This window comes from Cyclobacterium sp., assembly GCF_014762705.1.
GTDB lineage: Bacteria > Bacteroidota > Bacteroidia > Cytophagales > Cyclobacteriaceae > Cyclobacterium.
The window spans coordinates 1-197874 of record NZ_JABURL010000046.1 but is presented as its reverse complement, the minus strand read 5'-3'; the positions used below and the strand labels follow the sequence as shown (position 1 = coordinate 197874).

At 42.2% G+C, this 197874-nt stretch carries 167 protein-coding genes, 1 tRNA gene and 1 pseudogene; 84 read left to right on the top strand and 85 right to left on the bottom strand.

The genetic code is table 11. The features are described from left to right. Positions 1-1240: 1240 nt before the first annotated feature. Complete coding sequence (locus HUJ21_RS08775; RefSeq protein ID WP_291368850.1) at positions 1241-1606, top strand: DUF2200 domain-containing protein; 366 nt, start codon at positions 1241-1243, stop codon at positions 1604-1606. Positions 1607-1779: 173 nt separating this feature from the next. Beyond that, positions 1780-2559: a type I methionyl aminopeptidase gene (map, locus tag HUJ21_RS08770; RefSeq protein ID WP_291368848.1), complete on the top strand. Its 780-nt coding sequence runs from the start codon at positions 1780-1782 to the stop codon at positions 2557-2559. A gap of 251 nt (positions 2560-2810) precedes the next feature. On the opposite strand, the gene HUJ21_RS08765 is transcribed toward map, so the two are convergent. The 3 genes from HUJ21_RS08765 to HUJ21_RS08755 all read right to left on the bottom strand — a co-directional run bounded on the left by HUJ21_RS08765 (position 2811) and on the right by HUJ21_RS08755 (position 4229). Then, positions 2811-3074 (bottom strand): DUF3368 domain-containing protein, encoded by a 264-nt coding sequence (locus HUJ21_RS08765; RefSeq protein ID WP_246255372.1) that lies wholly within the window; start codon positions 3072-3074, stop codon positions 2811-2813. A gap of 184 nt (positions 3075-3258) precedes the next feature. Continuing rightward, positions 3259-3486: a UPF0175 family protein gene (locus HUJ21_RS08760; RefSeq protein WP_166142979.1), complete on the bottom strand. Its 228-nt coding sequence runs from the start codon at positions 3484-3486 to the stop codon at positions 3259-3261. A gap of 212 nt (positions 3487-3698) precedes the next feature. Next, on the bottom strand, positions 3699-4229 hold the full coding sequence (locus HUJ21_RS08755) for a CIA30 family protein (protein WP_291368845.1): 531 nt from the start codon (positions 4227-4229) through the stop codon (positions 3699-3701). A gap of 228 nt (positions 4230-4457) precedes the next feature. Between HUJ21_RS08755 and HUJ21_RS08750 the strand changes: the two genes are divergently transcribed. The 12 genes from HUJ21_RS08750 to HUJ21_RS08695 all read left to right on the top strand — a co-directional run bounded on the left by HUJ21_RS08750 (position 4458) and on the right by HUJ21_RS08695 (position 17675). Beyond that, positions 4458-4868 (top strand): HEPN domain-containing protein, encoded by a 411-nt coding sequence (locus tag HUJ21_RS08750; RefSeq protein WP_291368843.1) that lies wholly within the window; start codon positions 4458-4460, stop codon positions 4866-4868. Then, complete coding sequence (locus HUJ21_RS08745) at positions 4847-5233, top strand: hypothetical protein (RefSeq protein WP_291368841.1); 387 nt, start codon at positions 4847-4849, stop codon at positions 5231-5233. The genes HUJ21_RS08750 and HUJ21_RS08745 overlap by 22 nt, the downstream gene beginning before the upstream one ends. Before the next feature lie 558 nt (positions 5234-5791). Further along, the gene (locus tag HUJ21_RS08740; protein WP_291368839.1) at positions 5792-6352 is read left to right on the top strand and encodes a hypothetical protein; all 561 of its coding nucleotides are present in this window, start codon (positions 5792-5794) and stop codon (positions 6350-6352) included. Positions 6353-6638: 286 nt separating this feature from the next. Beyond that, entirely contained in the window at positions 6639-7139 is a 501-nt protein-coding gene (locus tag HUJ21_RS08735; protein WP_291368837.1) for a hypothetical protein, read from the top strand. A 960-nt stretch (positions 7140-8099) separates the two neighbouring features. After that, on the top strand, positions 8100-8945 hold the full coding sequence (locus tag HUJ21_RS08730; protein WP_291368836.1) for a methyltransferase domain-containing protein: 846 nt from the start codon (positions 8100-8102) through the stop codon (positions 8943-8945). Between the two features lie 2 nt (positions 8946-8947). After that, complete coding sequence (locus tag HUJ21_RS08725) at positions 8948-9751, top strand: restriction endonuclease (protein WP_291368834.1); 804 nt, start codon at positions 8948-8950, stop codon at positions 9749-9751. A gap of 166 nt (positions 9752-9917) precedes the next feature. Next, positions 9918-11870, top strand: a complete 1953-nt coding sequence (locus HUJ21_RS08720; protein ID WP_291368832.1) for a hypothetical protein — start codon at positions 9918-9920, stop codon at positions 11868-11870. A gap of 250 nt (positions 11871-12120) precedes the next feature. Beyond that, positions 12121-12774, top strand: coding sequence for an N-6 DNA methylase (locus tag HUJ21_RS08715; protein WP_291368830.1), 654 nt, complete (start codon positions 12121-12123; stop codon positions 12772-12774). Between the two features lie 154 nt (positions 12775-12928). Continuing rightward, positions 12929-14272, top strand: coding sequence for an SIR2 family protein (locus HUJ21_RS08710; RefSeq protein ID WP_291368828.1), 1344 nt, complete (start codon positions 12929-12931; stop codon positions 14270-14272). Continuing rightward, the gene (locus tag HUJ21_RS08705; protein WP_291368826.1) at positions 14269-16260 is read left to right on the top strand and encodes an ATP-binding protein; all 1992 of its coding nucleotides are present in this window, start codon (positions 14269-14271) and stop codon (positions 16258-16260) included. Before HUJ21_RS08710 ends, HUJ21_RS08705 begins: the two co-directional genes overlap by 4 nt. A gap of 170 nt (positions 16261-16430) precedes the next feature. Next, on the top strand, positions 16431-16649 hold the full coding sequence (locus HUJ21_RS08700) for a hypothetical protein (protein WP_162342900.1): 219 nt from the start codon (positions 16431-16433) through the stop codon (positions 16647-16649). A gap of 138 nt (positions 16650-16787) precedes the next feature. Further along, positions 16788-17675, top strand: a complete 888-nt coding sequence (locus HUJ21_RS08695) for a dienelactone hydrolase family protein (RefSeq protein WP_291368823.1) — start codon at positions 16788-16790, stop codon at positions 17673-17675. Between the two features lie 12 nt (positions 17676-17687). Here HUJ21_RS08695 and HUJ21_RS08690 read toward each other — a convergent pair whose 3' ends face one another. Both HUJ21_RS08690 and HUJ21_RS08685 read right to left on the bottom strand, forming a co-directional pair. After that, a complete protein-coding gene (locus tag HUJ21_RS08690; protein ID WP_291368821.1) occupies positions 17688-18605 on the bottom strand; it encodes an endonuclease/exonuclease/phosphatase family protein in 918 nt (305 codons plus the stop codon). A 152-nt stretch (positions 18606-18757) separates the two neighbouring features. Continuing rightward, positions 18758-19891 carry an alpha/beta hydrolase family protein gene (locus HUJ21_RS08685; protein WP_291368819.1) on the bottom strand — a complete coding sequence of 378 codons (1134 nt, stop codon included), beginning with the start codon at positions 19889-19891 and terminating at the stop codon, positions 18758-18760. Between the two features lie 320 nt (positions 19892-20211). Here HUJ21_RS08685 and HUJ21_RS08680 point away from each other — a divergent pair, with 320 nt between their 5' ends. From HUJ21_RS08680 to HUJ21_RS08670, 3 genes are all read left to right on the top strand, one after another. Next, a complete protein-coding gene (locus HUJ21_RS08680; RefSeq protein WP_291368817.1) occupies positions 20212-20631 on the top strand; it encodes a phage tail protein in 420 nt (139 codons plus the stop codon). Positions 20632-21067: 436 nt separating this feature from the next. Beyond that, positions 21068-22339 (top strand): ATP-binding protein, encoded by a 1272-nt coding sequence (locus tag HUJ21_RS08675; RefSeq protein ID WP_291368815.1) that lies wholly within the window; start codon positions 21068-21070, stop codon positions 22337-22339. Positions 22340-22441: 102 nt separating this feature from the next. Continuing rightward, on the top strand, positions 22442-22588 hold the full coding sequence (locus HUJ21_RS08670; RefSeq protein WP_291368813.1) for a hypothetical protein: 147 nt from the start codon (positions 22442-22444) through the stop codon (positions 22586-22588). A 202-nt stretch (positions 22589-22790) separates the two neighbouring features. On the opposite strand, the gene HUJ21_RS08665 is transcribed toward HUJ21_RS08670, so the two are convergent. Beyond that, a complete protein-coding gene (locus HUJ21_RS08665; protein WP_291368811.1) occupies positions 22791-24638 on the bottom strand; it encodes a hypothetical protein in 1848 nt (615 codons plus the stop codon). Between the two features lie 450 nt (positions 24639-25088). Between HUJ21_RS08665 and HUJ21_RS08660 the strand changes: the two genes are divergently transcribed. Next, on the top strand, positions 25089-25730 hold the full coding sequence (locus tag HUJ21_RS08660) for an HPP family protein (protein ID WP_291368809.1): 642 nt from the start codon (positions 25089-25091) through the stop codon (positions 25728-25730). A gap of 422 nt (positions 25731-26152) precedes the next feature. Here HUJ21_RS08660 and HUJ21_RS08655 read toward each other — a convergent pair whose 3' ends face one another. From HUJ21_RS08655 to HUJ21_RS08640, 4 genes are all read right to left on the bottom strand, one after another. Continuing rightward, on the bottom strand, positions 26153-27604 hold the full coding sequence (locus tag HUJ21_RS08655; protein ID WP_291368807.1) for a hypothetical protein: 1452 nt from the start codon (positions 27602-27604) through the stop codon (positions 26153-26155). A gap of 452 nt (positions 27605-28056) precedes the next feature. Next, entirely contained in the window at positions 28057-29841 is a 1785-nt protein-coding gene (locus HUJ21_RS08650; RefSeq protein ID WP_291368805.1) for a thiamine pyrophosphate-binding protein, read from the bottom strand. 130 nt (positions 29842-29971) lie between these two features. After that, positions 29972-32002 carry an oleate hydratase gene (locus HUJ21_RS08645; RefSeq protein WP_291368803.1) on the bottom strand — a complete coding sequence of 677 codons (2031 nt, stop codon included), beginning with the start codon at positions 32000-32002 and terminating at the stop codon, positions 29972-29974. Positions 32003-32037: 35 nt separating this feature from the next. Then, positions 32038-32970, bottom strand: coding sequence for a heme-binding protein (locus HUJ21_RS08640; RefSeq protein WP_291368801.1), 933 nt, complete (start codon positions 32968-32970; stop codon positions 32038-32040). 974 nt (positions 32971-33944) lie between these two features. Here HUJ21_RS08640 and HUJ21_RS08635 point away from each other — a divergent pair. From HUJ21_RS08635 to HUJ21_RS08595, 9 genes and pseudogenes are all read left to right on the top strand, one after another. Beyond that, positions 33945-35306 carry an RHS repeat-associated core domain-containing protein gene (locus tag HUJ21_RS08635; RefSeq protein ID WP_291368799.1) on the top strand — a complete coding sequence of 454 codons (1362 nt, stop codon included), beginning with the start codon at positions 33945-33947 and terminating at the stop codon, positions 35304-35306. Continuing rightward, positions 35287-35838: a hypothetical protein gene (locus tag HUJ21_RS08630; protein ID WP_291368797.1), complete on the top strand. Its 552-nt coding sequence runs from the start codon at positions 35287-35289 to the stop codon at positions 35836-35838. The genes HUJ21_RS08635 and HUJ21_RS08630 overlap by 20 nt, the downstream gene beginning before the upstream one ends. Before the next feature lie 561 nt (positions 35839-36399). Beyond that, entirely contained in the window at positions 36400-37467 is a 1068-nt protein-coding gene (locus HUJ21_RS08625) for an RHS repeat-associated core domain-containing protein (RefSeq protein WP_291368795.1), read from the top strand. Next, positions 37440-37997: a hypothetical protein gene (locus HUJ21_RS08620; protein WP_291368793.1), complete on the top strand. Its 558-nt coding sequence runs from the start codon at positions 37440-37442 to the stop codon at positions 37995-37997. Before HUJ21_RS08625 ends, HUJ21_RS08620 begins: the two co-directional genes overlap by 28 nt. A gap of 30 nt (positions 37998-38027) precedes the next feature. Beyond that, positions 38028-38915, top strand: a pseudogene (locus HUJ21_RS08615) (RHS repeat-associated core domain-containing protein); the annotation flags it as partial. After that, positions 38908-39324 (top strand): hypothetical protein, encoded by a 417-nt coding sequence (locus HUJ21_RS08610; protein ID WP_291368791.1) that lies wholly within the window; start codon positions 38908-38910, stop codon positions 39322-39324. The pseudogene HUJ21_RS08615 and the gene HUJ21_RS08610, both read left to right, overlap by 8 nt. Positions 39325-39428: 104 nt before the next feature. After that, positions 39429-39653, top strand: coding sequence for a hypothetical protein (locus tag HUJ21_RS08605; protein WP_291368789.1), 225 nt, complete (start codon positions 39429-39431; stop codon positions 39651-39653). Positions 39654-39936: 283 nt separating this feature from the next. Next, a complete protein-coding gene (locus HUJ21_RS08600; RefSeq protein WP_291368787.1) occupies positions 39937-40404 on the top strand; it encodes an RHS repeat-associated core domain-containing protein in 468 nt (155 codons plus the stop codon). A gap of 81 nt (positions 40405-40485) precedes the next feature. Beyond that, positions 40486-40851 carry a hypothetical protein gene (locus HUJ21_RS08595; protein WP_291368785.1) on the top strand — a complete coding sequence of 122 codons (366 nt, stop codon included), beginning with the start codon at positions 40486-40488 and terminating at the stop codon, positions 40849-40851. A 389-nt stretch (positions 40852-41240) separates the two neighbouring features. Here the strand turns inward: HUJ21_RS08595 and HUJ21_RS08590 are convergent, their stop codons facing one another. Continuing rightward, positions 41241-41654, bottom strand: coding sequence for a hypothetical protein (locus HUJ21_RS08590; protein ID WP_291368783.1), 414 nt, complete (start codon positions 41652-41654; stop codon positions 41241-41243). 105 nt (positions 41655-41759) lie between these two features. After that, positions 41760-42095: a helix-turn-helix transcriptional regulator gene (locus HUJ21_RS08585; RefSeq protein ID WP_291368781.1), complete on the bottom strand. Its 336-nt coding sequence runs from the start codon at positions 42093-42095 to the stop codon at positions 41760-41762. Positions 42096-42565: 470 nt separating this feature from the next. Between HUJ21_RS08585 and radC the strand changes: the two genes are divergently transcribed. After that, entirely contained in the window at positions 42566-43210 is a 645-nt protein-coding gene (gene radC, locus HUJ21_RS08580) for a DNA repair protein RadC (protein ID WP_291368779.1), read from the top strand. Between the two features lie 127 nt (positions 43211-43337). Here the strand turns inward: radC and istB are convergent, their stop codons facing one another. From istB to mltG, 7 genes are all read right to left on the bottom strand, one after another. Further along, the gene (istB, locus tag HUJ21_RS08575) at positions 43338-44093 is read right to left on the bottom strand and encodes an IS21-like element helper ATPase IstB (protein ID WP_291368777.1); all 756 of its coding nucleotides are present in this window, start codon (positions 44091-44093) and stop codon (positions 43338-43340) included. A 7-nt stretch (positions 44094-44100) separates the two neighbouring features. After that, positions 44101-45624: an IS21 family transposase gene (istA, locus tag HUJ21_RS08570; protein ID WP_291368775.1), complete on the bottom strand. Its 1524-nt coding sequence runs from the start codon at positions 45622-45624 to the stop codon at positions 44101-44103. A gap of 127 nt (positions 45625-45751) precedes the next feature. Then, a complete protein-coding gene (locus HUJ21_RS08565; RefSeq protein ID WP_291368773.1) occupies positions 45752-46267 on the bottom strand; it encodes a hypothetical protein in 516 nt (171 codons plus the stop codon). A 118-nt stretch (positions 46268-46385) separates the two neighbouring features. Then, positions 46386-46470: transfer RNA gene (locus tag HUJ21_RS08560), tRNA-Ser, on the bottom strand. A 168-nt stretch (positions 46471-46638) separates the two neighbouring features. Beyond that, complete coding sequence (locus tag HUJ21_RS08555; RefSeq protein WP_291368771.1) at positions 46639-47589, bottom strand: YihY/virulence factor BrkB family protein; 951 nt, start codon at positions 47587-47589, stop codon at positions 46639-46641. Further along, a complete protein-coding gene (locus HUJ21_RS08550; protein ID WP_291368769.1) occupies positions 47586-48014 on the bottom strand; it encodes a thioesterase family protein in 429 nt (142 codons plus the stop codon). The genes HUJ21_RS08555 and HUJ21_RS08550 overlap by 4 nt, the downstream gene beginning before the upstream one ends. Next, positions 48014-49060 (bottom strand): endolytic transglycosylase MltG, encoded by a 1047-nt coding sequence (mltG, locus tag HUJ21_RS08545; RefSeq protein WP_291368767.1) that lies wholly within the window; start codon positions 49058-49060, stop codon positions 48014-48016. The genes HUJ21_RS08550 and mltG overlap by 1 nt, the downstream gene beginning before the upstream one ends. 212 nt (positions 49061-49272) lie before the next feature. On the opposite strand from mltG, the gene HUJ21_RS08540 reads away from it, so the two are divergent. The 4 genes from HUJ21_RS08540 (at position 49273) to HUJ21_RS08525 (ending at position 54426) form a co-directional block, all read left to right on the top strand. Continuing rightward, positions 49273-49902: an L-threonylcarbamoyladenylate synthase gene (locus HUJ21_RS08540; RefSeq protein ID WP_291368765.1), complete on the top strand. Its 630-nt coding sequence runs from the start codon at positions 49273-49275 to the stop codon at positions 49900-49902. Positions 49903-49965: 63 nt separating this feature from the next. Next, complete coding sequence (locus HUJ21_RS08535) at positions 49966-50601, top strand: WbqC family protein (protein WP_291368763.1); 636 nt, start codon at positions 49966-49968, stop codon at positions 50599-50601. An 84-nt stretch (positions 50602-50685) separates the two neighbouring features. Further along, positions 50686-53211, top strand: a complete 2526-nt coding sequence (locus HUJ21_RS08530; protein ID WP_291368761.1) for an ATP-dependent Clp protease ATP-binding subunit — start codon at positions 50686-50688, stop codon at positions 53209-53211. Between the two features lie 279 nt (positions 53212-53490). Next, on the top strand, positions 53491-54426 hold the full coding sequence (locus HUJ21_RS08525; RefSeq protein WP_291368759.1) for a hypothetical protein: 936 nt from the start codon (positions 53491-53493) through the stop codon (positions 54424-54426). A 231-nt stretch (positions 54427-54657) separates the two neighbouring features. Here HUJ21_RS08525 and HUJ21_RS08520 read toward each other — a convergent pair whose 3' ends face one another. Continuing rightward, positions 54658-56937 carry a GH92 family glycosyl hydrolase gene (locus HUJ21_RS08520; protein ID WP_291368757.1) on the bottom strand — a complete coding sequence of 760 codons (2280 nt, stop codon included), beginning with the start codon at positions 56935-56937 and terminating at the stop codon, positions 54658-54660. Between the two features lie 12 nt (positions 56938-56949). Beyond that, positions 56950-57975: a UDP-glucose 4-epimerase GalE gene (gene galE, locus HUJ21_RS08515; RefSeq protein ID WP_291368755.1), complete on the bottom strand. Its 1026-nt coding sequence runs from the start codon at positions 57973-57975 to the stop codon at positions 56950-56952. 155 nt (positions 57976-58130) lie between these two features. On the opposite strand from galE, the gene rpsU reads away from it, so the two are divergent. From rpsU to raiA, 3 genes are read left to right on the top strand one after another with little or no spacing between them, the layout of a single operon-like run. Continuing rightward, a complete protein-coding gene (gene rpsU / locus HUJ21_RS08510) occupies positions 58131-58325 on the top strand; it encodes a 30S ribosomal protein S21 (protein WP_073095989.1) in 195 nt (64 codons plus the stop codon). Between the two features lie 56 nt (positions 58326-58381). Next, positions 58382-59266, top strand: a complete 885-nt coding sequence (locus HUJ21_RS08505) for a tyrosine-type recombinase/integrase (protein ID WP_291368751.1) — start codon at positions 58382-58384, stop codon at positions 59264-59266. 31 nt (positions 59267-59297) lie between these two features. Continuing rightward, entirely contained in the window at positions 59298-59603 is a 306-nt protein-coding gene (gene raiA, locus HUJ21_RS08500; RefSeq protein WP_291368749.1) for a ribosome-associated translation inhibitor RaiA, read from the top strand. 79 nt (positions 59604-59682) lie between these two features. Here the strand turns inward: raiA and HUJ21_RS08495 are convergent, their stop codons facing one another. Beyond that, a complete protein-coding gene (locus tag HUJ21_RS08495) occupies positions 59683-61347 on the bottom strand; it encodes a phospholipid carrier-dependent glycosyltransferase (protein ID WP_291368747.1) in 1665 nt (554 codons plus the stop codon). A gap of 78 nt (positions 61348-61425) precedes the next feature. After that, on the bottom strand, positions 61426-62520 hold the full coding sequence (locus tag HUJ21_RS08490; protein WP_291368745.1) for a Gfo/Idh/MocA family oxidoreductase: 1095 nt from the start codon (positions 62518-62520) through the stop codon (positions 61426-61428). Positions 62521-62723: 203 nt separating this feature from the next. On the opposite strand from HUJ21_RS08490, the gene HUJ21_RS08485 reads away from it, so the two are divergent. The 4 genes from HUJ21_RS08485 (at position 62724) to HUJ21_RS08470 (ending at position 65691) form a co-directional block, all read left to right on the top strand. Continuing rightward, complete coding sequence (locus tag HUJ21_RS08485; protein WP_291368743.1) at positions 62724-63677, top strand: glycosyltransferase family 2 protein; 954 nt, start codon at positions 62724-62726, stop codon at positions 63675-63677. After that, positions 63658-64506, top strand: a complete 849-nt coding sequence (locus HUJ21_RS08480; RefSeq protein ID WP_291368741.1) for a lysylphosphatidylglycerol synthase transmembrane domain-containing protein — start codon at positions 63658-63660, stop codon at positions 64504-64506. Before HUJ21_RS08485 ends, HUJ21_RS08480 begins: the two co-directional genes overlap by 20 nt. Positions 64507-64609: 103 nt before the next feature. Continuing rightward, a complete protein-coding gene (locus HUJ21_RS08475) occupies positions 64610-65107 on the top strand; it encodes a hypothetical protein (protein ID WP_291368739.1) in 498 nt (165 codons plus the stop codon). Between the two features lie 170 nt (positions 65108-65277). Further along, a complete protein-coding gene (locus HUJ21_RS08470) occupies positions 65278-65691 on the top strand; it encodes an NUDIX hydrolase (RefSeq protein WP_291368737.1) in 414 nt (137 codons plus the stop codon). 761 nt (positions 65692-66452) lie between these two features. Here the strand turns inward: HUJ21_RS08470 and tsf are convergent. The 5 genes from tsf to HUJ21_RS08445 all read right to left on the bottom strand — a co-directional run bounded on the left by tsf (position 66453) and on the right by HUJ21_RS08445 (position 69854). Beyond that, positions 66453-67283, bottom strand: a complete 831-nt coding sequence (tsf, locus tag HUJ21_RS08465) for a translation elongation factor Ts (RefSeq protein WP_166143055.1) — start codon at positions 67281-67283, stop codon at positions 66453-66455. A gap of 112 nt (positions 67284-67395) precedes the next feature. Further along, positions 67396-68157: a 30S ribosomal protein S2 gene (gene rpsB, locus HUJ21_RS08460; RefSeq protein WP_291368734.1), complete on the bottom strand. Its 762-nt coding sequence runs from the start codon at positions 68155-68157 to the stop codon at positions 67396-67398. Between the two features lie 46 nt (positions 68158-68203). After that, complete coding sequence (gene rpsI, locus HUJ21_RS08455; protein ID WP_291368732.1) at positions 68204-68590, bottom strand: 30S ribosomal protein S9; 387 nt, start codon at positions 68588-68590, stop codon at positions 68204-68206. A 13-nt stretch (positions 68591-68603) separates the two neighbouring features. After that, positions 68604-69047, bottom strand: a complete 444-nt coding sequence (rplM, locus tag HUJ21_RS08450) for a 50S ribosomal protein L13 (protein WP_166143061.1) — start codon at positions 69045-69047, stop codon at positions 68604-68606. Between the two features lie 201 nt (positions 69048-69248). Continuing rightward, positions 69249-69854, bottom strand: a complete 606-nt coding sequence (locus tag HUJ21_RS08445) for a Uma2 family endonuclease (RefSeq protein WP_291368731.1) — start codon at positions 69852-69854, stop codon at positions 69249-69251. A 270-nt stretch (positions 69855-70124) separates the two neighbouring features. Between HUJ21_RS08445 and HUJ21_RS08440 the strand changes: the two genes are divergently transcribed. From HUJ21_RS08440 to HUJ21_RS08430, 3 genes are all read left to right on the top strand, one after another. Then, a complete protein-coding gene (locus HUJ21_RS08440) occupies positions 70125-70328 on the top strand; it encodes a hypothetical protein (RefSeq protein WP_291368730.1) in 204 nt (67 codons plus the stop codon). Continuing rightward, complete coding sequence (locus tag HUJ21_RS08435; protein WP_291368728.1) at positions 70325-70765, top strand: PIN domain-containing protein; 441 nt, start codon at positions 70325-70327, stop codon at positions 70763-70765. Before HUJ21_RS08440 ends, HUJ21_RS08435 begins: the two co-directional genes overlap by 4 nt. 489 nt (positions 70766-71254) lie before the next feature. Next, on the top strand, positions 71255-72448 hold the full coding sequence (locus tag HUJ21_RS08430) for a DUF4221 family protein (RefSeq protein ID WP_291368726.1): 1194 nt from the start codon (positions 71255-71257) through the stop codon (positions 72446-72448). Positions 72449-72922: 474 nt separating this feature from the next. Here HUJ21_RS08430 and HUJ21_RS08425 read toward each other — a convergent pair whose 3' ends face one another. Then, positions 72923-73636 carry an RluA family pseudouridine synthase gene (locus HUJ21_RS08425; protein ID WP_291368724.1) on the bottom strand — a complete coding sequence of 238 codons (714 nt, stop codon included), beginning with the start codon at positions 73634-73636 and terminating at the stop codon, positions 72923-72925. Positions 73637-73894: 258 nt separating this feature from the next. On the opposite strand from HUJ21_RS08425, the gene HUJ21_RS08420 reads away from it, so the two are divergent. Continuing rightward, complete coding sequence (locus tag HUJ21_RS08420; RefSeq protein WP_291368722.1) at positions 73895-74116, top strand: hypothetical protein; 222 nt, start codon at positions 73895-73897, stop codon at positions 74114-74116. Positions 74117-74128: 12 nt separating this feature from the next. Next, on the top strand, positions 74129-74317 hold the full coding sequence (locus HUJ21_RS08415; protein ID WP_291368720.1) for a nucleotidyltransferase substrate binding protein: 189 nt from the start codon (positions 74129-74131) through the stop codon (positions 74315-74317). Between the two features lie 83 nt (positions 74318-74400). Here HUJ21_RS08415 and HUJ21_RS08410 read toward each other — a convergent pair whose 3' ends face one another. The 3 genes from HUJ21_RS08410 to HUJ21_RS08400 form a co-directional block, all read right to left on the bottom strand. Further along, the gene (locus HUJ21_RS08410) at positions 74401-75465 is read right to left on the bottom strand and encodes an ATP-binding protein (protein ID WP_291368718.1); all 1065 of its coding nucleotides are present in this window, start codon (positions 75463-75465) and stop codon (positions 74401-74403) included. Between the two features lie 3 nt (positions 75466-75468). After that, a complete protein-coding gene (locus HUJ21_RS08405; RefSeq protein ID WP_166143069.1) occupies positions 75469-76158 on the bottom strand; it encodes a response regulator transcription factor in 690 nt (229 codons plus the stop codon). Between the two features lie 142 nt (positions 76159-76300). Beyond that, the gene (locus HUJ21_RS08400) at positions 76301-77110 is read right to left on the bottom strand and encodes a DUF3108 domain-containing protein (RefSeq protein WP_291368715.1); all 810 of its coding nucleotides are present in this window, start codon (positions 77108-77110) and stop codon (positions 76301-76303) included. A gap of 173 nt (positions 77111-77283) precedes the next feature. Here HUJ21_RS08400 and recA point away from each other — a divergent pair, with 173 nt between their 5' ends. Continuing rightward, positions 77284-78342, top strand: coding sequence for a recombinase RecA (recA, locus tag HUJ21_RS08395; protein WP_291368713.1), 1059 nt, complete (start codon positions 77284-77286; stop codon positions 78340-78342). Between the two features lie 25 nt (positions 78343-78367). Here the strand turns inward: recA and HUJ21_RS08390 are convergent, their stop codons facing one another. After that, a complete protein-coding gene (locus tag HUJ21_RS08390; RefSeq protein ID WP_291368711.1) occupies positions 78368-79615 on the bottom strand; it encodes an ABC transporter permease in 1248 nt (415 codons plus the stop codon). Positions 79616-79729: 114 nt separating this feature from the next. Between HUJ21_RS08390 and queA the strand changes: the two genes are divergently transcribed. Further along, positions 79730-80779 (top strand): tRNA preQ1(34) S-adenosylmethionine ribosyltransferase-isomerase QueA, encoded by a 1050-nt coding sequence (queA, locus tag HUJ21_RS08385; protein ID WP_166143077.1) that lies wholly within the window; start codon positions 79730-79732, stop codon positions 80777-80779. Positions 80780-81050: 271 nt separating this feature from the next. Here the strand turns inward: queA and HUJ21_RS08380 are convergent, their stop codons facing one another. Both HUJ21_RS08380 and HUJ21_RS08375 read right to left on the bottom strand, forming a co-directional pair. After that, positions 81051-83066, bottom strand: a complete 2016-nt coding sequence (locus HUJ21_RS08380) for a monovalent cation:proton antiporter family protein (protein WP_291368709.1) — start codon at positions 83064-83066, stop codon at positions 81051-81053. Between the two features lie 111 nt (positions 83067-83177). Further along, on the bottom strand, positions 83178-83657 hold the full coding sequence (locus HUJ21_RS08375; protein ID WP_291368706.1) for an Mpo1-like protein: 480 nt from the start codon (positions 83655-83657) through the stop codon (positions 83178-83180). 198 nt (positions 83658-83855) lie between these two features. Between HUJ21_RS08375 and nhaC the strand changes: the two genes are divergently transcribed. Together nhaC and HUJ21_RS08365 are read left to right on the top strand one after the other, a co-directional pair. Next, positions 83856-85340, top strand: coding sequence for a Na+/H+ antiporter NhaC (nhaC, locus tag HUJ21_RS08370; RefSeq protein ID WP_291368704.1), 1485 nt, complete (start codon positions 83856-83858; stop codon positions 85338-85340). After that, the gene (locus HUJ21_RS08365) at positions 85337-85939 is read left to right on the top strand and encodes a 3'-5' exonuclease (RefSeq protein ID WP_291368702.1); all 603 of its coding nucleotides are present in this window, start codon (positions 85337-85339) and stop codon (positions 85937-85939) included. The genes nhaC and HUJ21_RS08365 overlap by 4 nt, the downstream gene beginning before the upstream one ends. Here HUJ21_RS08365 and HUJ21_RS08360 read toward each other — a convergent pair. Then, on the bottom strand, positions 85932-86528 hold the full coding sequence (locus HUJ21_RS08360) for a YigZ family protein (protein WP_291368700.1): 597 nt from the start codon (positions 86526-86528) through the stop codon (positions 85932-85934). The genes HUJ21_RS08365 and HUJ21_RS08360 overlap by 8 nt on opposite strands. Before the next feature lie 90 nt (positions 86529-86618). Here HUJ21_RS08360 and HUJ21_RS08355 point away from each other — a divergent pair, with 90 nt between their 5' ends. Continuing rightward, complete coding sequence (locus HUJ21_RS08355; RefSeq protein WP_291368698.1) at positions 86619-87578, top strand: glycosyltransferase; 960 nt, start codon at positions 86619-86621, stop codon at positions 87576-87578. Here HUJ21_RS08355 and HUJ21_RS08350 read toward each other — a convergent pair. The 5 genes from HUJ21_RS08350 to HUJ21_RS08330 are packed head-to-tail and all read right to left on the bottom strand — an operon-like array spanning position 87575 to position 94661. Further along, positions 87575-88852, bottom strand: a complete 1278-nt coding sequence (locus HUJ21_RS08350; RefSeq protein ID WP_291368696.1) for a pitrilysin family protein — start codon at positions 88850-88852, stop codon at positions 87575-87577. The genes HUJ21_RS08355 and HUJ21_RS08350 overlap by 4 nt on opposite strands. Next, on the bottom strand, positions 88849-90066 hold the full coding sequence (gene porV / locus HUJ21_RS08345; RefSeq protein ID WP_166143093.1) for a type IX secretion system outer membrane channel protein PorV: 1218 nt from the start codon (positions 90064-90066) through the stop codon (positions 88849-88851). The genes HUJ21_RS08350 and porV overlap by 4 nt, the downstream gene beginning before the upstream one ends. Next, complete coding sequence (gene porU / locus HUJ21_RS08340) at positions 90063-93323, bottom strand: type IX secretion system sortase PorU (RefSeq protein ID WP_291368693.1); 3261 nt, start codon at positions 93321-93323, stop codon at positions 90063-90065. Before porU ends, porV begins: the two co-directional genes overlap by 4 nt. Continuing rightward, entirely contained in the window at positions 93307-94011 is a 705-nt protein-coding gene (pssA, locus tag HUJ21_RS08335; RefSeq protein WP_291368691.1) for a CDP-diacylglycerol--serine O-phosphatidyltransferase, read from the bottom strand. The genes porU and pssA overlap by 17 nt, the downstream gene beginning before the upstream one ends. After that, positions 94008-94661: an MBL fold metallo-hydrolase gene (locus HUJ21_RS08330; RefSeq protein WP_291368689.1), complete on the bottom strand. Its 654-nt coding sequence runs from the start codon at positions 94659-94661 to the stop codon at positions 94008-94010. The genes pssA and HUJ21_RS08330 overlap by 4 nt, the downstream gene beginning before the upstream one ends. Positions 94662-94717: 56 nt before the next feature. Between HUJ21_RS08330 and HUJ21_RS08325 the strand changes: the two genes are divergently transcribed. Genes HUJ21_RS08325 through HUJ21_RS08315 form a run of 3 tightly spaced genes read left to right on the top strand, consistent with a single transcriptional unit; the run spans position 94718 to position 100154 of the window. Then, the gene (locus tag HUJ21_RS08325) at positions 94718-95773 is read left to right on the top strand and encodes an FAD-dependent oxidoreductase (protein WP_291368687.1); all 1056 of its coding nucleotides are present in this window, start codon (positions 94718-94720) and stop codon (positions 95771-95773) included. A 31-nt stretch (positions 95774-95804) separates the two neighbouring features. Next, positions 95805-99257 (top strand): biopolymer transporter Tol, encoded by a 3453-nt coding sequence (locus tag HUJ21_RS08320; protein ID WP_291368685.1) that lies wholly within the window; start codon positions 95805-95807, stop codon positions 99255-99257. An 18-nt stretch (positions 99258-99275) separates the two neighbouring features. Continuing rightward, positions 99276-100154 (top strand): YicC/YloC family endoribonuclease, encoded by an 879-nt coding sequence (locus HUJ21_RS08315; RefSeq protein ID WP_291368683.1) that lies wholly within the window; start codon positions 99276-99278, stop codon positions 100152-100154. 16 nt (positions 100155-100170) lie between these two features. Here HUJ21_RS08315 and HUJ21_RS08310 read toward each other — a convergent pair whose 3' ends face one another. The 17 genes from HUJ21_RS08310 to HUJ21_RS08230 form a co-directional block, all read right to left on the bottom strand. Further along, the gene (locus HUJ21_RS08310; protein WP_291368681.1) at positions 100171-100530 is read right to left on the bottom strand and encodes a DUF2237 domain-containing protein; all 360 of its coding nucleotides are present in this window, start codon (positions 100528-100530) and stop codon (positions 100171-100173) included. 78 nt (positions 100531-100608) lie between these two features. Then, positions 100609-101283 carry an energy transducer TonB gene (locus HUJ21_RS08305; RefSeq protein WP_166143109.1) on the bottom strand — a complete coding sequence of 225 codons (675 nt, stop codon included), beginning with the start codon at positions 101281-101283 and terminating at the stop codon, positions 100609-100611. A gap of 71 nt (positions 101284-101354) precedes the next feature. Then, positions 101355-101735, bottom strand: a complete 381-nt coding sequence (locus HUJ21_RS08300) for a VanZ family protein (RefSeq protein ID WP_291368678.1) — start codon at positions 101733-101735, stop codon at positions 101355-101357. A gap of 6 nt (positions 101736-101741) precedes the next feature. Further along, the gene (gene gcvH, locus HUJ21_RS08295; RefSeq protein ID WP_291368676.1) at positions 101742-102119 is read right to left on the bottom strand and encodes a glycine cleavage system protein GcvH; all 378 of its coding nucleotides are present in this window, start codon (positions 102117-102119) and stop codon (positions 101742-101744) included. A gap of 50 nt (positions 102120-102169) precedes the next feature. Then, on the bottom strand, positions 102170-109270 hold the full coding sequence (gene sprA / locus HUJ21_RS08290; RefSeq protein ID WP_291368856.1) for a cell surface protein SprA: 7101 nt from the start codon (positions 109268-109270) through the stop codon (positions 102170-102172). A 94-nt stretch (positions 109271-109364) separates the two neighbouring features. Then, positions 109365-109967: a Holliday junction branch migration protein RuvA gene (ruvA, locus tag HUJ21_RS08285; RefSeq protein WP_291368674.1), complete on the bottom strand. Its 603-nt coding sequence runs from the start codon at positions 109965-109967 to the stop codon at positions 109365-109367. Continuing rightward, positions 109964-112228 carry an NADP-dependent malic enzyme gene (locus tag HUJ21_RS08280; RefSeq protein WP_291368672.1) on the bottom strand — a complete coding sequence of 755 codons (2265 nt, stop codon included), beginning with the start codon at positions 112226-112228 and terminating at the stop codon, positions 109964-109966. The genes ruvA and HUJ21_RS08280 overlap by 4 nt, the downstream gene beginning before the upstream one ends. 36 nt (positions 112229-112264) lie before the next feature. Continuing rightward, the gene (locus tag HUJ21_RS08275) at positions 112265-113371 is read right to left on the bottom strand and encodes a DUF4837 family protein (RefSeq protein WP_291368670.1); all 1107 of its coding nucleotides are present in this window, start codon (positions 113369-113371) and stop codon (positions 112265-112267) included. A gap of 82 nt (positions 113372-113453) precedes the next feature. Further along, complete coding sequence (locus HUJ21_RS08270; RefSeq protein WP_291368668.1) at positions 113454-114845, bottom strand: lytic transglycosylase domain-containing protein; 1392 nt, start codon at positions 114843-114845, stop codon at positions 113454-113456. Between the two features lie 11 nt (positions 114846-114856). After that, positions 114857-116290: an Asp-tRNA(Asn)/Glu-tRNA(Gln) amidotransferase subunit GatA gene (gene gatA, locus HUJ21_RS08265; RefSeq protein WP_291368666.1), complete on the bottom strand. Its 1434-nt coding sequence runs from the start codon at positions 116288-116290 to the stop codon at positions 114857-114859. 4 nt (positions 116291-116294) lie between these two features. After that, positions 116295-116504, bottom strand: coding sequence for a twin-arginine translocase TatA/TatE family subunit (locus HUJ21_RS08260; RefSeq protein ID WP_163381692.1), 210 nt, complete (start codon positions 116502-116504; stop codon positions 116295-116297). 113 nt (positions 116505-116617) lie between these two features. After that, positions 116618-117904, bottom strand: coding sequence for a peptidoglycan DD-metalloendopeptidase family protein (locus HUJ21_RS08255; RefSeq protein WP_291368664.1), 1287 nt, complete (start codon positions 117902-117904; stop codon positions 116618-116620). Next, a complete protein-coding gene (locus HUJ21_RS08250; protein ID WP_291368662.1) occupies positions 117873-118616 on the bottom strand; it encodes a DUF4292 domain-containing protein in 744 nt (247 codons plus the stop codon). The genes HUJ21_RS08255 and HUJ21_RS08250 overlap by 32 nt, the downstream gene beginning before the upstream one ends. Further along, positions 118609-120354 carry a tetratricopeptide repeat protein gene (locus HUJ21_RS08245; RefSeq protein WP_291368660.1) on the bottom strand — a complete coding sequence of 582 codons (1746 nt, stop codon included), beginning with the start codon at positions 120352-120354 and terminating at the stop codon, positions 118609-118611. The genes HUJ21_RS08250 and HUJ21_RS08245 overlap by 8 nt, the downstream gene beginning before the upstream one ends. Before the next feature lie 205 nt (positions 120355-120559). Beyond that, positions 120560-120991 (bottom strand): dUTP diphosphatase, encoded by a 432-nt coding sequence (gene dut / locus HUJ21_RS08240; RefSeq protein ID WP_291368658.1) that lies wholly within the window; start codon positions 120989-120991, stop codon positions 120560-120562. Beyond that, positions 120981-122510 carry a polysaccharide biosynthesis C-terminal domain-containing protein gene (locus HUJ21_RS08235; RefSeq protein WP_291368656.1) on the bottom strand — a complete coding sequence of 510 codons (1530 nt, stop codon included), beginning with the start codon at positions 122508-122510 and terminating at the stop codon, positions 120981-120983. The genes dut and HUJ21_RS08235 overlap by 11 nt, the downstream gene beginning before the upstream one ends. A gap of 18 nt (positions 122511-122528) precedes the next feature. Beyond that, entirely contained in the window at positions 122529-123314 is a 786-nt protein-coding gene (locus HUJ21_RS08230; RefSeq protein WP_291368654.1) for an enoyl-CoA hydratase-related protein, read from the bottom strand. A gap of 323 nt (positions 123315-123637) precedes the next feature. On the opposite strand from HUJ21_RS08230, the gene HUJ21_RS08225 reads away from it, so the two are divergent. Together HUJ21_RS08225 and HUJ21_RS08220 are read left to right on the top strand one after the other, a co-directional pair. After that, positions 123638-125104, top strand: a complete 1467-nt coding sequence (locus HUJ21_RS08225) for an NADP-dependent isocitrate dehydrogenase (RefSeq protein ID WP_291368652.1) — start codon at positions 123638-123640, stop codon at positions 125102-125104. 118 nt (positions 125105-125222) lie between these two features. Beyond that, a complete protein-coding gene (locus HUJ21_RS08220) occupies positions 125223-126584 on the top strand; it encodes a glycosyltransferase family 4 protein (protein ID WP_366483679.1) in 1362 nt (453 codons plus the stop codon). Positions 126585-126590: 6 nt separating this feature from the next. On the opposite strand, the gene HUJ21_RS08215 is transcribed toward HUJ21_RS08220, so the two are convergent. The 12 genes from HUJ21_RS08215 to HUJ21_RS08160 form a co-directional block, all read right to left on the bottom strand. Continuing rightward, positions 126591-128081, bottom strand: a complete 1491-nt coding sequence (locus HUJ21_RS08215) for an oligosaccharide flippase family protein (protein ID WP_291368650.1) — start codon at positions 128079-128081, stop codon at positions 126591-126593. Between the two features lie 137 nt (positions 128082-128218). Then, positions 128219-129502 (bottom strand): Gfo/Idh/MocA family oxidoreductase, encoded by a 1284-nt coding sequence (locus HUJ21_RS08210; protein WP_291368648.1) that lies wholly within the window; start codon positions 129500-129502, stop codon positions 128219-128221. Between the two features lie 47 nt (positions 129503-129549). Then, positions 129550-131001, bottom strand: a complete 1452-nt coding sequence (locus tag HUJ21_RS08205; protein ID WP_291368646.1) for a DUF1501 domain-containing protein — start codon at positions 130999-131001, stop codon at positions 129550-129552. An 81-nt stretch (positions 131002-131082) separates the two neighbouring features. Then, positions 131083-134343 (bottom strand): DUF1553 domain-containing protein, encoded by a 3261-nt coding sequence (locus tag HUJ21_RS08200; protein WP_291368645.1) that lies wholly within the window; start codon positions 134341-134343, stop codon positions 131083-131085. Positions 134344-134597: 254 nt separating this feature from the next. Further along, the gene (locus HUJ21_RS08195; RefSeq protein ID WP_291368643.1) at positions 134598-136136 is read right to left on the bottom strand and encodes a RagB/SusD family nutrient uptake outer membrane protein; all 1539 of its coding nucleotides are present in this window, start codon (positions 136134-136136) and stop codon (positions 134598-134600) included. A 5-nt stretch (positions 136137-136141) separates the two neighbouring features. Beyond that, complete coding sequence (locus HUJ21_RS08190; protein ID WP_291368641.1) at positions 136142-139288, bottom strand: TonB-dependent receptor; 3147 nt, start codon at positions 139286-139288, stop codon at positions 136142-136144. Positions 139289-139829: 541 nt separating this feature from the next. After that, on the bottom strand, positions 139830-140852 hold the full coding sequence (locus HUJ21_RS08185) for a glycosyltransferase family 4 protein (RefSeq protein ID WP_291368639.1): 1023 nt from the start codon (positions 140850-140852) through the stop codon (positions 139830-139832). A 21-nt stretch (positions 140853-140873) separates the two neighbouring features. Continuing rightward, positions 140874-141578, bottom strand: coding sequence for a class I SAM-dependent methyltransferase (locus tag HUJ21_RS08180; RefSeq protein ID WP_291368637.1), 705 nt, complete (start codon positions 141576-141578; stop codon positions 140874-140876). Positions 141579-141581: 3 nt separating this feature from the next. Then, the gene (locus tag HUJ21_RS08175) at positions 141582-144011 is read right to left on the bottom strand and encodes a hypothetical protein (protein WP_291368635.1); all 2430 of its coding nucleotides are present in this window, start codon (positions 144009-144011) and stop codon (positions 141582-141584) included. A gap of 105 nt (positions 144012-144116) precedes the next feature. Beyond that, positions 144117-145094 (bottom strand): type IX secretion system membrane protein PorP/SprF, encoded by a 978-nt coding sequence (locus HUJ21_RS08170; protein WP_291368633.1) that lies wholly within the window; start codon positions 145092-145094, stop codon positions 144117-144119. Positions 145095-145098: 4 nt separating this feature from the next. Beyond that, on the bottom strand, positions 145099-149463 hold the full coding sequence (locus tag HUJ21_RS08165; protein ID WP_291368631.1) for a gliding motility-associated C-terminal domain-containing protein: 4365 nt from the start codon (positions 149461-149463) through the stop codon (positions 145099-145101). A 270-nt stretch (positions 149464-149733) separates the two neighbouring features. Beyond that, positions 149734-150231 carry a DUF6508 domain-containing protein gene (locus tag HUJ21_RS08160; protein ID WP_291368629.1) on the bottom strand — a complete coding sequence of 166 codons (498 nt, stop codon included), beginning with the start codon at positions 150229-150231 and terminating at the stop codon, positions 149734-149736. 282 nt (positions 150232-150513) lie between these two features. Here HUJ21_RS08160 and ffh point away from each other — a divergent pair, with 282 nt between their 5' ends. Continuing rightward, positions 150514-151851 carry a signal recognition particle protein gene (gene ffh, locus HUJ21_RS08155; protein WP_291368628.1) on the top strand — a complete coding sequence of 446 codons (1338 nt, stop codon included), beginning with the start codon at positions 150514-150516 and terminating at the stop codon, positions 151849-151851. 393 nt (positions 151852-152244) lie between these two features. On the opposite strand, the gene HUJ21_RS08150 is transcribed toward ffh, so the two are convergent. Beyond that, on the bottom strand, positions 152245-152772 hold the full coding sequence (locus HUJ21_RS08150) for a hypothetical protein (protein ID WP_291368626.1): 528 nt from the start codon (positions 152770-152772) through the stop codon (positions 152245-152247). A gap of 242 nt (positions 152773-153014) precedes the next feature. Beyond that, positions 153015-153995, bottom strand: coding sequence for a pyruvate dehydrogenase complex E1 component subunit beta (locus HUJ21_RS08145; protein WP_166143160.1), 981 nt, complete (start codon positions 153993-153995; stop codon positions 153015-153017). A gap of 203 nt (positions 153996-154198) precedes the next feature. Between HUJ21_RS08145 and HUJ21_RS08140 the strand changes: the two genes are divergently transcribed. Then, positions 154199-154699, top strand: coding sequence for a metallophosphoesterase family protein (locus HUJ21_RS08140; protein ID WP_291368624.1), 501 nt, complete (start codon positions 154199-154201; stop codon positions 154697-154699). 350 nt (positions 154700-155049) lie between these two features. Then, positions 155050-156435: a histidine--tRNA ligase gene (gene hisS, locus HUJ21_RS08135; protein WP_291368622.1), complete on the top strand. Its 1386-nt coding sequence runs from the start codon at positions 155050-155052 to the stop codon at positions 156433-156435. Positions 156436-156437: 2 nt separating this feature from the next. Here hisS and HUJ21_RS08130 read toward each other — a convergent pair whose 3' ends face one another. Further along, entirely contained in the window at positions 156438-156731 is a 294-nt protein-coding gene (locus tag HUJ21_RS08130) for a hypothetical protein (RefSeq protein ID WP_291368620.1), read from the bottom strand. Positions 156732-156937: 206 nt separating this feature from the next. On the opposite strand from HUJ21_RS08130, the gene HUJ21_RS08125 reads away from it, so the two are divergent. Together HUJ21_RS08125 and HUJ21_RS08120 are read left to right on the top strand one after the other, a co-directional pair. Then, complete coding sequence (locus HUJ21_RS08125; RefSeq protein ID WP_291368618.1) at positions 156938-157270, top strand: YbaB/EbfC family nucleoid-associated protein; 333 nt, start codon at positions 156938-156940, stop codon at positions 157268-157270. Beyond that, positions 157270-158280, top strand: a complete 1011-nt coding sequence (locus HUJ21_RS08120; protein WP_291368617.1) for a glycosyltransferase family 2 protein — start codon at positions 157270-157272, stop codon at positions 158278-158280. Before HUJ21_RS08125 ends, HUJ21_RS08120 begins: the two co-directional genes overlap by 1 nt. Here the strand turns inward: HUJ21_RS08120 and HUJ21_RS08115 are convergent. Further along, the gene (locus tag HUJ21_RS08115) at positions 158277-158495 is read right to left on the bottom strand and encodes a PspC family transcriptional regulator (RefSeq protein ID WP_166143173.1); all 219 of its coding nucleotides are present in this window, start codon (positions 158493-158495) and stop codon (positions 158277-158279) included. The genes HUJ21_RS08120 and HUJ21_RS08115 overlap by 4 nt on opposite strands. 69 nt (positions 158496-158564) lie before the next feature. Here HUJ21_RS08115 and HUJ21_RS08110 point away from each other — a divergent pair, with 69 nt between their 5' ends. The 13 genes from HUJ21_RS08110 to HUJ21_RS08050 all read left to right on the top strand — a co-directional run bounded on the left by HUJ21_RS08110 (position 158565) and on the right by HUJ21_RS08050 (position 171109). Further along, positions 158565-160109, top strand: a complete 1545-nt coding sequence (locus HUJ21_RS08110) for a hypothetical protein (RefSeq protein ID WP_291368614.1) — start codon at positions 158565-158567, stop codon at positions 160107-160109. A 12-nt stretch (positions 160110-160121) separates the two neighbouring features. Then, positions 160122-160973, top strand: coding sequence for an ROK family protein (locus HUJ21_RS08105; protein ID WP_291368612.1), 852 nt, complete (start codon positions 160122-160124; stop codon positions 160971-160973). 75 nt (positions 160974-161048) lie between these two features. Next, positions 161049-161561, top strand: a complete 513-nt coding sequence (locus tag HUJ21_RS08100; RefSeq protein ID WP_291368610.1) for a phosphoheptose isomerase — start codon at positions 161049-161051, stop codon at positions 161559-161561. A 12-nt stretch (positions 161562-161573) separates the two neighbouring features. Next, positions 161574-162773 carry a DUF5009 domain-containing protein gene (locus HUJ21_RS08095; protein ID WP_291368608.1) on the top strand — a complete coding sequence of 400 codons (1200 nt, stop codon included), beginning with the start codon at positions 161574-161576 and terminating at the stop codon, positions 162771-162773. A gap of 24 nt (positions 162774-162797) precedes the next feature. Further along, on the top strand, positions 162798-163931 hold the full coding sequence (locus HUJ21_RS08090) for a family 20 glycosylhydrolase (protein WP_291368606.1): 1134 nt from the start codon (positions 162798-162800) through the stop codon (positions 163929-163931). 40 nt (positions 163932-163971) lie between these two features. Further along, a complete protein-coding gene (locus HUJ21_RS08085) occupies positions 163972-165087 on the top strand; it encodes a heparan-alpha-glucosaminide N-acetyltransferase domain-containing protein (protein WP_291368604.1) in 1116 nt (371 codons plus the stop codon). A gap of 81 nt (positions 165088-165168) precedes the next feature. Further along, on the top strand, positions 165169-165432 hold the full coding sequence (locus HUJ21_RS08080) for a DUF4235 domain-containing protein (protein WP_291368602.1): 264 nt from the start codon (positions 165169-165171) through the stop codon (positions 165430-165432). Positions 165433-165596: 164 nt separating this feature from the next. Then, the gene (locus tag HUJ21_RS08075) at positions 165597-166145 is read left to right on the top strand and encodes a hypothetical protein (RefSeq protein WP_291368600.1); all 549 of its coding nucleotides are present in this window, start codon (positions 165597-165599) and stop codon (positions 166143-166145) included. Positions 166146-166385: 240 nt separating this feature from the next. Further along, positions 166386-167675 carry an aminopeptidase P family protein gene (locus HUJ21_RS08070; RefSeq protein WP_291368598.1) on the top strand — a complete coding sequence of 430 codons (1290 nt, stop codon included), beginning with the start codon at positions 166386-166388 and terminating at the stop codon, positions 167673-167675. Between the two features lie 15 nt (positions 167676-167690). After that, the gene (locus tag HUJ21_RS08065; protein WP_291368596.1) at positions 167691-168179 is read left to right on the top strand and encodes a hypothetical protein; all 489 of its coding nucleotides are present in this window, start codon (positions 167691-167693) and stop codon (positions 168177-168179) included. A gap of 167 nt (positions 168180-168346) precedes the next feature. Beyond that, positions 168347-169063, top strand: a complete 717-nt coding sequence (locus HUJ21_RS08060) for an energy transducer TonB (protein WP_291368594.1) — start codon at positions 168347-168349, stop codon at positions 169061-169063. A gap of 163 nt (positions 169064-169226) precedes the next feature. Continuing rightward, positions 169227-169460 (top strand): VF530 family protein, encoded by a 234-nt coding sequence (locus HUJ21_RS08055; RefSeq protein WP_291368592.1) that lies wholly within the window; start codon positions 169227-169229, stop codon positions 169458-169460. Between the two features lie 182 nt (positions 169461-169642). Beyond that, on the top strand, positions 169643-171109 hold the full coding sequence (locus HUJ21_RS08050) for a Gfo/Idh/MocA family oxidoreductase (RefSeq protein WP_291368590.1): 1467 nt from the start codon (positions 169643-169645) through the stop codon (positions 171107-171109). A 63-nt stretch (positions 171110-171172) separates the two neighbouring features. Here HUJ21_RS08050 and HUJ21_RS08045 read toward each other — a convergent pair whose 3' ends face one another. Beyond that, a complete protein-coding gene (locus HUJ21_RS08045; protein ID WP_291368588.1) occupies positions 171173-172540 on the bottom strand; it encodes a Gfo/Idh/MocA family oxidoreductase in 1368 nt (455 codons plus the stop codon). A gap of 443 nt (positions 172541-172983) precedes the next feature. On the opposite strand from HUJ21_RS08045, the gene HUJ21_RS08040 reads away from it, so the two are divergent. The 6 genes from HUJ21_RS08040 to HUJ21_RS08015 all read left to right on the top strand — a co-directional run bounded on the left by HUJ21_RS08040 (position 172984) and on the right by HUJ21_RS08015 (position 180241). Continuing rightward, complete coding sequence (locus HUJ21_RS08040) at positions 172984-173631, top strand: hypothetical protein (protein ID WP_291368586.1); 648 nt, start codon at positions 172984-172986, stop codon at positions 173629-173631. A gap of 7 nt (positions 173632-173638) precedes the next feature. After that, positions 173639-174850, top strand: coding sequence for a VCBS repeat-containing protein (locus HUJ21_RS08035; RefSeq protein WP_291368584.1), 1212 nt, complete (start codon positions 173639-173641; stop codon positions 174848-174850). A 120-nt stretch (positions 174851-174970) separates the two neighbouring features. Continuing rightward, complete coding sequence (locus HUJ21_RS08030) at positions 174971-176566, top strand: fucose isomerase (protein ID WP_291368582.1); 1596 nt, start codon at positions 174971-174973, stop codon at positions 176564-176566. After that, the gene (locus tag HUJ21_RS08025; RefSeq protein WP_291368580.1) at positions 176554-177735 is read left to right on the top strand and encodes a sialidase family protein; all 1182 of its coding nucleotides are present in this window, start codon (positions 176554-176556) and stop codon (positions 177733-177735) included. Before HUJ21_RS08030 ends, HUJ21_RS08025 begins: the two co-directional genes overlap by 13 nt. 65 nt (positions 177736-177800) lie before the next feature. Further along, complete coding sequence (locus HUJ21_RS08020; protein WP_291368578.1) at positions 177801-178733, top strand: dihydrodipicolinate synthase family protein; 933 nt, start codon at positions 177801-177803, stop codon at positions 178731-178733. Positions 178734-178762: 29 nt separating this feature from the next. Continuing rightward, a complete protein-coding gene (locus tag HUJ21_RS08015; protein WP_291368576.1) occupies positions 178763-180241 on the top strand; it encodes a sodium:solute symporter in 1479 nt (492 codons plus the stop codon). A gap of 5 nt (positions 180242-180246) precedes the next feature. On the opposite strand, the gene HUJ21_RS08010 is transcribed toward HUJ21_RS08015, so the two are convergent. Beyond that, positions 180247-180912: an MCP four helix bundle domain-containing protein gene (locus HUJ21_RS08010; protein ID WP_166143212.1), complete on the bottom strand. Its 666-nt coding sequence runs from the start codon at positions 180910-180912 to the stop codon at positions 180247-180249. A gap of 192 nt (positions 180913-181104) precedes the next feature. Further along, positions 181105-183210 carry a tetratricopeptide repeat protein gene (locus tag HUJ21_RS08005; RefSeq protein ID WP_291368852.1) on the bottom strand — a complete coding sequence of 702 codons (2106 nt, stop codon included), beginning with the start codon at positions 183208-183210 and terminating at the stop codon, positions 181105-181107. 573 nt (positions 183211-183783) lie between these two features. Here HUJ21_RS08005 and pgi point away from each other — a divergent pair. Next, complete coding sequence (gene pgi / locus HUJ21_RS08000; protein WP_291368574.1) at positions 183784-185430, top strand: glucose-6-phosphate isomerase; 1647 nt, start codon at positions 183784-183786, stop codon at positions 185428-185430. A 29-nt stretch (positions 185431-185459) separates the two neighbouring features. Here the strand turns inward: pgi and HUJ21_RS07995 are convergent, their stop codons facing one another. Together HUJ21_RS07995 and HUJ21_RS07990 are read right to left on the bottom strand one after the other, a co-directional pair. Further along, positions 185460-185741, bottom strand: a complete 282-nt coding sequence (locus tag HUJ21_RS07995) for a TIGR03643 family protein (protein WP_291368572.1) — start codon at positions 185739-185741, stop codon at positions 185460-185462. A 64-nt stretch (positions 185742-185805) separates the two neighbouring features. Further along, positions 185806-186930 carry a DegT/DnrJ/EryC1/StrS family aminotransferase gene (locus HUJ21_RS07990; protein ID WP_291368570.1) on the bottom strand — a complete coding sequence of 375 codons (1125 nt, stop codon included), beginning with the start codon at positions 186928-186930 and terminating at the stop codon, positions 185806-185808. Between the two features lie 244 nt (positions 186931-187174). On the opposite strand from HUJ21_RS07990, the gene HUJ21_RS07985 reads away from it, so the two are divergent. Continuing rightward, entirely contained in the window at positions 187175-187933 is a 759-nt protein-coding gene (locus tag HUJ21_RS07985; protein ID WP_291368567.1) for an alpha/beta hydrolase, read from the top strand. A 31-nt stretch (positions 187934-187964) separates the two neighbouring features. Here HUJ21_RS07985 and HUJ21_RS07980 read toward each other — a convergent pair whose 3' ends face one another. Further along, positions 187965-188927: a hypothetical protein gene (locus tag HUJ21_RS07980; RefSeq protein WP_291368565.1), complete on the bottom strand. Its 963-nt coding sequence runs from the start codon at positions 188925-188927 to the stop codon at positions 187965-187967. A gap of 167 nt (positions 188928-189094) precedes the next feature. Here HUJ21_RS07980 and HUJ21_RS07975 point away from each other — a divergent pair, with 167 nt between their 5' ends. Genes HUJ21_RS07975 through HUJ21_RS07965 form a run of 3 tightly spaced genes read left to right on the top strand, consistent with a single transcriptional unit; the run spans position 189095 to position 191022 of the window. Then, positions 189095-189586, top strand: coding sequence for a Rieske (2Fe-2S) protein (locus HUJ21_RS07975; RefSeq protein WP_291368563.1), 492 nt, complete (start codon positions 189095-189097; stop codon positions 189584-189586). After that, the gene (locus HUJ21_RS07970; RefSeq protein WP_291368561.1) at positions 189583-190131 is read left to right on the top strand and encodes a YceI family protein; all 549 of its coding nucleotides are present in this window, start codon (positions 189583-189585) and stop codon (positions 190129-190131) included. Before HUJ21_RS07975 ends, HUJ21_RS07970 begins: the two co-directional genes overlap by 4 nt. Positions 190132-190134: 3 nt before the next feature. Beyond that, the gene (locus tag HUJ21_RS07965) at positions 190135-191022 is read left to right on the top strand and encodes a DUF5777 family beta-barrel protein (RefSeq protein ID WP_291368559.1); all 888 of its coding nucleotides are present in this window, start codon (positions 190135-190137) and stop codon (positions 191020-191022) included. 359 nt (positions 191023-191381) lie between these two features. Here HUJ21_RS07965 and HUJ21_RS07960 read toward each other — a convergent pair whose 3' ends face one another. The 4 genes from HUJ21_RS07960 to HUJ21_RS07945 all read right to left on the bottom strand — a co-directional run bounded on the left by HUJ21_RS07960 (position 191382) and on the right by HUJ21_RS07945 (position 196348). Further along, entirely contained in the window at positions 191382-191888 is a 507-nt protein-coding gene (locus HUJ21_RS07960) for a hypothetical protein (protein WP_291368557.1), read from the bottom strand. Between the two features lie 1182 nt (positions 191889-193070). Next, positions 193071-193994 carry a LysR family transcriptional regulator gene (locus HUJ21_RS07955; RefSeq protein ID WP_291368555.1) on the bottom strand — a complete coding sequence of 308 codons (924 nt, stop codon included), beginning with the start codon at positions 193992-193994 and terminating at the stop codon, positions 193071-193073. Positions 193995-194206: 212 nt separating this feature from the next. Next, entirely contained in the window at positions 194207-194824 is a 618-nt protein-coding gene (locus HUJ21_RS07950) for an NAD(P)-binding domain-containing protein (RefSeq protein WP_291368553.1), read from the bottom strand. 216 nt (positions 194825-195040) lie between these two features. Beyond that, positions 195041-196348: an MFS transporter gene (locus HUJ21_RS07945; RefSeq protein ID WP_291368551.1), complete on the bottom strand. Its 1308-nt coding sequence runs from the start codon at positions 196346-196348 to the stop codon at positions 195041-195043. A 115-nt stretch (positions 196349-196463) separates the two neighbouring features. Between HUJ21_RS07945 and HUJ21_RS07940 the strand changes: the two genes are divergently transcribed. Beyond that, complete coding sequence (locus HUJ21_RS07940; protein WP_291368549.1) at positions 196464-197135, top strand: flavodoxin reductase; 672 nt, start codon at positions 196464-196466, stop codon at positions 197133-197135. A 40-nt stretch (positions 197136-197175) separates the two neighbouring features. On the opposite strand, the gene HUJ21_RS07935 is transcribed toward HUJ21_RS07940, so the two are convergent. Further along, entirely contained in the window at positions 197176-197568 is a 393-nt protein-coding gene (locus HUJ21_RS07935) for a DUF302 domain-containing protein (protein WP_291368547.1), read from the bottom strand. Between the last annotated feature and the right edge of the window lie 306 nt (positions 197569-197874).

Here is a 197874-nt window from a genome sequence, read left to right as displayed (position 1 = left end):
AAACCATTTTCAGAAAGGAAAATAGTAATTCGAAAACCATAACTTAATAGCATTGAAAAGGGGGTAGGGGGATTTTTTTGCAAACGCCCCATTCCAGGGAGCGTTATGATTAATAGGTTTGGGTCATTATGTAATTAATATTTTTATGAAAGAATAGGTGCCATAATTCATAAAGTTTTAAAATCGAACTCAGGTTAATAACTTGGGTTCGAATCAAGATCGCCGGTAAGAACCAATTGAATCGTCAATGGAAGAGATCGGGATGACGATAAGTTTTTTGAAATATATCTACTCGTATTATCAGGATTATGGCTTGAAATTAGCTGTTTTTCTTTTAATTCTCTGTACTTTTTCCTTGATGAAAAAGTACCAACCCCCCTCCCGGAGGGCAGGACATCAAGACAAAAAAATCCTTCGCCGCACAAACCTACTGCGCACCCCCCTGAGACAATTCAGGACAGGCCGGTTTTTTGTCCGGCCTGCGTTCTTTCCGTTTTTAATTTATTGGTATTCTTTTCAATAAAATTTCTTCAGGAGATACTTTAGAAGAAATATTTATTGCGTCATTGGTAGACTTAATATTTTAAAAAACGCAGAAATCTGGATGGGGATGTGTATTTCACAATACATTGATCTACAGGTATTTAATGGAAAAGTCATTGGTAGGCTTAAAAGAAGGTGAGCGATGGAAGCTGTGGTAATCTACACTTTGAAGACCCGAAGAAGCCCGCGTACCTTTATTGTTTTGTATTAAGTAGAAATGGAATGCCTCCCAGCGAATGGGGTGTAAAATATGGGATTCAGCATTATATCATATTTGACTTTGAACTCATTAGATGAAATTTCTCCGGAAATAAACAATAAATAATTGGGCTTAGCCACAACCTATTTATCCACAAAAGCGAGATACAGAGGATATCTGGAAGTAACTGAGCCCTGTGTGATTGGTTTTGACCCAATCCAATAGATTTTAGGAAGGGTTGGGGGTTTGAGAATACGCTTTGGCATTTCAACCCACCTATTGGTACTCGAGCGGTTTTATAGCTGAACTCAGGTTTCAGCACCAGATTTTGTGAAGCCGATGGCTATTAGAAATTAAAGCTACCGTTGGTATAGTTAAATTTTTTCCATTAAATTCAATCAATAGATCCCTAGATTCGAAGATTCTTTTTTGTATTAGGCAAAAGCCAAACCAAAGGAGAAAATCCAACAATTTGATTTTTCCAAAAAAATATACCCCATGAACACCAGTCCCGAACACGACGAACGCATGGCCAAAATGACCTTTGCAACGGTTTATCCCCATTATGTCAGCAAAGTGGAGAAAAAAGGCAGGACCAAAGCCGAACTGCATCAGGTGATCTATTGGCTGACAGGATTTGATGAGAAAAAGGTTGAGGAATTGATACAGCGAAAGGTGACTTTTGAGACATTCTTTGAGGAAGCAAGATTAAATCCCAATGCCGAGTTGATTAAAGGCCTGATATGTGGTTACCGGGTAGAGGAAATCACCAACCCCCTAACCCGGCAAGTAAGGTACCTGGACAAGCTGGTGGACGAATTGGCCAAAGGAAAGAAGATGGAGAAGATTTTGAGGGAAGGGTAAATGGCGCATCGGTCCACCTTTCGACCGGGAGCTTGTATCCCTGCAATGATGGATGCATTTTTCTATTCAGGGCTTATATTTTTGAGTCCCTGTAGAACGCCTGCCCGGGAGCTTGCGTTTTAGGATAGGTTATGACAAGTAAAGGAACCTGTTTTCAATTAAATAAAAGTGATATGTCAATAACAAAAGAATCGGAATTGACCGGCATGAAAAGGATTAGTGAAGTGGTAGGAACCACACTGAAACTGATGCGGGCACATGCAAAGCCCGGAATGTCTACAAAGGAACTCGATGATTATGGGGCAGAAATATTGAAAAGTTATGGCGCCAAATCCGCTCCATACGAAACCTATGGGTTTCCAGGCTATACCTGTATCAGTATCAATAAGGAAATCGCCCATGGTATTCCATCCCGGGATAAAATATTAAAAGAAGGGGATCTGATCAACATTGATGTTTCTGCTGAACTGAATGGCTTTTGGTCGGATAACGGCGGTTCTTTTGTCCTGGGCAGGGACATCCATAACCATCAACCGCTGGTAGATGCTTCCAATGACATACTCCACCAGGCAGTCCATACAATCAGAGGCGGGATGAAGATTGCCGATCTGGGTCATTTTATAGAAACAGCCGCCAAAAAATCAGGCTTTAAGGTGATCAAAAACCTCTCGGGACACGGTGTGGGAAGAAACTTGCATGAAGCTCCGGATAATATTTTAAACTACAGGGTCAAAACCAACAAGGAGCGATTTAAGAAAAACACCACCGTGGCCGTAGAAACCTTTATCGCGACCACTTCTACCTTTGCTGTGGAGCAAGGGGATGGATGGACTCTGGTAGGCAACAAGGGCGGATTCGTTGCCCAACACGAACATACCATTTTGATCACAGATGCACTTCCCGTTATTCTGACCAGTTTTAATGAAATTGGTCAGTGGTCACAGGCCAATTAGGGATGCGGCATTTTGATTTCAAAAACAGGAGACTGTCATCCGGTCCGTACCTTCTAGTGGTCTTGCTTATTATGGCCGGTTTGATTGCTTCAATAAGATTGGCACAGATCCGGATTCAGCCTTGAGACGGCAGGGTTTTCCGAAGATGTACCCTTCCTTCCCTGACTGGATATTATGAAAAAGTGCCAACTAAAAAATTTACCGAGCCCACAATGGAATCAGGCTGAGGTTAGGCTTTGGCATTCTTATTTTTATTCTCCGGCTTGTTCCAAAACTTTTTCAAAAAGCTTTTCATCAAATCTGAAGTTTGTGGATTTTATTTTTTCAAGTATAGGTTTTACGCTACTTATTAAACCAATTTGTTTGGCTCTTAGGATTAATCCAAAAGTTCCGGAATACCTTAAATTAAGTTTTTCTGCTACTTTTCTACCTTTTAGTTCATCGAGCATTAGGATTGGATTTTTCATTTCCAGGGATAATGCAATTGCACTTGCTTCACCCTCATCCAGATCCATTTCCAGAATTTGTTGATAATGAGAATTTTCCGGTGCCAATACCGAAATCTAATAAGGCAGGCTTTTTCCAAATTCCTTTAAAATGATCGGTGTCACAAATACCTTGCTCCCGGTCTTCATTAATAATTCAAGCTCATTAATCTTATCCAAAATTATTAAACAGCTGGTATCTGAGATGATTATATCAGAATTTTGCTGCATCTTTTGAAATATCCGAAGGTGGATAGTTAATTAAAGAAACACCATAATCAGCCAAAATCTCCGAAAATGCCACTTTTGATAAACCAGCCAATTCTGCTGCCTGTCCGAGTGACAGTTTTCCAGATTCAAACATTTTTGCTGCGAGAAATCTTTTAGTTTCTCGCTCATCTAGGTCAAAATGATCCGGAATAGTTAAGGTCAGACGCTTCATAGTATAAATTTACTAAAATTTTGGATATCGACTTCATTTTATTATGTCCTTTTGCTGGAGCTTAACAGGAAAAACCAACTGGTTTTTGATACCTACCGCTGTGTTAAATTTTCAGTTGGTTACCATGCAACCCTGGACGGAAGATTTCTTACGGAGATTTATGTATGAATTGTTGGCCTAATAGAATGCATTTAGAATCAGAAGCATTAGATTTACTTATTCCAGCTCAATTTTTTGATTTCCAGGCGAAAATCCTCTTCCTTTTTATTGCCAATCAAAAACCGCAATTCCTGTATGGAATCCGCAGAAAAGTTGGGTAGATCCAGTTTTCTACCGCGGAATACCGGCTCCATTTCCTTTAGTGGGATCTCCAGGATTTGCCAGTCTCCGCTGGTAGTAAAGGTATAGATATAAGAAGCCCGGTCGCTTAGATTTTCTTTTATTCTGAACTGGTAGCGTTTGCCATCGCCCTTTAGCCTCAGGACGGCTGTTTGATATCCTTCGATATTTTTGGGAGGGAAGTGGTATTGCAGGGAGGCAAAGCCCCCGTTGTTTTCCAGGGAGACGCTTCCGGCAAAAAGCGCATTACCCCCGGCCGTCTTTTGGAGGCTGCTACTGGAAATGCCGCCCATTACCCCATCATTTTGGATTTCCCAGCCTGACCAATCTTCCGAAGCACTAAAATCAAACAAAAGCAATTTACCCATCAGCAAAACCATTAAAAACATTTGCAAAGCCCACATTTTTCTTTTAAAGGTAGGGGATTTTTAGTGAAATCCAGCCAAATTTAAGCACATATCCTAAACCAATCGTTTGTAAAATGGTATTTTTCCGGTATATTGAAAGTAGGTTTTTTTGGGTAGATCCCAATTTTTAAAATTAACCTAAAAAGCTTACAAGCGGATGATTGTGGTATTGAATGAGCCTAATTCCCTTCGCTGTTTAGCATAATTTAACTTGAAAAAGTATTAATGAATAGGGAAGGCCTTAAGGAATTGTCTCAGTTGCGAATAAGGGAAGCTAAAACCTTATTGGCAAATCAATTTTATGATGGTGCTTATTATTTGTGTGGATATAGCGTGGAATGCGCCTTAAAAGCATGCATAGCAAAAAACACCAAACAGTATGACTTTCCTGATAAAAAAGTAGTTATTGAAAGCCATACCCATGAAATAATTAAGCTTGTTAAAATTGCGGGATTGGAAATTGATTTGAAGAATAATTTAACTGACCCCAAATTTCAATTAAATTGGAATCTTGTAAAGGATTGGTCTGAAATTAGCAGGTATAAAAGGAATTCAGAATTAGAAGCTTTAGATTTATATTCTGCTATTACAGCGAGAAAACATGGTATAATGACATGGATAAAAAGACATTGGTAAATATTGATATTGAAGAGGGAAAGAAGGTACTTGAGTCTTTGGATGATTCAAACTTAAAAATTTCTAGTGCTTTTTGGTTTTTTATAGAAGATTTAGAGGAATGGAGATTATTTTTCGCCAGTCCTGAGTTTGACGTAGTGGGGCCAAAAAAATTATATGCCAAAGTCCAAAAAATTCTACAAAGCCACAGGAATGAAATTAACCTGCCCTTAGAGGCCATTTCGCTTATTAGTCCAAAAGATCAATTAATCGGGATGTTGAGAATGGCAATTACCACAGGTCCGGGTATTTCAGGAATTAGGTTTAGTGGAAATGTGATCAACGGGGTATTGATTAAAGACGCCTACCTTTACCGGGTCAATTAAAAAGGCAGTGTTTAGTTAACAAGCCTCCATCGGGCGTAATTTGCAATCACGCCATTTGTTGAAAAAAGAGGCATTTGCAATGCCGGAATCCGATGACAAATTATTGGAAATTGATATTCCGACCATTAATTTTTTTCTAAAAAATCAGGTGGCTCCGGCTAAACTCCATAGGGAATTTTTAATAGCACCCAGCTCAATTAAATCACATATCCTAAATCAACCGTTGGTGAAATGGTATTTTTCCGGTATATTGGAATTGCGTTTTTTAGGTAATGGAGTTTTTTCAAAAGAATGAAAGAAGGATTCCGGAAGAGCATACGTTGGGGGCGGGTATAGGACTGATTTTTCCAATTGTGAATAAAGGAGAACAGCACTATCCATGCCTATGACCGGAAGGACAAGTTTCTATGTACGGTATCCCGGAAGTAATTTACACCTGATAGGCTGGTTTAAAATAAAGATGATAAACTGGTTTTTATGCAACAATATTTTTAAATAAGGCATGGAAAATAGTGGCAATAAACAAGTTGGAAGCAAGCCTTTTATAAAGTTAATAAAATGAATGTAAAACAACATCTGAACAATGTTTTCTTTTCGGTTTTTATCGGAGCTCTTTTGTTTGGAGCAAAGGATATAAACAATATAGAGCATTTATCACCCAAAATTGTCTTATTTCTGATATTTGTTTTTTCACTTCGATTGAAAATATATTTAGATGATACCGAATTTTTAGGATCAAGTGAAAGTACATCAAGAAAGGATTTTAAAATTGGTTATATTACTTCAATTATAAGCTGGATTTTATTTTGTGTTGTGGGTTATTGCATTTGGAATCCCTCGCTATTATGGGCAATTACTTTTCTTATAATAAGTATAGTCTTCATAACTATTTGGACTGTCTTTGCCGCTTTCATAGTAAATCCAAAAAATGAAAATGCAAAAAAATGGTTTTGGTTTAATCTTACTTATATGATTTTTCTGATTCTGCTTTACCTAACAATCACTTTTGAAAGTAATTTCGAAATTTTAAATATTCTTCAGTACGTAATATTATTTTCATTAATATTTACTGCAGGATTTGATTTCAAAAAAAGCAAGAGCATTCATAAAATTACATGAAAAGTCCACCTTCCAACAATTTATAAGTGGAATCCGGGCTAAATAGGTAAATTTAAAAGAATTGAATATTAAAAAATGCGGTGTTAAATAAAAAAGAAAAGTGCTTCAAATCTTACACTACGCTTATACTTGATCGCTCCCCTAAACCAACAATTCCCCTCTCCATTCACTCTTTACTTCATCAAACTGAATTTATAATCAAATTTCACATCCATAAAAATGCATTTTACATCAAAAAAATATATTTTCATTCTGTTAATTATGTTAAACCTAAAATTAATAGACCATGAGTACCAAAAACTCAATTTCCATTCAGATCCCTGAGGAGGAGCTGACCTCCATTAGGAATGCTTTAAACACACTTAAAACTACCCTCGGCCCCTATTTGGTTGCGCTAAGCCCTTCCGAGCGGCAGACTATCCCTAAAATGGGAGATGGCACTGCAATGGGAGATGGCACTGCCCCCTTTGTGGAAAAGGTGATGGAATATGCGCAGGATGACGGGCAGTTTTTACCTCCTTTTCTAGATTTGCAGGAAATGGATAAGGACTGGACTACCGTAAAAAGCTTGATGCCTGTCCTTAGGGATATTCAGCAGTTAACCAGTAACCTGAATGACACCGTGACTCTTGCTGGTTCAGAAGCTTATGTAAGTGCTCTTGGTTACTACAATTCCGTCAAGTATGGTGCTAGAATTAATGCTGCGGATGCCAAAGTAATTTATGAAGACCTGAGGCAAAGATTTGAAAGGTCCGGTAGCCCTTCAACCAACGGAATGGATGTTTAAAAAAAGAAAAGTTGCTTATGTCACCTGAAAATAACTAAAGGGTGCAGATGGATTTCTTCAGGCTGCACCCTTTTTCAATTTTATACCAGTCCTCAACTAAAACCCGAACCTTTCGGTTTCAGGTATCAAAGATAAGCCTCTGAACTTCAATGCTGCGGGTTCGAATTGAAACGCTCCGCTTTTTAACTGCAAGCGTTCACTTTTTTACTCCAATTTTCCGCCAAAAAGGCACAATTTTCCACCTTTTTACTGCCATGACCCACTTCCGAACTGCAAGCTTCCGCTTCAAAACCTGACACGTCGAGTTCCGAAGTACTCCCCCCCACTTCGGAAGTACCCCTTTCAAATCAAAACCCGAAAAATTTCCGGTCAAAATGTCAGCAATTTTATAGATTATCCGGAAAACTGTGATTTTTTGGTCAAAATCTGCGGTTCCGAACCTCAAGAGGGGACTTCCGAACCGCAACGTTCGAATTCCGAACCCCAATCTTGTCAGTTTGAGCTCCCTCCTAGCAGTTCAGAAGTGGGGGGAGGGGCTTCCTAAGTGCAGGGGGGTACTTGTGAAGTACCCCTAGTGATTTCGGAAGTATGACTTTTTCAATTTTTCCTGTCGGGTATTACTTGTCCATCAGCTTTTTTTGATAGCCGAATTGGATTTTTCGAAACCTACGGCTACCCATTCAAGAAAAATCCACTATATTGTTCGTGTATCCAGGTAAGGCTTGGAACCTGATTGCAAGTTGGGGACTTATCTAATTTCCTTGTGGCGGAAAACCACCCTACAGCCGGTACCATACAGTTTTCTTTGCGGCAGGGTACCGGAATATTCCTAGCGCAAAAACTGATAAATGGGGATTATTTACTTATTTTCGGTGGGTAACCCTGGTTTTTGTCAGTGATATAATACCTTTTGCGTAACCATATGAAACGGCGACATCAACGAATTAACGACCATAGAAAATGGCAATAATTAACGACTCAGATGCATACTTAAATAAAGACAGACTGCTTGCTCAACATCAAGCAGCACTTTCTTTGTTGCAGGGCAAACTTGACCGACCCGGTTTGACTGACTTAATTTGGTTGGACTTGGGTTGTGGGAAAGGACAAATTATTGTTAATCTTGAACACAATATTGGAGATGAAGCTAGGACAAAAATTAGCTATTCGGCATTTGACATAATTGAAGAACATCTTTCAATCACATTAAAGAAAGCTGAATCACTTAAATTCAAAAGCAGTAATGGGAAAATTGGTGATATTTCAGATTTTCCAAATCTATTTCCAGTTGAAAATAAATATGACTTTATTACGCTTACAAATAGTATTCACGAATTTTCTCCATTGTTAATTCCTGATATTTTATTTGAATCCATCATCAGACTAAGTTCAACAGGACTTCTCTTTATTTATGATATGGAATCATTGCCATCATTAGAATTAGGTGCTATAACCTGGACACGAGAAGAAATCCACGAGTTACTAAAATCGTTTTTCAAAAATTTCAATATTCAAGATTACAACCCTACACCAGGAAGATGGAATCACAGCAGTTGTTTTGGATGGAATATTCAACTAAGCAGAGAATATATAAATATTTCTGATGAAGAACTAGCAAACAGAAAAGCAAAAGCTATTGAACTAACAAAAAAAGACATTGTAACAATTCTCAAGAGAAAACTTGACGAATGCGAAAAAAGTTTAGAAAGTATTACTAAACACGGAGCAGAGACTGACGAAGAAGAAAAATCAAAACAAAAGTTACTTTATGATTTTTGGTCGCTAAACAGAATTAAAGAAATATAGCAATGAAAAAAATATACATATCAAGTTCATTCAAACACATTGACGATTTTTTAACGTTTACATTGAAACGTGACCTAATCGAAATGGGTTATGAAGTGGTAAACAAAGAGAGTGATGAATCCTTTTATGATGAGAGTAAAGCAACACCTGAATATTGGATTTCCCAATCAGATGTTTTTATTGCTATAATTAAGGATAAAAGTCCTTTTGTTTTCTACGAATTAGGCTATGCCACTGCTTTAGGAAAAAAGATTTTAATTATTTCCGAATCAGACTTTGACCTTCCTTTATCATTGAAAAAATACAACTATATACGTTTTGATTCAGGAATTTCTAACTCAATTTACGATGTAATTAACTTTCTTCAAAAAACAAACATTGAAGAAAAATCTGTTAAAGAAAATATCTCTAATTTCAAAGAATTGATTAGTAGTTTCAAAGAAAATTCTCAAATTATTGATAGAGTTTCGGGTTCTGAATTTGAAGATTTTATATTTGATTATTTCGGAAATAATGGGGCTAATGTAGAAAGACCAAGTAGTTCGACAGATTATGGATATGACTTTATTTTAAGAGACTGGAAAGGTTTTGAAAAGACAATTGTGGAAGTTAAAAAATATAATAGAAACAGTAAAGTGTCTGTAAATACAATTCAACAAGTCATAGGTGCTATGAATATTTATGAAGCCGACCACGCTGTTATAATTACTACTTCAGAATTCACGTCCTCTGCAAAGGAGTTTGCTAGCTCTATGACAAAGAAAATAGAACTTTGGGACATAAATTACTTGACAGAAAACCTGTAAGAATGGCAACGCATAACAGCACCTACTCAAAATTAGCGATTCATAGGTTAAATCAAGCTTTGTTCTACGATTATAATTTGTGCTGGGTTGACAGTGAAGAGCTTCGAAATTGCCAACTTGGGGTAGCTGCAAAACATTTGTAGTTACCCTAAAAAACGATACCAAAATGCATAATACAGATTTAAATAAAGTAGTTTTTTACTCTAAAGAAGATATGACATGGTCATATAACCTTAAGAAATGGGAATATATTTTAAAGGCTGACTCAAAGACAAATTATACAGATATTAACGAAGTTCTGGAACTGTACAACGTGAAAAAGTATATTGACAACGACCTCTATTTAAAAAGTTGGTCACAGGACGATATCGACAACTTCAAAATTAAAGTAATAGAATATGGCAAGGTGGTTGGACAGTATATGGCAACTATTAACGACACTAATATTTTGACCATATATGAAAATATTCTAAGAAATTATGTTCATTCATTTTGGGAATTAGTAAATAATCAAGGAATATTTAAAAACATTTCAAAAGGTAATTTCAGTAGACTCTTAACGAATGAACCTCACTTAATTCATGAAGTTTTAACTCATAAAAAAATAGTTGAACACTACAATTTAGAAATTAAAAACTTCCTTTTAACATATTCGCAATCTGCTGAAATATTTCTTTCATTTTATGAGGTAAAGGAAGACTTCGTTAAAAATCAAAAATATCTCCCTAAAAGCCTTACCGTTGAGGAAAAGGAAACAATACTTTTAAACTACTTAGATTCTGAAGGTGTAAATTATAATTACATTGGTCTCATTCAAAATGCGAGAAACAGGAATGATTTTAAAGTATCTGACAAAACACGCTTAAAAGCTAAACGTTTACATAAAAGCGAAACCGAAAAATTTTTCACTGGAAATAACGGAATGAGATATGGTGTTTCAGTTAGTTTTACCGAGAATGCCAGTAAAATTAAAGACGGAATTATTGATGATGATTTTGAAATAAACTACTCTTACAGTCTGGATTTTATTAAGCAAAACAATGACCCGTTTTTACTATTTCAAAATTTTATAGTTCTGTTTGAATATCTCGACGTTCAACGCAGAATTAATCTTGTAAGTAAGAAAAATAAAATGGGCGTATTTGAGCGAGTCATGGGCGTTCATTCCAAAAATGACTATAGACGTGGAACAGAATTCAATTTAATGGAGATGACCTCTCAACTCCAGTTAGTTGGTTATAATAACGTGCTAAGCGACTTAGGGTTTTCTCTAGAATATATTTTACACCAGGTTTTTACCTCGTCTTTCCAAGACAGATACGAGTTTGCAAACAATGCTCGTTTTTCAATTCCATCAGCGACATCTTACTTTGAGAAAGTTAGGTTGTTAGCCCCAGAATTTGAATCAGTATTAAAACAGTTTAAACTCTTTGTTGAAGAGGGTAGTATTGACTTTGAGCTTTTCCAAATCTCATCTAATCCAACAGCAATAAAAGACATTCCTAGCTTAAACAAAAGGAAGTATATATATTTAAACGAGGACAATAATGAACTTAAGAGTCTCATTAATCTTTTTTTCTCTGACCAGACTTTACTTGCTTTTGTTGAACCATTCAAAGAAAAGCATTATCATACATTTTTTGATTTGCTTTCAAACGAACAAGTGAAATTTAGCAGTTATGAGGAACATCAGAAGCATCCGTTAAATTACCTAATTGAAAAGGGGGTTATTTTTGTAGATAATAATAATTATGTTCAAATCACAAACCCAGCAAGAATAATAATTCTTAGAGATTTGTTTATAAATGAAGTAGCTTCATATTATCGGTACTCTTTTGAATTTCGTCAAGAGGCCGAAAGAATGGAAACTGAGAAAATGGTTTTCTTTGACAGCTCTTTGTTTTCAAAACCCGAGCAAGCTTATTTCAATTATTTCTTGAACAAAAGTGAGTTTACAAATGGGCTAGACTTAAGAAATAGTTACCTACACGGAACACAAGCTACTCCTGATGAAATACAAAAGCACGAGTATGCATATTCCACATACTTAAAACTACTAATCTTAACATTTTTAAAAATTGAAGATGATTTAATTATTTATAAAGCTATAAAGGACTGAAAATGTAAGGGTGAATTGCTAACATTGGCTTTGTGTCATGCGGCGTGACGTGAAAACCTGGAGCTTTGTGGTTCTATTAAAGTTTCAATGCTGGTTGATGGTTTTATCCTCCAAAATCCCGCACGAACGCTAAGAACAGAACCGTTACAACATACTTAAAAAAGCCATCCCAACAAACAGCACTCTTGGTATTTGCCAGTGCGCAGTCAGAAAAGAATGAAAACTAAAAATCTGAAATAAAAGAAAACGAATGTTCGAACAAACTTTTAAGAATATAGACGATATACTCCACAAGGATGCGGGCTGCGGTAGTGAGTTGGATTATGTGGAGCAGACTTCCTGGGTATTGTTTTTGAAATACCTGGACGACCTGGAGCGGGATCGGGCTACTGCTGCGGAACTGACCGGAAAAACCTACACGCCCATAATCGAACCGGAATACCAGTGGAGCGTTTGGGCCGCACCTAAATTATCGGATGGCAAAATTAATCACAATGCCCTGACTGGGGATGATTTAATCGATTTTGTAAATGGGAAATTATTTCCCTATCTCAGCAAATTTAAACTGTCTGCCGAAAATGCCGATACCATCGAATACAAGATTGGGGAGATTTTTAGCGAGCTGAAAAACCGTGTCCAAAGCGGCTACAACCTGCGGGAAGTCATTAACCGGATTGATGAGTTGCGGTTCCGTACCCATGAGGAAAAGCACGAAATGAGCCACCTGTACGAAGACAAGATCAAAAACATGGGCAATGCAGGGCGCAACGGAGGAGAATACTACACACCCCGTCCGCTCATTACTACCATTGTAAAAGTGGTTGATCCAAAAATTGGCGAGAAAAATTATGATGCCGCTTGCGGAAATGTGGGCTTCTTGTTCGAAGCTTACGAGTACCTATAAAACCGCATGGAGAAAACCACTGCCAACCTGAAAATTTTACCAGCCCCTCCCCTTTACTGGAACGCAACAAAGCAGGCGGCCGGATTTTGACCCGGATTTTATATTTTGTCGAGACATTTATTAACGGAATAACAGGGAATTAAAAAATACGATTATGGAAATATTCTTCTACAAAGGCAACGAAAACGTACTCGAATCCAAAAAAGAGCAAACTAGTGAGAAATCAAACGAAACAGATTTGAAAAAGATTCAGGATTCGTTTTTAAAAGCCCTTGACAATAAGAATCTTTCCTTTCTACTAGGAAGTGGCTGCTCTTCTTTCAAATTAGAAACGGCTGAAGGGAAATTTAAGGAAATAGGGATTCCTGTCATGGCTCCTATGGCCTCAGAATTTTACGGATCAAAGGAGTTCAAAGAAGAGAAAGAATGGTTAAAATCGACCTTGAGTATTGAAGTCGATGGAGATATCTTCTTCAAAAACCTTGAAGTATTCCTTTCCACTTTACATAGCCTTTCCTTTTATCTACAAAAAACACTATCAGAGGAAGAAATAGATCAGATACCTCTCAGCATTCAAGAAAAATCATTTGCGGATTTAACTAAGTGTGAAAAAGTTGAATCCATTATCCTTAAAGCAAGAAATTACTTGCTTCAAAAATGCCTTAACGAAGACAATGCCAAACCTGAAAAAGATAAGCCACCTGTTGACCAGCCCTTAATTGAGCTATACAAACAATTTTATAGGAAACTCCTTACCAGAAACCCAACGCTACCAAGACTAAATATTTTCACGACCAATTATGACCTTTTTTCGGAAAGGGCTATGGATTTATTGGGGATTCATTACGTAAACGGCTTTACCGGAGGTATAAGCAAATTTTTTAATCCTGCCATATTCAATTACGCCCTTGCAGAAAAAATGGATTTATCACAATCCAAATGGAGCGTGATTGACAACTTCTTTTATTTGTACAAAATCCACGGTTCCGTCAATTGGATTCAAGCTGAGGGTGAGAATAAGCTATTCAACGTAAAGGAAATTCAGGAACCGACTTTTGAGGATTTAGAGGATGAATCTACTATAATGATTCATCCAACACCATTGAAATACAATGCCAGTCTTGGAAGTCCATATTCTGACTTGTTCCGTGAGTTTCAAAAGAAACTGATGCAAAACAATAATATTTTGGTCACTATCGGGTATAGTTTTAGCGATGAACATATTAACAACCTGATTTTCCAGGCATTTACCATTCCTTCATTCCGTTTAATCGTTATTGGTGAACCAACTGAAAAAAATGCTATTGGTAAGTTGATGGCTTTGAATGATTCTAGGATATGGATTATTGGAGAGAAATGGCCTGAGGGAAAAAGTGATTATGTGCCTCTACATTTCTTTAAAAGGTTTGTGGAGCAAGTCTTACCGGATTTAACAGCAGAAGACTTGGACAAGAAAATGGAAAAGACAATCCAGAACCTTAAAGATTTATTGAAATGACCAAAGAAGACAAACAAAGGGGGATTGGAAAAGTCGTAGCTATAAACTCCGACCGATTTTCTGTAGAACTATTAAGCGGATTGGAAAACTTTAACGTAAGTGGATTTGACGACATACATTATTTTGCTCAACTCAACAGCTACGTCATTGTCCCCTACCAAAATTATTACATCGTTGCAGAAGTGTCGGGGGTTCGGGAAAAAGACCTTAATGTGCCGTTTTCCAATCCAACAGATCAAATATTGAGCAAGGTACAGGCCGGAAAGTTTTTGGAAGTCCTCCCGATTGGAACCATTAAAACAACAAAAGAAGGATCTTTAAATTTTGAATTTGGTGTAAGTGTCTATCCCAATCTTTATTCAGATGTTCTTTACATTAAAGAGGAAGAGTTGGACACTATTTTCAAAACGAATGCGGTAAAGGTCAAAGTTTGCTTTGAGGATAATTCTGAATGTTCTAAATCTGATTGTGATTGCAAATACCGCTACACATCATTACCGATTGGAAAATCAACCATTTTCCCGGATTATGAAGTGAAAATTGATATTGACAAATTTTTCGGAAGTCATTCTGCGATTCTCGGCAATACAGGAAGCGGAAAATCTTGCACCATTGCCTCCATGCTGCAAACCCTTTACAGACTTGAAGAAAACAGTGCAACAGGTAGTACGTTCATCTTCTTTGATGTGAATGGTGAGTATTATGAAGCATTTAAAAACTTAAATTCAATAAACGCGAAGAATGAAATTGAGGTTAACTACTTTTCTCTTGATCCTTTACCCACCGAACAAATTGAAGGGATTGAACATAAAAAATTTGAGTTACCTCACTGGTTTCTAAATATCGATGAATGGGCATTACTTTTAAAGGCAAGTGAACGTTCGCAATTGCCCGTTCTTCGCAATGGCTTAGGCTTTACGGCAATAAACGAAGACTCAAACTTTAACCACATCGTATCTAAGGCAGTTGTACAAACGCTATCCGTCAACGAAAACTCCGCTGCTAAAGGTCAAAGGCTATATACCATTATTGACAAATTTGGCAAAGGTGATTTGAATACTGGCTTACTTGACAAACACCATTTCAGTGCTCAGTATGGAAACTTTCAAGAGTCTGCCAGATACGCCAATGATGCGAATCAGAATCAAGAAAACTTTATCAATGAAATTAAATCATTTGAAGTAACGGATTTTACCATACCTGATTTCAGTAATGAAAAATTTGATTTTGAAGATCTAGAAGACTTAATCCAATTGGCTATTCTATATGAAGAAGCTTACGGAAACAAGCAAATCAGGGATTATTGTTCCTCTATGATAACTCGCCTGAAAACAATAAAAAGAGAAGATTTTGGCTTTCTGACCAAGATAAGAACAGACTTAAATGAGGAAAATTATTTAAAACAGTTTTTAGGCATCGAATCGGTTTCGAAAAAATCACAGGTGATAATAATTGACCTCAATTCTGCCAATGATGAAACGGTAGAAGTCATTTCCTGTGTGCTTTCAAGGTTAGTGTTTGAAAAACTACGAGAAGCAAAAGACAGAAATAAGTTTCCGGTAAACCTTGTTCTGGAAGAAGCTCACAGGTATATATCTAAAGATGCTGGAAAGGTATTCGGTGATGCAAACAGAATTTTTGAACGTATTGCTAAGGAAGGCCGGAAATACGGTATGTTCTTACTTGTATCGTCTCAAAGACCAAGTGAGCTTTCAAAGACCGTATTATCCCAATGCAGTAATTTCATTGTTCACCGAATTCAAAACCCGGAAGACTTATCCCATATCAGGCAAATCACACCGCACATTTCTGAAACAATACTGAGAAGAATGCCTACCATTCCTACACAACACGCATTGATTTTTGGTCATGCAGTTAACTTGCCAACCACTTTTAAAGTGAATGAAGCCGAACCGAAACCGAAAAGCGACAACAATGAGATAAGTAAGAACTGGTTTAGGGAAAATGATTTTGAAATAGACCTATGACAGAGAATAACAATAGGATAAACAATTTACACGGACTAGCTCAATTTGCTTTCTTTGTGTCATCTTGTTTATCATTGTTCATTTTGATTATTGTTAGGTAAGTTTCTGAGAACGCAGAGTTTCTCAATTGATTCGCTTAAATTAACGTCTGGAAGAAAACAACGATTACTATGAAAACAGTTGGATTGATTCTTGGCGTACTGGCCGCCTTGGGTATGTTGCTGGGATTTATCCCGCTTTTGGGCTGGTTTAATTGGATCAATATCCCTTTTGCCATTCTCGGACTGATCATCAGTGCTATCGGGAAATCCAATGAAGGTATGGTGCTATGTGGCATCGCCGTGGTAGTTGGACTTATTCGATTGGTTTTGGGAGGAGGAATCCTGTAATCAAAGGCCCTCAAAACTTTTGCCGGGCAGGTGCCCGTTCTTTCGAAAAATACCGTAACTTAATCCTGCGGTCCTAGTGCCATCCGGCTACCGCTGCGGAGACAAGTGCTCACCGCATTACAACCAAACTGCCTACAAATGAAACCAATCAACAAAAAAGACCTGGACCAGGAAGTATTTGACCTGTATGACGATTATGCCCATAGCCGTATCGAGCGCAGAGACTTTGTACAGCGCCTGTCCAAATTTGCCGTAGGCGGCCTTACCGTATCGGCCATTATGGGCTACCTGATGCCCAACTATGCTGCGGCCCGCCGCTATACCCAGGACGACCCCCGGCTGATCTCGGAATACATTAGCTACGACTCCCCCAAAGGGGCAGGTACCATGAAGGGCTTGCTGACCCGTCCCAAGGACCAAAGCGGTCCGCTGCCGGGCATACTGGTGGTGCATGAAAACCGCGGACTGAATCCCTATATTGAAGATACGGCCCATCAGGCGGCCCTGGATGGCTTTATCGCCTTTGCTCCGGATGCGCTGACACCCTTTGGCGGCTACCCGGGCACGGATGATGAGGGCCGTACCATGCAGTCCAAACGGGATCGGGAAGACATGCTGCAGGATTTTATTGCCGGCTATGAAACCCTGAAAAACCACGAACATTGTACCGGCAAAGCCGGTGCGGTAGGCTTCTGTTTTGGCGGCTGGATATCCAATATGATGGCCGTAAGGGTGCCTGACCTGGGTGCTGCTGTGCCCTTTTATGGCGGTCAGCCCACGGCAGAAGAAGTGCCCCAAATTCAGGCACCCCTGATGTTGCACTTTGCGGGACTGGACACCCGGGTAAATGCCGGCTGGCCGGATTACGAGAAGGAGTTGAAGGCACATGACAAAGAATACCAGGCATTCATGTATCCGGAGGTAAACCACGGTTTCCACAACCATTCCACGCCCCGATACGACGAAGCTGCTGCCAAGCTGGCATGGGGACGGACCATAGCCTTCTTTAAGGAGAAGTTGGGTTGATCAGGGAACTGATCATTCCTCCCAGTTAAAGGAAGCGACGACCGGGTAGTGATCGGATAGCTGATCCGGCCTGCCGGTGTTGATCACCGCTGCCTGGGTGCAGCGAAATTCAAACCAGGGGCTTACCAGGATATAATCGATGCGTTGCTTGTAGGCGGCGCGTTGGTCGGGGGATAGGTCCTGCGTGATCAGGGGAGTAGGGAAGGAGGATTTCAGGTTTTCCGCTGTATGGGCCTGTACCACATCGATCAGGGGAAGGGATAAAAACCGGGACATCACGCTGTAATCAAAATTACCCTTACGGAGGGTCTGGTAGGCGCTGGGGCCTTGTTCGGTGGACCTCAGACTATCGCTTTCCTGGTTTCGTTTTAGTGTTTCCGGATGGGCCTGGTCAAATCCAGCATCAAAAGGGGAGTGGGAATTAAAATCCCCCAACACCATGAACCTTTCCTGCCGGTTTTTGATCAGCACGTTTTCGATATACGTGGAAATAATTTCCGCTTCCGATCGCCTGAACTGCCAATCATGGGGACTGAGGTGGACAACCAGAAAGTCGGTATCACGTGTTCTGGCATGCAGCATGCCGTGCCAAAATCCTCCCAGCATGCGGCTTTTGAGTTCCAACGGTGTTTTCGAACTGATGCCTATGGGATAGCCATCTTCTTTCAAAAGCAGGGTATAGGGGTGTCCCCATTGACGGGCGAGGTTGGCAAATTTCTCCGGGCTAAAGGCATTGAGCTCCTGAAAGCCGATGACATCCGCCTCCTGTTCCTTCAGCCACCGGACCATGGCCTCTTGCCTAAGGGTATCCTTGCCCCAGTCAAATCCATTCCAGATGTTGTAGCTGATGACTTTGAGGGATTGGTTTTGGGCGGATACGGCTTGCTGAAGCAAAGCAAACAGCGAAAGGAGTAGAAACAGTCGATTCATGGTAATGGTATCAATGATTTTTTTGAAATAAATGTTTTAGTACTTAGTAAAACTAAATCATGACCGGCACGATCAGGTGCTTTATGCAGCGCCTGCGGTGCCAGCAGCTTTACCGGTAATTATTTTTTGGGTACGGTTACCGATACAGTACCTTACTTTTCCTTGTCCGATGCTGTAAGCCAGTCGGTCAGAAACTGTACGCCTTCCGCGACAATTGCTTCATGTCCTCCCTCGTGTAAGACCAATGCTATTTTTTCGGGGATTTTTAGGAGCTGGTAGTGAATCGCTGCTTCCTCATACTCCTCGACCACCTGAGGCCAATGGGCGATATTATCGTTTTTTCCGTGTTGAATCATCAGTGGCCGGGGTGCTATCAGGGAAACAAGATCGTCATCAGAAAACTCCGTCAACCAGCCGTTAAAAAACGCATGTTCTTCGCTGGGTGAAAAACTCGAATAGCGCTCATCCGGCACCGCCATCTTATTTCTTCGTTGATTGAACCAGGCCGAAACCACACCTGCTTTTATCCGGAGTTCAAGGGGCATCCAGAACATGGTAGCCATACCTCCTAAGGAAACGCCCCACATCCCGACCCGGTCTGCATCCAGCCGCGGATTCGCAAGTACAGCATCCAACAGGTGCTGGACCCGGACCAATTCTATTCCGGGCAAACTGGTACCTGCGAGGCGGGCGAAACGCTCCACGGTATTGCGTCGTTCCACGGAGCGTAGGTTCATTGGCAGCAGTACGGCAAATCCTGCATCAAGCAATCCCTTAGCGTACTCATGGTAGGCCCCGGTGGAAAAAGGTGTTTCCGGTGTGCTGCCGATGCCGTGCTGCACAATTATTAGCGGAACCGGCTGGTTTTTGCCTGCCCCTTCGGGGAAGGCAAGTACTGCTTCTGCTGTTAGCATGCCCAGTGGAAGGGTAAGCCATTCGGCCTGTATTTCTCCCAGAGGATGCGGTTTGCTTTCGAGCGGTCCGGTCTTGGAGAGTATGGGAGGGCTCAACACTTCTTCCCATCGCCTGCGGTTAGGGCTGACGCTTCGTTCCAGGGCAGCAGGACTGCTGTAATCCCGGTTCCAGAGCTTGGCTGCGCGGGCTTCATACTCCTCCACCAGAAAATGTTGCAGGTAATTTTTCAGTTGGCTTTCGTAGGCATCGGTGCGGGCTGTTTCTACCTCCGGATCAATCAGATTAGCATTTTGGGCAACAGATTTCCCCCTACACGCAAATAACCCGAATGCGAGTAAGCATACCACCGGAATAATCCTTTTTATTTTCATTTGCTTGTCGTTGTATTTTGGCGGACTTACGCCCAGCCCGGTTCATTTTGGGAAGCATCCCGCAGGTTTTACATCATGCCTCCTAAGGTCACTTGTGCCATACGGGATTTCATTTGTTTAATGTAGTCAATTACTTGCTTTAATCGAATGAATCGGTAAAAAAAAGGCTGTGCCAATGCCAGTAATCCGGGCGACGGTGTCCGGATAGCGCAGGTAGGAAGGATAGGCAACAATGTTCAGGAAATGATCAGCATATACGCTTGAACCCAATCAACAAATGAGCAAGGAGTATATGCCCCGTGGGATGATACAGGAAAAGTTTGCCCCTGTTTTTCTTCGAAGTAGACTTTGGAACCGGAGCAGCCGTTCCCTTTCAGGAGGTGAGCGGTTTGGATACAGAACCACAACGAATGGAATACAGACATGGCAATAATCCGGTATTTTCCCCTATCAAAATGCCAGGAATGATCAAGTATGGCTGTGTGACTTTAAAGAAGGGCATTTTTAAGAGTGACCACCTATTTTGGGATTGGTTCAAAAAGATCGAGATGAATACCATTGAACGCAGAACCCTAATCATCAAACTTTGTGATGGGAATGGTATTCCAACGATGACATGGACCCTTGACAAGGCTTTCCCTGTCAAAATGACTACTTCTGATTTGAAATCAGATGCCGATGAAATAGCGGTGGAGGCAATTGAATTTTACCATGAGGGATTTACCGTAAGCAATAATTAAGAAAAATACCGGAGGTTCTTAAGGTTTTGTTCCAATTTTAACCTTTCATTTTGCTTTGGGTTAGCAGTGGGAGGATTATCATTTGTACATTCCAAGAAAGAATTACTAGGCTATCCCTACTTGCGGCGAGGAGATTTATGGACTTTGAAAACCAAAATATAAAGAGATAAGATATATACCTACCGTAGCGGATAAACTTACATAGGCAAGGGAGAGCGTACCCAAAGTTATGTGCCCCAGCTTTCTCCTTTTTTAAATTCCCCTCAATTGCCAAAATAACCCAAGCCTGGATCGATTAGTAGCATGGTTTTTGAGATAATTTCGTTTTATTAAAAAATGACCCACATTGCCCCTACGCAGAGCTATTGCCTTCTTTAGTTTGTTTTTCATTTTGGTTACGGCTGTTGGTATCCTAACCATAGGAAATGTAAAAAACATGAAGGCCACACAGGATGCTATCAGTAGTACCAACAGGATAATTTATGAATTGGAACAGATCAATTCGGATTATAAGGATTTATCTATCTCGGTAAGGTCCTATGTCATCACCGGGGATTCCATGGAATTGAGGCACAGGGAGTCCACCAAATCCCGGATTGATTCCAGCATTGATTTTCTTGAAAATACTTTAGTAGATAGTCTTTCTTCCGCCTATCTTGATGCATTGACCAGGGCATTGAGTACCAGGAATGAGACCTTTGGCGAGGTAATAATTAAATTGAGAAAAGAAAAGGGTTTCCAGGATGCCCAGGCTTTTTATTCTGAAAATGATGATCAGGAGTTGATAGTCCGGGACATCCCCAACCTCACTCAAAACATTAAAGACAGGTTGGCAGTTTTGCTTGATGAAAGGATCAAGTTGTCTGAAACAAATGCCCAAAAAACGGTTTACATTATTGTCCTGGGAACGCTCATTTATCTGGGGCTTGTATTTTTTGTGATTTTTATTTTTATACAGGACCGAAAAAAGATCAGGTTGCACCTGAATGAGATTGAGCAAAAAAAAGCCGAACTGCAGGCGTTGACCAACCAATTGCAAAGCCACAATGCAAGACTTTTGAATTTCTCACACCTTACTTCCCATAATTTGAGATCTCCGGTGAATAACCTCAATTCCTTGCTTCAGCTGTATCAGGAAGCTGAAGAACCTTCAGAAAAGGACATGTTTTTTGGCCATATAGAAAGGGTAACACGACACTTGACGGAGACTTTGAATGAACTTATGGAGGCATTAAAGATCCAGGAGGAAAATGCTATTGAGCGTGAATGGCTGAATTTTGAAGAAATTTTTCAAAAAACAATAGAAACATTTTCTGCTGATATATTAATGAGTGGTGCCCTGGTTACCCGTGATTTTACGGAAGTAAAAAAGGTGGAATACAACCGGTCCTATTTGGAAAGCATCATGCTTAACTTACTCTCCAATGCCATTAAATATAAAGCCAGTGACAGGGTTCCCCGAATCCATTTTGAAACTTTTATTTCAGGGGGAAGTATTGGTTTAAAGGTCAGAGATAATGGCCAGGGAATTGATTTGGAGAAATACGGTGAGAAATTATTTGGTTTAAACAATACTTTTCATGGACATGCTGAGGGCAGGGGAGTAGGTCTTTACCTTGTAAAAACCCAATTGGCATCTCAGGGAGGTAGTATCAGCGTAAAAAGTAAGGTAGGGGCTTGGACTGAATTCAGGGTTCTTCTTTTTTAATTGACTTTTCGGATGAGCCAGAAGGGTTTTCTGTAAAAATAAACTGGACAAAATCGAAAAATTGCGGTCCATTGATGTGATTTATAGCGCCGGGGAACTGGAATGAATGGATCAACAAACTTTTTAAAGGACCTTGACAATGCCTTTACTGTCAAAATGACTACTGCTGATTTGAAATCAGATGCCGATGAAATAGCGGTGGAGGCAATTGAAATTTCATTTGAGGAGCTTACCATAAGTAATGGTTGAAAAATCACCATCCTCCGACTAAATAGGAATATAATTAAAAGGTCCCTAAGCTTTTCAAGATCCGGAAATCGGAAACAACCACAGAAAACAGGAATCCTTAAGTCAGCCAAAACCTGGAATAGTAGCATTTATTGAATTCATGCAAGATAAGACCAGCGGACACCTTGCCCTGGTTTACCTTTCAGGGGACTAATTGGGAAAATTAAGGGGAGCATTCATTTTCCTTCATTTGTAAAACGGTTGGATTATACCCGTTTAACTTAATATTCTGCTTATAAAGGATGCCGTTTTGGAAAAGATAAGATAGTGGACAAAAATTGGTGAGGGATTCATTGTTTACAATGGTTAATATATAATCACTTTCTGAACCATATAAATTACCTACAGAAAACAGGTTTTCCAGACCGGTTAAGTTGGAAAGCTTTTCGTTGTTTGAAATGATTAAATCTCTTCCTATCGTATTGATATCGCTCATAGCAGAAATATCGGTTAAGCTGGAATTGTCTGTTAATTCGAAGTTAAAAGTAATGTCATGATGGAATCTTAAGCCTGCCAGGCTTTCCAATGAGGGGTTATTGTCAATTCTAACCGTATTATTTATTGTACCGTCCTCGGATAGCATACCTTTTAAGTCACTTAGCGAAGAATTACCTAGTAAATAAAGGTGATTTAATGAAGAAATGGAGTTTTCGAAGCCGGATAGCGAAACTAATGAATTATTGTTCATAAGATTTAATCCTCCTAATTCCTCCAGATTTGCCAGACCTTCAAATGAAATAAGGTTTTTATTTTTTGTTATGTTTAAGGAGGATTCTACAATTTTTAAGTTTTCCAACCCTTTAAAATTCATTAAATTTTGATTGCCACGAACCTCAGCGGAATACAAAGAACGTAATCCTTGCAACCCATCAAAATTTGTCAGGGCGTTATTATTATTAATTGCCAGTAATTTTGCCTTGGTGATTTTTAACTCAGATAACGATTCAAGGATTTCATTTCCAGAAATTGTTAAAATTCCTCCAACTGAACTTAAATTGTTAAGTCCTTTTAATGACTTTAATGATTTGTTAAATTCAATTTTGAGGCTTCCTGTTACTTCTACCAATGAATCCAGAGACTCCAAATTTGTGATAGATGTAAGGTTCTCTATGAGATATGCACCTATTTTCAAGTGCCCTTCGATTTTTTTATAACATTTGCTACCAAAATTATCCACTTCTTCCTGAGTATTCAGGACTACATCGCCCACATAAGTTCCCCCCACACATGGGTCCAGCAATTCCAGTTCTATTATTAGAGGGGTAGAAACATAGGACGATAGGCTGTCGTAAGAAAATGTATCTTCAAATGGATGGTAGTTATCGCTTTCGATTTTAACGGTATACTGGTCATGTCCTGGTTCTAAATTGACTTTTTGGTTGAGGGAATCAATTTCCTGCTGATGGGAATATTTTCCATTAACTACTTCAATTTGCCCGGGTAAATAGGTCTCACCATTATTTTCACCTAAAATTGCCACATAAAAATAAAATACTTCTTTAAATTTCCCTTTAAAGGAATCCATACCAAAATCATCTGGACCATGGCCGTCGGTAGAAATAACCTCTCCATTTATTATTTCGGTCGAATCGCTGACGGATATATCAGTGATGGGCAGGGAAGTTTCCACATTCTGGGCCAGTGGTGCATCATTATGAGGACTAGCAAACAAAATATTGTCCTCACTATCCACTAAGTATAACGTGGTGATTTGATAGGTCCCAAGAGGTAAAAGAATTTCCTCACTCAGGAAAGCTCCCTCAACCAGATTAACCGCTATCTTAGTTAATGAATATTCCGTGTCCCGCCCATCCATATGTTTTATCGTAATGACAAGGTGCGTGACCTTATTGAGGGTATTCCCCTTAACCCGTGCATTTTCTAAAGTTGCAGGTGGCTCAAAACTTATTGAAAAGGCACCTAGTTGATTATCAGGTAAATCCGAATCGATACTACAGGAAATAAAAACTGAAACTATTAAAAATAGAAAAAGAGTTTTAAAATTGACCATCACTGTTTTTTTATTTAAAAGTTTATAAAAAATTAAGCCGTATTGAAAAAAGACCTTTTAATTAGTACAAGATCCCAAAGATGAATATTTTCCAAAATTGCACAAATAATACGTAACAATTATTAGACTGTAAAGATAGGTAAAAATATTTTAAAACTATAAAAATGCTTAATAAATACATGAAAACGATTTTCATATTTTTCTATTTCTAGAAATTTAATCCTGCAAAGGCAACAGTGACCGGTTTTTCCCCACTGTCTTTAATTTTAATAAAATAAATCGCGAAGTTTTTCCAGGTATTTTCCCGTATATTTTTGTTGTTTTTCAAGGGAATATCTATCACTTGTACGGTGATGAGCGCCGTTTGCTCTCCCAATCCTGACTTCATTTCAGATGAGGAGCGGAGTTTCTTCTGATTTTTTTAATTTTGCATGCCAATAAATCCTACATATGTCTTCAAAGAAAATTAAAAAAAGATTACGAAAAGCACGTTATATTATTTACAAAGAGACCAGCCATAACCCAATAGATAATCTATGGGCCTTTTTTGGATCATTGCTTGCGCTAAGTGTTATTGGTCTATTACAAATCTTGTTCAAAAATGGTGATAGTCAGGATTTGTTATTTCTAATCGGTGCCTTTGGTGCAACTTCTGTACTGCTGTTTGGAGCGACCAATAGTCCCCTTGCCCAGCCCAGAAACATGATTTTTGGAAGCCTTATCTCTGCAAATATAGGGGTATCCATTTACAAGTTATTTAATCCAAGTGATTTCCTTTGGTTGTCCCCTGCCTTAGCAGTTTCTCTATCCATTTTGGCCATGCAATACACCAAAACATTACATCCCCCGGGAGGAGCAATAGCCTTGATAGCAAATATAGGGTCAACGGAAATTAAAGAAATGAGCTTTTTCTATGTGATTTATCCAGTATTGTCCGGAGTGGTCATACTTTTTATTGTGGCATTAATTTTCAACAATATTTCCAGGAACAGAATTTATCCCTATAGGAATGTTAATATTCGAAAACTGGGTTATTTCCAAAAAATTCTTTTTTGGAGAGCAGAAAGCTTACCCATAAAAAAGATTAAGTGAATTTCATGTATTTATAATTGATTTTAATGGCCACATAGCCTGTCCCGATCTTAAATCGGGAGAATCTCGCAATGATAATCATTCCTCTGTGTGTCGCCTCCGACATGCTCGATTTCTTGTCATCAGTGTTAATTCAATATGGAGAACAAACCCCGGTTTTGAACTATGATTCAGGCAAAGCGAGGAGCAGTCATTTACCCGCCAAGGATCTGCTAAGCCCGTTCAAAAAAAATGGGCGCTCTACAAGAAGCCTTCCATAATTTTGTTGCCCTGCCCTCGGCTTTTGTGTCCTGCAGCTCCCAAATGCTTAGGCATAATTAAATTCCACACCTTAAAGCAATAAATATCATGTCACATTTTGAAAATGGCAAAGGAACCCAGGTAAAGGAGCCAGGCATCCTCGCATCTCCGAAGTTTTACAGCTATTGCAAGAAAATCGTCTGCGGCCGCTCGGGGGATTTATCCATCACTTTTTCACCGTTTGCTGCGGTTCCGACTGAGATGGTCTGTAACTTCAGACCATTGGCAAAAGAAAGATCAACTTGCCCGGTATCACTAAACCTCACCAATGCTTCCCGAGAAAGGTTGATCTCTATTTCCTGAAAAACCGGAGTGCCGGTGCATTCTTTCTCCGAAGAAACGAACATTTCACTGGTGAATAGCCCTGTTCTTACCCATTCCCGTGGATGGGAATGCGGCTGGAACCCGCTTCCCTCAGCTTTGTACAGGGAGGTGTTGCTGCGCTTGCCGCTATCGCCTACCTCTACCTGCAGGGCCAGGTCCACGCCTTGCTGGTCGCTGCCGGGGATGATCCGCCCACCGTGCAGTCCGGTTTGCACGTTATTGTCCAGGTCCAGCAGCACCCAATAGTCGTTTTTGCGCTCGGTAAACAGCCCATTCGTTCCGATAAGAACGGTCAACGCGCCCGCTTCAGACAGCCTGTTGAACACCATTGTTTTGTACAGGTCAACGGATTTATCGGCTGCGGCAAAGCGTTCTCCCCCTTCGTCTAACAGGGATACGATGCGGTTTTGCATATCGGCTAGCGGAAAGAAAAGGTTGGCATATCGGGTGCGCGCAATATCGCATTGCTCACCTTCCAGTGTCCGACTCGAGGCCGAACTACCGGCACCGGACATCAGGTTGCCAAAATCGTTAAAATCGAGAAAGCCGCTGTTGCAAGCTACCCCATCATCTCCATTTGCATGGCAGAGGCCGAGAACGTGTCCCAGTTCGTGGGCCAGTACCCGCTCCGTATTTCTGTGAACGTCTCCAAGTGCGTTAGGAAAAAATTCAAGATCTCCGATTGCGAAAAAAGGCCGGGTGCCGGAATTGGCAAAAGCAATACCGTTGATCGGACTGTCTGTGCCATCAGCATTGACAAAGGACCGCACAGCGAGACCTGTTGCTCCTGTAGGCTGCGCATTCCAGTGGTTGTCGCATAGGATGGCCAGTTCTTCGAGTTCCGGCGTGAGTGCGGTATTGTTTACCACGACGTCCCCTGCTTCGCCAACAGAGAGGTCCGGATCGTCGAACAACCCGAAATTAGTGGTCGAACCGATAACGGGTCCCAGCAGGATCTTACACTGTGTCCAGTTGCATAGGCCTGCCCTCAGGTGCCGGTTTAACAGCACCTCGCCAAAGGACTCCTCGCAAAGCAGCGAAGGATCGTCAATGGAAGGGGCTCCGTTCAGGGCATTCCATTTCACCTGTAGCACGCGGAAAGGGACTTCTTCCGGCAAGATGGACGGGAGCTGTAAATCATCAGAACAGTGCGGACAACCGGGCGGAGGGGTGTCGCAGTTGCTGCTGAGCAGGAAGGCCATGGCACAAATCCAAAACCTGATAAACGGATAGGTATTTCGTGTCATCATTTGCGTAATTTCAAATTGAAATTTATTGCATTTGCAATCATCTTTTAGTTGCCAAGGCCAACTACCTTCCTGCAGGTGAAATCTTACGTGTTAAATAACCTTCGTTTTTTGTATAAGTTTTGGCAGTGTTCGATTTCACGGTTTCAACCAAAAAAAGAATATCTCAATTTAATGATATTTCTAATAGAAAAGAAGATTTTTATTTGAAAATACAGCAGCAAATTGCTTTTAATCAGATAGTTGGATATTTGCTTATCCGATTCAATTAGATTTTATTTATTTTAGCTTTCATTGCTGCCAATAAATTGCGTGATCAAAATAGACTGCTCAAGCAATTTTCTTATCTGTCAACCTTGCTGATTATTGGCGATTTACAAATTCACTGCGAATCCAATTGCATAAATCCGATTAAACCTTTTGACTGAGACTTCCAAGTATCAAAGGATCAGAAACTAAAACTTAGATTTTGGTGGCCAATTGGGGTTTTCTGTTTCGTCTTCTCCTATTGCGCCTTTCAGAAGTGGCCACAAGACTTCAGGAGTATCTTTGGATGGAATGCAGACCTCAACTACAAAATTCTCATTGGGCTTTTGGCTGATCTCCTCCAGTACAGTCCTAAGCTCATCGATAGTACTTGCTTTTCTGCCAATACCACCCATCGCATCGGGTATTTTACTATAGTTCCATCTTGGAATTTCGTTATACTGATAATTAGTATCCAACAACTTGTCGGAGTAATCGACTGGAGGCTTTCTAAATGGGTTAGGGTTAACTAAGTATTGTTCGATACCGTAAATCCCATTAACCAATACGAATACTACCGTATTTTGACCGTTAGCATGGTGTTCTGCTACAGCCTGGCAAGTCTCATGAAAGGCACCATCTCCCACGGCTACCATCACGCGCTTGTTGGGTACGGCAAACTTTACCCCTGTAGCCGCCGCTACGGAGTAGCCTATCGCTAACCAGGCAGCCTGGGCAACAAAGCCGTTTCTCTCAGGAATGGTTACAGCTTGTGCCCCGATCAAAGGAAATCCGGCATCTACTACAAGGACTGTGTCTTTCTCCTTTTTGACGTAGCGCTCCAATTCTTTGAAAAACGGTGTATAGCCCATGCCCTTATCGCTCGTCTCAACTTGGGCCAGCCGCGTTAGTGCCGGATGGATGCCCTTCAAATTCAATTTATGCGCAGTTTTAAATGCCTCAGTAAGCCCTAAGATAAACGTTTTTAAATCCACCAAAGGGAAAAACTCTGAACCTACAAACACCCCATCGTGTGCTGCCATAATGGTTCTGTCACTTCTGATATTTTGGTTTTCCGTGTCCTTGCCAATGGTCCAGGCACCGATACCGATGATCACGCCGTCATCGCCGACTAATTCATTGATTTGATTTTTTGTTAGCGTAACACAGCCGTCAAAAAACGGATTATCTTCAGCGATACATGATTTACCCAGGGCTGAGGTGACAAAGTGAATCCGCTCATTAGGCTGAGCATGTTGATCGTTGGTTATTGCGAGAAGCTCAAGGAATTCTTCTTGCAAGCCCAGGCGTTGCAACTCAATTCCAGCCCAGAATATTGATTTTGGCCTGCTCCTGATCAACTTCATGGCAGCTTCTATGGCTTTGCTTGCTTCACTTACAGTCACGATACGTCCTTTTCCAGAGCTCAATGATCCTTCGGGTACTTTACACGTCGCACGCCATACGTCTTCCGTCACTTCGATGTAAACTGGTCGGCCATGAGTAAGCAGTGCAGTTAGTACCGAGTCTATTTGATAGGGTGCCTGGGCTGCATTGGTGATGCGCTCAGCAGCCACAGTAACAGGTCTAAACATGTGAATGTCAATAAATTCGTAGCCGGTAGTATGCGAATACAGTAGTCCTACATTTTTTTCATTACTGTCTTCTTTATTTGTGGGCGCTCCATTGATCATCAAGATCGGTACTCTTTCTACGAAGCTTCCTGCCAAAGTATTGAGCGCGGTGAAAGGACCTACGCTATAGGTCACATATACGGCACTCGGCTTTCCTTTGACACGCGCGTAGCCATCGGCAGCAAACCCTGCCGTAATCTCATTTGAGTTATTGATTATTTTGATTGGAGAATCTTTATCGGCAATAATGGTGTCGAGCAATGGTGCGGTATAATTTCCTGCCACACCAAACATATAGGCTATTCCAAGCTCTTCCATACGGGATTTTAGGTAACCCGCCACTGTCATTTCAGTTTTCATGTGTATGATTTGGTTATAAGGTGATAAAAAAAGATACTGTCCCAAAAACCAGCCTTTGCTCCTGGCCTGACATCTGGCCGGCCTCCTCGAGCGATATAAATGACCAGATCCTGAGACAGTTTCATAGTGCTTACCCTAAGTCGTAATTCGTCAATGTAATTCCATGTGTAACTCCATCTGCTTTGAGGCTTTGGCGTACATTCTCGCGAGCTTTTGACTTTGAGATTTCTTTGAACTCCTTAAAATTAGGATCGATAAACGCTTTTATTTGTTCAAGGATGTTCTTTTTGTAGAAACTACTAACTGCTTCTTCCGGTGTTTTTCCGGTTTTATCCTGGAAAACATTGCTGTAGGCTTTCAATCCCCATTTATTCAGCATGAGGTTGGCCGAACGCAGCGAACCTTCTACCCAGCCCTGATAATCCGAATAGGCTTCATTGCAGGTATATAAGTTCGGTAATGGTTCAATAAGTATTTCCTGAGTTTTGTCGTCTTCTGCGTGCAAAGCCCATTGGTGAACGCCATATCCAAATCTTTCGCTGGCTTCTTTATCTATAACTGTACTTCCGGCCCAAATACGGGCACTAGTCAAGATAGGCTGAGGAATGTAGGTTACATTGAACACTTTCCTGAAATACTCAGTCGCCTTTTCCACCACCTTCTGCGAAGCGGCAAAGACTACCTGATTCTCTTTATCGTTTTCTTTTTCCTGCAGATCCGAAGTGAAAAGTGGCCCATTTTTTTGCAATGCCAACCAGTAGTTGATATTCAGATAATCGCAGTAAATGGTCAGCGCCGCCGGTTTCTCAGATTTACTCTTATTGATTTCATCAACTTTTTTCTGGATATCTTCAGGAATTGGTTGATTGTGCTCGCTCATGTATTGCTGATATTCCAAGGCAGCAGCCAGCGCCTCATTCACAGCGTAGAATGGATAAATAGAACCAACAGGTAAATCGGCAAAATTAGGACCGAAGTCGATAGCTCCTTTTCCTACCAGCGTCTCATTACACCACCAGGCCTTTGGGTAATACAAATTGATCTTGAGTAAAGGTTGGTTAGTGGCTGTTTGAAGCGTATTCCACAATTTATCTGACTTGCTTTTATCCAGCACATTGAAAGCATCAGACCTGATGAATAGCGTCTCCAATGCCAGCCTGGGTAGCGCCAGGATCACCTTTGCTCCATGTATTTGACCCCTTTGTTCCTCCTCACAATGTTTATTGGTGATCGTGTAATTAAGCTCGTAGCCCTCCTTTCCAGATTGGTTCAGACTTGTAACGGTGGTATTCAGGAATATGGATTTTTTGCCTATTTGCGCTGCCAGGGCATTAGGTAATGTGCTGAAGCCTTCACTCAAGGTGCGAAATTGTGGATCGGCCGGGAATTCTTTCAGCAATTGGTAGGCAACTCCGCCATTCATTTGCGAGAGGAATGTGCCATTGAATCCGGATGATTGATACACCATGTTAATGGCTTCATTGCTATATCCCATTTCAGCGAAAAGATTCCATAGTGACCAGTCTTTCATGATCACTCCCTCCCATTGGCAGCCGATGCGGAAATCTTGCCAATAGTCTGGCCCCTTGCGGTCTTCGGCTTTTGGGTATTTGGCTGTAAAATCGGGATTTGCAGCCAATATCTGATTATAAACAATATTGATAATCTCTGAGGGGCTCAGGGCAATTTCCTGCTCGCTAAGATTGTATAGTTGTGGCCAGAGACTGTTCGCTTCGTTTTGTTTAAAAGGAACCCCTCTGAAGTACAGTTTATTGTTTCCCCCACTTTTCATGGGAAAAGGAACGATCTGTTTGGCGATAAGCTCCTCTCCCGGATTGGGTTCACCGCTCTCATCAGCAGTTGGCAATGTCATAAACAGTGCCATCAGGTTATCCATACTGTCAAAAGTAAAGCGCATGCCGCCTTCCTCCTCTTTGACAGTGGCACCCTCAAACTTGATCAGGTCAGAGTCTAGTCTACCTCCGGTACGATTGAGTTTTTCAAGAATTACGATTTCGTCAGGTGAATACCCTTTCTCATTGATTAAGCGCCAAGCTGTGTATAGACCCGCCATACCGGCTCCTACAATTACCACGGGGGCTTTTTTCGGTACCTGGTGACCTTCAGGATGTTTTAAATTCTTAATTTTAAAGTGTGCCATTTTTTTATGATTTGGGTTTATAAAAATACTGTTGATTATACTACCTTTTGTAAGGTATTGATGCTGACATGAGGCCATTCAATACCAAAGAAGTTGAGAATGACCCTCTGGGTATATTGAAGCCTTAAAATCGGATCGCCATTCGAATCCTTGTCAGCTAGTTCCTGTATCCAAAACGTAGCATTCATCTTGGTGGCGTCTGCCTGCTTTTTAATAAAAGGAATACTGGAAATACCCCCTGACTCAATAGTGGAATCAAACATCAGCTCGGTGGTTTTTACAATAGTGACGCCCTGGTTGGCTTTGTTAAGCAAGTCGTTCGGAATGGTAGGGTCGAAAACACCCTTAAAAAGATTTTTATGAAAATGCTTATACGGAGCCAGGTAAGGATTATCGAGCTTTTTGAAACCTACCGGTAATCCGCTTTCCTGAGGAATTGTCGGGGCACCATCAATCGTTCGTGCCTTTCCTAAAGCCAACACTGAATTGCCATGTGGGATAGCACCAAGTCTTGCGATGTCGAAACCAGTGGTAGCCAGGTTTGTCATGTGTAAAAATAAGCCGGGCTCATGGTGTATGGGTAGGTTTGGTGGGCCTGCTTCCCCACTTTCCGGAAAGTCCATAGCCGCAATTTGGGTGATAGACTGATCGTAATCCAGCGTAGCTACGAACTGATCTTTGTTTCCCGGTTCATTCAGGTCTACGCCTCTGTTTGGAACTCCCTTATCAACCAGACCAAACTGGTGTTTTTCATTGTATTGATTAAGCAGCAGCCTGTAGTTAAGCGAAGATCCATCCTTGATGAACGGGAGAGCGATCATATTCCAACCACTACCGGGTAGATGGGGAATGTTTGTCCAAACGCCAGTTAATTGTTTAAGCGGGCCGAGAGCGTCTTCGTCATCCGGAGCATGCTGTAACGTTCTACCCTGGGCAAGCATTTTCTTGAAATTTTCTGTGGTAAGCATAAAAGTGTATGTTTAAGTAAATGATTCATTAGGATTACATACTTAGTTTTCCTAAGTTTTGGTTAAAATTTTATTTTTCTACTCTGGTTTAATATTGGCTTTCCGGATACCCGATTTTACTAGTGGTATCTGGTTTCCTATTTTTGAAAATGTCTTTTGCCACAATGGGTGGTCAAGCCGATAGCTTTCGCAGAATGTATGTATATGTGCTATTTTCGAAACAGGTTATAACGTCCCGGCTTGGGTGCGGCAGATGCTTGGGGAGCTATTTTCTACCGGTTTTTGCCAAACCTTCTTTAAATGTACTCAATAATATTTAATTTATCTGCAAACTATCCCAATTAAGCATAGATTATAGGGAGTAGAATCCTATTTTCAGTTGTTTATTTGCTCCGTTAAAAAAACCACTTTGTAGGTAAATGCCCTGGACACGATCGCTTACACCAGGCCCTAATGGATTGCTAATTTTCTCTATTCGTTAGTGTTTCTTTCGGCAAACCGGGTTAACCAATTTTCCGCTTAAACGTCATTACCTTACAACACAACTACCAGCAGGTATTCCTCCCAGGAATCACTGGTATACTTTACGCTGGAATCAGGAGAAAGGAGAGGTTAACTAATTTTGCCCAACGTGATACAATAAATCAGATTTGAGACTTCTTATGATAAACACAATGATTGAAAACCTGCTGAGGCAGCAATCAACCTTATGAGTGTAAAATGTACGACCTTAGGATTTTTAAGATTCAAAAAATAAGCAAAACAGCCCCCTTTTTAAAAATAAAAACCCTAAATCACTATATTTTAAATAGGTAGGTATTTTATCAGGAGAGGAGGAGAGGACCGAGCGTTTAGAAACAGTCCGGTGGACTGTTTTAGCGAGGAGCTGGGCTGCGGGGGGGCCTTCCTTTAGCCAGCTTTCCGAATCACAGCAATCAGGTGCAGAACACAATGTAACGAAAGGCGGGAATCAGGTGGCCTGGCTGAATGCGGATCGAGGCCGCATAGCCGGACCTGGCAGAACGCAACCCATCTATGCGGGCGACAGCGTAAAACTTAGGGTTCACGGAAAATACGCCGAGCCAACGCTCACCAAACTCAACGCAGAAACCTATCTGACCCAATCCGCAAAGGACCAGATGGTGGACGGCATCAGTGAGCTGGCCGGAAGCCTACAACGCTCCGGTTCCGGCAATCCCATCGCTCTTCTGAACCTGGCCAATATCCTTGCAGGAGATTTACTCCAGAAAGAAGCCCCCGAAGCTTACCTGATTTATGCCCTATATGACAATGATAGCAATCGGTATGAAGTAGGAAAGCAAGTACTGTCCAAAAATGCAGCCAACCAGCACGAGGTATTAGAGGAAAACTTGTATATTTCGGAGGACGGATATTTAGAAACCTTCGTGATCAACGAAACCTCGGAGGACGTATGGTTCGATGACTTTACGGTGATGAGCACTACTTCTCCCATTATGCAAGAAACACACTATGACCCTTGGGGATTGGAGTTGACGGGGATTGGGTTTCAGTATGAGGGGATTAAGGCGAATAAGTACCTCTACAACGGGAAGGAGCTAATCGAGGACAACGGCCTTCAGTATTATGATTATGGGGCGAGGATGTATGATCCGGTTATTGGGAGATGGGGGGGTGTGGATCCCTTGGCGGACCAGATGAGACGGCATTCGCCTTATAATTATGCTTTTGATAATCCGATAAGGTTTATTGATCCAGATGGGATGAAGCCAGTTGATGATTATTTTAATAGACAAGGTCAATACTTGGGTTCCGACGAAGCTGATACAGATTTTGTTCAGATTGTTGATCAAAAAGATTGGGATGCAAATAAGACAACCAATACTAATGGAACCGAAAGAATAAGTCATAAGAATGGACAAAAAATATCTTCAAACATCACAGAAACTAAACTTAGTGACGAAGCAGTTGTGAATGTAATGGATCATTATAATAATCAACTCGATGATAAAAGTAAAGTTGACGATATAGATATTGAAACGACACAAGCACCCCGTGGAATTATCATGCGTTCATCTTTTGGAGGTGGCTATGGATTTTTTGGCTATAGGTTTGGTCAGGCAAATGATATTTTGATCAATATTAATGATAATAAGGTTGATAGAGATCTAAACACAGCATCAAATATTACTAGTTCACTTGTCCATGAGCATCAACATCACAAAGATCAGAGTAAATATAAGAGTTCAACATTAGAACAAAGGGCTATTAGAGCTCAAAGAGGACATCCTAGTTGGCAGAAGATTACAATTGAATTTGAAAAACGAATTGCAGATTATGGGGAAATGCATAAATAATATTTTTATCGCCATAGGGATGACACTCTTTATAGTAAGATGCAACTCTCCCTCTGAATTTCAAATCAACATTGAGCAAATAGAATGCTTAAATGCTGAAGTAGATATCTTTCTTGAATCTCTCGAGGTTTACACTGATAAAGGTGTGGGAATGTCCCACGCTGATATAGCTATAGAGTTAAATATGCGTGCAATAAACAACAGTTCTGATACAGTAAAATTTACTGTAGACCATGATGGTTACGATTATTTCAATTTCAAAGGAATTATTAATTTTGAAGGACTTAGAGATACAATTAATTTCAACAGTTTTCAGAACCCAAAAGTATACAAAATGTCCCCTTCAAGTACACTTGATTTTACCTTGGGTAGTTATGCTTATCCATTTGATCAATTACCATGCGATGAAAAAGATATTGTTGATTTCTTTAGCAATTGCTTCGGGAATTTCAAGATTTTCTATAAAACATTTGATGGCAAAGAAATGTGTGTCAATCAGAGAAGAGAATTAACAGTTTACTTAAGGAATTGAGGTTCCACCTAGGTTTTTGTTCGTAACTACACCTTTTTATCCTTGGAATTTGTAATTCCAGTTTACAACAATTATGGGCGAAGCTTAACAGATTAGAGATCAGGAAATCGAGCCTGCCCGAGACAGACAGACATGACGAAATCGACACACAGTGGAGATCAGGTGGCCTGGCTGAACGCGGATCGCGGTAGAGTAGCCGGACCTGGCAGAACGCAACCCATCTATGCGGGCGACAGCGTAAAACTTAGGGTTCACGGAAAATACGTCGAGCCAATGCTCACCAAACTCAACGCAGGCACCTACCTGACCCAAACCGCAAAGGACCAGATGGTGATAGCGAGCTGGCCGGAAGTCTGCAACGCTCCGGTTCCGGCAATCCCATCGCTCTAATGAACCTGGCCAACATACTAGCCGGTGACCTACAGCGAAAAGAAGCTCCAGAGGCCTACCTGATCTATGCACTATACGATCAGGGCAGCAATAGGTATGAAGTTGAGGACCGAGCGTTAAGAAACAGTCCTGTGGACTGTTTTAGCGAGGGGCTAGGCCGTGGGCTGCGTATTGTCCAAAAACGCAGCCAACCAGCACGAGGTATTAGAGGAAAACTTGTATATTTCGGAGGACGGATACCTGGAAACCTTCGTCGTCAACGAAACCTCGGAGGACGTATGGTTCGATGACTTTATGGTGATGAGCACCACTTCTCCCATTATGCAGGAGACGCATTACGATCCCTGGGGGTTGGAGTTGACGGGGATTGGGTTTCAGTATGCAGGGATAAAGGCGAATAGTTATCTCTATAACGGGAAGGAACTAATCGAGGACAACGGCCTTCAATATTATGACTACGGGGCGAGGATGTATGATCCGGTTATTGGGAGATGGGGGGTCATAGATCCGTTGGCAGACAAGTATTGGGATGTAACACCGTTTCAATATGCGTTAAATAATCCCGTGAGATATGTTGATCCTGATGGAAGGGATGTAATTGACTTGATCACAGGAAAAGATACTCCCCAGGAAGCAGCTCTTGCTAGGTTTGTTCAAACTAAAGCAGGAAGGGATTTTTTAAGTCAATTTGCTAGAGCTGGAGATATGGTTGGTGGGTATACATTCAAAGAGACCGGTGCTCAGGCAGATCATGTAGACATAACCTATAAATCATTAGGTAATCTAGGTAGATATGAAGGAGCAACCGACACACGTTGGAAATTTAAAAATGGAAGAAAAATAAAATTGAAAAACCTGACTCGTGATGCTGTATTATCTATGGCTAATACGGAGGGGTTTAAAGTACAATTTGATATTTCGGTTTCGGAGTATTTTGATGAAGATAGGTCGTTGGTCACGATAGCTCATGAAACATTTTTGCATGTCGAGCCAAAAGTAAAACAGTTTGGAGATGCAATTGAATCTTTATTTACTGGTGAATTTGATGGTGAAAATGGAATGATGAGCCTAACCAATACTCTTAATAAGATCGGTAATTTAGCAGAAGAGCATAAAGTTGCTGTAAACGGTAAATCAGTTTCGATGGAAACGTTTATGGAAGAAATTGTGAGTTTAACAGGGAATAACAATTTGAGACCAATTTTTGAAAGATGGAAAGAAACAGAACGAGAAAGGTAAATTACGGGGTTATTCCTAGAATATTAAGCCTGATTTTCTTATTTAATTTTGGTTGTTCAAGTAATGAAAGTGAAATTCAGGAGGGATATGATCTTGAGAGTATAGTTATAAATTATAATAAGGATTCAACGAAAGTGGTTTCATTTGGGTTTTTAAACGAAAAAGGCCAAAACGGAGAGTGGTTTTTCTTGGATGAATCTCAAAGAATTGAAAAGATTCAAACTTTTAAAAATGGGATCTTGAATGGTCCTGTTACTGAGTTTCTATGCTGTCAAAAATTCAGTACTTATACTTACAAAAATGGAAAACTTGAGGGTGAGATAGTTTATTACTCCAAAGAAGGTTATATATCAAGTAAAGGCTATTTTAAAAATGGAAAATTGAATGGTGTTTGGGCAGATTTCTATGAAGGTGTTCTTCTTTCAGTGTCGGAATATTCTGAAGATAAGAAAATAGATTTATACCAAAACCCCCTTTCAAAAAAGGTTGTAATAGGTGATGAATTCTTCGGATGTTGTGAACGAAATTGATTAAGAGTTTAGCGTTACCTCTACAACAGGAAGGAACACCTGACTGATCATGGTGTGAACATTTATGATTATGGGCAAAGGATGTATGATCCGGTTATTGGTAGATTTCAGGGAATGGACAAGCTTTCAGACATGTTTACCTCTGTGAGTCCGATGGTATATGGGTTTAACAATCCTTTGAAATTCAACGATCCAACTGGCCTTTCCGGAGGATGCGAGGAGTGTGTGGACCTCAACGAAGTTGTGGTTTATGCCACGAGGCTACCAAGGGTTGCCCCGGATTATGGTTCTCTGATGCGAGATCTAGGCAGAAGCAGCAGTCCCATTTACCGGAATATCAGCTTTACCGCACAGAACGAAGGTTTATCTCAGGCCCACCAGCTTTTTAGACGGGGAAGCACTCTCCATTTTAGTTCCGGGGAGGTAATAAAATACAGAGACTCCGAGTTTATGAGAGGAATACGCGCGATGGTGGCTTATGGTGTTACAGGAAGTATGGTGGCAGCGGCGGCCAGTCCTATGTTGATAGAGACGCTAGGCTCAGTTTTGGCAAGCCGGACGGGAATTAATATGACTATGGAGGCCACATGGCAGGCAGGAAACAGTTTGCTGTTCAATGGAAATTTGTCTCAAATGGATTTGGCGGATATTGGGTTTGCTGGTTTCGGAAAATATGGGTTTGTATTGATGGCTACTTTTGATTTTACTCAAAAAGATGGTTTTGTAAGGTTTGGTGATGGAAAAAATGCGGCACAATTTGGCACAGATATGCTCATTGGTGGCTATAATAGATGGCACGTGGATAAAATGAGTGCTGCCGGAGTTGAAAAGTCAGTAGTTAACTTTTTCAACAGCTTTAATGGCAACTTAAGAAATACCGTTGGAACAGGAATCAAAGAAGGGGTGAAGGATGAGTGATAAAAAAAAGTTAGTTTTAGGGTTTTTATTAGGTATATTAGGAACATTTTTATGGAACCTTTATTACGATTCCTACGAAAAATTATACACAGTTGGAGAGGTAACCGGTACAAGCATAGGACTGAAATCAGGCACCTCGGTACAATTTGATTTTTATTTCAAGGGACAGAAAATAGAGGGATCAAGTTGGAAAGGTTCTTATTCTGCAAAGATTGGTCAACAATTTATAGTAGAGTTTGGTAAGGATAAACAATCCATATCCACTATTCTTCTATATTACCCATTTCCAGACTCTTTAAATATTGATATACCCATTGAAGGTTGGGTTAAAATACCTGATGAAATCAAAAAATATAGATTGAAACGGACCGAGGATTTTGGATTAAGGGAATATTTTCATACAGATTAAGCTGGGTTCTGAGTTTTTCTAGGAACAATTTTAAATAATAGAATACATCCGAGCGAACCATCCTCAAACCAGGAGCCTACCTGTCTCAATCCGCAAAGGAGCAGATGGTGGACGGAATTAGTGAGCTGGCCGGAAGCCTACAACGCTCCGGTTCCAGAAATCCCATGGCCCTTCTGAACCTGGCCAATAAACTAGCCGGTGACCTCCAGCGAAAAGAAGCTCCCGAAGCTTACCTGATTTGTGCACTATACGATCAGGACAGCAATAGGTATGAGGTGGAGGACCGAGCGTTAAGAAACAGTCCGGTAGGACGGAGCGTAAAGAATTAGTCCCTTAGGACTAATTTAGCGACGGGCCGGGTTGCAGGGCTGGTTTTAGGAGGGGCCAGGCTGCGGGTGGCGTCCTTACGAAAAACGCAGCCAACCAGCACGAGGTATTGGAAGAAAACCTGTATATTGGTGAGGACGGATATATGGAAACCTTCGTAATTAATGAAACTTCCGAGGACGTATGGTTCGATGACTTTATGGTGATGAGTACAACCTCGCCCATTATGTAGGAGACGCATGGAGCCTGTCCCGAGTAGCGCAGCGAATCGGGAATCCCTGGGGATTGGAGTTGACGGGGATTGGGTTTCAGTATGCAGGGATTAAGGCGAATAAGTACCTCTACAACGGGAAGGAACTGTTGGACGACCTAAATCTCAATTTATACGACTTTGGGGCGAGGTATTTTGACCCTGGAATAGGGCGTTGGACCAGTCTGGATCCGTTGGCCAGTAAAAGGGATTGGCTCTCGCCCTATAATTATGTACAGAACAACTCGTTGAATAGGACCGATCCTGATGGGATGTTAGATGAATGGAGGTTAAATACAAATACTGGTGAGCTGGATTGGATAAGTGATTTAGGAGGCGAATCACAGCAAACAGTACATATTGGGAATAGAAAGACTTTAATAGAAGGTTCAAAAAATAATATTCATGTTGGAGCTGCGGCCGTTCCCGGTGGTAAGCCTGGAGATTTTACTTATACTGTAAGTAAAGTTGATTTATGGTCTGATCTCCCTGAGGAATATTAAGGGCATTATAATGCATTCGATCTTGTTGAGAGATATAATGCAGCGCAAAAAGGAGGGATTAAAATCAGAAATATTGGAGAAATGGAAAGTCAGGGGCTATCTAGAAGCGATATGGTTTGGAACAGGTCTGATTATGGTAGGCATCTTGTCAGAAAATACGGAAGTAAGGATTCTTTTTATATGGCAGCTGATTTAGGGATGATTCCATTGCCAGCTCCAGCAGGCGTTGACGATTTTACATTTGCAGGAAGTGGAATGTCAGCGATAAATACGTTCTCAAAAAATCGAAATATGCTGAAAGCTTCATCTCAGTTGAATATTGCTGCCAGAGGTGTCAAGTTGTCAAATAATCCATGGATCAGATTTCTTCAGGAAAATAAAGGAAGCTGGAGTGGTAGTGATTGGTTAAATCAAGCCAGACAGGCCTATAATGTATTGAAAAAATGAATTACATGTTGGAGTTGGTTTATACATGCAGAAAGTGTGGTAAAACCAACTCTTTATTTTCTTTTAAAGAGGATCGTTATAAACTTTCAGAGAAGGTAGGGAGTGAATTAGATGTAGAGTGTAGGTATTGTAGAAAATCAGATAAGATAAAATTGAACAGTGTTTATGCCAGGGTCAAACCTGTGAATTCCTTTATTGTTTTTGGCTTATTATTCCTTTTAGCTTGTTTAACCAGTTATTTTCTATTGAAAGGATATTGGAGAGATAATATTTTAATACAGAGTAAATCCATGCAAGTTGCGTTCATTGGTTTCTGCATTCCAATATCGGTATTGGCGGTATTATCCATCTCTTTGAAGGAGAAAATTAGAACGTTTCATAAGTACCGACTATAGGAGAATGTCGGTTGTATCAATTGAGTTTTGTCTTTCTCGAAATTCTTGCCAGTATTTTTCAATCTCTTCTTGATGGCCTTGACCAATTAAATTGATATCAGATTCTACAGCTATAGATTTTAGTTCTAGTTTTTCAAACTCATTAAAAATAATGAAGTGATCTTGTTTAGGGTTTGAAATTTGATATTTAATACTTTTATCGTCCTCAGTAGAAATTGTAAAAAAACCATCATTTATATAAAGAATTTTTGATATTGATGTTCCCATCAAATCATTATGAATGATGAAAAAATCATTACTAATTAGAGCCTCGTTATACATACCACTTGAATCCATGAACATCCAAGCCCCAGTAATTTCTTGGTTTTTTTGGCTATTCTGAGTACACTGAGTGAAGAGCATAGCCATAATTAAATATTTGCAAGTATGGAATATTGTTTTTTTTAACAAAATCAAAGATCGGTTATTCATAAAGGTAAAAGCAAGCCTAATTTAAAATCAAACAACGTGTCCTCATAAAGCTGCAATACTTTTGAGTTTTGCAGCTTTGATGAAAGCATCAATGGTGGCAAAGACGTGCGACTTGTTTTCGGGATCCAGGTTTTGGATCTCCTTCAGTTTTTTGAGCGTTTCGTTGTCAATGCGCTCATACTCCCCGTCCTTTACCAGATAATCCAGGGTTACCCCCAGTGCATCGGCGATCTTGGCGGCTACGTCAATGGAGGGGATGTTTTCGCCCCGTTCGTACTTGCCGATGATATCCCCTGAAGTCCCGACGAGCTTCCCCAGGTCTGTCTGCCTGATTTTTTTCTGCTTGCGGGCGAACGCCAATCTGGCTGAAAAAGCCATAAATACCTCGTTTTTGAGAGTTATATGATAGTGATTTACAAAAATACATCACTAATAAAGCAAATACAATTAATATTATTGATTTGAATTTTTCCATGGCAGGCAGAAATGGATATCAATACCGGTGATCAAACCCGGCCTGCCACTAAGAGGCGACCCAGATAACACTGGCCTGATGCCAGACAACCAACTGTAATGACCTCTCCCTTTTACCCCGATCAACGGTATCGATTTTGGAAAGATGGATCTACTTGACCAAATCAATGACGCACCAATTTATGGGCTATTTTTTCACATGCATCCGCTTTGATTGCCTGAAAAATTCCAAGGAACTACGGCATAATAGGAGGTGAATGCCCGAGATGTTTTATTCCGTTCCTCCTTGTGCTTAGTGAAAAACTCCCCATGGGATGGGCTTATCATTCATTTAGCCCTCCAGTGCCAGGAGATTTAAAGTCGGTAAGCACATTATGAAATCTTTTAATTTATTATCAGAACCTACGGAGATACTGTACAACCAGGGAAAATCCGCCATGACAGATTATCATCTCATCGCTGCCATCGCCAATATCGGGGTAAACAAAGCCCGGGAGATCCTTAAACTGGCAGATAACCGGCTTTCGGAACTCGCCAAATGGGACATGGAAAAATGGCTCAAAATAGATGGCATCGGATATACCCGGGCAACCTCATTGGTCACTTCCTTTGAACTGGGAAGAAGACGGATGTTTGAACAGCCGGTTAAGAAAATCAAAATCAACTGTTCCCAGGATGTATACAACTGCATGAAACCCTTCCTGTTTGATGAAGTGGTGGAACACTTTTACATTCTTTTGTTGAACCGTAACAACCAGGTGCTAAAATTGCACAAGATCAGCTCCGGAGGAACGCACGGTACCCTGGCAGATCCCAAACTGATCTTCAGAAAAGCGCTGGATTATTTGGCCTCCGGACTAATTCTGGTACATAACCATCCATCAGGGAATATGAAACCATCCGAACAGGACAAAAGGTTGACCAGCCGGCTGACCGAAGTCGGAAAGAGACTGGAAATACCGGTCCTGGACCACCTGATTTTTACAGATGGTTCGTACCTGAGTGTTTATTTCAACTGAAAAGTATACCACAATTTTATTCTAAAAGTATACCATTTTAAATTAATTAACAACGGTATCCCTGTTCTCTGGGGTACCCCAGAGAACAGGGATACCGGCGGTGCCCGGCTGCTTGTTCTTTGTTTTTTCATTTGCCCATCATCTGCTTGGTTTCCTTCAACCGGTAGGATTCCCCATTCATATTTACAAGGTGGGCTTTATGGGTGATCCTGTCGACCAGGGCAGCCGTTAGTACGGGATCACCGAATATTTCCTCCCATCGTTCAAACCCGAGGTTTGTGGTAATTATTGTTGATTTACGTCCGGCTCTTAAGGATAGATGATTGAACAGGAGTTCGGATCCTTCCTTGTCAAAGGAGACATAGCCAAACTCATCACAGATTACTAAGTCGTACTTTTCAAAGCGCATTTCCATTATTTTCAGGGTACGCTGGGAGTGTGATTCCCGGATCTGGGTCAATAGTTTATGGACTGTGGTAAACAATACCTTATACCCCTGGATACAGGCCTTTAGACCAAGGCCGACGGCGATATGGGTTTTGCCGGTACCTGGGTTTCCGGCCAATACTATATTTTGCCCTGATTCAATAAAGTCAAGGCGTTCCAGTAAGGGGAGTTTCTCCATTGCATTGGCAGGCAATTGTTCCCGTTTAAGGTCATTTAAATACATTTTGGAGGGAAAGTTGGCCTGCCTGATATGGGACTTCTTGCGGTTTTCCAGCCTCCCTTCATATTCCCGTTCCATCAGCTGTAAAAGGAAGTCTTCATAATTCAGTCGCTGTGCGGCAGCTTCTTTTGCCAAAGCCTTGAATTCCCTTCTAAATACGGGCAGCCGTAATTCTTTACTGTAGTCCACAATGCGTTCGTTGATCATTTTATCCATAAGTCCTTTAATTTATTAATGCTGATACCTGTTGAAGCTGTGATTTGGCCATTGCGGTGGTCTGGGTCCATTCAGGCAGAGGAAGATCCTCCTGCTTATTGCCCAGGAGTGCCTTTACCCTTTCCGTTGTGAGGCTTTTTATTGGATTCTGCGTAAGCTGTGTTACTGCCTGTTTTAACTTTTCATCCGTAATGCCATGCCGGCTGCAATAATCCAGAAGATCGATAAAGTTGCGCGGTTCCCCTACAAAATGGGCTTCGTAAAGCTCTTTTAAATACCCTGAGCTTGCCAGGGCTACGCTCCCTGCCAGGGCCCCGGGTTTACGTTGGAAAGTTTCCAGGTAGTGGTCTATTTTGATGATCCACCAGTGCTTCTGATAACTTCGGGGGTGAATGGCTACTCTGCGGTCGTTATGGTAAAACCAAAGCTCATGGCTCATGATTTTGGCTTGCACAAAGTCACCCACCAAACAGTCGGGCACCGAGTACCGGTTGGTTTTGTAGCTTACCGTGGCATATTTATCCACTCTGAGCTGGATCTGGTCCGAGCAGAGCAGTCTTGCCGGGAGCGGCAACAGAGCTGCCCTTTCCTCTTCAAGCAGCTCGTTGGCTGTCTTTCCTGTAAGTTTTTGAGTGGTATTGTTCAGGGAAGCTGTTGTTTTGTCAAGCCAATCTGCGGCTTCTTCCAAATCGGCAAAGTGGCATTTTACACCGAAGCTTTTGCGTCGTATGTATTCCACGCTCCGTTCCACATGACCTTTTTCATTGCCACGGTAGATGTTGCAGAAGCGGTGGGAAAAGTGGTAATGCCCACGGAGTTGTAACAGTGCCTGAGTGGGCTCTTTTTCATGCCTGCCTACGAATTTTGATACCGCTACCCGCATGTTGTCGTAGACCATCTCCTTATAGACACCCTGTAGATACTCAAAAAAGCCTACATGGGATTCCATAAAGGCTAACGTGTCCTGACGCTGATAAATAATAGCATAACGGTAATTGCTGTAGGCCCCGGTAAATACGGCAAGTTGAAAACGGGTCAGCTTCCCGTCTATAAATAGCTTTATTTCCCCCCAATCAAATTCACAGACAGATCCGAGAACATAATCCTGCCGAATAAAAGCCTCCCTGGGTGCTGACTTCCCCTGTTTTTCTTTGATGTAATTGCAGACCGAGGTGTAGCCGATAGCAATGCCTTGCTCCTTCAGTAAGGCATGAATATCACATTTCTTAAGCAGTTGTTTTCGCAGCCCCTGCTGCTTTTTCTCTTCATTGGCAGCCAGAAGTCTATCAATGGCCTCACGCACTTCTACAGTGAGTTTTAGTTTCCCGCGCTTACCTGGTTGGTAGGCGGGGGGACTTGACAGATACTCGGTTACCGCCTCTTGGGCAGGCAATCCTGACTGCAGATGCACTTCAAACTCGGTAATGTATCTTTTTACTGTCTTTCTACTGATACCAAGCTCTTTGCTTATCGCCCGTTGGCTTTTGCCCTCACGGTAACTCTTTAAAATAATTTCCTGTTTTGTATACATACTTATCATTTTATGAACGCATCTGGTAGACCGTTCAAGTTGAGAATAAGTGGTATACTTTTAAATTGAAATGGGGGCAGTTTTACTTTAATACATACAGCCTTGGGATTGTTTTGAAACTTAAGTTTCAAAAAATTCTCAAAAAGGTAATCACTTGAAAATTATAAAACGATTTATTAGTCTTCTTAAAAGTATCATCCAGCCTAATCAGATTAACAAAATGGAGTTTAGCCGCCTCTGTCAGATTGGGAAAGGTGCCCAGCAAAAAACAGCCAATCGCATAGACAAAATTCTTGTTCGAACTGGTGATCTTTCTAAGAATATCCATAAACCCAGAATAGTCAATTCCATCGAGCATGATTTTTTCAAAGACCCCATCAATGTGTGTTCGGTAATCATCTCTTTTCATCTTCCCGCTCAAAATACTTAGCAAAAAATTGAAAACCACAGGAAAAAGGATGTACAGGTAGATTCCTATCTCGCACCTTAGCGATTTCGATGCCACAGCCTTCTTGGCAATTTCCGTTTTCTCCTTGATTGCATGGCCATCTTCCACCTTTTTTGCGATCCGTTGAAAACCTTGCTGGAGAATAAGATACCTCCTCCAAATGATTGGATTATACCTTGCGATTGTTAAAGCCATGCAATCATAAGGCTCAATTTCAAGAAAATCAGACTATTTTTTAGCCCCCCAATTGGCCCCCTTTTAAAAAATAAAAACCCTAACTTACTATATTTCAAGTAGTTAGGGTTTTACTCAGCAGAGGAGGAGGGATTCGAACCCCCGGTACCTCGCGGTACAACGGTTTTCAAGACCGCCGCAATCGACCACTCTGCCACTCCTCTTAATGATGCTTTTTTTCTGTGTCGTTACAGTTAAGAGATCAAGTCTTCCTGATTTCCGACATTTAATAATCCACAAACACTTTTTTAATGTGTTTCGGTTTGCAAAGGTAGACCTATTTCCAAATTATTCAAATCTAATGCCGGTAAAATAAATGAAATATGGCTAATTTATTGGTTTTGAACCGCCTGCTTTTTTCGCATTTTTCTATCCCGTGCCTTGTCCAGACTTACGTTGATCTCAAAACCTACCAATACCAATATGGAGGTAATCCACAACCACAGCATTACTGCAATCATGGTTCCAATGGAACCATAAAGTTTGTTGTAAGTGGAGAAGTTATTTAAGTAAAAAGTAAACAGAAAAAATCCCAGGGTAATCAATGCACCAGCGACAACCGAACCTGTTGAAAAAAACTTCCATTTGTCATGAACTGCTGGAGCAAAACGGAAGATATATGCTGTGGCTATTATAAACAATAACAAAAGAACCAAAAACCTGAAAGAAGCCAGCGAGTAATAATAAATGGAATTGCTCACAAACTCAAATTCCGAAAAGCGATACAAAAGATTACTCCCTACCAACATCACCAATACCGCTCCGCATATGCTCAATACCAGTACCACAACGATGCTTGCGGCCACCAACCTGGTCCGAAAGAATCCCCTGTACTCCCTGGTCCTGTACACCGCATTGAAAGCATTCATCATGGAAATTACCCCGTTGGTGGAAAGGTATAGGGCCAGGAAAAATCCCAGAGATAACAAACTCTGCCTGGGTTTACTGATAATATCCATTATTGTAGGGGCTGCTTCGTTGTAAATATTGTCTGGCAAAATATCCCTGACAAATATCAGGATATTGGCCGTGGTCACTTCAGGAATAAAAAACTGTATAAAGGGTATGGTGTTTAACAAAAAAAGCAACAAGGGAAACATGGCTACGGTGAAATTAAAAGCCATGGCACTGGCCCTTTCAAATACATCATCTTTTTGAATGTGGTGCAAGAATATCTTACCCACATCATAGAGGTTTTGATCAGGATTGCCAAAATGAATGGGCTTAAGCCGCAAAGCCTGTTCATGTAACCTGCCTTTAAGATTTTTTATCCGCTTTTTCACATCGTGGTTTTGGGAGATGGTTCGAAATAGGGCCGGATAAGAGAAATAAATTTCTGAGGTGGCCTGCAGGGTCTGTGGCTGTCTGTTTTGAGGAAAGTTAAAAGGGTTTCACCTTTGTGAATCAGTTGACCAGCTTCTGAAAATATTTCATAATGAAAACGAATTCTTGAGCCGGGCATTTCCCTGATACTAACCCGGATGGTCAAAAGCTCATCGTACTTTCCTGGTAGTAAAAAACGGCTGTGGTTTTCCAATACGGGCATCATGACACCATTATCTTCCATTTCTTTGTAGGAAAAGCCCACACTACGTAGTGCTTCCACCCTGGCAACTTCATAGTAGGCTGCGTAGTTACCATAGTAAACGTATCCCATTTGATCTGTTTCTGCGTACCTTACCCTAAGTTGGTGTTCGTATGTAAACATTATCTATAGATTTTCGAAGCGTTTAAGGCATTTTGGTATTTTCTGGCATTGTTCAGGTGATCCCGCAAATTGGTGGCAAAGGCATGATAACCTGAAAAATCTGCTTTGGCGCAGAAATACAAGTAATTGTGTTCTGTGTAATTCAGGACAGCATCAAGGGAACTGATCTCCGGTAAATTGATAGGACCGGGTGGGAGACCGGCATATTTATAGGTGTTATAAGGGCTTTCTACTTCCTTATGCACATTCAATACCCTTCTTATACTGAAGTCGCCTAATGCAAACAACAAAGTAGGGTCGGCTTGTAAGGGGATGTTCCTTTTCAGGCGATTGATATATACCCCTGCTACAAGTGGCCTTTCATCTGATTTGTTCGTCTCGGCCTGAACAATGGACGCAAGGGTGGCGACTTCTGCTGGGCTCATTTGTAACTTTTCTGCCTTATTTTTCCTTTCTTCGGTCCAGAATTTTTCATATTCCCTGTGCATCCGGTCAAATAAGTCTATGGGGCTAAGGTCCCAGTAAACCTCATAGGTATTGGGAATGAACATAGCCATGATGTTCGTGGTATCAAAGCCATATTTCTCAATGAATGTCTTGTCTTCCAGTAAAGCCAGAAAGGAAGCTTCGTCCATTTCCAGGTTGGCAGTGATTTTTTCGGCCAACTCCTCAGGAAACCTGATATTATTGAATGTGATATTGACAGGGCTTTGTCGTCCCGAGCGAAGCAAAGTCACCAATTCGCGGTTGGACATTTTTGGCTGAATGGTATACCGGCCTGGTTTGACAGCTTCCTGGTATTTCATTATTTTCGCAACAAAGCTGAAAGTAACCACCTCGTTGATGATGTCCCTGGCAATTAAACTATCCAGTACCTGACTGAAGGAACTGCCGGAATAAATCTCCAGTACCTCTGGCTCGTCCCTGTCCACCATCGTATTGGGAGAGAAAAAAGCCTGGTAAAAATAAAAGCTCAAAGAGGTTAATAATACGGAAAACGCCACCAATCCCACCAATAAGTATTTCTTTTTTTTATCCTTAAGCATATTTTTTGTTAAATTCTAACTTATGATTATCAAATCATTGATTTGGTATAAGGAACCTGATTGTACCACAAATATACTATTAAATCAGGTACTTGGTTTTAGGAAAAACAAAATCCACTTAAAAAGGAGGGGTGGCTTTTATTTTGTCGATTAAATGATTTAATTTAAAAATAGTTAACCCATAAAATAGGATTTTCCGTTTTAAACGTAATATGGCAGCGGCATTTATTAAAATTTATCCTGAAAACCCCGATCCGAGAAGGATACAGCAGGTAGTCGATGTCCTGAGGCAGGGTGGTGTGATCATTTATCCCACCGATACCATTTATGGAATGGGCTGCGATATTTTTAATCAAAAGGCCATAGAAAGAGTATGTTTGATCAAGGGAGTCAAACCAAAAAAGCAGAATTTTTCGTTTATATGTTACGACCTGAGTAATATTTCCGAATATACCAGGGCTTTAAGTACGCCGGTATTTAAAATAATGAAAAAAGCGCTGCCAGGGCCTTTTACTTTTATTTTGGACGCCAATAATAAGGTACCTAAAATACTGAATAACAAAAAGAAAACTATAGGAATCAGGGTGCCTGATCACAGTATTCCACGTACCCTCGTGAAAGAACTGGGACAACCCATACTGACAACCTCTATCAGAGACGAAGATGATGTGATTGAATACAGTACCGATCCGGAATTGATTTATGAGAAGTTCAAGGATCTGGTGGACATAGTAATAGACGGGGGATATGGAAACAATGTGGCCTCCACAGTCGTTGATTGTACAGGAGAGAAGATTGAAGTATTGAGGGAGGGTTTGGGCAAATTGAGTGAAATTATTTAAGGAAAATCAAATTTCCTTTGTCTGAATAATTTCTTAAACCTAACTTACAGCAAACGGAAGAAAATGAATAAAACCTTTCCGGTAGTTGTTTCTGATTCGCTCTATTTGCCACCCTTATCTTATTTCATAGCGGTAAAAGCTTGTAAAGAATTAATAATTCCATCAGATGAGCCAGTATTAAGACAATCTTATGTAAATAAAGCGGAAGTTTTGTTGGCAAATAAAACCGAAGTACTGAGTGTTCCGGTTTTTGGGATCAGAAAAAAGCAGGAAATCAGGGATGTCAGAATCGATTACAATCAAAAATGGTTGAATGTTCATTTGAGGGGACTTCAAAGTGCTTATGGTAAGGCCCCTTTTTTTGAATATTTTTATTCTGACCTGGAGCATGTATATTTACGAAAGCATGCCTTCCTAATAGATTTAAATCGGGAATTACTGACACTTTGTCTTAAATTCCTGGGCTGGCATGTCAGGTTGATAGTCAGTGAAAAAAAAGAGGTGAAAGGGACGGACAGGGATATTAGGGGGCTGATTCATCCCAAGAGGCCGATTAACAGGGATAAAGTATATTTTCCCTATGCCTATCAGCAAATATTTGGCGTAAACTTTGTTCCTAATTTGTCTATTGTGGATTTGTTGTTCTGCGAGGGGCCTATGGCGGAAACCATTTTGAACCGATCAGAAAAAAGTAATTGAACAATATGTAAAAGTATTGTGTTTTTAAAACAAATTTGATAACATTAATCAAATATTCGAAATAATACCATAACAAAGGATATAATGGAAGCAAAATTTTCAAACAGAGTTAAAGAGGTGATCTCCCTCAGTCGCGAAGAAGCTTTGCGATTGGGACATGATTACATCGGTACAGAGCACCTCTTGTTAGGAATGATCCGTGAAGGTGAGGGAGTGGCTGTTTCCATTCTTAAAAAGCTTGGCGTTCCTTTGGATGAATTGAGAAATTCTGTAGAGAGGGCGGTAAAAGGTACGGCCAACCATAATGTTAAAAATCTGGCGAATATCCCTTTGACCAGACAGTCTGAGAAGGTGCTAAAAATTACCTACCTGGAGGCTAAAATATTCAAAAGCCAGCTGATTGGCACGGAGCATTTGCTGCTTTCAATTTTGAGAGATGAGGACAATATAGCTACTCAAATATTACAAAAATTTGATGCTACCTATGACTCTGTTAAAGAAATGCTGGAATTTCAGACGGATCAATCTCCCAGATCAGGAACTGAAGCAGACGATTCCGATGAGGAAGGATCCAAATTGTTTGGTGCTTCTGGCGGATCATCTGGTACATCTAAGGGCAGCACTGAAAAATCCAGAACCCCGGTGCTGGACAATTTTGGACGGGACCTGACCCGAATGGCTGAGGAGGATAAATTAGACCCTATTATAGGTAGGGAAAAAGAAATTGAAAGGGTTGCTCAGATCCTTTCCAGAAGAAAGAAAAACAATCCTATTCTTATAGGTGAGCCCGGAGTGGGTAAGACCGCTATTGCAGAAGGTCTGGCCCTTAGGATCATCCAAAAGAAAGTTTCCAGAGTTCTTTTTAATAAGAGAGTGGTTACTTTAGATCTTGCATCTCTGGTGGCGGGTACCAAATACCGTGGTCAGTTTGAAGAGCGTATGAAAGCAGTGATGAATGAATTGGAGAAGTCTCCAAATGTCATTCTTTTCATTGATGAGCTACACACCATTGTTGGGGCTGGAGGGGCAAGCGGCTCCCTTGATGCTTCCAATATGTTCAAACCGGCACTGGCCAGAGGTGAAATACAATGTATTGGTGCCACCACCCTGGATGAATATCGACAGTACATTGAGAAAGATGGGGCTCTTGCAAGGAGGTTTCAGATGGTGATGGTCGACGCTACCTCTCCTGAAGAAACGGTTCAAATCCTGGAGAATATTAAGGACAAGTATGAGGACCATCACAATGTAAATTATACTCCCGAGGCCATACAGGCTTGCGTAAATCTTTCAGACAGGTACATCTCAGATCGGTTTTTGCCGGACAAAGCTATTGATATTCTGGATGAGGCCGGAGCAAGGGTTCATATCAATAATATCCATGTTCCTGAGAATATTCTCAAACTGGAAGAAGAAGTAGAAAAAATCAAGGTGGAGAAAAACCGCGTTGTCAAAAGCCAGAAATACGAAGAAGCAGCCCAACTCAGGGACAAGGAGAAAAAACTCCTTGAGCAACTGGAGAACGCGAAAGCCAAGTGGGAAGAAGAAAGTAAGACCAAAAGATATACGGTAGAAGAAGACAACGTGGCGGAAGTGATAGCCATGATGACCGGTATACCTGCCAGGCGAATTGCCCAAAATGAAGGAGCTAAGCTGCTTAATATGGGTGAAGAGCTGAAGGGGAAAGTAGTAGGTCAGGAAGAGGCAATCAAAAAACTTACCAAGGCCATTCAAAGGACAAGGGTAGGCCTTAAAGATCCTAAAAAGCCTATTGGTTCCTTCGTATTTCTTGGACCTACAGGAGTAGGTAAAACAGAACTTGCCAAAATGCTGGCCATCTACCTTTTTGACAAGGAGGATTCCCTGATACGCATAGATATGTCAGAATATATGGAAAAATTCTCTGTTTCCAGACTGGTAGGAGCCCCTCCGGGTTATGTGGGATATGAAGAAGGTGGACAGTTGACAGAGAAAGTAAGGAGAAAGCCTTATTCCGTGGTATTGTTGGATGAGATAGAAAAAGCGCATCCGGATGTTTTCAATATCCTGTTGCAGGTTTTAGATGATGGGGTCCTTACAGACGGATTGGGTCGTAGGGTTGATTTTAGAAATACGATCATCATTATGACTTCTAATATTGGTGTCAGAGACCTGAAGGATTTCGGTGCTGGTATCGGATTTGCATCCAAAGCCAAGGAAGAGAACATGGATGAGGTAATGAAATCAACCATTCAGAATGCCCTTAAAAAAGCATTTAGTCCTGAGTTTCTAAACAGATTGGACGATGTGGTAATATTCAATTCCCTTACCAAGGAACATATCCATCAGATCATAGACATCAATCTTAAAAAATTGTTTGCCAGAATTACTGACCTGGGATATGTCATTGAATTGACAAATGAGGCCAAAGATTTCCTATCCGAAAAAGGCTATGACAAGCAATATGGGGCCAGACCGCTCAACAGAGCCATCCAAAAATACCTGGAGGATGCACTGGCCGAGGAAATCCTGAAAGGTGAACTTTCAGACGGCGATGTAATAATAGCTGATTACTCAGGAAGTGGTGATGCTTTGGATATCAGAGTAACTAAAAAAGAGAAAGCTGATTAACAACAACCGATATTAATTCGGTGCATAACCCATAAAAGGGAGGCAAATTTTGTCTCCCTTTATTTTTTAGGAACAGGATTTGTAATGACTGTTTAGGAATAAAACCCAAAACATCAATTCATCGTATCTTTATTGTTTTCGGAGTTTAAATACCTGTTTAAAAGGCATTAATTTTTATTCAAGATACAAAAACATATATTTGTAAATTAAATTTAATGATTTGGCCCTTGTTGTTTTTGGTTTTTCTAAAAGTGATGTTTGCATTAAACTTATGCTGGTATGAGATTTTTTATTGAGATGCTTTTGAAGGTATTATTTCTTTTTTCTATCATACCTTTTTTGCTTTCTGAGAAACTACAAAAGAAATATGATCTGAGAATTAACCCACAGGTGGAATACACCATTTTTTCAGGACCTCAGAAAATCAAACAAATCGAAGAAAGCTTTATTGATGAAACCAGTGGTATGGCCATTTCACAAAAATATCCTGGACGTATTTTTGTTCACAATGACAGCGATGGTGCTCCGGAAATTTATGTGCTGGACACCTTAGGCCAATACCTGGGTTCCATCAAGCTTGAAGGGGTACACAACAGGGACTGGGAAGATATGGCTATCGGGCCAGGACCAATTGCAGGAAAATCGTATCTGTATATTGGTGATATTGGTGATAATTTCAGTAAGCATGAGGAATTGATCGTTTATAGGATTCCCGAGCCAAAAGACCTGGACCTGAAGGAAAAACTCAATGTTGTTCCAGAAAAAATAATTTTGGCCTATCCTGACGGAAGTAAGGATGCAGAAACCTTGCTTGTAGATCCATTGTCAGGTGACTTGTATGTATTGTCTAAAAGGGATGCCAGCAATACCCTGTACAAAGTGGATGCGGACCAGCTGATCAATGGAGAAAAAGTGACCATGGAAAAAGTGATGCAGCTTCCAATTACCCTTTCCGTAGGAGGTGATATTTCCGCTGATGGAACCCAGATAGTCATCAAAAACTATTGGGTGGTTTATTATTGGGCCCGGAATCCAGGTGAATCTCTGGCAGAAACTTTGCAGCGGCAACCTAGATTACTACCTTATGAGCCTGAACCTCAAGGGGAAGCCATTGCTTTTACGCCTGATGGACAAGCCTATTATACACTAAGTGAAAAAAAATTGCGGGTAGAACCGGTACTTTATCGTTATGACAAAGTATTGAAAACCGATTGATCCACCCTACCATTGATATATTTGCTAAATAACTAATATTCAATAATTTGTGGAAAATTGTGTCATCCGGGCAGCTTCTTTTTACAAATAGGTAATTCTAACGGACATGAAAATCCCATTTTTTAATAGGTGCTGAAAATTTACACCATAACCCTATATTCAACTCACCAAGAAAGTGTAAAACCTGAAGGGTCTTCGGATTTCAGAATGTGCTTTCCTTAATTTTACGTTTTAGGGCTTACTGCCCATTTCTAATTTCAATATTCCCCCACTTACCAACGCATCATGGCGGATGCCTATATCCTTAATTTCATTACCATTGAAAGTTTTACCTTGGATATAAAAATGGTCGGGCCGGTTGTTTTCTGCCTGAATCGTAAAGGTATCCCCGGAATAATAATCCGGATGTAAGTGAATCACCGCTTTATCAAAAATAGGGCTTCCCAATTCATAAATGGGGTTTTCTTCCGTTCCGGCATTCATTTGAAACAGGCCTAACTTCATCAATACCGCCAGTGAACCCATCAAGCCCTGATCTTCATCCCCATTGTATCCCAAATGCGGCGTCAGGGCTGAAAAGGCTTTATCCAGCACTTTTCTGGTCCAATACTGGGTCAAATCCGGACGGTCCAGGTAATTGAATACATAAGCCATTTGCATGGAAGGTTGGTTTCCATAGTTCACCGGGATGCGCCGGTATTCCGGATGGGTTTCTACTGCATGTGAAGTTCCGGAAGTGAAACCCAGTTTTTCTGCCTCCTCAAACTGCCGGTTAAGTTTGACTGCTGCTTTTTCCTTTCCGCCCATTAACCGGGCCAGTCCGGGAATGTCATGAGGTACAAACCAGGTAAACTGGGCTCCATTGGCTTCCACAAAGCCCTTTCCATAGTCATACGGATCGTAGGGTTCCATCCATTGTCCTTTTTCGTCTTTGGGGCGCATCCAGCCGGATTGAGCATCATATACGTTTTTATAATTTTGCGAGCGCTTCAAAAACAATGCTTCATCTGCCCGTTTGCCCAAGGCCCTGGATAGCTGCGCTAAGGTCCAGTCCTGATAGCTGTATTCCAGCGTCTGGCCGGCACCTTGTTCGTGCCCGCCAAATCTACCCCTGGGGTTGGGATAGGGGACATATCCTTTACTCATATAATCTTCCACATTGCCACCCTTGGCCGTTTGATGTTCATAACCTGATTTGCTCATCATACCGCCCGGGAGGTGGTTTTTTTTCAATCCCTCGTAGGCAGTTGCTATATCGAAGCCCCGGATACCTTTTTGGTACAAGCCTACAAAGAAGGGGGTAGACGAGGCCCCTGTCATTACATAGGTATAGTTGCCACCGGAAGGTCCTCTGGGTATCAGTCCCCCATCCCTGTAATATTGAACAAAACTGTTGGCAAACTCCTCGGCAATATCCGGATAGACCAGTGCCCATAAAACAGCGATGGTCCATTGGGCTCCCCAGAAAGAATCTGAATTAAAATGTCTGAACAAGGGCTTTCCTTTATCGTCCAAAGGCAACTGTCCAATACGGAAAGTATTTCCTGTAAGATCCGGATATGCCCCATTCACATCACTGATGGTCCTGCGGCCCTGCAACGCTTTCCAAAGATCGGTGTAAAATCTTTTTTGCTGTGTTTCGGTATTGCCTTCGATTTGAATCCTTGCCAATAATTCATTCCAAACTTCCCGGGTATCGGCTACTACCTGGTCAAAATCCCAATGGGGAATTTCGGTCAACAAGTTTTCCAAGGCATTATCCGGATGGGTATAGGAAAGGCCTACTTTCATTTGTATCGGATTTCCCTGGTTTTCACCAAAACCTACAATGATATGCGGTAGACTATCGTGCGCAGTCCAGCTTTTAATATCATGGTCAAATACCACCTGAAAGCGAACGGTAATGGGCTTGGGCCTTCGCGATGTGGGGGAATTGGTGATTTGACCCTCTAATTTCCGTTTGCCAGTTTGTTTTAGCTGCCCATCCACCATGGAGCTGGGGCCCAAAATACCGCCCAGGTGAAACAATACTCCGGATTGTTTTCCGGTGGGAAAGCGGTAACGGTGCATGCCTACCCGATGGCTGGCTGTGAGTTCCGCATCTATTTCATACCGGTCTAAAAATACTTTGTGGTAACCTGCCTTGACAGTTTCCTTTTCATGACTGTAGGAAGTATAGTAGTCTGCAATCAGTTTTTCCGGAGCCTCGGTGTAGCTTACAGGCATCACGGAAACACCGGAAAGTTGCCAGGCATGGATATGGCTAAATCCTTTAATGGTATCGGCATCATACCGGTAACCGCTGTTCCATGCGCCGTCTATTTCATGATCGGGACTGAGATTGACCATACCAAATGGCCGGGTTGCCGAACTGAAATAAAACCAACGGGAATTGGCAGCGTCGAGCATAGGGTAAACCAGGTCTACCGGCTGGGGATCAGGTTTGACCTGAAAAGAGAAAAGGGGGAGTAAGCAAAGTAGAAAGTATATCCGGAAAATAGATGTTTGCATGTTGTTCAAATTTTATGATGAGGAATTGCCGGATAAATTCAACTGCCAGTTCCAGCTGTCTCTGAGGGCATCTTCCAGATTGAAGCGGGCAGTCCAGCCCAATTCATGGTTGATTTTTTCAGTGTCTGCCCAGACCTTTACCACATCTCCGGGTCTTCTGGGGCCTACGGTGTAGTTTAGTGGTTTGCCACTTACCTTTTCGAAGGTCTCGATCACTTCCAGAACGGTATTTCCTTTTCCTGTCCCTACGTTAAACCAATCATAAAAAGGAGATTTTTTATCCTTAAGGTAAGTAATGGCCTTAACATGGGCCTCAGCCAGATCCATCACGTGAATATAGTCCCGGACGCAGGTTCCGTCAGGAGTATCATAATCATTTCCGAAAACAGTCAATTCTTTACGTATACCAGCTCCCGTTTGGGTGACGAAAGGAACCAGATTGGAAGGCACCCCAATGGGCAACTCCCCAATATGTGAAGATGCATGAGCTCCGATGGGATTAAAATAACGTAAGGCAATGGCCGAAAGCCTGGCCTTACTTTTCACCTGGTCGGATAAAATATCCTCACAGATTTTTTTGGTATTGCCATAGGGGCTTTCCGCATCTTTTCTTGGAGTAATTTCCTTGACCGGGAGCTGGTCAGGTTGTCCATATACCGTGCAGGACGATGAAAAAACCAGGTTTTCTACCCCATGCTTTTCCATGGTCTCCAAAAGAACCAGCAAGGAATTGATGTTGTTTTTGTAATATTTTATGGGCAATTGGGTGCTTTCTCCCACGGCTTTAAAAGCGGCAAAATGGATTACACCGGATAACTGATTTTCGGTGAATATTTTGTCCATCAGGATAACATCATTGCAATCCCCTTCATAGCAAGGGGTTTCTTTTCCGGTGATTTTTTTCAGGCCGTCCAGGGCACTTTTTTCAGAATTTGAAAAATCATCAATGATGATGGGTTGGTATCCAGCCTCGTACAAGGCTACGGCGGTATGGGAACCGATATATCCTGCCCCCCCGGTGATTAAAATTTTTTCCATGACCAAAGATAAAGTTTAATCCATATGCTGGAAAATAAACGGAATGAAAAAATGGTAAATGTTATAGATCAATCGCTGGAGGCTTATTGAGACAGGAATCCTTTTTATTATCATTTACTTTATTTAACTTTGCAGGCTGAAAGGAGGTGTATTATATGATCGTAGTTAACGTAAAAGAGAACGAATCAATTGAAAAGGCGCTGAAGCGTTTCAAGAAGAAGTTTGACAAGACCGGAGTCATCCGGGAATTGAGAAGCAGGCAGCATTTCGAAAAGCCTTCTATTACAAGGAGAACGGAAGTGATAAAAGCCGCTTACAAACAAAGGATGCAGGAACAGGAAGGAAAATAACAAATCCTTTCTTTTTCATAAAAGTAATGAGCATATTGGTGTATTAAATCACCGATATGCTTTTTTCATTTATAAGCTTCCTGGAAAACGAAAAAAGGGCCAGTCCACATACGGTATTGGCCTACAAAAGAGATCTGGAAACCTTTATGGATTTCCTCCGCACTGCTTTTGAAATGGAACAGGCAGAGGAAGCCAGCCACGCTGAAATAAGAGCCTGGATGGTAGACCTGATTGAAGAAGGGCATTCGGTAGCCACGGTTAACCGTAAAATGGCCACATTGCGGTCTTTTTATAAATTTTTATTGAAATCCGAAATAATCAGCAGGGACCCGACTTTTAAGATCCAATCCCTTAAAGAGGGCAGGAAACTTCCAGCTTTTATACAGGAAAAGGAGATGCAGGATCTACTCCGGGAAGCCAATTTCGAGTCCGATTTTGATGGGCAAAGAGACCGCATGGTCATGGAGATCCTTTACCTCACTGGAATGCGATTGTCAGAATTAATCGGTTTACGCTGGGCTGCTGTGGACCTGGTAAATGCCCAATTAAAAGTATTGGGAAAAGGGAAAAAATACCGAATCATTCCGATTTCAACAGGCCTTCAAAAAAATATTATTTCATATAAAAAAGTATTTGAAGAAACATTTTCATTAATAGACGGAAATGATTATTTTATCGTTAAATTAAACAGGGAAGCAGCTTATCCCATGATGATTTACCGGATTGTCAGGAAATACCTTGAAATTTTTGTTCAGACCACCAAAAAGAGTCCCCATTTAATGAGACATACTTTTGCTACCCATTTGCTTAATAAAGGAGCTGACCTCAATGCGGTCAAAGATCTTTTGGGTCATTCAAGTCTTGCCGCTACCCAGGTTTACACCCATAATTCTATCGAGAAACTTAAGGCTGTGTATGAACAGGCACATCCTAAAGCGTAAATAAAAGTCAAACTTTTAAACATTGATTACTATGAAATTACAAATGCATTCAATTCATTTCGACGCCGATCAGAAATTGATCAACTTTATCCAGAAGAAGGCTGATAAACTGGATACCTACTATGATCAGATCATTGACGGAGAGGTTTTTATGAGGCTGGATAAAAATGACAGAAGTGAGAATAAAATCGTGGAAATCAAACTGAATGTACCCGGAAAACAACTTTTTGCGAAAAGTCAGAACGACTCCTTTGAAGCAGCTGCAGATGATGCCATTGAGGCATTGCGAAGGCAGATAAAAAAATACAAGGAAAAACTCGTGCTGGCCAAGCAATAGCAACAGACTTTTGTAATACCTTAAAAGCTGCCCCAGGGCAGCTTTTTTTAATGCTATTGAGCTTAGTACATTTCTTGACTCAGTTTACCGGCCGCTTTATTTTTTCTGCCCAATAATATTTTTTTCCCCATCTTAATTTTTCCGCCTCAGTTTCACCGCTCAGAATGGCTGCAATCATCTTGTCCACATATTTGGGGTCCCAATTCAAACTGGCAAGTTGAATGCGGTAGCCATCCGCCGGAAGCCTTTCTTTGTTAGTTTGGTCACAGATAATGTATGGATAGCTGTCAGGAATATCTTCCAGCCTGCTAAAGGTTTTCACTTGCTGCTCTTTGCCCAGGCCGATTCTTATTTTACTGCCATAATGGACATGTCCCAAAAAGGCAATGTGACTTCCATCAGGAATAGGGTTTTTTTCCAGAAAAGTACTGATTTGCCGTCCCTGATGAGGGATAGACAAAGGATGAGAGAGCAGGGATAGATTAAAGAAAATCAATAAAATGGATATTCCTTGCAGCACCATTGGCTGACGGCCTTTAAGGGCCCCTCTGACCAGCATCAAAACTATCAGCAGCCCTGCCACCCATTGGCCAAAAACCCAGGCAGGACTGCCAAGTTCAATGTTGGCAAACAATGCGACTAAAAGTACCAAAGCATTGAGTCCTATAAACAACCAGGTCCAGGAGGCCCATCCCCTTGGGTAGCCATCAGGCCATTTCTTCAATAATATCCAGGCCAGGCCAATGGCTGCCAGAGGAGTCACCGGGAGCAAATACCTTTCATAAAACTTGGAAACCAGTGCCGTCATGAGTATGATGGACAATACCCAAACCAAGATAAACCCTATAAAGACCCGGTTTTCATGGAAGACAGCCAGGGAAGTAGCTTTGATTTTTTTAATTCCAAAAAAGAACCAGGGGAAAAATAAAACCAACATCAGCACCAGGGCGAATACAAAGTGACGGGCAATCAGCCAGATCCTGCTACCTACCCGCATACCAACCTGGTCTTCCAAAAAAGAATTTAGGTAAACCGGGCCAAATTTAAGGTACATGGCCACAAACCAAAACAAGGCAATGAAAATGCCAGTCAGCATGGCAGGAATGTGCATTAAAGTTTTCAAAGGCAGAGGTTTCCAGGGGTTGACCCATAAGTAACCTATGGCAATCAACCCCAGGGCTGCAGCGGGGAGTCCCTTAACTTCAAAAGCCAGACCTATCCCCAGATAAAGCATCCAGAGGTACTTTTTTGGGGCGTCTTTCCCATAGCGAATTAATCCAGCGACTCCCAAAGCGGCGAAGGTCATGAAAAGCGACAATAAGATATCCGGTATGGAGCGGGTACTGCTAAATATAACTACCGGATGGGTTGCGGCTATCCAGGCAGACCATAGTGGAAGTTTTTTATTTGTACTACTCAGACGGGCAATCTGATAGACCAGTGGGATGATGGCTGCTCCGGCCAGAAGGAAAAATATCCGCGAGCCCAGAGCAGAAACCCCAAAGACATTGAAACCGGCAAGCACAAACCAATAGGTAAGAATGGGTTTCTTGAAGCGCAGCATCCCATCGCCCAGATAGGTGGTAAGGAAGTCTCCGTTTTGCATCATCCGGATGGCGGCATCCGTATAGTACATTTCATCCGGGTAGTGCAGGTGGAAGTCCAGGGCAAAAGGACCTATCAATAACAGGAAGGCTACTGTGGGCAGTTGATAGCCCTGGATCCATTTTTGGAGTAAGGTCATGGAGTAAAAATTGGCATGCGCAAAATTAAAAAATTTAAACTTTTGGGAAGATTTTTCTTCCCAAAAGTAAATGACAATTTAAATTTTCACCCTTTTGCCGGATTCTGCCGATTTCAAAATGGCTTCTACGACTTCAATGTCCCGTAAGCCCTCTTCTCCGGGCACCAGTGGTGGCTTGTTTTCAAGAATGGCCAGTGCATCGTCGTCCATTTGATTGGCCTGTTGCCAGGGTACCTGATAGGGGTGGTTGATTTCTCCCAGGGGGCTTTTTCCCTTCACCCCCGCATAGGCAGAGTAAGGTTTCATTTCTATGTTACCCTGCTCACATTCCACTGTCAGGTAATTGATGTTCTCGGCAAAACTGGTTTTGATATCCGCATAAATTTTCCCGGGAAACTCCAGTTTGGCTTCTACTACATCCGCTAAACCATCCTTGTAAATTTCCGGTCGGGTAGAAATGGCTTTGGCCGATACTACCGCTATGGGCTCCATATCTGTTCCCATACGGGCTCCCTGTATGGAATAAACCCCCATATCATAAATTACGCCACCACCCATTTCTTTCTTTTGCTTCCAGTGGTCCGTTCTGTTTTCCGTGTATCCTGCTGCACAATCCACATATTCCACTTTGCCCAGCTTATTTTCCCGGATGATGGACCGGTATTCCTGGGTGTTGGGCTCATGCTGCAGCCGGTAGCCTATGGTCAGTTGTACCTTGTTTTTCTTACAGGCATTGATCATGTTCTGGCATTCCCGGCTGGTAACCGCCATGGGTTTTTCGCACCAGACATGTTTACCTGCTTCGGCAGCCCGGATGGTATATTCCGCATGCATGGACGGGGGCAATACCACATAAACCACATCTATATCCGGATTGTCCGCAATGCTGTCAAAGGTTTGGTAGTTGTAGATGTTTTTCTCCGGGATCTGGTACTTCTCCTTCCACACTTCGGCTTTGGAGGGAGTGCCGGTAACGATACCTGCCAGGTAACAATGTTCCGTTTGTTGAAGTGCCGGGGCCAGCAGGTCGGTGCTGTAATAGCCCAGGCCCACCAGAGCAACGCCGATTTTTTCTTTCTTTTTGCGGGCCAGCAACACATAAGGATTTACCAGAGCAAGGCTGCTTCCCAGCGCCAAGGTTTTGAGGGCATTTCTTCGGGAATGTAAGTTCATCAGGTTTATCTTTTTGGTTTGATCAAATAATAAAGTAAGGTTTAATCATTTTAAATTTGCAGTTAATATAGGGAATTTTAATGGCAGGACAAATATCGGATGCGGTCGAAAGTAGGTCCGAAAAACAGGAATGAAGTTCATGTTTTGGCTGTGCTATTTGTTGCAGCTGCCAAAAAAACGTATTTTCGCCTAAATTTTGAAGTATGGCCCAACCTGAGATTTCTGTAGTTGTTACCATTTTTAACGAAGAAGGTAATATTGCCCCTTTGCTGGAAGCAATTTATCATTCACTGGCATCTATTGATTACGAATTGATACTGGTAGACGATGGCTCCACGGATAGTTCCGTAGATAAAATGAAAGCCCTGACAAACGAAAGGAGCCAAATTTTGATTTTCAACAAAAATTACGGGCAGACAACCGCACTTGCTGCCGGCATTGACCATTCGAAGGGGCAGTATATCGTAACCATGGATGGGGACCTGCAGAATGATCCCAGTGATATTCCCATGATGCTGGACATGGCCAAAAAAGAAGACTGGGATGTGGTGGCCGGGAGAAGGGCCAACAGACAGGATGGTTTTGTGCTTCGGAAATTGCCTAGTAAAATCGCCAATTGGCTGATCAGGCATACCACCAAGGTGTACCTTTCAGATTATGGCTGTAGCTTGAGGATATACAAAGCACAAATTGCCCAAAACATGGGCTTGTATGGTGAACTGCACCGGTTTATTCCAGTGCTCGCCAAGCACGAAGGCGCCAGGATGACTGAGGTGGATGTCAAACACCATCCACGCATACATGGAGCATCAAAATATGGATTGAGCCGCACCTTTAAAGTAATTGCAGACCTTATCCTGATGCTTTTTTTTCAAAAGTATTTCCAGCGGCCCATCCATATCTTTGGAACCCTGGGTTTGCTTTCGCTGGCCCTGGGAATTTTGGTTAATTTTTATTTATTGGTGGAAAAATTAATGGGGGAGGACATCTGGGGCAGGCCCATATTATTGGTAGGTTCTATTCTGGTGCTTGGAGGTATACAATTGATCACCACAGGCATTGTTGCCGAAATCATTGTCAGGACCTATTTTGAGTCCCAAAATAAAAAAACCTACACCGTGAAAGCAATCCATCAAGGTGGTAAAAAAGAGGATTAAACTTTTACTAAAGATTCTCCTAACTGGAGCTGCCTTGTATCTGGTTTTTAACAAAATTGATACAAAAGCCACCTGGCGTGTCATCCAATCGGCCCATATGGGATGGCTGTTGCTTGCCTGGCTTTTTTTTATTGTCTCAAAAGTTTTCAGTGCTATCAGGCTCAATATTTATTTCAAAGACATAGGTCTGCAAATAACAGAAACAAAGAATCTAAAGCTCTATGCCATAGGTATGTTTTACAACCTGTTTCTGCCGGGTGGGATTGGCGGAGATGGCTACAAAGTATATTTGCTCAACAAGTTGCACCAAAAGCCAGTAAAGCAGTTAATCAATTGTGTTTTGCTGGACAGGGGGAATGGCCTGGCAGTATTGCTATGGTTGATGTTTGCGTTGATGCTGTTTGTCAATATCCGACTGGACTTCTTCCTTTCGTTTTATTGGTTGGGATGGCTTGGCCTGGTATTGCTGCCGTTTGGGTTTTATCTGGTCATGTTTTTGTTTTTCAGGTCATTTATGGGATCCATTCCATCCAGCACAGGATATTCCTTTCTCAACCAGGTATTGCAACTCTTCAGTGCCTTTTTTATACTAATGAGTTTAGGGGTGGGGCAGCAGTATATCCCTTACCTTTTTGTGTTTCTGGTGTCCAGCACCGTCTCTGTCCTGCCCTTGACCATAGGTGGGGTGGGAGCAAGGGAATTGGTATTTGTATTGGCACACGATTATGTGGGGATTAACGAGAATGTGGCGGTAGCATTTAGCCTTTTGTTTTTTTTGGTGACGGTAATGACCTCAGTCAGTGGTGTTTTTTTTAAGTACAGAGAATAGAAAGAAATTTTTCGTGGTAGGGCTGTAGCATTCCGGGACCTTGTCTCGTATGGAGGACAATGAGCGCTCATTTGTTTTAGTTAACCATAAAAAAATCAAGAAAATGATTACTACGCTTAGAAAAATTACGCTTTTATTAGGTTCGGGCTTGCTTATGATAAATTTGGTGGGTTGCAATGAGGATGAGGAACCCTGTACCGACCAAACCTTGGAACCATTGCGCTTGATAGTTACCGATACGGATGATAATAACTTGCTTGATGAAGATTCAGATTACGAATTAGCAGATTTCAAGCTTTATTATCAGGATGGCTCCGATTGGGTTGAACTTACTGTAGAGCTTGACGAAACCTCTGCAGAGCTGCCTTTTATTGAATCCATGGAAGCTGCCGAAGAAAGCCTGGAGGGCAATACGGAATTTCAATTGGTATTGGCCGAAGACGAGTCGGTAACCTTTGATTTTGTAGTTACCATGTCTGATACCAGCGGTTGTGATGTGTATACCTATGAAGCGACTGATACGGATGGAGAAGACCTGGAACAGCCTGCTGATGGAACGCCAAAACCGTATATCATTAAGATTGATCTGGAAACAGCATAATAAAATTTTTGGAGTCAAGACTACCTTTCCTTTTCAGGGAAAGGTAGTTTTAATCTCGGGGAGCGGTATTGAGGCCCGTGCTATTTTTGAGAAATCAAGGCATATTTTTTTTAGGTAAAAAAAATTGTGCGACTTTTGAGATATTAACCACCATATAAGCTGGCTTAAAAATGTATCAATACGACTATCCCCGACCTGCCCTGAGTACCGATGCTGTTGTCCATGATGTACTTGAAAACCGGATATTGTTGATTAGACGAAAAAATGAACCTTTTAAGGGTCAATGGGCCCTTCCCGGAGGTTTTGTGGAGGAGTACGAGTTGCCCGCTGATGCCTGCAGAAGAGAGCTGAAGGAGGAAACCAACCTTGATTTGACCGGAGAAAAAATGCTGGGAGTATTCGCCGAAAAGGGCAGGGATCCACGCGGCTGGATGGTAAGTGTATCCTTTTACTTTTCCCTGAAGGAACAGCTTAGCCCAAGGGCAGGATCGGACAGCAGTGAGGCCCTATGGTTTCCGCTTACTGAACTACCGGACCTGGCCTTTGACCACCTCAAAATGGTTCAGGCGGCCGGATTGATTTGATAAAAATAGTCACAAAGGACACCAAGAACGCAAAGGATTATGGAAAGGTGTCTTAATGGATACTTAAGCTAACCTCCAGCCATCGAAACCGGCAGGTAAGAGCACAAATCTAAAATCGATCCAGGATAAATCCCCCTTAATAAGGGGGCAGGGGGATTTTTATATACAATAAGGACAGCGGAGCGGGTAGAAAATAATGGTCACAAAGCACACCAGGAAGGCACCAAGAAACCAAAGGATTTTGGCAGTGGTTTGTAGCGGGCGCTACAGCTATCGTCCCGCCAAGGAAATAATCAGGCAATAGCGCAATTATAGGAAATCAATCGAGGGTGAATTCTCCCTTAAAAAGGGGGATCAAGGGGGATTTTTTTGTACACATTTAGGACCAGAGATTGAAAAAAATAGTCACTAAGGACACGAAGAAGGCGCAAAGCACACAAAGAATTTTGGTAATGGTTGGAAATGGATTCTTAAGCTAACCTCCAGTCACCGAAACCAGCAGGTAAGAGCATAAATATGAAATCGCACCAAGACAAAATCCCTCCGCCGCGGAGGGTTGGGGGGATTTTTTCGTATTATTTTTGATTTCCTTCATTAAACCCCCTGACATTTTTTTTGAAGGGAATTCGTTTTCCTGCTCCAGCACCAGATTTTTCCCATCATAGAGCCTACTTCGAGAAATGGCCCTGAGAAAAATTTCAAAAAAAAACCTGACCGATACGGGTCAGGTTTTTTGATAGGATATATTTTTACCAACGGAATTAACCGATAGATACCCGCTTGAAATCGGATACGGTCAATCCTTTGCTTACGCTGTCCAGGTATTGCGCAATGGTTTGGCTGTTGTCCTTAACAAAAGCCTGGCTCAATAAAGTATTTTCCTTATAGAACTTGTTCAACTTGCCCATGGCAATTTTTTCCAGCATGGCTTCGGGCTTGCCTTCCTGCCTTGCCTGGTCCTTGCCTACTTCAATTTCTCTTTCGATCACGGAAGCATCCACACCGTCTTTGTCCACGGCTACAGGACTCATGGCAGCAATTTGCATGGCCACATCTTTAGCCGCTTCAGAAACGTCTGCACCACCTGTATTGGTCAGGGCCACCAGTACCCCTAATTTACCATTGGAGTGGATATACGGTTCTACTACTTCGCCTGATACTTTTTCCAGATGGGAAACTTCAATCTTTTCGCCGATTTTACCCGTCATTTCGGTGATTTTTTCACCAATGGTAATGCCCTCAAAGGGAAGGGCCATAACGGCATCAATGGAATCTGCATTGGCTTTCACTGCCGCATCCAAAATGGCATTGGCAAAACCGCTGAACTCATCATTTTTGGCAACAAAGTCCGTTTCACAGGTCAGGGATATCAGTGTACCGGTTTTCCCATCGGCACTGACATGTGTGGCTACCACGCCTTCCTTGGTTTCTCTGTCTGCCCTGGAGGCGGATACTTTCTGCCCTTTTTTTCTCAGGATATCAATAGCTTTTTCAAAATCTCCTTCCGCTTCGGTGAGGGCTTTTTTACAGTCCATCATACCGGCGCCGGTCTTTTGTCTCAATTTATTTACCTCTTGTGCAGTAATCGCCATTGGTTTATATATTTTAATGTTGATGTATCAATAGGTATTGACAGTAAAAACAAAAATTGAACAGCAGGCCAGAGCCAGTGTCCAATTTTTGTAAATAAGATGTCAATGTGAATTATTCGTTGGTTTCAGCGTCGGCTGCTTTCTTGGCTTCCTCTTCTTCAGAAAGCTTGGCTTCGTCCTTGTCTTTCTTTCGTTCGGACAAGCCTTCTTCGATGGCAGCGCCAAATGCCTTCACCAGCAATGAAATGGATTTAAAAGCATCATCATTGGCAGGTATGGGAAAATCCACCTCGTTGGGGTTGGAATTGGTATCCACCAGTGCAAATACAGGAATACCTAGTTTTTTGGCTTCCGAAAGGGCAATGTGTTCCCTTTTGATATCTACAATAAAAAGGGCTGCCGGAAGACGGGTAAGATCGGATATACCGCCCAGTACGTTTTCAAGCTTTTCCCGCTGACGGCTGATCATCAACCGTTCTTTTTTCGCCAGGTTGCTGTAAGCATCGTCTTTTGACAATTTGTCAATGGTAGACATTTTCTTCAGGGACTTTCGGATGGTGGCAAAATTGGTCATCATGCCGCCCAGCCACCTTTCGGTAACATAAGGCATTTTCAGCCTTCTGGCTTCCTCTGCTACCAGGTCCTTGGCTTGTTTTTTTGTCGCTACAAACATGACTTTCTTGCCTGAGCGTACGATTTGCTTGATTGCGTTGGATGCTTCTTCAAGGCAAACGAGCGTTTTGTTTAGATCGATGATATGGATCCCATTCTTCTCCATGAAGATATAGGGTGCCATTTTAGGATCCCACTTTCTTGTTAAGTGTCCGAAGTGAACACCAGCATCCAGTAAGTCTTTATATTCTATATTGGCCATTTATAAATATTGATTTGATATTTCGTTTGGGAGAAAAATTCCAAAATTATCGTTTGGAGAACTGGAATCTTCTTCTTGCTTTTCTACGACCAGCTTTCTTACGTTCCACCATTCTTGAGTCACGGGTAAGAAATCCTTCCTTTTTCAGGGGAGTTCGGTGCTCTTCGTTGATTTCACACAAAGCCCTGGATATGGCCATGCGAATCGCTTCTGCCTGACCACTGATACCACCGCCATCAACATTGATGTTGATATCATAGGCACCGTCTTCATTGACCAATGCCAATGGCTGTTTCACCACTATCTGGTGCAACTCAAAGGGGAAATAGGTTTCCAATGCCCTTTTGTTTACGGTGATGTTGCCATTTCCGGCCTTGATGTAAATCCTGGCTACAGATTCTTTTCTTCTTCCGATTTTGTTAATTACTTCCATTTACGGGCTAGCATTAAAGTTTTACTTCTTTTGGTTTCTGAGCACTGTGGGGATGTTCCGAACCGGCGTAAACATACAGATTGGTGTACATTTTTCTACCCAGCCTGCTTTTGGGCAACATGCCTTTTACTGCCTTTTCTACTAAAGTTCTTGGAGCTTTTTCCATCAGGATTTTGGGAGTAGCGATACGTTGTCCTCCGGGATAGCCCGTATGGCGCACATATACTTTTTCATTCCACTTCCTTCCGGTAAGTCTGATTTTTTCGGCATTGATGACAATAACGTTATCACCACAATCCACATGAGGGGTAAAGTTTGGTTTGTGCTTCCCTCTCAACATTTTCGCCACTTCGCTCGCAAATCTGCCCAGTATCTGAGATTGGGCATCCACTACCACCCAATTTTTATCCACCGTGGCATCATTTGCTGATATGGTCTTATAGCTTAAAGTATTCACTGTGTGTAAATGTTTAATTATTAGCTTGTTAAATACATTTCACCCTCAAAAAGGGACACAAAGATAGAAGTAAATTCCATTAATTGCAAAGGAATCTAAAGTTTACTGCCTTATTTTCACAAGAATACGCTTGCAGGATGGGCTCCAATGGGAATTGACATAAGTCCTGGCAGGGTTCCATAAGCTGCCAGGTCTCTCCGCCTATTTCATTTCGCTAAAAAGCAATTCCAAATCTAGTGCAAATCCTTCGATACAATCCGACTTGACAATATCCCCGGAGGTATATAACCTGGATGGTACATACTTGTCTGCTGTAAGTGTATACACCAGCAAGGTCTGCTCATCCGGATGAATGATCCAGTATTCCTTCACCCCACTTTCCTGGTATACCTCATATTTGTATTGGAGTTCCTTTTTGTTGTTTCCCGGGGAGAGGATTTCTACGATCAGTTCCGGGGCACCCAGGCATCCGGCTTCATCCAGCTTTTTCGGATTACAAACCACACAAATATCGGGCTGAACCACGGTAAATATTTCTTCGTTTTTTAATGACTTTACCGGCAGGCGCACATCAAAGGGAGCTTCATAGACTTCACAGGCTTTGCCTTTCAGAAACTGATACAATTCAGTGGCAATGTGCAGGGATATTTTCTGATGCAGTCTTTTGGGAGCGGCATTCATTTTAAAATGCCGTCCTTTGATGATTTCCATCCTATCTTCCAGCTCCCATCGTAGATAGTCTGCATAGGAATAGGGACCGTATTCCGATATGGGTTCTTTTGTGCTGTTGTCTTGATCCTTTTCCATGCTTCAATTTACGAAAAAAATGAAGGTAATGGAATTTGCGCCCTGTAGGAGTTCAAAATGGTAGTCCTGAGTAAGCCGACGCAGGAGGTGCAGCACGGAGTTTTTGTAACCGGATTTTTCTTGCATGAGCTAACCTGCAGTTTACTTCTTCCAATTAGAACCGGCATTGCGAATGTCTCTATTACGTAGTAAGAGCAAATAGGAAGGAGTGGTTCCAAACTCCTATCAAGAAGGGTGAACTTATTTTTAAGATTTTGAGTATATTCGTATATGGAAATCGAAAGAACAACCAAGGAGATTGTCATCCGGGTCCCCTCAGGAACCGACCTGGTGGGGCTTCAACGAATTATCGATTATGTCAAATTCAGAGAGATAGCTTCAAAAAGCAGAGCCAGCCAAAATCAAATAGATAAATTAGCTACAGATTCAAAATCATCCTGGTGGGATAAAAACAAAAGCAAATTTACCAAGTGAATGTGGTGGTTGATACCAATATTGTTTTTAGTGCGCTCCTGAGCCCTAAAGGGGCGATAAGTGATCTTCTTTTCAACTCTGCCGGAATTCTTGATTTCTATTCCCCCACTTTTTTACTAGAAGAACTGGAAAACCACCACCAAAAACTTTTAAATTTATCCCGTTTTTCGGAAGAGGATCTTTCTTATTTGAAAAGAATGGTGCTAAAGAAAATTGAATTAATAGATCTGGCACTGGTAAGTGATTCCATTTGGAAGGCTGCCATGGATATGACGAATCCAATAGATGAGTTTGATGCACCATTTGTTGCTTTGAGCTTGGCTCTTGAAAGTACCCTTTGGACGGGGGACAAAAAGCTTTTAATGGGGTTGCGGCAACAAGAAGTGGATTGGGTCCTGAATACTGCGAATCTTAAGGAAATACGGGATAAACACTAAGTGTTTTAAAATTTTAATGCTCTAGTAACCATGCGATATATCAATTAAATAAAAAAGAATTACTTGAATTCCCAGCTAAGGAAGGGAAATCAACTATCCGGTACTAAACCCAGAGTCCATTAGGGAATAATCCCGGGTAAGTCGACACAGGAGGTGACGCCAGAGCTGACTTGACTGGATATTGCAGCTATTGGTATTAGCTATCTAATGGGTAACCAGAAAAACGGATTTACGCTAATGTCGCTGCCACGCTGGCTCAGGAAATTTGTTGGGGAACAACCCAGAGAAGGATAGATGGGTGAATAAACACTTTGATTCTGGATCTTCTATTACTTATATGGTTCCAATAAATTATGATCAACAATAAAAACCCTTCCATGGTGTTCCTTGTACGGAGTTTCCATCGGGGAAAGCCGGGAAAACAACTAAAACAATAAAAATAATAGAAATCTATTTTTCTTTTGTATTATTTTCCCCATATTATTTTTTATGCATTGGAAAAACCAAAAAAAATGGGAAATAGAATTGCATTGGCAAAGCTTTCCGGGCTTGGCAGGTACCATGCTCTTCTTAATTTTTTTCCCAGGCTGTAAACCGGATACCAGCAATATTCAGATAAGCCACTCAGAGGTACTTACCATGGATATATCGGATTCGGTTTTTACCAACCCAGGAACTATTCAATTGGTGGAATCAGATTCTGCGAACGTATTGTTCCTTTTTAATGGCATCAAAAAGAGCCTTCAATTTTTTGAGTTTCCGGAAGGTAGGCTGCTCCATGAAATCCAGGTACACATGGAAGGGCCTGATAATCTACGCGGCTCCACGGGTGGGACGCTTCTTGCCAAAGATTCCATCTTCTTTACCTTTTCTCCTCCGGCAATAGGCCTGATGAATTTCGATGGAAACCTTTTGTTAAAAAAGGAAATTGAAGATGAACGGCTGAGAATTCCTCTGCTGGAAGCGAATCAAAAAAGGCCTCTTTTTCAGTATCAGAACTCTGTTTTTGGAGCACAGCCCCATTTTAGGGATCACCACAAAATGAATGCTGAAGCGATTTTTGACCACCCCCTGATATACAGTTATGATATGGATGCCGATTCCTTGCGCTGGCACGAGGTTTATTATCCACCGGATTATTGGCAATACGGGAAACGAAGGGCAGACTTTTCCTGGGCGAAACGGGAAGGTAAACTATATCTGGCACCCATATACCACGATGAAATTCAGGTTTTTGATATGCATTCAGGAGAAATAGTCATTCGGAAACCGGTCCCCTCTCCGGGAATCAGCAGCTTTCAGGTTATTAATTCCCTTCCTTCCAGTGCTGCAGAAGCGGATATGGCCCGTTTAATTCACGATCGCTACGGTACCTTGCTTTACGATCCCTACCGGGATGTTTTTTACCGCTTTTTCTTTCCTGGATTCCAGCCGGGAGAGGAATTATCCGCTGAGGACATCAGCAACCTTAACTGGTCCAGACCCTATACGGGGATCACGGTATTTGATAATGAACTGAATGTCCTTGGGCATCACCTTTTTGATTCTTATGAGGTATACGGACATGCCAATCATTTTGTAGGAAAGGAAGGTTTGTATGTCTCGATTAACAATGAATTTCATCCGGATTTTGTTGAAAGTCAATTGAGGTATAAGGTCGTACAATTTGATTTGGAGAAATGATAAGAAGTATTGCGTATTTGATATTTATTTTAGTTACAGGTTTTTTATCAGGCTGCCAGAGTAACCAGGGCAAAGCATATATGGTGCAAATGTGATTGGAAAGAGATTAATATACTTCTTTTGTTATTGTGCTGGACTATGGTTGTCATACTTGTAAGGTTCAGTTTTATGAATATGTCCTTGAAGCATTTCCCGAGCAAAGTGCCATGGTTTTTAAGTGCAAACCAGATCAAGCTACACTTATAAATAACTAGGGCCTTTTTAATAAAGCTTTCGTTTTTATTGATTCGCTTGATATTTCCTATGAGATGGGGATTACGGAAAAGAACACCGAACTGGTATTACGGAAAAATGGAACCCCGTTCATTTCTTGATTAGTAGGGAGTAGTTTAGTCTGCATTACAAAGTTCCTTTCGATCCTGGTATTAGCTATCCAGCGGTACACTGGACCCGGCGTTTCTGTTAATTCCGCTGCTACTTACTTGTCTTCTCCAATTGCTTGATCAATACGGCAAAATCCTTGGGATAGGGGGCTTCCGCAGTGATGGGCTCACCGGCCAGGTCCTGAAAGCTGATGGATTGCGCATGCAGGGACACCCGCTGCATGATAGGCCTTTCCTCGGTGTCTTTTTTCAGGTTAAACTTTCGCTTGAGCTGGGACAGGTAAAGCGGCTTTCCTCCGTAGAGCGTATCCCCGCAAATAGGCGCACCCAGGTAGGCCAGGTGTACCCGGATCTGGTGCAGCCTGCCGGTGATGGGCTTGCAGGCGATCAGGCTGTGGGAAAAATAGGTTTTCAGGGTTTTGAAGAGCGTTTGCGCCGGTTTTCCCTGCGCCGCAATGCGGGCGATCCCCTTGTTGCTGGCCGTCAGGTTGCGGTCCACCAGCACCCCATCGAAATCGTGAATGCCCTCGGCCACGGCATGGTACACTTTCTCTACGGTACGGTTTTCGAATTGCAGGGCGATGTGCCGGTAAGCTTCCGGGTTTTTGGCAAAGACCAGGCAGCCGGAGGTTTCCTTATCCAGCCGGTGGCAGACCTGCAAGTCCTCCCAATATTCCTTTCCCAGGGCAAGCATGTTTTGCGCCTCATGCCGGTCTTCCAGGGTGGCGAAGTAAGGTGGTTTATTGACGATGATGTAGTCCTCCGTTTCCAGCAATATCAGTGATGTAAAGTCTATTTTTTTCATGCTGCCTTATTTTCGGCCCGAAGTTCCGAAATTAGCGGGTATAAAAAAATCAAAAGTAAATAAAGCGACAGGATTTTAGGTGCTTGTTTGGTGCAGAAATGGCTATTGACTAGAAAAAGGGATAAGTCAGGACGATTTAATTTTCCGGTGAAAACCAGGTAAAAGGGGTAGCTGCAGTTTGTTTCACCATCCGAAATGATTAATTTACCTGCTTCAATTTTGGGTTGAATTATTGTTCAATGTAACAAAAACCTTTAGGTGCCACGAGATGACTACAAATACCAACCTGATACCCATTTAATTGCTACTGGCGAATTGTACCTATGGACAATGATGTACACTGGACGCTGGAAACAGCGGTTTTCAAATTACAGGAAAGCATTTAAACAGCTTGAAGAAGCAGTAGGACTTGCCGATACACGTGACTTAAGCAGACTTCAAAAACAAGGGCTTAAACAGTCCTTTGAAAATACCCACTAGCTTGCCTGGCTAGTGATGAAAGATTTCTTTTTCTATCAGGGGAATCCTGAAATTCATGGATCAAGAGATGCCAGCCGGGAAGCCTTTAAAAACGGGTTAATTGAGGATGGGGAGATTTGGATGGATATGATAAAAATTAAAAATACCGACTTGCTGGATCTTATTGATCGGGTAGGCAGGCTGTTTTATGAAAAGGAGTAGTGGTAGGAGTAGACGCTACAAAAATTCTTTTAATGAATAGCGCAAATCAACAGTTTCCCGTTCTTTTCGGGCTTGTTCGGGTTTCACTCCTTCTTGCCTGGCAATACCGCACTTGTTCCTACCGGCAGGTCAAAGCTAAAAACCGAACCTTTGCCTACAATGGAACTGACCGAAATTTTACTTTTGTGCCCTTCCAGGATATGTTTGACAATGGCCAGGCCCAGACCGGTGCCACCCTTTTCCCTGGACCGGCTTTTTTCTACCCGGTAAAACCGCTCAAAGATACGTTTCAAATCCTCCGGATGGATGCCCGGACCCTGGTCCTTGATTTTAATGCTCAGGTGGTTTTTATTATGGCTCAATTGTATGGTTACTTTCCCTTCTTCCTTGTTGTATTTGATGGCATTTGACACCAGGTTTTGTAGTACCCGGTAAATTTTATCCCGGTCGGCGTAGGTGATATAAGTGCTGCCCGCTTCGTACTGGAAATCTATTTTGATACCCCGTTTATGGGCCTTTCCTTCCAGCTGTTCGATGACCTCCATAATGGAATTCTTTAGATCAAAATTTACCGGGTGGAAGCGGATAAACCCACTTTCTATCTGGTTGATAGTGATCAGGTCCTGCACCAGGTTTTCCAGGTTGTTCAAGCTTTTGGCTGCCCGTTTCAGGAATTTATCCCTGACGGTATGGTCTTCCACAGCTCCATCCAGAAGGGTATGGATATAGCCCTGTGCGGCAAAGATCGGGGTTTTCAATTCATGAGAAATATCTGCGATAAACTCCTTCCTGAAAGTCTCGTTTTTTTGTAGGGTTTCTATCTCCCTGTTTTTGGCAGCAGCGTAAGCATTGATATTGGCCTGCAGGCTTTTCAGTGGGGGGAGGGAGGCTTTCATTTTTTTGGTGGCCTTGATGGCAACATCCTTTTTCTGGATTTTTTCCAGGACATTATAGATGTTGCTGATTTCCCTGAACACCAAAAATTCCAGGCTGAGATGGATCAGCAGGTAGCTGATGGAAAAAGAAAGGGCACCCGTAGCCAGCAACACCAGGCCTCTGCTATCCTCAATAAGGGATAAAAATGCAACCAATAATACAGCGATCGAAAAAGATAAGATAAGCGCGATTCCCCGGGAGGTGCTAACCATGGATCAAAGCAAATTAAATTTATAGCCCACCCCTTTGACCGTGAAAATATAATCATCGCCAATTTTTTCCCGGACCTTTCTGATATGCACATCCACGGTTCTGGCCAGCACAAAAACATCCGCCCCCCAGATATTCTTCAACAATTCATCGCGGCTAAAGACCATATTGGGGTTTTTGGCCAGGAAGTAAAGCAGTTCAAATTCTTTTTTGGGCAAAATGATAATTTGACCATCCTTGCTGATCGTGTAACTGCTCCTGTCAATGATCAGGTCCCTGACTGCGATTTGGTTGGAGTCCGTTTCCTTTTTCGTTTCCCTGCGAAACAAGGCGCCTATCCGGCTAATCAGTGCCCTGGGCTTGATGGGCTTGTGGATATAATCGTCTGCCCCTACATCGAAGGCGGCAACCTCTGAGTACTCCTCAGACCTGGCCGTCAAAAATATGATAAAGGTATTTTTTAGCTCGGGGATTTCTCTAATTTGTCTACAGGTTTCCACACCATCCTGATTGGGCATCATGATATCCAGTAAAATGACGTCCGGTTTAAAGGAAATGGCATTTTTGACGGCTTTTACACCGTTATTGGCAGTGCTCACTTCATAACCTTCTTTTTCCAGATTGTAAGTTAATATTTCGATGATGTCTTCTTCATCATCTACTACCAAAACCTTTAATTTTTGTTTTTCACTCATTGCTTTGTTAGCTAAAAACAACAGGATTTAAATTGCTGAACCAAAGGTAGGGATAATAAAAAAAATCAGACTTAAATCAGGGAAAGATTTGGGCTACACCCAAAGAAGATTTTGTAAAAAAACGACAAGTGTTACTTTACCATTAATTTTTCGTCAAGCTATTGTTAAGCAGTCCCTTGGCAGAAACGATGTCCATGTTGATGGAGCCCACCATCATGCTGGCCTTGATTTTTACAGGAATGCGATTGGCATCTGCCGTTATCCATATTTTCACCGGTTTCTTGCCCCGAAACAATTTGTTGCTGGGCAAAGTGGGACTAAATACATGAGTGTTGAAATCACCAATCTCGGTAGATACCTCATCCATCCCTTCGTATGTTAACTTTAGGTTATAATTTTTTTTATCGAAAAAACCTTTGATCGAAACCTCATCTCCTTTTTTCAATCCTTTAAGATCCATAGTTCTCAACAGGTAGTACCCGCTTACGATATCCTGTACATTATTGGGGATGTCAAAATGCTCAATTTTGGTCAGGTTTTTATTTTCCCTGTCGTACAATTTTACTTCAGCATTCTGGTTCTGGTGGTCAAAGTCAATCACCTCATGTTTTCGGTAGTTGCCCTCCTCAATGTGTCTGTATGCACGAAAAGGGACAATTTGAGCTGTATCTATATAGCTCCCCCAATTGTCTTTGACATAAAATAATTTGAAAATACTCAAGGTACGCCCAAACACATCTATTTTGTAAGCGGGGCGGCCATCTATCCGGTGAATCTGATCCGAAATAACCATTTTGGCTTCTGCGGCATTGATGAAAAAATAGCTAACATTAAACGTCAGCTCTTCTCCTGTGGTAAATGCCTGGTTTTTCCTCAGGGAAGGTACATCCTTTTCTGGGGCCTGCAGGAGCATCAAGACTGCAATGATTATGGATTGTAGGTACAGGTTCATGTATTTTTTAATGGGCTATGATCAAAGTCTATACCATTTTGAATATCAACAGCCAGCGTTTAAATATCCAAAAGTAGTATAACGAAATACAAAAACAATGGTTATCCACAGTTGGTAATGAAGCGGCTAATGTTTACTTTCACATTATCAATTGAAAGATTTGAATACATACCATGAGTGCAAATACTGAAAAACTTAAAGCCCTTCAGCTGACGCTGGACAAACTGGAGAAGACCTATGGCAAAGGTACGGTCATGAAATTGAGCGACAATGTTGTACTGGACGTGCCTGCTATTTCAACTGGCTCCCTGGGCCTGGATATGGCCCTGGGAATAGGAGGAGTGCCACGTGGGAGGGTCATAGAAATATACGGCCCTGAATCATCCGGAAAAACCACCCTTTCCATGCACTGCATTGCAGAGGCACAAAAGGCCGGGGGCCTGGCAGCATTCATAGATGCAGAACATGCTTTTGACAAAACCTATGCAGAAAAGTTAGGTATAGATATAGAAAACCTGCTGATTTCCCAGCCTGACAATGGGGAGCAGGCGCTGGAGATTGCGGAACACCTGATTCGGTCCGGGGCCATCGATATCATTGTCATTGACTCTGTAGCTGCTCTGGTACCTAAGGGAGAGCTCGAAGGAGAAATGGGCGATTCAAAAATGGGGCTTCAGGCCAGGTTGATGTCTCAGGCTTTGAGAAAATTGACCGGAGCCATCAACAAAACAGGCTGTGCCTGTATTTTTATCAACCAGCTTCGTGAGAAGATTGGGGTCATGTTTGGCAATCCTGAAACAACCACCGGAGGAAACGCATTAAAGTTTTATGCATCCGTAAGGCTGGATATCCGCAGGATCGGGCAAATAAAAGAAGGGGCAGACAATATCCTGGGCAACCGGACCAAGGTGAAAGTCGTCAAAAACAAGGTTTCTCCTCCATTTAAAGTAGTAGAATTTGACATCATGTATGGAGAAGGCATTTCCAAGGTCGGAGAAATCATAGATCTTGGAGTGGAGTTTGAAATTGTGAAAAAAGCAGGTTCCTGGTTTTCTTATGACGGGAACAAACTGGGCCAGGGAAGGGATGCCGTCAAAACCCTTCTACTGGACAATCCTGAATTGATGGATGAGTTGGAATTGAAGATCAAGGAAAAGGCAGGTATTCTGAAAGAAAGTAAAAACAAATCTAACGGAAAAGGGAAAAAAGAAGTAAAAGAAGAGGAAAAATAAGCGGTTTATATTCCGTTGCTCGATTTTAGGTAGTTCTGATAGCTTCTACCGGATCCATTTTTGCTGCCATGGAAGCCGGAATTATTCCTGAGGCAATGCCTATGGCTGAGGAAAGTCCTATGCCAAGCATTATGTTTTTAAAACTCAGGATGATTTCCAGGTTTCCCAAGGAAATGAAGGTGGCACCAAATACGATCATTAAGCCGGCAAAGCCTCCTATCAGGCTCAGGAAAGTAGCTTCAAAAAGAAACTGGGTAAGGATGAAATAATTTTTTGCGCCCAAAGATTTTTGAATGCCTATGATGCCGGTGCGTTCCTTGACGGAGACAAACATGATATTGGCAATACCGAAACCACCGATCAAAATGGAAAAACCTCCGATCACCCAACCTGCCAGGGAAATAACGGCAAAGATCGAACCAACGGCATCTTGTATAAACTCTGATTTATTCAATGCGAAATTATTCTCTTCAGTAGGTTTAAGCCCCCTTTTGGCCCTCAAAAGTCCGGTCATTTCATTTTCCAGGGCAATCAAACCCGGATCATCGTCCCTGCCTTTGGCGGCAATGGTTGGTTCTATGCCGTTTTTTCCTACGTAAAAAAGTTTGTTGAAGGCCCCATAGGGGACCATCAGTGCCTCGTCTTTGGACGGAGTGTCAAAAAGGCCCTCGCCTTCTTCCTCCAGTACTCCGATAACGATGAATTTCAAACCTTTGATCTTGAATTCCTTGCCTATAGGACTTTGTCCCGGAAACAGGGCATTGGCAATCTTCACACCGATAATGGAAACGTTTCGCGATGCCTTGATTTCCATTTCTGTAAAAAAACGACCCTCCTGTATAGGAATATCGTATACCTTAATATGGTTGTAAACCACCCCATCCAAATTTGCCATTTCATAGGCATTGCTTCCAGCTTTTACAGTCGTACGGGTATTGGCAAAGATGGTGACTCCGGCAGCACTGCTGAGGCGTTCGTCGAGAAAGGTGAATTCGGAATAGCTGCCGGGTGGACGTCGGAAATACCGCCACCAGGGGTATTCCTGGGGACCCGAAGAAAAGGGAAACCTGTCTACCCGAATCACATTGCTTCCCAAAAAAGTAAGGCTATCCTTGATGTTTCTTTCCAGGGAATCCACCAGGGTGAAAACTGCAATAATGGCAAATATGCCTACTGTGACTCCCAGAAGGGATAGAATGGTTCGGGTTAAATTGGATTTTAACGCCTGCATCGCAAAGCGAAAACTTTCCCAGAGGAGCCTTAGTATCATCAAATATCAGAATATTTAAAACAATTTTACAATATAGATAGAATAAGGGTAATTTCTTACTATCTTTGCATTTTTTACGATAATTACGTTTACGCTTTATTTCCAAAATATATACACATGAAGTTATCAGATTTCAAATTTGAAATTCCCAAAAAACTTATTTCCTTGTACCCACCGGAAAACCGGGATGAATCCAGATTAATGGTGGTTCACAGGGATACGGGTAAAATAGAACATCGGGTTTTTAAAGATATCATCGAGTATTTTGGCGAAGGAGATGTATTCGTCACCAACAATACCAAGGTTTTTCCGGCCAGGCTTTACGGAAATAAGGAAAAGACCGGTGCCAAAATTGAGGTCTTTCTGTTGAGAGAGCTGAATCAGGAACTTCGGCTTTGGGATGTATTGGTGGACCCCGCCCGAAAGATAAGGGTAGGCAACAAGCTTTATTTTGGAGATAGCGACCTGGTTGCAGAGGTGATCGACAACACTACTTCCAGGGGACGTACGATCCGGTTTTTATTTGATGGCACGGATGAAGAATTCTACAAAACCATCGATACCCTCGGAGAAACGCCTATCTTGAAAGAATTTATAGAAAGGGACGTGGTGGATGCCGACAGGGAAAGGTACCAGACCATTTTTGCCCAGCATGTGGGAGCCGTCGCTGCCCCGACTGCAGGATTGCATTTTACGCAGCACTTGTTAAAAAGACTTGAGATCAAAGGGGTAGAGGTATGCCCCATCACCCTGCACATAGGATTGGGAACTTTTAGGCAGGTAGATGTGGAGGACCTGACCAAACACAAAATGGATTCTGAAAATTACGATATTCCTCAGGGAACAGTGGATTTGGTAAACAAGGCTTTGGACACTAAGAAAAAAGTTGTTTCCGTAGGAACCACCTCCCTGAAAACGATTGAATCTTCAGTTACCGCCAATGGCCGACTCAAGGCCAGCAGTGGCTGGACCGATAAATTTATCATTCCGCCCTATGAGTTTAAGATTGCCAATGCCCTGATCACCAATTTTCACCTGCCAGAGTCCACATTACTGATGACGGCTTCCGCATTTGGAGGGTATGACCTGATCATGAAGGCTTACCAGGAGGGCATCAAGGAAAATTATAAGTTCTTCAGTTATGGTGATGCTATGCTGATCCTTTAAGATGTAAGAACTACTATTAAGCAACCCGTAGAGATATTTTTTCTACGGGTTTTTTTGCTTAAACCCGGATGATGCAATTGGAATCACAATGATGAAGGTTAAAAATCCCCTACTTAAAAAATCAGGACAAGTGCTACCTTTTGGTGTTGCATTTGGTTTGACGGTTTGAAAGATGCCTATTTGGCCTCAAATTCTTTTTTCCGGAAAATAATAATGGGGATTTTCTGACCAAATGCAATTAAACCTAGGTAAATATATCTATCAAAGGTCTTTAAATACTGACTTCCTTTTCAAATTTTTCCAGGGCTTCTGGCCGACCCACTACATAGACAATGTCACCGAGCTTTATTTTGGTGTTTCCTGTAATTTCCGTTTTGGTTTTACCTTCCCGTTTGATGGCCACCATGTTGATACCTACCTGCTCTCTGAGATTGATGTCTTTAATGGCTTTTCCTATCAGGGACCCATGGTCTTTTTCCACCTTTATGCCCGCAAAGTTGATTTCGGGTACATCCAGCGTGATGGTATTGCCATTGTCACTGGTCAAGGTCCTGAAGACCTCATAATTGTGAAACCTTACATCATGCGTGAAATCTTCAATTTCCCCTTTGGGCACCAGGTATTTGTTCAGGACCCTGGTAAAAATCTCGATGGAAGTTTCGAATTCTTCAGGGATTACCTCATCAGCACCTAATTTGAGCATGGCCTCTATTTCGTTTACGTATCGGGTCCGTACTATAATAAAAGCGTTTTGAGTGGCATCCCTGATATTGATAATGATCCCTTTGGTAGACTCATGGTTGGATATGGCGATCACCACCACCCTGGCTTTATGGATTTTTACATGTTCCAGAACCACAGCATTCGCCGCATCTCCATACATGATGGGCTCACCCTTAGCAGCTTCCACTTTTACTGTTTCCGGGTTCATTTCAATGATTGCATAAGGTATGTTAGCCCTTTTGGCCGCCTTGGCCAGGTTGCGTCCATTCAGGCCAAAACCAATAATGATAAGGTGGTCGCTGAGCTGATCGGTTTCTATTTCGCCGGCAGGCAAATCCAGTTTATCGCCAAACCGGGCTTTGAAATTTTTGGGCACCGGGATATTCAATACCCTGCAGGCCAGGTTTTCCCTGCTTTTCAGGACAAAGGGCGTAATGATCATGGTGATGATGGATATGGCCAGAAAATACTGGTAAGTAGTATTGTCCAATAGCTCGTATTTCAATCCCTCTTTTGCCAGTAACAAGGAGAATTCACCCACCTGGAAAATTGAAAATGCAACTATAAAAGATTCCTTAAAATTGCTCCCTATAGCTTTAACGGATAAGGAAACGACCAAAAATTTAACGACAAATGTCAACAGGACCAGCGCCAGAATGATCAGGATGTGGTCCACCAGAAAGCTGATATCAAAAAGCATGCCCACAGAGACAAAAAAGAAGCTGAGGAATATCTCCCTGAAAGGCAAAATTTTACCGGTAGCATGGTGGCTGTATTCGGACTCACTGATGATCAAACCTGCCAAAAAAGCACCCAAACCAAGAGAAAGACCAAGTAAGGAGGTGACATAGGCTACGGCAAAACAAGTGACAATTATGCTCAGGAGAAATAGTTCCTCATTTTTGGATTTGGCCACCCGGTACAACAATTGGGGTATCAGGTATTTGGCACTCAGTATGGTCAAAATGATTACCAACCCGCCTTTCAAAGCCATGTAAAATAAGGAAAGCAGGATGTTGTCCGATTCTCCTGCCAGCATAGGGGTAAACAATACCAGGGGGACAATAATAATGTCCTGAAAAATCAATATGGCCAGGGTAGTGCGGCCGGATATGGTATTGATTTGTCCACTTTCCTGAAGGAGTTTGAGCACAATAGCCGTGCTACTTAAAGCAAAGAGAAACCCGAAAAACACGGCAATGTTCCAATCATATCCAAAAAAATACGTAATGATAGCTGTCACAGCTATGGTCAGGGCTACCTGCAGACTACCTCCAATAAAAACCGCCTTTTTAATAGCCATCAGGCTTTTCAGGGAAAATTCCATGCCTATGACAAAAAGCAGTAGAATCACACCAATTTCAGAAAGCACTTCCACCGCAGTAGAAGCATCGACCAAGGAAAGGCCATAGGGTCCGGCTATGGCACCGGTAAGCAAATACCCGATAATGGTGGGCAGTTTTAGCCGCATGAAAAGCAGGATCACCAGTATGGCCAATCCAAAGATGACCACAATATCTGATAAGAGAGGTATTTCAGCTGCTGCTAATATTAGGGGGTTCATTTGATCGTTTATTTAAAAATTCACGATAACAAGTTAAACAAAATATAACAAATATAGTAAAGGACCGGCAATTGGGAAGACGGTGGTAACGGGCGCTTTACTCTGGTAATATCAATAGGAAAGCCCTAATCGTTTGTAAATGAAATGCATCAACCAGGCAGGACCTATAAGCAAAAACTGAAGATCCTTGAAAAAAGAAGGTTTTTTGCCCTCAATTTTATGTCCGTAAAATTGAAGTATCCAGGCCAATAAAAAGACAAGTACACAAAACGACCAAAAAGGGAAAGGCAAAATCAGGTCCAAAAAGTTGGCAAGTGCCAGGCAGCTCGCAGAAAACAATAACATGCCCAAAGCCAGTGGAGGTGAAAGCGAATAGTAATAAAAGAAGACCAGCAATAGAATCAAAGTGGCCCAATTGGCGAAATCTCCTAAAATAGAACCAAATTCCAGCATGGGACCGGCTGGTATACAGTAAATCAGGCCTACTATACTAAAAAAAATAGCAGGCACACAAATCCAATGTATGATTTTATTGGTGGGATGCTGATGGCTGATGCCATATTCGGTTAGTAGATTATCAATTCTCCTCATGCTCAGGATATTTGTTCATTTGATAATTTGTTTTAAGTTAATAAAAAAAAATGATATCCATACAAGCCCATTCGAATTTGAAATTAAATTTGGTCATTTGGGTTGTTATTTCAAATTTCAAAAGAGTTCTGTAGGTAAAGATAGTAAATTCATATTTTTTTTTAACTTTAAGCTTTTCTATGCCTACAAATTTTATAAATGGATAGATCTTCAAGAAAACCTTCCTTATGGGAAGCCTTATTTCCGATTATTTTCCTGATTGTCCTTTTGGCGATCAATATCAATGTGTTTGGTACCGATGGACTTTTGGGTTCCAATCAGTTGGTGCTGGTTATTTCTTCCGGAATTGCCGGAATGATGGCCGTTTTCAGGTTGGGTGTTCATTGGGACAAGTTACAGGATGGCATTATCAGGAGCATTTCCTCGGCCATGTCTTCTATTTTGATATTGTTATTGATCGGTTCCCTGGCAGGAAGCTGGATGATCAGCGGAATTGTTCCAGCCATGATTTATTATGGACTTAAGGTATTGAACCCTTCAATCTTTCTCCTTGCCGCCTGTGTGGTTTGTGGGGTGGTCTCTGTTTCTACCGGGAGCAGTTGGACCACGGTAGCCACGGTAGGAGTTGCTTTGCTCGGGATAGGCAAGGCTTTAGGTTTTAGTGAAGGAATCATCGGGGGGGCGATTATTTCCGGAGCCTATTTTGGTGATAAAATGTCACCCCTGTCCGACACGACCAACCTGGCCCCGGCCATGGCAGGCACAGACCTTTTTACCCATATCCGGCACATGGTCAAAACCACTGTCCCATCCATTTCCATCACCCTGGTCATATTTGGTATTATTGGGATTTGGGGGCAGCCGGCCGGCACGATAGGACAGGTAGAGGAAATATCCCGCGTAATATCAGGTACATTTACCATTAATGGTTGGCTTTTTATAGTTCCTGCATTGGTGCTTTTGCTTATTATGAAAAAAGTCCCTGCCATACCCACCTTGCTGGCAGGAGCACTGCTGGGGGCATTATTTGCTGTAATTTTTCAGGGCGAGGTGATCAGAAGCCTAGCCACCGGTATAGAAGGTGGCACTGCCTTGCAGACTTTCCGAATCGTAATGGGATCACTTTTTGGTGATACTGCCATCGTAACTTCTAATGAAATTGTCAATGAATTATTGGTTACAGGCGGTATGGCGGGCATGTTATACACCGTTTGGCTGATTATTTGTGCGATGGTTTTTGGAGGAATCATGGAAGTAAGTGGTATGCTAAAAGTCATTGCGGAGGCTGTAATCAGCAAGGTAAACTCTGTGGGTTCCTTGATTGCCGCTACTGCCGGAACAGGCGTGTTTTTTAATGTCACTACCTCTGATCAGTACCTGGCCATATTGGTGCCCGGCCGGATGTATTCGGATATTTACAAAAAAAGAGGACTGAAAGGAGAAAATCTCAGTAGGACATTGGAAGATAGTGCCACTGTCACCTCTGTGCTCATTCCCTGGAATACCTGTGGTGCTACCCAGGCATCCGTATTGGGCGTGGCGACCCTGACCTATGCACCATATTGTTTTTTCAATATCATCAGTCCTTTTATGACCATACTGTTTGGTTACCTGAATTGGGGGATAAATTATTATTCTAAGGAAGAAATGAAAACAATCAAGCAAGAAGAAATTTTGGCATGATACCATTAAAAATAAGCAAGCAGGAGGTAAACGAAATGGAATTAGGGGCTTTTGAAGGAGAGATCGTCCTTGTAGAAGACCAAAAAGCCCTAAGGCTTATGGAGACAGAACTGCTTTCTCAATCTTTTGTAGGCTTCGATACCGAGACCCGGCCCGCATTCAGAAGAGGGGTAAGCCATGAAGTGGCCTTACTGCAATTGGCCACCAAAGAAAGAGCTTATCTGATCAGGCTGAACGAGATAGGATTTCCCGATGAAGCCAAAGCGGTTTTGGAAAGCTCCCGAATTGTTAAGGTGGGGGCTGCTGTAAGGGATGATATCAAGGCTTTAAAAAAGATTTCTCCCGGTTTTTCACCTGATGCCTTTTTTGATCTCAATGAAGAGCTAAAGCGAGTGGGTTTTTTGAATGTAGGTGTGAGGAACCTAAGCGCCATGGTTTTGGGTATCCGCATCTCTAAATCCGAGCAGGTTTCTAACTGGGAAGCACCGGCCCTGACCAACAAACAGTTGCTTTATGCGGCAACCGATGCATGGGCCTGCCTGGAAATATTTCTTAAACTTTACAAGCAGGGTTATCTGGACGAAATCTTTTCTATGTGAGTATTTTCAGTGAAGGAATGCCTTTAAACAAGGCTTTCAATTCCTCACGTAAATTTTCCCTGCATTCCAATTGAATACGGCAGCTGTTACCAAAATCCTGATGGGCAATTTTCAGCTCATGGCGACTGATGGTATGCATCACCTGATCCATGGCTTCATAATCAAAAGTGATGGTCAGTGCAGTGGTAAGGGTTTTGGTAATGATTTCTCCCGAGGCGATGGCTTCCGCTGCAGCGGTTTTGTATGCCTGGACCAGGCCACCTTTCCCCAATTTGGTTCCTCCAAAATACCTGACTACCACGATAAGGGATTGGGTAAGTTCATTAGACCGCAGCTGCCCCAAAATGGGGTCTCCGGCACTATGATGAGGTTCTCCGTCGTCATTCGCCCGAAAGTAGTCCATTTCTTTGCCCAAAACATAGGCATAGCAGTGGTGGCGGGCATCATGGTAGGTTTTTTTTAGCTGGTTTACCATTTCCTGTACCTCGGCTTCATTTTCCACAGGGTAGATAAACGACAGAAACTTACTTCCCTTTTCTTTATACAGTCCTGTAGCCGGTGCTTTGATGGTCTTGAATGAATCGCTCATACAGCTGTTTTGCTTTCGAAGGGTCAGGTGTGTGAATATTTGCTAATTTAGGCATTTCAATGTAAGATTTGTAATCCCCAGATTTAGAAAATGGAAAGGAAGCATGATCCATTGGTCTCCGTAATTTGCACCTGTCACAATCAGGGGGCTTATGTGATTCAGACCCTGAACAGTGTTTTGGACCAGTCCTATAAAAAGGTGGAAATTTTTATCATTGACAACGGCAGTAACGATGAGTCCCGAAAACTGATTTCGACCTGGATACAACAGCATGAAAACCGAATTGCAATCCATCACCGGTTTTATGAGAGTCCGGTCAATTACTGCCAGGCCTTTAATGCAGCCCTTGCATCCATCAAAGGGGATTACCTGGTAGATTTGGCGGCAGATGATTACCTACATCCTGAGCATTTGTTTCAGGCACTGGAGCAGCTGTTAAAGGCAAAAGCAAAGGTGTATTTTTGCAATGCCTTGCTGGAATACCCCGATGGCTCCCATAAGCCTTTCTATCCCTTTCAGCATGCAGGCAAAATTCCAACTGGAGATGTTTTTGCTTCGGTGGTCCGAAAATATGTAATCAGCTCAGTAACACTGGTTATGGAGACCAACTCCTTTTTGAATGAAGGGGGCTATGACGAAAAGCTCTCCTATGAAGATTTTGATATCCTGGTCAGGATGTCCCGGAAATACCCGTTTGTCTATGGGGATTTTATTGGGGTGTACAAAAGGGAATTGCCTGGCTCCTTGTCTACCCGGCAGTATCAGGCAAGGCATTCCGCACTTTTACCCTCTACCCTCAGGGTTTGTGAAAAAATTTATGATATGGTAGCCAATGGAAATGAAAGAGAAGCCCTGAAATTCAGGTTGCTGCATGAGGTCAAGCACTCGCTTGCCTCTGCCAATTTTAAAGTGGCGGGGAAATTTTTATCTCTTTACAGGAAGTTATCCCAAGCAGGTCTCCGCTACTTTTTTTTCAGGTTGTGGTATGTGAGCAGACTGGATGTGTCAGGGATATATACCTGGTGGATCAAAAAAAACAGATTGGGTTAAACCATTCCTGTGATTACTTCCTGCATTCCCTCCAGGCCAAAATATTTATCAGCTTTCTCCACCAGGTCTTTTTCCTCAAATTTTCTTATAAAGTCCAATTGCCGGGTATAAAAAGAAAAATCAAGCCCTTGAAAATGGACCTGCTGAAAATGACTCATCAAGTCAAAGGGACTGCTGAAATTGGCCAACAGGTTTCCTGCAAGATAATTTCGGATAATTTCTATTTCCTCTTCCGGTACAGGTTCCTGTTTGAGGCGTTGGATTTCCTTATAGACCTCTTGAATTACCTCTTCCCCATATCCCCCTTTCACATCTGCCGCTACCATCCAATAGTTGGATCCATTAAGACTTCCCAGAAAGCTGTTTATCCCATAGGTATAGCCCTTTTCCTCCCTGATGTTCTTGATCAGGCGGCTTCCAAAATACCCTCCCAGAAGGGTGTTGAATACCGAGAGTGCCAAATAATCCGGATGAGACAATGGCACCATCCATTTTCCTATTCTGATGCTGGATTGCAGGGCTTCCGGTTTGTGCTCTATCTGCCTTGATTGGGTAACTGGGGAAATAGGGAAAAAATCCATTTTTTCTGCGATTAGTGGCAGGTTATCAAAGGATTCTGCTACGGCCTGCAGTTCCATATCAGACAGATTTCCGGTAACAAACAATTGAGGACTGGATAAAAAACCGTTTTTGTAATAGTCAATCAGATCTTCTCTGTTTATGGCATCCACATCATTTTCGGTTGCCTGATGGCCAAAAGGATGGTCTTTACCGAAGAGACCAGACCTGATCAATTGGTTGGCGCGGGCAGAAGTCTGTTCCTTTTGAATCCCTATGCTCAATTTTTTTTGTGATTTCTTTTTGACCAGGGATTTTTCAGGAAAAGTTGCCGCTGTAAACAAAGTTCTGAAGACCGGTAATACTGCTGTCAGGTGTTTTTGGGTAGTAAGCAAGCTAAGCCCTTGCCTTTCATATCCGGAAACTACCTCTGCTTCGGAACCATGAAAATCAAAAAAATCATCCAGGGCATCAGATTTTAGGTCTTTGGTGCCTTCCAGGATCATGTGAAGCATAAAAAAGGGAAGCAATGGTTTGTTAAGGACCGCTTCTGTATATTGTACAGGGAAGATGACTTCTATTTTGACGGCCAAAATATTTGGAGAAGGCATGAAGTATACGGGAATACCATTGGACAGGGTCCTGTATTCGGGTGGTGTCAGGGTGATTTGGTCAGGAATCTGGTAACCTGGTGCCTGGCTTCGGTTTACCTTCATCTTTCCAGGTTGTACAATAGCGTAAATCTTAAAGTTTCTGCCAGGGGGTGATTTTGAACTTGTGGCACCAGATAGGAGAAATCGAATCCCAATCGGTTAAATTTAAACCCAACACCCATGGTAAAATATCTCCTGCCGCCTTTATTGGGATTTTCATAAAAATACCCCGCTCTTACAGCAAATTTATCATCGTAGGAATATTCGGTGCCAAATGCTATCATCAATTCCCTCATTTCTTCGCTGAACCCGTCAGGAGCATCAAAAAAGGAACCAAACATCCCACTTAACAGGGGCCTGGAGGGATCTTTTCCAGCTTCAATATTGGGTTGATTGGTATTGGGGTCCAAAACCAATTGGCCGTTTTCATCCACCTCATATACGGGTGGTGTAGGGACCATCATTTTATTGAGGTCCAGGGCAAAGGTAATGGTATTCATTTCATCCATTGGTATGCTAAGGGCCGATCCAATTCTTAGGTTTGTGGGAAGATAATCCAGGTCTTCCGCACTGTTATAGGTGATTTTGGGACCGATATTGGAAAGGTTAATGCCCCAGGAAAAGTCCACTTCCTTATCGGAAAGAATAATTTCCGAACTGTGGTAAATACCTACGTCTGTGCCTACACTTACTCCCGGTCTGCTTTCATTTCCCCCGGCTGAACTCAGGTTTCCGGAAAGGTTTGAATGAATAAACCTGGCACTGATGCCCAGAGATAAGTTGTCTGAGAGTTTTCTGGAGTAGGTGCCTCCTATGGCAATATCTCTTGGACTAAAATCACCCAGAGGATTACCCCTTGAATCCGTTAACTGTATATCACCCATATTAAAATACCTCAGGTCGATACCAAAAGCGGAAACATTGTCAATCCTTTTGTATCCGGTAAGGTAATTTAGGGACATGTCCGGAACAAGGCGCCCCAACCATGGTGAATAAGATAAGGAAAAGCCCATGTCATCCTCAATAAATGCCAGCTTTCCGGCATTCCAGTGAGCCGAATTGACATCCGGAGAGGTGGCCACCCCAGCATCACCCATAGCAGAATGGCGGCTGTCGGGAGCAAAATTAAGAAACGGTACCGCGGTAATGATCACCCTTCTGTTTTGGTCTTGTCCCGAAAGCTGAGGTATGGAGATTTGTGCATGACTTTCTATTTGAAAAACAGTGAAAGCCAATAAAAAAGTTAAAGATGGAAGAATTTTTGTGTTTACTTTCATTGAATAATAATTTTGCCCCACTTTCTTTCTGAAGCACCGTCTTCTTCAGATTGAAGATTAATTTCGTAAAGATAAGTTCCTTTTGCCGGATATTTGGTTTTGCTTTGTAAAAATATCCATTGAATGTCCATTATGGACCGTTCAGCTTTTGGGAAACGCCGTTGCAATGAAAATATTTCACTTCCGGATAAAGAAAACACCTTCAAATTCAAAATTAAATTTTCTCCGGGTCGATTATGTGTGATTTTAAAATCAACCTGATCGGTAGCAGGATTTGGGTAGCCTACCACCTCCTCCATTTGCATCCTTTGACTTCCCTTTACTTCAATATTTTTTCTGAGGTTGCTCTCATTTCCGAGAAGATCTCTGGCAGTAACGATCAGTGAGTTTTCTCCCTCCTGTAAGTCGCTGATCAGGAATTTGATGTATCCCTCCTGAAAACTGCCTGAAAGGGCAGTATAATTCGCGATAAGGGATACAGGTGTTGCATCATTGAGTTGAAGGCTGATGCCTTCGGGATGACCTACCTGTATACCGGATGGGTCCCGCAAATACACCCAGATGGGGCTTTGCCTGGAAGAAATAGAGGAGGGATTCTCCAGGCTGTCGTAAAAAACGATTTCAATGGCTGGCCCTTCATTCTCTGGAGGAATGCCTGACTTATCCGGCCCCAGCAAGATTTCCATTCCTCCAAAAGCTTCTTTTTCCCCTTCTTTATCCAGGGCATATAATTTAATTTTTCCAGGGACTACAGTGTTGGTGTCCAATTTACCCAGTATCAATTCTCCCTCCAGCTGCCCGTTTTTCACTTGCCCCTGTCCCCTGAACAAAATTTGGTTGTATTCCAGGTACGAAGTAGATGGCCCTTCGTCACCAAGGGTTTCCCTGCTTCGGGGATAACTTTCAACCCTGATTTCAAATTCCCCATTAAATTGATTGATTTTGGCGGTTGATACCGGGTCCCGGACCGCCCCAGAATATATCAATTTTTGCAAACCTGCCAGGGTATCTGTTTCAATCCCGGATGTAAGGGAAATTAGTGAGGTGGTCTTGGCAGTCAGGTCAGGGAGATCTGCCATTATGGAAGGATCCCCCAACAGGGAGAAATTCCTGTTTAAAGGACCATTCAGACTGTTGTTTTTGGTTTTCTTGAAAATTTCCCCCAGTGTCAGCTTACCATTTTCACTGAATACAGCCTCAACAAAGGCTTTGTTCAGGGAATAATTCACACTGCTGAATACGGGGCGGCCTGTAGTTAAAACGGCAATGGCCCCTTTATTGGAAGCCAACAAAAGTTCTTCTGCCCCTGAACGCAGGAATGGACTGTCATGCCTTCCAAATTCGCAGGTGGCTGTGACAAAAATGGGAAAATGGCCGGTCTCCGGCCAGTCTGCTATATCACTGACGCTGAATACATTCTCCGCCGCCCAGGTAAGTTCATTGCCGTGACCGGTATAATTGACCATCAGCAGGCCTTCCTCCAGTTCCCTGGCAAATGCCGCTTTGGCCATTGGTGCAGTTTGGATGTCACCATCCTTTTGCTGATCAAAGCTGTCCAGATACAATTTTCTAAGTTCGAATTCAGGGTGCTGCCCGTTCAGATAGGCGGTGTGGTTTTCTGCATCATTCAGGTGGATATGGTTGTCCCCATCATCTGCAATAAAAAGCAGCTTTCTTTTCCACTGACCCGGATTTCCGGTTTGATAATGAATGATTTTATTTACGGCAATGCCAGCTTCACGGGCATTAATAGCCGGAATTCTACCCACTCCAATATCCAGGAGGTGGTCTCCGGCATCGGTTTCTTCCCATTCACCCTTTCCGGGTGTTAAAAATCCGAAATAATCATCAGAACCATAAGTGGTTAGTGGATTCAGGCTGTTTCTTGAACTGTAGGTAGGAACCAGGTTGGGCCGGCCTCCTAATTTTTTTTTATAGTCAAAACTTCCTTTACCAAAAAATAAAACATTTTGAAGCTTTTTCCCCTCCTGCCATTGTTGGGCCAAAAAGTTTCGGATACTGCTAATGTCCGGGTTGCCATAGCCAAAGGTATCGTAAATGTCCTGTAGGGCGACAAGGGATGAGGGCATTCCAATGTCGTTTTTGAAAGCTGTAAGTCTTTGGGCCGGAGCCCAAAGTTCTTCAGCGCTGATAATGATCAAGGAAGGGTATCCGGATATAAGCTGAGAGCGGTTTTTCACTGATTTTGGCTGAGGTATTTCAGCCGTATTTTCCGGGTCAAAAGCCACCAATTTGCTGGCCTGGGTTTGCAAGGTAGGTGTAGCCTTAAGCTCCGTTACATTATAAAAATCACTTATGTCCCAAAAATGCAACGAAGTACTATTGACTGAATAAACATTTTCGGAAATATTATAATATACTCCTTCCTGCCAATCCGGACCCAGGTAAGGGAAACCGATTAATATGTTTTTCAGAAATCCTGCGCCATTTGGATTGGTGGAAGAATAAGTAAACCTGAAGTTAAGCTGATCTCCACTTTCCGGAAAAGGAGTTTGGGTTTCAAAAACAGCCTCCCTTCCTTTGATAGCATACCTGCTATTGGGTATGGAGGGTATATTGATTTCCCCTACTTCTTCTCCGTTTAAGGTAAATCTAAAAAGGCTTTCGCCAAAGGACTGGGCCATCACCTGTGCTACAACCGAAAGGTTTTCATCTGGTCTTTGAACTGGTTTGGGAAAGGTAATGGTTTTACTGCCATTGGTAAAGGTACGGAATCCATACCAGGCCCTGCCGGAAGTAAGAATATTGTCTTCTTCAATTTTGAAATGCTCATAGCGATACAAGGGCTGATTGGTGTCCGGCTCCTGCGCAGAAAACGTTTCGGGGGAAGCCGGCTTGACAAGGTTTTCAGGGGCATTTCCCGTTCCAATTAAATAATGCAGGGTATCCGTATAATGATGGGGTTCGAACACTGCCGATTTACCATCTATTAGGATTTGATCTGCCTGGCTTAAAAAAAAGTAGAGGCTATTGCCCATTCGTTTTTGTGGGATCTCCTTAAGTTCAAGTGAGCTGCTATCTACTATTTGAGGAAGCATTCCCGGTATCCCGTAAATGCTGATCTGTTCCAGGGACCCCAGCCCCCAATTTGTGGCTTGTTCCTGGCTGATATGGTATACGCCTTCTTTGGTGACAGGGAATTTGAAAAATTGCTGTGATATAAGGATTGGACCGTTCAGCAAAAAGAGTAAACCGGTCAAAAAGGTTATTCGCACAAACTCATGTTTCTCCCACATTCTTTTCGAATCTGTTACTTATCAACGATAGCAGGATATAGGACAAAACCGCTATGGGTATACCTGCCCAGCCCCAGAAAATGAGGCTGACGGCTGAAATCAACAATAGCAGGTAGCGGAATAGGTTTTTTTTCCAACTAAAATCCTTGAATTTTAAAGCCAATAATGGAATTTCTGCCGTCAGTAGTAACGAAAATATAAGGGTAATGGTTGATAACCACCAGGGGTTTAACAAATAATTGCTCAGAAATGTTGAATTTTCGGCCAATATAGGCAGGGTAGAAAAGAACAAGGCATTGGCAGGGGTTGGCAACCCGATAAATCGATCTTCCTGCCTCTCATCAATATTGAACTTGGCGAGCCTGATCGCAGATTGGATGCCAATAAAGAAGGCGATGTATGGAAGAAATGGGTGGGCTTGCCCGGACTGGATTAAAAAAAAGGCAATAAATGCAGGCAATACGCCAAAGGTGACCAGGTCTGCCAAAGAATCCAGTTGTTTGCCTATATCACTTTGTACCTTTAGCCATCGTGCTGCAAAACCATCAAAAAAATCCAAAACAGCTGCTGCTAAGATAAAATAGAAACCATAGTAAGGTCCATTTTGTACTACATACAGAATCCCCAACATGCCTGACAATAAATTCAAACAGGTGAGGGTATTGGGGATATGTTTTTTTATGTTCAATGCGTTATATTTTCCCCTACAAAAGGATTGGTTTTCTTTTCTTCCCCGATGCTCGTTTCCGGACCGTGGCCAGGATAAACGGTAACTTCATCAGGCAGTACAAAAAGTTTTGTTTTAATGGCTTGAATCAAGGTCTCATGGTGGCCGCCGGGGAGGTCTGTTCTGCCGATACTTCCTTTAAACAATGCATCACCACCAATACAGCTTTTGGTATGCTCATCGTAAAATACCAGGTGCCCGGGAGAATGTCCGGGTACCCAGATACAAAGCAACTTGTTGTTTCCGAATTTGATCCATTCGCCTTCTTTGATGTAATGATCCGCTTTGCTGTCCTGATACTGGGCGAATCCATAGTTGGGAGCGTAACTGCCAACTGCTCTCAGGATTACTTCTTCTTCTTTGTGGTACCAAAGGGGAATATCGTAGGTGTTTTTTATAAAAGCATTGCCAAGAACGTGATCAATATGGCAATGGGTGTTCACTAACTTCACAGGTTCAAGCCCATTGGATGCGATGAAATCAAACAATTCGCCTTTTTCCTGCTTCTCATAGCATCCCGGATCAATGATCAGGGCTTCCCCGGTTTCATCATAGAGCACATACGTGTTTTCTGCGAAAGGGTTGAATGTAAAGGATTTAATTTGTAGCATGGTAAATAGATAGCAGTTAGAGGTTCAAAATAACAAAGAATGATTTAATTTCAGGCATGAAAGTGGATTTTTTACTTATTGGACAGGGTCTCGCTGGTACGATACTCTCTTACCGACTTCTTGAGGCCGGATACAAGGTTCATCTTATCGATGATGGTAATCCCTCCAGCAGCAGCAAGGTTGCAGCAGGATTGTACAATCCTGTCACAGGTAGAAAATTGGTGAAAACCTGGCTGGCGGATATATTGTTTGATGAGATCGAACCGTTTTATAAGGAGATGGAGGGTTTCTTAAAGCAAAAATTTTTGTATCCCATTGGGATTTACCGGCCCTTTATTTCTTTTGAAGAGCAAAATGAATGGTTGGCCAAAAGTGCTGATGAACAATTTACAGGTTTTATAAAAAAAGTGATCACCGGCCCTCAATTTCCAGGTGTGAGGGATGATTTGGGTGGACTTTTGTTAAAAAAATCCGGTTATGTGGACATCAAAAGCCTGCTTAAAGCTTATCGGGCATGGGTAAAGAAGCAAGGCATGTTGACAGAAGTACGGTTTTTAGCCGGACATTTAAATAAAAGTTCTGAAGGGACATGGCATTACGGGCAATTAGAAGCAAAAAACCTGGTTTTTACAAATGGTATACAGGCAAAGGATTCCAACTTTTTCAATTGGCTGCCATTTACCCCTGTCAAAGGAGAAATTCTTACTGTGAGGCAGGAATTTCATTCCCGGGAAATAATAAACAGAGGGGTATTTAGAATTGACATGGGAAATGGGCTGGGTAAGGTTGGCGCTACCTACGACAACCAAAATGTGGACTTAATGCCAACGGATTCAGGAAAAAAGGAAATTCTAGATAAACTTGAACAGTTGATTTCAGCAAAAATAATAGAGGTCACCGATCAACAGGTTGGCATCAGACCAGCGACCATTGATAGAAAACCCATGCTGGGAAAACATCCATCAGAGGAAAACGTTTACATCTTCGGGGGATTGGGAGCTAAAGGTGTTTCGTTGTCCCCTTATTTTAGTAAAAAAATGGTGGAATTTTTGGTTCGGGGGGAGGAACTTCAAAAAGAAGTGAACATAAATCGATTTTTTAAGTATATTTAAGATATTGGAAAATAATTTCTTAGGCAGGTAAATGAGACTTAAAAATCTAGCACTTATTTGGTTATTGGTCTTTTGTGGCAGTAGCGGAACGCTCCTGGCCCAATTTGATCAAGAAAGATTTGGTAAAAATAGGATTCAATACAAAGAAAAGGATTGGTATTATTTTACCTCCAACAATTTTGAGGTTTACTATTATGACGGAGGACAAACCAATGCCCGAAGGGCGATTGATTTTTTGGAGGGCGAATTTGATAATTTAACGCAGTCTATCGGGTATGTGGCCTACACCAAGCCAAAAATTTTTATTTACAATTCCAATCAGGAATTGTTGCAGAGCAACCTTAACCTCAATGAAAATAATTTTACAGTAGATGGGCAAACCTTTTTCAGCAAACTGCTGGCAGAAGTAGCCTATTCAGGTTCTTGGGAATCTTTCAAAAAGGAGTTACTCTACAATACCTCCAAAATTATCATTGAGGAGATGTTGTATGGTTCGAGTATTTCGGATGCTTTTCAGGCCAATCTGGTAAATAATTTTCCCGATTGGTTTATTGATGGTGCAGCCCTTTATCTTGCCAAGGGTTGGAGCCGGGAAATGGACGATTTTGTCCGACACTACCTACGGGATAATGAAAACCCCAAGCTTTTCAAATTGCAAAATGAAGAGGCAGGTTTGGTCGGGCAGTCTATATGGAATTATATTGTAGAAAAATATGGCAAAAGATACATTTCTAGTATTTTGAACCTCAGCAGGATAAATAGAAATGAAGAAAACAGCATTTCCAATACACTGGGTAGGAGGTTTAAGGATTTTACCAATGAATGGAGAAAGTTCTATACCGATATAAACCAGGATGTATTTCAAAATTTCAAGGATCTGGACGAAAGCAATGTTATTGTAACAACCCCTAAGAACAGGTTTGGTGCCATATCGGGTTTAAGCTTCAGCCCGGATGGTAAAAATCTCGCCTACATACAAAATACTGAAGGAAAATTCAAAGTCAAAATCAGGGAATTAAACAGTAACAGGGAGAGGGTAATTTTCAAAGGAGGGTATTCTTCTTCCGAGCAAGAAGCAGATTATTCCAGTCCGGCCATCGCCTGGCGTGATACGTTGAACCTGGTGATAGCCACGTTCAAAAGAGGGGTAACTACCCTGAGGATGCGGGCAATTGATGGCAGCAGCCAGGATAAAATATTTCTGAGAAATATTACGCAAATTTTAGACCTTGATTTTGCACCGAATGGTCAAACAATGGTGCTTTCCGCAATCAATAACGGGCAAACTGATATTTACACGCTCAATATGAGGGGGCAGGGTAGGAGAATTACCAATGATGTTTTCGATGACCGTACGCCTATTTACCTCAATGATTCAACAATTATTTATTCTTCTAATAAAACAGAACTTCCGGATAGCTTGATGACAGGGGTAATAGATGTGAACAATCTTCCAGATTATTACAATTTGTTTCAATTGGATCTTGGAGATTCTATTTCGGAGAAGCGGTTAACCAATCTGAATCACATCAACTTGCTTCCTAAGAAGTTGAATAATGCCACCATTCTTCACCTCAGTGAGCAGAGTGGAATAACCAATATCATGAGGTTGGGATTGGGAAGCAATATTTCCAGTCAGGTTTCTGCATTCAATAAAAGTCTGGAATCTTTTGACTATGATGTTGAAAACAACAAATGGGCCTATTCCGTAAGGGATGGCAGGCAAAGCATGCTGGTCTTGGAAACCTTTCCAAATATGGACCAGTTTACTCCAAGTACCCCTAGAATTCAGTTAAAGCAAGCCAAAATGCTTAATGAACGGATTTCTAATCGCAGGATTCAAAGGGGAGAGGAAGAGGATCCTGATGCAGAAGATCGGGAAACGGAAGAAATATCGGTGGCTCCTTCCATCAGTGAGGAGAATTTAATACCGGAGGTCACAGAAGCGGACACAAGCCTTTCCGGTATCAATTTGGAGAGCTTGATGTTGGGAGATGTGGTGCCGGATACTTCAGCAGTGCAGCCTATGGAGTCACAGCAGCCGGTGCTTCAGGATACCATTCCCCAATCAGAGGCACCTATGACTGGAGCCATAAATGTGGATAGACTCCGGTTTGAGAGGGAAGGGGGATTGGATACCGATAATTATGTTTTCGATACGATACCATCCTTGTATGGGCAGGAGTCTTCCAGGGCCGAGCAGGAAGACACTTCTCTTGCCGAAAGAAGAAGTAATATTTTAGATGCTTTCAGGCAGCAGAATATGGTCAAAAGGGTACAAGGGCCCAGAAATTATATTCCCCAATTTATAACCACTAGTTTGAACACTTCTTTTGTAGTGGATCCGCTGCGGGGTTTTGGGATTAATCTAAGTGGTAGAATGACAGACCTGCTGGACAATCATTCCATAAGAGGGGGTATCATGGCTGCCATGGACTTTAGGTCAGGGAGTGACATCCATTTTGAATATGAATACCTGAAATACCGACTGGATTTCAGGGGTAGATTTGATAGGAGGGCTTTGATCATGAGAGAGGGAAACCTGACTGAACAGAAGTATGTCCTCACCAAATCAGAAGTAGGGGTATCTTACCCCTTATCGGTAAACACCAGAGTGAGTTTATCACCATTTGTAGCCAAATCGCAGTATTTTAATTTAAATCCTGATTCGATATTGAGAGGGGGAGATGGTCCTCAAAGCCGGCTCGATATCAATTACGCCGGTGGCAGGGCCGAGTTGGTGGTCGATAAAACCAGACAGCTTGGACTTTATATGGAACAAGGGTTGAAAGGCAAAATAGGAATGGTTCATTATCAGGGTTTAAACCTCTCCGAACGTTCTTTTAGCAATGTATACCTTGATATTAGAAATTATCAAAAAATCCATAAGAACATCACCTTTGCCACCCGTTTATTCGCAGGAAGTTTCTTCGGCAATAACCCGCAAAAATACCTGGTAGGCGGTATGGACAACTGGTTGTTTAATCAGTTTTACCAACCCCCTACAAACCGTCCTGAAGTATCGCCCCTCCGTAATGAAAATTGGGTGGAAAACTCTAATTTGCTGTTTGCGGAGTTTGTAGACCTGCGTGGTTTTGATTACGATGAAATAAGAGGAAACAATGTGATAACTTTCAGTGCAGAATTGAGAATTCCTTTGTTTTCCTATCTTTCCAGAGGGAATATTACCTCGAATTTCGTCAGAAACTTTCAATTGGTAGGTTTTTATGATACCGGTTCCTCCTGGACCAACTCCGCTCCCTGGGAGCGGGTTAACGACCAGAATACAGAAATCATCAACACAGAAGGTTCTCCCTTTGTGATTACCTTGAATAATTTCAATAATCCTTGGTTGCAGAGCTATGGAGCAGGCATAAGGACGGTTTTACTCAACTATTATGTGAAGGTGGATGCTGCCAGACCTATCAGGAATTATTCGGTAGAAAAGACGAGATTTTATGTAACTTTGGGGTATAATTTTTAATTACAAAATCTTTTTTAGATGATAAAATCAATGACAGGTTTTGGTCTTGCAGCCTTTGAGGACCAGGATTATTCCATTCAGGTTGAAGTCAAAACCCTCAATTCCAAGTTTCTTGATCTCAGTTTCAGATCTCCAAAACAGTTTTCAGATAAAGAAACAGAGGTAAAAACCTTGGTGTCTGCTGTCCTGGAAAGAGGGAAAGTGAATGTTTCGGTAGATTTCATTTCCAAAAAAGAAGACGAGCTCCCTATAGTGATTCAGGAGGAATTGTTTGAGAAATATGTTCGGAAATATTCAGATATGGCCAAATCTGTGCGGATAGAAACACCTGAGTTGTTTAAACTGGCACTGCAATCTCCCAATGTGATTTTATCCAACACCGAAAAATCAGATTCAATAGCCTCCTGGGAGAAAGTAAAAGAAGTATTGGAAAATGCCTTGCAGGATTGTGATGATTTCCGCAGAAAAGAGGGGGATGTATTGATGAGAAAATTCAGGGAAAGTTTACATTTAATCGAAGGAAGCCTTGAGCATATTCAGGAATTGGTCCCCAAACGTAAAGAGCGTTTGGTAAATAAAATAAAAAATAACTTTTCAGACTGGGTGAAAGAGCAAGCATTTGATGAAAACAGGTTTGAACAGGAACTGATTTATTATTTTGAAAAACTTGATATTTCAGAAGAGATAGTACGACTGGATGCACACCTGAAGCTTTTTGCCACTGTTTTGGATTCCGGTCGTTCGGAAGGCAAGAAAATGGGTTTCGTAAGTCAGGAAATGGGAAGGGAAATCAATACCATCGGGTCCAAGGCCAATGATGCAGCTATACAACACCATGTAATCAACATGAAGGACGAATTGGAAAAGATAAAAGAACAGGCTTTAAATATTCTTTAACAAGGCAGTCGGGACTTTACCTGGCTGCAAATTTAATCAATTCTTGTAAATCAATAAGATCCAGACTTTTTTCATGTGTAGCTTCAAGCACAACTTTGGGAGCAACTCCTGCATGATAAGCCTGAATCCATCGTGTCAGGCAGAGGCACCATTGATCACCCGGTTTTAATCCGGGAAAATCAAATTCCGGTCTGGGTTTGCTTAGGTCATTTCCTACTGATTGGCTAAATTCAAGAAAAGCTTCAGTCATGATAGCACAGACAGTATGGGTACCTGTATCTCCCTTTCCTGTCCTGCAATAACCATCTCTAAAGTACCCTGTTACCGGCTTAAAACAGCAGGGAGTAAGGGGTTGTCCGAAAACATTATTAGCCATAGATAGCTGTGGATTAAATAAAAAATGCCATAGATGGGATATCTATGGCATTTTTAACTGATTATCAATGGAATTTAATTAACTCAATTGGAACCTGATAGGTAATCTCATTTTTACCCTTACAGGACGTCCTCTTTGTCTTCCTGGTTCCCATGCGGGAGCATTCCTAACAACTCTCATGGCTTCCTCATCGCATCCGCCACCAATTCCCCTAAGGATATCTACATCTTGTATGGAACCATCTGTATTAACGACGAATACAACGTACACGGTACCTTCTATGCCCATCCTTCTTGCCTGAGTCGGGTATTTTAGGTTTTTGGATAAGTACTTATTCCAACCTTCCATCCCTCCTGGAGGAGTAGGCATGTTTTCCACCACGTCAAAAATCTCGTCAGCTTTCTCTTCAACTGGCGCTTCTGCAATCTCAACTTCCTTGATTACAGTTTCTTCCTGCACATCAACATCGAAATTTACCTCAATCTTTTCTTCAATCTCCACTTCATCAGGGATTTCCTTGATTTCAGGTTGTTCCACTGGTGGTGGCGGTGGTGGTGGTTGTTCCGTAATTGGAATATCCAGCAATTCTTCAAAATCATCATCGATCGATCCCAAATCTTTGAGCAGGCCATCGTCATAGGACCTGTATTCAAAGGCAAATAGAACCAGACCGACACTGACCATCAAGCCAAGGTTCAGGAACATGCCTGTTTTCTTGGTCAGATCAGCTTTGGGTGTCTTTTTAGCTTCCATGTTATAACTCCTTTTAATTTGTTGATTCAGCTTTTAATTTACAAGTAACAATCATAACAAATTATTTTTATTTATACAAGAATGCTACTCTTCTTATTCACGTAAACAAAAATAATTGTTCCGATAGTTCCCCCCAATATATTGGTCACAATATCCAGATAGTCAAAAGACCTTCCGGGCACTAGTATTTGCAAGTACTCTGTAAAGATAGCAATAAAAATCCATAAAACTAAGTAATTAGTAAACTTTCTTTGTTTTTTCTTGCTTTCATCCGGAAGTTGCCATCTGATGACCCTGTTCCATAAGAAAGCCATACCTGAAAACATGCCAAAATGGATCAATTTATCCGACCCGTAGAATTTCGGGATATCCGGTACTTCACTGCCCGGACTAAACAAGGCATACACCATGCCAAGTGACCAGATCACAGCAGGAAACAATGGATGCTTCAAAACGACCTATTGTCCAATAATAGCCATGTACTCTTCAGGAGATAACAGGGAAAGAGAAGTACCTTCTTCTATTTTGATTTTGATCATCCAGCCCGCTCCATAAGGATCATCATTGACCAATTCAGGTGAAGCTTCCAACTGCTCATTCAATTCCACAACCTCACCGGTTAGGGGCATAAAAAGATCAGAAACGGTTTTTACTGCCTCCACCGTGCCAAAAATTTCACCTGTTTCCAGACTTTCGCCTACTGTATCGACTTCTACAAAAACAATATCGCCCAATTCTTTCTGGGCAAAGTCCGTGATACCCACAGTAGCAATATTTCCTTCAAGGCTGACCCATTCATGGTCTTTGGTGTATTGTAGTTCTTTTGGAAAATTCATTTTTTATCAGTTAACGGTTCAAAAATACGATGATTCTGGATAGGACAAAATTATTCACTCAAATTAAATGTCAATTGGCCGCCAAATGAAGTAGAACTTCTGCGGAATGCGGTGGATACTTTAGGATCATTGATTGTTCGGTCGAAGTAAAATTGAATGTTAAGTTTTTGATTGACCACATATCCTATACTAGGCCTCAGCTGTATGTTAAGGTTTCCATTGGTGAGGGTGCTTTCACCTTCAAGTTTTCTTTGTACGGTATTGGTATCCACTATGCTGGTAGAAATCCTAATGGTAAGGTCATTGTTGAGCACTTCCTGCCGGCCCTGTATCTTGAATGGTACTTTCACCCCTGCCTTGGTATAGCCCAGATTAAAGCGAAAATCCTGGCTGTTTTGTTCGGTTACCTGGGCGTTGGAAAAATTCAAACCGATATTCCTTTCCGTATTGTATTCAAAACTGATGTTCATGCGGTCTTTGGTGAGCAAATCCACACCGATAAGGGGTGCAAATCTCTCTGAAATTACCACATCATTTAAAATAAAGATGGGTATATAAGAACCGAATTCGTCTGTCATACTGGGCAAGGGAAGTTGCTGGAGTGTGTTGTACAGTTCCAAACCTTCCTGATAAATCAGGGCATTGGAGAAATTACTAACCTCATAATCGGATTCATAATTATGGGTCAGGTTAATGGAAGAGAAATAGTCACTTAAGGCCGGAAGCCTTGCCAAACCACGGTATTCCACCCTCCAGTTTGGTAAGGGGAATTTAGGAAATGGATTCAAGTCTATTGCAGAAGCGGTCTTCCCGGAATAGGCGGCCAGAAATGCCGGGATCAATACGTTCTGACCGTTTATTTCATAGGCCCCACCGGGATTTTCTGCTTCCAGCCGGGATTGAATGATGCTTCGGTAATTTTCAAAGTCTGTAAAAAGAGGGGAGACATTTTGCGTGTCCTGCCGTTTAAATACCGTTTTTAAAACGTTATAGCTGATGCTGTAGGATCCCATCCGGTTTGGGTTTACCGAAGTAAAATCTTCTGTACCGGGCCCGGTTCTTCTGAATATTTCGCTGTAATCTCCATTTTCTCTCTTCCGAAGGGTCAGTGTAATTCTAAAGTCCTTTAATGGCTCAACCAATGAGCTAATCTGTAGGTTTTTTGATTGATTCTGGCGAAATGCCTGGGTAAGGGAGGTACTGGCCGCCAAAACACCACGATTGGCCAGATCAAATCTGATATCGCTGTTTTGGCTTCCCAGAAGGAAACCCAAACCAGGGTTCAAAAAGCTCCTGTCCAAACCGAATAGCCCTGTGTTGGGCAGGTATCCAGGCAGAAATGTACCCTCCGTAATTCGGTAACTGAAATTGACTTCTTTAACCATCATCAGAAATCTCAATAATTCAGCTCCAAATCCTTCGGTTGAAATTACCTTTTCTTCCTCTTCATCTCCCGCTTCTTCAGCATTGGTATTTTGAGGAGCGGGTCTTCCGGGTATATTCGGTCGTTTAGGTGCATTCAGGGCATTGAGTCGTTTGTTTTTGTTGTACAGTTGTACCAAATCCAATTTGCCTGAGATTGATCTGTCTCTTGTATTCTGAATGACATTTCCCAGGGTATCCTTTTGCCCTATGGCTCCGGTAATCCAGCTGTAGGTCGCCTCATACCTCAAATCTGCACTGATCCAGTTGGTGAGGGGGGATTTGTCCAGCGGTAACCTGTAGTTGGCCACAGCCTGCTGGTTGTAGTTGGTGGTTCTTCCCAGGTTTTTGATGTTGTTTCGCAAGGAATCCAATTTGCCTTCGGTATCCAGGTCTCCTTCAGGTTCGTCCACTATGGCATTGACGCTGGAATTGACATCGAAGGACAGGTTTTCGGTAAGGTCCCAATTGAGGCTGTAAAAACGGTTGATGTAAAAGCTTTTTTGAAAAAGTGGATCCACCCCTGCGGTACTCAGCTGGTCGTTGCGGTTTTGGGTACGCATAAACCTCCGGTCTACATCTAACCTTGCAGAAACAAGGCTTGGCGCAAAGTTGATGTTAAAATCCCGGATCAACTGCAGGTGGTCACTTCTCAGAAAGCCCATTTGCTTAAATGGTTCTACGATAAGTGGATCAGGCTGATAGCTGTAGGCGATACTCCCTCTATAGGTTTCAAAATTATAGCTTTCCAACTGAATATTGCTTTGCTTGACGGAGCCGTAGGCATAAGAAAACGAGAAATTTTCCAGGTCATATAGCCGGTTAGTTTCTTTATCGGGATTCTTTATCTTCCTTACATTGTTCAGGCTGAAATTTTTCCGTTTGGACTGGTCCAGGACCAGGTTTTGATAAGCTTCCCGCTCTGCATCTGACTGAAATTTTTGTAATGCTATTTCAAAAGGAACATCGGGATTTAACGGATCAAATTCTGGTTTGGTAGTGGAATTTTCCACACTGATGTACATGGGGATACTAACGCCCAATCCTTTTGGTAATATTTTGTCCACATTGATATTTGCCGAGATATCGTACTGGGTAGTAGCCTCTCTGGCCCTTTCCGAAAGCCGGGTTTCCAGTCCGCCAAAACCAAAGGTATTGTGCCTGATGGAGGATGAAACTGTTGCCACATCAGCTATTTGGGCGTTTAATCTGGCATTGGCAGCCCATCCTGAAGATTTGTTAAAGTCTGTTGCCCGTAATTCATTGGCCCAAACACATACAGATTTGCTGACCCCTCCTGTATTTCCCGGATTTCGGATACCTATCATCATGCCCTGGATAAAGTTCAGTTCAGGGCGTCCCACCACGGTTACTTTATATTGCCGCACCTGGATGGAGTAGGGGAGGTTTTGGGGTCGCTGGTTGTTGTCCCTTTCTGCTTTTACCCCAACTATTTCATCTATTCCGATATCGATTTCGTTTTCCAAAGGCCAGATCTGCCTGGGGTCCCGCGTTCCTGAAGGTGTGATAAATAAGGGGACTTCTATTTCATAATAATTGTCCGTATAATCGGTTCCTATTCTCAAAAAACCCGTCAACTCTCCGTCATTGGCATCCTGGCTATGGGCATGGAGAAACATTTTGAGCCTGCCATATTGCACCAGATCCTGGCTTACATTTTTAAATACAGCCCTGGAATCCCTGCTTTGCAGGTTTTCTACACAAAGTCTCAGGGATTGTTCGTTTAGTTGTCGTTCTACGGTGGAGGTGTTGTCCCTGTCTCTGAAAATCCCGGGCGGCAAAACATAAGGACTTTGATTTTCACTTCCCTGTCCGTTTTCTTCAATATTAACAACACCTACTGTGAAATTTGAATTATCAGGTTCGGGAATTTCGGAAAAAGTTTTATCAAAAAGGGATTCCTGGAAAATTCGCCATTGACTACCAACCAACCTGAATTGGCCCATTCTCAATACCACGGGCTGCTGGAAGTCGGTGAGGTAGGTTCGGATAAAACGGATAGATTTAAAACCGGAAATATTCCCATAGGTAGCGTCAGGTTGCCTTACCGGAATACGGAAGAGGTACCAATCCACCTCTTCACCATTTTCCACATGAGTGACACGGTCTACAATATTGTTTTCTCCCACCTCAAGACCACTGGGGCGAAGGTCAATCTCATACTCGTAGTAACTTTCTACTTCGTTGATGGTATTGTCATTGTTCAGATCCTCATTGTCCGGTACATTGGATCCTGATGGCGTGTAGGCCAGGTTGGTGTTGGCGGTGATGGGTGTATTGCCTTCCAGTCCATTGAATTTTTTATATCTCTCCAGGATTTTAACATCATTCTGATCAAATTCTTCATCCAGGTAATATTGGAAATTATCAGCGGCGGGATCTTCCATGATCGATTCCATCGCCTGAGGGGTCACGTTCAGCCTGTTGAGGAATCGATCTTCGTAAAATGAAGCTTCTTCAGTATTGCTTAATCCGTTCAGCCCCACATCCTGATTTTCCCTGGCTTCAGGTGAATTGTCAAATGCAGGGGTCAGAAATTGCTGATTGGTGATTCTGCCCCATTCATTGGCAGTTGTTCTGTCTTCAGAACCATCGGCAGGGAGGCCATTTTCAAAGGCATGCCTGCCGTCGACGATTACATCCTCGGATATTTCTCCCAAATTGAATACCAATTTGCCTCCGGTGGTATTGTTTTCATTGAAAATACCATCCAATACCCTGCCATTTGGCCCTGAAATAAAAGGGTCCATCAGCCAGAATTCTATGTATTCGATATTGGTTCTGTCGAAATCTACTTCCGAAGTAATGGCCCTGGTCACCCCGCCATAATTTTCTCTGGGGTTGGGCAATAAGCCTGATGCATCCAGAGCTGGATTGAAATTATACATGCCCCGTTCATGGGGGAAATAGGCCATTTCAAAGAGAGGTTCAGGCGTAATCAATACATCCCTGTTTCTTCCCCTGAAAATTTCCTGGGGCAAAACCCTTCTGACATAATGATTTCTCCGGTCATCATTGGTGATGTTGGGAGGGACCCCTCGACCCGCAGGCCGATAAAATACATTATCTATGGTATACCAGGAAAGCCGGGCTCTTTTGTAGGCATTGCCCAATCGGTCTTCTGTCTGCTGACTTAAGTCAAATTCATTGTCGTCGGTGGCGGGAGTGGTGGCCAGGTTCCAGTTCTGGGGAGCTGAACCCAGATTAAAGGGAATGATGGCCGTTTCAAAATCATCAATGTAGGAAGCTCCTTCTCCATCTACCTGGTTGGAGGTGCCCGGTATCAGATGTGCAAATTCCCCATTGAATTGCACCAATGAGGCCTCCTTGGTCTCTGTAAATGGAAGGGCGTCGGCCAGTTTGGTAAGAAACAGAGATTCCTCATCATAATTCACGTCAAGGCCCCACAAGGAATTTCTCAAGGTCTCGTTACCGGTGGCAATTCTGGAAATATTGGGCCGTTCATTCAGGTAAAGAAAGGTTCCTCCTATGTTGAAGTTTTCATTGACCATGTAATCCAGACGGGTGCCTAACAAGCTTCGGGTTTGAAAGGATACCAGATCGGCTTTTTCAAAACTGACACTGATCCTTTTCCCCGATTGAAGGATACCTTCATTAATGATCACTACCCGTCCAATATTGTAATCTACTGTGTAATCTACTCCTTCCGTTAGCGGGATATTTCCTGCAGTGACCAATACGGAGCCTTCACTGATATTGAGTCCGGGCAGCATGATTTCAGACGCAGAACCTGATGTAAAGCTTCCCTTAAGAAAGTATTTGTTCAGCCGGGTGACCAGTTCAGCATCTGCCTGGGTGGTACGGTAGAGGGTGTCATAGACAAACTTTTCCTTAAGGTTGACTTCAGAAGGGAGGAAATTTTCTTCAAGTGTGCTTCCAAATGGCTCTAAAACCGGAAAAATAACCAAACCTTGATCCGGAACGATGGTTAGCCCCTGCACATAGTCAAAATTACCATCAGGTTGGGGATCATTCTGCGGATTTAAGTTGTCCAGTTTAAGCAGGCGGATAAGGGGAATATCCTTGACATTCTGCCCCTCCAATAAACTTGGGTTGTCCAGGCCTGTTCGGTCATCCCGGTAAATGATTTGAAGCTGAAAGCCCTCTTTCTGAATTTGGTTGGCATTCAGGTTGTAAATGTTTTTCATCATCAGGTCCCAGGTTGGGATACGGGTGTTGATCCTGGCTGGTCGCAGCATTTTGAGGAAGATCACATTGTCTTCCGGCCTGTTTTGATAGTCTTCCGTCAATTCACCTACCTTATAGCTCTGACCATTATAGGTGTATTCGTAAGAAACGGCAATGACCTCATCGTTTTGAAGTTTTCTGGATAAGCTGAGATACCCCAGCTGCCGGTGAAAGGTATATTCGTTTTCTGCCAGTTTACGGGCACCGTTGATTTGTTCAAATTCCACTCCTCTTTCCAGTCCCAAATCCGTACTGATGGCATTGGCAGCGGTCTCAAAATCCCTGTAGGCCGTGTTGTTCCTAAGGGTATTGAACAATTCATTGGCACCATTGGCAGCAGGAGATTGGGGGTTTCCCTGGCCTATTCCCGGATTTTCCGGATTATAGATCCGCTGTCCTTCTCCCAGGTCCATGAAGGCAGCGAAGTTTCTTAGCGTCTGCGTGTTATTGGCCCTGTTCATGATATATACCTCTACCCGGGTTATTTGCACCCCGGAAAGCACTTGAGGCAATCCCCTTAACCACCTTTCAAAATTATTGCGAAAAAAATGGCTCAGGAAAAAATGCCTGTTTTCATCATAAGCCGATGCCCTTACTTCAAATGGCCTTCCCTGATTCCCTCCTTCGAGTACTATTTCATCCCTTCTCCCTCTTTGGGTAGAGGCTACTGTAGTCATGAAAAGCTTGCCAAACTGCATTTGGGTTTTTACGCCAAAAAGGTTTTGAGCTCCCTGGATCAGGCTGTTTTGAACCGGCATGCTGACGTTACCGATTTCAATGGTTTTTAAAATATCTTCTTCAAAGCCGGCATATTCGACTTTGAGTTGATTTTCAAAATCAAAAGAATTATTGCTGTCAAAATTCGCACCGATACGCACCTTCTGACCCAGCATGCCGTTGACGCTCATTTGGATTTGCTGGTTAAAATTAAAGCCACCGTTTCTTTGCTGCCTGATGGGTATGGACGGGTTATCAATTCTGCGGAATATGCCTCCAAAATCCAGGTTAACATTCCCGGTTGGAACAATGGTGATTTCACTTCCTCCAAAAATCCTGTCAAAGGTGGGACTCATTGTAATCGGAGGGATCAATCCTCTTCCCCCTACAGCACTTTCTCCATCAAGCCCCCGGGACCTGTTCCTCCAGTATTCCTGTCTGATGCGTAACTCCTGCATGCGGGAATAATCCTCAAAATCCAGGGAATACCCTGGATCCAGGGCCGCTGAATCCTGATTTTGATAGATCCTGTACCTTACTGCTGTATCTACTTCCACTTCAATTCTTTGGTTTCTCTGGGGCCGGAGAAGGAAGGGGGATTGCTTTTGAAGAAAAGGATTTTGGGAAGGATACAGGGGATTGGTATTCAAATCATCCCATAGTAGAAAAGATGGCAAATCCTTTCTTTTGGACAAGGTATCCAGGCGGTCTGGTAAGGAGTCTGTGGGGTTTGTGGCAGGCTCCTGAAAAGCATGAGCCCCGGACAAGGACATGCCGAACATCAGGCAAAACATTCCCCCAAAAAGAATGATGTGCTGATGAAATGACTTTATTCTCCAAAAAATATTTGAGAAAGTAAAGGTCAATGTTGCTCGTTTATGATGAAGACTTTAAAGATGCTTTAATTAATGCTTCCAATGAAACATCGGGACCACTTTTTTTCAATACCGTAGTGATATTTTTTTCTGCCTGGGCTTTGGTAAACCCCAGTGTGATCAAGGCTTGTAACGCTTCCTGTTTTAATTTATTGCTGTTTTGGATAAAGCCGCTTGCCGATCCTTCACTGGCCGTCATTCCTTCTTTTTTGATTTTATCTTTTAGCTCAAGAACAATTCTCTGTGCAGTTTTGGCGCCGATTCCTTTAACCCTTTGAATGGTAGCATGGTCGTTGTGGAGAATGGCTTGTTCCAGTTCTTCAACGGTCAGGGAGGACAATATCATCAGTCCGGTATTGGGTCCAACCCCATTGATAGAAATCAGCGCTAAAAAAGCTTTCTTTTCTGAGGCTTCCTTAAAGCCAAACAGGGTGTGTGCATCTTCTTTGATATGCAAATAAGTATGTAGCATGATCTCTTCTTCATCCTTGACCAGGCCATAGGTGGTGAGGGAGATTTTGACTTCATAGCCCAGCCCCTGGATATCAATAATCACATAAGTGGGGTCTTTATGTGCTAGCTTTCCCTTTAAATAGGCTATCATATGGACTCAATGCTTTGGGCATCCACGACTGCTATGGCTACCATATTTACAATTTCACGAACGGAGCTACCCAGTTGCAGAACATGGACGGATTTATTCATTCCTAAAAGTATGGGGCCGATGGCCTCTGCATTGCCTATTTCCGCCACCAATTTGTAAGCGATATTTCCGGAAGCAAGATCCGGAAATATCAAGGTATTGGCCTTATTGTTGATCAATGCGCTAAATGGATAATTTTCCTTTTGGATATTTTCATCCAAGGCGACATTGGCCTGCATTTCTCCCTCAATCACCAATTCAGGAAAACGGGCCTTTGCCTTCAGCGTAGCCGTGGCAGTTTTGGTGGGAACATCTCCTTTTGCCGAACCAAAATTAGAAAAAGAAAGGATGGCAACTTTTGGATCAATGTCAAAAAACCGTACGCCATTGGCGGTCAGTCCAATGATTTCCACCAACTCATCTGCGCTTGGATTCTCGTTAACAGTGGTATCTGCAAAGAAAAAAGGCCCTTTATCAGAGTTCATGATGTACATCCCGGCCACTTTATCCACTCCTTTTTTTACGCCTATGATGTGCAAAGAGGGTAAAATGGTTCGGGGGTAGTCTTTGGTGAGTCCGGATATCAGGGCATCTGCCTCACCTGTTTCCACCATCATTGCCCCAAAATAATTTCGGTCTTTCATCAGTTTCCTGGATTCATAAGGCGTTAATCCCTTGCGTTTTCGTTTGTCATAGAGGATTTCACCAAACTTCCTTAATTTCACCTTTTCTTCGTTGGGGTCTATTACCAAAACATCCTCCAGGTCCAGGGAATTGACTTTGATCAGCTTTTTGATTTTTTGTTTGTTGCCCAACAGAATTGGTTCCCCAATTTTTTCATCCCGTATAAGTTGCGCTGCTTTAAGTATTTTGGTATTGTCCGCTTCTGCAAATACCACGCGTTTGGGGTCTTTTTTGGCCCTGGTTATGACGCGTGACATCAATCTTTGGTCAATGCCTATTCTTTCCTGCAAGTCAAGTTCATAGGCTCCCCAATCCTGTATATGGGTTTTCGCCACTCCTGAATCCATGGCCGCTTTGGCTACTGCAGGTGCTATGGTGGTGATCAATCTGGGATCAAGTGGTTTTGGGATCAGATAGGTTTTGCCAAAAGCCAGCTTGGATTCCCCATAGGCTTTGTTGACAATGTCTGGAACTGGTTCTTTGGCCAGGTTGGCGATGGCATAAGCTGCTGCCAGTTTCATTTCTTCATTGATACCGGTGGCTCTCACGTCCAGTGCTCCCCTGAAGATGTAAGGAAATCCAATCACATTATTGACCTGATTGGGAAAATCAGATCTGCCAGTAGCCATGATGATGTCCTTTCGGGCCGCCATGGCCTCTGTATAACTGATCTCCGGGGTAGGGTTTGCCAGGGCAAATACGATGGGGTTGTCTGCCATGGTCTGCACCTGTTCCTGACTGATAATGTTACCTGCCGATAGCCCCAAAAATACATCTGCACCCACCATGGCTTCGCTGATATGATGAAAATCTTTGTCGGTGGCAAACATTTTGTGTATCTCGGTAAGACCGGGCCTGTCCTGCCTGATGACACCTTCTATGTCACACATGACAAGATTTTCTAAGCGTACACCCAATCCTACATAAAACCGGGCACAGGAAATGGCCGCTGCCCCTGCACCACTTACCACCAGTTTGATGTCTTCAATTTTTTTGCCGATCATTTCCAGGGCATTCAGTAAGGCCGCTCCTGAAATAATGGCCGTTCCATGCTGGTCATCATGCATGACCGGTATGTTCATCAGCTCTTTTAATTTTTTCTCGATGATGAAACATTCAGGAGCTTTGATATCTTCCAGATTAATGCCCCCAAATGTAGGCTCCAGTGACCGGATGATTTTTATCAGGCTTTCGGGATCGTTTTCATCAATTTCCAGGTCAAAAACATCAATGCCGGCAAATTTTTTGAACAGTACACCTTTACCTTCCATTACCGGTTTCGAAGCTGCCGGTCCTATATTTCCCAAACCCAGTACGGCTGTGCCATTGGATATAACCGCTACAAGGTTTCCCTTGGCGGTATACTTGTAAATATCATCCGGGACTTCCTGAATGGCTTTGCAAGGTTCTGCTACACCGGGAGAGTAAGCCAGTGCCAGATCTAGTTGGCTGGAGAGTGGTTTAGAAGGGATTACCTCAATTTTTCCCGGTTTTTTGAATTGGTGGTATTGTAAGGCATCTTCTTTTCTTATCTTCATGATGTAGCGTCTGGGGAAAAATGATACAAGCGGTATTTAGTTTTCTTCGGGGCTATTCTCAAACTCGGTGGAAAATTCGGTGGCATTTAGAATGGTCTCAATTTCTCTTAAGGAAGACCTGTGTGCTTCATTGGGATAATAGACAAAACCCTCTATATAAAAGATTTTACCCTGCTCCTCATCGACGACGGTGTAGGACAGAAAGGACCCGCCCATGGAAAGATTGTTGGTTTTCCAGGCACCTCTCATTTCCACACTATATTGGCCATCTATTTGGGTGTTTTTAAAAACCGGTGGTTCAAGCCTTTCGGTAACGATATAGGATTCTTTCTTGGCCGGATCTCCGAAAATACGTGTTTTGGTGATTTCATCTCTAAACTTGATGATGTTTTCGGGGAAAAGCTGCGCTTCATCGGTATAATCTGTTTGATAGAAAAACAGGCTGATGTCAGGCTTGTCGGGCCTAAGGGTTGGCTGTCTGTACCATAAAAAATTTCCTTCTTCCATTGCTAACTGGTAGGAGGCCGGCAGATTGAGGGTGATGCCAAATTTTTCTGCGGATTTTACAATTGCCTCACTGTTTTTTCTGTTGAATAATGCTTTGGCCAGCCGCTCCCTTTCTCTATTGATGAATAGATTTTGAAGTCTAGATTTGTTTGATTTTAAATTTTTGATCAGTTCTTCCTCATTTTCCCCAAAAAGATAAAGTACTTCCTGCCCTATGGCAAACTCATCATTATTCCTGAGCATGAACAAGGTGGAGTCAGATTTGCTCATTTCAATGGATTCAGGGGTAAATTGATTGGCGATGTTTCGGCTGGCGGGATTTTGATCATCAAATGTGGTAACATATACCATGTTGTTGGCCATCTTGAGAATTCTTGTCAGCTCCCTGGGATCCACTTTTCGGGTATAAAACATGGATTCATCACGGATAATACCAGGAATACTGGCTTCAAAAACTTCCTTTAGTGCATCCCCTACAGGGCCTGCATATTTCGCAGAGTCAATTACCAATAGGATTTCACCTAGTGAACCCCGGGCCTTTGGCTTGTTACTTGACGAGCCATTCGGCCCATTGCCCTCACAAGCAAATAGTAAAATTCCTGTCAATAAGCCCAATACACACTTTCTTATGCTCATATTTATTGGTTTGTTGTTGTAACAGGCCTAATTTAGGGAAAAATGGTAAAGGGAAAAAATTAAATTAAAAATATAGTTTAAATCAACTGATTTTTAACTTTTGGCCGGGCTTGATCTGGTTGTTATTGAGGTTGTTCAATTTTTTCAATTGATCGATGGTCACTCCATCCAGTTTTCTGGATATTAGCCATAAAGAATCTCCGGGCTGTACAGTATACATTTTTCCAGACCCGCTTTCAGAAACATTATCCGATTCCTGGGAGGCAAGACTTTTTTCAAAGGTATCACTGTCCTGGTAAATATGTAGCACCTGACCTACACGGATGGTGTTAGAATACAGACTATTCCAGCTTTTCAGCTGGGTTACACTAACGCCGTAATTCTGGGCTATTTTTCCTAAAACGTCCCCTGACCGAACCCTGTAGGTAATATTGTGAAGGGGTTTTTCTTCTTTTTCCGGTAAGGAAGCCAGATAACGCTTTTTGGATATTTCCAATGAATCAACCAGCCAATCCAGGCTCTCGGAAACGTACGTATGCTGGTGTTTTGGGATATTTAAAGGAATGTTTTTGCTAAACTCAGGTACTTCACTTCTTACAAGGGATGGATTCAATAGCTCCAGATCCTCTATACAAAGATTCGTATGTTTGACCAGATTTTCGAAAGTAAAACCAGTGCCCAAATTTACTTTTTCGTAGTCTACGGCATAGGCAGGTTCTTCCAGGATTAAATTATGTTTTTCCGCATGTCTCAATACATACATGATGGCTTGAAACTGTGGGATATAGCTTCTGGTTTCCCGGGGAAGGTACCGGTATATGCCCCAAAATGTACGTTTGCCGGATCTTCTGATAGCCTTGTTTACATTTCCCGGACCGCAATTATAAGCTGCCAGGGCCAATTCCCAACTGTTAAACCTTTTGTTTAAAGCCTTAAGGTAACGGATTGCCGCATCGGTAGATTTTTCGGGATCCATACGGTCGTCCACATGGCTGTTTATGTAGAGTTGAAACTCTTTACCTGTAGCAGGCATAAACTGCCATAAACCTAAGGCCCCTACCCTTGACCTGGCCTTTGGGTTTAAACCGGATTCAATGATCGCCAGGTATTTGATGTCCTCCGGCATATCATGACGCGATAAGGCTTCATCAAACATGGGGAAATACATGTCCTGCCTGGCCAAAACCATTCGGGTATAATCCCTGTTTCTGACCGTAAAGTAATCGATAAAGGCGAAAATGGTTTCATTCAATTCAAACGGCATATCCGTTTCCATTTCAGAAACCCGTTTAGCCACTTCATCATAGGTAAAATCCGGAATATGATCGTAATCATAAAAAGGAAGCACTGCTTCCTGTGTTTCTTCTCCCTTATTGGCCAATAAAATCGAGTTATCCTGTGCTGATGCCTGCTGTAAAAATAAGCCTAGCATACAAACACTCCCCATCACTTTGTAGAAAAATCCTTCCCTCATATCCATAATATTTATTCATTTATTCCTGACCTAGTCAAATAATTGGCAAAAGCATACAGCTCGGCTTCTTTAAAAGAATTGGCCATAATTTGAAGACCAATCGGCAATCCTTCTTTATCCTTTCCATTGGGGATGGATATCGAAGGCACTCCGGAAACAGAAGCCTGCACTGTAAAAAGATCCTCCAGGTACATGGCAACGGGGTCATTTGAATGTTCCCCGAATTTAAATGCTGTACTTGGTGTGGTCGGCAGGACAATATAATCAAATTTAGTCAATAAATCTTCTGTAAATCCCTTTATTAATCTCCTTACTTTTTGCGCTTTGGTAAAATATGCATCGTAATAACTCGCACTCAACACAAATGTACCCAGCATGATCCTTCTTTTCACTTCCTCACCAAAACCTTCAGACCGGCTCAGTTTATACATGCTTTCCAAATTGTGTGCGTTTGGGCTGCGGTAACCATATTTCACCCCATCAAACCGGGATAAATTGGAGCTTGCTTCGGCAGTGGTAAGAATGTAATAGGTAGGTAAAACATAATCCAGAAGCGGAAAATTCACTTCTTCCACTTCATGCCCTTCATTTTTCAACTTTTCCAGCACATTCAGGGTATGTTGTTTTATTTCCGGCTGTACAGCCTCAGAGTGAACTGTCTCCTTGAGATAGGCTATTTTAGCCGGTTTGTCAAAATGAAGTAAGCCACTGTAAGCGGGTACGGGTTTCCTGGAAGATGTGCTGTCATAATCGTCAGGACCGGCCATGGTTTCCAGTACCAGGGCGTTGTCTTCCACATTGTTAGAAAATACACCGATTGTATCGAAGGATGAGGCGTAGGCAATCAGACCAAATCTGGATACCCTGGAATAGGTAGGTTTAATGCCTATTACTCCCGTAAAGGCAGCAGGTTGTCTGACGGATCCCCCTGTGTCAGTTCCCAAAGACACGGTACATAGATTGGCTTTTACGGCCACAGCAGAACCCCCTGAAGAACCACCAGGCACACGGCTTTCATCAACGGGGTTTAGCACTTTACCGTGTACCGAGTTTTCATTGGAAGATCCCATTCCAAACTCATCACAGTTTAACCTGCCTATAATTATCGCATCTTCATCGATAAGCCGTTGTATGGCTGTCGCGGTGAATTGCGACTCAAATCCTTCGAGAATTTTACTTGATGCATTGGCAGTATTTCCCTGATAACAAAGTACATCTTTGATACCAACCACCATACCGGCTAATTTACCGGCCTTTCCATTTTCGATTTTCGTATCAATGGCTTCAGCCTGTTTTAAAGCCGAAGGGCCATAAACTTCAACGAAGGCGTTTAAATGCGCCTTCGTTTCAATGTTTTTCAAGTAATGATTTACTATCGCTTTACAATTTGTCTCTTTATTTTCAAGCGATTTTTTTATCTCATCGAATGAGCGGAATTTTTCCAACGTGTTATTTTTTTGCTTTTTTGTTGTCATCTTTCAACCCTTCCTCCAAATCATCCTGGATTTCTTTGGTGGCATCTTTAAATTCCCTGATACCTCTACCAAGACCTCTTGCCAATTCAGGAATTCTTTTGGCGCCGAAAAGAAGAATGACTACCAGAACGATGATCACCAAAGATCCCCCTCCGATATTTTGTATGAAACCCAATGTATTCATGTTTTGCTTATTTTGATTTTGAAATTATTACAAATATATAACCCTGCTTTTCTAACGCAAAGAATTTAAAGCATGTTGTAATCTTTTTTTATAAATATACTAAAATTTAAGCATTATTTACTAGAAAGCCAAATACTTGGGTCCATAACTTGCAGTCCTTTCCAGGTTTGAAAATGTAAAGCAGACACTCCGTCTTTATCGGTATAAACCGTGCCAATTGTTGTGGAGGTATTTACTTCTTGTCCTGATTTGACCGATATGGTTTTTAACCGACTGTACATGGTGTAAAAATCTCCATGTTTGATGATAATGGTACCTCCCATACCAGGAACAGTAGTGATTTTCGTTACCACGCCAGCAAATACGGCTTTCACCTGCGCATTGTTGTTGGTTTGGATGTCCACTCCGTCGTTGGTCTCTGTGATCCCTTTGAGGGTGGGGTGTGGAAAAGTACCATACCTTTTGGAAATGAATCCTGATTCTACGGGCCAGGGTATATTCCCCCGATTGCTGGCAAAGGAAGCTGAAAGTGCAGCACTTTTTGGGGCAGCGGGAAGTTTTTCAGTTGGAGTATCTGCTGATTCCTTTTTTTCTTCCACTTTTTCGGCTGCTTTTGCCAGCCTCATTTCCTCTTCGATTACCCGCTTGATAAGTTGGTTGAGTTCCTCTTGTTGCTTTTTCGTAGCTGCAATCTCCTTTTTCAGCTCTTCCTCCCTTTGACTGAGGGAATTGACCAGTTGCTGTTGCTCAGTTTTCAATGCCGCCAATGCTTCTTTCTGTTCTTGCTCTTGTTGCAGAACAGCCAATTGGTCTGCTCGTTGCCCTTCCAGTTCTTTTTGTTTTTTTGTCAAATCCAAACCTACCATTTCCATCCGCTCCACCTGTTTTTTTCTGGCATCACTGTATTGCTTGAGGTACCTCAGGCGCATGTAAAATTGCTTGAAGGTGGCGGAGGAAAATATGAATGTAATCAGATTGATGCCTTGATTCAGTTTGTATGAGGTGTAAATCATTTCGGCATATTCCTCCTTCAGCGTTTCTAGTTCATCTTCTAGTTGCTTAATTTGATTTGAGGTCTGTTTGATTTCCAGATTTACAACCCGCAATTCCTTGTTTAGGGTGGCGATATAGCTTTCCCGGGTCTCCAGCTTTTGGATTACAGCGCGGAGTTCACTAAGGGAGTTTCGCTTTTCATTGGTTGTTCTTTTTAAAACGGAGTCAAATTCCCTGAGTCTTTTTTGTATGGCCTCTTTTGCTTTTTCAAGTTCTGCCCTGTCTGCGGTAATCTGGGCATAGGCCTGCGGATGATTGAGAAAGCCTAATACGAATAAGAAAAACAGAAAAAAACAGCAGGCATGCGCCCCGGATTTAAAAGTTATATGGAAAACTGAGTGGGTCATTCGTTAGTTCTACTTTTACCATTTCTGCATTCATGAAGAAATTGGTATTTGGTTTTTGTGGTAAGCTAAGCACCATTTTAATAATGGCCTGGTAGGGGAAAGGCTGGCCATCCAGATCCCTGAAATCCATATAAGAGGCCGAAAGACTGCCAGACCGGTTTTTAGAAGCCTCACTTTCCAATTGGGAGACCTTGCCATGTCTTGCATCCACCAGGGTTTTGTATTGAATGTTTTCCCGCTCCTGCCTGAGTTCAAATATTTTTCCTATTCTTATCAAACGGTCCCGATAGCTGAATTCGTGTGGGATGTTGGCGAAAAGAAGGTTTTGGAAAAGTGAAAATGACAGGGGCACCCCGTATTTTTTCTGAAACTCTTCATAACCCATATCTATTTTCTGCCCATTGATCCGGTCCCTGATCTTAATCTGATCGGTGCTGATGAAGCCCCTTACCGCTTCAATTCCTAGGCCCGGGGACATGTTAAACCAGATGATGCTGTCCTTTTTGGCCCGGATGTTAAGGGTGCCTTTGGTAATCTTCCCATCCTGTTCTTCCAAGGTAATCTTTCCTTTTGCCGTCAGGTAGTTGTAATTTAGATAGGAAGGCTCAAATTGTTCCATGACCGTATCGCTGGTGAAGGACATGGGTTTTCTGGCACAAGACCAAAACAACAGGGAACCCATAAGGAAAACCAATAACTTACCCTTACTCATAGTATGTTTTGTTTTTTATTTTTAGCGTCAGAAATTCAGAAGTTTCTTTCATTTCTTTGGCCTTGTTCCAGTATTTCAGGGCAGCTTCTTTCTCTCCCAGTTTAAACAGGATATCCCCGTAATGTTCGAGCATTACACCACTTGGTGTATCCAGGTGTTTGATAGCCTTTTCCATGTACGTTTTGGCTTCCTCATACCTGTTTAGTTGGAATAAAACCCATGCATGGGTATCCAGATATGTGGGGTTTTCAGGAAATCTGGCTACCAATTTTGAGGACATTTTATAAGCTTTTTCAAGATCCTTCTTTTCCAGGGAGAGAAAATAGGCATAATTATTTAAAATATGTTCATTATTCGCATTTTGTGACAAAACTTTTTGATATGCATCAAATGCGGCATCCTTTTCACCAAGGGCGTAAAGTGCATCACCCAACTGACCATTGGCCATTTGGGAAAGTTGTGGGTTTTTACCGGCATTTAGCGCTATGGCTTTGTCAAGGGCTGTCCTGGCAGGCTCATTGGCATTTTCGCCCAACTGGGCTGTACCCAGGAAAAACCAAAATTCAGGCTTATCGGGAAAAACTTCAGTCGCCATATCCGCAACTTCCACAATTTCAGCAAAAGGTTCCTGGTTTTCAAACATCAAGGGTAACAATTTTTGGTAAATTCCCTCATTGTCAATTTTTATGCGGATGGATTTTTTAAAAAAGGAAATGGCCTGATTCGGGGAATTGTTCTGTAGTTTCCATTCAGCAAGGATCGTTAAAACCTCCGGATCACCAGGATGGTGCATTTCCATGTCCTTTCCCAAAGATTCCAGGAGCTGATCTCTAGAAGAGTTTTGCAACTCAGCCATGATTCCTTTAAAAGCCCGGACTTTTATTTCCCCATCCAGATCAGGGTTTTTAAAAGCCTCTTTGATGTATTTTCTGGATAGCTCCAAATCCCCTTTTTCTTTGTAAAGTGTGTGAGCAGCCATTTTCAATTCAGGCTGATTGGGATAAGCCGTCAATGATTCCAGGACCAATGCCAATGCCTGCTCCGTTTTGTTGTTGTTGAAGAGGATCTCTACCAAAGCCAAAACATATTTGGAATTGCCAGGATGGGCGTCTATCAGTTTTTCCCCTTCTTCAATGGCCATACCCAAATTGTTTTTCCTCAGATATATCCTTTGTTTTTGAGCAGTAAGCTGCTCTACTACGCCATAATACTCCTCTGCTTTGTTTAGTGCCTCCAAAGCCTTGTCAAATTCATTGGAATTGAGATAAATGGATGCTAAATCCAGAATATATTGCCGGTAATCACCTTCTTTTTCCATCAAATTTTCAAGAACCGCTGCGGCTTCCCCGTTCCTGTTCAGTTTGGTGTAAATTTCAGCCATCTGAAGGTGGTAAAATTTATTTTCAGGGTCCAGCGCCAGGGCTTGTTGTCCAAGATCAAGTGCTTTTTCGGGCTTATTGGCGCGCATCATCATCTCAGATAACTTAAAATAAATGGCGCTTTCCTGGTCATTGAACTCCAATGCTTTATTGAAATAAAAATAAGCCTTTTCAAAATCTTCCAGCATCAGGTTTTTTTGACCTTCTATAAATAGCCTACTGGCCATCATCTCCTTTTTCTTGGCTTTTCTTTCCTTCCGGCTCAACTTTTCCTGAGCCATAGCTGGTTCCAGGCCAAAGCTGGAGATGACCAAAAGGGCTATAAACCAAAAGAAAATTTTACTATTTATGCTATTCATTGATAAAAGGCTTAATTTCAGATTGTCAAAGGTCTGGTTAACAATAAATGAAACCATTTTTACTAAGTAACTCCTTATAGAATAAAGTGTTGCTCGTTGAAGGCCAAACCAGACCAATATTTCATTATCAATTGAGATACAATTTACTTTTTATTTTGGTTCCCAAATACTTACAGGACAACCTTAACGCACAGGTGTAAGCTGCCTACCTTCCGGTGCTGCCATATCCTCCTACGCCCCGGGATGTTTCAGAAAGTTTGTTTTTGGGCATCCAGGTGATTTGCTCATGTTTGGCGATGACCATTTGAGCAATGCGCTCTCCATCCTGAACGGTAAAATCTGTATTGGAATTATTAATCAACAGTACTTTAATTTCGCCTCTGTAATCGGCATCTATGGTTCCCGGACTGTTGAGTACCGTTACACCGAATTTGTATGCCAATCCGCTCCTTGGTCGTATTTGGGCTTCATATCCCTCCGGAAGTTCGATAAAAAGGCCGGTTCCGATCAACTGCCGCTCCAGGGGCTTTAAAACCACCGGCGATTCGAGATTTGCTTGCAAATCAAGCCCGGCAGCCAGAGGGGTCTGATAAGCAGGGAGAGGGTGTTTGGATGTATTGATGACGTTAATTTTCATTCTTTTGTTTTGAAATGGATTGAAAAAGCAAATATAGTTCCTTTTTTTCCATCAGGAAAATAAGCACCAGAAAGACCACAAGTATGCCATTGTGCAACATAAAATTGACCAAAAGATTTCCCGTGTCCAATAAGAAGCCAGCATAACTGAACAAAAAGGATACAGCAAGGTAAACGAGTCCTTTTTTGGTTTGGTAAGGAATGGGATAGTATTTCTGACCGGTATAATAACACATGATTACCATGGTCAGGTAACATGCCAAAGTACTCAGGGCACCTCCAATAAACCCCAGAACCGGAACCAGGGTCAAAATAACCAAAATGGTGACCACCGCACCAGAAAAGGTAATGTAAAAGCTGTATTTGGTTTGGTCGGTGATTTTAAACCAAATGCTCAGGTTATAATAAACGCCCAGCAACAGATAGCCCATCAAGAGGATGGGTACCATGGGCAGGGCAATGGCATAACCTTCCGCCTGAAAAAAAAGCGCTCCGATGAGTTTCAGGTTGACGGCTACGGCTATCATTAATGTGGAGCAAAATATAATAAACCAATGCATTACCCTGGCGAATAATTCAGGATTGTTTTTGCTTTCAGCTTGCTGGAAGAAAAAGGGTTCAGCAGCATATTTGAAAGCCTGAATGATCAGGCTCATCAGTATGGCTAATTTAAAATTCGCACCAAAAACTCCCCCTGCTTCTCTTGAGCTGAGCTGTGGGTAAAACCCTTCCGGTAGGGCATATTCAAATAAGCCCCTTGAAAACACCTCATTGGTAACCCCGGCCAGGCCCATAAAAAGCAGCGGGAGGGCATACTGCCACATGGGAAAAAGGACGGCTTTCTTCAACTCGAATTTCCATCCACCCACCAGTTTCCATAGAAGTGGTAGAATAAGGAAATTGGCCAGGGCATTGGAAAGTAAAATATAATCTACCCCCCAATCGGGGCGAAACCAGGAGGAAACCCAGGTTTGTAACTGTGGAAGGATGTCTCCCTGAATAATATGGAAAGTAACAACAATGAAAAGAACGTTAAAACTTACATTTAAAACAATGTTCAACAATTTAACCAGCGCAAAGGAAAGCGACCTTCCCTCCAGCCTTAGTTTGGCAAAAGGGATGGCCATGAGTGCATCAATGGTGAGAATCATTGCTGACCATTGAAACAAATGTGATTTTCCCGGGAAATCGAATAGTAGACTGAGGGGTTCAGCGGTCATATACAACAAAGCCCCTAAAAAAAGGCCCACCAGACAGACCAGTGATTGGGCATTTTGATAGACTTTTTGGGGAGGCAAACCTTTACCTGTGGCGAAGCGGAAATAGGCTGTTTCCATACCGAAGGTAAAGACCACATTCAAAAAAGCAATCAAGGCATAAAGCAAGGTGAAGGACCCCAAATCCTCTTTTGCCAGATAACCGGTATATAGGGGGACCAGCAAAAAATTGATGGTTTTGCCCAGGATACTACTGATACCATAAACTGCGGATTGCCCGGCTAATTTTTTTAACAGGCCCATAAAAAATAAAAAAGGGGATTATTCCCCTTTAAAGTTAGGTTTTCTTTTTTCAAGGAAAGCTTTGGTACCTTCTCTGTAATCTTCTGATTTGACACACCTGGCAAAGCTGTTGGCCTCAATCTGATAGCCGTTTTCATCACTTGCATAAACCGCATTCACACAATCCACTATCATACCTATGGAAAGGGGAGCCTTGCTCATGATTTTTTTCAATATCTCTTCTGCTTTGGCGATGGCGGCTTCTTTGTTAGGTTCTACATGGTTTAAGAGGCCCAGTGCTTGGGCTTCATTCACATCCAGCATATCTCCGGTCATGAGAATTTCTGTAGCTTTGGTTCTACCTATCAGGTGGGTCAATCGCTGGGTGCCCCCGTACCCGGGAATAATTCCAAGGTTCACTTCCGGTTGTCCAAACTTTGCATTGGTAGTGGCTATTCTCATGTGACAGGCAATTGCCAATTCACAGCCACCCCCTAAAGCGTACCCATTAACCACTGCGATAACCGGTTTGTGGCAGGATTCCACGATTTCGAAGACTTCCTGGCCAAATTCGGCAAACTTTCTCGCATTGAGTTCATTAAGCTCGGAAATTTCGTTGATATCAGCTCCGGCAACAAAGGCTTTTTCCCCGGCGCCGGTGATGATCACGCCCCTTATTGACTTGTTGTCGTTTACTTCATTGAAGATATTTTTCAATTCCTCCAATGTGTTAAAATTTAAGGCATTGAGTTTGGGCTCTCTGCTGATGGTTAGATAAAGTATTCCATCTTTGGTTTCTGAAAGAATAATTTTTTGTTCAGCCATTCCAATTCTACAATGTTAAGCTCCAAATATACGAGGCGCATAAACAATCACAAAAGATTCGGTTAAAAATCATGTGTTGTTGAAAAGGTGTATTTGATAAAATAGGTAATAAAATGCATTTTGTACCTTAAAAAAATAATTTGATGAAATATGCATTTGGTTTGGTACCTAGCAATTCCTTGCCAATTTTTAAATCTATTGTCTTGTCCTTCATTTATTTCCCCTTCTCTTTTTATAATAAAGGAGGACTTGAAATGTTTGTGTACCAATATTTCCTATTTTTGTACCATCTTAAATTCAGTAAAACTTCAAAGATTATCCTTATGTCCGAAAAAAGAAAAATAACAGTTGCCTATGGAGATGGTATAGGCCCGGAAATCATGAAAGCTACTTTGTCTGTTTTAAAAGAAGCCGGGGCTGCCATTGAAACTGAGGTTATCGAAATCGGCGAACAAGTTTATTTGAAGGGTATCAGTTCCGGGATTGCACCCAGTGCCTGGAATTCTCTGCGGAATACAAAAGTGTTTTTGAAATCTCCCATTACTACTCCTCAGGGAGGAGGCTTCAAGAGCCTGAATGTGACTACGAGAAAAACATTGGGCTTGTACGCAAATGTGCGTCCCTGTAAAGCTTTTGCTCCCTTTGTCAGGACCCATTTCCCAAAGACAGACATGGTCATCATTCGGGAAAACGAGGAAGATTTGTATGCAGGCATTGAACACAGGCAAACAGATGAAGTATATCAGTGTTTAAAACTGATTTCCAGGCCAGGAAGTGAGAAAATAGTCAGGTATGCTTTTGAATATGCCAGGATGAATAACCGTAAAAAGGTTACCTGCATGACCAAGGACAATATCATGAAGATGGCAGATGGGGTTTTCCACCAGGTGTTCAATGAAGTAGCCAAAGAATATCCCGAAATTGAAACAGATCATAAGATCATAGACATTGGCACCGCCCTGATTGCAGACAGACCGGAAATGTTTGATGTGATCGTTACTTTGAATTTATACGGTGATATCATTTCTGACGTGGCAGCTCAGATTACCGGTTCAGTGGGTTTGGGAGGCTCAGCCAATATTGGTGAAGATGTGGCCATGTTTGAAGCCATTCACGGGTCGGCACCGGATATTGCAGGAATGGATATCGCCAACCCTTCAGGCCTTCTTAATGGAGCGGTCATGATGCTTGTTCACATTGGACAGCCAGAGGTGGCAGAAAAAATCAGTAATGCCTGGATGGCTACGCTTGAAGACGGAATTCATACAGGCGATATTTATCAGGAGGGCATTAGTAAACAAAAAGTGGGTACGCAGGAGTTTGCTGCCGCAGTCATAGAGAGACTGGGAAGAGTGCCCTCAAAATTAAAAAAAGCGACTTTTTCGAAAGCAGTACGTACTGAAGCGGAAACAAGGGCGGCACTGGCACTGAGGCCTTCAAAACCTTCAGAAAAGGTACTTATTGGTTTGGATGTATTTATTGACTGGAAAGAAGGGGACCGCAATGCCAACACAATCGGAGACAGGCTTCGGGAAGTAAATGCCGGAGGATTGAAAATGCAACTGATCACCAACAGGGGAGTACGGGTTTATCCGGATGGGATGAAGGAAACATTTTGCTCTGACCATTGGCGGGTAAGGTTTTTCAATGCAGACGAAACAGTCATTACCCATGATCAGGTCATAGAGGTACTCAAACAGGTACAGCAACTTGGTTTTGATTTTGTGAAAACCGAACACTTATACACCTTCGATGGGGTAAGGGGTTTTTCTCTTGCTCAGGGGGAATAACCTGCTGGCATTTGAACCGTTTGACAAGCAGGCTTTCTGTGGACCTGCATGTTTTTTTTTTGTTTAGTAATGAAAGCGAGTTTGAAGAAAAGGTAACATAGCTGGATGGTAATAAAACATGCTGGATTATCCCGAAAGTCGGGAACCTTGGGTGCAGGACAAGTTGCGACCATCAAGAAACAATAATAAACACATGAAGCGGGTCTTGATCATCACTTATTATTGGCCTCCCAGTGCAGGTTCTGGTGTTCAGCGCTGGCTAAAATTCACCAAATACCTGCCGGAGTATGGTTGGCATCCTGTAATATTCACCCCGGAAAATCCAGATTTTGGCCTATTGGATCCCTCTCTGGAAAAGGAAGTGGGCCCATCAACGGAGGTATTGAAATTTCCAATATGGGAGCCCTACCAAATTTTCAGACGCTTCAAGGGAAAAAACATGAAGGATCCTGCAGTAATCCTGGAAAGAAGTGATCCTTCCATATTGGATAAGGTGGCGGTATGGTTGAGGGGGAATTTGTTCATTCCGGATCCCCGGATATTTTGGGTGAGGCCTTCGGTAAAATTTCTGGCAGACATCTGCGAACAGAATAATTTCAGTGCCATCATCACCACAGGACCTCCCCACAGCATGCACCTGATAGGGAGGGGGCTGAAAAGAAAAACCGGGCTTCCCTGGTTGGCTGATTTTCGGGATCCCTGGTCTTCCTGGGAGTTTCTGGACACCCTCCACCTGACTTCCCCTGCCAGAAGATACCACCAAAAACTGGAGGCCTCAGTTTTCCGGGAAGCAGATGCCGTGTTTACCATTTCCCCGACCTTCAAAGCCGAGATGGAAACCCTTTCCGGTAAAAACGTACAGCTGCTGACCAATGGTTTTGATCCGGATGATTTACCCAAGAATTTCGCTCCTGTTTCACCCGTAAAAAAAGTTCTGGAAATTGTATATTCCGGCGTAATTGACAGTATCAGGGATCCTGTTCCTTTTTTAATGGGAATGAAGAAAATTCATGGCCAGGATTGGGGAAAAATCAGGCTTACTTTTGTAGGCAAAGTCAATCAATCCGTAAAGAGACTGATCAGGGAAGATCCCTGGCTAAATGCTCATGTCTATCTGCCTGGATATGTAAGCCATAAGGAGGTTTTTGAGTTTTATGAGCGAGCTCACGCCTTGCTTTTGATCCTTACCGATACCAAAAATGCCAAAGGGAATATTCCTGGAAAGCTTTTTGAATACATGGCCACAGGCAGGCCGATCATAGCTTTGGGAGATCCTCAGGGAGATGCCGCCCAAATCATTTATCAGGCAAAGGCTGGGGAGGTTTTCAGGCATGATGATGACGTAGGTCTGATTCGTGGATTGTCTGAAATTGCTGAAAGCAGTTCCGGAAAGGGAAGCAATGAATTTATACAGGCTTATAACAGGAAGAACCTTACCAGGGACCTGGTGAACTTGTTGGAAAAGGCAATTGGGGGGTAATAGGACTTAATTGATCATCGCCTGAAAAATTGACTTGATTTTATTTATCACCAGATCCATTGCCTCAGGAGCCGCTTTTAGCCAGTAAATCAAGGCCAGGTAAAGCAGCGATACCATACTGCTTCTAACCAAAAGGTCCAAAAGCACCGGTTCAAAAACAGGGATCAGGTAAAAAGAAACAGCCCAGCTGATGCCTCCTATAAACAGAATAGTGAAGATGCCTTTGGTAAATGGATTGAATCCCAGCCGTATTTTCACGAAGAAAAACTTTAGCAAATTGTAAAAAAACATGGCCAGCAGGGATGCCAGCGCTGCCCCTTCTATCCCGAAGGCCGGAATCAACGCAAGGTTAAAGAGGATGACTGCTGCACACATGAGCAGGGTAGCAGTAATGTTAAAAACGTAAAATTTAGAAAATACAATGATTTCACCGTTTACTGAAAACAGGATATCTGTCAGTTTTCCCAGGCCGATCAGTAATACCACCCATTTTCCTGCCTGGTAGACCTCTTTATTGGGTACAAATTGGTACAGGGTATCAATATTAATCCAGATCAGTAAAAAGATCAACAGGCAAATCAGTAGTTGGTGAACGGCAATTTTTTTATACAGCACATCTATTTCATCCAACAGATTTGCGGCGAATTTTTCCGATATGATGGGCATGGCAACCTGAGAGATGGCCCTTCTCGGCATTTCGATGACTACGGCAATAGAAAAGCCTATGGTGTAAATGGCATTGGCATCCAGACCTATCATGGAACTGACCATCAGGCTATCTATTTTCATGATCAAAAGGGCTCCTGCAGTGCCAAGTAAGGTAATGGTATTGTACTGTATGAATTCCTTTCTAAAAGATCCCGGAATCCCCTTCCATCTGAAGTCAAAATGAAAAATATCGATACTCACCATATATCCTGCCATGGCCAGCATGGCCAACAAATAGACCCCTCCCATTCCCCAAATCATGAAATGGAATGGGTAAAACGTCAAATAGTAGCCTATGACCAACAGGGCCATCAACAGGCGGAGGAGTACATCTCTGATCAAAGATGGAATGGCGATTTTCAGAAAGGACCGGCTAAATGCATCCAAAAGGGTGTTGATTACGGAGAAAAAAGTTATGATAAGTGCTACCTGCAGGAAATTATTGACTTCAGGAGATTTATCAGAAAAGGAAGTCATGATGGGATTTTTAAACAGCAGGAAAATAATCACCACCAAAGCGTATCCAAGCATTCCCAAAAAGAGGCTAAAAGAAAAAAAAGCGTATTTTTTATGCTTTATGCGGGGAAAAAACCTGGTAATTCCATTACCAATCCCCATTTGGGCAAATGGTACCAGGAGTAAGGCCATGTCCTGTATGGTTTTGAACAAACCAATTTGTTCTGGTTCCAGAACATAAGGCATCAGCCATAGCAGGTTAACATAGCCGATCAGCACCCCAATATAGGCCGCAATGGTGGTCAGTATACTTTGTTGGGCTGGTTTACTCAATGAGATGCTGAATGATAATGTTCAGGCAAAGGTATCCTGTATCTGGTAATTTCGGATCGAAGTAGCCGTTTTTTTGGGAAGTAAAAACCATTATGTACGGGCCATCCTTCAAAGTTTTATATGATTAGAGATTGGAATTAAAGGCTATCAAACTGGGAAAGGTTGAGGTTAGCGTCCAGGTTTTCATTGGAAAATCTCATTTCATCCCAAAAAACCTTTTTTTGTCCTGTAGCTGCCTGTCTGCCCAAAATGGCTGTAAGAGTGGATTGAGAACCCGAAACTGCTTCGTTAAGGTAATTTTCAGACTCTATGCTTGAGATAAAACTTTTCACTTTATTTTCATTGGAATCATGTAGTGAAGAGGTAAAAACCCCTGCAGACTGTTGCTGTCGGCTTTGCTCGCTGGAATCCTCTCGTAAGATACCGGAGTCCCACTTATTTTCCCCATCAATAAAAACCCCACCACTGTAATGAGCGGTGGCAATTCCTTTAGTTCCTAGGAATCGGGCACACACATCGCCAAAACTTGGCCCCAATTGGGTGGAGTGAAAACTCACATTGATATTATCTGGATATTGATATAACACCTGATAATTGTTCCATGCATCTCCAAAGGCATCCACTCCATTTCTTCCTCCGGAGCCAATGGCACTCAAGGGATTCTTTTGTAGGGTCCAATTACAAACGTCCAACATATGAATACCCTGATCCAATAAAGTCCCCCCTGACAAAGCTCTGAAATGAAACTGATTTCGGATCCTTGCCTCATCATGCGACATATTCTCAATGGGTTTCAAGGGTACGCGAGAAGAAAAATAATACAGTTGGGCATTAATTATATCTCCGATATCACCCCGCTGTACTCTGTCTACCATCTCGCGGTAGGCAGTGGCATGACGGATCTGAAACCCGATGACCAAGCTCAACTTTCCATTGATGCTTTTTCCCGCTGCTTCTATCCTGTTGCAACCTTCCACATCTAAGGCAACTGGTTTCTCACAGTAAATGTGTTTGCCAGCAGCCACAGCCGCTTCCACAAAAGTAGGGTGTGTGTAGGCAGGAGAGGAGATCAATACGGCATCCACTGCCTTATTATTCAGTAGGGCCAGATAGGCCTTTGATCCCTGGTAAATATTTGAGCGGTCTATTTTCGCAAAGCCCCTTTCTTGGTTGAGTTTATCCAATTTCTGTTTGGCAGTAGTCAATTGATCTTCAAAAAGATCTGCCATGGCTACAATGTTGGTATTGGTATGTTTGGACATGGCTGTGATAACAGAGGTCCCTCGGTTGCCACATCCAATTATCCCAACTTGCACTGCCGAGTTGGATTTTGACCCGAATGCAGTGGTTGGTTTCAAAAGGGTAAAGGCAGAAATGGCGGTCGCTCCTTTTATAAAAGATCTTCTTTGAATGTTTGTCATATTATTTTTTAAGTATTACACTAAAACCTTTATTAATTTATTGGTATTCAAGATAAAATGTCTTTGACAACATGTCCGCTTACATCAGTCAGACGGAACCTTCTTCCCTGATGTTTGAAGGTTAGTTTTTCGTGGTCCACACCCATTAGATAGAGTAAAGTAGCTTGAAAATCATGTACGTGCACCGGATCTTTTACGATATTGTAGCCAAATTCGCAGGTTTCCCCATGGGTATAACCCTTTTTTACACCCGCTCCTGCCATCCACATGGTAAAACACCGGGGATGGTGATCACGGCCATAATTATCAGCGGTCAGCCTACCCTGAGAATAATTGGTTCTTCCAAACTCTCCTCCCCAAATTACCAAAGTATCATCCAGAAGTCCTCTCTGCTTTAAATCCATTACCAGCGCAGCTCCAGCTTGGTCTACACTCTTACTCATCACTTTTATATCCCTGGGCAAATTCCCATGTTGGTCCCATCCTTGATGATAGAGTTGAATGAATTTAACATCCTTTTCCGCTAACCTTCTCGCTAAAAGGCAATTGGCAGCGAAAGTTCCGGATTTTCTGGAATCGGGTCCATACATATCGTAGATGTAGTCGGGCTCCTTAGAAATGTCCATAGTTTCAGGGACAGAGGCCTGCATTCTATAAGCCATTTCATATTGTGCAATACGCGAATTGATCTCAGGGTCCATTACCTTTTCAAATTGCTCTTCATGGAGTTCTTTTAAGGCATCCAGCATCCTGCGTCGGCTTACATTTTTAAGTCCCTCCGGGTTATTCAGGTAAAGTACCGGATCCTTCCCTGACCGAAATTGAACCCCTTGATGAAGGGAGGGTAAAAAACCACTTCCCCAAAGTTTTGCATACAGGGGCTGTCCACCCTGTTTTCCCCTGGAAAGCAAAACACAGAAATCAGGTAGATTTTTGTTATCACTGCCCAAACCATAACTGATCCACGATCCTATGGAAGGCCGGCCACTAAGCTGGGATCCTGATTGGAAAAAAGTAATGGCCGGATCATGGTTAATGGCTTCAGTATGCATGGATTTGATAAAGCACAATTCATCCACAATTTTTGCCGTATGCGGCATCAGTTCACTGACCCAGGCCCCACTTTTCCCATGCTGGGCAAAATCAAAAACAGATCCTGCCAAAGGAAAAGAATTTTGACTGGAGGTCATGCCGGTAAGTCGCTGTCCTGCCCTTATAGATTCAGGTAATTCCTGACCGAAGCGTTCATTAAGCAGGGGTTTGTAATCGAAAAGCTCCATTTGTGACGGGCCACCACTTTGGAAAAGGTAGATTACCCTCTTTGCTTTGGGTACAAAATGCAAATTATGCAATACGCCGCTACCATTTGAACCTGGGGACATTTTGGCCATCAGGTTACCCGGATTCAGCAGCGAAGAAAGGGCCAAACTACCTAATCCCAAACTGGTCTTAGTTAGAAATTGGCGTCGATCAATATGTTGATTATGCAATAAACTCATTTTTACAATTTTTTAAAGAATGGTTGGTAACCGTTTCCCTAACAAAATTTTGAAAGGCAAAAAGGTTAACCCATTTGGACATCATCTTTTATATACGGCTTCATCGTAATTGATCAATGTTGAGGCTACAAGGGATAGCGCCGCTACTTTTTCCTTTGGCAGGGTTGGATCCCTCTTATGTTCTCCTGTATTGAGTAAGCTATCTGCAGCGGCGGGGGTTTCAGAAAAATCTGTTAATTCAGCCCAATATAGCTTTTCCAAAATCTTTAATTCGGCAGGATCCGGACTTCTACTGGTCATTGCCCTGAAGCCATATTGGATTTGATTTTGAAGTACGTCCCCTCCAATTGTTAACATTTTTTCTGCCAACACCCTTGCGGCTTCCAGGTATTGAGGGTCATTCATCAGCACCAGGGCCTGTAAAGGTGTATTTGTTTTTTGCCTTTCTACTGTACAATTGTATTTATCGGACGAGTCAAAATTGATCATTGATGGAGGGGGAGAACTGCGTTTCCAAATGGTGTAAAGGCTTCTCCGGTAAAGATTTTTTCCAGTATCCTGAACGTATTCCCTCACATTGGCAGTAGCCAATTCTTTCCATAAACCTTTTGGTTGATAGGGTTTCACACTCCGCCCCCCTATTTCTTTTACCAGCAGGCCGCTGGCAGCAAGGGCATTGTCTCTGATCATCTCGGCCGGCATTCGGTGGCTTGGGCCCCTTGCCAGCCAAACATTTCCAGGGTCTTTTTCATTTAGTCCATCCTGCAGTATGGAGGATTGCTGGTAGGTACTTGATGTGACCATCAGCTTAAGCAGCTCCTTAAGGTTCCAACCAGATTCCATGAACTGAACCGCCAACCAATCCAACAATTCAGGATGAGAGGGGAAATCACCTTGATTTCCGAAATCATCGGAGGAAGCAACTATCCCTTTTCCGAAAATCATTTGCCAATACCTGTTGACTGCCACCCTTGCGGTTAAGGGATTGTCCTTATGGGTTGCCCATTTGGCCAAACCTAAACGGTTTTTGGGTAAATTATCAGGAAATTCCATCACGGCCTTTGGTGTACCGGGATACACTTCATGGGTAGGCGCATCATAAGTACCCCTATCCAATATGAATGTAGCCCGGGGTTCCTCCCTTTCTCCCATGACCATCACTTCCGGCTGGGCACTGAGAATGGCATTTTCTTCGCCACGTAGTTTGGTTAATTTATTTAGGCCGTTTTGAAATTCTTCATTTACATTTGCGAGGAAATAGTCCAGTAAATCAGTTTCTCGGACTTTTTTTTGGGCCATGGAATAAATGGGCTCGGAATTTCCATACAGGAATTCAATTTCCAGGGTAGAAAGCCTACGGTTAAACACACTGAATTCGTCTACAAGAGAATGGTCCAGCGTTTCGGCAAAATTGGTTCCCCGCTTACCGATCTGTAGATTTCCCGGATGGCCCGTGCTTATTTTGTCCTTGCCGTAAGACAATATACTCCTTTTTAAATGGTCCGTTTTCATATCCAGATCCATTTGCTTTCCATTAAGAAAAAGGTGCAGGCCTTTTGCCCTACTGGACCCATCATAAACCATGGCCAAATGTACCCATTCTCCAATTGGTATTTTATTACGCGAATGTACTTCGATGGCATTGGCAGGCCAGGTATGGCTCATTAAGCCGGCTAATCTCCCATCTTCTCTGATCAATAATTCATAGCCACGGTATCCGTTGGCAAATCCCCCGGTTTTTGAAAAAATGGGGCCTTCTAAACTATCTTTCAGGGCTTTATACCATAAGCTGATGGTGAAAGGTTCATTTCGCTCAAAGTAGGCCATTTCATTCCCCAAATCCACATAACTGTCACCCACTAACTTAACCGCATTACCTAACTTTCCTTCTACAATTTGAATTTCCTTGTCTTTTTGAATGACCACCATGTCTGCAGGTTTAGATGGTTCTGCCAGATTTCTAAATTGGTCCTTGACCGGAGCATCGAGGGGGTAATGACCAATCCTTCCTTTGATCTCAATTTTGTAATTGGGCTTCGACTCTAAACTTTCCTGCCAATTTTTAAAACCTTTTTGGAATTTTTCCTGATTGGGATCCAGGGAATTTTCCATTTCTTGAATCTTTTTATTAACAAAGGATAGTTTTTTATCTACTTCTTCATCGGTAAGTATGACAGTAGGGCTGGGTTCTCCCGTATAAGGTACCTGTCCGGTTTCCTTAATATTATTAAAAAAAGCATATAATTGATAATATTCCTTTTGGGAAATAGGATCGTATTTGTGGTCATGGCACCGGGCACATTCCGTGCTTAAACCCAGTATAGCTTTCCCTAAAGTATTGGTGCGGTCGGCCACATATTCTACCCGATACTCTTCTGCAATCACGCCTCCTTCCTGGCTTTGAGGATGATTTCTATTGAATCCGGTGGCCAATATTTGGTCTTTGGTAGCGTTAGGCAACATGTCACCGGCCAATTGCCAGAGAATAAAATCATCGTAGGGAAGGTTTTCATTGAAGGATCGGATGACCCAATCTCGCCAAGGCCACATGTTTCTCATGCCATCATCCTGATAACCATGGGAATCCGCATATCGGGCTACATCCAGCCATTCAGATGCCATGCGTTCACCATAATGAGGAGATTCTAATAATCGGTCAACCAGCTTAAGGTAAGCATTGGGGCTGTCATCATTCAAAAAATTGTCCACTTCCTCCACGGTGGGTGGTAATCCGGTAAGGTCAAATGATACCCGCCGGATTAAAGTTTCTTTTTTGGCCCTATTGGAAGGCTCAAGTCCATTTTCTGACATTTTGGCACGGACAAATTGATCAAGCGAATTTGTAGCCCACCCGGTTTTTTCAAGAGAGGGGACTTCCGGTTTTTTTGGTTTGATGAAAGACCAGTGAGGTTTATAGTCGGCTCCCTGTTCGATCCATCGGGTGATCAAAGCGATTTCAGTAGTTGATAAAGAAAGATTTGATTCTGGCGGGGGCATTTTCACCTTAGGATCGGATGAGACCAGGCGCTCATAAAGGGCGCTTTTATGGGGCTTACCGGGGACGATAGCGTAATGGTCTTTGTCATCTCCCAAAGCCGAAAGCGCATGTTCTTCGATATCCAGCCTCAATCCGGCTTCTCGTTTGTTGTTATCGGGCCCATGACAGGCAAAACAACGGTCTGATAATATGGGTTTAATATGAAAATTAAAATCAATTTCAGCGGGCAAGGAAGCCTCAACTTCATCTGGGAATTTCACTTCAGATTTGTACCGAATAACCCCAATAATTAGGGCCAAAATAGCCACTGGTATCAATAATTTGACGACTGAAATTTGACTCATTTTTGGTTTTACTTTTTCTTCCCAAGTATCCACAATTTAAAAAGAAATTAAATAAATTTATAAAAGAAGATGAAATGGCCAGGATTATTCTGATTTGATCCTTTAAAATCGGCAAATCAGATTTTCCCGACCATTTCATTTTCATACTGCTAAAGAAGCTATTTACCAGTTGCAGGTAATACATTCCTCTTCTAACTGTTATTAAGAATGCATTATCTGGCTGGATTAATCTTTAGCCAAACTAACAAGCTAGATTACCATCCTGGATTTTGTTCCAAATTTTCATTAAAGGATATTTCATTATCAGGGATTGGTAATAAATTGTCTTTTTCTTCATATCCAGTAGGAAATTTCACCTCGATCAATCCTCCGTCGGCTCCCCTTACTTCAACGGGATAAAGATCCTGACCAATATTCCAACGTTTAATATCTGCCCACAAGATACCTTCACCGAAAAACTCAACCACCCGCTCATGTCGTAACGCTTCTCTCGCTTCTTCTTGTGATAAATCGGTAGGTAAACTGAACATGGTAACATCCCTTCTTTCTGTTCTGATCCGATTGATCAGGCCAATCGCTTCTTCCAGGTTTTGATTGGTTTCAATAAGGGCTTCTGCTTTGGCCAACAAGACATCCGCATAACGCAATACAATAAAGTTTAAAGGGGATACCCTGGGAGACAGCAAAGGAATTCCTTCGCCCACATTTTTTCTAAGGTTGTATCCTACCCTTTGACCGGTGTGATTAGATACTTCTGTTGGGTAGACCATGCCTTCAAAAGTGGCTCCCGGTCTGAGAATACTAAAATCCAACCTGGGGTCCCTTCCATCAAAAGGATTATTTGGATCCACTTCTGATCCATCAATCATCTCATACTCATCAATGATATGTTGGGTGGGCGCAGGATCACTGGCTCCTGCGGCTGCTACACTTCCAGGTAGCGCCAGCCAGGCAAAGAAATTTCCCTGACCTTGCTCACCGGCAATGTACTGGATGTCAAAAAGGACCTCTTCATTGTTTTCATTATCCAATTGAAAGAGCCCTTCGTAACTTGGAAAAAGAGAATACATGCCCAAAGCATCAATTTCTTCGATCACATCCAATACTTCCTCGTATTTATTCTGGTACAAATATGCCCGCATTTTCAATCCGAGTGCAGCCCCTTTGGTCGCCCTTCCCAATTCATAGGAAACTGGGTCCAGTCTTTGTATGGCCTCGTCATAGTCCGAAATGGCTTGGGCCCATGTTTCTTCCCGGGTATTTCTGCTCACTGAGGTAACTTCCTCCGTGTTCATCACTGTAGTGATGATGGGAACGCCACCATAAGATTCTGCCAACAGAGCAAAAGCGAGGCCCCTAAGGAAATGGGCCTCTCCCAAATACGTAGATTTTGTGGCTTCAGGAAGGTCTACCCTATCAATATTCTCCAAAAAATCATTGGAGAAATTAATGATTCGGTAACACATGGTCCATCTCTCATTTAACAATCCTCCTGAAGTAGCAGCGGTAATGGTACCATTTCCGATCTGTTTTTCCATTCCGTTCCAGTGTGCCCATTGGTAAGCATAGGGTGTTACAGCGTCAAAAGTTGGTCCTGAGCCATAGACGCCCCGGTGTTTCAATACACTGTAGATGCCATTCAATGCCAACTGAACATCATTTTCATTTTGCCAAAAAGAAACAGTAGTAATCCGGTCTTGGGGATACACCTCCAGAAAATCCTCACTGCAGCCATTGATAGCCAATAGGCCCAACAGGAGGATGCTTATATTATATATTTTTATCGTTTTCATAATTCCTAAAGATTAATATTAACACCAACTGTAAATATTTTTGGAAGAGGATAAAAATTTTCTCCAGAGTCAAATGTATTCCTCTCCGGGTCAAATCCTTCATAATCCTTGCTCACCAAGGCTCCCACATTTTGGGCGTTACCATAAAGATATAGCTTCTGTATGCCCAGTCTTTTGGTCATTACCGGATTAAAGGTATATCCCAGTTGGATATTTCTTAATTTAACGAAGGAAATGTCATTTACCCAAAACGAGGACGGTTCACTTCTCCATGTATCACTGATGGAAATTCTTGGGACATCAGTCTCCATATTTTCAGGGGTCCAGGCATCTCTCCAACGTTTGGTAATGGTCCCTCCGGATATTCCCAGGGGTTGGGTCCAGGCATTTTGTGTATATACACTTGCACCTGCAATTCCCATGACCAGGGTACTCAAATCAAAACCTTTGTAAGAAACACTGGGGGTAAGCCCAAAGGTATATTTAGGGATGGTGTTACCCAAAGCCATTTTATCCTCAAAACCCAATCGACCATCATTATTTACATCTTCATATTTTAGTTCACCTGCCTGAGGCACATAGCCGTTATCATACATGTGCTCACTGGCTTCCTGATCTGATTGGTATATTCCAATGGCATTATATCCATACAATTCTCTATAGGAAAACCCTTCACGGATAAGGTATAATTGGTCCGGTGCATTTTCCCTGAATTTGGTAACCTCATTCATAATATAAGTCATATTCACACCCAGGTTATAACCAATTTCATCCCTGCTTGGGGCAAGTTTTGAATAATTAATGTTGAATTCGAACCCGTTATTGATCATGGCACCTACATTCTCAAAAGGAGCACTCACCCCACCAAGTATGGCAGGAATAGGCAATTGGACAATTATATTATTGGTAGTTTTTCGGAAATAATCCGCTTCAACGTATAATCTGTTGTCCAATAAACCAAATTCCACACCGATATCTGTAGTTTCTGATGTTTCCCAACCAATGGTTTCATCCACCAAGGCCACAACACCTGCTCCGGGTGCAAAACTCCCTGCAAAGTTGTGACTGAGTCCATTGGTTTGGCTAACAACAGCCAGATATGGCCAATAAGAGTTGATATTTTGATTGCCCAATCTTCCCCAGGATGCTCTTAATTTGAGGTCAGTGAAAACATTCAAATTCTGTATGAAGGCTTCTTCTCCCAATCTCCATCCAGCCGAAAAGGCTGGAAAAACACCCCATCTGTAGCCTTCCTTAAACCTTGAAGAACCATCAGCCCTCAAATTCATTTCAAATAAATATTTGTCAGCTAGCGCATAATTAATGCGGCCAAAATAAGATAGCATTCTCAATTCGTTCAGGTTACCATTGGCTTGAAATCCTGCTGTGCCAGCATCAACCTGGGTCAATCCCTCTTTTGGCGGGTCTGACCTACGTCCATAAACATCTTTAATAACCGTACTTTCAACCTGTGTTCCCACAATGGCTGACAGGTTGTGAATTTCATTAAAAGTCTTGCTAAAGTTCAAAGTGGAGAAAAGGATATTATACGTACTTTGAACGTTGTTTCTGCTGGCTTCCAATATAGTGAGGTAATCCAGGTTTCGCCCTTCCACACCAGTGTGTGTATAACCAAATTCCAGACTATTGTGCCTATCCCTAAGATTACTGTTGTACTGTGAAGTGAAATTGGTTTTCAGTGTCAGATAATCTGTAAATTCGATATCTGCATAGACATTCATTTTAAAAAAATTGTTCTCCGTTAAGGTCAGTCCATTTGCCGTTTCAATCAAAGGATTTCGGTTTCCGACAATGGTATTTCCGTTGCTATTGATAGCTTGAACTGATCCAAAGCGGCCATCTTCTGTGTAGGGGGCTGTAAAAGGATATCCACCATTGGCGAATATGTACATCATCCTGCCCAGATTGAAAGGTTCTTCAGAAGCTTTTTTTATACCATTCATTCTTCCACCTAGGGTCAACCAATTATTTAACTTCGATTCCAGATTAACGGTCAAACCATAGCGGCTGGAATTGGAGTTCTGTATAATTCCATCCTGATTTAGATAGTTCATTGAAATGTAATATTTCGTTTGTTCTGAGCCACCACTGACAGATAAATTATGTTCGGTGATCGGTGCTGTCTTGAATACCTCATCAAAGAAATTCGTGTTGGGGTACTGGTACGGATCATCATTGTTTCTGAACTCATCAATTACCGATTCAGGAAATAGAGGACTTCCCCCCTGGTTCATTAGCGCTTGATTCCACATACCCATATATTCTACACTGTTATCAATGATATCATACCTTCTTCCCAATGATTGCTGGCCCACATAACTTCCAATACTTACTCTGGTTTGCTCTCCAAATTTACCCGATTTTAGCGTAATCAGGACCACACCATTGGCAGCCCGGGATCCATAGATGGCAGCACTAGCGGCATCTTTCAGGACCGTCATGCTTTCAATATCATTGGGGTTTATTTCGTTGATGGAAGCTTCCACACCATCTACCAAAATCAGGGGATTGGAATTATTCAGTGTTCCCCAACCCCGTACACGAATTTGAGCCCCGTCACTACCTGGCTGACCTGAGTTTTGGCTGATCCATACTCCTGGCACCTGACCACTCAGGGCCTGAGAAGCATTGGTCAGTGGGCGGTTCTGAAGTTCATCGTCAAAATTAACTGTTGAAACCGCGCCGGTTAGGTTTTCCCTTTTCTGTGTTCCATAACCTACTACCACCACCTCTTGTAAGGAGGACGTTTCCTCGGTAAGTGTTACATCGATCACGCTCTGGTCTCCCACTACAATTCGCTGGGATTCAAAACCTATAAAGGAAAAAACCAATGTTGCTCCCTCTTCTACCGTAAGGGAATAATTTCCGTCCAGGTCGGTAGCGGTTCCTATAGTGGTACCGGGCACAGAAACTGTGACACCAGGAATCGGTTCACCATTCGCATCTAATACCGTTCCTGTGACAGTAATGTCAAAAATAACGGCAGCATTGTGGAAGTTTTTTTTTGATTCTTCAGCACCATTTGCCAATAAAGTTGAGGCAAACAGACCAAGGAGTAATAGAAAGTGGAACATAAGGCCACCTTTGTAGAATTGGTAAATCCTACTTCTGGGAAGTACGTTTTTTTTCATCTTTTCGAGGGTTTTCAATAATAAATGAATTTTAATGTTTCTTTAATACTGATAATAGCTATTACATATTCAAATAATTAAAGTTGAAATTTTATTTACTATAAATTTGGTACCACGGACTATTATTGCTATCAGACTATTAAAATCTTAACATGACTATCTTAAAAAAGATAAATAAAAAAATTAAAAATAGAAATATTAAAATTTAATTCGTAAAAGCTACTGAATTATTTTATAATAGTCAAGTCAAATTAGATGAACAGCGAATTATGCATGTATAAGATAATTAGCCTCGTTGTGGTATCTTATTTTGAACACCCAACGATTATCCACCGCAGTTCTTTTAATCTTTTACCGATTGTCAAATCTAATAGCAGGACCAATTTCAGGCAGAATCCACGCTGGTCTGTTTCGAAACCTTTTTTATGAGCTGTTAAAACCTGGTTATCTAAAACTAATCCCAGGTCGGGAGGGGTTAAAAACCAAGTAAAAAAATTAATACTGAATGAAAACCAAAATTAGCCGATCGTAACTTTAAATTTTACGCAAGCAATTTCAATAGCTTTTCCTTTCTCGCTTCATAACTGAATCTACTTCTAATTCGCGTAGAGGCGTCTTTGCGGAGTTTTACCAAATCAGCCATTGAGAGCCTACCGAATATGTTTTTTAGATCAATTACATCTTTTGTTGATAATAGAAAACCGGAATCGCCGATTATTTCAGGTATTGCTCCCACCGTTGAGCCAATGGGAATGCAACCACATAACATGGCTTCAGCCAATGCATTTGGAAAGCCCTCGGAAGATGAAAGCTGTAAATAGAATTGGGCTTCCTGGAACAGGGACCTGATCTTTTCCTGAGGTAGTACGCCGATCGTGATGATGTTTGGTAATTCAGATGTGAATTTTTCGTCTCCAACAATCGTAAAGGTGTACTCCGGGAAGGTTTTTGCCATTTCTATTATTAAATCTATCCCTTTTACCAATGCCCTGTTTTGCTTTGAAATGCCGGTAGCCACTGTAATAAAGGAAAAGGGCGTTTTTTCATTGCCATTATCAAACCAAAAGGAGGAATCAAAACCGTTGTGTATAACCATAATTGGGGTTTTAAGGCCCGGTATTAAATTCAAAAGGCCTTGACTGCTCGTTAATGATTTATCGTACGTATAATTGGACTTGACCAATGATTGGGCGACAGGGGCGATCAAGGAGCAATGTTTGAAACTGAAAATAGTAGCCATTTTCAGCCATTTTTTGCGGTAATTCCCGTAATTGATTTCAGGTAAATTTACAGCATCCGTACCGCCACATTGTATGATCACTTCCTTATTAAATAGTTTGCCAACGATCACAGGAATAACCGTGTGGTAACCAGAGAAGAAACAGAGGTATTTTTCGGTAGCAGGTAGTAAAAATAGCAATTGAACGGTTTGAATAATCAATGAAAAGGGTAAAAAGTAGGGATTGTCGGTCAGGGTCAGGTGTTTAACCCGAAAATTGGACCGGAGCATAATCAAGTCTCGTTGAATAAATGAGGTATTGATCGGAGATATATAAACTATCATTTTATGAAATATTAAACTAATTTAGAATATTAGTTTAATACGAATCCATATTCTGGACATTAAAATAATCCATTTACTTCGATGCGCAATATTGGAAACGGGCCTTGATTTTCGAAAAACAAAGTATTGATAGTCTTTTTCTTCGTAGTAAACGCTGTAGGTTTCCATTTTTTCCAGGTAGAAATCATTAGCGGAAATATTCTTAACCAGATCAGCGGTGTCTAATGGTTGATCAATAACCTGAAGTTTTTCCGGTTCATGTTCGATCATCCATTCAAGAAATCGGGGTGCTGGAATATGGATAAAAATAACGGTGTTGTTATTGCTATGTCGGCTTATAGTTTCAAAAAGGGAAAAATGATCGGATACCGGAATGTGTTCCAATACATCGGGAAGTACAATAAAATCGAAGGTGTCGCCTTCTTTCTGAAATCCTTTCATATCGGACACCTCAAAGGTAAGATTGGTAAGGTTCGACCAGGTTTTTCTGGCCTGATCGATGCTTTTTGGACTAATGTCTACCGCTAATACACTTCCTTTGGGAGTCTTTTTTGCGATCAAATGACTAACAGTGCCTATTCCACAGCCGATTTCTAAAACACGGTGATGGGGCTTTAAACCGGACCGGATCAGCTTGTCGATAATGCTAAGGTGTCTTGAATTTACTCCAATTCGTATTTGATTATTGGCATATTCATCATAGAATTGAGCTACTTTTTGTTCCATTTCTTATAGTTTAGGAGCAATCTTTTTTGAATTAATTATTAATCCAAAGACTAATAGCACCGTTAAAAGGTATTGGGCAATATTTGCAATTAGTACTTTGGCAGGATAATTTTTAGGCGCGAACTTCATCTCCACCCTTACCTCTCCTTCCGGAAGGACAAGGCCCCGCAAAAGGTAATTTACCCTGTGAATTTCCGCTTCCTCTCCATTGATCATTGCCTTCCAGCCCTCGGGATAATAGATTTCTGAAAAAACAGCAAGGCCTTCCTTCTCCACTTTGCCAGAATAAACCAGCCGGTCAGGTTCATTGCTATCAAGGGAGAGGTTTCCACTGCCAACGGGAAGTGTATTTCCGGTATCACCGGAGTTATAAGTAGCCTCTTTTTTTGTTTCAATTGCTGCAAGTGTGCTGATTTCTTCTTCGTTACTGCCCACAGGAATGATTTCTTGAGGAAACCAAACAGCTCCGTTGGTTTCCGGATTCCTGAAAACCGCATTTGCTCCCCGGCCAGCCATAATGTATTTGGTATTGAGCATGTTCAAAACGGGTATGCCTGCATAGTCAAAATTACCTTCTTGCGCTTTTTTAACAAATTGATCGATTTCTGGTTGCAGAATCCGCTCGATCAGGTCCTGATAACGACTCATTTTGGCGCCATGATAACCCCCAATGCTATTGAACCGGTAACTCGTTCTGGCATCATTAAAGGGGTTCTGTATATTCAAAACCCTAAAGTATCCCTCATCCTGCATGATTTTTTCATCTGCCGGAGTAGCTGCAAAATGTTGCTCACTTGGGTTTTCCGAAAAACTGTCCCCGTCAAGATACCTGCCATTGACTCCCCATAGGTCTACCAATACCAACAAGCCTGTGGCAATAATGGCATATTCGATTTTCAATTTATCGTACAGGGCCAGCCCCAGCAACAAGGCAGCGGCACCAATATAAATGACTGTGCGAAAAATATCTGCATGTAGCAGGCTTTTTCGGTCGGTTTTTAAAGCAGCCTGTAACCAATCCGGATAACCGCTATTGGCCCCCCCGAAACCTGACCAATGTGCAAAGACCAATGCAAGCAGTATCAGGCCTGCAGTAATACCCAATCCTTTAAAAAAGGCAACTTTGGTCTTATCCGATTTCTGGTTCAAAAAGATTTGTTCCAAACCAAGGGCACCAAGGATGGGGATCACCAATAAAGTGATACCCAGTGCCATCGAAACAGCCCTGAATTTATTGTAGCCAGGCAGGTAGTCAAAAAGGGTGTAATTGAGCCATTCCAGATTTTTTCCCCAGGAAAGCATCAGTGTAATCAGGGTCATGGCCAGCAGCACATTTCTATACAGTGGAGGCGCAAACACTATCCCAAGAATAAAAAGAAAAATCATGATGGCTCCACCATAGATTGGGCCTCCTGTAAAGGGCTGGTCGCCCCAATAGGTAGGGGCATTATTTACAAATTGGTTGATTTGTTGGGGCTCCATTCCCTGTGATCTGAGGGCTTGCTCTGCTGCGGAATCATCCGGTAAGGCCTGCTGACTTGCCCCTCCAAAATAATTGGGTATCAGCAGGGTGAATGTTTCCAGCTTTCCATTGGACCAATTAAAGGCATAAGTTTTATCCAGCCCGGAATCATTTTCTTCTGCTTGCGGCAGGTTGCGTTCTCCCCGGATGGAATATTTGCCGTATTCCAATACTGCTGATAATCTGGCCAGATTTCCCAATCCTCCCAAAATAGCTCCTGCGAGCAGCAGGGCCGTTATTTTCCCGAAAGAAACCAGTTTTTTCTCCTGAAAGGCCTTTACCAATTGTCCTATACCATAGATCACTACCAGGATCAGTGTATAATAAGTGATCTGAAGGTGGTTGAACTTTAACTGGAGCAGCACCGCAAGGGCTGTAATACTCAGGCCAAGGAATTTTTTGTTTGAAAATGCCAAATGCACTCCGGCCAATATTAGTGGGATAATGCATACCGACCAGATTTTGGCATTGTGTCCCGCTTCAAGACTCAGAAAATTGAATGTGTTGAAAGCAAAGGCCCATGCAGCCAGGGCAGCAATGGCTGGCCTCACTTTAAAACCCATCAACAGCAGGTACATAGACACCATGCCAAAGAATAGCCCGCTTACCGGGTGTGGCAGGCCCAGGGTCAGTACTTTTATCAGGGTATTGGTAATGTCGCCCTTTGGGTCCAGATGGATCAAATAAGCAGGCATCCCTCCAAACATGCTATTGGTCCATAAGGCTTCTTCTCCGGTGCGCTGCCGATGGTCCAGCAATTCTTTTGCAGATCCCTCCCATTGCAGGATATCCGATTGAAAAATCATTTTGCCCTCAAACACTATGGGAGAAAAATAAATGATAACAACCAGGTAAAAGGAAAGAATAGCTAAAAAATGGGGTAAAATGACTTCTTTTAAATTAACGTTCATGATCCGGGGTATTGGTCTTTGGTCTGCTTGGTTTAATAGCATGCAAATTAAGAAAATTCAATGGATTATTGGTTAATAGAAGATATAAGCTAAGGAGACAAACGCTTAAAAAGCCCTTTGAGAGGGAGTTTTTAACCATTTATTGTTGATGTAATAGCCCAAAGAAAATTCATGACTGTTATTTCTGTAGTTGTTTTTGCTGTTTAGGTTGAAGTCATATGCATACCCAAAACGTACCTCCTCGGTAACAAACAAATCGAATAGAATCACCAAAGCCGTTCTGCTGGAGGGGAGATCACCAAAATCCATATTTCCCTTCATCACGGAAGACCTGAAGGCAGCTCCCAGCCAAAACTGCTCGTTGAATAAAAACATGGTATTGATATCATAGCTGCTGGGGCCATTGAGATCTTCCCTTACCAAAACAGAGGGTTTAAAGGCTAAACCGCTCCTAACGGGTAGCAATCCACCTGCCTGAAAATAAAAATGGTAGTTGTTTGTGACCAAAGACAAATCACTGTTTTTCAGGCTGTTTTGCCCAACAAGGTTAAAAGCACTTATTCCGGAAAAAAAATTGGGCGTATGATAAAATACACCTGCATTTAAATTTGGTGCAAATGCGTTGATACGGCCCTGTGGAATTCCGGGATCGGATGGATCATCAGGTTGAAGTTTTCCTGCATCCAGTACATGTTCTGAAACTCCCGAACTTACTCCCAGTCCCAAATAGCTGTCCTGGGTAAGCCTTACTTTATAAGCATAGGTAAGTAGGATTGACTGGGTTGAGTAGGGGCCAAGTTCATCAGCTGTAATGGAGATGCCATAACCCATTGTTTCTTCCAGGTTTCCTTTGTCGGCTGATATGGAAATCGTATTTGGGGATCCGGGAAAATTCATAAACTGACTCCTGTAAGTAGCCTGTACAAATGGGTCTACCTTGTACCCGGCATAAGCAGGGTTGATGTGCAGGGCATTGAAGACATATTGACTGTATTGGGGCATTTGCTGCCCCTGACTGGGTTTTTGAAACAAGAAAAACCCGACAATTGCTGCTATTATATAAGTATAGTAAGAAAAATTCATGTTCTTATTTAATCACCTGCACCCATCCTTTGTACTCTTTTTCGATTCCACTGAAGTCAGTACCCTTCACCTGATAATAATAAGTTCCTGCCAACAGACCTGACGCATCCCAGTCATTTTGATAATCCCGGGCCGAAAATACCAGATCTCCCCAGCGGTTAAATATTAAAAGCTCAATTTGTTCAAACTTGTGTCCGGCATCAATGACAAAGGTATCATTCCTGCCATCTAAATCCGGTTTAATTACGTTGGGAATAAAAAGAGGAAGAATGTTTTTTTCTTCTACAGATGTATTGTTTTCCGGTTGGGTATCTATTCCATCACCGCTTACCTCCGCCCTATTCCTCATCCTTCCATCCTTTATGGCGGCCACTGTAAGCGTAATCTGCAAGCTGGCACCTACGGGGAAGGAGGCAATTTCCCATATTAAATCCTGACCTTCTTGTCTGAATTCGGGTTCCTGGGGCAATGCCCCATTCACCAGATCTGCATTGACATATTGCAACCCTGAAGGCAGAAAATCCACGATGCGTACATTATCAGCAGCATCCATGCCATTGTTTTCTATATTGATCTGATAGTTGAAATTGTCCCCATCTCTTACAGGTTCCGCAGTGGATGTTTTAAGGACAGACAAATCAATCATCTTGGGACGTACTTCCAGCCGATCACTATCTATGGTGTTGTCAAAATTTTCTACCCTTACCCGAACCTGGTTGGTGTAGTTTCCTTCTTCTGCGGCCAAAACGGATAATTCCAGATTCACGTTTTCCTCAGGGCTCAACTGGGCAAGGACCCAGGTGTCATCTTCGCCCGGCGGAGGATTGGCCGAAAGCAATATCAAACCTTCAGGAAGCAATTCTGTTACGGAAATTTCTTCCAATGAAAAAATGCTTTTGTTGGTCACCGAAACGGAGTAATCCACGATTTCTCCTACCACTGCCTGCCTGCGGCTAATTGTTTTTTCTATGTCCATTTCTATACCTACCAGCCTGATTTGTATTTCTGCTTCATCACAATTTTCCTGAACATCGGATTGGCAAAGCCGGTATTCCAGAATGTAAGTGTTTGGTGGGCTGTCTTCCGGAATCGAGAAAACTCCATTTTCGTCAAGGGAGTAAACAAGATTTTGATCATTGCCGGCTTCATCCCTGATAGACAATACCGATAAAGTTACCTCATCTGCTCCGACAGGTCTCATTTTCAGGCTATCATTTTCATACACCGAAGATAGGAGATTGGTTTCATAATTGACCAGGGGTCCGAACACATCATCATTGGCTTTGATCGGTGCAACTTCCGTCGTTATGGTAATTTCATTGCTGATAAAAGGTCCGCAGGCCTCATCTGTGGTAATTCTTCTGAATTGGGTGCTGTTCCTCAGGGGTGGAGGAGAAAAATCCCTATTCCTTGCTCCTCCAATACTTGTCCAATCTCCGCTTTCAGTTTTGATCTCCCATTGGAAAGAGAATTCACCAGAACCTCCTTCAGGGTCTTCTCCCACCAAAATATCCGGAACTTCCATTTGATATACAGTTTGATCCTCCGCTATATCATAGCCGGACACTTCGGGATAAACAAATACCTGAACAGCCAATCTTCGGTCGGAGGGGCAACCATCAACCGTCTGATCGGCGTAATAGGTAAGGCCAGAATCCAAAACAACATCATTTGAAAGGGCTGTTCCTCCTTCCGGAGATAAAAACCACCTGATATTTTCTCCTGTAGCAGTAAGGGAAGAGATTGTATATTCCCCGGGCATGCAAAACTCCTGTACACCATCTCCCTGAGGCGGTGATGGCACATCGCTAAGAATGATGGTTACCCGTGTAGACCTTTCCCCGGAGCAAATTCCTGTGATGTTGTACTCAAATGAATAGCTACCCGTATCCAGATTGGTTGTGGACCAGGTATTCTCTATAAGGGCACCACTATTGGTAATTTCCTCCCATGTGCCGTAATCATTGAAAGGACCATCGAGATAGTCAAATAAATCAATGATTTCTCCTTTACATACTGTAGCCACCTGTCCTTCCCCTGGTTCGGGATTCAGGCTGGCCTCATCAATGGTAAATTCCAGGGTCTCGTTCAGACAGGATTCCGGATTACCGGCACTCAACCTCACACCATATACTCCTTCATGGGTAGCCAGGTTAAACGGCGAAAATTCGAGGCTTGAAGTAGTGCTGAGAACCACATCCGGACTGTCAAGATTGAACCATTCAAATTCAAGAAAATCCAAATTTTTGATGGATAACTTGCCTTGTTCGCCCTCGCAAAGATTTTCCGGAATAATTTTCGGTAGGTTTTCTCCTCTGACCTGGACCGTTGTATTGGTTAAATTTCCGCAGTCATCTTCTAATTGTAACCGATACCGGCCTGCTTCCAGGTCTTTAAAAAGAGGGTCTTCACCATTGTTGATTTCAAAAGGCAGGCCATTCTTTTCCACTATTTTATAAGTGATCGGCGGATATCCGGAGGCGCTGACAGACAGTTCATAATTGCCTTCCACGCACTGAAAGGTATTGATGCTTGTAAATGTGCTTCGTTCCCGGACTTCAAATTGATTTAATGTTTCCAGACAGTAATTAAAAGAAGGCTCATTGGGCACTATGTCTTGCCCGTTTTTCCAAATTCGGATGGATTTCACAAGCCTCAGTTCACCGTAGTAATTTAAATTAATATTATTTGCACCGTTTATAATCAGAATAGAATTGGACTCATTCAGTTCTTCACCCTCCACATAAGCCTGTCCTGTTTCCGGGTGAACCCATTCCCCCGAGCCGGACTCAAGTTTTTGAATGCCAAAACGTGTGGTTTGGTTTTCGTCCAAATTGTCCTGGTGATTCAGGTTTAAATTGAAAGATCCACAATTCTCGTCAATCTCAATTTCATTGGTTATGATGCTTGCTCCTTCTATTGTTACCTCCGTGACATGCTCCGTTTCGCAGGTTGTATAAGAAACAAATTCATAATCACCTGCCGGGAGGTTATTCATAAAAAACCTTCTGGGGTCATTTTGACTGATGTTTTCTGAAACATCCAAAGGAAACAACGCATCGAAGGTTTCCGGGCCAGCTACCATTTCTATCCGGTTAAACTGGTAATCAAAACTGTTCAATTGCAAGGAACCTGTATTGGGGCCACATCCTTTATATACAGTGGCCACTGGTCCTGGCAACAAATCTCTGAATTCCCGTGAAAGGCTGGCTGTATTTCCGCAGGCATCTTCTATACTAAAAGTATAAACTCCAAATGGAATGGGCATTTCTTCCGACCCAAAAAAAATATTTTCTTCTTCGAATGGCCCCGGGTAAGCTTCGTTAAATAAAGAAGGATCGAAATCTTCGGGATATTCCGAAAAGTTAATTTGAAAAGGAGGAACAAAATTCAGAGGTTTTACAGACAATCTCCTTTTTCCGCAGAGTCCGGCTCCCCAAAACAAGTCTTCTGATATCCTTAAACTTCGGTCAATGATGTTGTTTTCCAGGAGGGCCGTTTGGCCGCAGTTATCAGTAACCTGAAGATCATAACTGTAAGATTCGCCAGGGTAAAAGGGAATACTTCCCATCAGCGAGATTTCGGAAGCGCCTCCTTCCGTAACTTCCGTAATGATTTCCTCTTCCCCGCCATCGGGAGCCTGAACGGTAAACTTTACTTCAAGCGGATACGCGATTTCTGTTCCTGCTGCACGAAGCAAATGCCCAACGGAAATTTCCCCACAACTGGTCAAGGCTGGTTGGAAATTTTGGACCTCCCCATCTATTACCAATTCTGTCTTTCGAATATCAAAAGACTGGGAAAGGCGGTCTCCACATTCATCTGTGACAGCCACGGTATAACTACCGGCCGGAAGGTCTTCAAAAAAGGGGCTTTCCTGCGGTGCGCGTTGCAAATCCCCCCTAAGTTCATATGTGAGTGGATTTCCCTGGTTGACGACAACTTCTATGGCACTCAATTCATTTTCGCATAGCCCCTGAGTCAGGATGGTAAAAGACAAGGCTTCAAAAGTAGAATTAAGCGTGACCTCAGTGGAAATTTCCAGCGGATCTTCTTCCAAGGTAAAACTTGCCTCAATGCCGTAGTTTCCTTCAGCCAATCCAGTAAATAGACCCGTTTCATTGGTAGCGATAGGAGCGGTGTCGGGCAACAAATACAAATGATATACCAGGTCAACCGGGTTTTCTACATTTTGCAGGGTCACGGAAATTTCCCCATCTCCCAGGCAGGATGGTTCTTTTAAATTGGTTTGCAGGGTAGGCTCTTGTTGTGCTGTTGCTCCAAAAATGGAAAAAAAACAGGTAAACAAAAACAAGAGAAATCCTGATTTATTTTGGTTTGTTTTATTTTTTTTAGTTCTCAATGTCATTGAGGCTTGGTTGCTGTCCTACCAAATTTTTTAAAATGCAGAAAAATATACTTGCTGCTTAACTTCAAATAACGAACCAAGTTGCAGATAAGGTTTGAAAAATCCTGTTTTTTTAGTAAAATAATGGAAAAAGGCACTTTGTTGGTCTAGGGTAAATAAAAAACATCGGCAGGAATTTCACTAATGAAGGGCAAAAAAAAATAAACGGGTGATTAAGCTTGGGTATTTTGTTTTAAATCAATTTCTTAATTTGTAGGGGATAGAAAGTGATTAATCCAGATTTTCGACCTGACTAGGGCTGGAACTATAGTTTTTATCCAGGGAATTAACGATTGCTTTTAGAAGTTCCAGTACAAACTTGTCCTTGATTTTTGATTCAAGGAAAGAAGGGCCGTATAAGGTTTGAGATCTTAACAATACGGTTGTGACTTTCCCCAGGGTTACGGTGTCTAATCCATAAAGCTGTTTTGGTGCCTGATAATACTTTTCAGCATCATTTTTCCACAACATCCAGTCAAATAAAGGAACTAGCCTCAATTTTAATATGGCATCCAGTAACCGGACATGTATACCGCTTAAACCAATGGTGCTAAGTGAGATTTCACTCATATCCGAAATGCCCAGTACTTTCTCGGCTTTATAAAATTTGAGCTCCATTTCATGGATTAAATCGATAATTGGCATCAGTTTTCTTTTATCCAGACTATTGCAATGGTCTGAAAAACTTCCAAGTGGAATAAATAATGGAATTTGGTCTTTGATCATCATTTTTTGGTTTTTGGTTAAATTATTACAATTTACGACTAAAGGATTGAAAATGATTCGTTTGAATGTGTAAGTAACGACTTTTTTTTCATCAAAAAAATACCCTGTTCAGGGTATTTTTGTATATTATATACACCTTTTTGCGTTTTTTTACTATCAAAATTTAGCAGAAAAAGGCAACATTACAAGGAAATGCAGAAATATCTTTTAGTGTAGACTTTTATCCTACATGCCTGCCAAGCTTAAAAAAAAACGCTATTTTTGTGGATTCAAAAGACTAATGACATGTTTGACAATCTGAGTTATAAATTAGACAGGGCATTTAAAACCTTAAAGGGGACTGGAAAGATTACTGAAATCAATGTGGCCACGACTGTAAAGGAAATCAGGAGGGCTTTGATTGATGCAGATGTGAACTATAAAGTAGCCAAAGAAGTCACCGATAAGATCAAGGAAGAAGCTTTGGGTAGGGATGTACTGATAGCCGTATCTCCAGGACAGCTTCTTGTAAAGATTACCCAGGAAGAGCTTACTAATCTGATGGGTGGTTCCAAAGAAGAGATTAGCCTAAAAGGAGATCCTTCCGTGATTCTTATTTCCGGTTTGCAGGGATCAGGTAAAACTACCTTTTCGGGTAAGCTGGGGACTTACTTGAAAAAGCAGGGGAGACAGGTCTTGTTGGTAGCCTGTGATGTGTACAGACCGGCTGCCGTTGAACAGTTGAAGACCTTGGGTGCTCAGATAGGCATAGAGGTATATGCTGAGCCTGGAAATCAAAATGCACTCCAAATTGCTCAAAACGCCATTGATTTTGCAAAAAAATCGGGGAAGAAGACGGTGATTGTAGATACGGCCGGTCGTTTGGCAGTAGACGAGGTCATGATGAATGAAATCGCAGCATTAAAGGAAAACCTCAATCCATCAGAAACATTGTTCGTGGTGGACTCCATGACCGGACAGGATGCTGTCAACACGGCAAAAACTTTTGATGAGCGGCTTGATTTTGATGGGGTGGTGCTTACCAAATTAGATGGCGATAGCCGGGGCGGAGCAGCCATTTCGATCAGACATGTGGTGAACAAGCCTATTAAGTTTATTTCCACCGGGGAAAAGATGGAAAATCTGGATCTTTTTTACCCGGATAGGATGGCCCAAAGGATTTTGGGTATGGGTGACGTGGTTTCTCTGGTAGAAAAAGCGCAACAGTCATTTGATGAAGACGAGGCAAAACGCCTGAATGCCAAAATTCGTAAAAACCAATTTGATTTTGATGATTTCCTGTCCCAACTGGAGCAAATCAAAAAGATGGGTAATATCAAAGACCTTTTGGGGATGATTCCCGGAATGGGAAAAGCGATTAAAGGCCTGGATATTGACGATGAGTCATTTATTCCCATTGAGGCAATTATTCGAAGTATGACCCCTCAGGAAAGGGGAAATCCAAGTTTGATTGACGGTAGTAGAAGAAAACGGATTGCCAATGGTAGTGGAAGGACCATTCAGGAAGTAAATAACCTGATGAAGCAATTTTCAGACATGAGGAAAATGATGAAGCAAATGAACAAAATGGGTGGGGCTCAAAAAGCAATGAGCGCCCTGGGAGGAAATATGAAAAAGAGATAAGCCAGCGGCTGTCACCACTCAATTTCTTCCCTACTATACTATTTATCTATCAACCTGATTTCGGTTAATCAAAGAAGTTTAAGAGTAAAAAATTGGTTAGTTGGATTTTGTCATCATTGTTGCTGGAAATGGCAACAATGTCGCTAAAATAGTGAAATTTTGTCCACTTTCGACGGGTTACAGCTATGGGTATTATTGTTTCGCCCCGTCAGGGCGCTTAATTTTCCATCAATCGAATTCAGGTTATCAATAAAAAAGGTGCAGTCTTTCAGGAATGCACCTTTTTTATTAAATGTGAAATAGACGAGGTGGATTCAGGGCAATTTTTCTAAGACATTAGCTGGTCGTATGAGCCGTAAGTCGATTGGCGGGCCTCGAAAATTAGTTCAGGTATCATTCATTTGAACCGGAATACTCCATGTCCATATCGATATCTTCAGGATCTATTTCCAGAAGTTCTGCCGCATCAATCTCCAGAATCACTTCCCGGTTGACCAATTCAGCCACAATATCCATTTGCTGTTCGAAAGGGGCCCCGTTTTCATGGAGCTCTTCAAACTTTGCTTCCAGTTCCTCATCACTGTATGCGGCGTACCTCTCTTTTCGCTCTTGCTTGATCCTTGCTTTTTCTTTTGCCAATAATTCCTCCTTCCGTTCTTGCAGATTGGCCCTGTAGTTTTCCATCATTTCATTCAACTCCTCACTGCCAGCAAATGGCGTACTGTTTACGGTAATTGGCTCGGAAGTCCCATCTATGTGAACAACCGTCATGGTGTCTGCATTTTTCAATAGGTACTCGTCACCAGTTTCCGTATCCAATACCATCTCCTCTTTAAATTGATACCTGTCTTTCTTCTCTCCGGAACAAGCCCCAAGGAGGAAGGTAAAGAATGTCAGTAAAATCAAATATCTTGATTGCATAATTATTAATTTTAGTAGTCTGAATAATTGGTTCATATGGGATCTCATTTTACGAGCTGAGCTCCCATGTCAGGAAAAAGGCGCAAAAACCGTGACAAAGACTAAAAAAAGCAGAGATAAAAACTTCAATAAGTTAAATTAATTCAAATAATTAAATAAAAACTTATTCAGTTTATACCTATATCAAAAAAAAAAGCAACCATCCAGGTTGCTTTTTAATCAAAATCAAAAAAACTAATTTTTTATTTTTGGTAAGTAACTGATTTTACAGCCTCTATGGTACGTTTTGCATTGGGTAGGGTAGCCTCTATATAAGCAGGAGAATAGCTCAAAGGGATATCCATTGAATTAACCCGCATCACAGGTGCGTCCAGGTAATCGAAAGCATGCCGTTGTATATTGTAAGCCAGATCTGTGGAAAGTGAAGCTACCGGATTGGCCTCTTCCACGATCACACACCTGTTGGTTTTTTTGACAGATTCCAGAACAGTTTTATAATCTATGGGTTTTACTGTTCTCAGGTCAATAACCTCTGCTTTGATACCATCCTTAGCCAGTTCATCTGCTGCTTCGAAGGCCACTTTCATCATTTTCCCGAAAGAAACGAGCGTGACATCATCACCTTTCCTTTTGACCTCAGCAATGCCCAATGGTAACAGGTATTCCCCTTCCGGAACCTCTCCTTTATCCGCATACATCAACTCAGATTCCATGAAAATCACCGGGTTATCATCTCTGATGGCGGCCTTCAACAATCCTTTGGCATCATATGGGTTGGATGGAATAACCACTTTCAGTCCTGGGGTATTGGCAAACCAGTTTTCAAAATTAGAGGAGTGAGTAGCGCCCAATTGACCGGCATTACCTGTCGGACCTCTGAATACTATGGGTACACTGTATTGTCCGCCGGACATGGCCAGCATTTTGGCAGAAGAATTAACCAACTGGTCCATGGCCACCAGGGAGAAATTAAAAGTCATGAACTCAATTATGGGCCTGAGACCATTCATGGCCGCTCCCACACCCAATCCGGAAAAGCCTAGTTCTGAAATCGGCGTGTCTATAACACGTTCAGGGCCAAACTCGTCCAACATTCCCTGGCTGGCTTTATAGGCTCCATTGTATTCGGCTACTTCTTCACCCATGAGGAACACGTTTTTATCTCTCCTCATTTCTTCAGACATGGCATCTCTGATCGCGTCTCTGAACTGTATTTCTTTCATTTATATACAAAATTTTCTATGCTCGTAAAAATAGAAAGGAATCTATCAATTACCAAGTTTGGGCTACCAATAAGGATGTTTAATTGTAATTATGTAGCTTTATTTTTTAAATGGATTAATGGAATTGTTAGGAACATTATCCCTGAATCAGGGGACGTTTTTAATTTTTATTTCCTTTTGCTGCTGATAAATAAAAAAACAGAATGATCAAAATTGGATTGATTAGTGATACACATGGCATGCTTCCGGAAAATGCCATTCCGATCCTGGAGGAGGTGGATGAAATTTGGCATGCAGGCGATGTAGGCGATTCGGCCGTACTCGAACGCCTACCGAAGAAACCCATTCAAAGAGTGGTTTTTGGCAATATTGATGATACCGTACTAAGGCAAAGACTTGAGGAGGAATTATTTTTTACAGTAGCGGGGGTAAAAGTGCTGATGCTGCATATTGGTGGGATGCCTCCCAGATACGCCACCGGGGTCAGGGCAAAAATAAAAAGACTTCAGCCAGATATTTTTATTTGCGGGCACTCTCATATTTGTAAAGTGATACATGACAAAGACCTTGATTGCCTTTACATGAATCCGGGGGCTTTGGGGAATCAGGGATTTCACCAGATCAAAACCATGCTCACTTTTGAGCTGGATGGGAGTATCAAAAATTTAAAAGTTTTGGAATTGGGAAAAAGAGGAAAAATATAAAAGTACCCAGCCGCAGCTGGGTTAAATTCAATTTATTTTTTTTTGGAAAATCCCTTTTTAATTTCCTCAACATCCACGTTTTTAATCACAGGCTTAGCACTCAACTGTTTGATTTTTAGAATCCTGGCATTTTGAGCCTGTCTTTTTCTTTTTAGTTTTCTTTTTAAAGTAGTAACAGCCATTTTATTTTTTATTTTGTTTCGTTCCTGAAAATGAACGGCAAAGGTAAATAAAATATCATTAAAAACCCTTAACTATTGGTAAAAGAAGTTGATAGGCCTGAGCAATAAAGGGCCTATTGACCTCCATATCCTTATTTAATTTTTTAACTTTGGGCAAATTTTATCAGCATGAGCAAACAAAAACCAAGTATACCAAAAGGGATGAGGGACTTTGATCCTGCAGAGATGGCCCGTAGGAATTATATTTTCGACACCATCAAAGAGGTATTTAAATTGTTTGGATACCAACAATTGGAAACTCCTGCCATGGAAAACCTGTCTACGCTTACTGGTAAATATGGGGAGGAAGGGGATCAACTTTTGTTTAAAGTGCTGAATAGCGGGGAATTCCTTAAAAAAGTATCAAAAGATGATTTTAATGAAGGAGAACGAAATGTGCTCCCAAAAATAGCTGAAAAGGGCCTGAGGTATGATCTTACAGTGCCTTTTGCCAGGTATGTGGTCATGCATCAAAATGAAATCACATATCCTTTTAAGCGTTTTCAGGTGCAGCCTGTGTGGCGTGCTGACCGACCCCAGAAAGGAAGGTACAGGGAGTTTTATCAATGTGATGCAGATGTGGTGGGAACAGATAGCCTGATTTGTGAAGCCGAAATTTTAGTGATGATCAAACAGGTTTTTGCCAAATTTGGTCTGATGGATTATGCCATCAAAATCAATAACCGGAAGATTCTTTCCGGAATGGCTGAGGTCATCGGAGAAACGGGCAAAGAAGGTGATTTGTGCGTGGCAATTGACAAGCTGGATAAAATTGGATGGGAGAAAGTAAGCGAGGAACTTTTTCAAAAAGGTTTTTCCAAAGAAGCGATAGCTGCATTAAGCCCGGTCCTGGAAACAAACCATAAAAGTAATTTTGAAAGACTGCAATTTTTCAAGGAGTACCTGGCTCAAAGTTCTGTCGGAAGGAAAGGCCTGGAAGAAATGGAAGAAGTACTGGCATTCTTTGCCATGCTGGGAGGAAATGAAAAACATGTGGTTTTCGATCCGGTATTGGCACGGGGGCTTTCCTATTATACAGGAGCTATTTTTGAAGTCAAAGTTGATGGGGTTCAGATAGGATCTGTGAGTGGGGGGGGAAGGTATGATAACCTTACGGGGGTTTTCGGTCTGCCAGGCATTTCCGGCGTGGGTTTTTCCTTTGGGGTGGACAGGCTTTACGATGTTCTGGATGCTTTGGATATGTTTCCCGTACAACAAAAAGAAAGTACACAGGTAATGCTGGCTTGTTTTGGGGAGATGGAAAGGAATAAAGGCTTGAAAATACTGGCTACGCTTAGGGAAGCAGGAATAGCCGCTGAAATTTATCCTGATCTGGTAAAAATCAAAAAACAATTCAATTATGCGGACAAAAAGAATATTCCTTTTGTAGCCATTCTGGGGGCGGAAGAATTGTCCAATGAAACGATAAGTTTAAAAAACATGAAAACGGGAAAACAAGAAACCCTTTCTTTGGAAAGGGTGATTTCTGAAGTAAAAAATCCCACAATGGAATAAATTCAGTCAATTTTGTAAATGGAGCCAATGGGAATGGTGATACCTCTTTTCAAGGATATGAACCTGTCTCCTACTGCCCAGATGGTGGTGTAAATTTTGAAAGCTTGCTTTTCTGCTGTTTCAAAATATATCCAAACCTTTCCCCGGGAGATGTTGCCTAAAATCTGGGACCTTTGCAAATCGAGATAACGTTGTTTGATTGATGCCTCCTCAGATAAAACATCAGCCGTTGAAAAACGGAGCCCCAATACCTGCTCCTTTTCTAAAACCATGACCTCTTTTTCGAGTGTTTCCATAATTCGTAAAATCCAGGTGGTAAATAGTTGGGATATATTAATATTATTACGTAATACTTAAAAATAAGGTTCGATTATGGTATTAGAATTTTATTCTTAATATAAAATACGGCAGATGGAATTTATCCAAAAATTAAATTCCCAATCAGATTTAGATTGCCGTTGCAAAAAAAATTATATTTGTATAACATTCAAACAAAATATATATGCTAGATATCATGAGTATGATGAACAAGGTCAAGGAAGCCCAGGCGAAAATCAAAGAGACCCAGGCCCAACTTGTTCATTTAAGGGCCGAGGGAGAAGTAGGAGCCGGAATGGTGAAAGTGATTGTCAATGGTGATAGAAAGGTGTTGGATATAGAAATCGACCCTTCACTGATCAATGAGAAGGACAAAGATATGATGAAGGATTTGATCGTTGGTGCTACCAATAAAGCCCTGGAAAATATCGATGTTAAAATCAAGGAAAAAATGAGCGCTGCCACGGCAGGAATGATGCCGAATATTCCGGGCATGGATTTCGGAAACATGGTCTAATGAAAAAAGCTGCCATTGTAATTTTGAATTTCAATGGGAAAGGTATGTTGAAAAAATACCTTCCTCAGGTATACAATGACTCGGTTTATGAAATAATTATTGTAGACAATGGGAGTTGCGATGGTTCGGTAGATTATTTGCTAAGTCATTTCCCGGAGATTAAATTGGTACTCCTGAAAGAAAATCACGGATATAGCAAAGGCTACAACCTGGGTTTGGACAAGTTAAAAGGGGACTACGAGTTTTATATTTTATTGAACTCTGATGTTACCGTAGAGCCGCAATGGGACGAGAAATTGATCCAATACATGGCCCTGCGGCCTCAGGTTGCCGTTTGCCAACCCAAAATCCTTTCTTTGGGCAGAATGGGTTCTTTCGATTATGCCGGGGCAGCGGGAGGTTATCTGGATAGTATGGGATACCCCTTCTGCAGGGGTAGGCTGCTTCACACCCTTGAAATGGATCAGGGTCAGTATGACGAATCCACCCCGGTGGATTGGGCCTCAGGGGCATGTTTTTGTGTGAAAGCGGCCCTTTTTCATGATTTTGGAGGGTTTAACCCGCATTTTTTTTCACATATGGAAGAAATTGATCTGTGTTGGAGGATGAGGACGGAAGGTTTTCAAATACATTGTTGCAGTGAAACAAAAGTTTACCATTTGGGCGGGGGGACTTTGTCTGAAGTTAATCCGTTTAAAACTTACCTCAATTTCCGGAATAGCCTTTACATGCTGTACAATAATTTGACGGTTTCCGGGTTTTTGCAGGTGATATGGTTGAGGTTTTTATTGGACTGTGCCGCTATGATCCATCTTTTATTTACCAAGGGCTGGCCCCATGGCAAGGCTGTAGCAATGGCGTATTTGGATTTTGGAAAAAAAAGGAAGGAAATAGGAGGATTGAAAATATCCAGGACAAAAAGTTTGAAATCCGAAAAATCAAGGCAGATTTTTTCGATTATTTTCCAATACTATTTATTTGGAAAAAGGAAATTTACACAGTTAACCTAGTCAAATAAAATGGGGTTGTTCATTCTGCGAAAATATTTCCGAAGCTTCATGGTCATGGCCAAACTTACGTAAATGATTATTGGTGAACCCAGAGTAATAAACGAGCTGTAAATAAAAAACAAGCGGATACTATCGATGGGGAAATGAAGTTTTTCGCCTAATTTTGAACAAACCCCAAAGGCCCTTTCCTGAAAGAATAATTTTATCTTTTCCATATTAAATACTTGTTTAAAGTACAGAAACCATTTGAAAGAACAACATATTGATAATAACCTGATTAACCTATGATTGTTATAAAAAAAAGTGTTGCTGTAAATATAATATTTGCTGTTTTGATTTCCTATTCCTGTAAACAGGCCCAAGTTATAAAAAAACCTGATAATCAAAAAATTGAAATTCAGCCAAAAATATTAGAGCGTTTGGGAGATTCGGTTAGATTTGATTTGATGGTCAGCCTTCCCAATGCTAGTATCCGAAAAAATGAGCTTTACGAAGTTAATCTTATTTATAACTATGGTAATGAAAGCTATAAATTTGATAAGGGCTTAATCGTCAGTGGAGACAGCCTTGATCCACATGCTAAAGTTGAGATCAGGGGTAGGTTTAGTATGCCCTTTTCTGAAGGAATGGAAAATGGGGCCTTGTATGCTACATCAGCAATAAGTAAGGGAAGACAGGAAATTGAAGGTAGGGCACCTGAAGAATTACTGACGCGGGGAATTATTACTACCGCTTCTTTGGCTCAAATTGGGCAATACCGGGGTCAGGAGGAATTCCCTGTTCTGGGGGCTGAGGTTGCCATTGACTCCCCAGAGTCAATGGGGATGATGGCAGATGGTTGGAAAGTGTTGGGAGATATGTTGGCTGCCTATAGCAATTTGCCTTACACTGAAAAAGCTCCATTTTTAGAAGCTTTGAAAGGTCCCGGAGATTGGAGCTTCAAAAAGTGGAAGATGGAAGGTTTGCCACATTATATAGAAATCAACAGGGAAGTGCTAAGCTGGTTTGAAGTTGATTATGGAAAACATTATGGTAACAAGGGCATAGAGGTTTCTGAGATCCAACGTTCCATCCTGGCGAGGAATATCCGGCAGGGGACAGTGCCGGCAGATACATTAAGTGAAAAAGGATTGGCAATTGCCGTTAGCAAGGAACCAGGCTGGGCTGAGCAGGAGGCACTCCTCAGGGCAATGGAAGAAGTGTACCCCAGTCCAATGGTATATAACAATCTGGGAGTGGTATTTTTGAATCAGGCCAACCGGGTTACCGATACAAAGAATAAAAACCTGTTTTTGGAAAATGCCTTATTCGCTTTGAATCGTTCAAATGCTTTTTTTGAAAATCCACATGCTGTATACAACCTGGGTTTGGTATTTTGGCTTTGGGGAGACAAATTCAGTGCATACAATAATTTCTACAGGGCATTGGCCCTGACCCGATCGGATCAACTGACGAAAAAATATGAAGCAGCCCTGGGAGCGGTCTCCATTTTTAATGGGGATTACCGCTTGGCCGCTATCCATTTAAACAAAGCGGAAAGTAATCCCATCAACCTGTTTAATCAGGGCCTGGCCAATTTACTGGCCAAGGATTATTACAATGCCACAGTTAAATTTGAAGAAAGCGCCATCCAAAACATGTCCAACGGTTTTCCTTTTTATGGATTGGCCCTGGTCGCTGCACGGAACGGGGAAGTGGAGAAATTATACGAAAATCTGGGAAAAGCCGTGGTAAGAAGTGATTTTTTGAGAAAAAGGGCTGCTGCTGATAGGGAATTTTTACAGTTTCATGAACTGCAAAAATTCAAAGATGTCCTTAGACCAAAATAAAGCAGGATGAAAATGAAACAGATTGTTGGTATAGATATTGGCGGATCCCATATCAGTGCGGGAATCCTGCAAAATGGAATGACCATTGACGATGCAGATGTGGCCAGGGAGCCAGTGAATTCTTTAGGCACAAAAGAAGAAATATTGGGAGCCTGGGGCCAATGTATACAATCCCTGGGTATTTCAAAACATACCCTGCTGGGTATTGCCATGCCCGCTCCCTTTGATTATGAAAATGGGGTTTCCCTGATTTTAGAACAAGGAAAATACCTGTCTCTATATCAGGTGAATGTGAAATTAACTCTTGCTGACAGGTTAGGGCTTCCGGTGGATAATATTGCTTTTATTAACGATGCTGCAGCTTTTTTGCAAGGTGAGGCCCATGCAGCTGGCTGGCCAGGGAATACCAACCTGATGGGGATTACGCTTGGTACAGGATTGGGTGGAGCTTTTAAGTCCGGGAAATTTGCTGAAGATGGGGCCATTTGGTCTATTCCTTTCAAAGGGGGAATAGCCGAGGATTATTTGAGTACTTCTTTTTTTACCAAATGGGCCAAAGTGCATTTTGGAATAGAAGTGCATGGATTAAAGGACTTATTGACCAATCAGCAAACCCGGGAGGATACGCTGGCAAAACTCAGGGTATTTGCCGGGCACCTGGCGGATCTTATTTTACTCCAACAGGAAAGCAGGAAAATTGATAAGGTGATATTGGGAGGGAACATGGTGAAGGCGGCGGCCTACTTTCTTCCTGAAGTCAAAAGGATTTTGCAGGATTTCGGTTCCGGCCCCGAACTTTTAATCAGCAGGCTTGGTGAAAAAGCGGCAATGATAGGCGCGGCAAGTATTCATAATGAAAACTGAAAATAAATTTATTATCTTTTGAAAATTTTATGAACCGAAAAGTAATTTTCGTTTGATCGAATCATATAATCTGCAATGAAAATAGAAAAACAATTATCCAAAGAAGAGATTTTCAGCACAGTTGAAAAGTCACTGGAAGGGGAAGGTTTCAAAGTAGTCAGCAAGGATAAAGAACGGCCATGGGGTGGTTTTTTCGTCATAGATGAAAATCAGATCAATTCCTTTAAGAAAAAGTTTTTCCCTGAAGTGGAATTGACGCCTGAACAACTGAAAAACAAGTTAAGCCCCAAAATTTTACTGGTAGGACCCGGGAAGCGTCTTTCATGGCAATACCACCATCGCAGGGCTGAAATCTGGAAATTGATCGCAGGGGAGGGAGGAATCATCAGGAGTGAAACAAATGAGGAGGGTTCTTTAAAACCCATGGAAACTGGACAGTCGGTGCGGCTGAAGCAAGGGGAAAGGCACCGGCTGGTAGGGTTGGAAAATTGGGGCATGGTAGCAGAGATATGGATGCATACAGATCCGCAAAACCCCTCAGATGAAAGCGATATTGTACGGGTTCAGGACGATTTCGAACGCAAATAAGTACCGTAAAAAATGGTTCAGGCTGCCACCCAAAAATCCCGAAACCATGCCATAGATGTTTTTCGTGCATTGACCATGATGCTCATGATCTTTGTCAATGACCTTTGGACATTGAAAGGAGTGCCTGAATGGTTGAAGCATGTGCCGGCAGGGGTGGATGGAATGGGCTTGTCTGATGTGGTTTTTCCGGCCTTTTTGTTTATTGTCGGCCTATCTATTCCGCTGGCCATTGAAAACCGTTGGAAAAAGGGAGCTACCAACAAGGAAGTTTTGCTCCATGTATTGTCCAGATCCCTGGCCCTATTGATCATGGGTCTTTTCCACGTCAATTTGGAAAACTATCAGGAGGGAGCTAGCCTTTTGGCCAAACCGGTCTGGCAGATTTTACTCACCCTTGCCTTTTTCCTGATTTGGCTGGATTATTCAAAATCCGTTAAAAGCAGTGTCAAAACAGCAGGGAAATCCCTGGGTTGGCTGATACTAGTCTTCCTGGCCATCGTTTATAAAGGAGGGGATTTGGCTGATCCGAAATGGATGGACATTTATTGGTGGGGTATTTTGGGGTTGATTGGCTGGGCCTATTTGATTGCATCCCTGGTATATATAGCCAGCAAGGGGAAATTGTCCCTGGTTTGGCTGGCTTTTTTTTCTTGTCTGTTGTTCAGTTCCCTTTCCAAGTTAAACCTGCTTGAATTCCTGAGTGGGGTCAAACCTTATTTTTGGTTGATAGATGATGGAGCCACGCCGGCTTTTGCTATTTCCGGCATGCTGGTCAGCCTGTATTACAGGAGTTACTACAACGAGGGTAAGCAGGGCTTTTTCTGGTTGGTATTGGCATCCCTTTCAATTACCGGAATACTTCTGGGTATTGTTACCAGGCCGCTTTGGGGAATCCATAAAATCGGGTCATCTCCCTCCTGGGTTTTGATCTGCATTGGCATTAGCATGGCTTCCTACGGCTTTTTGATTTGGCTGGTAGAAATAAAAAAGCGGAAAGACTGGTTCGCCTGGATAAAACCAGCAGGCACGAGTACCCTTACTTGCTATTTGTTGCCTTATATTCATTACGGGCTGTTGTCTCTCAGCGGCTGGGTACTACCCCTGATTGTCAGGACAGGTTTGCCTGGTTTGTTAAAATCCCTGGTATATGCCCTTGTTATTATTCTGATTACAGGCTGGCTGGAGAAGAAAAATCTCCGCTTAAAAATATAAATCCAAGTTTAATCCCTGAATGTCATGAGAAATTCACCATTAAAAACTTTGCTTTTAACCTTCCTCCTGCTTTCGCTTTTTTTATTTCGGGGATGGTCCCGACAAATTCAAACCGATGACTTGCCCGTTCGTGGCTTGGCTATTGCTGCCCCGCAAAAGGAAGGAGTGGATCGGTTCGTAGATTTTATGGATAATGAACTTGCTCCCAGGGGAGTGAATGTGCTGGTTTTGCGGGTAGATTATAACTATGACTATGAAAGCCATCCTGAATTGAGAAATGAGGAAGTTTTATCCAAATCTGATGTTAAAAAAATAGTGGCCAGTGCAGCACGGCATGGGATCAAACTTGTTCCTCAGATCAATTTGCTGGGCCACCAATCCTGGGCATCCTCCCTGGGTAATTTATTGAGGGAATACCCCGAATTTGATGAAACCCCTCATGTAGAGATTCCTGAAAATTATGAATGGCCAAATGAAGATGGTTTATACTGTAAGAGCTACTGTCCACTGCACCCGGAAGTACATGGAGTGGTATTTGATCTGGTAGATGAGATTTTAACCGTTTTTGAGGCAGATGCCTTCCATGCAGGAATGGACGAGGTTTTTTACATAGGAGATGACAAATGTCCCCGGTGCGGGGGCAGGGATAAAGCCGAATTATTTGCAGGGGAAGTTAGTAAAATCAGGAATCACCTCAACCTTCAAGGGAAAAAACTCTGGATTTGGGGGGATCGGCTGATTGATGGGAAAACCACAGGGATTGGTATGTGGGAAGCCAGCATGAACAATACCCATAGGGCCATTGATATGATTCCCAAAGATGTGGTCATTTGTGACTGGCATTACGAAAGACCCGATCAGACCCCTGTAATGTTTGCCATGAAGGGTTTTGATGTGATCAGTTGCTCCTGGCGTAAACCCGAAGTAGGCCTAATGCAGGTAGAAGATATGCTCCGTTACAGGGCTTATCAAACCAATGAGATGAGGGGCAGGTTCAAAGGTGTGATGCTCACAGTGTGGTCCGGCGCAGCTTCATTTTTGGATGGTCTTGAAAGTTATGAACAACTTAAAAGTGGGGAACAAGCAGAAAATGTGGAGGAGCCCTGGGTAACCTTTCTAAACTTGTTTGGTGAAAAAGTTTCATCAACAACAAATTGATTGTCAATAGTTTTATTTTACACTAACATCACAATTACTAATGACCAGATACCAATCATTGGACGTATTAAGGGGGCTCACTGTGGCATTGATGATCATTGTCAATACCCCTGGAGACTGGGGGACAAATTTTTCCCCTTTGCTGCATGCTTCCTGGCATGGCCTGACCATCACTGATCTGGTGTTTCCTTCTTTCTTGTTTGTGGTAGGGAATGCGATGAGCTTTAGCCTAACAAAACTCCAGCATCAGGGATCCGGGATTTATTTTCAAAAGGTGCTAAAACGTACGCTGATCATTTTTGTAATAGGTCTCTTGCTTTCGGCATTTCCCTTTTTCAGGCTATCCGAGGCTGGAGTTATCCCTTATGATTTTAGTAAAATCCGGGTTTTGGGAGTTTTGCAAAGAATTGCCTTGTGCTATGGCATAGCAGCAAGTCTCATTTATTTTTTTAAGCTAAGAGGCAGTTTGATCATTGGCGGTGTATTGTTGCTTGCTTATTGGTTGCTGATGTATCTTTTCGGAGCGGTCGGTCCAGACCCTTATACATTGGAGGGAAATGCTGCCAGGAAATTGGATCTTTGGTTGATCGGAGCAGCCAATTTGTATAAGGGGGAAGGTATTCCATTCGATCCTGAGGGGGTTTTGAGCACTTTTCCTGCTGTAGTCAATGTCCTTTTGGGGTATGGCATAGGAGTGTTGGTACAAAAGAAAGGTGGAAAAGTCAGGACGGTCTTGTTATTACTCCTGCTGGCCTCCGCGCTCTTGCTTTCCGGCTATCTCTGGGACCTCTTCTTTCCTGTAAATAAAAAAATCTGGACCAGTTCTTTTGTATTGGTAAGTGTAGGCTATGCCACCGCCCTGTTGGCAGTCCTTATGTATGTATTGGAGGTGATGAAGTGGAAGAATTGGTCCTATTTTTTCGAGGTTTTTGGAAGAAACCCACTCGTTTTGTATGTGCTTTCCGGGGTTTTGGTTCGGATAATGTTAATGGTAAAAATTGGAGATCAGGCATTTAAAACATGGGCCTATCAAAGTCTGTTTGTCCCGTATTTTCCACCCAAAACAGCCAGTCTGGTTTTTGCCGTTTGTTTCATGCTGCTCGTTTGGCTGGTAGGTTGGTGGATGGACAGGAATAAATGGTATATCAAGGTCTGAAAAGAAAATTTATAGAAAATGACATGTAGTTTGGCATGATTATTAAACTGTAATTCCCATTCAATCCTTAATAAACTGTTTATGAAAAAGAAAAATAAAGAAGACCTGCAATCGCTTCTGATTGTTGGAGGAACATTATTGGGATCATTTTTGATCAAAAGGGCATTGGAAAAAACCTGGGAAAAAACCACCGGGAAAGAGGCGCCCAAAAATCCCTATGAGCGCAACAACTCCCTGAAGGAAGTTTTGGCCTGGACCATCACAACAGGGGTATTGGTAAGTGTCACAAAAGTGTTTATTCGGTGGGGCCTAACCAAAGGATCTGACAAGGCTTTGAGCAGCTAGGTTTTCCTTTTTGCAATAGGAGTATTGTAATTATCCATTTTTTGTGCTACCTTAGATAGGTTCACAATCAATTGATTGACAGGTAATTTAGGTTTCAGGGAGATTATAGGATTTGGAAGGAAAAACCAGAATGATCCTGGCATAATCCAAAAAACCAGGTTGCCATGAAGATTTACAGCCTTTTTCTATCCCTTTTATTCGCCCATTCTCTCTTTGCACAAGATTTAACCATTGCTGAACCTGATTTCTCAGGCATCATCTTGCTTGTTAGGGATGACCAATTAGCAGAGCAATTGGAAAAACAAAAAGCGGCTTCCGGGTCGAAAGCCAGTGTAGGTGCAGCACTTTTTGGAGTGGCCAAAGCAAAAGGCGTGAACTTTGTAAATGGAGCTAAAAGTCCGGTTAGAATCGACCGGGGAAGTACCATCCGACTGATCGTTAAGGCCAATGAAAATGATCGGGATCCGATGGAAGTGATCAACGTATTTGCCTTGGAGTCCGACCAGGATAAAGACAGAAGAACTATTGTTACCGGAACGGTAAATTTTAATAAATCTACCGCTGCAGACATAGATTTTATCCCTTTTAAGGCAACCAAATACCAAAGCAGTTCTTACCTTTTAGAAATAGCCTCACTACCACCCGGAGAATTTGCATTGACCCTGGATGGCTCCAGGGATGTTTTTAATATGTTTGGTGTAGATGGGGAATAGTTACTGGCAATGACAGATTTGGGCAAACCCTGTTTCCTGAAAACTATCGGTGAGCACTTATCCATCCGACCCTAGGCCATCAGCGCACAATAATTTTTATAGTCTGTTCCGCAGCTGTTTTCCAGGGATGCAACTATTGTTTTTCCCGTTGAAAACCAATTTTAAGGGCCGGAGAATTACTCAAATTATAAACTTGCCGGGCAGGGATATTTTTTACCTTTGTAAAAATCAAATGTTTTTATGAGATACCAACCGGCACCCGCATCCCTATACAAAAAAAACAGAGATAAAATCCTTGAAAAGCTTCCGTCAAAATCCATTGTTGTTTTTCACTCCAATGATATTTTGCCTACCAATGCAGATGGGACCATGCGGTTCAGACAAAACAATGACCTGCTCTACCTGTGTGGCATTGACCAGGAAGAAACCATTTTGGTTATTTGCCCGGATTATCCGGATCCATCCCTGCGGGAAATACTTTTTATCAAACCTACCAATGAGCAAATAGCCATTTGGGAAGGACACAAATTCACACAGGAGGAAGCCAAAGCACTTTCAGGAATTGCCAATATCAAATGGACTTCTGATTTTGAATTGATTTTTCAAACCCTGATGGCTTTTAGCAAGCATGTTTTTTTAAATACAAATGAACACCTGAGAGCCGATATCAAGGTGCAAACCAGAGATGCACGCTTCATTGAAGATTGTAAAGAAAGGTTTCCGTTGCACCAGTATCACAGGATTGCGCCAATAATGCACAAATTTCGTTCGGTAAAAGAGCCTGAGGAGATCGTACAATTGCAAAAAGCCTGTGATATCACCGAAGATGGATTCAGAAGAATATTGTCTTTCGTTAAACCTGGGGTATGTGAATATGAGATTGAAGCGGAGTATATTCATGAATTTGTAAAACAAGGAAGCAGGGGTTTTGCATATGAGCCCATTATTGCCTCAGGTAAAAATGCTTGTGTGCTTCATTATATCCAAAACAATGCGATTTGTAAAGAGGGAGACCTGCTTCTTTTTGATGTTGGGGCGGAATATGGCAATTACAATGCAGATATGAGCCGGTCTATACCTGTAAACGGTCGCTTTTCCAAAAGGCAGCGCCAGGTTTATGATGCTGTGCTAAGGGTACAACGGGAAGCCATAAACATGTTGAGACCGGGGGTTTCTCTTCAGGAATACCATAAAGAGGTCGGTTTGATCATGCAGGCTGAGCTGGTGAATCTGGGATTGATAGACCAAACAGACATCAAAAATCAAGCTCCCGAAAAGCCGGCCTACAGAAAATATTTCATGCACGGAACCTCCCACCATTTGGGATTGGATGTGCATGATGTTGGGTCCCTGCATGAGCCTATACAGGCGGGAATGGTTTTCACCGTTGAACCAGGAATTTATATTTTGGAAGAGGAACTTGGAATCAGATTGGAAAACAATATCGTCATCGGTGAAAGTGGACACCACGATCTGATGGAAAACATTCCCATTGATCCCGAGGAAATCGAAACCCTGATGAATGAATAAATTATTCTCCCGAAAATGAAATTCAACCAAGATGAAGCGGATGCCTTTGAAACTGGGCTAGCAATGAAAAGGAAATTGCAGCGGGCGGCCCTGGCCATGGTACAGGATAAAATGGATGACCTGAATGATCAGATTGCAGCCCTTCATGAAGCCAGTCAATCAGAAACCAAAAGCAGTGCGGGAGACAAATATGAAACAGGTAGGGAAAGTATCAACCAAAGTAGGAGTCTGCTGGAAAAACAATTGAGTCTTATTGGTCAGTGGAGGAATAAGCTGAAAAAAATCAGAATTGGACCTATTTCCCAGGTTTACGAAGGCGCATTGATTGAATTTGGCGGGGCCTTGATTTGGGTGGCTGTTCCACTGGGTAAGCTGGAGCTGGAAGGGAGGGAGTTCCAATTGGTGTCAGAAAATTCACCCCTAATTCAGGTACTGGCCTCAAAACGAGAGGGAGAAGGAGCAGTCTTTCGTGGGCAGCAAATTGAAATCTTGAAAATATGGTAATTTTTAAAGGAAAAATGTATTTATCCATATGATATTCTTTTTTTGACCCAAAAACAGCCTTTTTGGCATGTTCATTGTTCTTTTTCAGATAGTTTTAATATTTAAAAAGGATCTTTTATTCCGTCGGAAGAAAAGGTTCAGACATTTAATTTAAAAATAAGACTGTTATGAAGACCATAGAAAGATTTAATCAATTCAAAATAATTTCAGGATTAGTATTAACATTCAGCATGCTTTTCCTCTTCTCAACCTTATCAGCACAACAGAACGACGAACAATTGTCGGGAAGTGAGTTGGAGGACATGGAGGATAGAAACATGAACTATCTGATGCAAATCAATGAGATAGTAAAAGATTACCCGGCCTTTTCCTATTCCTATAAGATGAATGATGGAAAATTACAGGATGTGGTTGTTACAGGAGTGGACAATGAAATTGACAGGAAAAAATTAGAAGTGGTTCTTTTTGACCTGAAAAGTAATAGAAACAAAATGAAAACCACGGCAAACAGGATGGGTGTCTTTTATTCCGTAGATGAGGAAGCTGAATATAGTGGAGGGAAAGAAGCCCTTCAAACGGACATAATAAGCAATTTAAAGTATCCTGAAGAAGCTAAAAACTGGGGTTTGGAAGGTACTATTTTTGTCAAATTTGTAGTGGATGAAGATGGATCCATTCCATTTGCAACTACCACAAGCAATATCGAAACGTCTGTAGAAATGTACATGAAAGACCTGGAGCAGCAGGCCATTAAAGCGCTGAAAGCAACTTCAGGTGAATGGGAACCTGCAAAGATTGACAATGTAGAGGTAGCCTCGCTCTCAGTTTTACCCATCACATTTGATTTTGAAAAAAATCCTACCTTACCTGCATTGATCAGATAAGGAAGTTAGAATTGTAGATTAAAATTAAACCGGGCAGGTTATCTGTCCGGTTTTTTTTGTTGTAAAAAGAAATTTTTTCAAAAAAAGGAAAAAATATCCTGGTTTCCTGGTATGGGCAGGATAGTTATTGGAGAAAATGGTTAAAATTTCTACTTTTAGGCGTATGGAAAAAGAAGGGCAAGTCAACAATCCGCTTCACGGGGTAAGACTAATAGATATATTGGAATATTTGTTGGCCACTTATGGCTGGAAAGAACTGGGCAATAAGATACCAATCCGTTGTTTCACGAATGATCCCTCAGTGAAATCCAGCTTGACTTTTTTAAGGAAAACCCCCTGGGCAAGAACCAAGGTGGAGGAATTGTATTTGCGATCAAAAAAAAAGGCTAATCCATAAACAGTAAAATGTCATTCAGAAGGCTTGTTAATCATACAAAGAAGGTCGATTTAAGAAATTTTTTTTCAAAGGGACTGCCTAAAGCCAGGTTGATCCAGTATATTAATGGATTAATTTCGTTATTGTATCCCTTATCATTTTCCCGATTATACATTTACTAAATCAAATAACTCGAAATAACCATGAAAACAAAAAAAATGGAAAAACAGGATTCGGGCAGGCGTTCGTTTATAAAAAATGCGGCTATTGCCTCCTCTGTAATTTTTGTCCCCAGACATGTACTGGGTGGAGTAGGATTTACCGCTCCAAGTGACCAACTGAACCTGGCTGCAATAGGGGCAGGAGGTAAGGGATCCAGCGATATTAAAAATGCCTCGGTCAATGGCAGGGAGCGTGTGGTAGCCCTCTGTGATGTGGACTTTTCAGGTTCTGCTTCCCGATCGGTAGAGAATTTCCCCAATGCAAAGCGCTATCATGACTACCGGGAGATGTTGGATAAAGAAAAGGACATTGATGCGGTAACCATCTCTACCCCTGATCATGTTCATGGTCCTGCTGCCGCCTATGCCATGGAGCGTGGTAAGCATGTATATGTGCAGAAACCCATGACCCACAATATCAGGGAAGCAAGAATGCTTACCGAGATGGCGAGAGAACAGAAGATTGTAAGCCAAATGGGCAACCAGGGCGGCTCCAATCCCTTACTGAATATGGTGCAAAAGTGGATTGATGAAGATAAAATCGGCAAGGTGTCCAAAGTACAGGTCTGGACCAACCGTCCTGTATGGCCTCAGGGGATTCCCTTCCCCGAACCCGCACCTTCCAAAAAACCAGATGACCTGCATTGGGACCTTTGGTTAGGCCCTTCCGAATATATTCCCTATACACCCAATCTTCATCCTTTCAACTGGAGAGGTTGGTGGGATTATGGTACCGGTGCCTTGGGAGATGTGGGATGCCACCTGATTGATATTCCTTTCCGAACCCTGGGCTTAATGTACCCCACTGACGCCGAATGTAGTGTGGCTTCCATATATACTGATATGTGGACGGCAGATTACTATCCCAAAGGCTGTCCCCCAGCTTCATTCATTACTCTCCATTTTGATGCCACGTCAAAAAGCAAATCTCCCATAGAGATGACCTGGAGTGATGGTGGTATCAGGCCTTCCCATCCGGATATCATTCCAGCAGATGATGATATTGGAGGAAAGAACAGCGCAAATGGCGTCCTGATCATTGGAGAAAAGGGAATCATTTCAACCAATATCAACGACAGTTCCCCACTGATGCCCAAATTGTACCTGAATGACGGTACCACTGAATTTGGTCCTGAGGTGGAGGATAATGAGGAGCCTGAATACGGGCATCAGCGCAAATGGGTAGATGCCTGTAAAGCTGGATTCAACAGTTCGGAGCACAAAGGCCTGACCTCTTCATTCGATTATGCAGGACCAATGACAGAAACCGTTCTGATGGGTAATTTGGCCATCAGAAGCTACATGTTGAGAAGAGAAAACAGCAATGGACAGGCAGAATTCTTCGGCCGTAAGAAATTATTATGGGACGGAGAAAACATGCGCATTACCAATTTAGAAGAGGCCAATCAGTTTGTAGGCAGAAATTACAGGGAGGGGTTTAAAGTTTAACCTTTTTCTTGCTGATAAAGAGAAAAACTCCACCGGAAAAAAGCTGGTGGAGTTTTTTTATATTTATACAGATCTTGGATCTGGATGCTGAAAGGGAGCCCGGTAGGGCCTTCTCAATAACCGTGTGGCTTCTGCATCGTCCTTGACAATCATTTTATCGGGGTCATAGGCCAATGGTCTGCCCAATTCCATGGAAATATTGGCCAGGATACAACTGGCAGTAGAAATATGTCCTTCTTCTATGTCGGCCACCGGACGGCCACCCTGTTCTATTGCCTTCAGAAAATCCCTCATGTGGTCTCTGGTTGCCGGTGCAGCATGGAGCTCGATGTCCTTTTCATTCAGGTCCTCGGGATATTTTTCCCTTTCATAGACCACATCTCCCCTGATGGGTTCGCCACCCCCGTGGGGAATAAATTCATATTTCATGACAGAAGCTTTCAGCGTCCCTTTGTCTCCATAGATTTTATAAGCCCAGGGGTATTCAGGGTCCTGAGCTGTGCCCCAGGAGCGGTGGGTCCAGACACAATCCAAATCATCGTAATGGAAAGTCGCCGTTTGGGTATCGGCAATGGTTGATTTGCCTCCTTTTTGGACGTATATGCCACCGGTAGCAAAGACACTTTTGGGCCATCCCAGCCCTAATGTCCACCTTACGGCATCAAACATGTGAACACACATGTCTCCGGTAATGCCATTGCTGTATTCCATCATTGTGCGCCACCAACGCCTGTGGGGAAGACCATCAAATGGCCGCATGGGGCCAGGACCAACCCAGAGATTATAATCGAAAAAATCGGGTACCGGCTGCACCTCAGGACTGCCATTGGCCCGCATGTGGTAATAGCAGCACATTTCTGCATGGGAAACTTTCCCCAACAATCCCTTATCCACAATATTTTTCTTAGCCTCAACCAGGTGCGGGGTACTTCTTCTTTGGGTGCCAATCTGTACTACTTTATTGTATTTTCTGGCAGCGGCCAATATGGCTTCTCCCTCTATCACATCCACACTGATTGGCTTTTGCAAATAAACATGTGCACCGGCATGTATGGCATCAATGGCTTGCAGGGCATGCCAATGATCAGGACTGCCCACCAAAAGGATGTCCAATTCATGCGCATCGAGCATTTGCCTGTAGTGGTTGTATGTTTGAGGAGTTTTGCCAGAGGACTGGCGCTGACTGACCAGTTTTGCAGCCTCATCCAATAATTTTTGATCAGGATCTGCAAGGGCAACCACCTCAACTTCCGCTACCTGGATCAGGCGGAACAAATCACTTTTACCGTACCAGCCGGTGCCTATCAGGCCTACTTTATAGGAAGCTTTTCTGGCCTGCAGTCCCATAGCTGGTACACCTACGCTGCCAAGTGCCATTAATGCTGTACCGCCTTTGATGAATTTTCTTCTGTCTATTTTTAAAGGGCTCATTGATATATTTAGGTTAACTATTTTAAGCAGTCAATATATAAAATTTATCCCTCAGGTTAAGCCTTTTTAATTTGAATAATGACTTTTAACTGCATTTTCTTTCAAAGAGCAAATACTTGTAGTATTTTTCAGAAATACTCAAAATGGGGTAGGATGACCCCGGGCTTGTTTCATTCACGAACAATTTGTTCTGCCAAATGGGCAGATGGTTTACCTGCTCTTTATCTCAAATGAAATGAATAATAGACACAATGTGTCAAACGAAGACCAATAGCATTTCCAAATGAGGATTGCATCAAAAACTGAAAACACATGCTTTGTTTGCTTGACTCAAATGGGGGCAAGGGTATCTGGCAAAAAGAACAAGTCATTTGGGAGGTTGTTTTCAGCGTTAAAGGTTGCTTTTGGATTCATATAGGAAAAATTTAAAAAAAATCATTAACATGGTGCCTAATTCGGTAAAATCCATTTTTGTTTTGTTGTTGGCAGGTTTGATCTGTCAAGGTTGTATTGAAAACAATTTAGGTCTGTTCAAGCAATCCCTGGATATTGGTTATCCTGCTATTAAAGGCAGTTCCAAATATGATCAGATGGAAGAAAAGTATACTTTAAAAGGTTCAGGGTATAACATTTGGTTTGAAAGGGATGAGTTTCATTATCTGTTCAGGGCGGAAAGAGGGGATTTTAAAATTCAGACTGAACTGGGGTTCATAGGAGAAGGTAAGGATCCTCACCGGAAAATTGGTATTATGGTAAGGGAAAATATTGCTGATGATGCAGCCCATATTTCCGGAGTATTGCATGGAGATGGGCTAACTGTATTACAATGGAGGTCCAAAAAAGGAATGGCCATGAGGGATCCGGAGGACGAAATATTTGCACCAGAAAGCCATTATAAGCTGCTTATGCTGGAAAGAAAGGGGAATGAATTTACTTTGAAAGGTGCCTTGGAAAAAGATTCCGGATTTCATCTAATCGGTAGCCATACCCTGCCGGATTTGGATGCCAAGGTGTTCCTTGGATTATTCATTTGTTCTCATGACCCAAAAACCCTGGAAGAAGGCTGGTTTGCCAATGTTGAAATTAAATGACCTAAATATGCATCGCTTTATCGGCTTAATGACTTTGGTTTTGTTACCCCTAATCAGTCATGGACAGCAAGAAAAAAGCATTGTCAGCAGCAGTCCATGGAAAATGCATACCATAGACAATACTTCCTTTGGGGCAGATGGTTCAAAAATGTCAGATGTGGATGGAGATGGAAAATTGGACGTAGTGGTAGCCTGGGAAGAAGGAGGTGTGGTAAGGCTTTATTTTCAACCAAATGAGCCGAAATCAAAATGGCCTTTTGTGGAGCTCAAAGCCCCGGATGTGGAGGATGCCTTCGCCACAGACCTGAATGGGGATGGAAATCAGGATTTGGTTTCCTTCTCCGAGGGCAGTCACCAAAGGATTACCCTTCACTGGGCTCCAAAAGAGAAAAGCAATCTGCGGCGCAGTGAAAGATGGAAATCTGAAGACATTCCTGCATCAGTGGGAAAAACCAAATGGATGTTTGGAAGAGCTTTGGAAATAGATGGGAAAAATGGAGCTGACCTGATTGTAGGATCAAAAAACCCCAATGGCACTATTGGCTGGCTGGAATCTCCTGAGGATCCCGGAGACCTGGAGGCCTGGAAATACCATGAGATTTCCAGGGCAGGCTGGATCATGTCCATCGAACTGATGGATATGAACAACAATGGGCTCATAGATTTGCTGATCACTGACCGGCATGGGGAATTGAGGGGGCTCAGGTGGCTGGAAAACCCCGGTCCAGGCCAGGCCGATCAGCCATGGAAAAACCATTTCATTGGTTTGCAGAAGGGCGAACCCATGTTTATGGGTTTGTATGTGCTTGGAAACACCCATTTGCCGGGTATTGTGGTGCCGGATTTGGTGAAAGGATGGGTGCATTTCACCCCAAATGATAGAACCTGGGATGAAAAATTTATTCCTTATCCTGTTGTGTCTGGATCCAGGGGGAAATCCGTTGTGATTGCTGATATTGACCAGGATGGGAAATTGGACATGGTAGCCTCATTTGAGGGTGCTTTGGGGAAATCAGGTGTAATAGCTCGTCTGGATTTTCAAGCTGCTGCTGCGCAGATACTGGATATCAGTGGCGAGAAAGGGGTGAAATATGATTTTCTGACTTTAATCGATTTGGATGGGGATGGGGATCTGGATATTCTGACTTCAGAAGAAACAGCCGAGGATGGTACGAAAAAAGGATTGGGAGTCGTCTGGTATGAGAACCCGCTAAAATAGGATAATGGCCGGCAGTGTTTTTTTTAACGGTACATGGGCCTGAATGAGCCTTTTTCCAGTAATACTGCCAGAGATTATATAAGGTGAATAATAAAACATAAAAAGTATAAAAGGGAGAAAATGATCAAAGAAGTTTATCTGGTAGCCAGTGGAGATTTAAGGTTGTCTGCCAACCAGACTTGCTGGCAAGCACAAGAGGATATGGAAAACAGTTTGCATCAGGTTTTGGATAAGCTTGAGGTAAAGGTCCATCGTGCCCATCCTTTTGATAAGGAAAAGGGTCATGGTTTCATCGATTCTCAAAAAATGGGCATGCAGGTTTTTAGGGATTTGGATCCCCATAAGCCCATTATTGTAGCGGAAAGTGTATGGCAATATTCCCACCATGTACTTGCCGGGCTGACCACGCATAAGGGCCCCATACTTACTTTGGCCAATTGGAATGGGCAATGGCCCGGTTTGGTAGGCATGCTCAACCTCAATGGTTCTCTGACCAAAGCCGGTGTAACATATTCCACGCTTTGGAGCAGGGATTTCACCGATGATTTTTTTCTCAATGGCCTCAGGGAATGGTTACATTCCGGTAAAATCACCCACGACCTCGGCCATGTGAGGGATTTTGATCCAAATGAAGCTCCGGGTAATGCAGTGGAAACGGGAGAGAAGTTTGCCCGGGCCTTTAAAAAAGAAAAAGCCATCATGGGCGTTTTTGATGAAGGATGTATGGGAATGTTTAATGCCATTATCCCTGACCACCTCCTACACCCTACCGGGATTTTTAAGGAAAGACTAAGTCAATCAGGTCTGTATGCTGCCATGAGAACGGTGACTGACCAGGACGCTGCGGCAGTCCTTCAATGGCTTCTGGATAAGGGGGTCGACTTTCAATGGGGTAAAGATCCGGAAACGGAACTGACCAGGGAACAGACCCTGGAGCAATGTAAAATGTACCTGGCAGCTTTAAGGCTGGCTGATGAATTTGGCTGTGACACCATCGGGATCCAATACCAGCAGGGCCTGAAGGACCTCGCCGTGGCCAGCGATTTGGCGGAAGGGCTATTGAATAATACAGACCGCCCGCCTGCCTATACAAAGGAAGGCAGGGAAATTTTACCCGGAAGGGCACTTCCTCATTTCAACGAAGTAGATGAATGCGCCGGATTGGATAGCCTGATCACTTACCGCTTATGGGAAAAATTGGGCTTATCTGGGGACAACACTTTACATGATCTCAGGTATGGCGAAGATTTTACCATAGATGGGGAGGAAGTTTTTGTTTGGGTATTTCTGATCTCAGGTGCAGCTCCTGCCTCTCATTTTATCAATGGCTATTCCGGGGCAAGTAGTGAGCGCCAACCTCCCATGTACTTTAGATTGGGGGGAGGCAGCCTGAAAGGCATCAGTAAACCGGGTCATATTGTTTGGAGCAGGGTGTATATTATGAATGATCATTTGCACTGTGATCTGGGTATAGGAAAAGTAGCAGCACTTCCTCCTGAGGAAACGCAAAGAAGGTGGAAAATGACCACTCCACAGTGGCCTATCATGCATGGGGTGCTGGAAGGGGTAAGCCGTGATCAGATGATGGCACGGCACAAAGCTAACCATATACAAGTGGTTTATGCACCGGACAGGGAAAAAGCCCTGGAGGCTTGTTATGCCAAAGCGGCGGCCATGAACGAATTGGGAATTAAAACAGCCTTATGCGGCATTTAAATATGAGAAACCTGGAAGTAAAAATTATCAGTATTTCTTTATTGTTCCTTATCGCTGCATGTGGAAGTGGGAGCGATAAAAACCAATCAGGAGAGCATCAACAAAAAGAGGCAAATGATATCACAGGAAACTATTTTCTACCTCCCAAAGCAGAGGTGGGAGAAGGGGCTTTGGTTCATGCTGAATTGATTTATCCCCTGGATAACCGGCCCACTCCACAGGTGCACGCTTCCACTCTGGTAGAAACTTCTTCCGGCATTGTGGCCGCATTTTTCTCCGGCACCCACGAGAGGAATCCGGATGTGGGGATCAGGGTAAGTCACCTGAAAGATGGAAAATGGTCATGGCCCGAGGAAGTAGCAAACGGGGTCCAAAATGATACCTTGCGCTATCCCTGTTGGAACCCGGTATTGTTTCAGCCCAGGGAAGGGCCACTCATGTTATTTTATAAAGTAGGTCCAAACCCCAGGGAATGGTGGGGAATGTTGATTACCTCCGAGGATGAGGGCAAAACATGGTCTGCTCCGCAAAAACTGGGGGAAGACCCTGCTATCGGTGCCCTCCTGGGTCCGGTGAAAAACAAGCCTGTGCAGCTGGAAGATGGCACCATTATCAGCCCCTCCAGTATAGAAATAGAACAGGATGGAGATACTTTTTGGAAAGTGCATTTCGAAATCAGTAAGGATGATGGCAAGACCTGGCAGGTGGTCGGCCCCATCAATGATGGGGTAGAATTTGATGCCATTCAACCCAGTATATTGATACATGATAACGGTGATTTACAGGTGCTTTGCCGGACCCGGCAGGACGTGATCGCCGAAAGCTGGTCTTCGGATCAGGGGCAGTCCTGGTCTGAGATGGCGGCTACCTCCCTGCCCAATCCAAATTCGGGTACAGATGCCCTTACTCTGCAGGACGGCAGGCACCTCCTGGTTTATAATCACAGTACCAAAGAAGGGGAAGAACCCAAAGGAAGGAATATCCTCAACCTGGCCATTTCGGCGGATGGGAAAGATTGGGAGCCTTTTATGACCCTGGAAAATGAACCCAATAATGCCGGATACAGCTATCCGGCCATTATTCAAAGTAAGGATGGAATGGTTCATATTTCCTATACTTACGACAGAGAAACCGTGAAATATGTGGTCGTGGACCCGGAGAAAATTTAAATGGTTTTTGTAAAACAGGCTCCTATCATGGGCTGTCCTATTTTTCAGTACATAATAACTTAAAAATGCACATCGACTTAAAAAAGAATCCCCTGAAAGGGATAATTCCTCCCATGGCTACCATGCTGAAGGATGACCAAGAATTGGACCATCAAAGTGCCTCCAGGCTTATTGCTCACCTACTGAAAGGAGGAGTACACGGCTTATTTATTTTGGGGACAACGGGTGAGTGCACCAATATTCCTTACCATTTGAGAAATGAATTGATTCAATTGACTTGCAGGGAAGTCAACGGTCGAGTCCCCGTACTGGTAGGGGTGACAGACACTTCTCTCAGTGAAAGTCTGGTGTTGGGCCAGGCAGCAGCAGATGCAGGGGCGGATGCCGTCGTAGCTGCTCCGCCTTATTATTTTGGCCTTGGAGAAAATGAACTTATTGCCTATTTCACCAGGTTGGCTGACGCTTTGCCATTACCGCTTTACCTGTACAATATGCCTTCCCACACCAAGACCATGCTTACCCAAAAAGCTGTAGTGGAGCTTTCTGCACATCCCAATATTCTGGGGTTGAAAGACAGCTCTGGGAATGCCGTTTATTTTAACGCCATGCTTTATGCCTTTAAGGACAGACCCGATTTTACCCTTTTGGTAGGTCCGGAGGAAATGATGGCATCAACCGTGCTGATGGGTGGACATGGAGGAGTCAGTGGAGGGGCCAACCTATTTCCCGGGCTTTATGTGGACTTGTATGCCGCAGCAGAGCGGGGAGATTTAAAAGAGGTGGCCCGCCTGCAACAAATGGTCATGGAAATATCATCCGAGATCTATGCATTGGGGAGCTATGGGTCCAGTTTTCTAAAGGGCTTAAAAGCTGCTATGGCGGTATTGGGAATTGGAAACGGCTACCTGTCTTCACCCCTGACTTCCTTTGGTCAAGCCCAGTTGAAACAGGTGGAAAAGAATTTAAAGGGATTGGAAGCATATAAGGCTTATGCCTGAATTATTCAGATAAAATAACTGCAAGAAGCATGGAATTACCCATTATTGATTTAATTGTTTTTTTAGTTTACATGTTAGCCATTGTCTTATTCGGGGCTTCTTTTTATTATAAAAAGCGATCTTCTACGGATTTTATCACAGGTGGGGGGAAGCTTCCTTCCTGGGCAATCGGGATGTCTATATTTGCCACCTTTGTCAGCAGTATTAGTTTTTTGGCCTTGCCCGGAAACGCTTACCTTTCCAATTGGAATGGATTCGTGTTCAGCCTGTCCATTCCTATAGCGGCTATACTGGCGGTGAAATTTTTTGTACCGCTCTACCGGGGTATTAAAAGCCCTTCGGCTTACTATTACCTGGAAACCAGGTTTGGTAGCTGGGCAAGAACCTATGCGTCTGCTTGCTACCTGCTTACCCAGCTGGCCAGAATGGGAGCCATCATGTATTTGCTGGCATTGCCCATGAATGTGCTGTTTGGCTGGAGTATACCCATCATAATTGTAGTCACAGGTATAAGTGTATTGATTTATTCCATCATGGGAGGTTTTGCAGCGGTAATTTGGACCGATGCGATTCAGGGGATTATCCTGATATCCGGAGCATTAGCCTGCCTGGTTTTAATATTTTTTTCTATGCCTGAAGGGCCGGGTCAGGTGTTTACCATAGCTGCTGCCCATGATAAGTTTAGTCTGGGAAGCTTTGATTGGAGCCTTTCTGAAGCTACTTTCTGGGTTATTCTGATATATGGGTTGTTTATTAATCTGCAGAATTTTGGTGTAGATCAAAATTATGTACAACGGTACCTCAGTGCAAAAACAGACAAGGAGGCAGTAAAATCTACACTTTTGGGAAGCTTGTTATATGTTCCTGTCTCCCTTTTGTTTTTCTTTATTGGCACCGCCTTATTTGCCTACTACCAGGCCATGCCGGAATTGTTGCCTGAAGCCTTTAAAGGAGGCGATCAGGCAGATAAGGTATTTCCCTATTTTATAGTTACTGGCCTGCCCGTGGGTATGACCGGATTGTTGATCGCTTCTATTTTTGCAGCAGGTATGAGCACTATTTCAACCAGCATCAATAGCTCGGCAACGATTATTTTGACAGATCATTTCAAAAAATACATTTCCCCGGATTTAAAGGAGAAAGCTGAGATGAAGGTTTTGGTCATTGCCTCTTTGGTTATGGGCTTGTTAAGTATTATTGTCGCCATTGCTTTCAATGGGGTTGAAAGTGCCCTTGATGCCTGGTGGGCACTTTCAGCAATTTTCAGCGGAGGAATCCTGGGCTTGTTTTTGCTTGGTTTTATCGGGAAAAACATCAAACGGAGCTATGCCGCCATTGGCGTAGTATTGGGGGTTTTAGTGATAGGATGGATGAGCTTGTCACCGGTGATATTTGAAGAAGGAGCTACATTCAGGAGTACCTTTCATGCCAACCTAACCATCGTTTTTGGCACTTTGGTAATTTTTCTTGTAGGCTTTTTGCTATCGGCCTGGGCCAACAGAAAATAACCAGCTCAATTTGAGGTGGAATGCGTCTTTTCCTTACTTATATCTCTTGATGAATAAATCAACATGCTGATGATGATCAAAAGAACAAAAAGAACCGCATATTCGAATTGAAGCCAAATATCAGAACGCGCCTTGATCCTGTAGCTTAAATTGGTGAGTTTCTCTCCCTCTCTGAGTTGGATTTTCGACAATTCTCTAAGATCGTAAAAAACCTTCTCGAAGTCAGTATTGAATTTCTCAACACTACTTTGGTAATTTCGATCTGATTCTTCAAATCCGGTAAAATAACTTTCGATTTCCAGTTTGTCCCGGATCAATGTTTCAAAGTCCTTCAGGTACTCAGCTTCCTTAGGGGTAAGGTGCGTTTTCTCAAAATCTGAAATAATATTCAATATCTGATCATGATAAGCCATCACCTGATTTTGGATGGACAAGTATTGATCCAGGGATTCCGTATTGGCCACCAGTAGGCGCATCCGAAAAAGCAATTCTGTAATATTGAAAATATAATCCTGCACCACCAGCCGGTCTTCATATACTGTAACAAAGGAAGCTTCCAATTCATCAACATTGCTTTTGTCCACAAGGCTTTTGGCAAAAATCAAAAACAACACCAATGTCAATGCAATAGCTATTTTAATTTTGAATGATTTGAAATTTGATTCCTTCATATTTTCGGATTTTTTATGGTTTGTTGCCTGGAAAAACGAATAAGAAAAAGCCTAAACTATGGGTGCTGGAAAACATGTGCAACTATTTTCTGCCAGTAATCCCGGGTTTGGTATGCTTTAAATCTTGCATCATAATTTAAGCAAAATAAAATCAATTTACCAACCATTGACCTGTATAATCTTTCATCGGGATTAAACGGCGATAGGTAGGGTAAAAGTAAATGTACTGCCTTTTCCCGACTCGCTAGTTACCTGTATATCACCACCATTTTTAAGGATGAAATCTTTGGTAAGTTGAAGCCCTAATCCGGTACCCTTTTCGCCGGCAGTGCCATACCGTTGTTTTTCTCTCAATATGGGTTGAAAAAGCCTGGACAGGGTCTGTTCATCCATGCCTATGCCATTGTCCTGAACAGAAATCTCCCAATGGGTATCGTGAATTTTTTTACTGCGGATTGTTATTTTCCCTCCCCGGTTGGTGAATTTCAATGCATTATTTATCAAATTTCTAATGATCAAATTACACTGTTCTTTGTCTGCCAGGCAATTCGTGTCCGGATCTAAAAGATCAACAACCTGAATCTGTTTGGTTTCAGATACAGGTTTATACAAATTGATGTTTTCCTGAAAGATTTTATTGACAGATACTTTTTCCGTTTCCGTGACGATACCTTTCATTTGGTTTTTGGCCCAGTGAAGCAAATTGATCAAAGTAAAGTGAACATGCTCCACTTCGTTTCTCAGTTGGGTGGAGACGAGCAAAAATTCCTCCTGGCTAAGTTTTTCGTCTACAGCGTATTGCATCAGTCCCTTAAGACTATTGATAGGACTTTTTAAATCGTGTCCCACTATACTGAAAAGTTTGTCTTTGGTTTTGTTGACTTCAATAAGCTGCCTGGCAACCTGCTCTGTTTCCTTTTTTTGATGCAGGATCTTTTTGTTAAGGTTTTCCAGTCTGTTTTTTTGCCTGGTCACCAGCGTTTTGGCCTTTACCTGGTACCTGATGGATCTAAGCGCAATAAAAAAGGCAATTAAAAGGATAACCAGGATAATGGTAAAACCTATCCGGATCCGTTTCTCCATCAGTTTTTCATTTACTAATTCCTTTTCCCGCTGCTCTTGCCGCAATGCCGCCTCTTTTTTATCAAACTCATACTTTGCTGCCAATTCCTGAATTTGCTTTTCCGATTCCAGGTTGATGATGCTGTCCCTGTACGCGGTGTGCAATTTGTAATGGTACAGGGCGGCGCTGTTATTTCCTTCTTTTTCAAAAACTTCACTGAGCAAAAAGTGACTTTTCTCTATATTGCTTTTGATATTGCTTTCCATGGAAAGCTCAAGGCCGCTTTGGACGGCTTTTTTTGCTTCAACTAAGTTTCCCATATTTATATAGACTTCACCCAGGCCAAGCAAGTCACTGCTTGTACCGGCTTTATCTTCTACTGATTTGTCAACCTGAAGTGCAGCTTCAAAATGAAACAGCGCACCCTCAAAATCTTCCAGGGTAAGCAATATTTCACCCAGATTAAAATGACTCACTGAAATCAGCTGATTGTTTTCAATTTTTTTACCGATTTCAAGGGTGGATGTATAACTTTCCATGGCATCATCCAATTCCCCCTTCTTTTTATAAATTAATCCAATGTTGCTCAGGGAGGAGGCCATTCCAAGTTTGTTGTTTAACTTTTTCCGGATTTCAAGCGCTCTGTTATGAAAATCCAATGCCTTTTCATAATCTTCCATGTCCGAAAAAACCAATCCCAGATTACTAAGCGTTGTGCTTTGTTCGTTTTCAGAAAGGTGCTTTTCTTTTATTTCCAGTGCCTTATAGTAGAATGAAACGGCCTCCGTGAAATTTCCTCTATCGTAATGATTCAAACCCATGCTGTGGTAAATATGGGCCATACCTTTCAGATACTGATTTTCTTTTGCTAAGCTCAAGCCCTCTTTAAAATAACTCATCGCTTGCTCGTATTCTCCCCGAATGTTGTGAAAAGCACCTATGTTCCTGTATGCGTCCACTATACCATCCTGGTATCCGGTTTTTTCACTGGCATCCAGACTTTTCATGCCCAATAAGAATGTGCTGTCCGGGTTCAAGTTGTAATACAACTCACCCAACCGGTTGAGTAAATCTATATAGGGCTTATCGGGAGAAAAATTCTCGTTGTTTTCAAAAAGCTGCATCCTTGATTTAAGGGAATCGATATCTTTCCTTTGGGCAAAGGAAAAATGAGATAGCAATACCGCTGCAAATAGCACAGAAGCAGAAAAAAACTTTTTGAAATTTAAAAACACTTTCAAGTTTTTTTGTATTATTTTAACTTAAAACAAATATTTTTATCACTATAATGATGCAGTTCTGATCAGGTTTTCAAATTTAACGGTATTTCTCCATTTGCATTGAATGATATCAGAACCATAAACCTATCATTTTAATAATATAACAAAATTAAACCTGGATTAGAAATTTCAATCTTTGATAAATAAAAAAGACAAAAACATGTTCTCTGCTGTTGTTTTCACAGGACAGGCTAATTTATTCATTTTGGTTTGATCTGCAGCTAATTTCATGTAAAAAATGAATGTAAATAAGATTTTTTTGTATTTCGATTTCATGTATAAATTTTTACTAGTTCAGTATAAAAAATACAAACAATTAAGAAATTGGTTATCAAAGAATGAAAAACAGATATGAATGGCCTTATCCCGGGTTTTATTTTCCGGGATTTGGGACGGAAAGGAGATTTAAATGCTTATTGGCCTGGTAAAATTGGAATTATTTCCAGTCCGCATGACAAAATGAAATTGTTGTTTAGATGCTTGTATTTTATTTTTAGCTTTACAGCCCAGACCTAAAAATACAATACAATGAAGGATATCAACCCCAGTAATACCGAAGCGTGGAAAGCACTTCAAAATGCCTCTAAATCCCCTGTAACTATCAAGGATTTATTTGAAAACGACCCTAAAAGATTTGATAAATATCATGTCAGGTTTAAGGACATCCTATTGGATTTTTCAAAAAACAGGATAAACGATGGTATTTTCAAATCACTATTGGAGCTGGCAGATCAGACGGCACTTAAAGAAGCGATAAATTCCATGTTTGATGGCAAGCTGATCAACGGAACGGAAAACAGGGCTGTCTTACATACTGCTTTGAGAAACAGGTCAAATGCCCCGGTTTATGTAGATGGTAAAGATGTAATGCCGGAGGTGAACAGGGTGCTGGAAAAAATGAAGGTTTTTTCAGAAAAAGTGGCCAAAGGTGTATGGAAAGGGTATACTGGAAAACCCATAAAATCCCTGGTAAACATTGGTATTGGAGGAAGTGATTTGGGTCCGGTGATGGTGTCAGAAGCGCTGAAACCATACCAGCACCCTCACCTGAAGGCATACTTTGTTTCTAATGTGGATGGATCTCATATTACAGAAGTATTGAAGCAGGTTAATCCTGAGACGACCTTATTTTTCATTGCCTCAAAAACCTTTACTACTCAGGAGACAATGACCAATGCCCATACAGCCAGAGATTGGTTTTTGGAAAACGCACACGATAAAAATGAGGTCGCCAAACACTTTGTGGCCATGTCTACCAATGGCAATGCGGTCAGGGAATTTGGTATCGATTTAAACAATATGTTTGAGTTCTGGGACTGGGTAGGGGGTAGGTATTCCCTTTGGTCGGCTATTGGGCTTACCATTGCCTGTTCGGTGGGCTTTGATAATTTCCGCAAACTCCTGGAAGGTGCCCACGGTATGGACAATCACTTCAGAAATGAACCCTTTGATAAAAATTTGCCGGTTTTGTTGGCTTTGATTGGCATATGGAATACCAATTTTCTGGGGGCGGCGTCCGAAACCATACTTCCCTATGACCAATACATGCATCGTTTTCCAGCCTATTTCCAGCAAGGGAATATGGAGAGCAATGGTAAATGCATAGACAGGGAAGGCAATAGGGTGTCCTATACAACAGGTCCTGTGATATGGGGTGAACCAGGTACGAACGGGCAGCATGCCTTTTACCAATTGATACATCAGGGGACCCAGATAATCCCCTGCGACTTCATTGCACCAGCACAAACACACAACCCCGTTGGTGACCATCATGTCAAACTGATGTCCAATTTTTTTGCCCAAACAGAGGCTTTGATGAATGGGAAATCTCTGGAACAGGTGAAAGAAGAAATGAAAAAGGAGGGAAAATCACCAGAAATAATCGATAAAATCGCTCCGCACAGGGTTTTTGAGGGAAACAATCCCACGAATTCCATCCTAGTCAAGAAGATCAACCCGGCAACTCTAGGGGCTCTCATTGCCATGTATGAACATAAAATATTCGTACAGGGGGCTATCTGGAACATTTACAGCTTCGACCAGTGGGGCGTCGAATTGGGAAAGGTTTTGGCCAAAACCATTTTACCCGAATTGACTGCTCCTGAAAAAGTATCAGGACATGATGCCTCCACTAACGGTTTGATCAATGCCTTTAAAGAATTCAGAACAGTTTGAACCAGCTTTTCTGAATAGCAGGCTGCTTATCAGGTGATCCTATTTTGGCAGATGCTTTTCTGCCGGTAGCATTTGAAACGTTTAACAGGTTGATTGGCGATTAGCTTTTGGTGTTTTGTCTTTCGGCTTTGTACCCTTTTTCTCCACATTTTGAAGGAGCTTTCTTTCATTTCCCTGCGCATTAGTTTGATGACGTCTTTTTCGGGGATGCCAAATTGCCTGAAGATGACATCGAAGGTGGTCCGGTCTTCCCAGGCCATCTCGATGATCCTGTCTTTTTGTCTTTCGGAAAGTTGTTTTAACAAATTCATATCATCAAAACTTTTAGCCAACCAAATGGTTTGTATGGGATGGAAAAAATCAACCTGAGCTGATTTACCAGTGGTTTATTCGGTCAATAATAAAAGCCAGTTCCTTTTCTGTCAAAGCCTGATTCAGCGGCAAACTGAGTGTTTCTCTGTGAATCCTTTCTGTAAGGGGGAGTGCTTTGCCTGGAAAGGATGCTTTAAAAGCAGGCTGTCGATGCGGAGGAGTAGGATAATGGATGGCTGCTTCTATGCCGAACTTCCTCAAATAATTCATTAAATTTTGCCTGTCAGCTACCAAAATGGTAAAAAGATGCCAGGTATGTTGGAGCGTTTGCGATGGATCGGCTGGCAGGGGTAGCTGAATTTTCGGGTGTTTGATCTGAGAGAGGTATTCCAGGGCAATGTGGTTTCTTCTGGCATTATCCTCATCCAGATAGGGTAACTTTACCCTCAATATGGCAGCTTGTATTTCATCCATTTTGGAATTTGTTCCGGCATATTGGTATTCAAAGCTGGTAATACTTCCATAATTGGCAAGGGCCCGGCAAGTTTCCGCCAATTGATCCTGATTGGTTGTGATTGCTCCGGCATCTCCCATGGCTCCCAGGTTTTTTGCCGGGTAAAAACTATGGGCTGCTGCATCTCCCAGACTGCCACTTTTCTTGTCCAAATACCGGCTTCCTACCGCCTGGGCATTGTCCTCAATCAAAAGAATGCCATTGGCTTTCAGCAAGGCATGAATGTTTTCATGGTAAGCATTTCTACCATAGAGATGGACCATCACCATGGCTTTGGTTCTGGGGCTAATGGCTTTCGCTATTCCGGTGGTTTTCAAAAGAAATGTCGGTAAATTAGGGTCTATCGGCACAGGAACTAAACCCTGGTTGATGACCGCCAAAAAGGTGGCAAAAAAAGTATTGGCCGGGACCAACACCTCATCGTTTTTTTTGAGAATGCCCAATTCCAGGTATGCCCGAAAGATGATTTCCAAGGCATTGGTGCCATTTCCAAGGCCAATACAATGTTTGGTACCAATGTATGCAGCGAATTCTTTTTCGAAGCCTTCGGTTTGTTCTCCTTTCAGGTACCTGCCACTTTGAACCACATCTAAAATGGTTTGGCTAAGCTGCGGTTCAAAACGGTTGTTGATCGCTTTCAGATCGAGAAATTTTATTGAATTTTTGAGAGTCATTCCGTGATAATATAAACAGAGGGGCTAATTTAGGCAAGCTTTTAGCACCTAAGCAAGATGGAGCAATTTAAATCGTGTATAAAATGTTATATCTGATCAGCACCTTCACAATGGTCTGATCATGGATCAGTTCCGTACCTATTAAAAAGCAATGATGAGCAATTTTGTTTTATGTTTTTTTTCGGTTTTTATTCTGGCATCCTGTTCATTGAGGGGAATAACGGTTTCAGAAAACATAACCTATATGGAAGAAGGTTTTTTGGAAGAAATGCCCCAAAAGCAATTGAATATTTTCTACCCGAAAAAAATCATTGATCCTTTACCGGTTTTGGTTTTTATCCATGGAGGCAGTTGGCGTTCCGGCAGTAAGGAGCGGTATGGCTTTTTGGGCAGGAGGATGTCACGCAGGGAAATCGTTACGGTGATCATAGATTATCCTTTGAGTCCGGAATATAAAATACATACCATGGGAATGGCAGTGGCCAAAGCCCTGGACTGGGTTTCGGAGAATATATCAGCATATGGAGGGGATCCGGGCAGGATCGTGGTTTCGGGCCATTCTGCCGGAGGGCACCTGGCCAGTTTGGTAGCTGTCAGAGATGTTTACTTTGATAGTTTGGGCGTGGGAAATCCTATAGCCGGGGCAGCCCTTATCGATGCAGCAGGATTAGACATGTACCATTACCTCAAAGAAGCAAACAATGCACCGGGTACTTCACATCTCAGGACCTTTACGGATGATCCTGAAGTATGGAGAGCCACCTCACCCATATATTTTTTACATGAGGAAATGCCTCCCATGTTATTTTTAATGGGGGGAAAAACCTATGAGAGTATCCTGGAAGGAACAGATCGCTTCATGCAGGTTTATAGTGATTTTGAACCTAAACCGGATTTAAGGATTCAAAAGAACAAAAGACATGTTCCCATGATCGTGCAGTTTTTGTATACTCCGGGAAAAGCCTTTAGGTGGGTTCGTGATTTTGTAAAAAACATCAACTGAGGCAAAAGGCAGGTAAGAGTAAAGCAGGTCATCAATTGGAAAACAAATCTATATAGGTTTCGTCTTCAATTTGATACGGGGCCCCTGTGAGCTGGAGTCGGCCTTCCTGGCTGACTTGTAATCCTGCGGCTGCCTTGAAATTTACTTTCTCACTGGTGGAGAAAATTTTACTGGCAATTTTTACCAAAACAGGCTTCTCCTTATCAGGGATCAGGCGAAAAAGATCCGCTACCTGCTTTCCATCCGGACTTAGGGCAGTACCTGTTACATACATTTGCTCTTTTTTATCGGTAAAAAGATTGAGATTTTGGTAGGACAACCAATCCGGATTGATCCAGTCCTTCCGGTCCTGCCTGCTCAGGTCTATACTGATTTGCAATTGGAATGGAGCATTTCCCGGATAAAAGTCTTTTTCAGGGCAGGTGTAGAAATCGAGCACCCTGCTGTCCCAATTGGCCACCAGCAGCCACATTTTTTCTTTGTAGGCGGTCAATCCCACTGCCCCGGCTGTTACCCGTTCAGGTGCTCCTTTTCTTTCCAGACTTCCCAGAGGCATTTGCCAGGGCTTGTCTTTTTCCAAATCATATAGCTGTACTTTCGCCAGGTCTCTTTTCTGATTGTCTTCAATCCCCACAGCCAAAAAATGGTCATAAATTTGAAATCCTCCCGCATGTCGCAGTGGGGAAAGAAGCAGGGTATCTACTGCCGTGACGATCTGTTTTTTCAGATCCCCACTTATAATGTAGCTGTAGTTGGATGAACTACCACTTAAATAGACCGTATTTTCCTGGTAAAGCTGAATACCCTGCAAGTGGCCACCTTCCTGATCAAAGCGGATGTTATTTTTAAGTTTGACAGTTAAGGGGAGCGCAGGAAGAGACTCAAAAGCCTCCGGGAAATCAGCAACTTTTTGGATCCCACCATTTTGGGCATAGTTAAAAAGCGGATCAACAAGAAGTAGTATGCAGAGCAAACAGGCTAGCGGGTTTTTCATAGGAAAGTATTTAGTACGGAAAAGTAAGGCAAGCCGGGGGAAATTGCAACCTCAAAAATCAATTATCAGGGGCATTCATAGGCTGTATATGGGGTCCGGCTGTATAGGCAGTATTTATTTTTGCTTTTACGGAATCCAACCAGCCACTTTTCTGCGTAAATGAAGCCATGGAAACAAATAAAAAGATTCAACGTGGGAGGCTACAAACAGGAAGGAGAGATTTTCTTTCCAGAGTCGGTTCAATATCGGTCATGTCCGTTTTTGGTGCAGCTTTTTTTACCAGCTGTACCAGTGAAAGTGACATGCTTCCTGATAATGAACCCAACGAAAATGAGGAGGGCATACTCATCAATAATCAGGAAGTCACCATTGATTTGGCCAAAAATGAGGGATTGATGGCCTCAGGTGGATGGATGTTGATCAGAGAGGCTCAGCTTTTGGTAGTGAATCTGGACGGGCAGTTCAGCGCTCTTACTTCAGTTTGCACACATTCCCAATGTGACAGAAACTGGACCTTTGGCAACCAGGTTTTTACCTGTACCTGCCACGGTTCCCGCTTTGACACGCAGGGAGAGGTGGTCAATGGACCAGCTACCCAACCCTTAAAGTCCTACGCGGTATCGGAAGAAAACGGAAACCTAATCATCAACCGGTTATGAATTGGAAAAGAATATGGTTGTTGCCCCTGATTTATCTGTTGATGGTAGGGACGGTGGGGGCACAGGAATTTAAAACTACCGATGGAGAAGTGAGCTTTTTGTCTCAGGCGGCATTGAATGAATTTACGGGGGAGTCCGACAAGCTCCATGGACTGCTGTATCCTGAAAAAAACCAGATTGATTTTTATATAGACCTGAACACCCTCAAAACGGGTATTGGGCTCAGAGACAGACACATGAGGGACAATTACCTGGAAACTGAAAAATATCCCTTTGCTGAGTTTTCCGGCAAGATGGAAGAACCCATAAACCTTGAAATGAATCAAGCCCAAAAAGTAAAGGCCCTGGGAGTTTTTAAAATCCATGGGAAGGAAAAGTATATGGAAATAGATGGCAGCCTGACAAAGCTAAGTGAAAATGAAATTTTGCTGGAAGCAAGTTTTGAGGTAAAACTGGGGGATTTTGACATTGATATTCCCAAAGTGATGTTTTACGAATTATCGGAAACCCAAAGTGTAAAGATTAAAGCTCAATTAAAAAAATAGACCATGAATCAACTAATTGTGAATCGTATATTAAAAAGCCTTGCTTTGCCCCTGCTTTTCCTGCTGCTTTATGGAAATACCCATGCACAGCTGGAAAGAAAACTGGTAACGGCTGATCCGGAGGTAGAACTTATTTTTCATGCGCCCAGACAGATCAACCTAATGACGGTAGAACCTTTGGAAGAGAAAACCCTTCATTTTGCCATCATGCATACCTTTGGGCCTTTGAATGGGGGCATCCGAAACCTGTATGGCCTGGACAATGGGGCCAATATTCAGTTTAGCTTTGAATATGCCTTTGATGACCGTTTCTCCCTGGGGGCTTCCAGGTCCTCCAGGGACAAGTTTTACAATCTGTATGGCAGGTACCATTTGTTGCGACAAAATAAAAGCGGGTCCGTACCTTTTTCTCTTTCTTTGATGGGGGCTGCTGGTGTGAATAGCACAGATTACGCATTTTTGCAGGAGGAGGCACCTGATTTTTCGGAAAGGAGTAGTTTTGTCTTTCAATTAATGCTGGCAAGAAAAATTTCTGATAAAATCAGCCTGCAGTTGAGTCCCTCTTTGGCCTATTTCAATGCACCAATGCCAGCCTATTTAATTGAGGGAGACCAACAGCTGTATTTGGCCTTGGGGATATCAGGCAAGTACAAACTTACAGGAAAATCCTCCCTGACCCTGCAGTGGATCCCCAATCTGAACAGTGATCTCCGAAACAATGTAGGTGTTGGCATTGACATTGAAGCCGGAGGGCATGTGTTTCAAATGTATTTCGTTACTTCCCAGGCACTGAATGAGCAATACCTGCTTGCCGGAGGGAATGGGGTGCCAGGAGAAGAGTTCAGGCTTGGTTTTAATGTAAACCGTATTTTTGCAACAGGGTCAAGGTAAGGTGATCGGAAGGTAAATGTATGGTAATTTCATGTGTAAATAATTGTCTTTAAGTTGCCAAATAGCCTGTCCCGATCTTAAATCGGGGGAATCTCGCAATGATAATCATCCCACTGTGTGACGTTCTCGTCTAGCTCGATTTCATGTGCTCAATTGGTTAACTTGCTCTTAAGACATGGACAGGGAATCCGTTCCTTTAAAGAGCATTCCAGGAAAAGAGAATGGGGGTTAATCCTCAGCCGGGTTGTTTTTCAGGCAATTACCCGATTGTTCCGGGAAGGATTAGCACAAGTATTTGGTATCATTTTAAGGCCGGATTTTCCTTATTGAGATTAATTTAGTGGGATTTTTTTTAACATTTATTCAGCTGGTATTTTTTCCAAAAAAAGACTTTCTTCTACTTTTTCCAGTTGATTGGTTTTCCAATCGACCAATAAACTGTCCAGGGCTATCCCTTTTTGACGTAGGGGTTTTTCAAGTAAAGGGTGGTTGGAAATGGTATGTATCAGGTTCTCGGAATGGATCATAGACAGCTCCCTGGCTTTTTCCTCCCTGGATTGGAATTGATTGATGCGGTAATAGTGATCAATGTACATTTCGAAAAGGTACTCCTCGGCATAAGAATGCAGCCCTTTTTCATGGTTGATGATTCTGTTTTTGAATGGACAGTTCAAATCATGAACAAGGGTGATGCGGTCTATTGAATCCTGCATCAGAAAATCAGTTACTTTTTCTACATACCGAACTTCCTCAAATCTAAAAACGGTGCCCAATGCAGTCAGGAAAAAATGGTGGGTGCCAAATTTGTTCTGGATGAAAGCTTCAAGCTGATTGACCGGGCAAACTAAATAAAGACTTTTTAGCATGGAGATTTATTTTTGTTTCCTGCGAAAATAGCCGTCTCATTTCATAAATGAAAATTTATAAATCTTATTCAATACATTAAAATAATTTATGCATTGAAAATAATTCAATATAAGTTAATGAAAGTCAATAGTTTGAAATCAACTATCTGGCATGCGACATGCGGAGGGATGATACTCATTGAGAGACCTAACATTTTAAAAACTTAGAAATCGGGATGACGATGGTTTTTTTGCAATATAGAGGTGTACGTTGTATCAGGATTATGCCTCGAAATAAACTATTATTCCTTTAATTATCTGTTCTTTTGCCTTGATGCAAAAGAACCAAAAAATCAAGACAAAAAAATCCTTCCCCCCGCAAACCTGCCGCACCCCACGGTTTTTTGTCGGTCCTGCGCTCTTTGCGTATATAAATATGAATCTTCGATTTCTATTAATTTTTTCGGTGGTTTTCCTCCATAAAATCGGAATTTAATACGTCATCGGTAGAACTAACATTTAAAAAAAACGCAGAAATCAGGATGACGATAGGTTTTTTGCATTATTTGGGAATATAAACTTCTCATTGTTTAATGGATAATGGTGCGTTAAAGGCTATTTATGGTATTCTAGATTGTTTTTATTGTACTTTTTCCTTGATGAAAAAGTACCAAAAAATCCTTCCTCCCACAAGCCTCCTGCGCACCCCGGTTTTTTGTCGGGCCTGCGCTCTTTTCGTATTAAAATTTATCTCTTCTTTATTTAACAGATTTTTTAGGGTTTCTACTTTTTCAAAAATATCTGATTCAATTTCGTCACCGGTAGGCTAAGCATTTAGAAAATACACAAATCAGGATGTTAGTGTTTGTTTTTCAATACGCTGATTTACAGTTATTTAACAAACACGTCATCGGTAGCCCTAACATTATAAAAAACGCAGAAATCAGGATGACGATTTGGGTTTTCAATATCTTGATTTACAACGGATTAATAAACACGTCATTGGTAGCCCTGCGAAGCAATCTGACCCAGAGCCTGGATGTAAGTTCACCGAAAAAGGAGAGTAACCTCGAAATGGCGTTTACTTATCCCAACAGACTGCCGCGGGTGCGCGGGTGTTTTGCTCCATTCGACGGAGTCCAGGTCTACACCTTTGCCATGGGTGAAGAAGCCTTTATGAGTAGGTTGAGGCTTGACTTGGCACTAATACTTGAGGTACCATTCGAATTTCTGCTGTATGATCGATTGAGCTTCCCTTTTGATGTAATCTAAAAAGGCGGCAGTCACCGGACTGTGGTTTTTGCCCTTCATCCATACCAATTGCCACATGGTGGATTGGGGCAGGCCCTCAATGGGGTAAATCTTCAGATCTCCATTATTCAATTCATTTTTTATCCCTATCAATGGCATGATAGAAAATCCCAGTCCCGCAATAACGGCTTGTTTGACAGCTTCATTGGAAGTGAGTTCCAGCTTTTTTGCTATAGCCCAGTGGTTTTGCTCCACAAAGGCCTCCATCATTTGGCGGGTTCCGGACCCTTTTTCCCTGTAGATCCAGTTCAATTCATCCAATTGTTCGGAGAGTGGCCTTTTCTCATCAAAACTGGCTTTAGCACTTCCTACCAGGAAGAGTTTATTCGGTAAAAGGTCGATGTGTTCCAGCTGAAGTTTGTCCGGCAAAATGGAAACCATGGAAAAATCCACTTCATTGTCTGCCAGGCTATCGATGACCCGCAGTTTATTGGTGACATCCATTAGCAATTCAATGCCCGGATTGCGTTTCAAAAAATCCGACAGAAAATAGGGCATGACATATTTGGCCGTAGATACAATGGTGATTTTCAACCGGCCGGCCAATTGCCCCTTGTACTGTAGTGTTTTTTGATTGATGGCATTGACCTGATTGATGATCTCTTCGGCTGCTTTTGCGATTTCCTTTCCAAATTCGGTGATATAAATTTTCCTACCCACCACTTCAGTCAGGGGAATGTCAAATTGATCCTGGAAATTTTTCAACTGGATTGAGATGGCAGGCTGTGTAAGGTGTAGGGCTTCAGCGGTTTTCGTTACACTTTGGGTTTGGGCTACTTTTAAAAATACCTGTAATTGATTAAGTGTATAATGCATTGCTAATAAATAAAGGCCTATTTTATAAATTTCTGTTAATATAAAAATCTTTATTTAACGGACAGTGTGATGGGCCTCATTATTTACGCTGTTTATTATTTGTTTTTCAAAGGCAGGTAGCCTGTCCCGGTCTTGGGGAGAAACCCGCACCTGCCAGGCAGGCAGGTGTAGGATAATCGTAGTATTGTGGGGCACTTGCGTCAGGCCCGATTTTATACGGAAATCAATTTGAAATGGCAATTGCTGCTTTGCTGTTGTTGGTTGGAAATTTTCATTTTGAGGTGGTAAAAGGCTTCCAGCAAGGTGGCGTTTTCAAATTCTCCGGCGTCAATGGCTTTAAATCCAGCCAATTCAATCCACTTTTTGAGCTTTTGTTTGTGTTCGTTGTTGTCTCCGCAGTAATAGGTTTCCTGAATAATCCCCAAAGGATCAGAATTGGGATAATCAAGTCCCAGATTATTGAATGCTTTGAACAGGTTTTTCCCCCCTAAAAGCTTTTTGATGGCCGAGGTGTTGGACTCCAATCCCGAAGTATATACTCCATTGGTGCAGTCCACGATAATCTTATCCTGGTTTTCAGCCTGTTGCAAAAGTTGGCAAACGGTTTTCAAACAGTCGTTTTCACAACATATAAAAATCACATCTGCTTTTTCAATGGCTTCCTGGTAAGGAAGCACCTTATCAGAAAGTTTATTGTAAATTTTCCACTCGATGTCTGTAATTTCGAAATCATTTTTAACGCCAAAAATCACATTGATACCCCTTCCCATATACCGGTTTCCCAAAGTCCTGGCAAGTTTACTTTCTCCTAAAATCGCTATATCCCTCATGTCAAAATAAATTAGCCTAAAAACTTTTTAAATGCATTAAATTCAGTGAAAAGTAAACAATTAATCCTACTGAATGAAATAAAATTGTGAAAATATTGAATTATTATAATAAAATGCAATTATGTTGGGCTGTATACCAAATAAACAACTATTAAATACAGAGGCAAATTACAACCCGGCGCAGTTTGAACACCGCATTGCCAGGTATTCCCGATTTTAGACTTCCTTAAGCCGGATGCTGACACCGCTGCCCAGCAATAACAATCCTGCAAAAACCCAAAGCGTAATTTGTACACCAATTATTCCAGCCAATGCACCCAGCCCAGCACCTATAAGGGTGAAAACACCAATGGCTGTATTGGCAAGGGAAACATAGGAAGGGCGTTCTCCTTTTGGGGCAAAATCCACCAGGTACGTTTTTCTGCTCAACCGGGCACCTCCATGAGCCATCACCTGCACCAGAAATAGGAAAGCAAAAACATATACATTCTGGAGTTTTTCCGGCCAAAAGGGGTAGAGGGACATGAGTAAAATATTCACGGCCCCCAGCAGGGCAATGAACACCATCATTTTTTTACTGGATTTATCGGCAAACCTACCCCAAAACGGACTGCTGATCACATTGGCGATCCCGGCAGCAATGACCATAATGCCCAGGTGGCTTACTTCACTTCCAATCTCCTCCTTTCCCAGTATAACAAAGAAGGGCTGGGCCAGAGGAATGGCCATCAAAAGTCCCCTGCTGATGATAAATTTCCTTAAATTGGCATCTTCCTTCCAAAATTTCCAGGCGGTTTTGATTTCCGCTGCAGGTGTCCTCCCCCCTGATGTGGCTCCCTTTTCCTCTGTAATCAAACTGAAAAGAAAACCAGAAATAACCCACAGTACGGAACCTGACAATACCAATATAAAAAGTGGGTTTCGGTCATTGATTTCCGGTAAATCTGCCAGGATAATTCCTCCGGCCAATAAGGTAAACAGCCCACCAAGCGTGGCCCGCAAACCTAGCATTTGACCTCTTTTTCCTTTGGGAATGGTTTTGGCCGCCACATCTTTAAAAGCGATGCTTGCCACTCCACTACAGCAGCTGAATAAGGCCAGGAACATCAGGATCAACCAGCCCGCTGTTTCACCTTCCATCTTCAGTACCGTAAAGGCCATTCCCAGTAAAGCCAGGGCCTGAATCCAGGCTGGGATTACCCAGAACCATTTTCTGAGCGGAAAGGAGCGGATTTTGGCCGAGACAAACAATTGTGGCAGTAAGGAACCGGCATCTTTGATCGGGACCAGGGCACCGGAAAAGGCGTTGGGTACACCCAAAGCAGACAGGATCCAGGGCAGGGTGGTTCCCGGGCTGACCAATTGCTCAGCTAGTTTAGAAAGGGCACCACTACTGATGTTTTTAAAAAAATTGAATGGAGTTTCTTTACAGGCTGATTCGGAAATTTGCTCGCAAACCCGCAATTCACCATCATCTGTGATCAACTCGTACGCCTTACCGGCCAGTTCTTCCTTTTTACTCATGAATGGATTAAATCAGATAGGTTTTAAATTTAAAATTAATAAGTGGGATTCACATTGTTGGATTAATCTTTGCTTTATGTAGAGGTGATTTTAACTTGAAAATAATCGATTAAAGATGGATACTTATCAATTACAGATTTTAGAGAAAAAACAAGTTACGCACGATACTTATTCCTATAAGGTGGAAAAACCGGGGGGCTACAGGTTTCAACCCGGCCAGGCTACAGAGCTGAGTTTGCTCAAGGAAGGTTGGGAGGAAGAAAAGCGTCCTTTTACCTTTACCAGTCTGCCTTCAGATGATTTTTTGGAATTCACCATTAAAACTTATGATGACCATGAGGGAGTTACCAAAAGGCTGGGAGATGCCCTGCCTGGTGATAAGGTAGAAATAGGAGATGCCTGGGGTGCCATTGAATACAAGGGAGAAGGGGTATTCATTGCCGGTGGAGCAGGAATCACGCCTTTTATATCTATTTTCAGGGATTTAAGACAAAAGAATAAGATTGGTAACAATGAGCTGATTTTTGCCAACAAAACCAATGATGATATCATTTTATTTGAGGAACTGAAGACAATCCTGGGACATAAGTTTCATAATATCATTGAAAAACAGGCAGATAGTGCCTATGATCGGGGAAGGATAGACAAGGATTACCTGAAAGGCAAAATAAATGATTTCAAAAACCAGCACTTCTACATCTGTGGGCCCGAGGGCTTTATGAAAGCAGTAGATAAAGCGCTAAAAGATTTAGGAGCCAATCCTGAAGCACTGGTTTTTGAGCAATAAAATGAAAAAGGGGATTTTCGATTTCGAAAATCCCCTTTTTTTAGGAAACTGCTGCTACTGCCCTATGCAGCTTTTCTTTTACTTCTTTGGCCAGTGGCTTGATGGACTCATTCCCCAGCGGTACCATGGCTGATTCCGGATCAATGGCCGAAACCTCAAATTTTCCGTCCGGTAATTCCCTGATGCTTACATTGCATGGGAGCATGGCAGTCATGTGAGGATCAATGCTGAGTACCTTGTCAGCAAAAACAGGATTACAGGCTCCGAGAATCAGCATCGGCTTATAATCCTTATCCAGCTTTTTCTTCATTACGGATTGGATATCAATTTCAGTCAATACCCCAAAGCCCTCTGCTTTAAGGGCAGCTGTCACTTTTTCTTTGACACTTTCCATTGAAGAGGCCTCTAATATTTTATCCATGTGGTAGCTCATAATATCGTTGTTTTGATTGATGAAACATAAAGGTAGCCGACGAAAGGGAAAAGCACAGTGACCCTGGTCACATTGCCGGCCGGTTAAAAGTTAGACTCGTGCTGTTCGCCATTTGAAATGTCGAACCCAGATAATGCAGGATTTGCAATCCTGCTGTCGTGTCCGCCCATATTTACCTTCAGGTAGAGCAAATTCGATGCCGTTTTGAGGCTGTCCGAAAAGGGCAGCCTTTTTTATGCGGCTATTTTTCCGGAATATTCGGAAAAGTTTGAATCTCCAATATTTCGTAGCACTGATAAACAATAA

Bases quoted from the DNA above. Each gene is read 5' to 3' on its own strand.
- HUJ21_RS08775 (WP_291368850.1), top strand. From the start codon at position 1,241: ATGAACACCAGTCCCGAACACGACGAACGCATGGCCAAAATGACCTTT.
- map (WP_291368848.1), top strand. From the start codon at position 1,780: ATGTCAATAACAAAAGAATCGGAATTGACCGGCATGAAAAGGATTAGT.
- HUJ21_RS08765 (WP_246255372.1), bottom strand. From the start codon at position 3,074: ATGGATCTGGATGAGGGTGAAGCAAGTGCAATTGCATTATCCCTGGAA.
- HUJ21_RS08760 (WP_166142979.1), bottom strand. From the start codon at position 3,486: ATGAAGCGTCTGACCTTAACTATTCCGGATCATTTTGACCTAGATGAG.
- HUJ21_RS08755 (WP_291368845.1), bottom strand. From the start codon at position 4,229: ATGTGGGCTTTGCAAATGTTTTTAATGGTTTTGCTGATGGGTAAATTG.
- HUJ21_RS08750 (WP_291368843.1), top strand. From the start codon at position 4,458: ATGAATAGGGAAGGCCTTAAGGAATTGTCTCAGTTGCGAATAAGGGAA.
- HUJ21_RS08745 (WP_291368841.1), top strand. From the start codon at position 4,847: ATGGATAAAAAGACATTGGTAAATATTGATATTGAAGAGGGAAAGAAG.
- HUJ21_RS08740 (WP_291368839.1), top strand. From the start codon at position 5,792: ATGAATGTAAAACAACATCTGAACAATGTTTTCTTTTCGGTTTTTATC.
- HUJ21_RS08735 (WP_291368837.1), top strand. From the start codon at position 6,639: ATGAGTACCAAAAACTCAATTTCCATTCAGATCCCTGAGGAGGAGCTG.
- HUJ21_RS08730 (WP_291368836.1), top strand. From the start codon at position 8,100: ATGGCAATAATTAACGACTCAGATGCATACTTAAATAAAGACAGACTG.
- HUJ21_RS08725 (WP_291368834.1), top strand. From the start codon at position 8,948: ATGAAAAAAATATACATATCAAGTTCATTCAAACACATTGACGATTTT.
- HUJ21_RS08720 (WP_291368832.1), top strand. From the start codon at position 9,918: ATGCATAATACAGATTTAAATAAAGTAGTTTTTTACTCTAAAGAAGAT.
- HUJ21_RS08715 (WP_291368830.1), top strand. From the start codon at position 12,121: ATGTTCGAACAAACTTTTAAGAATATAGACGATATACTCCACAAGGAT.
- HUJ21_RS08710 (WP_291368828.1), top strand. From the start codon at position 12,929: ATGGAAATATTCTTCTACAAAGGCAACGAAAACGTACTCGAATCCAAA.
- HUJ21_RS08705 (WP_291368826.1), top strand. From the start codon at position 14,269: ATGACCAAAGAAGACAAACAAAGGGGGATTGGAAAAGTCGTAGCTATA.
- HUJ21_RS08700 (WP_162342900.1), top strand. From the start codon at position 16,431: ATGAAAACAGTTGGATTGATTCTTGGCGTACTGGCCGCCTTGGGTATG.
- HUJ21_RS08695 (WP_291368823.1), top strand. From the start codon at position 16,788: ATGAAACCAATCAACAAAAAAGACCTGGACCAGGAAGTATTTGACCTG.
- HUJ21_RS08690 (WP_291368821.1), bottom strand. From the start codon at position 18,605: ATGAATCGACTGTTTCTACTCCTTTCGCTGTTTGCTTTGCTTCAGCAA.
- HUJ21_RS08685 (WP_291368819.1), bottom strand. From the start codon at position 19,891: ATGAAAATAAAAAGGATTATTCCGGTGGTATGCTTACTCGCATTCGGG.
- HUJ21_RS08675 (WP_291368815.1), top strand. From the start codon at position 21,068: ATGAAGGCCACACAGGATGCTATCAGTAGTACCAACAGGATAATTTAT.
- HUJ21_RS08670 (WP_291368813.1), top strand. From the start codon at position 22,442: ATGAATGGATCAACAAACTTTTTAAAGGACCTTGACAATGCCTTTACT.
- HUJ21_RS08665 (WP_291368811.1), bottom strand. From the start codon at position 24,638: ATGGTCAATTTTAAAACTCTTTTTCTATTTTTAATAGTTTCAGTTTTT.
- HUJ21_RS08660 (WP_291368809.1), top strand. From the start codon at position 25,089: ATGTCTTCAAAGAAAATTAAAAAAAGATTACGAAAAGCACGTTATATT.
- HUJ21_RS08655 (WP_291368807.1), bottom strand. From the start codon at position 27,604: ATGATGACACGAAATACCTATCCGTTTATCAGGTTTTGGATTTGTGCC.
- HUJ21_RS08650 (WP_291368805.1), bottom strand. From the start codon at position 29,841: ATGAAAACTGAAATGACAGTGGCGGGTTACCTAAAATCCCGTATGGAA.
- HUJ21_RS08645 (WP_291368803.1), bottom strand. From the start codon at position 32,002: ATGGCACACTTTAAAATTAAGAATTTAAAACATCCTGAAGGTCACCAG.
- HUJ21_RS08640 (WP_291368801.1), bottom strand. From the start codon at position 32,970: ATGCTTACCACAGAAAATTTCAAGAAAATGCTTGCCCAGGGTAGAACG.
- HUJ21_RS08630 (WP_291368797.1), top strand. From the start codon at position 35,287: ATGGGGAAATGCATAAATAATATTTTTATCGCCATAGGGATGACACTC.
- HUJ21_RS08620 (WP_291368793.1), top strand. From the start codon at position 37,440: ATGGAAAGAAACAGAACGAGAAAGGTAAATTACGGGGTTATTCCTAGA.
- HUJ21_RS08610 (WP_291368791.1), top strand. From the start codon at position 38,908: ATGAGTGATAAAAAAAAGTTAGTTTTAGGGTTTTTATTAGGTATATTA.
- HUJ21_RS08605 (WP_291368789.1), top strand. From the start codon at position 39,429: ATGGTGGACGGAATTAGTGAGCTGGCCGGAAGCCTACAACGCTCCGGT.
- HUJ21_RS08595 (WP_291368785.1), top strand. From the start codon at position 40,486: ATGGAAAGTCAGGGGCTATCTAGAAGCGATATGGTTTGGAACAGGTCT.
- HUJ21_RS08590 (WP_291368783.1), bottom strand. From the start codon at position 41,654: ATGGCTATGCTCTTCACTCAGTGTACTCAGAATAGCCAAAAAAACCAA.
- HUJ21_RS08585 (WP_291368781.1), bottom strand. From the start codon at position 42,095: ATGGCTTTTTCAGCCAGATTGGCGTTCGCCCGCAAGCAGAAAAAAATC.
- radC (WP_291368779.1), top strand. From the start codon at position 42,566: ATGAAATCTTTTAATTTATTATCAGAACCTACGGAGATACTGTACAAC.
- istB (WP_291368777.1), bottom strand. From the start codon at position 44,093: ATGGATAAAATGATCAACGAACGCATTGTGGACTACAGTAAAGAATTA.
- istA (WP_291368775.1), bottom strand. From the start codon at position 45,624: ATGTATACAAAACAGGAAATTATTTTAAAGAGTTACCGTGAGGGCAAA.
- HUJ21_RS08565 (WP_291368773.1), bottom strand. From the start codon at position 46,267: ATGGCTTTAACAATCGCAAGGTATAATCCAATCATTTGGAGGAGGTAT.
- HUJ21_RS08550 (WP_291368769.1), bottom strand. From the start codon at position 48,014: ATGTTTACATACGAACACCAACTTAGGGTAAGGTACGCAGAAACAGAT.
- mltG (WP_291368767.1), bottom strand. From the start codon at position 49,060: ATGCTTAAGGATAAAAAAAAGAAATACTTATTGGTGGGATTGGTGGCG.
- HUJ21_RS08540 (WP_291368765.1), top strand. From the start codon at position 49,273: ATGGCAGCGGCATTTATTAAAATTTATCCTGAAAACCCCGATCCGAGA.
- HUJ21_RS08535 (WP_291368763.1), top strand. From the start codon at position 49,966: ATGAATAAAACCTTTCCGGTAGTTGTTTCTGATTCGCTCTATTTGCCA.
- HUJ21_RS08530 (WP_291368761.1), top strand. From the start codon at position 50,686: ATGGAAGCAAAATTTTCAAACAGAGTTAAAGAGGTGATCTCCCTCAGT.
- HUJ21_RS08525 (WP_291368759.1), top strand. From the start codon at position 53,491: ATGAGATTTTTTATTGAGATGCTTTTGAAGGTATTATTTCTTTTTTCT.
- HUJ21_RS08520 (WP_291368757.1), bottom strand. From the start codon at position 56,937: ATGCAAACATCTATTTTCCGGATATACTTTCTACTTTGCTTACTCCCC.
- galE (WP_291368755.1), bottom strand. From the start codon at position 57,975: ATGGAAAAAATTTTAATCACCGGGGGGGCAGGATATATCGGTTCCCAT.
- rpsU (WP_073095989.1), top strand. From the start codon at position 58,131: ATGATCGTAGTTAACGTAAAAGAGAACGAATCAATTGAAAAGGCGCTG.
- HUJ21_RS08505 (WP_291368751.1), top strand. From the start codon at position 58,382: ATGCTTTTTTCATTTATAAGCTTCCTGGAAAACGAAAAAAGGGCCAGT.
- raiA (WP_291368749.1), top strand. From the start codon at position 59,298: ATGAAATTACAAATGCATTCAATTCATTTCGACGCCGATCAGAAATTG.
- HUJ21_RS08495 (WP_291368747.1), bottom strand. From the start codon at position 61,347: ATGACCTTACTCCAAAAATGGATCCAGGGCTATCAACTGCCCACAGTA.
- HUJ21_RS08490 (WP_291368745.1), bottom strand. From the start codon at position 62,520: ATGAACTTACATTCCCGAAGAAATGCCCTCAAAACCTTGGCGCTGGGA.
- HUJ21_RS08485 (WP_291368743.1), top strand. From the start codon at position 62,724: ATGGCCCAACCTGAGATTTCTGTAGTTGTTACCATTTTTAACGAAGAA.
- HUJ21_RS08475 (WP_291368739.1), top strand. From the start codon at position 64,610: ATGATTACTACGCTTAGAAAAATTACGCTTTTATTAGGTTCGGGCTTG.
- HUJ21_RS08470 (WP_291368737.1), top strand. From the start codon at position 65,278: ATGTATCAATACGACTATCCCCGACCTGCCCTGAGTACCGATGCTGTT.
- tsf (WP_166143055.1), bottom strand. From the start codon at position 67,283: ATGGCGATTACTGCACAAGAGGTAAATAAATTGAGACAAAAGACCGGC.
- rpsB (WP_291368734.1), bottom strand. From the start codon at position 68,157: ATGGCCAATATAGAATATAAAGACTTACTGGATGCTGGTGTTCACTTC.
- rpsI (WP_291368732.1), bottom strand. From the start codon at position 68,590: ATGGAAGTAATTAACAAAATCGGAAGAAGAAAAGAATCTGTAGCCAGG.
- HUJ21_RS08445 (WP_291368731.1), bottom strand. From the start codon at position 69,854: ATGGAAAAGGATCAAGACAACAGCACAAAAGAACCCATATCGGAATAC.
- HUJ21_RS08440 (WP_291368730.1), top strand. From the start codon at position 70,125: ATGGAAATCGAAAGAACAACCAAGGAGATTGTCATCCGGGTCCCCTCA.
- HUJ21_RS08430 (WP_291368726.1), top strand. From the start codon at position 71,255: ATGCATTGGAAAAACCAAAAAAAATGGGAAATAGAATTGCATTGGCAA.
- HUJ21_RS08425 (WP_291368724.1), bottom strand. From the start codon at position 73,636: ATGAAAAAAATAGACTTTACATCACTGATATTGCTGGAAACGGAGGAC.
- HUJ21_RS08410 (WP_291368718.1), bottom strand. From the start codon at position 75,465: ATGGTTAGCACCTCCCGGGGAATCGCGCTTATCTTATCTTTTTCGATC.
- HUJ21_RS08405 (WP_166143069.1), bottom strand. From the start codon at position 76,158: ATGAGTGAAAAACAAAAATTAAAGGTTTTGGTAGTAGATGATGAAGAA.
- HUJ21_RS08400 (WP_291368715.1), bottom strand. From the start codon at position 77,110: ATGAACCTGTACCTACAATCCATAATCATTGCAGTCTTGATGCTCCTG.
- recA (WP_291368713.1), top strand. From the start codon at position 77,284: ATGAGTGCAAATACTGAAAAACTTAAAGCCCTTCAGCTGACGCTGGAC.
- queA (WP_166143077.1), top strand. From the start codon at position 79,730: ATGAAGTTATCAGATTTCAAATTTGAAATTCCCAAAAAACTTATTTCC.
- HUJ21_RS08380 (WP_291368709.1), bottom strand. From the start codon at position 83,066: ATGAACCCCCTAATATTAGCAGCAGCTGAAATACCTCTCTTATCAGAT.
- HUJ21_RS08375 (WP_291368706.1), bottom strand. From the start codon at position 83,657: ATGAGGAGAATTGATAATCTACTAACCGAATATGGCATCAGCCATCAG.
- nhaC (WP_291368704.1), top strand. From the start codon at position 83,856: ATGGATAGATCTTCAAGAAAACCTTCCTTATGGGAAGCCTTATTTCCG.
- HUJ21_RS08365 (WP_291368702.1), top strand. From the start codon at position 85,337: ATGATACCATTAAAAATAAGCAAGCAGGAGGTAAACGAAATGGAATTA.
- HUJ21_RS08360 (WP_291368700.1), bottom strand. From the start codon at position 86,528: ATGAGCGATTCATTCAAGACCATCAAAGCACCGGCTACAGGACTGTAT.
- HUJ21_RS08355 (WP_291368698.1), top strand. From the start codon at position 86,619: ATGGAAAGGAAGCATGATCCATTGGTCTCCGTAATTTGCACCTGTCAC.
- HUJ21_RS08350 (WP_291368696.1), bottom strand. From the start codon at position 88,852: ATGAAGGTAAACCGAAGCCAGGCACCAGGTTACCAGATTCCTGACCAA.
- porV (WP_166143093.1), bottom strand. From the start codon at position 90,066: ATGAAAGTAAACACAAAAATTCTTCCATCTTTAACTTTTTTATTGGCT.
- porU (WP_291368693.1), bottom strand. From the start codon at position 93,323: ATGTGGGAGAAACATGAGTTTGTGCGAATAACCTTTTTGACCGGTTTA.
- HUJ21_RS08330 (WP_291368689.1), bottom strand. From the start codon at position 94,661: ATGCTACAAATTAAATCCTTTACATTCAACCCTTTCGCAGAAAACACG.
- HUJ21_RS08325 (WP_291368687.1), top strand. From the start codon at position 94,718: ATGAAAGTGGATTTTTTACTTATTGGACAGGGTCTCGCTGGTACGATA.
- HUJ21_RS08320 (WP_291368685.1), top strand. From the start codon at position 95,805: ATGAGACTTAAAAATCTAGCACTTATTTGGTTATTGGTCTTTTGTGGC.
- HUJ21_RS08315 (WP_291368683.1), top strand. From the start codon at position 99,276: ATGATAAAATCAATGACAGGTTTTGGTCTTGCAGCCTTTGAGGACCAG.
- HUJ21_RS08310 (WP_291368681.1), bottom strand. From the start codon at position 100,530: ATGGCTAATAATGTTTTCGGACAACCCCTTACTCCCTGCTGTTTTAAG.
- HUJ21_RS08305 (WP_166143109.1), bottom strand. From the start codon at position 101,283: ATGGAAGCTAAAAAGACACCCAAAGCTGATCTGACCAAGAAAACAGGC.
- gcvH (WP_291368676.1), bottom strand. From the start codon at position 102,119: ATGAATTTTCCAAAAGAACTACAATACACCAAAGACCATGAATGGGTC.
- sprA (WP_291368856.1), bottom strand. From the start codon at position 109,270: ATGTTCGGCATGTCCTTGTCCGGGGCTCATGCTTTTCAGGAGCCTGCC.
- ruvA (WP_291368674.1), bottom strand. From the start codon at position 109,967: ATGATAGCCTATTTAAAGGGAAAGCTAGCACATAAAGACCCCACTTAT.
- HUJ21_RS08280 (WP_291368672.1), bottom strand. From the start codon at position 112,228: ATGAAGATAAGAAAAGAAGATGCCTTACAATACCACCAATTCAAAAAA.
- HUJ21_RS08275 (WP_291368670.1), bottom strand. From the start codon at position 113,371: ATGAGCATAAGAAAGTGTGTATTGGGCTTATTGACAGGAATTTTACTA.
- HUJ21_RS08270 (WP_291368668.1), bottom strand. From the start codon at position 114,845: ATGAGGGAAGGATTTTTCTACAAAGTGATGGGGAGTGTTTGTATGCTA.
- HUJ21_RS08260 (WP_163381692.1), bottom strand. From the start codon at position 116,504: ATGAATACATTGGGTTTCATACAAAATATCGGAGGGGGATCTTTGGTG.
- HUJ21_RS08255 (WP_291368664.1), bottom strand. From the start codon at position 117,904: ATGACCCACTCAGTTTTCCATATAACTTTTAAATCCGGGGCGCATGCC.
- HUJ21_RS08250 (WP_291368662.1), bottom strand. From the start codon at position 118,616: ATGAGTAAGGGTAAGTTATTGGTTTTCCTTATGGGTTCCCTGTTGTTT.
- HUJ21_RS08245 (WP_291368660.1), bottom strand. From the start codon at position 120,354: ATGAATAGCATAAATAGTAAAATTTTCTTTTGGTTTATAGCCCTTTTG.
- dut (WP_291368658.1), bottom strand. From the start codon at position 120,991: ATGAAAATTAACGTCATCAATACATCCAAACACCCTCTCCCTGCTTAT.
- HUJ21_RS08235 (WP_291368656.1), bottom strand. From the start codon at position 122,510: ATGGGCCTGTTAAAAAAATTAGCCGGGCAATCCGCAGTTTATGGTATC.
- HUJ21_RS08230 (WP_291368654.1), bottom strand. From the start codon at position 123,314: ATGGCTGAACAAAAAATTATTCTTTCAGAAACCAAAGATGGAATACTT.
- HUJ21_RS08225 (WP_291368652.1), top strand. From the start codon at position 123,638: ATGTCCGAAAAAAGAAAAATAACAGTTGCCTATGGAGATGGTATAGGC.
- HUJ21_RS08220 (WP_366483679.1), top strand. From the start codon at position 125,223: ATGCTGGATTATCCCGAAAGTCGGGAACCTTGGGTGCAGGACAAGTTG.
- HUJ21_RS08210 (WP_291368648.1), bottom strand. From the start codon at position 129,502: ATGACAAACATTCAAAGAAGATCTTTTATAAAAGGAGCGACCGCCATT.
- HUJ21_RS08205 (WP_291368646.1), bottom strand. From the start codon at position 131,001: ATGAGTTTATTGCATAATCAACATATTGATCGACGCCAATTTCTAACT.
- HUJ21_RS08200 (WP_291368645.1), bottom strand. From the start codon at position 134,343: ATGAGTCAAATTTCAGTCGTCAAATTATTGATACCAGTGGCTATTTTG.
- HUJ21_RS08195 (WP_291368643.1), bottom strand. From the start codon at position 136,136: ATGAAAACGATAAAAATATATAATATAAGCATCCTCCTGTTGGGCCTA.
- HUJ21_RS08190 (WP_291368641.1), bottom strand. From the start codon at position 139,288: ATGAAAAAAAACGTACTTCCCAGAAGTAGGATTTACCAATTCTACAAA.
- HUJ21_RS08185 (WP_291368639.1), bottom strand. From the start codon at position 140,852: ATGATAGTTTATATATCTCCGATCAATACCTCATTTATTCAACGAGAC.
- HUJ21_RS08180 (WP_291368637.1), bottom strand. From the start codon at position 141,578: ATGGAACAAAAAGTAGCTCAATTCTATGATGAATATGCCAATAATCAA.
- HUJ21_RS08175 (WP_291368635.1), bottom strand. From the start codon at position 144,011: ATGAACGTTAATTTAAAAGAAGTCATTTTACCCCATTTTTTAGCTATT.
- HUJ21_RS08170 (WP_291368633.1), bottom strand. From the start codon at position 145,094: ATGAATTTTTCTTACTATACTTATATAATAGCAGCAATTGTCGGGTTT.
- HUJ21_RS08165 (WP_291368631.1), bottom strand. From the start codon at position 149,463: ATGACATTGAGAACTAAAAAAAATAAAACAAACCAAAATAAATCAGGA.
- HUJ21_RS08160 (WP_291368629.1), bottom strand. From the start codon at position 150,231: ATGATGATCAAAGACCAAATTCCATTATTTATTCCACTTGGAAGTTTT.
- ffh (WP_291368628.1), top strand. From the start codon at position 150,514: ATGTTTGACAATCTGAGTTATAAATTAGACAGGGCATTTAAAACCTTA.
- HUJ21_RS08150 (WP_291368626.1), bottom strand. From the start codon at position 152,772: ATGCAATCAAGATATTTGATTTTACTGACATTCTTTACCTTCCTCCTT.
- HUJ21_RS08145 (WP_166143160.1), bottom strand. From the start codon at position 153,995: ATGAAAGAAATACAGTTCAGAGACGCGATCAGAGATGCCATGTCTGAA.
- HUJ21_RS08140 (WP_291368624.1), top strand. From the start codon at position 154,199: ATGATCAAAATTGGATTGATTAGTGATACACATGGCATGCTTCCGGAA.
- hisS (WP_291368622.1), top strand. From the start codon at position 155,050: ATGAGCAAACAAAAACCAAGTATACCAAAAGGGATGAGGGACTTTGAT.
- HUJ21_RS08130 (WP_291368620.1), bottom strand. From the start codon at position 156,731: ATGGAAACACTCGAAAAAGAGGTCATGGTTTTAGAAAAGGAGCAGGTA.
- HUJ21_RS08125 (WP_291368618.1), top strand. From the start codon at position 156,938: ATGCTAGATATCATGAGTATGATGAACAAGGTCAAGGAAGCCCAGGCG.
- HUJ21_RS08120 (WP_291368617.1), top strand. From the start codon at position 157,270: ATGAAAAAAGCTGCCATTGTAATTTTGAATTTCAATGGGAAAGGTATG.
- HUJ21_RS08115 (WP_166143173.1), bottom strand. From the start codon at position 158,495: ATGGAAAAGATAAAATTATTCTTTCAGGAAAGGGCCTTTGGGGTTTGT.
- HUJ21_RS08110 (WP_291368614.1), top strand. From the start codon at position 158,565: ATGATTGTTATAAAAAAAAGTGTTGCTGTAAATATAATATTTGCTGTT.
- HUJ21_RS08105 (WP_291368612.1), top strand. From the start codon at position 160,122: ATGAAACAGATTGTTGGTATAGATATTGGCGGATCCCATATCAGTGCG.
- HUJ21_RS08100 (WP_291368610.1), top strand. From the start codon at position 161,049: ATGAAAATAGAAAAACAATTATCCAAAGAAGAGATTTTCAGCACAGTT.
- HUJ21_RS08095 (WP_291368608.1), top strand. From the start codon at position 161,574: ATGGTTCAGGCTGCCACCCAAAAATCCCGAAACCATGCCATAGATGTT.
- HUJ21_RS08090 (WP_291368606.1), top strand. From the start codon at position 162,798: ATGAGAAATTCACCATTAAAAACTTTGCTTTTAACCTTCCTCCTGCTT.
- HUJ21_RS08085 (WP_291368604.1), top strand. From the start codon at position 163,972: ATGACCAGATACCAATCATTGGACGTATTAAGGGGGCTCACTGTGGCA.
- HUJ21_RS08080 (WP_291368602.1), top strand. From the start codon at position 165,169: ATGAAAAAGAAAAATAAAGAAGACCTGCAATCGCTTCTGATTGTTGGA.
- HUJ21_RS08075 (WP_291368600.1), top strand. From the start codon at position 165,597: ATGAAGATTTACAGCCTTTTTCTATCCCTTTTATTCGCCCATTCTCTC.
- HUJ21_RS08070 (WP_291368598.1), top strand. From the start codon at position 166,386: ATGAGATACCAACCGGCACCCGCATCCCTATACAAAAAAAACAGAGAT.
- HUJ21_RS08065 (WP_291368596.1), top strand. From the start codon at position 167,691: ATGAAATTCAACCAAGATGAAGCGGATGCCTTTGAAACTGGGCTAGCA.
- HUJ21_RS08060 (WP_291368594.1), top strand. From the start codon at position 168,347: ATGAAGACCATAGAAAGATTTAATCAATTCAAAATAATTTCAGGATTA.
- HUJ21_RS08055 (WP_291368592.1), top strand. From the start codon at position 169,227: ATGGAAAAAGAAGGGCAAGTCAACAATCCGCTTCACGGGGTAAGACTA.
- HUJ21_RS08050 (WP_291368590.1), top strand. From the start codon at position 169,643: ATGAAAACAAAAAAAATGGAAAAACAGGATTCGGGCAGGCGTTCGTTT.
- HUJ21_RS08045 (WP_291368588.1), bottom strand. From the start codon at position 172,540: ATGAGCCCTTTAAAAATAGACAGAAGAAAATTCATCAAAGGCGGTACA.
- HUJ21_RS08040 (WP_291368586.1), top strand. From the start codon at position 172,984: ATGGTGCCTAATTCGGTAAAATCCATTTTTGTTTTGTTGTTGGCAGGT.
- HUJ21_RS08035 (WP_291368584.1), top strand. From the start codon at position 173,639: ATGCATCGCTTTATCGGCTTAATGACTTTGGTTTTGTTACCCCTAATC.
- HUJ21_RS08030 (WP_291368582.1), top strand. From the start codon at position 174,971: ATGATCAAAGAAGTTTATCTGGTAGCCAGTGGAGATTTAAGGTTGTCT.
- HUJ21_RS08025 (WP_291368580.1), top strand. From the start codon at position 176,554: ATGCGGCATTTAAATATGAGAAACCTGGAAGTAAAAATTATCAGTATT.
- HUJ21_RS08020 (WP_291368578.1), top strand. From the start codon at position 177,801: ATGCACATCGACTTAAAAAAGAATCCCCTGAAAGGGATAATTCCTCCC.
- HUJ21_RS08015 (WP_291368576.1), top strand. From the start codon at position 178,763: ATGGAATTACCCATTATTGATTTAATTGTTTTTTTAGTTTACATGTTA.
- HUJ21_RS08010 (WP_166143212.1), bottom strand. From the start codon at position 180,912: ATGAAGGAATCAAATTTCAAATCATTCAAAATTAAAATAGCTATTGCA.
- pgi (WP_291368574.1), top strand. From the start codon at position 183,784: ATGAAGGATATCAACCCCAGTAATACCGAAGCGTGGAAAGCACTTCAA.
- HUJ21_RS07995 (WP_291368572.1), bottom strand. From the start codon at position 185,741: ATGAATTTGTTAAAACAACTTTCCGAAAGACAAAAAGACAGGATCATC.
- HUJ21_RS07990 (WP_291368570.1), bottom strand. From the start codon at position 186,930: ATGACTCTCAAAAATTCAATAAAATTTCTCGATCTGAAAGCGATCAAC.
- HUJ21_RS07985 (WP_291368567.1), top strand. From the start codon at position 187,175: ATGGAAGAAGGTTTTTTGGAAGAAATGCCCCAAAAGCAATTGAATATT.
- HUJ21_RS07980 (WP_291368565.1), bottom strand. From the start codon at position 188,927: ATGAAAAACCCGCTAGCCTGTTTGCTCTGCATACTACTTCTTGTTGAT.
- HUJ21_RS07975 (WP_291368563.1), top strand. From the start codon at position 189,095: ATGGAAACAAATAAAAAGATTCAACGTGGGAGGCTACAAACAGGAAGG.
- HUJ21_RS07970 (WP_291368561.1), top strand. From the start codon at position 189,583: ATGAATTGGAAAAGAATATGGTTGTTGCCCCTGATTTATCTGTTGATG.
- HUJ21_RS07965 (WP_291368559.1), top strand. From the start codon at position 190,135: ATGAATCAACTAATTGTGAATCGTATATTAAAAAGCCTTGCTTTGCCC.
- HUJ21_RS07960 (WP_291368557.1), bottom strand. From the start codon at position 191,888: ATGCTAAAAAGTCTTTATTTAGTTTGCCCGGTCAATCAGCTTGAAGCT.
- HUJ21_RS07955 (WP_291368555.1), bottom strand. From the start codon at position 193,994: ATGCATTATACACTTAATCAATTACAGGTATTTTTAAAAGTAGCCCAA.
- HUJ21_RS07950 (WP_291368553.1), bottom strand. From the start codon at position 194,824: ATGAGGGATATAGCGATTTTAGGAGAAAGTAAACTTGCCAGGACTTTG.
- HUJ21_RS07945 (WP_291368551.1), bottom strand. From the start codon at position 196,348: ATGAGTAAAAAGGAAGAACTGGCCGGTAAGGCGTACGAGTTGATCACA.
- HUJ21_RS07940 (WP_291368549.1), top strand. From the start codon at position 196,464: ATGGATACTTATCAATTACAGATTTTAGAGAAAAAACAAGTTACGCAC.
- HUJ21_RS07935 (WP_291368547.1), bottom strand. From the start codon at position 197,568: ATGAGCTACCACATGGATAAAATATTAGAGGCCTCTTCAATGGAAAGT.